224 protein-coding genes, 2 tRNA genes, 2 pseudogenes and 2 riboswitches (2 of these 230 cut by a window edge) are annotated in these 223,924 nt (G+C 71.6%); of the genes and pseudogenes, 137 read left to right on the top strand and 91 right to left on the bottom strand.

From position 1 onward, the window contains the following. Both BN39_RS02890 and BN39_RS02885 read right to left on the bottom strand, forming a co-directional pair. On the bottom strand, positions 1-2,389 hold the 5' portion of the coding sequence (locus tag BN39_RS02890) for a DEAD/DEAH box helicase (protein ID WP_019200853.1). The gene continues 863 nt to the left of window position 1, outside the view; the window shows 2,389 of its 3,252 coding nt (coding positions 1-2,389); its start codon is at positions 2,387-2,389; the stop codon falls past the left edge of the window. A 102-nt stretch (positions 2,390-2,491) separates the two neighbouring features. Beyond that, positions 2,492-3,388, bottom strand: a complete 897-nt coding sequence (locus BN39_RS02885; protein WP_019200852.1) for a LysR family transcriptional regulator — start codon at positions 3,386-3,388, stop codon at positions 2,492-2,494. Between the two features lie 134 nt (positions 3,389-3,522). Here BN39_RS02885 and BN39_RS02880 point away from each other — a divergent pair, with 134 nt between their 5' ends. The 3 genes from BN39_RS02880 (at position 3,523) to BN39_RS02870 (ending at position 7,188) form a co-directional block, all read left to right on the top strand. Next, positions 3,523-4,887, top strand: coding sequence for an MFS transporter (locus BN39_RS02880; RefSeq protein WP_019200851.1), 1,365 nt, complete (start codon positions 3,523-3,525; stop codon positions 4,885-4,887). 17 nt (positions 4,888-4,904) lie between these two features. Beyond that, positions 4,905-5,624 (top strand): SDR family oxidoreductase, encoded by a 720-nt coding sequence (locus BN39_RS02875; protein ID WP_019200850.1) that lies wholly within the window; start codon positions 4,905-4,907, stop codon positions 5,622-5,624. Between the two features lie 142 nt (positions 5,625-5,766). Then, positions 5,767-7,188 carry an acyltransferase gene (locus BN39_RS02870; RefSeq protein ID WP_148281399.1) on the top strand — a complete coding sequence of 474 codons (1,422 nt, stop codon included), beginning with the start codon at positions 5,767-5,769 and terminating at the stop codon, positions 7,186-7,188. A gap of 10 nt (positions 7,189-7,198) precedes the next feature. On the opposite strand, the gene BN39_RS02865 is transcribed toward BN39_RS02870, so the two are convergent. The 3 genes from BN39_RS02865 to BN39_RS02855 are packed head-to-tail and all read right to left on the bottom strand — an operon-like array spanning position 7,199 to position 9,738. Beyond that, entirely contained in the window at positions 7,199-8,833 is a 1,635-nt protein-coding gene (locus BN39_RS02865) for a dihydroxyacetone kinase family protein (protein WP_019200848.1), read from the bottom strand. Positions 8,834-8,843: 10 nt separating this feature from the next. After that, positions 8,844-9,275 (bottom strand): histidine phosphatase family protein, encoded by a 432-nt coding sequence (locus BN39_RS02860; RefSeq protein ID WP_019200847.1) that lies wholly within the window; start codon positions 9,273-9,275, stop codon positions 8,844-8,846. A 10-nt stretch (positions 9,276-9,285) separates the two neighbouring features. After that, positions 9,286-9,738, bottom strand: a complete 453-nt coding sequence (locus BN39_RS02855; RefSeq protein WP_019200846.1) for a histidine phosphatase family protein — start codon at positions 9,736-9,738, stop codon at positions 9,286-9,288. A 40-nt stretch (positions 9,739-9,778) separates the two neighbouring features. On the opposite strand from BN39_RS02855, the gene BN39_RS02850 reads away from it, so the two are divergent. Together BN39_RS02850 and BN39_RS02845 are read left to right on the top strand one after the other, a co-directional pair. Continuing rightward, positions 9,779-9,991, top strand: coding sequence for a hypothetical protein (locus tag BN39_RS02850; RefSeq protein WP_019200845.1), 213 nt, complete (start codon positions 9,779-9,781; stop codon positions 9,989-9,991). A gap of 4 nt (positions 9,992-9,995) precedes the next feature. Continuing rightward, positions 9,996-10,352 carry an RNA-binding S4 domain-containing protein gene (locus BN39_RS02845; RefSeq protein ID WP_019200844.1) on the top strand — a complete coding sequence of 119 codons (357 nt, stop codon included), beginning with the start codon at positions 9,996-9,998 and terminating at the stop codon, positions 10,350-10,352. Positions 10,353-10,368: 16 nt separating this feature from the next. Here the strand turns inward: BN39_RS02845 and BN39_RS02840 are convergent, their stop codons facing one another. Beyond that, positions 10,369-11,061, bottom strand: a complete 693-nt coding sequence (locus tag BN39_RS02840; RefSeq protein ID WP_019200843.1) for a GntR family transcriptional regulator — start codon at positions 11,059-11,061, stop codon at positions 10,369-10,371. Positions 11,062-11,158: 97 nt separating this feature from the next. On the opposite strand from BN39_RS02840, the gene BN39_RS02835 reads away from it, so the two are divergent. Beyond that, positions 11,159-11,683 carry a GNAT family N-acetyltransferase gene (locus BN39_RS02835; RefSeq protein ID WP_019200842.1) on the top strand — a complete coding sequence of 175 codons (525 nt, stop codon included), beginning with the start codon at positions 11,159-11,161 and terminating at the stop codon, positions 11,681-11,683. Here the strand turns inward: BN39_RS02835 and BN39_RS02830 are convergent. After that, the gene (locus tag BN39_RS02830; protein ID WP_019200841.1) at positions 11,581-13,206 is read right to left on the bottom strand and encodes an adenylate/guanylate cyclase domain-containing protein; all 1,626 of its coding nucleotides are present in this window, start codon (positions 13,204-13,206) and stop codon (positions 11,581-11,583) included. The genes BN39_RS02835 and BN39_RS02830 overlap by 103 nt on opposite strands. Before the next feature lie 90 nt (positions 13,207-13,296). On the opposite strand from BN39_RS02830, the pseudogene BN39_RS02825 reads away from it, so the two are divergent. Further along, positions 13,297-14,300: pseudogene (locus BN39_RS02825) on the top strand (diiron oxygenase). Positions 14,301-14,315: 15 nt separating this feature from the next. Here BN39_RS02825 and BN39_RS02820 read toward each other — a convergent pair. Together BN39_RS02820 and BN39_RS02815 are read right to left on the bottom strand one after the other, a co-directional pair. Further along, complete coding sequence (locus BN39_RS02820) at positions 14,316-14,813, bottom strand: SRPBCC family protein (RefSeq protein WP_019200839.1); 498 nt, start codon at positions 14,811-14,813, stop codon at positions 14,316-14,318. Further along, the gene (locus BN39_RS02815) at positions 14,810-15,172 is read right to left on the bottom strand and encodes a helix-turn-helix transcriptional regulator (RefSeq protein ID WP_019200838.1); all 363 of its coding nucleotides are present in this window, start codon (positions 15,170-15,172) and stop codon (positions 14,810-14,812) included. The genes BN39_RS02820 and BN39_RS02815 overlap by 4 nt, the downstream gene beginning before the upstream one ends. Before the next feature lie 304 nt (positions 15,173-15,476). Here BN39_RS02815 and BN39_RS22610 point away from each other — a divergent pair, with 304 nt between their 5' ends. Genes BN39_RS22610 through BN39_RS02800 form a run of 3 tightly spaced genes read left to right on the top strand, consistent with a single transcriptional unit; the run spans position 15,477 to position 18,536 of the window. After that, positions 15,477-16,910 (top strand): ABC transporter substrate-binding protein/permease, encoded by a 1,434-nt coding sequence (locus BN39_RS22610; protein ID WP_019200837.1) that lies wholly within the window; start codon positions 15,477-15,479, stop codon positions 16,908-16,910. Beyond that, positions 16,907-17,662, top strand: a complete 756-nt coding sequence (locus tag BN39_RS02805; protein ID WP_019200836.1) for an amino acid ABC transporter ATP-binding protein — start codon at positions 16,907-16,909, stop codon at positions 17,660-17,662. Before BN39_RS22610 ends, BN39_RS02805 begins: the two co-directional genes overlap by 4 nt. Positions 17,663-17,711: 49 nt before the next feature. Next, positions 17,712-18,536 carry a PhzF family phenazine biosynthesis protein gene (locus BN39_RS02800; RefSeq protein ID WP_040766441.1) on the top strand — a complete coding sequence of 275 codons (825 nt, stop codon included), beginning with the start codon at positions 17,712-17,714 and terminating at the stop codon, positions 18,534-18,536. A gap of 97 nt (positions 18,537-18,633) precedes the next feature. On the opposite strand, the gene nagA is transcribed toward BN39_RS02800, so the two are convergent. Both nagA and BN39_RS02790 read right to left on the bottom strand, forming a co-directional pair. Then, a complete protein-coding gene (gene nagA / locus BN39_RS02795) occupies positions 18,634-19,779 on the bottom strand; it encodes an N-acetylglucosamine-6-phosphate deacetylase (protein WP_081586030.1) in 1,146 nt (381 codons plus the stop codon). A gap of 5 nt (positions 19,780-19,784) precedes the next feature. After that, complete coding sequence (locus BN39_RS02790; RefSeq protein ID WP_051158806.1) at positions 19,785-21,020, bottom strand: PTS transporter subunit EIIC; 1,236 nt, start codon at positions 21,018-21,020, stop codon at positions 19,785-19,787. 109 nt (positions 21,021-21,129) lie between these two features. Here BN39_RS02790 and BN39_RS02785 point away from each other — a divergent pair, with 109 nt between their 5' ends. The 4 genes from BN39_RS02785 to BN39_RS23790 all read left to right on the top strand — a co-directional run bounded on the left by BN39_RS02785 (position 21,130) and on the right by BN39_RS23790 (position 24,168). Then, positions 21,130-21,357 (top strand): PTS transporter subunit EIIB, encoded by a 228-nt coding sequence (locus tag BN39_RS02785; protein WP_019200832.1) that lies wholly within the window; start codon positions 21,130-21,132, stop codon positions 21,355-21,357. Continuing rightward, positions 21,354-21,809 carry a PTS glucose transporter subunit IIA gene (locus BN39_RS02780; protein ID WP_019200831.1) on the top strand — a complete coding sequence of 152 codons (456 nt, stop codon included), beginning with the start codon at positions 21,354-21,356 and terminating at the stop codon, positions 21,807-21,809. The genes BN39_RS02785 and BN39_RS02780 overlap by 4 nt, the downstream gene beginning before the upstream one ends. A 236-nt stretch (positions 21,810-22,045) precedes the next feature. Then, positions 22,046-23,320, top strand: a complete 1,275-nt coding sequence (locus BN39_RS02775; protein WP_019200830.1) for a hypothetical protein — start codon at positions 22,046-22,048, stop codon at positions 23,318-23,320. Positions 23,321-23,322: 2 nt separating this feature from the next. Further along, positions 23,323-24,168, top strand: coding sequence for an Abi-alpha family protein (locus tag BN39_RS23790; protein ID WP_019200829.1), 846 nt, complete (start codon positions 23,323-23,325; stop codon positions 24,166-24,168). 3 nt (positions 24,169-24,171) lie between these two features. Here BN39_RS23790 and BN39_RS02765 read toward each other — a convergent pair whose 3' ends face one another. The 3 genes from BN39_RS02765 to BN39_RS02755 are packed head-to-tail and all read right to left on the bottom strand — an operon-like array spanning position 24,172 to position 26,421. Then, entirely contained in the window at positions 24,172-25,029 is an 858-nt protein-coding gene (locus tag BN39_RS02765; protein WP_019200828.1) for an alpha/beta fold hydrolase, read from the bottom strand. A 31-nt stretch (positions 25,030-25,060) separates the two neighbouring features. After that, positions 25,061-25,777, bottom strand: coding sequence for a GntR family transcriptional regulator (locus BN39_RS02760; protein WP_019200827.1), 717 nt, complete (start codon positions 25,775-25,777; stop codon positions 25,061-25,063). 50 nt (positions 25,778-25,827) lie between these two features. Next, positions 25,828-26,421 (bottom strand): alpha-ketoglutarate-dependent dioxygenase AlkB, encoded by a 594-nt coding sequence (locus BN39_RS02755; RefSeq protein ID WP_040766435.1) that lies wholly within the window; start codon positions 26,419-26,421, stop codon positions 25,828-25,830. Between the two features lie 59 nt (positions 26,422-26,480). On the opposite strand from BN39_RS02755, the gene BN39_RS02750 reads away from it, so the two are divergent. Next, the gene (locus BN39_RS02750) at positions 26,481-27,467 is read left to right on the top strand and encodes an LLM class F420-dependent oxidoreductase (protein WP_019200825.1); all 987 of its coding nucleotides are present in this window, start codon (positions 26,481-26,483) and stop codon (positions 27,465-27,467) included. Here BN39_RS02750 and BN39_RS02745 read toward each other — a convergent pair. Continuing rightward, positions 27,410-28,444, bottom strand: coding sequence for an oxygenase MpaB family protein (locus BN39_RS02745; RefSeq protein WP_019200824.1), 1,035 nt, complete (start codon positions 28,442-28,444; stop codon positions 27,410-27,412). The genes BN39_RS02750 and BN39_RS02745 overlap by 58 nt on opposite strands. A gap of 55 nt (positions 28,445-28,499) precedes the next feature. Continuing rightward, positions 28,500-29,675, bottom strand: coding sequence for a pyridoxal phosphate-dependent aminotransferase (locus BN39_RS02740; protein WP_040765777.1), 1,176 nt, complete (start codon positions 29,673-29,675; stop codon positions 28,500-28,502). A 38-nt stretch (positions 29,676-29,713) separates the two neighbouring features. Here BN39_RS02740 and BN39_RS02735 point away from each other — a divergent pair, with 38 nt between their 5' ends. The 4 genes from BN39_RS02735 (at position 29,714) to BN39_RS02720 (ending at position 32,292) form a co-directional block, all read left to right on the top strand. Next, positions 29,714-31,024 (top strand): NAD(P)/FAD-dependent oxidoreductase, encoded by a 1,311-nt coding sequence (locus BN39_RS02735; protein ID WP_019200822.1) that lies wholly within the window; start codon positions 29,714-29,716, stop codon positions 31,022-31,024. 75 nt (positions 31,025-31,099) lie between these two features. Beyond that, positions 31,100-31,381 (top strand): helix-turn-helix transcriptional regulator, encoded by a 282-nt coding sequence (locus BN39_RS02730; protein ID WP_081585894.1) that lies wholly within the window; start codon positions 31,100-31,102, stop codon positions 31,379-31,381. Further along, the gene (locus BN39_RS02725; RefSeq protein ID WP_019200820.1) at positions 31,378-31,920 is read left to right on the top strand and encodes a hypothetical protein; all 543 of its coding nucleotides are present in this window, start codon (positions 31,378-31,380) and stop codon (positions 31,918-31,920) included. Before BN39_RS02730 ends, BN39_RS02725 begins: the two co-directional genes overlap by 4 nt. A 114-nt stretch (positions 31,921-32,034) precedes the next feature. Beyond that, a complete protein-coding gene (locus BN39_RS02720; RefSeq protein WP_019200819.1) occupies positions 32,035-32,292 on the top strand; it encodes a hypothetical protein in 258 nt (85 codons plus the stop codon). 11 nt (positions 32,293-32,303) lie between these two features. On the opposite strand, the gene BN39_RS02715 is transcribed toward BN39_RS02720, so the two are convergent. From BN39_RS02715 to BN39_RS02695, 5 genes are all read right to left on the bottom strand, one after another. After that, a complete protein-coding gene (locus BN39_RS02715) occupies positions 32,304-34,043 on the bottom strand; it encodes an HNH endonuclease signature motif containing protein (RefSeq protein ID WP_019200818.1) in 1,740 nt (579 codons plus the stop codon). A 99-nt stretch (positions 34,044-34,142) separates the two neighbouring features. After that, the gene (locus BN39_RS02710) at positions 34,143-35,813 is read right to left on the bottom strand and encodes a DNA repair helicase XPB (RefSeq protein ID WP_019200817.1); all 1,671 of its coding nucleotides are present in this window, start codon (positions 35,811-35,813) and stop codon (positions 34,143-34,145) included. Further along, complete coding sequence (locus BN39_RS22020) at positions 35,814-36,521, bottom strand: hypothetical protein (RefSeq protein WP_019200816.1); 708 nt, start codon at positions 36,519-36,521, stop codon at positions 35,814-35,816. Next, positions 36,518-37,099, bottom strand: coding sequence for a TetR/AcrR family transcriptional regulator (locus BN39_RS02700; RefSeq protein ID WP_019200815.1), 582 nt, complete (start codon positions 37,097-37,099; stop codon positions 36,518-36,520). The genes BN39_RS22020 and BN39_RS02700 overlap by 4 nt, the downstream gene beginning before the upstream one ends. 44 nt (positions 37,100-37,143) lie before the next feature. Beyond that, positions 37,144-37,569 (bottom strand): DUF6069 family protein, encoded by a 426-nt coding sequence (locus tag BN39_RS02695; RefSeq protein ID WP_019200814.1) that lies wholly within the window; start codon positions 37,567-37,569, stop codon positions 37,144-37,146. 211 nt (positions 37,570-37,780) lie between these two features. Here BN39_RS02695 and BN39_RS02690 point away from each other — a divergent pair, with 211 nt between their 5' ends. Beyond that, the gene (locus BN39_RS02690; RefSeq protein ID WP_019200813.1) at positions 37,781-38,143 is read left to right on the top strand and encodes a YciI family protein; all 363 of its coding nucleotides are present in this window, start codon (positions 37,781-37,783) and stop codon (positions 38,141-38,143) included. Beyond that, entirely contained in the window at positions 38,140-39,378 is a 1,239-nt protein-coding gene (locus BN39_RS02685; protein ID WP_237741615.1) for an RNA polymerase sigma factor, read from the top strand. The genes BN39_RS02690 and BN39_RS02685 overlap by 4 nt, the downstream gene beginning before the upstream one ends. Here the strand turns inward: BN39_RS02685 and BN39_RS24005 are convergent, their stop codons facing one another. After that, entirely contained in the window at positions 39,379-41,571 is a 2,193-nt protein-coding gene (locus BN39_RS24005) for a helicase-associated domain-containing protein (protein WP_040765776.1), read from the bottom strand. A gap of 39 nt (positions 41,572-41,610) precedes the next feature. Between BN39_RS24005 and BN39_RS02675 the strand changes: the two genes are divergently transcribed. From BN39_RS02675 to BN39_RS02660, 4 genes are read left to right on the top strand one after another with little or no spacing between them, the layout of a single operon-like run. Next, complete coding sequence (locus BN39_RS02675; protein ID WP_019200810.1) at positions 41,611-41,805, top strand: hypothetical protein; 195 nt, start codon at positions 41,611-41,613, stop codon at positions 41,803-41,805. Between the two features lies 1 nt (position 41,806). After that, positions 41,807-42,307, top strand: coding sequence for a cyclic pyranopterin monophosphate synthase MoaC (gene moaC, locus BN39_RS02670; protein ID WP_019200809.1), 501 nt, complete (start codon positions 41,807-41,809; stop codon positions 42,305-42,307). Further along, on the top strand, positions 42,300-42,815 hold the full coding sequence (locus BN39_RS02665) for a molybdenum cofactor biosynthesis protein B (RefSeq protein ID WP_237741614.1): 516 nt from the start codon (positions 42,300-42,302) through the stop codon (positions 42,813-42,815). Before moaC ends, BN39_RS02665 begins: the two co-directional genes overlap by 8 nt. Beyond that, positions 42,805-43,233: a molybdenum cofactor biosynthesis protein MoaE gene (locus BN39_RS02660; RefSeq protein ID WP_019200807.1), complete on the top strand. Its 429-nt coding sequence runs from the start codon at positions 42,805-42,807 to the stop codon at positions 43,231-43,233. The genes BN39_RS02665 and BN39_RS02660 overlap by 11 nt, the downstream gene beginning before the upstream one ends. Positions 43,234-43,326: 93 nt before the next feature. On the opposite strand, the gene BN39_RS02655 is transcribed toward BN39_RS02660, so the two are convergent. The 5 genes from BN39_RS02655 to BN39_RS02635 form a co-directional block, all read right to left on the bottom strand. After that, positions 43,327-44,016: a hypothetical protein gene (locus BN39_RS02655; protein ID WP_040765774.1), complete on the bottom strand. Its 690-nt coding sequence runs from the start codon at positions 44,014-44,016 to the stop codon at positions 43,327-43,329. Positions 44,017-44,215: 199 nt separating this feature from the next. Further along, on the bottom strand, positions 44,216-44,872 hold the full coding sequence (locus BN39_RS02650; protein ID WP_019200806.1) for a transglycosylase family protein: 657 nt from the start codon (positions 44,870-44,872) through the stop codon (positions 44,216-44,218). A gap of 10 nt (positions 44,873-44,882) precedes the next feature. Beyond that, positions 44,883-45,037: riboswitch (cyclic di-AMP (ydaO/yuaA leader) on the bottom strand. A gap of 219 nt (positions 45,038-45,256) precedes the next feature. Then, positions 45,257-45,505, bottom strand: coding sequence for a MoaD/ThiS family protein (locus BN39_RS02645; protein WP_019200805.1), 249 nt, complete (start codon positions 45,503-45,505; stop codon positions 45,257-45,259). After that, positions 45,498-46,487: a GTP 3',8-cyclase MoaA gene (moaA, locus tag BN39_RS02640; protein WP_019200804.1), complete on the bottom strand. Its 990-nt coding sequence runs from the start codon at positions 46,485-46,487 to the stop codon at positions 45,498-45,500. The genes BN39_RS02645 and moaA overlap by 8 nt, the downstream gene beginning before the upstream one ends. An 8-nt stretch (positions 46,488-46,495) precedes the next feature. Next, the gene (locus BN39_RS02635; RefSeq protein ID WP_019200803.1) at positions 46,496-46,705 is read right to left on the bottom strand and encodes a hypothetical protein; all 210 of its coding nucleotides are present in this window, start codon (positions 46,703-46,705) and stop codon (positions 46,496-46,498) included. Positions 46,706-46,783: 78 nt separating this feature from the next. On the opposite strand from BN39_RS02635, the gene BN39_RS24000 reads away from it, so the two are divergent. Next, entirely contained in the window at positions 46,784-47,203 is a 420-nt protein-coding gene (locus tag BN39_RS24000) for a cold-shock protein (protein ID WP_019200802.1), read from the top strand. A 28-nt stretch (positions 47,204-47,231) separates the two neighbouring features. Here the strand turns inward: BN39_RS24000 and BN39_RS02625 are convergent, their stop codons facing one another. Beyond that, positions 47,232-47,831, bottom strand: a complete 600-nt coding sequence (locus BN39_RS02625; protein WP_192814831.1) for a TetR/AcrR family transcriptional regulator — start codon at positions 47,829-47,831, stop codon at positions 47,232-47,234. A 35-nt stretch (positions 47,832-47,866) separates the two neighbouring features. Here BN39_RS02625 and BN39_RS02620 point away from each other — a divergent pair, with 35 nt between their 5' ends. After that, positions 47,867-49,303, top strand: coding sequence for a DHA2 family efflux MFS transporter permease subunit (locus BN39_RS02620; RefSeq protein WP_040765773.1), 1,437 nt, complete (start codon positions 47,867-47,869; stop codon positions 49,301-49,303). A gap of 3 nt (positions 49,304-49,306) precedes the next feature. On the opposite strand, the gene BN39_RS02615 is transcribed toward BN39_RS02620, so the two are convergent. Together BN39_RS02615 and BN39_RS02610 are read right to left on the bottom strand one after the other, a co-directional pair. Next, positions 49,307-49,837, bottom strand: a complete 531-nt coding sequence (locus tag BN39_RS02615; protein ID WP_019200799.1) for a DUF2771 family protein — start codon at positions 49,835-49,837, stop codon at positions 49,307-49,309. Further along, a complete protein-coding gene (locus BN39_RS02610) occupies positions 49,834-51,558 on the bottom strand; it encodes an MFS transporter (protein ID WP_040765772.1) in 1,725 nt (574 codons plus the stop codon). The genes BN39_RS02615 and BN39_RS02610 overlap by 4 nt, the downstream gene beginning before the upstream one ends. An 83-nt stretch (positions 51,559-51,641) precedes the next feature. Between BN39_RS02610 and BN39_RS02605 the strand changes: the two genes are divergently transcribed. The 3 genes from BN39_RS02605 to BN39_RS02595 are packed head-to-tail and all read left to right on the top strand — an operon-like array spanning position 51,642 to position 55,505. Next, entirely contained in the window at positions 51,642-52,370 is a 729-nt protein-coding gene (locus BN39_RS02605) for a DUF3027 domain-containing protein (protein WP_051158804.1), read from the top strand. Position 52,371: 1 nt separating this feature from the next. After that, positions 52,372-54,912: a sacsin N-terminal ATP-binding-like domain-containing protein gene (locus BN39_RS02600; protein WP_019200796.1), complete on the top strand. Its 2,541-nt coding sequence runs from the start codon at positions 52,372-52,374 to the stop codon at positions 54,910-54,912. Beyond that, on the top strand, positions 54,906-55,505 hold the full coding sequence (locus BN39_RS02595) for a phosphatase PAP2 family protein (protein WP_019200795.1): 600 nt from the start codon (positions 54,906-54,908) through the stop codon (positions 55,503-55,505). Before BN39_RS02600 ends, BN39_RS02595 begins: the two co-directional genes overlap by 7 nt. Here BN39_RS02595 and BN39_RS24040 read toward each other — a convergent pair. After that, positions 55,444-55,713 (bottom strand): DUF2530 domain-containing protein, encoded by a 270-nt coding sequence (locus BN39_RS24040; RefSeq protein ID WP_040765771.1) that lies wholly within the window; start codon positions 55,711-55,713, stop codon positions 55,444-55,446. The two genes, BN39_RS02595 and BN39_RS24040, sit on opposite strands and share 62 nt — an antisense overlap. A gap of 55 nt (positions 55,714-55,768) precedes the next feature. On the opposite strand from BN39_RS24040, the gene BN39_RS02585 reads away from it, so the two are divergent. Continuing rightward, positions 55,769-56,212 carry a MarR family winged helix-turn-helix transcriptional regulator gene (locus BN39_RS02585; protein WP_040765769.1) on the top strand — a complete coding sequence of 148 codons (444 nt, stop codon included), beginning with the start codon at positions 55,769-55,771 and terminating at the stop codon, positions 56,210-56,212. A 90-nt stretch (positions 56,213-56,302) separates the two neighbouring features. Here BN39_RS02585 and BN39_RS02580 read toward each other — a convergent pair whose 3' ends face one another. After that, positions 56,303-57,454 (bottom strand): GNAT family N-acetyltransferase, encoded by a 1,152-nt coding sequence (locus tag BN39_RS02580; protein ID WP_019200793.1) that lies wholly within the window; start codon positions 57,452-57,454, stop codon positions 56,303-56,305. Between the two features lie 24 nt (positions 57,455-57,478). Here BN39_RS02580 and BN39_RS02575 point away from each other — a divergent pair, with 24 nt between their 5' ends. The 3 genes from BN39_RS02575 to BN39_RS02565 are packed head-to-tail and all read left to right on the top strand — an operon-like array spanning position 57,479 to position 59,830. Further along, positions 57,479-58,285, top strand: a complete 807-nt coding sequence (locus BN39_RS02575) for an RNA methyltransferase (RefSeq protein WP_019200792.1) — start codon at positions 57,479-57,481, stop codon at positions 58,283-58,285. A gap of 4 nt (positions 58,286-58,289) precedes the next feature. Then, complete coding sequence (locus BN39_RS23380; protein WP_019200791.1) at positions 58,290-58,565, top strand: DUF2537 domain-containing protein; 276 nt, start codon at positions 58,290-58,292, stop codon at positions 58,563-58,565. 32 nt (positions 58,566-58,597) lie between these two features. Further along, positions 58,598-59,830: an MFS transporter gene (locus BN39_RS02565; RefSeq protein WP_371190622.1), complete on the top strand. Its 1,233-nt coding sequence runs from the start codon at positions 58,598-58,600 to the stop codon at positions 59,828-59,830. Between the two features lie 39 nt (positions 59,831-59,869). On the opposite strand, the gene BN39_RS22595 is transcribed toward BN39_RS02565, so the two are convergent. The 6 genes from BN39_RS22595 to BN39_RS02535 all read right to left on the bottom strand — a co-directional run bounded on the left by BN39_RS22595 (position 59,870) and on the right by BN39_RS02535 (position 64,740). Continuing rightward, positions 59,870-60,460 carry a DUF3558 domain-containing protein gene (locus BN39_RS22595; RefSeq protein ID WP_081585891.1) on the bottom strand — a complete coding sequence of 197 codons (591 nt, stop codon included), beginning with the start codon at positions 60,458-60,460 and terminating at the stop codon, positions 59,870-59,872. After that, the gene (locus BN39_RS02555; protein WP_019200788.1) at positions 60,457-60,834 is read right to left on the bottom strand and encodes a hypothetical protein; all 378 of its coding nucleotides are present in this window, start codon (positions 60,832-60,834) and stop codon (positions 60,457-60,459) included. The genes BN39_RS22595 and BN39_RS02555 overlap by 4 nt, the downstream gene beginning before the upstream one ends. Before the next feature lie 99 nt (positions 60,835-60,933). Further along, positions 60,934-61,698, bottom strand: a complete 765-nt coding sequence (locus BN39_RS02550) for a hypothetical protein (RefSeq protein WP_019200787.1) — start codon at positions 61,696-61,698, stop codon at positions 60,934-60,936. A 3-nt stretch (positions 61,699-61,701) separates the two neighbouring features. Then, complete coding sequence (sepH, locus tag BN39_RS02545; RefSeq protein WP_019200786.1) at positions 61,702-62,484, bottom strand: septation protein SepH; 783 nt, start codon at positions 62,482-62,484, stop codon at positions 61,702-61,704. Between the two features lie 25 nt (positions 62,485-62,509). Further along, the gene (gene serC / locus BN39_RS02540) at positions 62,510-63,634 is read right to left on the bottom strand and encodes a phosphoserine transaminase (protein WP_019200785.1); all 1,125 of its coding nucleotides are present in this window, start codon (positions 63,632-63,634) and stop codon (positions 62,510-62,512) included. 2 nt (positions 63,635-63,636) lie between these two features. Next, entirely contained in the window at positions 63,637-64,740 is a 1,104-nt protein-coding gene (locus BN39_RS02535) for a citrate synthase 2 (RefSeq protein WP_019200784.1), read from the bottom strand. Positions 64,741-64,834: 94 nt separating this feature from the next. Here BN39_RS02535 and pdxH point away from each other — a divergent pair, with 94 nt between their 5' ends. Beyond that, complete coding sequence (gene pdxH, locus BN39_RS02530; RefSeq protein ID WP_019200783.1) at positions 64,835-65,455, top strand: pyridoxamine 5'-phosphate oxidase; 621 nt, start codon at positions 64,835-64,837, stop codon at positions 65,453-65,455. A 165-nt stretch (positions 65,456-65,620) separates the two neighbouring features. On the opposite strand, the gene BN39_RS02525 is transcribed toward pdxH, so the two are convergent. After that, the gene (locus tag BN39_RS02525; protein WP_040766428.1) at positions 65,621-67,033 is read right to left on the bottom strand and encodes an amidohydrolase; all 1,413 of its coding nucleotides are present in this window, start codon (positions 67,031-67,033) and stop codon (positions 65,621-65,623) included. 79 nt (positions 67,034-67,112) lie between these two features. Here BN39_RS02525 and BN39_RS02520 point away from each other — a divergent pair, with 79 nt between their 5' ends. Then, on the top strand, positions 67,113-68,339 hold the full coding sequence (locus tag BN39_RS02520) for an MFS transporter (protein ID WP_019200781.1): 1,227 nt from the start codon (positions 67,113-67,115) through the stop codon (positions 68,337-68,339). Between the two features lie 98 nt (positions 68,340-68,437). Here the strand turns inward: BN39_RS02520 and BN39_RS02515 are convergent, their stop codons facing one another. Further along, positions 68,438-69,361: an SDR family NAD(P)-dependent oxidoreductase gene (locus BN39_RS02515; protein ID WP_019200780.1), complete on the bottom strand. Its 924-nt coding sequence runs from the start codon at positions 69,359-69,361 to the stop codon at positions 68,438-68,440. Between the two features lie 111 nt (positions 69,362-69,472). On the opposite strand from BN39_RS02515, the gene BN39_RS02510 reads away from it, so the two are divergent. The 6 genes from BN39_RS02510 to BN39_RS02485 all read left to right on the top strand — a co-directional run bounded on the left by BN39_RS02510 (position 69,473) and on the right by BN39_RS02485 (position 74,953). Then, the gene (locus tag BN39_RS02510) at positions 69,473-70,156 is read left to right on the top strand and encodes a TetR family transcriptional regulator (protein WP_019200779.1); all 684 of its coding nucleotides are present in this window, start codon (positions 69,473-69,475) and stop codon (positions 70,154-70,156) included. An 88-nt stretch (positions 70,157-70,244) separates the two neighbouring features. Continuing rightward, on the top strand, positions 70,245-71,150 hold the full coding sequence (locus BN39_RS02505) for an aldose 1-epimerase family protein (RefSeq protein WP_019200778.1): 906 nt from the start codon (positions 70,245-70,247) through the stop codon (positions 71,148-71,150). Between the two features lie 110 nt (positions 71,151-71,260). Then, complete coding sequence (locus tag BN39_RS02500) at positions 71,261-72,559, top strand: citrate synthase (protein ID WP_019200777.1); 1,299 nt, start codon at positions 71,261-71,263, stop codon at positions 72,557-72,559. A 50-nt stretch (positions 72,560-72,609) separates the two neighbouring features. Beyond that, positions 72,610-72,969 carry an FKBP-type peptidyl-prolyl cis-trans isomerase gene (locus BN39_RS02495; protein WP_019200776.1) on the top strand — a complete coding sequence of 120 codons (360 nt, stop codon included), beginning with the start codon at positions 72,610-72,612 and terminating at the stop codon, positions 72,967-72,969. Positions 72,970-73,090: 121 nt separating this feature from the next. Beyond that, positions 73,091-74,341: an Nramp family divalent metal transporter gene (locus BN39_RS02490; protein WP_081586028.1), complete on the top strand. Its 1,251-nt coding sequence runs from the start codon at positions 73,091-73,093 to the stop codon at positions 74,339-74,341. 87 nt (positions 74,342-74,428) lie between these two features. Then, entirely contained in the window at positions 74,429-74,953 is a 525-nt protein-coding gene (locus tag BN39_RS02485; RefSeq protein ID WP_081585890.1) for a DUF4333 domain-containing protein, read from the top strand. A 17-nt stretch (positions 74,954-74,970) separates the two neighbouring features. Here the strand turns inward: BN39_RS02485 and BN39_RS02480 are convergent, their stop codons facing one another. After that, complete coding sequence (locus BN39_RS02480) at positions 74,971-76,494, bottom strand: carboxyl transferase domain-containing protein (protein WP_019200773.1); 1,524 nt, start codon at positions 76,492-76,494, stop codon at positions 74,971-74,973. A 99-nt stretch (positions 76,495-76,593) separates the two neighbouring features. On the opposite strand from BN39_RS02480, the gene BN39_RS02475 reads away from it, so the two are divergent. Further along, complete coding sequence (locus tag BN39_RS02475; RefSeq protein ID WP_019200772.1) at positions 76,594-77,403, top strand: aldo/keto reductase; 810 nt, start codon at positions 76,594-76,596, stop codon at positions 77,401-77,403. 116 nt (positions 77,404-77,519) lie between these two features. Here the strand turns inward: BN39_RS02475 and BN39_RS02470 are convergent, their stop codons facing one another. After that, the gene (locus BN39_RS02470; RefSeq protein WP_040765764.1) at positions 77,520-78,329 is read right to left on the bottom strand and encodes an alpha/beta fold hydrolase; all 810 of its coding nucleotides are present in this window, start codon (positions 78,327-78,329) and stop codon (positions 77,520-77,522) included. Positions 78,330-78,366: 37 nt separating this feature from the next. On the opposite strand from BN39_RS02470, the gene BN39_RS02465 reads away from it, so the two are divergent. Beyond that, positions 78,367-78,975 carry a TetR/AcrR family transcriptional regulator gene (locus tag BN39_RS02465; protein ID WP_237741613.1) on the top strand — a complete coding sequence of 203 codons (609 nt, stop codon included), beginning with the start codon at positions 78,367-78,369 and terminating at the stop codon, positions 78,973-78,975. 132 nt (positions 78,976-79,107) lie between these two features. Here BN39_RS02465 and BN39_RS02460 read toward each other — a convergent pair whose 3' ends face one another. Continuing rightward, positions 79,108-80,199 (bottom strand): NAD(P)-binding domain-containing protein, encoded by a 1,092-nt coding sequence (locus BN39_RS02460; RefSeq protein WP_086010257.1) that lies wholly within the window; start codon positions 80,197-80,199, stop codon positions 79,108-79,110. A gap of 23 nt (positions 80,200-80,222) precedes the next feature. On the opposite strand from BN39_RS02460, the gene BN39_RS02455 reads away from it, so the two are divergent. The 4 genes from BN39_RS02455 to BN39_RS02440 all read left to right on the top strand — a co-directional run bounded on the left by BN39_RS02455 (position 80,223) and on the right by BN39_RS02440 (position 83,976). Then, a complete protein-coding gene (locus BN39_RS02455) occupies positions 80,223-80,957 on the top strand; it encodes an enoyl-CoA hydratase (RefSeq protein WP_019200768.1) in 735 nt (244 codons plus the stop codon). 11 nt (positions 80,958-80,968) lie between these two features. Further along, positions 80,969-82,078 carry an MBL fold metallo-hydrolase gene (locus tag BN39_RS02450; RefSeq protein ID WP_051158935.1) on the top strand — a complete coding sequence of 370 codons (1,110 nt, stop codon included), beginning with the start codon at positions 80,969-80,971 and terminating at the stop codon, positions 82,076-82,078. Positions 82,079-82,088: 10 nt separating this feature from the next. Further along, the gene (locus BN39_RS02445) at positions 82,089-82,325 is read left to right on the top strand and encodes an antitoxin (protein ID WP_019200766.1); all 237 of its coding nucleotides are present in this window, start codon (positions 82,089-82,091) and stop codon (positions 82,323-82,325) included. A gap of 67 nt (positions 82,326-82,392) precedes the next feature. After that, positions 82,393-83,976: a VWA domain-containing protein gene (locus BN39_RS02440; protein ID WP_019200765.1), complete on the top strand. Its 1,584-nt coding sequence runs from the start codon at positions 82,393-82,395 to the stop codon at positions 83,974-83,976. 46 nt (positions 83,977-84,022) lie between these two features. Here BN39_RS02440 and BN39_RS02435 read toward each other — a convergent pair. Continuing rightward, positions 84,023-84,096 (bottom strand) — tRNA-Arg (locus BN39_RS02435). Positions 84,097-84,190: 94 nt separating this feature from the next. On the opposite strand from BN39_RS02435, the gene BN39_RS02430 reads away from it, so the two are divergent. Beyond that, positions 84,191-85,339, top strand: a complete 1,149-nt coding sequence (locus tag BN39_RS02430) for a metallophosphoesterase (RefSeq protein WP_237741612.1) — start codon at positions 84,191-84,193, stop codon at positions 85,337-85,339. Here the strand turns inward: BN39_RS02430 and BN39_RS02425 are convergent. Both BN39_RS02425 and BN39_RS02420 read right to left on the bottom strand, forming a co-directional pair. Continuing rightward, positions 85,326-86,708, bottom strand: a complete 1,383-nt coding sequence (locus BN39_RS02425) for an LLM class flavin-dependent oxidoreductase (RefSeq protein WP_019200763.1) — start codon at positions 86,706-86,708, stop codon at positions 85,326-85,328. The two genes, BN39_RS02430 and BN39_RS02425, sit on opposite strands and share 14 nt — an antisense overlap. Further along, positions 86,705-88,009, bottom strand: a complete 1,305-nt coding sequence (locus BN39_RS02420; protein ID WP_051158933.1) for an MFS transporter — start codon at positions 88,007-88,009, stop codon at positions 86,705-86,707. The genes BN39_RS02425 and BN39_RS02420 overlap by 4 nt, the downstream gene beginning before the upstream one ends. A gap of 166 nt (positions 88,010-88,175) precedes the next feature. On the opposite strand from BN39_RS02420, the gene BN39_RS02415 reads away from it, so the two are divergent. Further along, complete coding sequence (locus BN39_RS02415) at positions 88,176-88,601, top strand: DUF2510 domain-containing protein (protein ID WP_040765761.1); 426 nt, start codon at positions 88,176-88,178, stop codon at positions 88,599-88,601. Here the strand turns inward: BN39_RS02415 and rnhA are convergent. After that, complete coding sequence (gene rnhA, locus BN39_RS02410; RefSeq protein WP_202803281.1) at positions 88,598-89,047, bottom strand: ribonuclease HI; 450 nt, start codon at positions 89,045-89,047, stop codon at positions 88,598-88,600. The genes BN39_RS02415 and rnhA overlap by 4 nt on opposite strands. Before the next feature lie 32 nt (positions 89,048-89,079). Here rnhA and BN39_RS02405 point away from each other — a divergent pair, with 32 nt between their 5' ends. Beyond that, entirely contained in the window at positions 89,080-89,679 is a 600-nt protein-coding gene (locus BN39_RS02405) for a pyridoxamine 5'-phosphate oxidase family protein (RefSeq protein WP_019200759.1), read from the top strand. On the opposite strand, the gene BN39_RS02400 is transcribed toward BN39_RS02405, so the two are convergent. Beyond that, positions 89,676-90,665 carry a hypothetical protein gene (locus BN39_RS02400; protein ID WP_040765759.1) on the bottom strand — a complete coding sequence of 330 codons (990 nt, stop codon included), beginning with the start codon at positions 90,663-90,665 and terminating at the stop codon, positions 89,676-89,678. The genes BN39_RS02405 and BN39_RS02400 overlap by 4 nt on opposite strands. A gap of 143 nt (positions 90,666-90,808) precedes the next feature. Between BN39_RS02400 and BN39_RS02395 the strand changes: the two genes are divergently transcribed. Next, positions 90,809-91,444: a TetR/AcrR family transcriptional regulator gene (locus BN39_RS02395; RefSeq protein WP_019200758.1), complete on the top strand. Its 636-nt coding sequence runs from the start codon at positions 90,809-90,811 to the stop codon at positions 91,442-91,444. Then, a complete protein-coding gene (cobF, locus tag BN39_RS02390) occupies positions 91,441-92,199 on the top strand; it encodes a precorrin-6A synthase (deacetylating) (RefSeq protein WP_019200757.1) in 759 nt (252 codons plus the stop codon). Before BN39_RS02395 ends, cobF begins: the two co-directional genes overlap by 4 nt. A 6-nt stretch (positions 92,200-92,205) precedes the next feature. On the opposite strand, the gene BN39_RS02385 is transcribed toward cobF, so the two are convergent. Beyond that, positions 92,206-92,958: a 3'(2'),5'-bisphosphate nucleotidase CysQ gene (locus BN39_RS02385; protein WP_019200756.1), complete on the bottom strand. Its 753-nt coding sequence runs from the start codon at positions 92,956-92,958 to the stop codon at positions 92,206-92,208. Positions 92,959-92,980: 22 nt separating this feature from the next. Between BN39_RS02385 and BN39_RS02380 the strand changes: the two genes are divergently transcribed. The 3 genes from BN39_RS02380 to efeB all read left to right on the top strand — a co-directional run bounded on the left by BN39_RS02380 (position 92,981) and on the right by efeB (position 97,196). Beyond that, complete coding sequence (locus tag BN39_RS02380; RefSeq protein WP_019200755.1) at positions 92,981-93,856, top strand: DNA-formamidopyrimidine glycosylase family protein; 876 nt, start codon at positions 92,981-92,983, stop codon at positions 93,854-93,856. Between the two features lie 66 nt (positions 93,857-93,922). Continuing rightward, positions 93,923-95,959 (top strand): iron uptake transporter permease EfeU, encoded by a 2,037-nt coding sequence (efeU, locus tag BN39_RS02375; protein ID WP_019200754.1) that lies wholly within the window; start codon positions 93,923-93,925, stop codon positions 95,957-95,959. Next, positions 95,949-97,196, top strand: coding sequence for an iron uptake transporter deferrochelatase/peroxidase subunit (gene efeB, locus BN39_RS02370; protein ID WP_019200753.1), 1,248 nt, complete (start codon positions 95,949-95,951; stop codon positions 97,194-97,196). Before efeU ends, efeB begins: the two co-directional genes overlap by 11 nt. A gap of 155 nt (positions 97,197-97,351) precedes the next feature. Here efeB and BN39_RS02365 read toward each other — a convergent pair whose 3' ends face one another. Both BN39_RS02365 and BN39_RS02360 read right to left on the bottom strand, forming a co-directional pair. Next, on the bottom strand, positions 97,352-97,972 hold the full coding sequence (locus tag BN39_RS02365; RefSeq protein WP_019200752.1) for a DoxX family protein: 621 nt from the start codon (positions 97,970-97,972) through the stop codon (positions 97,352-97,354). Positions 97,973-98,141: 169 nt separating this feature from the next. Beyond that, entirely contained in the window at positions 98,142-99,614 is a 1,473-nt protein-coding gene (locus BN39_RS02360) for a PLP-dependent aminotransferase family protein (protein WP_019200751.1), read from the bottom strand. Positions 99,615-99,675: 61 nt separating this feature from the next. On the opposite strand from BN39_RS02360, the gene BN39_RS02355 reads away from it, so the two are divergent. The 3 genes from BN39_RS02355 (at position 99,676) to BN39_RS02345 (ending at position 101,537) form a co-directional block, all read left to right on the top strand. Further along, entirely contained in the window at positions 99,676-100,362 is a 687-nt protein-coding gene (locus BN39_RS02355) for a YitT family protein (protein ID WP_040766418.1), read from the top strand. Next, the gene (locus BN39_RS02350) at positions 100,281-101,018 is read left to right on the top strand and encodes an SDR family oxidoreductase (RefSeq protein ID WP_040765758.1); all 738 of its coding nucleotides are present in this window, start codon (positions 100,281-100,283) and stop codon (positions 101,016-101,018) included. The genes BN39_RS02355 and BN39_RS02350 overlap by 82 nt, the downstream gene beginning before the upstream one ends. Before the next feature lie 291 nt (positions 101,019-101,309). After that, positions 101,310-101,537 carry a hypothetical protein gene (locus tag BN39_RS02345; protein WP_019200748.1) on the top strand — a complete coding sequence of 76 codons (228 nt, stop codon included), beginning with the start codon at positions 101,310-101,312 and terminating at the stop codon, positions 101,535-101,537. A 3-nt stretch (positions 101,538-101,540) separates the two neighbouring features. On the opposite strand, the gene pgi is transcribed toward BN39_RS02345, so the two are convergent. After that, complete coding sequence (gene pgi, locus BN39_RS02340) at positions 101,541-103,199, bottom strand: glucose-6-phosphate isomerase (RefSeq protein ID WP_019200747.1); 1,659 nt, start codon at positions 103,197-103,199, stop codon at positions 101,541-101,543. Between the two features lie 55 nt (positions 103,200-103,254). Here pgi and BN39_RS02335 point away from each other — a divergent pair, with 55 nt between their 5' ends. Next, positions 103,255-104,718 (top strand): NAD-dependent succinate-semialdehyde dehydrogenase, encoded by a 1,464-nt coding sequence (locus BN39_RS02335; RefSeq protein ID WP_040765757.1) that lies wholly within the window; start codon positions 103,255-103,257, stop codon positions 104,716-104,718. Between the two features lie 15 nt (positions 104,719-104,733). Here the strand turns inward: BN39_RS02335 and BN39_RS02330 are convergent, their stop codons facing one another. Beyond that, on the bottom strand, positions 104,734-105,393 hold the full coding sequence (locus BN39_RS02330) for a TetR/AcrR family transcriptional regulator (RefSeq protein WP_019200745.1): 660 nt from the start codon (positions 105,391-105,393) through the stop codon (positions 104,734-104,736). Positions 105,394-105,469: 76 nt separating this feature from the next. On the opposite strand from BN39_RS02330, the gene BN39_RS02325 reads away from it, so the two are divergent. Further along, positions 105,470-106,570: an NAD(P)/FAD-dependent oxidoreductase gene (locus BN39_RS02325; RefSeq protein WP_019200744.1), complete on the top strand. Its 1,101-nt coding sequence runs from the start codon at positions 105,470-105,472 to the stop codon at positions 106,568-106,570. A 62-nt stretch (positions 106,571-106,632) separates the two neighbouring features. Here the strand turns inward: BN39_RS02325 and BN39_RS02320 are convergent, their stop codons facing one another. Then, positions 106,633-106,917, bottom strand: coding sequence for a chorismate mutase (locus BN39_RS02320; RefSeq protein ID WP_019200743.1), 285 nt, complete (start codon positions 106,915-106,917; stop codon positions 106,633-106,635). A gap of 43 nt (positions 106,918-106,960) precedes the next feature. On the opposite strand from BN39_RS02320, the gene BN39_RS02315 reads away from it, so the two are divergent. The 3 genes from BN39_RS02315 to pcrA all read left to right on the top strand — a co-directional run bounded on the left by BN39_RS02315 (position 106,961) and on the right by pcrA (position 113,305). Beyond that, positions 106,961-108,754 (top strand): hypothetical protein, encoded by a 1,794-nt coding sequence (locus BN39_RS02315; protein ID WP_019200742.1) that lies wholly within the window; start codon positions 106,961-106,963, stop codon positions 108,752-108,754. 168 nt (positions 108,755-108,922) lie between these two features. Further along, positions 108,923-110,761: a hypothetical protein gene (locus tag BN39_RS22015; protein ID WP_159103220.1), complete on the top strand. Its 1,839-nt coding sequence runs from the start codon at positions 108,923-108,925 to the stop codon at positions 110,759-110,761. Between the two features lie 135 nt (positions 110,762-110,896). Then, a complete protein-coding gene (pcrA, locus tag BN39_RS02305) occupies positions 110,897-113,305 on the top strand; it encodes a DNA helicase PcrA (protein ID WP_019200740.1) in 2,409 nt (802 codons plus the stop codon). A gap of 81 nt (positions 113,306-113,386) precedes the next feature. Here pcrA and BN39_RS02300 read toward each other — a convergent pair whose 3' ends face one another. Together BN39_RS02300 and BN39_RS02295 are read right to left on the bottom strand one after the other, a co-directional pair. After that, positions 113,387-114,391, bottom strand: a complete 1,005-nt coding sequence (locus BN39_RS02300; RefSeq protein ID WP_040765755.1) for a M23 family metallopeptidase — start codon at positions 114,389-114,391, stop codon at positions 113,387-113,389. A gap of 342 nt (positions 114,392-114,733) precedes the next feature. After that, positions 114,734-115,456 carry an MgtC/SapB family protein gene (locus BN39_RS02295; RefSeq protein ID WP_019200738.1) on the bottom strand — a complete coding sequence of 241 codons (723 nt, stop codon included), beginning with the start codon at positions 115,454-115,456 and terminating at the stop codon, positions 114,734-114,736. A gap of 224 nt (positions 115,457-115,680) precedes the next feature. Continuing rightward, positions 115,681-115,851, bottom strand: a riboswitch (M-box (ykoK) riboswitch). Positions 115,852-115,911: 60 nt separating this feature from the next. Between BN39_RS02295 and BN39_RS02290 the strand changes: the two genes are divergently transcribed. From BN39_RS02290 to BN39_RS02255, 8 genes are all read left to right on the top strand, one after another. Next, entirely contained in the window at positions 115,912-116,517 is a 606-nt protein-coding gene (locus BN39_RS02290) for a TetR/AcrR family transcriptional regulator (protein ID WP_040766412.1), read from the top strand. 195 nt (positions 116,518-116,712) lie between these two features. Beyond that, the gene (locus BN39_RS02285) at positions 116,713-118,245 is read left to right on the top strand and encodes a carboxyl transferase domain-containing protein (protein WP_019200736.1); all 1,533 of its coding nucleotides are present in this window, start codon (positions 116,713-116,715) and stop codon (positions 118,243-118,245) included. Between the two features lie 6 nt (positions 118,246-118,251). Then, entirely contained in the window at positions 118,252-120,225 is a 1,974-nt protein-coding gene (locus BN39_RS02280; RefSeq protein WP_019200735.1) for a biotin carboxylase N-terminal domain-containing protein, read from the top strand. A gap of 1 nt (position 120,226) precedes the next feature. Beyond that, entirely contained in the window at positions 120,227-121,375 is a 1,149-nt protein-coding gene (locus BN39_RS02275) for an acyl-CoA dehydrogenase family protein (RefSeq protein WP_019200734.1), read from the top strand. After that, on the top strand, positions 121,372-121,875 hold the full coding sequence (locus tag BN39_RS02270) for a MaoC family dehydratase (RefSeq protein ID WP_019200733.1): 504 nt from the start codon (positions 121,372-121,374) through the stop codon (positions 121,873-121,875). Before BN39_RS02275 ends, BN39_RS02270 begins: the two co-directional genes overlap by 4 nt. Further along, positions 121,876-122,718, top strand: a complete 843-nt coding sequence (locus tag BN39_RS02265; RefSeq protein ID WP_019200732.1) for a CoA ester lyase — start codon at positions 121,876-121,878, stop codon at positions 122,716-122,718. A gap of 51 nt (positions 122,719-122,769) precedes the next feature. After that, complete coding sequence (locus BN39_RS02260; RefSeq protein ID WP_019200731.1) at positions 122,770-124,395, top strand: AMP-binding protein; 1,626 nt, start codon at positions 122,770-122,772, stop codon at positions 124,393-124,395. Between the two features lie 5 nt (positions 124,396-124,400). Further along, positions 124,401-126,263 (top strand): acetoacetate--CoA ligase, encoded by a 1,863-nt coding sequence (locus BN39_RS02255; RefSeq protein ID WP_019200730.1) that lies wholly within the window; start codon positions 124,401-124,403, stop codon positions 126,261-126,263. Positions 126,264-126,278: 15 nt separating this feature from the next. On the opposite strand, the gene BN39_RS02250 is transcribed toward BN39_RS02255, so the two are convergent. After that, positions 126,279-126,614 (bottom strand): DUF4333 domain-containing protein, encoded by a 336-nt coding sequence (locus tag BN39_RS02250; protein ID WP_019200729.1) that lies wholly within the window; start codon positions 126,612-126,614, stop codon positions 126,279-126,281. Between the two features lie 137 nt (positions 126,615-126,751). Here BN39_RS02250 and BN39_RS02245 point away from each other — a divergent pair, with 137 nt between their 5' ends. Together BN39_RS02245 and BN39_RS22010 are read left to right on the top strand one after the other, a co-directional pair. Beyond that, positions 126,752-127,888: a hypothetical protein gene (locus tag BN39_RS02245; RefSeq protein ID WP_148281396.1), complete on the top strand. Its 1,137-nt coding sequence runs from the start codon at positions 126,752-126,754 to the stop codon at positions 127,886-127,888. 9 nt (positions 127,889-127,897) lie between these two features. Beyond that, positions 127,898-129,073, top strand: coding sequence for a hypothetical protein (locus BN39_RS22010; RefSeq protein WP_019200727.1), 1,176 nt, complete (start codon positions 127,898-127,900; stop codon positions 129,071-129,073). Positions 129,074-129,329: 256 nt separating this feature from the next. On the opposite strand, the gene BN39_RS02235 is transcribed toward BN39_RS22010, so the two are convergent. After that, positions 129,330-129,710 (bottom strand): DUF4189 domain-containing protein, encoded by a 381-nt coding sequence (locus BN39_RS02235; protein WP_019200726.1) that lies wholly within the window; start codon positions 129,708-129,710, stop codon positions 129,330-129,332. Between the two features lie 55 nt (positions 129,711-129,765). Beyond that, entirely contained in the window at positions 129,766-130,548 is a 783-nt protein-coding gene (locus tag BN39_RS02230) for an LppX_LprAFG lipoprotein (protein WP_019200725.1), read from the bottom strand. A gap of 365 nt (positions 130,549-130,913) precedes the next feature. On the opposite strand from BN39_RS02230, the gene sucC reads away from it, so the two are divergent. Together sucC and sucD are read left to right on the top strand one after the other, a co-directional pair. Then, positions 130,914-132,077, top strand: a complete 1,164-nt coding sequence (gene sucC / locus BN39_RS02225; RefSeq protein WP_019200724.1) for an ADP-forming succinate--CoA ligase subunit beta — start codon at positions 130,914-130,916, stop codon at positions 132,075-132,077. A 16-nt stretch (positions 132,078-132,093) separates the two neighbouring features. Further along, entirely contained in the window at positions 132,094-132,996 is a 903-nt protein-coding gene (sucD, locus tag BN39_RS02220; protein ID WP_019200723.1) for a succinate--CoA ligase subunit alpha, read from the top strand. A gap of 33 nt (positions 132,997-133,029) precedes the next feature. Here sucD and BN39_RS02215 read toward each other — a convergent pair whose 3' ends face one another. After that, a complete protein-coding gene (locus BN39_RS02215) occupies positions 133,030-134,268 on the bottom strand; it encodes an MFS transporter (protein ID WP_019200722.1) in 1,239 nt (412 codons plus the stop codon). Positions 134,269-134,341: 73 nt separating this feature from the next. Here BN39_RS02215 and BN39_RS02210 point away from each other — a divergent pair, with 73 nt between their 5' ends. From BN39_RS02210 to BN39_RS02185, 6 genes are all read left to right on the top strand, one after another. Next, the gene (locus tag BN39_RS02210) at positions 134,342-135,241 is read left to right on the top strand and encodes a LysR family transcriptional regulator (RefSeq protein WP_019200721.1); all 900 of its coding nucleotides are present in this window, start codon (positions 134,342-134,344) and stop codon (positions 135,239-135,241) included. A 57-nt stretch (positions 135,242-135,298) separates the two neighbouring features. Then, positions 135,299-136,495 (top strand): DUF5336 domain-containing protein, encoded by a 1,197-nt coding sequence (locus BN39_RS23375; protein WP_019200720.1) that lies wholly within the window; start codon positions 135,299-135,301, stop codon positions 136,493-136,495. Between the two features lie 55 nt (positions 136,496-136,550). Next, entirely contained in the window at positions 136,551-138,023 is a 1,473-nt protein-coding gene (locus BN39_RS02200) for a DUF6350 family protein (protein ID WP_148281395.1), read from the top strand. A gap of 80 nt (positions 138,024-138,103) precedes the next feature. Continuing rightward, complete coding sequence (purN, locus tag BN39_RS02195; RefSeq protein WP_040766402.1) at positions 138,104-138,718, top strand: phosphoribosylglycinamide formyltransferase; 615 nt, start codon at positions 138,104-138,106, stop codon at positions 138,716-138,718. Continuing rightward, the gene (gene purH, locus BN39_RS02190) at positions 138,715-140,259 is read left to right on the top strand and encodes a bifunctional phosphoribosylaminoimidazolecarboxamide formyltransferase/IMP cyclohydrolase (RefSeq protein ID WP_019200717.1); all 1,545 of its coding nucleotides are present in this window, start codon (positions 138,715-138,717) and stop codon (positions 140,257-140,259) included. The genes purN and purH overlap by 4 nt, the downstream gene beginning before the upstream one ends. A gap of 160 nt (positions 140,260-140,419) precedes the next feature. Further along, positions 140,420-141,184 (top strand): class II aldolase/adducin family protein, encoded by a 765-nt coding sequence (locus BN39_RS02185; RefSeq protein WP_202803292.1) that lies wholly within the window; start codon positions 140,420-140,422, stop codon positions 141,182-141,184. Between the two features lie 98 nt (positions 141,185-141,282). On the opposite strand, the pseudogene BN39_RS02180 reads toward BN39_RS02185, so the two are convergent. Both BN39_RS02180 and BN39_RS02175 read right to left on the bottom strand, forming a co-directional pair. Further along, positions 141,283-142,218 (bottom strand): annotated as a pseudogene (locus BN39_RS02180) (type IV toxin-antitoxin system AbiEi family antitoxin domain-containing protein); the annotation flags it as partial. A gap of 235 nt (positions 142,219-142,453) precedes the next feature. After that, positions 142,454-142,900 (bottom strand): helix-turn-helix transcriptional regulator, encoded by a 447-nt coding sequence (locus tag BN39_RS02175; RefSeq protein WP_019200714.1) that lies wholly within the window; start codon positions 142,898-142,900, stop codon positions 142,454-142,456. 16 nt (positions 142,901-142,916) lie between these two features. Here BN39_RS02175 and BN39_RS02170 point away from each other — a divergent pair, with 16 nt between their 5' ends. The 4 genes from BN39_RS02170 to BN39_RS02155 all read left to right on the top strand — a co-directional run bounded on the left by BN39_RS02170 (position 142,917) and on the right by BN39_RS02155 (position 147,806). After that, positions 142,917-143,384 carry an SRPBCC domain-containing protein gene (locus BN39_RS02170; RefSeq protein WP_019200713.1) on the top strand — a complete coding sequence of 156 codons (468 nt, stop codon included), beginning with the start codon at positions 142,917-142,919 and terminating at the stop codon, positions 143,382-143,384. A 42-nt stretch (positions 143,385-143,426) separates the two neighbouring features. Beyond that, complete coding sequence (locus BN39_RS02165) at positions 143,427-144,290, top strand: hypothetical protein (protein ID WP_019200712.1); 864 nt, start codon at positions 143,427-143,429, stop codon at positions 144,288-144,290. A gap of 110 nt (positions 144,291-144,400) precedes the next feature. Further along, positions 144,401-145,822 (top strand): sigma 54-interacting transcriptional regulator, encoded by a 1,422-nt coding sequence (locus tag BN39_RS02160; protein ID WP_019200711.1) that lies wholly within the window; start codon positions 144,401-144,403, stop codon positions 145,820-145,822. Then, positions 145,815-147,806 (top strand): VWA domain-containing protein, encoded by a 1,992-nt coding sequence (locus tag BN39_RS02155; protein ID WP_019200710.1) that lies wholly within the window; start codon positions 145,815-145,817, stop codon positions 147,804-147,806. The genes BN39_RS02160 and BN39_RS02155 overlap by 8 nt, the downstream gene beginning before the upstream one ends. Positions 147,807-147,821: 15 nt before the next feature. Here the strand turns inward: BN39_RS02155 and BN39_RS02150 are convergent, their stop codons facing one another. The 7 genes from BN39_RS02150 to rpmB form a co-directional block, all read right to left on the bottom strand. Beyond that, a complete protein-coding gene (locus BN39_RS02150) occupies positions 147,822-148,415 on the bottom strand; it encodes a DUF1707 domain-containing protein (RefSeq protein WP_019200709.1) in 594 nt (197 codons plus the stop codon). A 57-nt stretch (positions 148,416-148,472) separates the two neighbouring features. Continuing rightward, complete coding sequence (locus BN39_RS23645; RefSeq protein ID WP_192814830.1) at positions 148,473-149,498, bottom strand: hypothetical protein; 1,026 nt, start codon at positions 149,496-149,498, stop codon at positions 148,473-148,475. Positions 149,499-149,635: 137 nt separating this feature from the next. Beyond that, complete coding sequence (locus BN39_RS02140) at positions 149,636-150,574, bottom strand: AEC family transporter (RefSeq protein WP_019200708.1); 939 nt, start codon at positions 150,572-150,574, stop codon at positions 149,636-149,638. A gap of 369 nt (positions 150,575-150,943) precedes the next feature. Further along, positions 150,944-151,210 carry a 30S ribosomal protein S18 gene (rpsR, locus tag BN39_RS02135; RefSeq protein WP_019200707.1) on the bottom strand — a complete coding sequence of 89 codons (267 nt, stop codon included), beginning with the start codon at positions 151,208-151,210 and terminating at the stop codon, positions 150,944-150,946. 9 nt (positions 151,211-151,219) lie between these two features. Continuing rightward, positions 151,220-151,525, bottom strand: a complete 306-nt coding sequence (gene rpsN / locus BN39_RS02130; protein ID WP_019200706.1) for a 30S ribosomal protein S14 — start codon at positions 151,523-151,525, stop codon at positions 151,220-151,222. Further along, entirely contained in the window at positions 151,525-151,689 is a 165-nt protein-coding gene (rpmG, locus tag BN39_RS02125; RefSeq protein ID WP_019200705.1) for a 50S ribosomal protein L33, read from the bottom strand. Before rpmG ends, rpsN begins: the two co-directional genes overlap by 1 nt. After that, positions 151,689-151,925, bottom strand: a complete 237-nt coding sequence (gene rpmB, locus BN39_RS02120) for a 50S ribosomal protein L28 (protein ID WP_040765751.1) — start codon at positions 151,923-151,925, stop codon at positions 151,689-151,691. Before rpmB ends, rpmG begins: the two co-directional genes overlap by 1 nt. 46 nt (positions 151,926-151,971) lie before the next feature. On the opposite strand from rpmB, the gene mrf reads away from it, so the two are divergent. The 15 genes from mrf to BN39_RS02045 all read left to right on the top strand — a co-directional run bounded on the left by mrf (position 151,972) and on the right by BN39_RS02045 (position 167,269). Beyond that, a complete protein-coding gene (gene mrf, locus BN39_RS02115; protein WP_019200704.1) occupies positions 151,972-153,207 on the top strand; it encodes a ribosome hibernation factor-recruiting GTPase MRF in 1,236 nt (411 codons plus the stop codon). Further along, positions 153,204-153,467: a type B 50S ribosomal protein L31 gene (locus tag BN39_RS02110; protein ID WP_019200703.1), complete on the top strand. Its 264-nt coding sequence runs from the start codon at positions 153,204-153,206 to the stop codon at positions 153,465-153,467. Before mrf ends, BN39_RS02110 begins: the two co-directional genes overlap by 4 nt. A 77-nt stretch (positions 153,468-153,544) precedes the next feature. Beyond that, a complete protein-coding gene (gene rpmF, locus BN39_RS02105) occupies positions 153,545-153,718 on the top strand; it encodes a 50S ribosomal protein L32 (protein ID WP_040765750.1) in 174 nt (57 codons plus the stop codon). Positions 153,719-153,831: 113 nt separating this feature from the next. Continuing rightward, positions 153,832-154,482 carry a trimeric intracellular cation channel family protein gene (locus BN39_RS02100; RefSeq protein ID WP_019200701.1) on the top strand — a complete coding sequence of 217 codons (651 nt, stop codon included), beginning with the start codon at positions 153,832-153,834 and terminating at the stop codon, positions 154,480-154,482. A gap of 379 nt (positions 154,483-154,861) precedes the next feature. Beyond that, positions 154,862-155,791 carry a hypothetical protein gene (locus BN39_RS02095; protein WP_148281394.1) on the top strand — a complete coding sequence of 310 codons (930 nt, stop codon included), beginning with the start codon at positions 154,862-154,864 and terminating at the stop codon, positions 155,789-155,791. 537 nt (positions 155,792-156,328) lie between these two features. After that, positions 156,329-157,015, top strand: a complete 687-nt coding sequence (locus BN39_RS02090) for a response regulator transcription factor (RefSeq protein WP_040765748.1) — start codon at positions 156,329-156,331, stop codon at positions 157,013-157,015. A gap of 67 nt (positions 157,016-157,082) precedes the next feature. After that, complete coding sequence (locus BN39_RS02085) at positions 157,083-158,519, top strand: HAMP domain-containing sensor histidine kinase (RefSeq protein WP_040766396.1); 1,437 nt, start codon at positions 157,083-157,085, stop codon at positions 158,517-158,519. A gap of 70 nt (positions 158,520-158,589) precedes the next feature. Continuing rightward, positions 158,590-160,059 (top strand): S1C family serine protease, encoded by a 1,470-nt coding sequence (locus tag BN39_RS02080; RefSeq protein WP_019200697.1) that lies wholly within the window; start codon positions 158,590-158,592, stop codon positions 160,057-160,059. Between the two features lie 14 nt (positions 160,060-160,073). Next, positions 160,074-160,688 (top strand): molybdopterin-binding protein, encoded by a 615-nt coding sequence (locus tag BN39_RS02075; protein ID WP_040766392.1) that lies wholly within the window; start codon positions 160,074-160,076, stop codon positions 160,686-160,688. Continuing rightward, a complete protein-coding gene (locus BN39_RS02070; protein WP_019200695.1) occupies positions 160,672-160,884 on the top strand; it encodes a hypothetical protein in 213 nt (70 codons plus the stop codon). The genes BN39_RS02075 and BN39_RS02070 overlap by 17 nt, the downstream gene beginning before the upstream one ends. Positions 160,885-161,395: 511 nt before the next feature. Continuing rightward, positions 161,396-162,055 (top strand): MspA family porin, encoded by a 660-nt coding sequence (locus BN39_RS02065; RefSeq protein WP_081585885.1) that lies wholly within the window; start codon positions 161,396-161,398, stop codon positions 162,053-162,055. A 67-nt stretch (positions 162,056-162,122) separates the two neighbouring features. Continuing rightward, complete coding sequence (locus tag BN39_RS02060) at positions 162,123-162,824, top strand: MspA family porin (protein WP_019200693.1); 702 nt, start codon at positions 162,123-162,125, stop codon at positions 162,822-162,824. A gap of 146 nt (positions 162,825-162,970) precedes the next feature. Continuing rightward, positions 162,971-164,320 (top strand): hypothetical protein, encoded by a 1,350-nt coding sequence (locus BN39_RS23370; protein WP_019200692.1) that lies wholly within the window; start codon positions 162,971-162,973, stop codon positions 164,318-164,320. A gap of 641 nt (positions 164,321-164,961) precedes the next feature. Continuing rightward, positions 164,962-166,251 carry a hypothetical protein gene (locus BN39_RS02050; RefSeq protein ID WP_019200691.1) on the top strand — a complete coding sequence of 430 codons (1,290 nt, stop codon included), beginning with the start codon at positions 164,962-164,964 and terminating at the stop codon, positions 166,249-166,251. A gap of 316 nt (positions 166,252-166,567) precedes the next feature. Continuing rightward, complete coding sequence (locus BN39_RS02045) at positions 166,568-167,269, top strand: MspA family porin (protein ID WP_019200690.1); 702 nt, start codon at positions 166,568-166,570, stop codon at positions 167,267-167,269. Positions 167,270-167,329: 60 nt separating this feature from the next. On the opposite strand, the gene mscL is transcribed toward BN39_RS02045, so the two are convergent. Then, entirely contained in the window at positions 167,330-167,776 is a 447-nt protein-coding gene (mscL, locus tag BN39_RS02040; RefSeq protein WP_019200689.1) for a large-conductance mechanosensitive channel protein MscL, read from the bottom strand. A 72-nt stretch (positions 167,777-167,848) separates the two neighbouring features. Between mscL and BN39_RS23365 the strand changes: the two genes are divergently transcribed. Both BN39_RS23365 and BN39_RS21995 read left to right on the top strand, forming a co-directional pair. Continuing rightward, entirely contained in the window at positions 167,849-168,376 is a 528-nt protein-coding gene (locus tag BN39_RS23365) for a hypothetical protein (protein ID WP_159103219.1), read from the top strand. Between the two features lie 2 nt (positions 168,377-168,378). Continuing rightward, a complete protein-coding gene (locus BN39_RS21995) occupies positions 168,379-169,395 on the top strand; it encodes a PrsW family intramembrane metalloprotease (RefSeq protein ID WP_051158800.1) in 1,017 nt (338 codons plus the stop codon). Positions 169,396-169,401: 6 nt separating this feature from the next. Here BN39_RS21995 and BN39_RS02025 read toward each other — a convergent pair whose 3' ends face one another. The 3 genes from BN39_RS02025 to BN39_RS02015 all read right to left on the bottom strand — a co-directional run bounded on the left by BN39_RS02025 (position 169,402) and on the right by BN39_RS02015 (position 171,235). Next, the gene (locus BN39_RS02025; RefSeq protein WP_019200686.1) at positions 169,402-170,055 is read right to left on the bottom strand and encodes an RcpC/CpaB family pilus assembly protein; all 654 of its coding nucleotides are present in this window, start codon (positions 170,053-170,055) and stop codon (positions 169,402-169,404) included. Positions 170,056-170,154: 99 nt separating this feature from the next. Beyond that, the gene (locus BN39_RS02020; protein WP_019200685.1) at positions 170,155-170,961 is read right to left on the bottom strand and encodes an acyl-CoA thioesterase II; all 807 of its coding nucleotides are present in this window, start codon (positions 170,959-170,961) and stop codon (positions 170,155-170,157) included. Between the two features lie 10 nt (positions 170,962-170,971). Beyond that, the gene (locus BN39_RS02015; protein ID WP_019200684.1) at positions 170,972-171,235 is read right to left on the bottom strand and encodes an FmdB family zinc ribbon protein; all 264 of its coding nucleotides are present in this window, start codon (positions 171,233-171,235) and stop codon (positions 170,972-170,974) included. Positions 171,236-171,307: 72 nt separating this feature from the next. Here BN39_RS02015 and BN39_RS02010 point away from each other — a divergent pair, with 72 nt between their 5' ends. After that, positions 171,308-171,883: a TetR/AcrR family transcriptional regulator gene (locus tag BN39_RS02010; protein WP_081585883.1), complete on the top strand. Its 576-nt coding sequence runs from the start codon at positions 171,308-171,310 to the stop codon at positions 171,881-171,883. 165 nt (positions 171,884-172,048) lie between these two features. Continuing rightward, a complete protein-coding gene (locus tag BN39_RS02005; protein ID WP_019200682.1) occupies positions 172,049-172,921 on the top strand; it encodes an endonuclease domain-containing protein in 873 nt (290 codons plus the stop codon). 64 nt (positions 172,922-172,985) lie between these two features. Here the strand turns inward: BN39_RS02005 and BN39_RS02000 are convergent, their stop codons facing one another. Next, positions 172,986-173,561, bottom strand: coding sequence for a 5-formyltetrahydrofolate cyclo-ligase (locus BN39_RS02000; protein WP_237741610.1), 576 nt, complete (start codon positions 173,559-173,561; stop codon positions 172,986-172,988). Between the two features lie 51 nt (positions 173,562-173,612). Between BN39_RS02000 and BN39_RS01995 the strand changes: the two genes are divergently transcribed. The 7 genes from BN39_RS01995 to BN39_RS01965 all read left to right on the top strand — a co-directional run bounded on the left by BN39_RS01995 (position 173,613) and on the right by BN39_RS01965 (position 179,785). Then, positions 173,613-174,512, top strand: a complete 900-nt coding sequence (locus BN39_RS01995; RefSeq protein ID WP_019200680.1) for a UTP--glucose-1-phosphate uridylyltransferase — start codon at positions 173,613-173,615, stop codon at positions 174,510-174,512. A 27-nt stretch (positions 174,513-174,539) separates the two neighbouring features. Then, on the top strand, positions 174,540-175,787 hold the full coding sequence (gene glp / locus BN39_RS01990; protein WP_040766388.1) for a gephyrin-like molybdotransferase Glp: 1,248 nt from the start codon (positions 174,540-174,542) through the stop codon (positions 175,785-175,787). A 1-nt stretch (position 175,788) separates the two neighbouring features. Continuing rightward, positions 175,789-176,418 carry a GNAT family N-acetyltransferase gene (locus BN39_RS01985; RefSeq protein ID WP_019200678.1) on the top strand — a complete coding sequence of 210 codons (630 nt, stop codon included), beginning with the start codon at positions 175,789-175,791 and terminating at the stop codon, positions 176,416-176,418. 138 nt (positions 176,419-176,556) lie between these two features. Further along, positions 176,557-177,831, top strand: a complete 1,275-nt coding sequence (glpR, locus tag BN39_RS01980) for a gephyrin-like molybdotransferase receptor GlpR (RefSeq protein WP_019200677.1) — start codon at positions 176,557-176,559, stop codon at positions 177,829-177,831. Between the two features lie 43 nt (positions 177,832-177,874). Beyond that, positions 177,875-177,950 (top strand) — tRNA-Ala (locus BN39_RS01975). 186 nt (positions 177,951-178,136) lie between these two features. Beyond that, positions 178,137-178,979, top strand: coding sequence for a hypothetical protein (locus BN39_RS21990; RefSeq protein ID WP_019200676.1), 843 nt, complete (start codon positions 178,137-178,139; stop codon positions 178,977-178,979). 131 nt (positions 178,980-179,110) lie between these two features. Next, positions 179,111-179,785, top strand: a complete 675-nt coding sequence (locus BN39_RS01965) for a DUF3159 domain-containing protein (protein WP_019200675.1) — start codon at positions 179,111-179,113, stop codon at positions 179,783-179,785. Here the strand turns inward: BN39_RS01965 and BN39_RS01960 are convergent. Together BN39_RS01960 and BN39_RS01955 are read right to left on the bottom strand one after the other, a co-directional pair. Next, the gene (locus BN39_RS01960; RefSeq protein WP_019200674.1) at positions 179,772-180,347 is read right to left on the bottom strand and encodes a hypothetical protein; all 576 of its coding nucleotides are present in this window, start codon (positions 180,345-180,347) and stop codon (positions 179,772-179,774) included. The two genes, BN39_RS01965 and BN39_RS01960, sit on opposite strands and share 14 nt — an antisense overlap. Further along, the gene (locus tag BN39_RS01955) at positions 180,344-181,303 is read right to left on the bottom strand and encodes a hypothetical protein (protein ID WP_148281391.1); all 960 of its coding nucleotides are present in this window, start codon (positions 181,301-181,303) and stop codon (positions 180,344-180,346) included. Before BN39_RS01955 ends, BN39_RS01960 begins: the two co-directional genes overlap by 4 nt. Before the next feature lie 88 nt (positions 181,304-181,391). Between BN39_RS01955 and BN39_RS23640 the strand changes: the two genes are divergently transcribed. Then, positions 181,392-181,565 (top strand): hypothetical protein, encoded by a 174-nt coding sequence (locus BN39_RS23640; RefSeq protein WP_019200672.1) that lies wholly within the window; start codon positions 181,392-181,394, stop codon positions 181,563-181,565. Here BN39_RS23640 and BN39_RS01950 read toward each other — a convergent pair. Further along, a complete protein-coding gene (locus BN39_RS01950) occupies positions 181,547-181,903 on the bottom strand; it encodes a helix-turn-helix domain-containing protein (RefSeq protein WP_019200671.1) in 357 nt (118 codons plus the stop codon). The two genes, BN39_RS23640 and BN39_RS01950, sit on opposite strands and share 19 nt — an antisense overlap. Before the next feature lie 107 nt (positions 181,904-182,010). Here BN39_RS01950 and BN39_RS01945 point away from each other — a divergent pair, with 107 nt between their 5' ends. The 5 genes from BN39_RS01945 (at position 182,011) to BN39_RS01925 (ending at position 186,105) form a co-directional block, all read left to right on the top strand. Next, positions 182,011-182,436 (top strand): DoxX family protein, encoded by a 426-nt coding sequence (locus BN39_RS01945; protein ID WP_019200670.1) that lies wholly within the window; start codon positions 182,011-182,013, stop codon positions 182,434-182,436. Next, on the top strand, positions 182,433-183,074 hold the full coding sequence (locus BN39_RS01940; RefSeq protein ID WP_019200669.1) for an NAD(P)-dependent oxidoreductase: 642 nt from the start codon (positions 182,433-182,435) through the stop codon (positions 183,072-183,074). The genes BN39_RS01945 and BN39_RS01940 overlap by 4 nt, the downstream gene beginning before the upstream one ends. A 68-nt stretch (positions 183,075-183,142) precedes the next feature. Next, on the top strand, positions 183,143-183,904 hold the full coding sequence (locus BN39_RS01935) for a 1-acyl-sn-glycerol-3-phosphate acyltransferase (protein WP_019200668.1): 762 nt from the start codon (positions 183,143-183,145) through the stop codon (positions 183,902-183,904). A 69-nt stretch (positions 183,905-183,973) separates the two neighbouring features. Then, on the top strand, positions 183,974-185,035 hold the full coding sequence (locus BN39_RS01930) for a hypothetical protein (RefSeq protein ID WP_019200667.1): 1,062 nt from the start codon (positions 183,974-183,976) through the stop codon (positions 185,033-185,035). A 101-nt stretch (positions 185,036-185,136) separates the two neighbouring features. Then, on the top strand, positions 185,137-186,105 hold the full coding sequence (locus BN39_RS01925; protein ID WP_019200666.1) for a hypothetical protein: 969 nt from the start codon (positions 185,137-185,139) through the stop codon (positions 186,103-186,105). A 7-nt stretch (positions 186,106-186,112) separates the two neighbouring features. On the opposite strand, the gene BN39_RS01920 is transcribed toward BN39_RS01925, so the two are convergent. From BN39_RS01920 to BN39_RS01910, 3 genes are read right to left on the bottom strand one after another with little or no spacing between them, the layout of a single operon-like run. Next, entirely contained in the window at positions 186,113-186,856 is a 744-nt protein-coding gene (locus BN39_RS01920) for an alpha/beta fold hydrolase (RefSeq protein ID WP_019200665.1), read from the bottom strand. A gap of 31 nt (positions 186,857-186,887) precedes the next feature. After that, positions 186,888-187,214 carry a branched-chain amino acid transporter permease gene (locus BN39_RS01915; RefSeq protein WP_040765747.1) on the bottom strand — a complete coding sequence of 109 codons (327 nt, stop codon included), beginning with the start codon at positions 187,212-187,214 and terminating at the stop codon, positions 186,888-186,890. Beyond that, on the bottom strand, positions 187,207-187,878 hold the full coding sequence (locus BN39_RS01910; protein WP_051158798.1) for an AzlC family ABC transporter permease: 672 nt from the start codon (positions 187,876-187,878) through the stop codon (positions 187,207-187,209). The genes BN39_RS01915 and BN39_RS01910 overlap by 8 nt, the downstream gene beginning before the upstream one ends. A gap of 81 nt (positions 187,879-187,959) precedes the next feature. Between BN39_RS01910 and BN39_RS01905 the strand changes: the two genes are divergently transcribed. From BN39_RS01905 to BN39_RS01880, 6 genes are all read left to right on the top strand, one after another. Further along, the gene (locus BN39_RS01905; RefSeq protein ID WP_040765746.1) at positions 187,960-188,391 is read left to right on the top strand and encodes an Lrp/AsnC family transcriptional regulator; all 432 of its coding nucleotides are present in this window, start codon (positions 187,960-187,962) and stop codon (positions 188,389-188,391) included. Beyond that, a complete protein-coding gene (locus BN39_RS01900) occupies positions 188,388-189,329 on the top strand; it encodes a phosphotransferase enzyme family protein (RefSeq protein WP_019200661.1) in 942 nt (313 codons plus the stop codon). Before BN39_RS01905 ends, BN39_RS01900 begins: the two co-directional genes overlap by 4 nt. 4 nt (positions 189,330-189,333) lie before the next feature. Then, on the top strand, positions 189,334-190,608 hold the full coding sequence (locus BN39_RS01895; RefSeq protein WP_019200660.1) for an aspartate aminotransferase family protein: 1,275 nt from the start codon (positions 189,334-189,336) through the stop codon (positions 190,606-190,608). Between the two features lie 102 nt (positions 190,609-190,710). Continuing rightward, the gene (locus BN39_RS01890; protein ID WP_019200659.1) at positions 190,711-191,124 is read left to right on the top strand and encodes a VOC family protein; all 414 of its coding nucleotides are present in this window, start codon (positions 190,711-190,713) and stop codon (positions 191,122-191,124) included. A gap of 12 nt (positions 191,125-191,136) precedes the next feature. Next, positions 191,137-192,093 carry a sigma-70 family RNA polymerase sigma factor gene (locus tag BN39_RS01885; protein ID WP_019200658.1) on the top strand — a complete coding sequence of 319 codons (957 nt, stop codon included), beginning with the start codon at positions 191,137-191,139 and terminating at the stop codon, positions 192,091-192,093. 346 nt (positions 192,094-192,439) lie between these two features. Next, a complete protein-coding gene (locus tag BN39_RS01880; RefSeq protein ID WP_019200657.1) occupies positions 192,440-193,363 on the top strand; it encodes a hypothetical protein in 924 nt (307 codons plus the stop codon). Positions 193,364-193,369: 6 nt separating this feature from the next. On the opposite strand, the gene BN39_RS01875 is transcribed toward BN39_RS01880, so the two are convergent. Genes BN39_RS01875 through BN39_RS22590 form a run of 6 tightly spaced genes read right to left on the bottom strand, consistent with a single transcriptional unit; the run spans position 193,370 to position 201,085 of the window. After that, complete coding sequence (locus BN39_RS01875) at positions 193,370-194,044, bottom strand: response regulator (protein ID WP_019200656.1); 675 nt, start codon at positions 194,042-194,044, stop codon at positions 193,370-193,372. After that, complete coding sequence (locus tag BN39_RS01870) at positions 194,041-196,596, bottom strand: ATP-binding protein (protein ID WP_019200655.1); 2,556 nt, start codon at positions 196,594-196,596, stop codon at positions 194,041-194,043. The genes BN39_RS01875 and BN39_RS01870 overlap by 4 nt, the downstream gene beginning before the upstream one ends. 10 nt (positions 196,597-196,606) lie before the next feature. Then, positions 196,607-197,215 carry a potassium-transporting ATPase subunit KdpC gene (gene kdpC, locus BN39_RS01865; RefSeq protein WP_051158796.1) on the bottom strand — a complete coding sequence of 203 codons (609 nt, stop codon included), beginning with the start codon at positions 197,213-197,215 and terminating at the stop codon, positions 196,607-196,609. Then, positions 197,212-199,341: a potassium-transporting ATPase subunit KdpB gene (kdpB, locus tag BN39_RS01860; protein ID WP_019200653.1), complete on the bottom strand. Its 2,130-nt coding sequence runs from the start codon at positions 199,339-199,341 to the stop codon at positions 197,212-197,214. The genes kdpC and kdpB overlap by 4 nt, the downstream gene beginning before the upstream one ends. After that, the gene (gene kdpA / locus BN39_RS01855; protein ID WP_019200652.1) at positions 199,338-200,996 is read right to left on the bottom strand and encodes a potassium-transporting ATPase subunit KdpA; all 1,659 of its coding nucleotides are present in this window, start codon (positions 200,994-200,996) and stop codon (positions 199,338-199,340) included. Before kdpA ends, kdpB begins: the two co-directional genes overlap by 4 nt. Then, on the bottom strand, positions 200,996-201,085 hold the full coding sequence (locus BN39_RS22590) for a potassium-transporting ATPase subunit F (protein ID WP_019200651.1): 90 nt from the start codon (positions 201,083-201,085) through the stop codon (positions 200,996-200,998). Before BN39_RS22590 ends, kdpA begins: the two co-directional genes overlap by 1 nt. Positions 201,086-201,177: 92 nt before the next feature. On the opposite strand from BN39_RS22590, the gene BN39_RS01850 reads away from it, so the two are divergent. Beyond that, complete coding sequence (locus BN39_RS01850; protein ID WP_019200650.1) at positions 201,178-202,425, top strand: MFS transporter; 1,248 nt, start codon at positions 201,178-201,180, stop codon at positions 202,423-202,425. 27 nt (positions 202,426-202,452) lie between these two features. On the opposite strand, the gene BN39_RS01845 is transcribed toward BN39_RS01850, so the two are convergent. Continuing rightward, a complete protein-coding gene (locus BN39_RS01845; protein ID WP_040765745.1) occupies positions 202,453-204,057 on the bottom strand; it encodes a dolichyl-phosphate-mannose--protein mannosyltransferase in 1,605 nt (534 codons plus the stop codon). Positions 204,058-204,072: 15 nt separating this feature from the next. Between BN39_RS01845 and rsmI the strand changes: the two genes are divergently transcribed. Then, positions 204,073-204,936: a 16S rRNA (cytidine(1402)-2'-O)-methyltransferase gene (gene rsmI, locus BN39_RS01840; RefSeq protein ID WP_081585881.1), complete on the top strand. Its 864-nt coding sequence runs from the start codon at positions 204,073-204,075 to the stop codon at positions 204,934-204,936. Between the two features lie 28 nt (positions 204,937-204,964). Here rsmI and BN39_RS01835 read toward each other — a convergent pair whose 3' ends face one another. Next, positions 204,965-206,089: an aminodeoxychorismate synthase component I gene (locus tag BN39_RS01835; RefSeq protein ID WP_019200647.1), complete on the bottom strand. Its 1,125-nt coding sequence runs from the start codon at positions 206,087-206,089 to the stop codon at positions 204,965-204,967. Positions 206,090-206,189: 100 nt separating this feature from the next. Between BN39_RS01835 and BN39_RS01830 the strand changes: the two genes are divergently transcribed. After that, on the top strand, positions 206,190-206,504 hold the full coding sequence (locus tag BN39_RS01830) for a hypothetical protein (protein WP_148281390.1): 315 nt from the start codon (positions 206,190-206,192) through the stop codon (positions 206,502-206,504). Positions 206,505-206,755: 251 nt separating this feature from the next. Next, on the top strand, positions 206,756-208,309 hold the full coding sequence (gene metG, locus BN39_RS01825; protein ID WP_019200645.1) for a methionine--tRNA ligase: 1,554 nt from the start codon (positions 206,756-206,758) through the stop codon (positions 208,307-208,309). Between the two features lie 58 nt (positions 208,310-208,367). Here the strand turns inward: metG and BN39_RS01820 are convergent, their stop codons facing one another. Continuing rightward, entirely contained in the window at positions 208,368-209,519 is a 1,152-nt protein-coding gene (locus BN39_RS01820) for a hypothetical protein (RefSeq protein WP_019200644.1), read from the bottom strand. Between the two features lie 120 nt (positions 209,520-209,639). Between BN39_RS01820 and BN39_RS01815 the strand changes: the two genes are divergently transcribed. From BN39_RS01815 to BN39_RS01790, 6 genes are all read left to right on the top strand, one after another. Further along, a complete protein-coding gene (locus BN39_RS01815; RefSeq protein WP_040766373.1) occupies positions 209,640-210,485 on the top strand; it encodes a TatD family hydrolase in 846 nt (281 codons plus the stop codon). Between the two features lie 120 nt (positions 210,486-210,605). After that, the gene (locus tag BN39_RS01810) at positions 210,606-212,033 is read left to right on the top strand and encodes a resuscitation-promoting factor (RefSeq protein WP_019200642.1); all 1,428 of its coding nucleotides are present in this window, start codon (positions 210,606-210,608) and stop codon (positions 212,031-212,033) included. A gap of 17 nt (positions 212,034-212,050) precedes the next feature. Further along, the gene (gene rsmA / locus BN39_RS01805) at positions 212,051-212,965 is read left to right on the top strand and encodes a 16S rRNA (adenine(1518)-N(6)/adenine(1519)-N(6))-dimethyltransferase RsmA (protein WP_019200641.1); all 915 of its coding nucleotides are present in this window, start codon (positions 212,051-212,053) and stop codon (positions 212,963-212,965) included. A 9-nt stretch (positions 212,966-212,974) separates the two neighbouring features. After that, positions 212,975-213,889 carry a 4-(cytidine 5'-diphospho)-2-C-methyl-D-erythritol kinase gene (locus BN39_RS01800; protein WP_040765743.1) on the top strand — a complete coding sequence of 305 codons (915 nt, stop codon included), beginning with the start codon at positions 212,975-212,977 and terminating at the stop codon, positions 213,887-213,889. Between the two features lie 329 nt (positions 213,890-214,218). After that, positions 214,219-215,232 (top strand): heavy-metal-associated domain-containing protein, encoded by a 1,014-nt coding sequence (locus BN39_RS01795; protein WP_202803291.1) that lies wholly within the window; start codon positions 214,219-214,221, stop codon positions 215,230-215,232. 2 nt (positions 215,233-215,234) lie between these two features. Next, complete coding sequence (locus BN39_RS01790) at positions 215,235-217,802, top strand: heavy metal translocating P-type ATPase (RefSeq protein ID WP_019200638.1); 2,568 nt, start codon at positions 215,235-215,237, stop codon at positions 217,800-217,802. A 77-nt stretch (positions 217,803-217,879) separates the two neighbouring features. Here the strand turns inward: BN39_RS01790 and BN39_RS01785 are convergent, their stop codons facing one another. Then, positions 217,880-218,875 (bottom strand): sugar-binding transcriptional regulator, encoded by a 996-nt coding sequence (locus tag BN39_RS01785; RefSeq protein ID WP_019200637.1) that lies wholly within the window; start codon positions 218,873-218,875, stop codon positions 217,880-217,882. A gap of 112 nt (positions 218,876-218,987) precedes the next feature. Here BN39_RS01785 and BN39_RS01780 point away from each other — a divergent pair, with 112 nt between their 5' ends. The 3 genes from BN39_RS01780 to glpK all read left to right on the top strand — a co-directional run bounded on the left by BN39_RS01780 (position 218,988) and on the right by glpK (position 223,174). Then, positions 218,988-220,736 (top strand): glycerol-3-phosphate dehydrogenase/oxidase, encoded by a 1,749-nt coding sequence (locus BN39_RS01780; protein ID WP_019200636.1) that lies wholly within the window; start codon positions 218,988-218,990, stop codon positions 220,734-220,736. A gap of 78 nt (positions 220,737-220,814) precedes the next feature. After that, positions 220,815-221,585 carry an MIP/aquaporin family protein gene (locus tag BN39_RS01775; RefSeq protein ID WP_019200635.1) on the top strand — a complete coding sequence of 257 codons (771 nt, stop codon included), beginning with the start codon at positions 220,815-220,817 and terminating at the stop codon, positions 221,583-221,585. A 68-nt stretch (positions 221,586-221,653) separates the two neighbouring features. Further along, complete coding sequence (glpK, locus tag BN39_RS01770) at positions 221,654-223,174, top strand: glycerol kinase GlpK (RefSeq protein WP_019200634.1); 1,521 nt, start codon at positions 221,654-221,656, stop codon at positions 223,172-223,174. A 3-nt stretch (positions 223,175-223,177) separates the two neighbouring features. On the opposite strand, the gene BN39_RS01765 is transcribed toward glpK, so the two are convergent. Then, positions 223,178-223,924, bottom strand: partial view of an ABC-F family ATP-binding cassette domain-containing protein gene (locus BN39_RS01765; RefSeq protein ID WP_019200633.1) — the 3' end only. The gene runs 1,080 nt beyond the window's last position; the window shows 747 of its 1,827 coding nt (coding positions 1,081-1,827); the start codon falls outside the window, past its right edge — the gene reads right to left on this strand; it ends in the stop codon at positions 223,178-223,180.

The raw sequence follows: 223,924 nt of genomic DNA, 5'->3' as shown, positions 1-223,924 counted from the left end.
CGGGCACGGTGAGCGCGGTGAGGGCCCACAACTCCTCGAGGTGGTTCTCCATCGGCGTGCCGGTCACGGCCAGCGTGAACCGCCGGTCCAGCAGCGACACCGCGGCGAAAGCCTTGGAGCGCGGGTTCTTCACGAACTGCGCCTCGTCCAGGATCACGCCGGACCAGGACACCGTGGCGTACTCCTCGGCGTCCAAGCGGAGCAGCGTGTACGAGGTGAGCACGACGTCGGCGTCGCCGACCGCCGCGCCGATCGACGCTCCGGACTTCCGCGACGTCTCGGAGATCGTCGCGACCTTCAGGTGCGGCGCGAACCGGCGGCACTCCGCGGCCCAGTTGCTCACCACGGACGTCGGCGCCACCACGAGGAACGGGCCCGGCGCCGGGGCCTTCTCATGCGCCCTGCAGATCAGCGCGAGCGTCTGCAGCGTCTTGCCCAGGCCCATGTCGTCGGCCAGGATGCCGCCGAAGTCGTTGTCGTACAGGAACACCAGCCAGTCCAGGCCGTCGCGCTGATACGGCCGCAGCTCGGCGTCGAGGCTCGATGGGGGCTCCTGCCGCACCAGATCGCCCGCCGTGAGCGCCCCCACCCGGCGGGACCAGTCACCGTCGAACTCGGTGGCGTCCGCGAGCTCCGCCAGATCGTCCACCAGGCCCGCCTGGAACCGGCTGATCCGCAGGCTCCTATCCCCGCGATCCCCACCGCGCTCGCCCGCCTCGTCGCCGCGCGACCCCCGCCGCTGCCCGCGGGCGGGCAGGTCCCGCGCCTCGCCGATCAGCTCGCGCAGCCGGTCGAAGCGCTCCCCGTCCACCCGGGCGAGCACCCCGCCCGGGGTGAGGATGGTGTCGTGGCCCGCGGCGATCGCGGTGAACACGTCGCGGAAGGGCACCTCCTCGCCCTCCACCTCCACGGCGACCTCGAGGTCGAACCAGTCCATCGACGGAGATCCCGCGTCCTCGCCGCGCACCCGCACGGACACCGTCGCCGCGCTCTCGGCCCACCGGAACCCTGGATCGTCGGTCACCTCGACGACGATGCCCGGCACCGTCCGGAGCACGGGCGCCGCCTCGGCGAGCCACACGGCGGCCTCGGTGCCGCGGTAGAAGCCCTGCGAATGGTCCACGCTCACAGCGGCTTCCCGCAGCGCGGCCGCCATCGCCCGGGTGATCCGCTGCTGGCCGACCGCATCGGCGATACCGGCGGGCTCGGAACCGAGCGCGTAGTCGCGCGCCTCGCCGCCCACCGTGTAGCGCCATTTCCAGTCGACCTCGAGCTCGCCGGCCTCGGGGTAGTAGCGGGCGGTGCACACCAGCTCCGGGCCGGACACCTCGACCTCGCCCACCAGCTGCTCGGGATCGCGCACCGGCGCGACCGCTGACAGGTACGGCAGGTACTTCTCCCGCAGCTGCGGCATCGCCGCGGCGGGCACGTGCACCGGGGTGAAGCGTCGCATCGCCGTGGTGTGCGCGGGCGAGAGCGGCGGCTCCAGCGGCGCCAGCCGCAGCTCCTCGCCGTCCTGCTGGAACACGCCGATCGCGCGCTGCGCGCCCAGCAGCCCGCCGGTGAAGGGCCGCGGACCGTCGCCGAAGTCGATCTCCCGGTCCAACTCCACCCCGTCGCCCGACGGGTGCGCGACGAGCCCGAGCCGGGTGGCGGGGCCCAGGAGCACCCGCCCGCGCGGCTTCTTGGTGAGCAGCGGCACGCCCGCGTCGCGGACGGTGCGCAGCTGCTCCCACAGCAGCGGGGTGTCGATCATGCCCACGTCGGCCCACGCGTCCACGCCGTACAGCGACCACAGGACGAGCTGGGCGAGCGGCGCGAGAACCTCCCGCTGCGCCGGCGCAACCCGCGGCGCCGACGCGATGGTGCGCCACCGCACGTCGCCCGCGACCCAGCTGCCCTCCCGCATGCCGGGCGTGGCCAGGCGGACCTGCAGGCGCTGCCCGGTGGTCACGCCGCGCTCGTCGACGTCGAACTGGAGGGCCACCGGCAGCGTCGCGGACACGGCCCGCGGCTTCTCCGGCAGCAGGGAGTCGAGCTGGCGCTGCCACGGATCCGGCATCTCGACGGCGGAGTCCTCGATGTCCTCCGAGGTGAGCTCGAGCAGGAGCGCGGCGCCGTGCTTGCAGTTGAGCGCAACGGGGCAGGTGCAGATGCACCGCACCGGCCGCCACCGGGTGCCCACCTGCTCGATCCAGACCCGGGTGTCGTACTCGCGGGCGCCCGCGACGACGCCCGACACCAGCCGCTTCTCGTCGTCCCATTCGAGGTCGCCGACGAGGCCCGTCCCCACGTACTCGCCGGCCCGGCGCACCGTGGGTGCCCCGAAGAATCCGGTCAGGTCCTCGGGGGTGAACGAGGGCCCGCTGCTGGAAGTCGATCCGCTCATGGTCAAGCGGACAGTCTACCGCCGCCGAGCCGACGGTGCCCGGTTCTCCCCGCTCCCCGGGGCCGGCGCGATTCAATACACACGGGATGCGAGGGTTGCATCTCAGATTCCTAGGAGCGCGTCCCGCATCCCGTCGACCTGGGCGCGGAGCGCGTCCGCCACGGCCACCACCTCGCGTCGCCGGGCGGCCTCGGGGCGCACCACCATCCAGTACTCCAGCTCGACGGACACCTCGTCCGGCAGCACCCGCACGAGGTCGGCGTGGGTGTCGGCGAGGAAGCAGGGGAGCAGGCCGAGGCCGGCGCCGGCGCGGGTCGCCTCGACGTGCACCAGCACGTTGGTGGAGCTGAGCCGGTCCGACATCTGCGGCACCAGTTCGCGGGCCAGGTCCAGGTCGTCGACCGTGAGCATCGACTCGATGAAGTAGACCAGCGGCACGCCCGCCAGTTCCTCGCGCGCGCTGGGGGTCCCCGTCGCCGCGAGGAACGCGGTGCTGCCGTAGAGCCCGAGCCGGTACGGCCCCAGCAGGCGGGGTTGCACGCGGAACGTCGCCGGCCGGCCCACGACCACTTCGATGTCCACGCCGGAGCGGGTCGACGGTGCGCGCCGGGTCACCGTCAGCAGGTCGACCGACAGCCGCGGGTGCGCCGCGCCGAGCCGCGCGATCGCGGGCGCCACGACGCGCGCGGAGAATCCGTCGGTGGCCGCGACCCGCACCGTGCCGTGCAGATCGTCGTGGGTGTCGGCGCGGAGCGCGGCGAGGGTCTCCTCCACGGATTCGGCTGCGGCCAGGGCGGTGCGGCCGAGGTCGGTGGGCTCCCAGCCGCCGGGCGCGCGGGCCAACAGGGGACCGCCCAGGGCGCGTTCGAGCGCGGCCACCCGGCGGGACGCGGTGGTGTGGTTGATGCCCAGCAGGTCGGCCGCCGCCGTGTACCGGCCCGTGCGGGCCACGGCGAGCAGCGTCAGCAGCCCGTCGGCGCTCGCCTCAGAGGTGTGCATCGATGCAGATCCATTGCGCGTCGGTGATCATTGTGTCTGCGAATATAGCCATTCATACTCCCCTGAGGATGATGTGCGTCACAGTGGCACATCGAATGTGACCCGATGACCCGGGTCCCCAGCGAGGAGAAGTGATGGCCGACAAGGACCTCGGGAAGCCGACGGCGCTGCGCAAGATCGTCGCGGCGTCGATGGCCGGCACCGTCGTGGAGTGGTACGAGTTCTTCCTGTACGGCATCGCCGCCACGGTGGTGTTCAACAAGATCTTCTTCCCGCAGGGCGAGAGCGAGTACGACGCGATCATCGCGGCGTTCGTCACCTACGCGGTGGGCTTCGCGGCCCGGCCGATCGGCGGCATCGTGTTCGGGCACCTGGGCGACAGGATCGGGCGCAAGACGCTGCTGCAGGTGTCGATCCTGCTGATCGGCGTCGCGACCTTCCTCATGGGCTGCCTGCCCACGTTCGACCAGATCGGGTACTGGGCGCCGTTCCTGCTCGTCGTGCTCCGGTTCATCCAGGGCTTCGCGGTGGGCGGCGAATGGGGCGGCGCGGTGCTCCTCGTCGCCGAACAGTGCCCGGACCGCTCCCGTGGGTACTGGGCGTCCTGGCCCCAGGCCGGCGTGCCGGGCGGCAACCTGGCCGCCACCGTCGTGCTGCTGGTCCTGACGAACACTCTCTCCGATGCGGACTTCCTCAGCTGGGGCTGGCGGATCGCGTTCTGGCTGTCCGCGGTGATCGTGCTCGTGGGCTACTACATCCGCACGCAGGTCGACGAGTCGCCGCTGTTCGAGGAGGCGCGCGCCGAGGTCGAGCGCGAGAAGGAGATGTCCTACGGCGTCGTCGAGGTGATCAAGCGGTACCCGCGGGGCGTGCTCTCCGCCATGGGCCTCCGGTTCGGCGAGAACATCTTCTACTACCTGGTGGTGACCTTCTCGATCACCTACCTCAAGACCGTGGTGAAGATGAACACCGGCGACATCCTCAAGTGGCTGCTCATCGCGCACGCCGTGCACTTCGTGGTGATGCCGCTCGCGGGCGCGCTCACCGACCGGATCGGCCGCCGGCCCGTGTACTTCGCGGGCGCCGCGCTCGGCGCGACGTGGGGCTTCTTCGCCTTCGGGATGTTCGACACCGGAGAGCCGGCGATGGTGGTGCTCGCCGTGACGATCGGCCTGGTGTTCCACTCGCTCATGTACGCGCCGCAGCCGGCGATCATGGCCGAGTCCTTCCCCACCCGGATGCGCTACTCGGGGGTCTCGGTGGCCGCGCAGGTCACGTCCATCGCGGCCGGCTCGCTGGCCCCGATCATCGCGACCAACCTGCTCAAGGACTTCGGCGGCCCGACGCCGATCGCGATCTACCTCGCGATCGCCTGCGCGATCACCTTCGTCGCCGTCTTCTTCGTGCGGGAGACCAAGGGCATCGACCTCGCCACCGTCGACGACGAGGACCGCGCCATGCTCGACCTCGCCGCGCGGGACGCCGGGGCGAAGGCGTGAGGGAGCCCGTCCGGGCGATGGTCACGGGCGGGGCCGCGGGGATCGGCGCGGCCGTGGCCCGGCGGCTCGCGGCCGACGGTGCCGCGGTCACCGTCGTCGACCGGGACGGCGACGCGGCCGCCGTGGTCGCGCGGGAGATCGGCGGCACCGCCCTCGCGCTCGACCTCACCGACACCGCGGCGCTCACGGGGCTCGAGCTCGACGTGGACGTGCTCGTGAACAACGCGGGCGTGCAGCACGTCGCGCCGATCGACGAGTTCGACCCGCAGTGGTTCCGGCGGATCCTCACCCTCATGCTCGAGGCGCCGTTCCTGCTCACGCGCGCCGCCCTGCCCGGGATGTACGAGCGCGGCTTCGGCCGGATCGTGCACGTCTCCTCGGTGCACGGGTTGCGCGCCTCGAAGTACAAGGCCGCCTACGTGGCGGCGAAGCACGGCGTGGAGGGCCTGTCCAAGGTGACGGCGCTCGAGGGCGGCGACCGCGGCGTCACCAGCAACTGCGTCAACCCCGGGTACGTGCGCACCGCCCTGGTCGCCGAGCAGATCGCCGAGCAGGCCGCGGCGCACGGCATCTCCGAACAGCAGGTGACCGACGAGGTCTTCCTCGCCCGCCCCGCGATCAAGCGACTCATCGAACCCGCCGAGGTCGCCGGGTTGGTGGCGTGGCTGTGCGGGCCCGAGGCGGCGATGGTGACGGGCGCGTCGTACACGATGGACGGCGGCTGGACGGCGAACTGACCGGGGCCGATCCGATGTGAAGAACGCGCGCCCGCGTCGCGACGACCCGCCGGAGTTGGATCGCGGTTGTCCCAACGGTTACCGTACGTAGGACCTGTGACCAGGTATGACAGTGCCGTATTAGGGATTTGAATCAGTGGGTGTGGACCAGACCATGAGCGGAAGCGGCACCGAGCCGACGGGGGAGACCGCGCCGGAGAAGGTGACCGCACCGCCGGCCCCCGAGCGGGTCACCGGGCATCTCTACCAGCTCGACATCGTCCGCATCGTCACCTTCGCGGGCGTCATATTCGACCACTGCGTCTCCGGCACGACATTCCCGTTCAGCGTCGCCTCCAACGCGGTGCAGACGGTGTTCCACTACACCCGCAACGCGTTCTTCGCGCTCACCGGCTTCGTCCTCGTGTACCAGTACCGCGACCGGAAGCTGGACGCGATCGACTTCTGGCGCCGCAGATACAAGGCCGTCGGCCTGCCGTTCGTCGTGTGGACGGCCTTCTACTGGCTGTACCACATGTACATCATGTGGCCGCCGGCCTTCTCCAACGTCTGGCGGACCTTCGAGACCTGGGAATCGACGAAGGCCGCGTTCAAGGTCCTCGGGTACGACCTGCTCACCGGCGACGCCTGGTACCACCTGTACTTCGTGTTCGTGACGATGCAGGTGTACCTGATCTTCCCGCTCGTCCTGAAGTTCCTGCGCTGGACCTGGGGCTACCACCGCTACCTGCTCGCGGCCAGCTTCGTGTTCCACATGGGCCTGCTGCACTACATGTCCAACGTGCGGCCGGAGATGTTCAACTACGGCATCCTCGCCAAGCTGTGGAACCACCTGCCCGCCACGGTGCTGCCGTACCAGTTCTTCACCCTTCTCGGCTGTGTCGCGGCGATGCACCTCGAGGGCGTGCAGCGGTTCATGAAGCGCTACCGCTTCTACATCATCGGGCTCGCCGTCCCGGTGCTGGTGGCCACGCTGTTCTACTACTACCGGCTCACCGAGCTCGGGATGTTCCCGGTCACCGCGTCCAACGTGTTCAAGCCGTACGCGGCGGCGATGTTCATCATGATCATCCTGAGCCTCTACGCGGCGGGCACGTACTGGTCGGATCACCGGACCCCCGGCTCCTTCTGGGACAAGTTCCTCAAGACGGCGTCCGACCGCTCCTTCGGCATCTTCCTGGTGCACGGCTTCGCGCTGCAGGAGCTGGCGCCCACGATCCAGCGCTTCCGCCTGGAGGTGTACGCGCCGATCGTCACCGTGATCACCTTCATCGTCACGGTGTTCCTCACCGTCGGGATCTCCGAGGTGCTGCGCCGCACCCCGGTGAGCCTCTACACCACGGGCCGCAAGATGATCCCGATGGCGAAGCAGAACCTGCGCAACACGCTGCTCATCGGCGGCGCGATGGTGGTCGCCGGCGCGATCGCGTTCTGGCCGCTCGCCGTCCCGGCCGGCGCCACGGCGATGATCTTCGGCGCGTTCCTGCTGCTGTGGCAGCCGCTCGGGCTCACGGTGTTCGCGGGCCCCGCCGGTGCCCGCCCGAAGGAGCCGGCGAAGGCCTGACGGGCCCGCGCTAGCGGTGCGTCGCGGCCGCCTCGAACAGCCAGGACATGACGAGGGCCCCGGGGTCCGGGACGCCCTTCACGGTGTCGCCCAGGTAGCTGGCCCGACCCCGGGACGCGGCGCTGCCCGCGGTGGCCGCGACGCCCTCCGAGGCGGCGGCCGCAGCCTCGTCGAGGGACCCGCCGCCGTCCAGCACGTCCGCGGCGGGTGAGATCGCGTCGACCACGGTCTTGTCGCCCACCCGCGCGCCGCCGAGCTCCTGCACGGCGTCGAGCCCGGCCCGCACCCCGCGGGCGAAGCCGGCACCGTCGGCCTCCAGGGCCCGGCCGAGCTCGGTGAAGAAGGTCCCGAACACAGCGCCGGAGGTGCCGCCCGCCCGCACGAGGTAGGCCGTGGAGATCGCCTCCAGGACGGCGCCGTCGGAGCCCCGGAGCGGCAGCGGGTAGTGCCCGAGGGCGGCCTCCATGTTGGTACCGAAGTCGCCGTCGCCCGCCTTGCGGTCGAGCTCCGTCAGCTCGCTCACGGACTGCTGCACCCGGTCCACCCAGGCGGAGATCCAGGCGTTCGGCTCGCCGTCGGCGGCGGAGTCGTCCGGGCGGGCGTGCTCGAGCGGGTCGGTGTGCGACGGTGCCGTGGCCGCGTGCGGCCAGCCGGGCGCGGAGGTGGGGGCGTCCCACAGGCGCACCAGCTCGTCGTCGAGGGGGACCACGGTGAGCGAGGCCCCGGCCATGTCCAGCGCGGTGACGAACCGGCCGACCAGGGACCGCTCGACCTCGATCCCACGCTCGCTCAACTGCTTCACGGCCTCCGCGAACAGGACGCCGGTCTCCAGGTCGGTCACCGCGCCGAGGTTGTTGACCACCACGAGGGCGCGGCCGCCGGAGGCGAGGCCGGTGCCGGGCAGGATCCGGGTGAGCAGGTCGGTGACGATGTCCTCGGCCCGCTCCGCGGGGCGCTCGTCGCGGGCGCGTTCGCCGTGGATGCCCACGCCGAAGGCCATCTGCCCGTCGGGCAGGTCGAACGACGGTGCGCCCGACCCCGGCACGATGCACGCCCCGAAGGACACGGACATCGACCGCGCGGTGGCGGCGACGCGGCGGCCGACCGCGGCCACGTCGGCGAGGGCGCGTCCCTCGTCGGCGGCGGCCCCGCAGATCTTCTCCACCACGATCGTGGCCGCGGTGCCGCGCCGGCCGGGGCCGGACGTGTCCTCGGTGGCCACATCGTCGTCCACGAGCACCACGTCGGTCGCGATGGCGGGCTCGTCGCCGTCCGGGGCGGCCGCGAGGCGCCGCGCGACGGCGAAGTTCATGACGTCGCCGGTGTAGTTCTTCACGATGTGCAGCACCCCGGCGCCGGTGTCGACGGCGCGGGTGGCGGCCGCGACCTGAACGGCGTTGGGGGAGGTGAAGATCAGGCCCGGGCAGGCGGCGTCCAGCATCCCGGCGCCGACGAAGCCGATGTGCATCGGCTCGTGCCCGGAGCCGCCGCCGGAGACGAGGGCGACGCCGGAGCCGCGGCCCGTGCGGCGGGCGACGAACCCCGCGTCGTGCCACGCGGCGTCGGGGTGCGCGGCGAGCACGCCCCGCAGCCCGTCGGTGAAGAGGGAGTGCGATGAGTTCTCGAAGCGAGCGCGTACTGTCACGCTCCCCACGCTAGCGGGGGATGTGCAGTTCCGCGTGCCCATCCGCGACGATCGCAAAGGCCGAGGTGGGGAACTTGCCGAGGGTGAACGTGGGGTCCAGGATCTGCGCCGCGTCGGCCAGCCCCGGATCGTGTCCGACGACCACGACGGTGCCCGCATCGCCCCGCTCCGCCTCGACGATCTGCAGGATCTCGTCGCCCGATGCGCCGTACAGCTCGCGGACGTACCGCACGGGCGCGGCGATCTCCGCCTGCTCGAGCGTGGCCCGGGCGCGCTCGGCGGTGGAGCACAGCACCAGGTCGGGGGAGTGGCCGAAGCGGCGGATGGACTTGCCCGCCAGTTTGGCCTGGCGCAGCCCGCGCGGGGCCAGCGGGCGGTCGTGATCCTTCACCTTGTCGGGATAGGCGGACTTCCCGTGTCGCAGGAGGATCAGCGTGTCCATGCCGCCCACTCTACGGGGTGTACCACTGCCGCAGCCGCCCCGAGCCGGGCGCCGCGGGCCCGTCGTCCAGGTCCAGCAGCACGACGGTGCCCGGCGTGAACGCGGGGAGCTCGGCGCCGGGGTCGAGCAGGGAGGCGGCCTCGGGGACGCCGGGGAAGTGCGCCACCACCAGCAGCACCGGGAGATCGCCGGGCACGCCGTTGATCTCGTCGAGGATCTTCTGCCCGGTGGATCCGTACAGCGCCTCGGTCGCGGTCATCGGGCAGCGCAGGCCCGTGGCGTGGAAGGTCTCGACGGTGCGCCGGGACGAGGACACGAGCGCGAGCTCGGGGGCGAGGTCCTGCTCGGTGAGCCAGAGCGCGGATCGGCGGGCCTGCTCGCGACCCGCGTCGGTGATCGGGCGGGCGTCGTCGGGGGCCGCCATCCCCGCCTCGCCGTGTCGCATCAGCGCCAGCACCGTCATGGATCCATCCTGCCTCGGATCAGATCGGTACATTGGGGACATGGCTGGAAAAGAGCTGGACCCGGCGCGCAAGCAGGCCGCGTTGGAGGTCGTGAAGCAGCATCCCGGGATGGTCGCGGCGATGGCGGCGCCCGCGGTGGTCATCGTGGCGGTCGGCTGGGTGGTCGGCGGCGCGGGGCTGGGCATCCTGCTGCTCATCGCCTTCGGCGCCCTCGGCGCGGTCGGGGTCTCGCGGCTGCTGCGGAGGCGCTAGGCGCGTGCGGGTCGACGCCTGGCTGTGGGCGGTGCGGCTGACCAAGACCCGGTCGGCCGCGGCCACCGCGTGCCGTGGCGGGCACGTCCGGGTGAACGGCGCCACGGCGAAGCCGGCCCAGCACATCGTCGTGGGCGACGAGGTGCGGCTGCGGCTGGGCGGCCGCGAGCGGATCGTCGAGGTCGCCACCCTCATCGCGAAACGGGTGGGCGCGCCCGTCGCGGCCACCTGCTACATCGACAACAGCCCGCCCCCGCCCCCGCGGGAGATCGTGCTGTCGATGCCGCAGCGCGAGCGCGGAGCGGGTCGGCCCACCAAACGTGAACGGCGCGAGACGGATCGGCTTCTCGGCCGGGGGTGATTCCGGTTCCCCGAGGTCATTCCTCGGCCCAGAGCCCCGCACCCTCCAGCATCGCGACCACGTGTCCGGAGCATTCGGTGAGGTGCTGCTCCATGGCCCTGCGGACCCGGCGGGCGTCGCCCACCTCGAACGCGTCGACGATCTCGTCGTGGTGCGCCCGTAGGGATTCCACATCGGATTCCAGGGCCGCGTAGAACCGGTTCGGCAGGTGCTTCACCACGCCCATCAGCAGCCGCGTGAGGCGATCGGATTCGGCGGCCAGGTTGATCTGCCGGTGGAACTCGTGGCCCAGATCGCCCACCCGGGCGGTGTCGCCGGCCCGCGCCGCGGCGGTGGTGGACTCGTTGATCTCGCGGAGCCGCGCCACCAGCTCGGGGGTCGCCTTCTTCACGGCCCGCGCGGACAGCTCGCCCGACAACTGCGACAGCGTCCAGAACAGGTCCCGCACGTCCTGCCGGGTGAAGGCGGCCACCTGGAAACCGCGGCGCGGCACCAGCGTCACGAAACCCTCACTGCGCAGCGTCAGGAGGCCCTCGCGCACCGGAGTGATGGAGACGCCGACGGCCTCCGCGATAGGCTCCATGCGAAGGAAGTCGCCGGGTCGCATCCGGCCGGTCATGATCTGCTCGCGGACGTACCCGGCCACCTGGTCGGGCAGTTGCCGCCGCTTGGCGCCCGCCCGCGTGGGCGCCTCGTTCCTGGGTGCCACCGTCCGGCCTCCTCGATCCGGCGAATACTTTTCGACATCAAACACAGTATCCGCCGTCGGCGTTCCGACGCGGCGAACCCCGCCAAGGAGGACACGGATGACCGCCCGAGTCAGGCGCGCCGTCGCCGCCGACGCCGAGCCCGTCGCTGCGCTCGCCGCGCGCACGTTCCCGCTCGCCTGCCCGCCGGCGCTGCCGCGGGCGCACATCGCGGACTTCGTCGCCCGCAACCTGGGCGCCGACGCCTTCGCGCGGCACATCGCCGCGCCCGATCACCGGGTGTTCGTGGTGGACGGTGCCGGCGGCCCCGTCGGGTACGCGCTCGTGCTGCACGGCGTCCACGACGAGGGGCCCGACGCGCTGCGCGGCGCACCGTCGGCCTACCTGTCCAAGCTGTACGTCGCCCCGGACCGGCACGGTGCCGGCGTCGCGCGGGTGCTGCTGGACGCGGTCCGCGAGGACGCCGACGGCCTGCCGGTGTGGCTGGGCGTCAACGCGGACAACGCACGCGCCAAGCGGTTCTACGCCAAATCGGGGTTCGTCTCGGCGGGGCTTCGGCGCTTCTCGGTGGGGGCGACGGAGTTCGTCGACGACGTGCTGGTGCTCGACGGGGCGGGGGAGTAGAGCCGGGTCGGCACGTCGCGGCCGCGGAGCACCACCGCATCGGTGAACCGCCAGTGCTGGGTCTCCGATGCGCGGGCCGCCAGGATCGCGGGCTCGGCGGCCACGGGCAGCGAGGTGTCGCGCTTGGCCACCTCGGACAGCCGCGCCGACTCGTTCACCGGGTCCCCGATCACGGTGTACTCGTAGCGCTCGATCGCGCCCACGTTGCCGGCCACGACGGTGCCGAACGACACCCCGATCCCGGCGGACAGATCGGGCACCGCGGCGGGGAGCCGCTCCGCGATCCGGCGGGCCGCGCGCAGCGCCCCGGCGGCCGGATCCGGGTGCGGCAGTGGGGCTCCGAACACGGCGAGCACCGCGTCGCCCTCGAACTTGTTGACCAGTCCGTCGTTCTCCTCGACGGCGGTCACGATCACCTCGAAGAACCGGTTGAGCAGCTCCACCACCTCCGTGGCGGGTCGCTGCCGGGCGATGGTGGTGGAGCCGACCACGTCGACGAAGATCACCGCCACCGTCTGCTCCGAGCCGCCCAGCTCGACGCCCCGCCCGAGCGCCGCCGCCGCGACGTCGCGGCCCACGTGCCGGCCGAACAGGTCCTGCAGGCGTTCCCGCTCGCGCAGGCCCGTGGTCATCGAGTTGAACCCGGCTTGCAACTCGCCCATGTCCGAGCCGTCGAAGATCCGGACCGTGACGTCGGAGTCCCCGTCGCGCACCCGCCGCATGGCGTCGCCCAGTACGCGCAGCGGCCCGACGAGGGAGTCCGCGTTGAGGATCACCAGCAGCGGGCCGGTGAGCAGCGAGATCGCCGCGAGCGCCGCCACTCCGATGAAGATGTCCGTCTTGGAGGTGTCGTCGCGGAAGGTCCCGAAGATCACCACGATGAAGATCCCGGCGAGCGGTACCCCCGAGCCGATGGCCCACGCGGAGGCGGCGCGCATCCGCAGGCGGCCGCGCCGGGGTGCGCGGAAGCCGGCCTCCAGGGCCTTGGCCGCGGCGGGCCGCAGCGCGAATTCCGTGATCTGATAGGAGATCGCGCAGACCACGAGGCCGCTGAGACCCGTCACCAGAGCGATCTTGGGGATGAGTTGCGGGTCGAGGATCCCGTAGCCCGCGGTGATCACCACGGTGCCGATCGCCCACAGCGCGGCCTGCAGCGCGGTGAGCCGGAACGGCGCGACGAGGGCGGCGCGGGCTTCGGCGGCGTCGGGGTCCTCGTCGCGGATGGACCAGCGCAGGGAGCGGACGATCCGGATGGTGCCCACCGTCGCGCCGATGAGGAAAGCGATGCCGATGTAGACCGGCACCACGAGGAAGTTCATCCACCACCCGTCGATCCAGGGGATGGGCGGCTGGGGGATGCCGACGACGGCCAGGCAGACCGCGAGGACCACGCCGATGAGGTTCGCGACGATCACGCCGATCGTGATGACCAGCTGGACCCGCACGCGGGTGCTCTGGGGGCTCGCGTCCGCCGGGCCGAGCAGCACCGATCCGTAATCGGAGCGCAGGCTGGGCAGCTTCATAGGCCGAAACTACAGGCTCCGGCACGGACATCGGGCCGGACTCGTGGTAGACAGTTATCAACGGACTGTCTATATGACGAGGTAGTGATCATGACTATCAGCGATACGGGAACGACGCGGGTGCCGTCGGCCGGCCTGGACCGCGGCGGATTCGAGCAGACTCTCGCGGACCTCTCGGACGCCTCGGTGCACCGGAACTTCGACCCGTACCTGGACATCGACTGGGATTCCGACGAGCTGGCGATCGACCCGGCCGACCGCGCTGGGTGCTCGACCCGGAGTTGGACTACATCGGCCGCAGCGCGTGGTACCGGGCGCAGCCGCTGGAGAAGCGGATCGCCATGGGCGTCTGGCGCCAGGCGAACCTGGTCAAGGCGGGCCTGCAGTTCGAGCAGATCCTCATCGCCGCGCTCATGCAGTACTCGTTCGTGCGCCGCAACGGCTCCGCCGAGTTCCGCTACGCCACGCACGAGGCGCGCGAGGAGTGCAACCACACCCTCATGTTCCAGGAGTTCGTCAACCGCACGGGCCAGGACGTGCCGGGCGCGCCGCGGTGGTTCCGCAGGGTGATGCCGCGGCTGACGCGGGCCGCGGTGTGGGCGCCTCCGGGCTTCTTCGTGGGCGTGCTCGGCGGCGAGGAACCGATCGACCACATGCAGAAGCGGCAGCTGCGGGCGGGTTCCACCCAGCACCCGGCGATGACCGCGATCATCGCCATCCACGTGGCCGAGGAGGCGCGGCACATCTCGTTCGCGCACGAACTGCTCGAATACCGGGTGCCCAGGATGAGCCGCATCCAGCGCGGCATCCTCTCCATCGTGATGCCCGTGGTGATGTGGTCGCTGAACAACGTGATCATGGTGCCGCCCAAGGAGTTCTGGGAGGCCTTCGAGGTGCCGGACGAGGTGCGCCGGGAGATCTTCTGGCGTGATCCGGCGAACCGCCGGATGCGGGCCGACGTGTTCGGCGACGTCCGGGCCCTCGCGCACCGCATCGGCCTGATGAATCCGGTGTCCCGCCGCGTCTGGCGGCGTCTCGGCATCGACGGGCGCGAGTCCCGGTTCCGCGGCGAACCGCAGTACGACGCCGCCTGACGGCGGGGCGGGCGGTTACAGGCCGCCCTTCTCCAGGAGGTCGTCCAGCTTGGCGTAGCCGTCGTTGACGCCCACGTCCATGCCGCTCGCGAGCATCCCGTCGCGCGACTCGAAGCTGTCGAACAGTGACGTGGAGTGCAGGCGGGTACGACCGTCGCCGAGGTCCTCGAAGGTCATGGTCTCCAGCGAGACGGCGTCGGGCATCCCGTCGAAGGTGAAGGTCTGCACGATCCGGTCGTCGGTGACGTCGTGGAAGCTGCCGTGGAAGCCGTACTCCTCGCGGCCGTTCTCGCCGTGGCGCACGCTGAGGTACGACCAGCTGCCGCCGGTGCGCGCGTCCCAGTGCGTGATCTCGGTGTCGATGTCCGACGGGCCGATCCACTGCGTGTAGACCTCGGGATCCGTGTGGGCCCGGTGCAGCTGCGCCGGCGTGGCCCGGAACTCGCGGGTGATGGTGATGGCGGGGAGCGAGGGGGAGGCTTCGATCCGGGCCTCGTTGTCGGTGGTGGTCATGATGGTTCTCCTTCGGTGGTGTGGGGTGTGTCGTCGTGGTGGTCGTGCGTCGGGGTGTCCAGGTCCGCGAGGACGGCGTCGAGGCGCCGGTAGCGCCGCTCCGCGCGGCGCCGGTAGCGCTCGATCCATCCGTTCATGCGGTCGAACATCTCGGCCTCGAGGTGGGCCGGGCGTGATTGCGCCTGTCTGGTCCTGCTGATCAGGCCGGCTGTCTGTAGCACCGCGAGGTGCTTGGAGACCGCCTGGATGCTCACGTCGTAGTGTTCCGCGATCTCGGTGAGGGTGGCGTCGCCGTCGGCGAGCCGGGCCACGATGTCGCGGCGGGTGGGGTCCGCCAGGGCGGCGAACGCCTTGTTCAAGAGTTCCTGTTGCTCGTCCGTGTGGGCCTCCTTCCAGAGTGTTCAACCGATCTGTTGAATAAGACGGTACACCCGTCGCTCGCCGTGTTCAACCCCTTGGTTGAAAAAGGTTTCCGCGCGTCCCCGCGGACTCTTCCCGCGATCGTGATTCGATCCCGCGATCGCCCTGGTGATCGCGGGAAAAGCGGGGTGTCGCGGGAAGCGGTACCCGCCCCGTCGGGCGGCGTGGGTGATAGGAACAGTGCATGCGCCCGCCCGCCTTCGTCGCCGATTCCCTCCGGGTTCCACGCCGTGGAGGTCCGACATGTCCGTGCTGAGGCGGGTGCTGCTCGCGCTGACCGCGGTGCTGCTGGTGGCGGGACCGCTACCGGCGCAAGCCGATCCGGCGCCGCCCGGCGTGCTGCGCGTGGGCACCGAGGGCGTCTACCAGGTGTACAGCTATCACGACGACGCCGGGCGGCTCACCGGCTACGACGTGGAGATGATCACCGCGATCGCCGAGAAGATCGGTAAGCGCGTCGAATTCGTCGAGACGCCGTGGGACTCGATGATGGCCGGCCTCGAATCGGGGCGGTTCGACCTCGTCGCCAATCAGGTGACCCGCAGCGACGAGCGGGCCGCCAAGTACGACCTGTCGGACACCTACCTGCAGACCGGCGGATCGATCCTGGTGCGCAAGGGCGACACCTCGGTGCGCTCGATCGACGACATCCGCGGGAAGACCGCGGCGCAGAGCATCACCAGCAGCTGGTCCGGCGTCGCCGAGAAGGCCGGCGCCCGGATCGAGGCGGTGAACAGCTTCACCGACGCCGCGAACGTCCTCGCGCAGGGGCGGGTGGACGTGGTGGTCAACGACACCGGCGTGGTGCGCAACTACCTCAAGGTGACGCCCGGCGCGCCCGTCGAGATCGCGGCGGAGACCCCGGACAAGTCCGAATCGGTGTTCGCGGCGCGGAAGAACTCCGGGCTCCTGCCCGAGATCAACCGCGGCCTCAACGAGATCCGCGCCGACGGCACCGCGGCGCGCATCTCGGACCGGTTCTTCGGCGCGGGCGCCCAGGAGGCCGCCCACGGGTCGAGCACCTGGGACATGGTGCGCCGCAACCTGGTCCCGATGGCGCAGGCGACGGTCACCAAGACCATCCCGCTCACCGCGATCAGCTTCGTCATCGGCCTCGCGATCGCCCTCGTCGTGGCGCTGGCGCGGATGTCGAAGCGGCGGGCGGTGAGCGGTCTCGCGCGCGGCTACATCTCGATCATCCGGGGGACCCCGCTGCTGGTGCAGCTCGTGATCATCTTCTACGGGCTGCCGCTCGCGGGCGTGGTGTTCGATCCGTTCCTCGCCGCCGTGATCGCCTTCTCGCTCAACGTGGGCGGCTACGCGGCGGAGATCATCCGCGCGGCGATCGGGGCCGTGCCGCGCGGGCAGTGGGAGGCGGCCACGACGATCGGTATGGACTACCGCACGTCGCTGCGCCGGATCATCCTGCCGCAGGCGGCGCGCACCGCGACCCCGCCGCTCGCCAACACCCTGATCTCGCTGGTCAAGGACACCTCGCTGGCGTCCGCGATCTTGGTCACCGAGCTGTTCCGGCAGGCCCAGATCGCCGCCGCGCCCACCTACGACTTCTTCATCATGTACGTGGTGGCGGCCTGCTACTACTGGGTGATCTGCCTGGTGCTCAGCCTCCTGCAGTCACGCCTGGAGGATCGATTCGAGAGGTACGTGACGCGATGACCGACCTGATCTCGGTGCGGGGCCTGACCAAGTCCTTCGGCGACCGGCCGGTGCTGCGGGGCATCGACTTCGCGGTGCCGGAGGGCACCGTCACCGTCGTCATCGGACCGTCCGGTTCCGGCAAGACGACGGTGCTCCGCTCCCTCAACGCGCTCGAGCTGCCGGACGGGGGCACCGTCACCGTCGGGTCGGAGACGCTCGATTTCGCCGCCGGGGAGCCGGGCAGGGCGGCACTGGCCCGCTATCGCGCGCAGAGCGCGATGGTGTTCCAGTCGCACAACCTGTTCCCGCACAAGACGGCGCTGGAGAACGTGACGGAGGGGCCGATCGTGGTGCAGCGCAGGCCCGCCGGCGACGTGGAGGCGGAGGCCCGGGCGCTGCTCGACCGGGTGGGGCTGGCCGACCACGCCGACAAGTACCCGCATCAGCTGTCGGGCGGGCAGCAGCAGCGCGTCGGCATCGCCCGCGCGTTGGCGCTGCGGCCGAAGGTCGTGCTGTTCGACGAGCCCACCTCCGCGCTGGATCCGGAGCTCGTCGGGGGCGTGCTCACGGTGATGCGCGACCTGGCGACGGAGGGCCGCACGATGGTGGTGGTGACGCACGAGATGGCGTTCGCCCGCGACGTGGCCGATCAGGTGCTGTTCGTCGACGGCGGGAAGGTGCTGGAGTCCGGGCCGCCCGCCGAAGTGATCGGCGATCCGCAGCAGGCCCGCACCCGCGAATTCCTCGATCGCATCCTCCATCCGCTGTGATGCCGCCCCGGCTGCGGCAGGGACCTCTACCGAGCGAAAGGTGCACCACGTGAACGTGTTCCGGCAGGTCGACGTCTTCTCCGAGGAACCGCTCCTCGGCAACCCGGTGGCCGTGGTGCACGACGCCGACGGGCTGACGGACGAGCAGATGGCGGCGTTCGCGCGGTGGACGAACCTCAGCGAGACCACTTTCCTGCTGCGGCCCACCGACCCCGCCGCCGACTACCGGCTGCGGATCTTCACCCCGGGCGGGGAACTGCCGTTCGCCGGGCACCCGACCCTCGGCAGCGCGCACGCGTGGCTCGAGGCGGGAGGGGCGCCGCGCACCCCTGGGACCCTCGTGCAGGAGTGCGGCGCCGGGCTGGTGCGGCTGCGGCGCGCGGGGACGCTCGCCTTCGCGGCCCCGCCGCTCGTGCGCAGCGGGCCGGCCGAGCCGGAGGTCGTCGAGCGCGTGGCTGCGAGCCTGCGCCTCGCACCGTCGGACCTGCTGGCGGTGCAGTGGGTGGACAACGGCCCCGGTTGGGTCGCGGCGCGGCTGCGCGACGCGGACGCGGTGCTCGCGCTGGAACCGGATTTCGCGACGATGGGGGAGCTGCAGGTGGGAGCCGTCGGCCCGTACCCCGAGGGCGACGAGCGCGCCGTCGAGGTCCGCGCCTTCTGTCCTGATCTCGGCGTGCCCGAGGACCCGGTCACCGGGTCCCTCAACGCCGGCCTGGCGCAGTGGCTGATCGGCGACGTGCTGCCCGGCCGCTACATCGCATCGCAGGGCACGAGACTCGGCCGCAGCGGCCGAGTCCACGTCGAGCGCGCAGACGGCGAGACCTGGATCGGCGGCGCGACCACCACCACGATTCGCGGCGAGCTCTCCCTCTAGGAGACCCGGTCCGTGATCGCCGACGCGATGCCGTAGGTCGCCGCTCCGGCGTGTAGTCGGGCGTCGAAGGTGGCCACGGACACCGGGATCGCAGGTGTTACACCTCTGCGCCGCCGCGGAGGATCCGGCGCAGCGACAGGTCCCCGTCCAGTTCCAGCAGGTCGGCGCGGAGGCCCGCGGCCAGCTCCCCGCGGTCCTTGAGCCCCAGCAGGCGGGCGGGCGTGGTGGCGCCTGCGCGTGCGGCGTCGGCGAGCGGAACGCCGGCGTGCCGGACGGCGCGGACGAACACGTCGTAGACCGAGGCGGTGCCGCCGGCGATGGCGCCGGGAGCACCGTCGGGCGTAGTGAGCCGCGCGACCCCGCCCCCGACGGTCACGTCGAGCGGCCCCAGCGTGTACTGCCCGTCGGGCATGCCCGCGGCCTGCATCGCGTCGGAGATGAGGGCGACGTGGTCGGACCCGACGGTGGCGAACACCATCGCCACGGTGCCGGCGTCGAGGTGCACCCCGTCGCCGATGATCTCGGCGACGGCGCGGCCCTCGCCCGCGACGGTGAGCGCGGCCCCGACCGCGCCGGGGTGCCGGTGGTGCATGGGGTGCATGCCGTTGAACAGGTGCGTGACGCTGACCGGCCCCGTGGGCGTGCCCAGGGCCGCGGCGACGGTGTCGTAGTCGCCCGCGGTGTGGCCGACGGAGACCACGGCGCCGGCGTCGGAGAGCAGGCGCGCGAGCTCGTCGAAGTGGGCGGTCTCCGCGGCGACGGTCATCGACGCGATGCGCCCACCCGCGGCGTCCAGCAGCCGCGCGAGCAGCGCCGGATCGCCGTCGATGATGTACCGCGGGTCCTGCGCCCCGCACACCTCCTGCGCCAGGAACGGCCCCTCCAGATGCAGCCCCGCGACGGTGCCGTCGTCCACCAGCGGGCTCAGCACCGCGATCCGCTCGAGCAGCTTCTCCGGCGCGGCGGACACGAGGGACGCGAGCATCGTGGTGGTGCCGCGGCGCAGGTGGTGCTCGGCGGCGGCCCGCGCACCGTCGGCGTCGGAGTCCGGGAAGCCGAACCCGCCGCCCCCGTGGCAGTGCACGTCGATCATGCCCGGCACGTACACCAGGCCGGTCGCGGGCGGAACCGTCGCCGGAGGGAAGGCCGAGGCCGGGCCGACCTCGCTGATGAGACCGTCGGCGAGGGCGACGACGCCGTCGTCGATGGTCCCGGACGGCGTGACGACGGTGCCGCGCAGCAGCTCGGTCAAGCGATCATCTCTGCTTCCTCGTCTTCGTCCTCGCGCCCCGGTGTCTTGAGGTTCCGGCGTGTGATGATGAACGAGAACGTGAAGTAGTAGATCACGGCGTAGACGAGCCCCATGGGTATGAGCCACAGCGGGTTGGTGGCCTTACCGAAGTTGAGCACGTAATCGATGGCGCCCGCGGAGAACGTGAAGCCGTGGTGGATGTCGAGCCAGTTCGCGATGAGCAGCGAGCTGCCCGTGAGGAGGGCGTGCACCAGGAGCAGCGGCCAGGCCACGAAGATGAACGAGAACTCGAGCGGCTCCGTGATGCCGGTGAGGAAGCTGGTGAGCGCGACGGACACCATGATGCCGCCGACCATCGTGCGGTTCTCGGGCTTGGCGCAGCGGTAGATCGCGAACGCCGCGGCGGGCAGGCCGAACATCATGATGGGGAAGAAGCCCGTCATGAAGGTGCCGGCGGTGGGGTCTCCCTGGAGGAACCGGGAGACGTCGCCGTGCACGATCTCGCCCGACGGTGCGCGGTAATCGCCCAGGATGAACCACACCACGGAGTTGATGATGTGGTGCAGGCCGAGGGGGAGCAGCAGCCGGTTGACCGTGCCGAACACGCCGCCGCCGACGACCGAGTTCTCCGCGACCCAGGTGCCGAGACCGGTGAGCGCCCAGTTGAACAGCGGGTACGCGAACGACATGATCACGCCCACCACGATCGCGGCCGAGGCGGTGAGGATGGGCACCAGCCGGCGGCCGGAGAAGAAGCCGATGTAGTCCGGCAGTTTCGTCTTGTAGAAGCGTTGCCAGAGGACGGCGGACAGGATGCCGATCACGATGCCGCCGAGCACGCCGTAATCGACCACGGCCGGTTCGCCCGACTTGTCCACCTCGCCCGCGAGGACCACGGGCGACATGGCCTTCTCGACCGCCTGGAACGAGAGGTAGCCGACGAGCGCGGCGAGCGCGGTGGAGCCGTCGGACTTCTTGGCCCAGCCGATTGCGATACCCACGGCGAACAGGATGGGGAGGTTGGAGATCAGGGCGTCGCCGGCGCCGCCGATCACGGCGGCCACCGTCTTCATCGACGACCAGCGGCCGAGCAGATCGTCCTGCCCGAGCCGGAGGAGCAGCCCCGCGGCCGGCAGCACCGCGATCGGCAGCATGAGGCTGCGGCCGAGTTTCTGGAGACCGCTCAGATCGAGCCTTCGTGCTGATATACCGGAACCGGAGTTGGAACTCATTTCTCGCTCCTGTCGAGTGCAGGTCAACTAACCTGACGACAGGTTATAACCAGTTGTCGCGGCGTGCGTGGGTTTCGTCGCAAACATCTCGTCTAGGAAGGCGGCGAACATGGCCAAGGCGCAGGACATCGTGAACGGGCTCGGCGGGGCCGACAACATCGAAGAGGTCGAGGGCTGCATCACCCGCCTGCGCTGCGAGGTCAAGGACACCGGCAAGGTGGACCAGGCGGCCCTGAAGAAGCTGTCGCACGGAGTGATGATCGCGGGCTCCGCGGTGCAGGTCGTCGTGGGCCCGACCGCCGACGCGCTCGCCGAGGAAGTGCAGGACCTCCTGTGACGGATGTGCTGGCGCCGGTCGCCGGGCGGCTCCTGCCGCTCTCGGCGGTGCCGGATCAGGTCTTCGCCGGCCAGATGGTGGGCTCGGGGGTGGCCATCGAGCCGTCGGTCCCGCCCGACGGTGCCGAGGCGGTCGTGGGTTCGCCGGTGGCGGGCACGGTGCTCAAGCTGCACCCGCACGCGGCGATCGTGCTGGGCGACGGCGGCGCCGGGGTGCTGGTGCACGTCGGCATCGACACCGTGAATCTCGGGGGCGAGGGGTTCACCCTGTTGGCCGAGGAGAAGGCGAAGGTCGTCGCCGGCCAGCCGCTGATTTCCTTTTCGCCCGAGGCGATTCGGCAACGTGGACTCAGTGCGATCTGTCCCGTGGTACTCATGGACTCCAAGCCGGGCGCGATCGACGATCCGGCCGAGCGCGATGTCGCCGCAGGAGATGTGATCTTCTCGGCGTGAGATTGGAAGGCCGTGGGAGACAATCTTTTTCAAAGGCTCCGGCGGCAGGGGGTGGCCGGGGTGATCGACAAGTGTCTTAAACCTCTCACTTCGTTGAGTACAGTTGCGCGCGAAGAACAAAGGCTCGACGGTCGTGAGGCATTCGAAGGACGGGTGCCCCGCCAATGGTGTGGTGATGCGGGAGGTTGTGTGGTGAGCTCGGCGGGGAGCGTCGACGGGGTCGATCGGAGCCCGTCGTGAGCGCGGACCTGATCAGCCATCTCATCACCGTCCCGTTGTTCACGGGCATCATCGGCTACATCACCAACTGGACCGGCATCCTGATGCTGTTCGAGCCCAAGAAGTTCTACGGGTTCAAGTTCCCCGGGATGGCCACCCTCTATCCGTTCCTCCCGCGTCGCGTCCAGGTGATCCCCGCGATCCAGCCCGACGGCCGCGTCGGCTGGCAGGGCATCGTGCCCTCGCGCGCGGAGAAGATGGCGAGTATCGCCGTCGACAAATCGCTGAACAAGGTCGGCAGTATCGCCGAGTTCTACGAGGTGATGGATCCCGAGCACGTCTCGGAGGTGTTGACCCGCGCGTCCATGCCGATGATCCCGTCCATCGTGGAGAGCGTGATGCAGCGCGAGAACCCGCGCCTGTGGTACTCGCTGCCCGAGGACGTGAAACTGCTGGTGTACCGGCGGGTGTCGGCATCCCTGCCGCAGGACGTCCGGAAGATCACGTCGACCATCGGCGAGAACATCGACGACTACATCGACGCCAAGCTCATGGTGATCCGGTACCTCACGGCGAATCCGAAGGTGCTCAAGGACATCTTCTACAACATGGGCCGGAAAGAGCTCGTGTTCATGCAGAACTTCGGCTTCTACTTCGGCTTCCCCATGGGCTTCATCCTGGTGGCCCTGCTGCACTTCTTCCCGTACTGGTGGCTGCTCCCGCTGGGCGGCGTGGTCATCGGCTACGTGGTCAACTACATCGGCATCCTGATGATCTTCGAACCGATCCACCCCAAGTGGTGGGTGCCGTGGAAGCAGGGGCTGTTCCTCAAACGCAAGAAGGAGATCGCCGAGCAGTACGCCATCGTGATGGCGGACAAGGTGATCACCATCGAGAACATCTGCGACGAGCTGTTGCACGGCCCGCGCTCGGACCGCACCCGCGCCACCGTCGAGACCGTGCTCCGGGATTCGATCGACAACGCGGCGGGGTGGGCCCGCGGGTTCGTGAAGCTCTCGGTGGGATTCGAGGCCTACGACCGCGTGCCCCAGCTGGTAGGAGTGGAGGCGATGAAGGTCGCCGAGGCCACGGTCAACGACCCGAAGTTCGTCGCCGAGCAGCAGTGCAAGGTGCGGACGTTCGTCGTCGAGCGGATGAACAAGCTGAGTCCCGAGGACCTCAGTGAGCTGCTCCGGTCCGCGATCAAGCAGGATGAGTGGCTGTTGTTCCTGCACGGCGCGGTGCTCGGTTCGTTCGCCGGGTTCCTCCATCTAGCGATATTCGGGGTGTAGACGTGAGTGACGAGTCCGGGGCCGCGCGGCGCGACGCCGCCAAGCGGCGGGCGAAGACCGACGGTGCGCGGGAGGCGACCGCCTCGGAGCGCTGGGAGATCGCGACGCGGGACGCCGACGTTCCGGCCGTGGCGGAGCCCGAGCAGGCGGGCGGCGGAGGCCTCCTCGGTGCGCTCGGCCGGGCGTCGAACTCGGCGCTGAACCTCGGCCGCGAGGTGGGCGGCTCCGCGCAGCGCATCACCCGGCAGTTCGTCAACGAGGCCGAGCATCTGGTGGACGTCGCGCTCACCGAGCCCGCGCCCCGGGAGATCGTGCACGGGGAGATCGTCGAGGAGTTCGAGGACGAGTTCGAGCAGCCCCCGATCCCGTCGGGGGAGGAACTGCGGAAGAAGGGCAACCGGCTACTGCTGCAGTCCGCGCAGTCGCCGCTCCCGGACGCCCCGCACCCGGCGTTCGAGTACATCCTCATGCAGCTGTGCCCCGACGAGGCCCGCATCCTGCGGCTGCTGGTGCTCGAGGGCGCGCAGCCCGCGGTGGACGTGCGGACCAACCGGCCCTTCGGCGTCGGCTCGGAGACCGTGGCCGCGGGCCTGTCGATGATCTCGGAGGTGGCCGGCTGCCGGCACGCCGAGCGGCTCCCGTCGTACCTCGGCAACCTCAACCGCCTGGGCCTGATCTGGTTCTCCAAGGAGCAGGTCGAGGTGCAGCGATACGAACTGCTGCAGGTGCAGCCCACGGTGATGGACGCGATGGGCAAGGCGGGCCGCTACGCGAAGACGATCCGGCGCCGCATCGAGATCACCCCGTTCGGCCGCGACTTCTGCGGCACCTGCTTCACCTTCGATTGAGCCTCAGCCCGCCACGATGTCCGCGAGGAGGTCTGCGGCCGGGTCCGTGTGCACCAGCCAGCCCAGGTGGCTGGAGCGGAGCGTGCGCACATCGGAGGGGTTGCCGGGGGTGAGGGCGTCCGCCTCCCGGATGAGGCGGTCCTGCATGGCGATCGGCATGCTCTCGTCCTCGCTGAGCCGGATGTAGGTGCGCGGGACCGTTCCCCACGTGTCGGCGCGGGCGCGGTCGGCGGCGCCGCCCACGTCGAGGTTCTCGTCGGGCTGGAAGGTCGTGAGGAACGTGCGGAACTCGTCCTCGGTCCCGTCGGCGAGGAACAGCTTCTTCACCGCGGCGAGCGACGCCGGATCGGCGGTGCGGAAGTCGCACCGGAGGGCGGCGATGTCCGCCGGATTCGCGGCCACCAGGCCGGCCAGCGCCGCGCCGTCGAACGAGGCCATCTCCGGGGCCGTCTGGTAGGCGTCCACGTCGAGATCGACCGGTGCCCATGCGGATGCGTACACCATGCGGTCGATGAGGTCCGGGCGCGCGTTCGCCGCCGCGGTGAGCGTGATGCCGCCGCGGCTGTGCGCGAGCACGGTCACGGGGCCGTGCTCGCGGGCGCGTTCGAGCACGCCGATGAGGTGGGCGGCGTTGTCTGCCAGGGTGACTCCGGCCATGCTGCTGGGCGCGGCGGCCAGCGCCTCTCGGTCCTGCGGCGCCTGGTAGGCGGCGGGGAAGGTGGCCTGGAATCCGTGGCCGGGCAGGTCCACAGCGAGGGACCGCACGCCGCGCAGCGCGAGCGCCGCCTGCAGCGGTGCGAAGGAGAACGAGTTGGCGAACGCGCCGTGGACCAGGACCAGTGTGGGGGAGGTGGAGGTCATCGACCAGAAGCTACCACGATGTCCGGGTCCGTCAGCCGGGGTCGGTGACCGTCATCTGGACCTGGTAGCGGTCGGAGCGGTACCAGGAGTAGCTGTGCTCCACGCGCGCGGCGCCGGAGAAGGAGACCCGGTCGAACGCGAGTAGCGGTGCGCCCGAGGGTACTCCGAGGAGGCGGGCCAACTCGCCGTCGGCGGAGATGGCCCCGATGGACTGTTCGGCGTGGTCGATCGCGTGGCCGTACTCGCTGCGCAGCAGCTGATAGATCGACTGCGTGAGGTCGTGCCGGTCGAGCCCGGGCGCCACGGTCTCCGGGTACCAGGCGTCGTCGATGGAGATCGGCACCCCGTCGGCCAGGCGGAGTCGCTTGATGTGGAACGCCTTGTCCGCGGCCCGGATCTGCAACGCCGAGGTGGTGGACGGCGGCGGGACCCGCAGCTCCGTCTGCAGCACGACGGTGGAAGGTGCCCGGCCGAGGCGGCGCATGTCCTCGTGGAACGACGCGAGGTGCAGCTGCGACCGCGCGGGGTGGTCGGCGACGAACGTGCCCTTGCCGCGGATCCGCACCAGCGTGCCCTCCGCGACCAGCTGCCGGAGCGCCTCGCGCACCGTGATGCGGGAGACGCCGTACTCCTCGCACAGCTGCCGCTCGCTGGGCAGGGCCGCTCCGGGAACCAGATCCTCGGCGCAGCGCTGCTCGAGGAGTGCCCGGAGCTGCTCGTGCTTCGGAATCGGGCCGTCCGCGATCATCAGCTCATCTTGTCACACCAGGTAATGACCAGTACGGATTTGCAGGGCCGTCAGCGCACCCCGGCCACGCGGAATTGGATGCTGATCCGCGGCTCGGCGTGCGGGACCTTGGGCACCGCGTGCTCCCACGTGCGCTGCGCCGATCCACCCATGGCCAGCAGGTCGCCGTGGCCCACGCTGAGCCGCGTGCTGGCGCCGCCGCCACGCGGGCGCATCAGGAACGGGCGGGTGGAACCGAGCGAGACGATCGCGACCACCGTGTCGTGCGTGCCGCCCCTGCCGATGGTGTCGCCGTGCCACGCCACCGAGTCCGCGCCGTCCCGGTACAGGCACAGCCCCACGGAGGTGAACGGCTCGCGCAGGTCCTCCCAGTACAGCTCGCTCAGCTCCCGCCGGGCCTCCTCCAGCGCCGGGTGGGGGAGCGCGGCGCCGGTGCCGTAGAACCGCAGCAGGCGCGGCACCGGCAGCGTGCGGTCGTACATGCGGCGGCGCTCGGCGACCCACGGCACGTCGTGCTGGAGCGCCGCGAACAGCCCGTCGGGATCGTGCTGCCACCCCGTGCGCACATCGAGCCATGCCCCCGCGCCGAGCTCCCTGCGGTGGCCGGCCACGTCGAACAGCCCGTCCTGTCCTGCTACCTGCATGAACCGGAGGGTACGGAAACGGTGCGACAAGTTCACGGCTGCGAACGTAGGCTGGACGGGTGCGATTCGGACTCTTCATCCCGCAAGGCTGGCGTCTCGACCTCGTCGGCATCGACCCGGCGGACCAATGGTCCACCATGAGCGGCCTCGCGAGCCGGGCCGATACGGGGCCCTGGGACTCGATCTGGGTGTACGACCACTTCCACACCGTCCCCGTTGCCACCCACGAGGCCACCCACGAGGCGTGGACGCTGATGTCGGCGTTCGCCGCCACCACCGAGCGGATCAAGCTCGGGCAGATGTGCACCGCAATGAGCTACCGCAACCCGGCGTACCTCGCGAAGGTCGCCGCCACCGTCGACCTGATCTCGGGCGGGCGCACCCAGATGGGCATCGGTGCGGGCTGGTACGAGCACGAGTGGCGGGCCTACGGCTACGGTTTCCCGCCGCCCGGAGAGCGGCTGGGCCGCCTCGAGGAGGGCGTGCAGATCCTGCAGCAGGCCTGGCGCGACGGGGTGTCCACGCTGGACGGCAAGTACTACCAGGTGGACGGGGCGATCTGTGAGCCGAAACCGCTGCAGGACGGCGGCCTTCCGCTGTGGCTGGCGGGCGGCGGAGAGAAGCGCACGCTCAAGATCGCGGCGAAGTACGCGCAGTACACCAACTTCGACGGCACCTTCGAGGGATTCGCGCACAAGTCCGATGTGCTCAAGCAGCACTGCGCGGAGGTCGGAACCGATTTCGACGCGATCACCCGCTCCGCCAACTACAACATCGCGATCGGCGAGACCGCGACGGACGTGCAGTGGAAGCTCGACGAGGTGCGCCGCCGGTACGCCGCACACGCGCCGATCGAGGAGTCCGACGCCACGATGGGTGCCTTCTACGGCATGCCGGGCGTCGGCACGCCGAGCGAGATCGTGGACAACCTCACGAAGCTCGAGGCGCAGGGCATGACCTACGCGATCTGCTACTTCCCCGAGCTGGCCTACGACACCACCGGCCTGGAGCTGTTCGAGCGCGAGGTCATCTCCGCGTTCTCCTGAGCCGGCTGAACGGGCTTCTGCTCGTTCGACTTCCACGGCATCTCCGCGCGGCGCTCCGCGTGCACCGGGCAGTAGTGCCACGGGTCCTCGCGGGCGGCGCGGGGCGGGAGGTTCCGCCGCGGCGACTCCAGATTCGGGGCGCCGCGCGGGACCCGGCCGTGCTCCCTGTCCAGGGCGTCGCGGGCCCGCGGGTGCCGGCGGTACCGCGGCGGCAGCGCCGCCATGACGCCGCGCACCAGCAGTCCGAATGCGCGGAATCCGATGGCGTCCAGTCGCGTCCACTCGAAGCCCAGCTTGTCCCGGATCGACTGGTCGTACAGGCCCACGGTGATCCACATGGCCAGCGCCCGGCCCGGCGTCATGATCGCCCGCCACACCGGGGGCGGCAGCCGGCGCAGGCCCGGGAGCGGCGGCAGGGTGGTGAGATCGAGGACCTGCCGGGCCGCCGGGTGATCGATCAGCACCTCGCGGCACATCCGGTCCCAGTACTCGAGGAACTCCTCGTAGGTGTCCGGCACCGGCCGCATGGACACGCCGTAGCGGGCGTACCACTCGCAGGACTCGTCGAACAGCCGGCGCTTCTCGGCCTCGGTGAGCTTCGGCCCGAACGCCTCCGCGGAACGGATGTTTCCGTACCAGAAGGTGGCGTGCGCCCAGTAGAAGACGTCGGGATCCAGGGCGTGGTAGCGCGCACCGTCGGGCATCGCGCCCTTGATCTCCCGGTGGTAGTCGCGCACCTGCCGGCCCGTGGCCTCGGGGTCCTCGTCGAAGACGGTGCCGATGATCGGGTACAGCGACCGGTAGAGCCGTTGCCAGCGCTCACCGAAGAAGTCGGAGTGCTCCCACACCGCCGCGCCGAGCTTGGGGTGCATGTTCTGCATCGAGCCGGACCACGGGCCGCTGAGCATGCCCCGCCAGTCGCCGAAGGACCGCCAGGTCACGCTGTCCGGGCCGAGAGGCGACGCGGGTGTGGCCATATCTCACGATAGCGCGCCGGATCTTCACCCGGGACGATTTCGACAACTGATGTTGTCAGGTCGCCTCCCGGCCACCGGACAGGCCGGCGAGGCGACGCGCACCGTCGGCCAGCACCTCCTCGCGCTTGGCGAACGCGAACCGCAGCAGGTGCCCCCACCGGGCCTGGTCGTCCGCCAGCGCGGCCACCGGGACCGCCGCGACGCCGACGGTGCGCGGCATCTCCCGGCAGAGCGCGCCGGCATCGTCGTACCCGAGCCGCCGCGCGTCGGCGGTGACGAAGTACGTGCCCTCCGACGGGTGCACCTCGAAACCGACGTCCACCAGTGCCTTCGTCAACAGGTCGCGCTTGGCCTGCAGGTCCGGCGCGAGTCCCGCGAGCCATGCGGTCTCGTGGTCCAGGGCGTGCGCCACCGCGTGCTGCAGCGGGGTCGCGCCGGTGAACGTGAGCCACTGCTTCGCCGCGCGGCACGCGTCGGCGAGCTCCCGCGGCGCCGTGATCCAGCCGATCTTCCAGCCGGTCACGTTGAACGCCTTCGCGGCGCCGGAGATCCGCACCGTGCGCTCGCGCATCCCGTCGAAGGTGGCGAGCGGGCGGTGCGCGCGGCCGTCGAACAGCAGGTACTCGTACACCTCGTCGGTGAAGCAGAGCAGGTCGCGCTCCACGCAGGTCTCGGCGATGAGCCGCAGGTCGTCATCGGAGAGCACGGTGCCCGTGGGGTTGTGCGGCGAGTTCACGATGATCGCCGCCGTCTTCTCGGTGACCGCGCCGCGCAGCATGTCCGGGTCCAGGCGGTACCGGCCGCCGTCCTCAACGAGCGGCACCACCACGCGCCGCGCGCCGGCCATCGCGACCGTCGCCGCGTACGAGTCGTAGAAGGGCTCGATGAGGATCACCTCGCGGCCGGGCTCCACGAGGCCGAGCACCGCGGCCGCGATGCCCTCGGAGGCGCCGACGGTGACCAGCACCTCGCCGTCGGGGTCGTGGACCAGGCCGTAGTCGCGCTCGACCTGCGCGGCGACGGCGCGCCGCAGCTCGGGCAGGCCGTCGCCCGGCGGGTACTGGTTCATCCCGCCGTCGATGGCGGCCTTCGCCGCGGCCAGCATGCCGGCGGGGCCGTCGGTGTCCGGGAAGCCCTGCCCCAGGTTGACGGCCCCGGTCTCCGCCGCGAGCGTGGAGATCTCCGCGAAGATCGTCGACGTGAACGGCTGCAATCGATCGACGGTGCGCATGCCCGCAGCCTAGTGCCGCGCGTGGCTACTGTGGAGGCATGACCTCCGCCGTCGTCGTCGGATCCGGACCCAACGGCCTCACCGCGGCTGCCGCCCTCTCCCGCGAGGGGGTCGAGGTGACGGTGCTCGAGGCCGAGCCGACGATCGGCGGCGCGTGCCGGTCGGACGAGCTGCGCGGCACCGTCGTCGACCGGTTCTCCACCGGGCACCCGCTGGCGTTCGCCTCGCCCGCGCTGCGGGACGTGGGCCTCGACATCGACTGGGGGACCGCCGAGCTGGACGTTGCGCACCCCGTCACCGACGACCGGGGCGGCCCCGTCGGCACGCTGGCCGACGTGCCCGATTGCGGGCCCGCCGTGATGGCCGCGTTCTTCGGCCCGCTGCCCGAGCTGCCTCTGCACCCCGCCGAGGCGGTGCGGTGGGGTCCGCGGTTCATGCTCCCGGCGTCGGCCACCGCCGCCGCGCTCGGCCGGGTGGGCGGCGCGGTGTTCGCCGGCGTCGCGGCGCACGGCATGGTTCCGCAGCACCTCCCCATGACCTCGTCGCTCGGCTACCTGCTGTCCGGCGTGCGGCCCTGGCCGGTGCCGCTCGGTGGGTCCCAGGCGATCTCGGACGGGCTCGCCCGCATCGTCGAATCGCACGGCGGAACGATCCGCACCGGCGAGCGGGTGACCGCCCTGCCCGACGCGGATATCGTGATGCTCGATACCGGGGTTCCCGCGGCGCGGGAGTTGTTGGGGGACAGGGCGCCCGGGTGGCTGCGTCGCCGCGCCCGACGGTGGCGGTTCGGCCCCGCGGCGTTCAAGGTGGACCTGGTTCTGGACGGCGGCATCCCCTGGGCCCGGGACGAGCTCCGACGGTCCGCGTTCGTCCACCTCGGCGGGACGGCCGCGGAGATCGCCGAGAAGGAGCGCATGGTGAACCGCGGGCGGATGCCCGGCCGGCCCGTGATGATCCTGTCCCAGCAGTACCTCGCCGATCCGTCGCGGTGCGCGGGGACCATGGTGCCGGTGTCCATGTACGTGCACTGCCCCAACGGATTCCCCGGCGACCTCACCGAGAACGTCCTCGCCGAGGTGGAACGGCACGCCCCCGGATTGCGCGAGCGCGTCGTGGAGTCCCGGTCGGTGGGGCCCGCCGGGATCGAGGCCACGAACGCGAACCTCGTGGGCGGCGACATCGCCGCCGGCGCCGCGATCCCGTCCCAGCTGGTGCGGCGACCCACGCTGTTCGCGCCGTACCGCCTCACCGACGGGGTATACCTCTGTTCCGCCTCCGCCGCCCCGGGGCCCGGCGTGCACGGCATGGTCGGGTGGCACGCGGCCAAGGCCGCGCTGCGCGCACTCTGAGGACGGTACCGCGGTGACCTGCGCGTTTGTCCATTCGTCTTGACAGACTGTTGTGTTTTCCCAACAATAGATTGCATGAGCCCGGTCAGGCGTGAAGATTCTCTACCCATCTTCAATCGCATCGGCGTCCTTCGAGCGGAGCGGCGGATGAGTCGCGCCGCCCTGGCGGCGGAGATCGACGTGAACCCTCAAACAGTGGGGGCGCTGGAACGCGGGGACCACTACCCGAGCCTGGACCTCGCCTTCCGGATCTGCGCGGTCTTCGACCTCCCCGTCGAGGCCGTGTTCTCCCGGACCGAATTCGGGCCCCTGTCGACGGAACTGTATGGACGCAACGAGAGAGGCGGACGACGATGACCACGAACATGATCACCCGATACCAGGACCGCCGGACCCGGAGGTTCCTGGAACAGGAGAAGCGGACGGCGGGAATGCTGCCGAAGTGGCGCACCAGGTCTCGGCGGCGGAAGCTCGTCGTGGCATTGGCCGCCGTCTACGCCTTCATGTTCGTCGTCGGGGTGCTCTGTCACGTCGACGTTCGATGGGCGCCGCTGCTGTGGCTTCCCGCGTGCGCGCTGTTCTTTCCGCTGTGGACGACGATCCAGATCGTGTCGGGCAGGCAGGGCGACGCGCCGGCCGACACGCTCGACGAATGGGAGGTGCAGCAGCGCAACGAGGCACGATCGATCGGGCTCAGCGTCACCCAGACCCTCGTGCTGATCGCGGCCTGCTACGCCATCTTCACCGCGGTGATCTCCCAGCCCGACGGGAACAACGCATGGCACTACGCGTCCGGCCTGTTCACCCTCGTCGCGCTGCTCGTCGGCATGTCGACTCCCGCGATGCTCCTCGCCTGGACGCGGCCCGATCCCGATACCGAGGACGCGGCGTTCTGAACGCTTAAGCAACGCCACCGAATAGCGGTAGAAATACTCGCTGGACCCGCCGCGTCGGCTCGTCCAGTATCGAGGGTGAAGAGCTCCGATACTGACGAAAAGGGGTGGCAGCCCATGCGATTGATCGACCGTCTCGCGGATATCGCCGCGCGCTTCGGCGAATTCCGCCGCACCCACCTCGAGTTGATCGAGCGGCACCAGATCATGCTCGAGCCCTGGACCCACGACGTCATGCACTGGGGCGCCGACGGCACGCTGCACGGCACCGTGATCGCCGATCGGGCCCGCCTTCCCGTCACCCGCGGCGGCTGGTGCCCCTGCCGCCCCACCGATACCGCCCCACGTCGCGGGGAGTTGCCCCGGACCATCTGAGCCACGTCCGGTCAGAAGGGCGGGGGTTCGGGTTCGGTGTTGGGCACGAATTCGATGCCCTGTTCCTCGGCCTGCTTGCGTTGGCGTTCCAGTTCTTTCCGCAGTCGCTCTTCGGCGCGTTTCTTCGCCTTCTCGAGGCGGATGCGGCGATTGCGGGTGCGTTCGTCGCGGCGTTGCTGGGCGCGGTGTTCGGCGTGCGTGTCGAAATCCCGCGGTTCGGGTTGATTGTCGGTGGTGCGGGCAGGGGTGTCCCAGGTGAGTTGCCCGAGGCCTGGCAGGAGTTCCTGGGCCGCGCCGGGCGGGGTGAGCCAGAGGCCGCCGGCGGGGTGATGCCATTCGACGGTGCCGTCGTCGAGCAGGTCGGATAGCCACCCGGTTTCGGTCTTGATCCGGTGGTGGAATCCGCAGAGGGGTACCAGGTTTCCGGGGCCGTCTTTTCCGGCGACCGCGGTTGGTCCGCCTCGTTCGGGGTGTTTGTGGTCGTATTCGGCGACGTGGTCGGCCTGGCAGCGGGTGGACGGCACACTGCACCCAGGGAACACGCACGTCGGGTAGATCAGGCGCATGACGAGCAGCTGATACTGCGTCGGCGTGTACCCGGATGCCCCGGCGACGTGGACGTCGCCGGTCTCCGGATCGCGTTTGCCGAGTGCGCGGATGGTGGTGTCGCACTCGGCGATCAGCTCGTTGGCCTGGTCCGCGGTGACGGGGCCGGAGATCCCGAGCTCGTCACACATCACGTACGCCGCGCCCGGGGTGGGCCCCGGGGAGTCTTCGGCTGGCGATTCGTCGAAGAGAGTGGCCTCGTCGGCATCAGCGGCGGCGGGCTCGGGTCCGGCGGGTTCCGATGCGCGGAGGTCGGATTCGTTGAGGACGATCAGCGCCAGCGCCTTCACCTCCGGGGCGATCGCGGCAACGCGGGGTTTGCGTTCCTTGTACTTGCAGGCATCGTTCGAGCACTGGCAGCCGAGGGTTTCGTAGCCCTCGATCAGGGCCGCATGGGCGGCGACCTGCCGCTCACCGAGGGTGCGGGGGTCTTTGCGGCAGGTGGTCTTCAGCATCGAGGCGAGCAGACTCGCGAAGCGGATCCCGTCCGCCTTCGGGATCACCGCTTCCACGTCGACGGTGCCGTCCGCGCGGGCGTGCATGTCGATCCCGAATCGGGGCTTCTTCTCGGGCACCTGCGGTACGGCGTCGATGTCGATCTGGGCGAGGATCTTCTTCGCCGCCTCCTCGACCGCGGCGGCGGTGACGGCGGTGTCCGGATCGGACAACATTCCCGATAGCCAGGCAGCGATGCGGACGTCGAACTCACACAGCACACGCTCATCGATGATCGCCGACGAGAACCGGAGCACGGCGCACAGCTGCGGGGAGGTGACCTTGCCGGTGGCGCAGACGGCGAACACGTGGGGCAACCGCTCCCGCAGATCCAACCCGCGATGCACGGCCGCGGAGGCGGCGCCCCGTCCGACCTGGAGTACCGCACCGGTCTCGGCGACGAGCTCGTCCCAGTCCCCGACGAACTGCCGATCGGACTCGACGCGGCACCGCCGGGCATCGTCACGCACCACGAACAGCTGCGACAACACCGCGTGTTTGCGGGCTTCGAGGCGGTTGACCTCGGAGATCACTGCCCGCAGATCCGCCAGCAGTGCTCCCGCGTCCAGCCCGGCGACGCCCGCGAACTCGGGCGGCAGCGGCCGGCGGACCGCCCTCCCGTGTTCGAACGCATCGTCTGCCTGACTCATACATTCGATGATACTCCGCTGGCTGGCGGTGTGCTGCACAACACGTGGTGAATGTTGGCTGCTTACTGTCGATTTCGGCGCGGCCCGGTGGCGGGTGCGTCAGTCCGTCGTGGAATCGAGCGAGGGGCCGAGGATGTCGTCGGCGTCGACGATGCGGTACGCGTAGCCCTGCTCCGCGAGGAACCGCTGCCGGTGGGCCGCGTAGTCCGCGTCCAGCGTGTCCCGCGAGACGACGGAGTAGAAGTGCGCCGTGCCACCGTCGTGTTTGGGCCGCAGCAACCTGCCGAGGCGCTGCGCCTCCTCCTGGCGCGACCCGAACGTCCCCGAGACCTGCACGGCCACAGACGCCTCCGGCAGGTCGATGGAGAAGTTCGCCACCTTGCTCACCACCAGCGTGGAGATCTCGCCGGACCGGAACGCGTCGAACAGCGCCTCCCTCTCCTTGGTCTTCACCGAGCCGGTGATCACCGGCGCGTCCAGCGCGGCCCCCAGCTCCTCCAGTTGATCCAGGTAGGCGCCGATCACCAGAGTCGGAGCGCCCTTGTGCCGCTCCAGGATCGACTTCACCACCGCCACCTTGGTGGGCGCGGTGGAGCACATCTGGTACCGCTCGTCGGAATCCGCGGTGGCGTACTGCATCCGCTGGTTCTCGGTGAGCGTGACCCGCACCTCCACGCAGTCCGCGGGGGCGATCCAGCCCTGGGCCTCGATGTCCTTCCACGGCGCGTCGTACCGCTTCGGGCCGATGAGCGAGAACACGTCGCCCTCGCGTCCGTCCTCGCGCACCAGCGTGGCGGTGAGGCCGAGTCGCCTGCGGGACTGCAGGTCCGCCGTCATCCGGAACACCGGCGCGGGCAGCAGGTGCACCTCGTCGTAGATCATCAGGCCCCAGTCCCGCGAATCGAACAGGTCGAGATTCTTGTACTCGCCCTTCGACTTCCGCGTGAGCACCTGGTATGTCGCGATCGTGACCGGGCGGATCTCCTTCTTCTCGCCCGAGTACTCGCCGATCTCCTCCTCGGTGAGCGACGTGCGGGCCAGCAGCTCCCGCTTCCACTGCCGCCCCGCGACCGTGTTCGTCACCAGGATCAGCGTGGTCGCCTGCGCCCGCGCCATCGCCGCCGCGCCCACCATCGTCTTGCCCGCGCCGCAGGGGAGGACCACCACGCCGGAACCGCCCAGCCAGAACGAGTCCGCGGCGGTCTTCTGGTAGTCGCGCAGCTCCCACGGGTTCGAGTCGGTGTCCAGGGAGATCGGGTGCGATTCGCCGTCCACGTAGCCCGCGAGGTCCTCGGCCGGCCAGCCCACTTTGAGCAGCAGCTGCTTGAGGTGCCCGCGCTCCGACGGGTGCACCACCACGGTGTCGTCGTCGATCCGGGCGCCCACCATCGGCGCGATCTTCTTGTGCCGCAGGATCTCCTCCAGCACAGCCCGATCCAGCGACACCAGGGTGAGCCCGTGCGCCGGGTGCTTCACCAGCTGCAGCCGCCCGTAGCGGCTCATGGTGTCCACCACATCCACCAGCAGGGGCTGCGGCACCGGATAGCGCGAATAGGTGACGAGGGCGTCCACCACCTGCTCCGCGTCGTGCCCCGCGGCGCGCGCGTTCCACAGCGCCAGCGGCGTCACCCGGTACGTGTGCACGTGCTCGGGCGCACGCTCCAGCTCCGCGAACGGCGCGATCGCGGCCCGCGCGGCGTCGGCGAGCTCGTGGTCCACCTCCAACAGGAGGGTCTTGTCGGACTGGACGATGAGGGGTCCGTCGGTCATCTATCCATTGTGCCGCGCCGGGCGGAACTCCTGCTCGTCGCCGCGGTCGCGGACCACCACGCCGGCCTCGCCGAGCCGCAGCCGCAGGTCGCGGGCGGTGGGGCCTCGCTTCTCCGCGCGGGCGACGGCCCGCTCCCGGAGCAGGCGCGCGGCCTCGTCGCCCACGTCCCCGCGGCCCTCCACGTACCGGACGAATTCCGCCTCGTGGGGGTCCTCCGCCCCGCGCCACGGATACCCCGCCGCGGTGAACGCCTCCACCAGGCGGGCGCGCGGCACGCCGTCGGTGCCCGCGGCCGCGAGGAGCCGCCCCTGCCGGTCCAGCACGGTGAGCTCGCCGCCCCGGCCGAGGAACACCTCGCCGACCTCGGCGGCGGCGATCCACCGACGGTGCCCGCCGGCCTTGAGCTCCACGTGCTCCCCGTCGACCGTCACGTGCGCGACCTCGTCCTGCCAGGCCGCGACCAGCACGATCCCGCCCACCAGCCCCACCACCGCGAGCACGCCGACCGCGACGCCCACCGGGAGCTGTGCGGCGATGCGGAGCGGGCCCGGCGAACCGTCGACGGTGCGCTCCAACCAGCCGACCACGCCTCGCACGACCAGGCCGAGGCCCGCGCCGGCGGCGGTGAGTGCGGCCACGACCAGCGCCTGCAGCCAGGCGGGCAACCCGACGGTGCGGGCCGTGCGGGTGGATTCCGTGGTGCTCATGATTCCTCCGTTCGCAGGTAGGCGAGGGCGGCGCGGCGGACGTCCGGCCGGACGTCGCGATCGGCGAGGTGCGCGCCGTCGGTGAGGGCGATCAGGAACGCGGTCGCCTGCGCGGGGTCGAGGGAGGGGTCCACGGCGCCTTGCGCCTGGGCCCGCCCGATGAGCTCGGCGAGCGCCTCGCGGGCGATCCCGTCGGCCGCGGCGACCGTCTCCGCGAGCGCGGGATCTGCGGGGACCCGGCGGATCAGCTCCGCGACGAGGCCGACCGCGGCGGGATCGGTCGAGGTGCCCGCGAGCGCGTCCACCAGCAGCCGGATCCCGGACACCGGGTCGGGCTCAGCGAGGGCGCGGTCGCGCAGCTCCTCGTTGCGTTCGATGTCCGCGGCGAACAGTGCCCGGAACAGCGTCGCCTTATCGGTGAAGTAGTAGAAGACGGTGCCGGAGCTGACGCCGGCGCGCGCCGCGATGTCCGCGGCGCGCGCCCGCTCGAACCCCGACTCGGCGAACACCGGCGCCGCCGCGTCCAGGATCGTGGCGCGGCGGCGGGCGGTGAGTGCGGGATCGACGGTGCGGGCCATACGCACAGGCTAATCAATAACTGATCAGTCAGTCAAATAATTGTTCAGCGCGTGACGACCAGGCGCCGGGCGAGCACCGGCACCACGATCGCGGCCGCGGCCACGTGCGTCAGGATCAGGACCGCGGCCGACGCGGCGTCGAAACCGAAGGTCACATCGGGCACGCAGGACAGCACGAGCAGCGCCACGCAGGTGCGGACGAACGTCGACCGCGGGCGACGGGCACGGCGCGCGAACACCGCGGCGATCGCCACGGCGATCAGCGAGAAGACCATCGTGAGCTGCGCGAACCCGAGCAGGGGGATGGCGGCACCGTCGGGCCCCGCGAAGGTGACACCCGCGGCGGAGGCGACCGCGGCGATCGCGGTGGTGACGACGGACGCCCCGACCGCGGCGCCCAGTCCGTGCCTCCACACGGGCAGGCGGACGGCGGCGACGGTGGTCGGGGTGGCGGTGGCGGTGGTGGACATGGCGTGCTCCTCTTCCGGGTTCGACGGTGCCGGGCGGAACCGTTCTCACCCTGTCCACGAACGGCCCGCCCCGATTTCGACACCGCCCTCCGAGAAAGGCGCGGAGAATATTTCGCGAGGAACATCCGCGACGGGTGTCGTATCCGTGCCGCCGCGTTCGTGGACAGGGTGAGGGCGACCACCGGGGCCGCCCGCGACGAGAGGAAACACCATGACCGAGTACCTGCTCTCCGTACACGGGCCCGCCGAGCGCGGCGAGTACGGCGACTACGGCACCAAGGAGGCGATGGAGGAGGCCTTCGCCGCCACCGACGCCTTCAACGACCGGCTCAAGGCCGAGGGCTACTGGGTGTTCGCCGGCGGTCTCACCGAGGGGATGGCCGCCACCGTCGTCGACGGGCGCGGCGACGCCCCCGTGATCACCGACGGCCCCTACCTCGAGTCCAAGGAGCTCATCGGCGGCTTCTGGGTGATCGACGCCCCCGACCTCGACGTGGCGCTGCGCCTCGCCGCGGACGCCTCCAAGGCCTGCCGCGGCACGGTCGAGGTCCGCGCCTTCGACGGCGTGGCGTGACCGGACCGAACGCCGTACCCGTAGGGCCCGTGCCCCGCGCGGAGATCGAACGGGTCTTCCGCGCGGAGTACGGCCGGCTCATCGCCTCGCTCGTCCGCCGCTTCGGCGACATCGGCCTCGCCGAGGACGCGGCGGGCGAGGCGATCGTCGCCGCACTGGAGAAGTGGGGCGACTCCGGCATCCCGCCGAACCCGGGCGCCTGGCTCACCACCACGGCCGGCAACCGGGCGATCGACCGCATCCGCCGCGAGAAGCAGCGCGACGACAAGCACAGGGCGGCACTGGTGATGCACGACGACACCGAGCACGAGCCCACCGGCCCCGTCGAGGACGACCGGTTGCGGCTGATCTTCACGTGCTGCCACCCCGCGCTCGCGATCGAAGCCCGCGTCGCGCTCACCCTCCGGCTCCTCGGCGGCCTCACCGTGGCCGAGATCGCCCAGGCCTTCCTCGTGCCCGAGACCACCATGGGGCAGCGGATCACCCGCGCCAAGAAGAAGATCGCCGCCGCCCGCATCCCGTACCGGGTGCCCGAGGCGGCCGACCTCCCCGCCCGGCTGGACGCCGTCCTCACCGTCCTGTTCCTCGTGTTCAACGAGGGCTACCTCGCCACCGGCGACGGCGAACCCGTCCGCGCCGAACTCACCGGCGAGGCGCTCCGCCTCACCGGCGTGCTGCGCGGCCTGCTCCCCGGCGACCCCGAGATCACCGGCCTGCAGGCCCTCATGCTGCTCACCGACGCCCGCCGCGAGGCGCGGGTCCGCGGCGGACAGCTGGTGCCGCTCGACGAACAGGACCGCGCCGGCTGGGACCACGACGCCATCGCGGAGGGGCACCGCCTCGTCCGCGAATGCCTCGCGATCAACCGGCCCGGGCGGTACCAGATCCTGGCCGCGATCAACGCCGTGCACACCGACGCCCCCAGCGCCGACACCACCGACTACGCGCAGGTCGTCGCCCTCTACGACAGGCTCGTCGCGATCGACCCGTCGCCGATACCGAAACTCAACCGCGCCATCGCGATCGCCGAACTCGACGGTCCCGAGGTGGCGCTGGCCCTCGTGGACCCGCTGCCGCTGCAGGGCTACCACCCGTGGCATGCCGCCCGGGCGTACCTGCTGCGCCGGCTGGGGCGGACCGTCGAGGCCAAGGACGAGTACGCCGCCGCGATCGACGCCGCCGGCAACTCCGCCGAGCGCGCCTACCTCACCCGCAAGCGCGGCGAACTCGTCTGACTAGTCGGCGAATTCGGCGTTCGTCACCCGGTGCAGCGCGAACCGGCGGGGCGCGTCACCGTCGACCGCGGTGAGCTGGCCGTGGCGCACCGACTCCGGCACCACCACGTGCCGCGTGTACACCCCGTTCGCGTCCACATAGCCCAGCCGCACCGTCCGCCCGTCGCCGGCGGCGCTCTGCAGGAGCGTCATCAGCTCCGGACCCGACGTGCGCGCACCGTCGGACGGGGAGTCCTGCCTCCGGATCTGCACCACGGCGTCCGCGAGCTGCTCCGGCGTGGGCTGCGCCGCCGGTGGCCGCGGCCGCGGCACCGGCAGCCGTATCGACGACGGCCGCAGGTCCACCACCACGCCGCGCGAATCCTCCGCCGCCGCAGCGAAACCCGCCGCGGACAGGCCCGCGACCAGTTCCGCCAGCGGCGCCTGGCAGATCGCCACCGTGGGCGCGATCGCCCGCAGCGCAAGCAGATCCGCCGCGGGGGAGGCCAGCACCGCCGCGATGAGCGACGGATCGTCCGAGCGCAGGAAGGACGACGCCACCCCCGCGCGCAGCGCCCCGTGCCGCCGCGCCACATCGTCCACCAGGTACGTCAGGCCCTGCGGTACGGGCGTCACCGCGTGCGCCGCGAAGAACGCGTGAACCTCCGCCGATGTGCGCCCGGCGTCCAACGCGCGCCGCACCGACGCGTCCGTCACCCGGTACACGGCCGCGCCGCCCGCGGACTCCAGGTCGGCCACCAGCTCCACCGCGGCGGCGAAATCGTGCGTCGTCGGCCCCGGGATGGTGAGCGTCAGATCCGCCTGCAACAGGAACTCCTCGACCGGGGCCGGGAGCGCGGCGGCCATCGCCGCGGCCGTCTCGCCGCCCGCGGCCGCCGCGCGGCCCGCGGACGTCAGCGCCCCTCCCGCCACCAGGCCCACCACCTGCGCCTGCGCGACGATGCCGGCGATCGCGTCCAGCGTCAGGCGCCGGTACCAGGCCGGATGCGCGAACCGGATCGCGGCGTGCAGGCTCGCCGGGTCCGGCGCCGCACCCGCCGGGGCCGCCGCGAGGGCCGCCAGTACCGCCCGCCGGTCCTGCGGGGCGACGGTGCTCCGCGCCGCCCGGTGCAGCGGTCCCACGATGCCCTCCTCGCCGCGGGACCCGATCAGCGCCGGCTGCCTGCGCAGCTCCAGCCACGTGCGGGCCAGCAGCGCCCACCGGTCGGCGGGCTGCTGCCGCTGCCACTCGTCCACCGACACCGTGGGCGCGAACACCGAATCGTCGCTGTCCTCCAACTCGCCCTCGCCGACCAGGCCCGCCGCGGCCAGCAGCTCGATCACCAGCGCCGCGCGGTCCTCGTCGAGCTCCGCCGCCTTCGCCACCCGCCGCAGCTCGCGGATGCCGATGCCACCTGCCTTCACCCTCGCCGCCGGCACCCGGCCGAGCACCGACAGCACGTCGTCGGCGTGCCGCAGCAACTCCAGCGCCGCCACCGCCCCGGCACCGTCCGCGCCGGGCACGGGCGGACCGTCGAGCGCGGGAGGCTTGAGGGACGCGCCGATCGGCGGCTCCCCGCGCAGCCGGGCGCGCACCTCCCACGGCATCTCCACCGTCTGGTGGTCGACCCGCGCCAGCAGCCCCGCCGCCAGCAGCCGCTGCACCGGGTGCTCCGCCGACGTGCCCGGCCCGGCCGCGGCCGTGCGGCCCAGCGGCGACCCCTCGGCCAGGCGGTCCAGCAGCGCCCGCTCGTCCTCCCCGGCGCCCGCGAGCGCACCGTCGATCTCCAGGACGTCCCGCGGCGACGTGAGCTGCGGCGTGCGCCACGGCATCGCGTCGCGGACCGCGGGCGACGTGCGCAGATCCTCCTCGCCCCACACCAGGGCCCGCGTGCGCAGCTTCTCGACGGACGCCACCACCTGCTTCTTCAGCGCCCGGCCGCGCAACGCCCGGGCGACGGCGTCCGGGGTCGCGCCGCCCGAGCCCAGAACGACCTCGAGGACGGCCAGGTCCAGCAGGTTCAATTGCTCGGCGACGCGGCCCAGTGAAGACGGGCTCAGCAGGCGGGTCGCCAGGACCCCGAAACCCGCGGGCACCGGCGCGGCGACGTCGCGCCGCGCGTCCAGGAGCGCCGCGATCCGCGCGTCGTCCCGGCCGCGCAACCACTCCGTGAGGAGGGCCGCCGGGGTGACCGATCCCGCATTACTGCTCACCGATACAGAGTAGGTGGCGCGGCATGTCAGAATAATCTCGTGTCTGAGACCTCCATTGCGAAGAAGTCCGCGTACGTCGACAACGGCTGGCCCGGCGCCTCGGACGGCCACGCCGATCACGCCGTCTCCGAGTTCGCCGCCCCCGTCGTCGGCGCGCTGTCGCCCTTCGGTGAGCTGACGTTCCCGCAGGACCACATCCCGTACGTCCACCCGACCACGCGGATCAATCGCTGACGTGGGATTGACGCACGTCGACGACGCGGGCGCCGCCCGCATGGTCGACGTGTCCGATAAGGCCGTCACCGCCCGCACGGCGGTCGCGGCCGGGGTGTTCCGCACCACCGAGGCGGTCGTCGCCGCCATCGCCGACGGTGCGGTGCCCAAGGGCGACGTCCTCGCCACCGCCCGCATCGCGGGCATCATGGGCGTCAAACGCACCCCCGACCTGATCCCGCTGTGCCACCCGCTGCCCGTCTCCGGCGTCCAGGTCGAGCTCGAACCCCACGGCGCCGAGATCGCGATCACCGCGACCGTGCGCTGCACCGGACGCACGGGCGTCGAGATGGAGGCGCTCACCGCCGTCGCCGTCGCGGGGCTCACCCTGCACGACATGGTCAAGGCCCTCGACCCGGCCGCGCAGCTCACCGACGTGCGCGTGGTGACCAAGGAGGGCGGCAAGACCGGCCGGTGGACCCGCGGAGACGACGAGCGAACCGACGGAGGAACCGTTGACTGACCCCATCACCGTGCCGGTGACCGAGCCGCAGGCACCGGCCGCCACCGTCATCGTCGCCTCCACCCGCGCCGCCGCGGGGGAGCGCGAGGACACCACCGGCCCGCACATCGCCTCCTGGCTCGGCGAGCGCGGCTTCGACGTGTACGGCCCCGTCGTGGTGCCCGACGGCGAGGAGGTGGGCTCCGCGATCCGCTCCGCCACCCGCCGCGGCGACGCCGTCATCCTCACCACCGGCGGCACCGGCCTCACGCCGACCGACCGCACCCCCGAGGAGACCCGGGGCGTGCTCACCTTCGAGGTCCCCGGCCTCGCCGACGCCATCCGTGCCGCCGGCCTGCCCGGCGCGCCCACCGCGATCCTCAGCCGCGGCCTGGCCGGCGTCTCCGGGGCGACCCTCGTGGTCAACCTCCCCGGCTCCATGGGCGGCGTCCGCGACGGCCTCGGCGTGCTCGACGGGGTGCTCTCGCACGCGCTCGACCAGATCATCGGCGGGGACCATGCCTGGTGAGGTCGCGCTCGCGCGCGTGACCGAGGAACCGATCGACCTGCCGTCCCACGAGGCGGCCGTCGCCCGCGCCGAGGCGGGCGCCGTGGTCGGCTTCATCGGCGCCGTCCGCGATCACGACGGCGGCCGCTCCGTGACCCGGCTCGAGTACTCCGCGCACCCCACCGCCGCCCGCGTCCTCGCCGAGGTCGTGGAGGCCGAGACCCGCGCCGCCGAGGGTGTCCGCGCCGTGGCCGTCTCGCACCGCGTGGGCCCGCTGGCCATCGGGGACGCCGCGCTCGTCGTGGCCGTCTCCGCGGATCACCGTGCCGCGGCCTTCGCCACTTGCTCCCGGCTCGTCGACGCCGTCAAGGAGGCCCTGCCGGTGTGGAAGCACCAGCTGTTCTCCGACGGAACCGACGAATGGGTCGGCAGCGCGTAGCTGCCGACCCGTCGCCCGAGGCCGGGGTGGATTCCGGCGTTCGAACCCCGTCCCGCGGGACGCTGTGGCGCCCGCGCGGACCGGGGGAGTGACCTACTTCGTGGAGGCCGAATCGGGGCACGTCGTGACCCGGGCGGGGTCACACGGCTGGGGCGCCCACAGGGGGACGCCCAGGACACCCGGCACCACGGGGATGCCGAGCGCACCGTCGGGGATGGTGCGGCCGGGGTTCGCCGGGCGCGACGGGACGTTCGCGGTCGGGTTCTGCACGGGCCGGTGCGCGCCCTGACCGGTGCCCACCGCCGCCAGGCCGGGGCCGGGGACGCCGATGCCGTCGATCGCCGTGCCGCCCTGGCCGTTCCCGGCCAGGCCGGTCCCGATGCCCGTGCCACCGATTCCGAGACCGGGGATGGCCGTGCCCGCGATGACGGGCACCGTCGCGCCGCCGGCGCCCGCGGCGCCGTTCTCGAGGTCCTGACGGTTCGGCGTGGACGGAGGGTTCACGCCCGGTGCGAGCTTCTTGACGCCGGCGCCGGCGGGCGCCGGGGCGGCGGGCACGGCCTTCGCGGGCGCCGGCTTGCGCGGTGCGGGCTTCGCGGGGGCCGGAGCGGCCGGGAGGACTCCGGCGGGGACTGCGACAGGCGCGGGGACCGGGGGAACGCAGCCGCAGCCGGGATCGGCGAACGCGGGCGAGCTCAGCGCGAGACTCGCGGCGGCGAGGAGCGCCCCGAGTCCGGCGATCCTGCCGGTGGTGCGCGAGGACGGCGTGCGGTGAGCGAACATCGGTGGGTCTCCCTGCTGAAATCCTGAGCCGCGGATGCGGACGAGGGAACGCTAGCAGAGAGTGTGGAATTGCAAACTCGCGACCCTGTCGAGACACGGATATGTGGTGTACATCACAGGATGGTCACGGCCGCGGAGACGCGAAACGGGCCGACGGCGAGTGCCGTCGGCCCGTTCCGGTGCGCGTGTGCGGTGGGGCTCAGTAGCCCTTCGCAGCGGCCTGCTGCAGCATCGACAGCACGGCCGGATCGATCTGCTGGCCGCCGTTCTGGGCCTGCGAGATGACCTGCTGGATGTACTGCGAGTTGGCCGACTGGCCCGGCTGCACGGCGGGCTTCTTCGGCGCCGGCTTCTGGACGGGCTTCTTGGCCGCCGGGGTGGCGGGCTTCTGCACCGGCTTCTGCGCGGCGGGCTTCTGGACCGGCTTCTGGGCGGGCTTCTGCGCGACCGGCTTGCTCGCGGCCTCGGTGGCCGGGGCGGTGCGCTGGGTGGCGGCGCCGAGGCCGGTGCCGCAGGACGGCCAAGCGCCCTTGCCCTGGCCGGCGAGGACCTTCTCCGCGATCGCGATCTGCTGGGCCTTCGAGGCCTGGTTCGCGGTCGGGGCGTACTGGCCGCCGCCGTAGGAGGTCCAGGTGGACGGGCTGAACTGCAGGCCGCCGTGGTAGCCGTTGCCGGTGTTGATGCCCCAGTTGCCGCCGGACTCACACGAGGCGACCTGGTCCCACTGGGAGTCGGTGGCCGCGTTCGCGGCGGGGGCGGAGAGCGCGAGGCCCGCGCCGCCCAGCATCGCGCCGGTGGCGGCGACCTTGACGGCAGTACGTGCGGTGGTGGACTGCTTGCGGTGACGACCGGTCATCGTGTGAAGTCTTTCCTCTCTACGCGCGTGCGAAGTTAGCTGTCGGGTTCGAGCGAGAGGCTGCTCGGCCGGGTTCGGCTTGACCCCTAGGGCGTGTGCCCGGGCGACCGCGGTCGCGAGTGGTTCCTCCGCCTTCGTCCAGGTGTAGATCTGTGGAGCTGGATCCCCGTTCCGGGCACTGGACGAAGCTCTGCGCTGTGTCCGGATCGGGTGGCTGCTTGCTGCGGCCTCACGCGACGCTAGCAGAACCCGGCCCGTTGCCCAACCGTTACCTCGCCGTGACTCGCCGTGATGTGATCGATATCACTGCACAGCGGGGTGTGGGCATCTCGGGCTTGAGGCTTCAACCTCAGGTATCGGTTCAACCGGTCCGCGCGGTTCCGCTCAGCCGCCCGCGAACGGGGGCAGCACGTCGAGCGTCGCGCCCGCCGCCGGAGCGCTCTGGTCGCGCACCGCGACCTCGTCCAGGAGGTAACTGCACCGCGGCAGCACCGCCGCGAGCGGAGGGTGCAGGCCGGGGAGGAGGGCGACGACGTCGGCGACCGACGCACCGTCGGGCACGGTGACCGCCTCCTGCGGGACCCCCGCGGCCGCCCGCGCCGCCGCGAAGTACCGGACCGTGAGCTCAGCCACCGATCGCGCTCATCGGCCGCGGCGGCTGCAGGAAGGTGGGGTCGTCGATGCCGTGGCCGGCCTGCTTGCCCAGCATCGCGGCGCACCACGCGTCGGCGACCTCCTCGTCGGAGGCGTCGCCGCGCAGCAGTGACTTCAGGTCCGTCTCGTCCGTGGCGAACAGGCAGGTGCGGATCTGCCCGTCGGCGGTGAGGCGCACCCGGTCGCAATCACCGCAGAACGGCCGCGTCACCGAGGCGATGATGCCGACGGTGGCCGGCCCCCCGTCCACGAAGTAGCGCTCGGCGGGCGCGCTGCCGCGGGGCGCACCGTCGGGCGTCAGGGTGAAGCTCCGGCCCAGCTCGGCCAGCACGTCGCCCGCGGTGATCATGGAGCCTCGATCCCAGGTGTGCCCCGCATCGAGCGGCATCTGCTCGATGATCCGCAACTCGTAGCCCGCGTCGAGGCACAGCCGCAGCAGGGGCGCCGCGTCGCCGATGCGGCCGGGGCCGAGCACGGCGTTGACCTTGACGGGGGTCAGGCCCGCGGCGGAGGCGGCGCGCAGGCCGTTGAGCGCGTCGTCGAGGCGGTCCCGGCGGGTGACCTCGGCGTAGGCGTCCCGGTCGACGGTGTCCAGCGAGACGTTGACGCGGTCCAGGCCCGCCTCGGCGAGCCGCGGCGCGTGCCGTGCGAGCGACAGGCCGTTGGTGGTGAGGGAGAGCTCGGGGCGCGGCTCCAGGGCCGCGGCGTGCGCGACGATCGCCGGCAGGTCCGCGCGCAGCAGCGGCTCCCCGCCGGTGAATCGGATCTCCGTGATCCCGAGGTCGCGCACCGCGATGGTGAGCAGCCGGTTCACCTCGGGCGTGGAGAGCACGTGATCGTTCTGCAGCCACGTCAGGCCCTCGGCGGGCATGCAGTAGGTGCAACGCAGGTTGCAGCGGTCCGTGAGCGAGACGCGCAGGTCGCGCGCGACCCGCCCGTACCTGTCGACCAGCGGCTTCACGGCGTGCCTCAGCGATCCCGGGCGTGACCGCCGAGCACCACGGCGATCACCCCCGCGAGGAAGCCGGCGGGAGCCAGCGGGGTCAGCGCGTACACCCAGGTGGGAGCGGTGGTGCCGTGCGCCAGGAGCGGAGTGAGGAAGAGTGCGGCCACCGCGATCAGCCCGATCGCGAACAGCGCGATCGAGAGCGAGACGGCGACGGAAACGAACTTGCCCACGGGTCTAGACTAATGCCAGTGCGTCTCGCCGTTCGCGGGGCGCGTTTTGTTGTTCTATACGCAGAGCGGGTGACAAGGGTGCCTACCGGCAAGGTCAAGTGGTACGACGCGGACAAGGGCTTCGGCTTCCTCTCCCAGGAGGGCGGCGAAGACGTGTACGTCCGTTCCTCCGCGCTGCCCGACGGTGCCGAGGCTCTCAAGCCCGGTCAGCGGGTCGAGTTCAGCATGGCTGCGGGCCGTCGCGGCCCGCAGGCGCTCACCCTCACCGTGCTCGAGCCGGCGCCCAGTGTCTCCCGCGGCGCGGCCCAGCGCGGCGCCCGTCGCCCGGCCGCGAACCGTCGCCCGGCCGACGAGCTGCACGGGATGATCGAGGACATGATCCAGCTGCTCGACGGCGGCGTGCAGCAGGAGCTGCGCAAGGGCCGCTACCCGGACCGCAAGGCCTCCGAGCAGATCTCCAAGGTCCTCCGCGAGATCGCGCGCGAACTCGACGCGTAGTCGCGGAGCGCCGGGCTGTCTGACGTGGTCAGGCGCGGGGCGCGAGGAGCGGTAAGAAGCACTCGTCGACGATCTCCTCGATGTCCGCGACGGGCACCGGCTGCAGCGTCATGGCCATCTGGTGACGGACCAGGTCGCCGGGGAGGTTCACGATCCTGTCCGTGACGCGGCCGGGTTCGACCTCGCCGCGCTCGACACCGCGGGCGACGGCGTCGTGCATCGATCCGGCCCGTCGGCCGACCATCAGTCTCCGTAGGTCGGCGGGGGAGTCGCCCGACTCGTCGAAGAAGCCGCCGAGCCGGGTCTGGAACAGCACCATGAGCTCGACGCGGTGCTCCGACATCGCCCGGAGTAGCGCGATCGCGTCTCCGCGGAGGGACCCGGTGTCCGGTGGGTCGGAGACGGGAATCGTCCCCTGGTGCTCGACGGCGGCGCGGAGCAGCTCGACCCTGCTCGACCAGCGCCGGTAGAGCACCGAGCGCGAGGTCCCGGCGCGGGCCGCCACCGCCTCCAGGGTGAATTCGCCGTACCCGCGATCGACGAGCTGCTCCCACGCCGCCTCGAGGATGGCCGCCTGCAATGCCGCGCCCCGTCGCCGGGTGCGCGGCGCCTCCGTCGTTGAGTCCACTTGCGTATCTTATCAGCGCGGCGCATATTAGATACATGACTGTATCTAATGAGGAGTCGGAGCGGACGTCGCTGCGGCCACTCATCGCTACCCTCGTCCTGGGCGCGTTCGCCCCGATCCTCGACACCACAATGCTGGCCATCGCCGTCCACACCCTGGTGCTCGACCTTCGCACCGACGTAGGCGCCGTCCAATGGGTCAGCACGGCGTACCTCCTCGCGCTGGTCGTGTCGATCCCGCTGTGCGGATGGCTCGACGCCGTGCTGGGCGGCCGGCGCCTGTGGCTCGGCGCGCTGGTGCTCTTCGCGATCGGATCGGCGCTGTGCGCCGTGAGCTGGAACCCGCTGAGTCTCATCGTGTTCCGCGCCGTCCAGGGCGCCGCAGCGGGCGTCCTGATGACGAACATGCAGACCATCGCGGTGCGCGCCGCCGGATCCGCCTCGGTCGCGCGGGTGACGGCGGCGTTGAGCGTGCCGATCGCGCTCGGCCCTCTCGTCGGCCCGGTGCTCGGCGGCGCTCTGCTGCATTGGAGCGACTGGCGTGCCATGTTCGCCGTCAACATCCCGGTCTGTACCGCGGCGTTCGTCGCCGCCGTCCGGGTGCTGCCCGACGACGCCCCGAGGTCCGCCGTGACACGCCCGCGGCTCGACGCGAAGGGGCTGATCCTGCTGGCGCCGGGGATCGTGACGGTGTTCTACGGTCTCACCGAACTGGGCCGTGGCACGGTGTCGGTCGGCATCGTCGTGTGCGCGCTCCTGATCGGCGCCGCCCTGATCACGGCGTTCGGCCTGCACGCGGCGCGGGCGGGCGACGATGCCCTGGTCCGGGTGGGGCTGCTCCGCGGCCGCGCGGTCGCCGCGGCCACACTGGCGAGCCTGGTCGCCGGAGGCGCGTTGATGGGCGCGATGTTCGTCCTGCCGCTGTACTGGCAGACGGCCCGCGGCGAGGACGCGCTCGCCGCCGCCCTGCTGCTCACGCCCCAGGCGGTCGGGGCCTTCGTGCCGCGGTTCTTCGTCGGGAGGCTCGTCGACCAGTTCGGCCCGCGCGCGGTCGCCGCGTGCGCGTTCGCCCTCATGGCCGCGGCGACGGTGCCCTTCGCCTTCGCCACCCCGGAGACCGGGGCGATCCCGCTCGCGATCGTGCTCTTCGTGCGCGGGCTCGGGATGGGCGCGGTCCTGGTGCCGATCCTGTCCGCGGCCTACGTCGACCTGGCGCGCGAACAGCTGCCCCACGCGTCGATGTTCACCCGCGGCTCCCAACAACTCGGTGGGGCGATCGGTGTCGCTGCTGCGGCGCTCGTCGTGCAGGCCGGCCTCGGCCACCGGTCGCCGGCGGACGCCCTGCACCCCGCCTTCTGGCTGATGGCGGCGGTGGCGGCGGTCGGTGTCGCGGCTGCGGCGCTCCTGCCAGGGCCGCGGAAAAAGTCCCCTCGGATTCTGTCCGCGGCGGACAGGATGCCGCGCCGCTCCTGAGTGCTAGGGCCTCTGGACCAGGGCGTAGTCGCTGGCGAGGGTGTCGATGCCCCACACGGACTGCGCGATGAGGTTGCCGAACTGGTCCTGGATCGGCGACGGGACGCGGATCTCCACCGCCGCGAGCAGCAGTTCCTCGGTGGACTTGAGCACCAGCGTGGCCTCCTTCGGCTGCACGTGGGTCTCGGTCTGAATCGTCGCCCGGCCCAGCTTCGTGTCGTAGCGCTGGATGAGGATGTCCCAGGGTTTCGAGGTGATGTACTCCGGCAGCGAGATCACGATGGCCTTGCCGGGCTCGACCGCGATCTTGGCCGGCCGCGTCGGGGCGTCGCAGCGCTGGGTGGCGATGTCGTCGCAGAAGTGGAACGGCGCGACGTTCACCAGCTGGGTGCCGGAGGCGGCCTGCAGGGTGGGGCGTGCCTGCGGCTCGTCGCGCTTCTTCAGCGCGGCGGAGAACGTGAAGGCGAACAGCACCGCGACGGCGACCACGAACACGGCGCCGCCGATCAGGATGTTCCGGCTGGGCTTGATCAACTGACGACCCCGTTCATCGTGGGTGGGAAGTGTTCCGGGCGCTTGCCGCCGAAGCCCGGGATGAGTGAACCGCCGCGGTAGGTGAGCACGGTCTGCACGGTGCCGACGGCCATGATCGCCGCGACGGTCGCGAACCCGATCCACAACGTGGGCGGCAGCATCACGCCGAGCGCGGCGCCGCCGACCCAGCCGAGCTGCAGCGCGGTCTCGGACCGTCCGAACGCCGAGGCGCGGGACTCGTCGGGCAGGTCGTCCTGGATGGACGCGTCGAGCGAGACCTTGCCGACGGCGGAGGCGCCCGACGCGATGAAGGTGATGATCGCCACCACCACGAGGTTCGACAGGGCCGCCGCGACGATCGCGCCGATGCTCGCCGCGATCGTGGCCTGCACCACGACGCGGGCGGGCCTGGGCAGCTTCATCCGGGCTCCGATGCCGTTGCCGATGAAGTTGCCCACGCCGGCGGAGGCGCCGACCGCGCCGACCATGGCGAGCGCCGTGAACGCGTCCACCCCCGCCGCCTGCTCCGCCTTGGAGTAGAACGCGATGTACAGGGTGAGGAAACCGGTGAGCACGCGGATCGTGGTGTTGCCCCAGATCCCGGTCACGACGTTGCGCCCGAGCGGCACCCGCAGGTTCTTGAACGCGGAGCCCAGCGACGCGCGGCCGCCGCCGTCGGCACCGTCGAAACCGCCGTCCCGCGTCATCGCGCCGGTGTACGACATCGTGGTGGGCACCTCCCCGGCGGTGCTCTCCACCCACTTGGGGATGCGCATGCACATGACGGCACCCGCCACGGCGAACACCATGAGCACGTACATGCCGCCGGGGATGTGCAGCATCCGGCTCAGCCCGAACTCGGCGCCCGACGCGATCGCGCCGCCCACGCCCGAGCCCACCACCAGGCCGAACAGGGTGAGCCGCGAGTTCACGCGGGCCAGGTCGATCTGCGGCGGCAGCACGCGCGGCGTGACCGCGGATTTGAGCACCGAGAAGGATTTACTCATCACCATCATCGCGAGCGCGCAGGGGTAGAGCACCCACGGATCGAAGTTCACCGTGTTCGCGACGGGGTCGTACGTGCAGTTCGTGATGAGCAGGACCGCGAGGCCCACGCGGATCCCGAACGACGCGGCGAGCGCGACCCGCCGGCCGTGCTGGATGCGGTCCAGCAGCGGTCCCATGAACGGCGCGATGATCGCGAACGGCGCGATGTTCACCAGCAGGTACAGCGCGACCTTCGATTTGGACTCCGCCTGCGCGGCCGCGAAGAACAGGGTGTTCGCCAGCGCCACCATCATCGCGGCGTCGACCGCGTTGTTGAGGATCACCGGGTAGGTGAGCGCGGTCAGGCCGGACTTGTCGGCACCGTCGGCCTTCGTGGCGCGGTGCCAGCGGGCGATCCCGGCCTCGGTCAGTTCCCGCCCGCGCATGGCCGCCACCCGGGTGACGGTGATCTTGCGCGGCATCCGCCGCCGCTCCTCCTCCGCGGCGCGGCGGTCGGCCGGGGTCGGCGTGTCCTCGAGCGGCGGCAGGTGGTGGTTGGCGTTGTACTGCGGGCGCGGGGGCCGGGGGCGTCCCTGCTCGCGCCGGTCGGCGCGGGTCGCGTCGCCCCGGTCCGACGGTGCGCCGGCGTGGGCACGCGAAACCGGCCCCGGCCGTCGCCGGGGCTCGTCGGGGGGATACTGCCGCTGCCCCGGATGACCGCTCACGGGTCCCATTGTTCCGTATCCGCGCGAGTGGCGGCGGAGCGGCTTGCGGGGGCGGCGTCCGCGCTGGTGCGTACATACGGCACACTTGAAGCGTGAGTTCCGCATTGCAGTCAGGCGCCGCGGTGGATCTCGCGCGCGCCGTACTGGAAGCCGAGGAGGGCGCCCCCGTGGGGGCCCATGTGGCAGGCGTCGCCGAGGACGAGTACGCGGTCGCCCACTATTTCGAGGCGAACCTGCCCGCCTACCGCGGCTGGCAGTGGTGCGCCGTGATCGCCGCCAGCCCGGGCGGCGAGCTGACCGTGTCCGAGACCGCCCTGCTTCCGGGGCCCGGTTCCCTCACGGCACCCGACTGGGTCCCGTGGGACCAGCGGGTCCGCGCCGGCGACCTGTCGCCGGGCGATGTGTTGCCCCCGCGCGAGTCGGATCCGCGGATCGAGCCCGGATACCGCCTCTCGGGCGACCCCGAGGCCGACGCCGTGGCGGGCGAGATCGGCGTGAACCTCGAGCGCGTGATGTCCCGCGTGGGCCGGATCGACGCGGCCGAGCGCTGGCGGGAGGGCCCGTTCGGCCCGGATTCGGAGATGGCCCGCGCCACCCGCTTCCACTGCGGCGACTGCGCGTTCTACCTGCCCCTCGCGGGCAGCCTGCGGGCCGCGTTCGGCGTCTGCAGCAACGAGTTCTCCGCCGACGGCCACGTCGTGCACGCGCACTACGGGTGCGGCGCGCACTCGAGCGCGCAGGCACCGTCGGGCCAGGGCAGCCCCGCCTACGAGCCCTACGACGACGGCGCGGTGGAGAAGGTCCCTGCCGAGCAGGCCTGACGTGCCGGCGGCGCCGGGGGATCCCTTCGGCACGGCCGCGGTGCGCGACGCCGTGCTGGCCTCCTGGCGCGATTCGGCCACCCGGGCCGCCGAGGACCTGGCCGCCGAGCGGGACCTGGTCACCGTCGGCTACCGCGATCGCGTGGCGATCGAGCTGGCGCAGAACGCCGCCGACGCCGCCGCGGCCCAGGGCGTCGCCGGGGAGCTCGCGGTCTGGTCCGACGCCGCCGGCGTGCACGTGGCCAACACCGGTGCGCCGCTGACGGAATCCGGCGTCGCCTCCCTCTCCGCGCTGCGCGTCTCGCCCAAGTCGGCCGACGGTGCCGCGGGCACGGTCGGCAAGTTCGGGGTCGGCTTCGCCGCGGTGCTCACCGTGACCGACCACGTGCGGATCCGTTCCGCCGCGGGCGGGATCGAGTTCTCCGCCGCCCGCTCGCGGGAGGACGCCGGGCGCGACGAGGTGGCCGCCCTGCGGCTCCCGTACCCCGTCGACGAGCCTCCCGCCGCCGGTTACACGACCGAGATCGTGCTGCTGGGCGCCGATCCGGCGCTCGTCGGCGAGTTCGCCGACGAGGCCGAGGACCTGCTGCTGGACCTGCCCGCGCTGGGGCGCATCGTGATCGACGGTGCGCCGGTCCTGCCGCCCGCGCTGCCCACGGGCCGCGGCCCGCACGCCCGCTGGGTGCGCGGCGCCGGCGCCGCCCATCTGCATTCGCCCACCCGCACCGACGAGCCGCTCACCCTGCCGGTGCGGGTGATCGCCGACCTGCCCACCACGGCGGACCGTCGCCGCCTGCACCCGGACGCCGAGATCGCCCGCGCGGCCGAGGGGTACGCGGAGTTCGTCGCCGCGCAACCCGACCCGATGGGCCTGCTGCCGCCGCGCCGCCCGCCCGCGGGTCCGGTGGACGCCGCCCTCCGGGACGCCGTCGAGGACGAGCTGCGCGGGCACCCGTGGGTCCCGTCGCCCGACGGTCCGCTGCCGCCCGGCCGGACGGCGGTGCTCCCCGGCCTCACCGACGACCTGTACGAACTGCTCTCCGCCGCACTGCCACTCGTGCCGCCGGCTTTGTCATCGGCGCCCGACGCGGCGCGCCTGGTGGCGCTCGGCGCGCGCGGGCTGACCGCCGCGGATCTCGCGGACGCGGCTCCCCGTGACCGCGAACCCGATTGGTACGCAGCGCTGTACGCGGCGCTCGACGCGGCAAGGCTGCCCGCCGACGACCTCGGCGCCCTGCCCGTCCCGCTCGCCGACGGCCGGGTGGTGACCGGCGCCCGGGGCGCCACCGTCGTGGCCGGCGGCGCGGGCGACCTCGCCGGCGTGACCTGGGCCCGGATCGTGCACCCCGCGGCCGAGCACCCGCTGCTCGAGCGCGCCGGCGCGCGGCGGGTGACCCCCGCGGAGCTCGTCTCCGACCCGGCCCTCCGCGCCGAGGTGGACGACATCGACTGGGGCGCCGGACCGGACGACGGGGACGTGGCGCTCACCGAGGCCGTGCTCGGCTGCCTGGGCGAGGGCGGCGTCGCCGGGCCCGCGTGGCTCGGCGCCCTGCCGGTACCGGGCGACGACGGTGCGCTGTACCCCGCCGATGAACTGCTGGCCGGCGGCGCGCCCCTGCGGGCCGCTCTCGGCGACGACCACCCGTACGGCACCGTCGACCCGGGATTCCAGGAGCGGTACCCCGTGTCCGCGCTGCGCGCGATCGGAGTCGGCTGGACCTTCTCCGTGCTGCGGGAGGACTACCCGACGGGGCCCGACCCGACCCTCGACGGCGCCGAACAGTGGTGGGATCAACGGACCACCGAGCCGGACGAGCTGATCGCCGTCCGCGATCTGGACCTCGTTGAGCACTGGGATCCCGCGCTCGCCCTCCTGGCCGACCTGCCCGAGGTGCTGGACGACCCCGACGGCTACACGGCGTGGTGGCTGCGCACCCGCACCGCGGTCGGCGGGACGCGGCCGCCGGACGACGAGACCTTCGCCGGACTGATCGACCCGTGCGAGCACCCCGATGCGGGCCGGCTGGGCGCGGCGCTGTTCACCGGTGTCCGTACCGATTCCGACGCCCAACTGCTGGCGGACGCGCTCGCCGACCCGGACCGCGCACCGTCGCCCGGGGTGGTGCTCGCCGCGCACCGGGCGATCGCGGGCCGCCGCCTGGACCGGCTCCCCGCGCGCGTGCGCACCGTCGACGGTGCCCTCACCGACGCCGACGACGCCGCCGTCATCGACCGCCCGCACCTGCGGTTCCTCGGCGGCGCGGGGGTGTTCGGGGGGATCGGCCCGGCCGGCGACCTGGCCGCGACGCTGGACCTGCCGCTCGCGAGCGAGGAGTGGACAGCCGAGATCGTCACCGCGGGCGAGCGCTTCGCCCGGGGCGCGCACCCCGGCGTCGTACTGGCGCAGGCCGTGGGCGAACTGCCCGACGCGCCGCAGGTGGAGGTGCACCCCGAACTCGTGGTGCGGTTCGCCGGCCGGGAGCGGCGCGTCCCGTACTGGTGGACCGGGGCCGTGCTGCACGTGGAGGAGTCGCGATGGTGATGCCCGACGGGACGTGGCCGAACGCGCTCGACGGCGCGGTGCTGGACGCGATGCTGGCGATCCGCTCCGACGCGCTGACGGCGGTGATGCGGGCGGTGACCTTCGTGGGGAACACGCTGAGCCTGATCGCGATCGGCGTGGCGGGCGTGATCTGGCTGCTCGTCCGCGGGCACCGGCGATGGGCTGCCTACTGTGGTGTGACGGCGCTCGTGGCGTGGGGGCTGATGGGCCTGCTGAAGGTGCTGTTCGGGCGGGTGCGTCCGCCGATCCCGCCGCGCCTGGTGGAGATCGACTCGCTCAGTTTCCCCTCCGGACACGCGCTCAACTCCATGGTGGTCCTCGGCGTCTTCGCCGTCACCGTGTGCGCGCTCACCGGCAGGCGGTGGCCGCTCGCCGCCGCCCTGGCGGGGACCGCCGCGATCGGCATGAGCAGGGTCTACCTGGCCGCCCACTGGATGACCGATGTGCTGGCGGGATGGGCCGTCGGTGCCCTGGTCGTGGCGGTGGGACTGTGGATTTCGCGGCGCGCGGTCACACCAGTCCGCGCTGGGCCCCGCGATCGCCCCGCAGCGCCGCCCTCCGCTGGGCCGTGAGCACGGCCGCGCCGAACAGCCCGACGCCCACGCCGCACGCGCAGATGATCCACGCCTCGCCGAACGCTTCCCGAGCCACCAGGGTGACGACGAGGAAAAGGGCGAAAAGAACAGTTCCGACGATCACGACCGGCCGCGCCTCCGTGACCGAACGCGGAAGAGCGGGCGCCTGCAAGGGCTCATCCCCGGATTCGGAATGAACGTCCATGGGTTCTCCTGGGGTTCATGCGCGGAAATCAATCTGACGGATGTAGTCTAACGCCGTGACTGACAATGACGAACGGCTCGCGGGAGACCTCTCGCTCGCCGCTGTGCGGTTCGCCCGCCATCTCCGGGGCCGGCGACGCGACTCGCTCGTCTCCTTGACCCAGCTGTCCGCGCTCAACGCGCTCGCCAACGACGGGCCGCTCACGCCGGGCCAGCTCGCCACCCGGGAGAGGGTGCAGCCGCCGTCGATGACGCGCGTCATCGCCTCCCTGGCCGACCTCGGCCTGGTCCGCAGGGCGCCGCACCCCACCGACGGGCGACAGGTGATCGTCAGCCTCTCGGAGGAGGGCGAGCAGGTGATCACCGGCGAGGCCGCGGCCCGTGAGGCCTGGCTGCGCGGCAAGCTCGACGAGCTGACCCCCGAGCAGCGCGGCACTCTCAGTGGCGCCGTCGTCATTCTCAACAAGCTCATCGCGAACGAGGAGCCGCCGGTCGGATAACTCCGCCCAGCGCGCAAACATTTGCGCAGGAAATCAGCCGCGCCGGAATTCCTTTTCCGGCGCGGCTTTTCCATTTCGCCTTTCCGTGGTTCAAAACGTGGTTCCGAGTTCCGGTCGCCTATCGGTGCGGAACGGCGCGAGCGCGGAGGCGTCACCGTCGATCCGGCCGGCCCGCGCCATCGTGGCCGGGTCCACCGCGCCGAGGTACAACCCGGCGAGCGTCGCGCCCGACAGTCGCACCGACGGCGCCGCACCGGTGCGGGCGCATTCGGCCGCGCCCCCGGACACCGTGAGCCGGTACGCCTCACCGTCGACGCCGAGGACGAGATCCCCGTCGGCGCTGTAGGTCCGCGCCGCGAGTGCCGCCGGCACGTCGAGGAACCGCAGCCACAGCCGGTCCCGGCGGGCCGTGACACGCACGGACCTCGGATCGACCAGCATCTCGCGCAGCGGGTGGTCGCCGGGCAGGTCGGCCGTGACCTCGTCGAAGACGTCGAGCCCCAGCACCGCCTGCCACAGGTCCGCTTCCGCCTCCGCGGTGAGCGCCTTCAGGTCGTCCAGTGCGGCGCGGTCCTTCTCGTCGACCCGGTAGGTCGCGAAGCCGTCGGGGTGCAGCAGGTACCGGCGCGCCGAACCGCCCCAGCGGGCCCACTCCGGATCCGCGTGGAACAGCTCCCAGAACTGCTCCGCGGAAACCGAACCGGGGGTGGCCGCGTGCCAGCGGCGGTACAGCGCCTGCACGGGCTCCCGCGCCGCCGCGCCGTCGACGGCGCGGGTCCGGATCGGGCCGGGCAGGGGCGAGCGCAGGCGCGCGGTGCGCCGCGCGATCGTCACCTCGTCGGCGTAGGTCGCGGGCCCGTACCCGAACCGCTCGTAGATGGTGCCCTCGCTGGCGGTGAGGATCGCCACCGCCGCACCGTCGGCGACGTACCGGGAGTGCAACTCCGCCATCATCATCCGCAGCACACCGATCCGCCGGTGGCTCGGGGCCACCGACACCCAGGTGACGCCCGGCGCGCGCAGGCGGCGCCCGCCGGGCACCGTCAGCGTCAGATCGAACGAGCCGGCCACGCCCGCGAGCGTCCCGTCGGCGGTGTCCCGCGCCACCACGAACCGGTCCAGGTCGATCGTGCGGCGGATCAGCGGCCGCGCTTCGTCCTCGAACGGGGAGCCGAACGCGCGGACGTCGTGGGCGAACATCTCGGGCCAGTCGGCCTCGGTGGCGGTGCGGATCTCGATCACGGGAGGCGATACTAGGCTGGAGGTGTGCAGGCGCAACCGATTTATCCGATCTCCGACCCGGATGACCCGCGGCTCAGCGACTTCCGCGACCTGTCCAGCGCGGACAAGCGGCCGGACACGGCGCGGGGAGTGGTGCTCGCCGAGGGCGTTCCCGTGGTCGAACGGATGCTCGCGTCCCGGTTCGTGCCGCACGCGATCATGGGCGTGGAGTCGAAGCTGCAGCGCCTCGGCGACACCGCACCCGGCGTGCCCCGCTACCGGGTCACCGCCGACCTGATGGCGCGGGTGGTGGGCTTCCACCTCAACCGTGGCGTGCTCGCGGCGGCCCGCAGGCCGGCGCCGATCGACGTGGGGGAGCTGTTGGAGTCGGCGCGCACCGTCGTCGTGCTCGAGGGCGTCAACGACCACGAGAACCTCGGCGCGATCTTCCGCAACTGCGCGGGCCTCGGCGCCGACGCCGTGCTGTTCGGCCCGCGTTGCTCGGATCCGCTGTACCGCAGGGCGGTCCGCGTGTCCATGGGCCACGTGCTGCTGGTTCCGTTCGCGCACCTGCCCGCCGAGGGCTGGCCGGGGGAGGGGCTTGCGGCGTTGGCGCGGTACGGATTCCGGACGGTGGCGCTCACCCCGTCGGGCGACGGGTCCGTCGCCGAGGTGCTCGCGGACCGGCCGGACCGAGTCGCGTACCTGGTCGGCGCGGAGGGGCCGGGTCTCACCGCGGAGACGCTGGTCGCGGCGGACGCGCGGGCCGCGATCCCCATGTCGCGGGGGACCGACTCCCTCAACGTCGCCACTGCCGCGGCCGTCGCCCTCTACGAACGCGTGCGATCGTAGAGGTGTGAGGTACACGCCCGTCTACGCCGGCACCGCGGTCGCGGTGCTCGTCGCCGGGCTCACCGGGATCGTCCTGACGGTGCTGTTCCTCGCCGTGATGCTGGTGAACGTCCTCCTGGGGTTCGGCCTGCTCGCGCTCGGCACCGCCGGCGCCGCGCCGGTGCTGGTGGCGTACCGTCGGGCCCCCGTCGGGCGGTGGTTCTGCGCCGGCGTGACCGGCGGCCTCGTCGTCACCTGGCTGTCCGTGATCGCGGTGACGGCGAGTGGCGCCTTCGGCTAGGGCCGGCCGGGCCGCCGAAACTTAGGACTACTATCGGATCCATGCCGAGTGTGTTCGCGTCCCTCCGGACTCGGAACTATCGGCTCTGGGCCGGCGGGCAGTCGGTGAGCCTGGTGGGCACCTGGATGCAGCGGGTTGCGGAGGACTGGCTCGTCCTCGACCTCGCGCACGGGCGCGGTTGGGTGCTCGGCGTGGTGATGGCCCTGCAGTTCGGGCCCACGCTGTTCCTCTCCGCGTGGGCGGGGCTCCTCGCGGACCGCTACGACAAGCGGCGCGCGCTCATGTTCACCCAGACGGCGGCGGCCCTGTGCGCGGCCGCGCTCGCCGTGCTCACGCTGACCGGGACCGTCGCGCTGTGGCACGTGTTCATCATCGCGTTCGTGTTCGGCTGCACCGCCGCGCTCGCCGGGCCGTTCCGGCAGGCGTTCACCATCGAGATGGTGGGGCCGGAGCTGCTGCCCAACGCGATCGGCCTGAACTCCATGGTGTTCAACGCGGCCCGCATCGTGGGGCCCGCGATCGCCGGCCTGCTCATCGCGGGCGTGGGCACCGGGTGGGTGTTCGCGGTCAACGCCGTCTTCACGGGCGCGATCGTGGCCGCGTTGATCGCGATGCGGGTGGGCGAGCTGCATCCGTCGCGGCCGGTGGAACGCGCGAAGGGGCAGCTGCGCGAGGGTTTCCGTTACGTGCGCCGCAGGCACGAGCTGCTGCTGGTGATCGTCGCGGTGTTCTTCGTGTCCACCTTCGGGATCAACTTCCCGCTGGCGCTGTCGCTGCTCGCGCGCCAGGGGTTCGGGCTGGGCGCCGAGGCGTACGGGCTGCTGTCCACGCTGCTGGCGGTGGGCACCCTGTCCGGCGCGCTCATCGCCGCGCGCCGGACGGGGATGGCGTCGCTGCGGACCTGCCTGGTGGGCGGCACCGCGTTCGGGGTGGCGCAGGTGGTGGCCGGGTTCGCGCCGTGGTTCTGGGCCGTCGCGGCGCTTCTCGTGGTGGTCGGGTTCCTGCAGATGGCGTTCACCACGTCGGCGATGAGCATCATGCAGCTGTCCGTGGACCCCGAGTTCCGCGGGCGGGTGATGGGCATCTACATGCTCGCGTTCCTCGGCGGGACGCCGCTCGGTGCGCCGCTGTTGGGTGCCATCGCCGATGCCACGACTCCCGCCGCGCCGCTCCTCGTGGGCGGCGTGGTCTCCGCGGTCACCTGTGCCCTGTGCGGTGTTTATGCCCTTCGACGGTCCGCCGCCGAGGCGATCCGGGCGGGTTAGGAAATTCTGCAGGCCATGCGCGGCGCGCATGGGTGGGGGTCAGCGAGGCGCCTTCCGCGTCGCCAGTTCCGTGAACCTCAGCGCCGCATCGCACTCGGTCGCGAAGTCAGGCTCAGGTTCGCGGTCACCCGCCAGCATCGCCAGAGTGACGACGGTGCCGTGTTGGGACATGAAGACGGCGGCGCAACCCCGGGAGGGTGGGTCGACGGTGAGTGCCACCATTCGTCCGTTGATGACTCGGTCCACCTGCCACGTTCGGTCTGAGTTCTTCTGCTTGTACCCCTCAAGGGTCGTGCCGTTGCCTACCGTCTGGCTGTACGTCGAGTCGTGACCGAGGGTGCTGTTCCAATGGCAGCCGCGATAATTGGGTGAGTCGGAGATCGCCGCGTCGGTCGCCGATTCGGAAGCTATTCCGAGTACTTGGAGCTCAGCCGCGCTGTATGCCGTGCACGGCTCGAAAGACGATCCGTTGTTCCGGTCGTTCGTACGTTCGCTGATCGTCGGGGTGAACGGAAGTGATGCCGGCGCGGAAAGCTGGGCACCGGGGACCGCCACTCCGGAAACAGTGGTGGCGCATGCGCTGACAAGGGGGATTGCGAGCATCGTCGCGCCGAGTGCGCGTCGGTTCACCCGCCGGCCCCCGAGATGCTCGACTCGTTGGCGGATTCGGTGGTCTTGAGCGCTCGACCGTCCCTGCGAAGCCGATCCGCCCGCTGCTCGGCAGCATCGATGTGCCGCTTGAGATTCGCGCTGATCGAGTTCGTATGCGTGTGGACTGCGACTTTGATGTTGTGAGTCGCGGCGCGGCCTTCGACCACCTCGCCCAAGTAGTTGTTGAATCCCACGTCCGCGAGGGACTTGAGGACTGCCCGCAGTCGCTCTGCATGCCGCTCGTAGGCCTGGGCCAACTCCTCGGTGGGGTCGCCGTCGTGGACCATCGACGGCTTGTCCGCGATCCGCTTGTTCGCCTCGTCGCGGAGCGCATCGATGCGAGGTGTGCCCATGTCCGTCCTCCGCTCTTTCCCATTAGACGCATGAGAAGAGCGTTCGGTTCCGGATCGCCACCCGCCGACGGGCAGGGCGCGGCCGCGGACCGTCGGCGATCAGAAGCCGAAGAAGCTGCGGACCTTGCCCCGGTCGTCCTCGGGCCGCTGTTCCTGGCCGGGGAACTGCTGCTGCCCCTGGCCCTGCCAGTCCGCGGCCTGCGGCGGCGCCATGTCGGGGCGGGGAGGCTCGGGCGGGGTGCCGGCCGGCACGAAGTCGATCACCTGGATCCGCGCGGGATCGAGGTCCGTGGGCGCCAGGGGATGGGTGAACCGGAAGCCCAGCAGCTCCCGGTTCGCCTGCTCCGCGAACTCCATGGGATGGAACGGGAGCGCGCGGGGATCGGGTTCCACGCCCTCGGCGTACGTCAGCGGGTGCTCGCCCGCCCAGAACGGGCCCTCGAACAACTCCGGCAGGCCGTCGTTCTCCAGGATGTCCAGGGGATGCCCGGAGAACGACCGGCGCACCGTGCCGTCCTGCCGGTGGGCGAAGCCGCCGATCGCCCGCTCCGCGTCCGCGATGAGCAGGAACGCCCGCTTCGCGGGCACCAGGTCCCACCAGGCATCGTCGAGTTCGCTGGGACGCGAGACCCGCAGACCGTCGTGCGTGACCACCGTGAGGCCGCCGTACGACGCGACGTACACGTGGCCCGGCTGCGGATCCGCCGCGCGGGCGAGGGACTCGGGCCGGCCGGCGACGGGGCCGCCGAGCACCCGCTCGGCGATGACGCGGGACGCCTCCTCGTCGGGGCGGCCGACGATGGCCAGAATGCCCTTCGGCTCGGCGACATCGGTGAACCAGATCGTCGCCGCGGTAGCGCCCACGGCCTACCCGTTCTTCCCGCTGCGGACCCCGAGCAGCACGTCCTCCCAGGACGGCATCTCGGGATGCTTGCGCCCGTGTTGGGCCGCGTGCGGGGCCTCCGGAGCGGACTGCGGACCGCGGGCCGAATCGTCGCCGACCGCCCGGAGCGGCTCCTCGAGGATCGGCTCCTCGTCGACGGTCCGCTCGATGCTGCGCAGCGCGCGCCGCGCATCGGGATCGAGCAGCTCGCGCGCGATGTCGTCGACCGGCATCGCCGTGCCGCCGTGCGCGCCCGGCGCGAACCGGAAGTGCGCCTGGTTACTGGACTTGCCCACGCTCCAGCCGATCCGCACCACCCAGCGGTTGTCCGCGCCCTTGAACGCGTCCCACTCGGTGGTGTCGGAATGGCCGCGCTCGGCCAGCGCCGAGCGCACCACGTCGGCGAGATTCGCCTGCATCGGGCCGTCGCCGCGCACCGGGTGCGCCAGCTGCGACATCTCCGCCGCCCGCGACCGCTCCAGCAGCACCGGGCCGGCGAACCGCTTGATCCGGTGCGCGGGCGCACCCGTCAGGTCCACGATCTCGTCGACCGTGGCCCCCGCCCGGATCCGGGCCTGGATGTCCCGCGGGGACAGGTCGGAGCCGAGCTCGAGCTCGGTCTGCGTGCCCTCCCCGGCGCGACCCAGTTCGCCGCTCACCGCGGCCTTCAAGGTGTCGTCGATCGGCAGGCGGAAACGTCCCGCGGGGCCCTCGCAGACCACCGACGTCCCGTCGTCGTCCAGTCCCACTACCCGCAGTTCCTGCATGAATTCAGGGTAGGTTATCGAATCGTTACGCGTCGTTAGACACGCGCTCGACCACGAAATCGATGCACTTCGTCAACGCGGTGACGTCCTCGGGGTCGATCGCCGGGAACATGCCGATGCGGAGCTGGTTGCGGCCCAGCTTGCGGTACGGCTCCGTGTCGACGATGCCGTTCTCGCGCAGCGTCTTCGCGACGGCGGCGGCGTCGATCTTCTCGTCGAAGTCGATGGTGCCCACCACCTGGCTGCGCAGCGCCGGGTCCGTGACGAACGGCGTCGCGAACTCGCTGGCCTCCGCCCACTGGTACAGCCGGTCGCTGGAGTCCTTGGTGCGCGCGACCGCCCAGTCCAGGCCGCCGTTGCCGTTGAGCCACTCGATCTGGTTCGCGAACAGCAGCAGCGTGGCCAGCGCGGGGGTGTTGTACGTCTGGTTCTTGCCCGAGTTGTCGACCGCGATGGGCAGCGACAGGAAGTCCGGGGTGAACCGGCCCGACGCCTTGATCTCCTCCACCCGCGCCAGGGCGGCGGGGCTCATCAGCGCGACCCAGAGGCCGCCGTCGGCGGCGAAGCACTTCTGCGGCGCGAAGTAGTAGACGTCGGTGTCGGCGACGTTCACCGGCAGGCCGCCGGCGCCCGACGTGGCGTCGATCGCGATGAGCGCGTTCTCGCTGCCCGCGAGGCGGCTGACCGGCACCGCGACACCCGTCGAGGTCTCGTTGTGCGCCCAGCCGATGAGGTCGGCCGCGGGGTCGGCGACCAGCTCGGGGGCCGAGCCCGGATCGCTCGACACCACGACCGGGTCCCCGATGAACGGGTTGTTCTTGGCCACCGAGGCGAACTTCGAGGAGAACTCGCCGTAGGTGAAGTGCTGGCTGCGCTCCCGGATCAGGCCGAACGCCGCGGCGTCCCAGAACGCGGTGGTGCCGCCGTTGCCGAGCACCACCTCGTAGCCCTCGGGGAGGGAGAAGAGATCCTTGAGGCCCTCGCGGACACGGCCCACCACGTCCTTGACGGGCTTCTGCCGATGGCTGGTGCCGAACACCGAGGCCCCGGTGTCGACGAGCGATTGCAGCTGCTCCGGGCGGACCTTGGAGGGGCCGCAACCGAAGCGACCGTCGACGGGCTTGAGCGCGGCGGGGATCTCGATCGTCATGGCTAAAGCCTAATGGTGTCCCATCCGGGCACGTCCTCCGGCTGCCGCGCCCCGACGCCGGTGTACTGGGCCGACGGGCGGATCAGCTTGTTCGCCCGTTTCTGTTCCAGGATGTGCGCGCACCAGCCGGCGGTCCGGGCGCACGTGAACATGGCCGGCATCATCCGCACCGGCACACCCGCGTAGTCGAGCACCACCGCCGCCCAGAACTCCACGTTCGTGGAGATCGCGCGGTCCGGCCGGCGCTCCGCGAACAGGGCGTTCGCCTCCCGCTCCAGCGCCTCCGCCGCCTCGTACCGCGGCGCGCCCAGGTCCCGCGCCACCTCGCGCAGTACCGCGGCCCGCGGGTCCTCGGCCCGGTACACGCGGTGCCCGAAGCCCATGATCCGCTCGCCCCGGTCCAGCCGGTCCGTCACCGATCTGCGGGGGTCCCCGGTGCGGTCCACCTCGTCGAGCATCGGGAGCACGCGCGACGGTGCGCCGCCGTGCAGTGGGCCCGACAGGGCGCCCACCGCGCCGGACAGCGCCGTCGAGACGTCGGCCCCCGTCGACGCGATCACCCGCGCCGTCAGCGTCGACGTGTTCAGCCCGTGCTCCGCGGCCGTGACGAAGTAGGCGTCGATGGCGCGCACGTGATCGGGGTCCGGCTCGCCGTGCCAGCGGGTCATGAAGCGGTGCGTCACGGTGGGGGATCGGTCGATCACGTGCTGCGGCACCGCGGGCCGCTCCAGGCCGCGGGCCGACTGCGCCACGAAGCTCAGCGTCATCACCGAGGCGCGGGCCAGGTTCTCCCGCGCGGTCGCGTCGTCGATGTCCAGCAGCGGCTCGAAGCCCCACAGCGGTCCCAGCATCGCGAGCCCGGCCTGCGCGTCCACGCGCACGTCGCCGCTGTGGATCGGCAGGGGGAACGGCTCGGCCGCGGGCAGCGGGTTGCCCCACTCCCCGTCGACCAGGAGGCCCCACACCTCCGAGTAGGTGACGTGGTTGCGCACGAGGTCCGCCACGTCGACGCCGCGGTACCGCAGCACGCCGCCCTTCTTGTCCGGCTCCGCGATCTCGGTGGGGAACGCGACGACGCCTTCGAGCCCGCCCGGAATCTCAGTCATGGTGTGCAGCCTAGTGTCCGGCGGCCGGCGGCGGATCGGCCGCGGGAACGCGGGCGGTGCGCGGGGGTAGCCTGCTTCCGTGGACCTGTCTGCGATGCGCGAGAAGTACGACGGTGACGCCTTCGACCTGCAGCCGGAGGATCTGGCCGGCGGCTGGGTCCCCGTGTTTCGGGCCTGGTTCGCCGAGGCCGTGGCCACCGGGGCGCCCGAGCCCAACGCCATGGTGCTCGCCACCGTCGACGAGGCCGGGATGCCCGCAACACGCACCGTGCTGTGCAAGGGGCTCGACGAGCGCGGCGTGGTCTTCTACACCAACTACGGCTCCGACAAGGCGCGCGCCGTGGATGCGAATCCGGTTGCCGCCGTGACCTTCCCGTGGATCGCGATCCACCGCCAGGTGCACGTGCGCGGCGCCGTGACCAGGGTGACCGCGGAGGAGACCGCCGCGTACTGGGCCGAGCGTCCCCGCGGATCGCAGCTCGGGGCCTGGGCCTCGGATCAGTCGCGGCCCGTCGCCGGCCGCGCCGCGATGGCCGAGCGGTTCGCCGAGGTGGAGGCCAGGTTCGAGGGCGCCGACGTGCCCGTCCCGCCCGAGTGGGGCGGCTACCGCATCGCCCCCGAGGTGGTGGAGTTCTGGCAGGGCCGGGAGAACCGCGTGCACAACCGCGTCCGCCTCACCGCCCCCGACTTCCGCCCCGTCCGCCTCCAGCCGTGACCTACGCCCCCGCCGCCCCGCCGCCCCGCCGCCCCCGGCGGCGCCCTGCCTGACTTAACAGCGTTAGCCCAGATCGCGTCCTGCGGAAACGTCTGCAACTAACGCTGTTAAGTCAGGAGGCGGGGTGCGCGGCGGGGCGGAGCGGGCTCAGAGGGTGGAGCGGGTTCAGAGGGTGGAGTGGGTGATGCGGCCGGCCACCATCGTGAGGTCGACGGGCATCGTGCGCAGCCGGTGCGGTTCCGGATCCTCGCCGAGGGCGGCCAGGTCCGCGGGCTCGCCGACCGCGATCCGGCTCCGCGCCGACAGCCGCAGCGCGGTCTCCACGTCGACGGCCTCCCACGGCTGCCACGGCGGGGCCCCGTCGCGGGTGCGGGTCACGGCCGCGGAGATCGCCAGCCACGGGTCGAGGGGCGTCACCGGCGCGTCCGAACCGAAGACCACGTCGACGCCGGCCGCCAGCAGCGAGCCCACCCGGAACGCGTCGGCGGCGCGGTCGCCCCAGAACCGCGCGACCAGCCCGCGGTCGTCGAGCATGTGCTCCGGCTGGATCGACGCGCCGATCCCCAGCGCCGCCATCCGCGCCAGGTCCTGCTCCGTGAGCAGCTGCGCGTGCTCGATCCGGCCGCGGATCCCGGTGCACGCGAACGCATCCAGGGCCAGCGCGTTCGCCGCGTCGCCGATCGCGTGGATCGCCGGCGCGAGCCCCAGCGCGGCGCCGCGCCGGAGCAGCTCGGCCAGCTCCTCCGGCGGCACCTCCAGCGTGCCGCGGTCCATGGTGCCGGGGTACGGCGCGTGGCAGTACGCGGTGCGGGTGCCCAGCGAACCGTCGGTGATCACCTTGAGCGGGCCCACCCGGACGAGCCCGTTGACCGGGACGCCGGTGGCCGCGCCGCGGGCCTCGGCGGCGTCGAGGTCGCGCGGGTACACGCCCGCGTCGACCCGCACCGGCGGCGCCGCCCGGCGGCCCCACGCGCCCACGGCATCGTCGAAATCGAGGTCCACCACGCCGACCACGCCCCGTCGCCCGACGTCCGCGAGCGCCTCGCCGACCCAGCCGTCCGCCCGGTCCGCGATGAGCCCCTCCACGCGGGTGGCCGCGGCGAAACTCGCCGCCTCCCGCAGCATCCCGGTGTGGTCCAGGTCGATCGACAGCAGCCGGCCGAGCGCCGCGTTCGACCAGGAGCTGTGCAGGTCCGAGCTGATCACCATGACGGGCACGTCGTCGGCGATCTCGTCGAGCAGCAGGCGTGACGGTGCGCTGCCCCACAGCCCGTCGCGCATCCCCACCGCCACCACGGGCAGCCCCGGATCGGCGTGCGGCAGCCCGGCGCGGACGATCGCCGCGACCTCCTCGGGGCTGGTCGCGGGCCGCACGTCGATCCGGCGGGTGGACACCGCCCAGGTGCGCACGTGCACGTGCTCGTCCCACAGGCCGGGGATCAGGCGGCGGCCGTCGAGGTCGACGACGTCGCCGGCGGGCACCGTCGAGCGGGCGGGGGAGAGGCGGGTGACGACGCCGTCGTCGACGTCCACGTCGACCAGCCGGTCCCCGTCGATCCGGGCGCGCTCGAGCCTCACCGGGCACACGCTAGCGGGTGCCGCCCGCGCCGGGGAATCGGCTCGCGCGCGGTCCTGAGGAAGTCGTAGGATCTTTCGGGTGCCGAGACTTCTGGCCGACACGCGGCCGCTGCAGAACCCCGACTACCGGCGTTTGTGGTGGACGGGCATCGTCACGGTCATCGGCGCCCAGCTGACCGCCGTCGCCGTGCCCGCGCAGATCTACGCGATCACCGGATCGTCGGCCTATGTGGGCCTGACCGGTGTGTTCGGCCTGGTCCCGCTCGTCGTGTTCGGGCTGTGGGGCGGCGCCATCGCGGACGCACTGGATCGCCGGCTGGTGATCATCGGCACCACCCTGGGGCTCGCCGGGACGGCGCTGCTGCTGGCCGTGCTGCCGAACAACGTGTGGCTGATCCTATTCGCGTTCGCCCTGCAACAGGCGTTCTTCGGAGTGAACCAGCCGACCCGGTCGGCGATCTACGCCCGGCTGGTGCCGCCCGAACAACTGCCCGCGGCGAATTCGCTCAACATGACGGTGATGCAGTTCGGCGCCATCGCCGGCCCCATGCTGGGCGCGCCGCTCATCCCGGTGATCGGCGTGCACTGGCTGTACACGCTCGACGCGTGTTCGCTGCTGCTCACGCTGTGGGCGGTGTGGAAGCTCCCGTCGATCCGGCCCGAGGACCGCGGCCAGAACCTGGGGCTGCGTTCCGTGCTCGACGGGTTCGCCTACCTCGCCGGCCACAAGGTGCTGCTCATGAGCTTCGTGGTGGACATCATCGCGATGGTCTTCGGCATGCCCCGCGCGCTGTTCCCGCAGATCGCCCACGAGAACTTCGGCGACCCCGTCGAGGGCGGCTGGGTGTTCGGCGCGCTGTTCGCCGCCATGTCCGTGGGCGCCGTGCTCGGCGGCGTGCTCTCCGGCTGGACGTCGCGGGTGTCGCGGCAGGGGCTCGCCGTGGTGGTGATGATCGTTCTGTGGGGTGCCGCGATCGGCGGCTTCGGCGTGGCCGCCCACTTCAGCTGGCTGTGGGCGGCGCTGGTGCTGCTCGCGCTGGGCGGCGCGGCCGACATGTTCTCCGCCGCCTTCCGCACCACGATGCTGCAGGAGGCCGCCACCGACGACGTGCGCGGCCGGCTGCAGGGCGTGTTCACCGTGGTCGTGGCCGGCGGGCCCCGCATCGGCGACGCGGCGCACGGCGCCGCGGCCGCGACCGCGGGAGCCGCCGTGGCCGCCGCGGGTGGCGGCGTGCTGGTGATCGTGTTCGTGGTGCTCGCCGCGCTCGCAGTGCCCGCCTTCGTGCGCTACCGCGTCACCCGCTGAGGCCCCGCCCGCGTCGCGAAAATTCGCTGGAGAAGGTCGACGCGGCCATTATGGCCGCGTCCGCGCTGTGTAGTGCATTTTCGCGAGCGGGGAGAGGGTCACACGGGAAAGGAGACGCCGGTGAGCTCCTCGGACACCGACCACAGCCGCTGCTGCAGGCCGAGGTCGTAGGACTGCTCGCTCGAGGCCACCACCTTCGGAGCCCCGCGCCGCTCGCCGATCGCGTCGGGGCCGTAGTACTGCCCGCCGAGGGCGGCGGGGTCGGTGGCGGCGCGCAGCTGGGGGAGCGCGCCGTGCACCGCGTCGTGCGAGAACAGCGGGGTCACCACCTGCGCCACCTGCAGCGCCTTCGGCAGGTGCCGCGCCAGCTCGGTGTCCGCGATGCCCGGGTGCGCCGCGACGGCGACGGTGCCGTTCTCGGCGGCCCGCGCCTGCAACCGGCGCTGCAGCTCGTAGGCGAACATCAGGTTCGCCAGCTTCGACTGGCCGTACGCCGCGACCCGCTCGTAGGAACGCTCCCACTGCAGGTCGTCGAAGTGGATCGCCGCGCGGATCCGGTGCGCCAGGCTCGCGACGGTCACGACGCGGGACCCGGGCACGTCCAGCAGCAGGTCGATGACCTGCGCGGTGAACGCGAAGTGGCCCAGGTGATTCGTGCCGAACTGCAGCTCGAAGCCGTCGGCGGTGGTCTGCCGTGTGGGCGGGTACATGACGCCGGCGTTGTTGATCAGCAGGTCCACCCGCGGGGTGCTCGCCCGCAGCTCCGAGGCCGCGTCGCGCACCGACGCGAGTGAGCCCAGGTCGAGGCGCTGCACCCGCACGGTGGCGCCCGGGGCGGCGGCCGTGATGCGACGGGCCGCGTCGTCGCCCTTGGCGGTGTCGCGGACGGCGAGCACCACCTCGGCGCCGTGCTGTGCGAGGACGCGCGCCGTCTCGAAGCCGAGGCCGGTGTTGGCGCCGGTGACGACCGCGACGCGGCCCTCCTGCGACGGGACGTCGTGTTCGGTCCAGGTGGTGCCCATGCGGTGTCTCCTTCGGTTCATCCGGCGTTAATAGACCGCCGGTCTGTTGATTCGAGACTAAAAGACCGCCGGTCTGGTGTCAATAGACCATCGGTCTGTAAAATCCTCCGCATGAGTTTCCAGCGTGCGCGCAGTCCCGAACAGCGGGCGGAGCGGCGCGAGGCCATCCTGGCCACCGCCGACACCATGCTCGCCGAGATGCCCGTCGCCGATCTGACGCTCAACGAGCTCAGTCGCAGAGTGGGGCTGGCGAAGTCGAACGTGCTGCGCTACTTCGAATCCCGCGAGGAGATCCTGCTCGAACTGCTCGCCCGCAGCTCGCGCGGCTGGGTCGGCGAGCTGGGCCGCGCCGTCGACGCCGCGGTCGACCCGGCCACGTCGTTCGCCGACCGCACCGACGCCTACGCGGCGGCGTTCGCGCGCACGGCCGCCGCGCACCCGCATCTCCTCGGCCTCATCGCCGTCCAGGCGGGGGTCCTCGAGCGCAACGTCTCCGGCGAGGCCGTGCTCCGATTCAAACGCGCGGCCCGCGATCTCCTGGACGAGCTCGCGGAGGCGCTCGCCGCGGCGATCCCCGAACTCGGCCCGGCCGCGCCCGCGGCGTGCGCGCTCGGCGTGACCCTCGCCGGCGCCCTGTTCGTCCAGGCCGAACAGAGCGCCGCCTGCGCGGCGGCCTACGCGGCGGATCCCACGCTCGCGCCGCTGCACGTCGACCTCGTGCCCGCGTTGACCGCGGCCGTCGCCACCGTGATCGCCGGCGCCGCCGCCCGCTCCGCGCCCGGCGCCGGGGCGTGAGCGCGCCCGGGGGTTGCAGACCGTTGCGGCGGGTGCGGGCACCGTCGTCCGTGCACGGGACGCGTGGCGCGCCCGTACTATTGCGCCCATGACGGTGCAACCGGGGTTCACCATCGCCGGTGGCGGCTACACCGCCGAGATCGCCCGAACCGGCGCGGGCCTGCGGGGGCTGCGCCGCGGCGACGTGGAACTCACCGAGACCTGGGAACTCGGCGCGAAGCCGCCGCTCTCCGCCGGCGTCGTGCTCGCGCCGTGGCCCGGCCGCACCGAGGACGGCATCTACACCTGGGACGGGCGGGTGCACCGCCTCGAGGTCACCCACGAGGACACCGGCACCGCGAACCACGGCCTCGTGCGCTCCCTGGACTGGGACGACGTGGAGGTGGCGGACGACGCGGTGACCCTGGTGCTCGACGTTCCGCGCGCCACCGGCTGGCCCTTCGATCTGCACCTGCGGATCCGCTACGTCGTGGACGAGAACGGGCTCACCTGCCGGTTCGAGGCGGAGAACCGCGGCGCCGAGGACCTGCCCTTCGTCGTGGGCTTCCACACGTACCTCCGCGTGGGCGACGCCCCGGTCGACGAGTGCACCCTCGAACTGGGCGCGGAGCGGTGGCAGCCGCTGAACGCACGCCTCCTTCCCGACGGGCCGACGCGCACCGTCGACGGGACCGCGTACGACTACCGCGCACCGAAGTCGCTGCGCGGCGTGCGGATCGACACCCCGTTCACCGGCGCGGGCGGCCGCTACACACTGCGCGCACCCGGCGGGGAGGCCACACTGTGGGCCGGCCCGGAACTGTCGTGGGCCCAGGTGTTCATCGCCGACCCGGACAACGGGAAGGGGTACCCGGGGCGCGGCCCCGGCGGCGCCCCGGGGCGGGCCGTCGCGGTGGAGCCGATGTCCGGCCCGGGCAACGCGCTGCACACCGGGATCGACGTCGCGCGTATCGTGCCGGGCGCCGTGTGGTCCTGCGCGTGGGGTATCGCATGACGGGCAGTTCGGGCCGCTGGGACACCCTCCCGGTCGCTCCGAACCGCGATACCGCTAGGTTTTAGCCAGGTAGCTTTTTATCAGCCGACTACAGCGAGGGGATACGAACATTGTCCACCGATGACAACACCACGCCGGCGCACGCTACGGTCGCCTACCCCGGTGGCCAGACCGAGCTGCCGATCGTGAAGGCGACCGAGGGCAACGACGGCATCGCCCTCGGCAAGCTCCTCGCGGATACCGGTTACACCACGTTCGACGGTGGTTTCGTCAACACCGCGTCGTGCAAGTCGGCCATCACCTACATCGACGGCAACGAGGGCATCCTGCGGTACCGCGGGTACCCCATCGAGCAGCTCGCGGAGAAGTCGACCTTCATCGAGGTCAGCTACCTGCTGATCCACGGCGAGCTGCCGAGCCCCGAGCAGCTCGCGGAGTTCACCGCGAAGATCCAGCGGCACACCCTGCTGCACGAGGACCTCAAGCTGTTCTTCAACGGCTTCCCCCGCAACGCGCACCCGATGCCCGTCGTGTCGTCGGCCGTCAACGCCCTCAGCGCGTACTACCCCGATTCCCTCGATCACCAGGACCCCGCGCAGGTGGAGCTCTCCACCATTCGTCTCCTGGCGAAGTTCCCGACGATCTGCGCCTACGCCTACAAGAAGTCCGTCGGCCAGCCGTTCCTCTACCCGGACAACTCGCTGAGCCTGGTCGAGAACTTCCTGCGCATGACCTTCGGTTTCCCGGCCGAGCCCTACGAGGTCGACCCGGAGATCGTCAAGGCGCTCGACATGCTGCTCATCCTGCACGCCGACCACGAGCAGAACTGCTCCACGTCGACCGTGCGCCTGGTCGGCTCGTCGAACGCCAACCTCTTCACCTCGATCTCGGGCGGCATCAACGCCCTGTGGGGCCCGCTGCACGGCGGCGCCAACCAGGCGGTGCTCGAGATGCTCGACGACATCAAGGCCGCTGGTGGCGACACCAAGGACTTCATGAACAAGGTGAAGAACAAGGAAGACGGTGTGAAGCTCATGGGCTTCGGACACCGTGTGTACAAGAACTACGATCCGCGTGCGGCGATCGTGAAGCAGACCGCGGACCGCATCTTCGACCTCCTCGGCGTCAGCGACGAGCTGCTCGACATCGCGAAGGGCCTGGAAGAGGTGGCCCTCAGCGACGACTACTTCATCGAGCGCAAGCTGTACCCGAACGTGGACTTCTACACCGGCCTGATCTACCGCGCGATGGGCTTCCCCACGCGCATGTTCACGGTGCTGTTCGCGCTCGGCCGCCTCCCGGGCTGGATCGCCCACTGGCGCGAGATGCACGAGGATCCGTCCACCAAGATCGGCCGCCCGCGGCAGATCTACACGGGCTACACGGCCCGTGACTACCCCGGTGCCTGATGCCTCCGATTCGTCGGGACAACCTGCACCGCCTGATCAAGGGAGCTGAATTGACCAAGCCGGAGATCGAATTCCCCGAGGGCCCCGCGCCCACCGAGCTCGTCGTCAAGGACATCGTCGTGGGCGACGGTGCCGAGGCGCAGCCGGGCAGCGTCGTGGACGTGCACTACGTGGGCGTCGAGTTCGAGTCGGGCGAGGAGTTCGATTCGTCGTGGAGCCGCGGCGAGTCGATCAACTTCCCGCTGCGCAGCCTCATCGCCGGCTGGCAGGAGGGCATCCCGGGCATGAAGGTCGGCGGCCGCCGCCAGCTGATCTGCCCGCCGGCCCTGGCCTACGGCCCCGCCGGCGGCGGGCACCGCCTGTCCGGCAAGACCCTGGTGTTCGTCATCGATCTGCTGGGCGTCAGCTAAACAGTCTTCGCCGAGGGCCCCGCACCGTTTCCGACGGTGCGGGGCCCTCGCGCATGCACGGGCCGCGCGCCGGCACAGGGTTTCGGTTGCCCGAAACTTCAGATCCGGATAACCTGTGCTCGTGCTGACGCAGACGACTGAGCAGAAGGCGCCGAACGCGCGCGCGTTGATGCTGCTGGGGCCCGCGTTCGTCGCGGCGATCGCGTACGTGGACCCGGGGAACGTCGCGGCCAACATCACCGCGGGCGCCACCTACGGCTACCTGCTGGTCTGGGTGCTGGTGCTCGCCAACGTGATGGCGGTGATGATCCAGTACCAGTCCGCGAAGTTGGGCGTGGTCACCGGCCGCTCGCTGCCGCAGGTACTGGGCGACCGGCTGCCCCGGCGCGCGCGCCTCGCCTTCTGGGGGCAGGCCGAGGTGGTGGCCGCCGCCACCGACATCGCCGAGATCATCGGCGGCGCGCTGGCGCTCAACCTCCTGTTCGGGCTGCCGCTGATCTGGGGCGGGCTCATCGTCGGGGTCGTGTCCACGGTGCTGCTCACCCTCGCCGACGGCCGCCGCCAGTACCGCTTCGAGCTGGTCGTCGTGGGGCTGCTCGCGATCATCGTGGTCGGCTTCCTCGCCGGGCTCGTGGTCGCGCCGCCCGACGGTGCCGCCTTCCTCAGCGGACTCGTCCCGCGCCTGCAGGGCACGGAGACGGTGCTGCTCGCCGCGTCCATGCTGGGCGCCACGGTCATGCCGCACGCCATCTATCTGCACTCGGCCCTGGTCGTGGACCGGCACGGCGCGCCTCCGGCCGAGGGGCGGGCGGACCGCGCGCGCCGGCTGCTGAGGGTGACCCGGGTCGACGTGTCGCTGGCCCTCGTCATCGCGGGCGCGGTGAACATCGCGCTGCTGGTGCTCGCGGCGAGCGCGCTGTTCGGCCGGGAGGGCACCGATTCGATCGAGGGCGCGCACGCGGCCGTCGCCGACGCGCTGGGCCCGGTGATCGCGGGCCTGTTCGCGATCGGGCTGCTGGCCTCGGGGCTCGCCTCCACGTCGGTGGGCAGCTACGCGGGCTCGACGATCATGGCCGGGCTGTTGCGCCGGCGGATCCCGGTGCTCGCCCGCCGCGTGATCACGATGATCCCGGCGATCGGCGTCCTCGCCCTCGGCGTCCCGCCCACCGAGGCGCTCGTGATCTCGCAGGTGGTGCTCAGCTTCGGCATCCCGTTCGCGCTGCTGCCGCTGCGCCGGTACACCTCGGACCGGACGCTCATGGGGGAGTTCGCCGACGGTGCGCCGCTGCGCTGGGCCTCGGCGGCGGCCGCCGCGCTGATCGTGGCCCTGAACGTCGCCCTGATCTATCTCACGGCGACAGGCGCTGCGTAGCCTTTGAAACATCAAACCCGCCATGGTTTAATTATCACAACTCAGTGATGTCACAACGCGGAGATCATTCGCGGAAACGGCGGGAAGATGGCCATACGTGGATTGGCGGTGGCTCTGGGCGGCGCCGACGTCGCGGTCGCCCTGGCCTGGAACCTCGTCGCGCCGCCCGAGGTGAGCCGCGACCAGGTGGAATCGGGGACGCTCGCCCGGATGGCGGCCGCCCCGTCGGACGCCCTGGACTGCGGCGGCGGCCTGCGCGCCGAGGTGGGCGCCGCCCGCTCCTGCACACTCACCCGCGGCGGCGAGAAGTTCACCGTGAACCTGGTGGTCACGCGCGTGCACGGCACCAACGTCAGCTGGGACTCCACCGTCGCGGGCGAGCCGGTGACCGGCCGCCGGGTGACCGAGGCCGACCTCGAGGCCCGCGCCCTCGAGGCGGTCGTGAAGCAGCGACCGGGAGCCACCGTCGCCTGCGACGGTCCGCTGCCCGCCACCGTCGGGGCCACCCGGGCGTGCGTGGTCACCTCCGGCGGCAGGATCGGGCACGTGATCGCGACCGTGAACGCCGTCGACGACGCGAACGTCCGCTGGAGCGTCTCGGTCGAGCCCTGACGGACGGACCGAGCCGCCTAGCGGGTGCCGAGGAAGCGGTACCGGTCCAACCGGCGGCTGATCCGGATCGAGTCGGGGATGAGCGAGAGTTCCGCCAGGGATTCACTGACCGCAAGACCCACCCGGCGGGAGAACTCCGTCGGCTCGTCCGCCGCGTCGGGGCGCTCCGGGATCACCCGGTCCACCACGCCGTCGGCGAGCAGGTCCGCGGCGGCGATCCGCTGCCGCTCCGCCATCTCCGCCGCGTGCTCCGTGTCGTGGAACATCACCGCACTCGCGCCCTCGGGCGGCAGCGGGGCCAGCCACGCGTGCTGCGCGCACAGCACCCGGTCCGCGGGCAGCATCGCCAGCGCGCCGCCGCCCGTGCCCTGCCCGAGCAGCACCGACACCGTCGGTACGCGCAGCGTGACCAGCTCGGACAGGCAGCGCGCCACCTCTCCGGCCAGCCCGCCCTCCTCGGCCGCCGCGGAGAGCGCGGCGCCCCAGGTGTCGATCACCAGCACCAGCGGCAGCCCCAGTTCCGCGGCCAACCGCATGCCGCGACGGGCCGAGCGCAGCGCCGCGGGCCCCAACAGCGGGGGCGTCGCGGCCCCGTCGGGCTCGGCGCGGTGCGTCGCGTTGTCCTGCCCCACCACCACGCACGGGTAGCCCTGCACGCGGGCGAGCGACAGCAGCAGCGAGTGGTCGGATTCGCCCTCGCCGGTGCCGGAGAGCGGGACCCGGTCGGTGGCCGCGTGCCGCAGGAACGCGCGCACCCCGGGCCTGCCGGCCGCGCGGCTGATCCGCACGGAGTCCCACGCGGATCCGCCGTCGGGAGCGGGGGTGAGGGCCTCGGGGAGCCCGAGGTCGGGGGCCAGCGGGTCGGCGTCGGCGTCCCCGGCGAGGACGCGCAGCGTGCGGTGCGCCAGCAGGCGGACGAAGCGCAGCGGCACCACCCCGTCGATGAGGCCGTTCGCGAACAGGTTCTCGGCGGTCTGCACGCCCTCGGGGAAGGGCTCGCCGCGCAGCGCCTCGTAGACGCGCGGCCCGAGGAAGCCGATCCGCGCGCCCGGCTCGGCGACGGTCACGTGGCCCAGCGACCCCCACGAGGCGAACACCCCGCCCATCGTGGGATCGCGCAGGTACACGAGGTACGGCAGCCCGGACTGCTTGTGCAGCGTCACGGCCGCGGAGATCTTCACCATCTGCAGGAACGCGACGGTGCCCTCCTGCATCCGCGTCCCGCCCGACGTGGGCGTCGCGAGCAGCGGCAGTCTCAGCGCCGTCGCGCGCTCCACCGCGGAGACGATCCGCTCGGCGGCGGCCGCCCCGATGGAGCCGCCGAGGAACGCGAAGTCGCACGCGATGAGGGCCACCCGCTGGCCGCGGATGCGGCCCTCGCCGGTGATCACGGCCTCGTCGTGGCGGGAGCGCTGCCGCGCGCGGTCGAGCTGGGCGGCGTACTCGGCGTCGGGGCGCACGTCCACCAGGGGGCCGTCCCACGTGGTGAAGGTGCCGCGGTCGAGGATCGCGTCGATGAGGTCCTGCGCCGTGATCGCCATGGCTCCCAGGTTAGCGACGGTGGGAAACGGGCAGGCGGACAACGCCGGGGGAACAAGCGCGGCGGGTGTCGCGTTGCGCGGAGGGTGACTGTGCCGAATGTGAAACTGAATTCCGGAACCACCATCCCGCAGCTGGGCTTCGGCGTCTGGCAGGTACCCGACGACGGCGCCGAGGCGGCCGTCGCGGAGGCGCTGCGCGTCGGCTATCGCAGCATCGACACCGCCAAGGTGTACGAGAACGAGGCGGGCACCGGCCGTGCGCTGGCCGCGAGCGGCGTCGCCCGCGACGAGGTGTTCCTCACCACCAAGCTGTGGAACTCCGACCAGGGCTTCGACGAGACGCTCGCCGCCTTCGACGGTTCGCTGCAGCGTCTGGGCACCGACTACGTGGACCTCTACCTGATCCACTGGCCGGTCCCCGAGCACGACCGCTACGTGGACACCTTCAAGGCCTTCCAGCGCATCCGCGACGAGGGCCGCGCGAAGGCGATCGGCGTCAGCAACTTCACCGTCGGGGACCTGCGCCGCCTCATCGACGAGACGGGGGAGACCCCGGCGGTCAACCAGATCGAGCTGCACCCCGGCTTCCCGCAGGACGAGCTGCGCGCCTTCCACGCCGAGCACGGCATCGCCACCGAGGCGTGGTCGCCGCTGGGCCAGGGCGAGTCGCTGTCCGACCCGGTGATCACGGAGATCGCCGCCGCGCACGGCGTCACGCCCGCGCAGGCGATCCTCCGCTGGCACATCCAGCTGGGCAACGTGGTCATCCCCAAGTCGGTGACCCCGGCCCGGATCGCCGAGAACTTCCAGGCCTTCGGTTTCGAGCTCACCGCCGACGAGGTCGCCCGCATCGCCGCGATCACCGGCTCCCGGCTCGGCCCGGACCCGGAGACCTTCAACCTCCGCTGACCAGTTCCGCCACCGCGCGGGCCGCCTCGCGGCCCGCGCGGCGCCGTCACGTGGATCCGTCGGTTGATCGGCCGCAGTGAAGTTCCTCGTTTGCCGGGCTACTCCGATTCTGATCGCTATGGACACACGCGGGGTGGGGCGAGCTCATCGATGAGACGGGCCAGCGCGGTGGGTGCTTCGATGTGGGCGAGGTGGCCTTGATCGGCCAGGTGGTGCACGGAACTCCCGCGGAGGTGCGCCGCGATCTTCTCGAATGTGCTGCCGTACGGAGGAACGCCGACGTTGTTCGCGCCGATGATCAAGTCGATCGTGTTCGCCTGGGCGCCGATGAGACCGTCGATGGTGATCCGGGACAGTGCTTCGAGTTCGGCATGGAGTGGCTTGCTGAGACGCATCAATTCGGTCCATGTTGCATGGTCGGCGCGTAGTCCTTCGACGTATCCGTGAGAGAACCCCGAAACGTCGCGATTGATGATTTCGACGACGCGCCCCCAATCCGCATCGGCCGCGGCGCGGCGGAGCGCTGGAAGGGCGTGGCTACCGAATCCAGGTGCGACGGGCTCGTAGGCGACAAGGTGCTCCATCGACCGCTCGCGTGCGACGAGCAACGCGATCAGCCCGCCGTAACTCCAGCCGAACAGTGTGGCGGGATCGCCGATTGCGTCGAGCACACGGTGCAGATCCGCCATCTCCGTGTGCAGGCCGTAATCGTCACTGAGCGGGGTGGATGGATATCGTCCGCGACGATTGACGACAGCGACGGACGGCCACGCCGTCAGCGATTCCGCGACGTTCCGCCAACTCTGTGCGTCGCTCATGACTCCCGGAACGACGACGATGGAGGGTGCGTCCGGATCGCCGTAGATATCGACCGATACCCCGTCGGTGTCATCAACTCGTACGAACTTCTGAATCGATCGTTTCATAAATCTATTATGGAGCGTTTGATCTATAATGCAAGGTGTGAATAGTGGATCGGTCGGTCGCCCACCGGAGTTCGATCGGGACGACGCCGTTATCGAGGCAGCGCGACTGTTCTGGCGGCGCGGCTACTCCGGCACGTCGACGCGTGAGCTGAGCGCCGCCCTGGGGTTGTCGGTGTCGAGCATCTATGCGGCATTCGGCAGCAAGGCGGGATTGTTCGAGGTTGCCGTTCGCACGTTCGCCGAGCGATATCGCGCGATATACGAGTCGGCGTGCGTCGAGCGAGACATCGCAGTGGTTCTTCGCGACGTGCTCCACCAGTCGATCGAAGAGTTCACTCAACCGCTCGAGCGTCATCCCGGTTGCCTCGTGAGCAGCGCCGCGATGTCGGATGTCCCGGATGTGATCGACACGCGTGTTTACCTCCGCGAGCTTCATAGGTCGAATGAGGCGTTGCTGCGGAGACGGATCGAGCGGGCCCGCACCGAAGGGCAGATTGCGGCCCATGTGTCCGCTGTGGTTCTCGCGGCGTCGATCCAGGCCCTCTGGCATGGACTCTCCGTTCAATCCAATGACGGAGTCGGTCGGCGAGATCTCATGCGGATCGCCGACTTCTCTATCGCGGCGATCCTGGAAGCGTCTTCATAGACCGCCGGCAGGGCCGGCTGTGCTGGGCTGCGGCTCGCGGACGGCCGGAGCGGGACCGTCGAGCGTCCGTATCGGACAGATTCGGAGAGCGGCTTGAACACGGCAGACCTCATGTTCTCAAGCGGTCGGGGCTCACCCACGTGGCGGACTGCCGCCGCCAACCAGTTCCGCCACCGCGCGGGCCGCCTCGCGGCCCGCGCGGTTCGCGCCGATCGTGGACGCCGAAGGCCCGTAGCCCAGCAGGTGCAGCCGCGGCTCCCCGGCGACCTCCGTCGCGAGCCGCCCGGTCATCACGATCCCGCCGCCCGGGGCGCGCAGGTTCAGCGGCGCCAGGTGGTCCATCGAGTAGCGGAATCCGGTGCACCACAGGATCACGTCCGCGTGCACCCCCGTCCCGTCGGCCAGCAGCGGACCGTCGGGCGTGAGCGCGGCGAACATGGGGCGCCGCACCAGGACCCCGTCCGCGATGCCGCGGCGGATGGCGTCGTTGACGGGCAGCCCCGTCACGGACACCACGGACCCGGGCGGCAGACCCGCCCGCACCCGCTCGTCGACGCGGGCCACCGCGCGCCGGCCCTTGTCGGGGTCGAACGGCGTCTCGTCCCACCGCACCTCGCCGCGGGTGAACCACAGTGTGTCCGCGACGCGCGAGATCTCCAGTAGCAGTTGCACCGCCGTGATCCCGGCGCCGACCACCGCCACCGTCTTCCCCGCGAAGGGTTCGGCGGTGCGGTAGTCGTGCGCGTGCAGTTGCGTCCCCCGGAACGACGGTGCGCCGCGCACCGTCGGCCAGAAGGGGCTGTCCCAGGTGCCGGTGCAGTTGATGATCGCGCCGGGCCGGTACTCGAACGGGCCGTCCTCGGCGCGGCCCGCCACGAGGTACGGCCGGCCGGGATCGCCCGTGCGGGAGACCGACCCGACGTGGGCGGGGCGCTGCACGGGCAGCGCGAACTTCTTCTCGTACTCCCCGAAGTAGTCGGCGACGCCGGTTGCGGCGGGGATGTCGTCGCACTCCCAGCCGAGCGCCTCGCGCAGGCCCCACCCGGGCAGGTCGTGCACGTGGTTCGCGGCCCGGAGGGTCAGCGAGGGCCAGCGTTGCCGCCAGGCGCCGCCCGGACCCCGGTTGTGGTCGAGGACCACGAAATCATCGATCCCGAAGCGGGGCAGGAAGTATGCCGCGGAGAGACCGGCTTGGCCGGCACCGACCACTACGACGCGCGTCACATCAGTAGCGTAGATTGCCGGGCATGATCGGTTACACGCTGGAGGACAAGCTCGCCGTCATCGAGTTCCAACGCCCCGAGGCTCGGAACGCCCTGAACCCCGAACTCATGGACGGGCTGGAGGCGGCGTTCGACCGCGCGGAGGCCGACGGGGTGTTCGTCATCGTGCTCACCGGCCAGGGCACCGTGTTCTCCGCGGGCGCCGATCTCCGGTCCGGCGCCGTGCTGGACAAGAACTTCATGGAGCGCGTGATCCGCTTCTACCAGCGCGTGGAGTCGATGAAGCAGATCGTCGTGGCCGCGCTCAACGGCCCGGCGTACGGCGCGGGCGTGCAGATGGCGATGGTCTCGGACCTGCGGGTGCTCGATCCCAGCGCGTCGATCGCGATCCCCGCGGCGAAGCTCGGCGTCACCATCGACAAGTGGACGCTGCGCCGGCTGGAGGACCTGGTGGGCGGCGGCCACGCCCGCGGCGTGCTCATGGCGGCCCAGAAGATCGAGGCGGAGAAGCTGGCGGAGCTGGGCTTCGCGAATCTCATCGGCGACCGGGAGGCGGCGCTGGAGTTCGCCCGCGGCATCACCAAGCTGGCCCCGCTGTCGCTGCAGAACTACAAGGCCCTGTTCAAGAACGACGTGGCGCGCGAGCCCCTCACCGACGAGGAGGCCGGCCGGCTGCACGCCGTGTGGGACTCCGAGGACATCAAGGAGGCCATCATGGCGCGCATGGAGAAGCGCGACCCGAACTTCACGGGGCGCTGACGGTGCCGGGCCTGCGCACCGGCGCCGTCTTCGCGGCGGGGGCGGCGAGCGCCCTGGCCGGTTCCTCGGTACTCCGCGCGGCGCGGGGCCTGCGGCGCTCCATGGGCGCGCGGGTCGACACCGTCTACACGAACACGGACCCGGACAGCCCGCACGAGCGGTTCGACGCGGGCAAGATCGTCCGCGGCGTGGTGGGCCGCGCCCGGCACGGCCAGGGCCGCCCGTCGCGCCCGATCCCGCTGGTGGCGCACCCGAGCCCGGAACAGTCCTCGGACCTCGCGGTCACCTGGTACGGGCATTCGTCGGTACTCATCGAGGTGGACGGGTTCCGGGTGCTCGCGGATCCGGTGTGGGGCGAGCGGGTGTCCCCCTCGCCCACGATCGGCCCCACCCGGCTGCACCCGGTGCCGGTCGCGCTGAGTTCGCTGCCGCCGATCGACGCGGTGATCATCAGCCACGACCACTACGACCACCTCGACCTGCCGACCATCGACGAGCTGACCCGCGACCGCGACGTGCCGTTCTGCGTGCCGATCGGGGTCGGCGGGCACCTGCGCGCCTGGGGCGTCCCCGAGGATCGGATCGTGGAGCTCGACTGGGACCAGGCGCACGTCCTGCGGAGCACGGGGCCCGACGGTCCGAGCGAGCTCAAGGTCGTGTGCACCGAGGCGCGGCACTTCTCGGGCCGCGGCCTCACCCGCAACTCCACCCAGTGGGCGTCCTGGTCGCTCGTCGGGCCGAGCCACGCGGTGTTCTTCGGCGGCGACACGGGCTTCACGGAGCGGTTCAAGCTGGTCGGCGATCACTTCGGCCCGTTCGACCTGACGCTGCTGCCGATCGGCGCCTACGACCCGCTGTGGCCCGATGTGCACACCAACCCGGAGGAGGCCGTGGAGATCCACCGGATGATCGCCAAGCCGGGCGCCCCGCTGGTTCCGGTGCACTGGGCCACGTTCAATCTGGCGTTCCACGACTGGTCCGAGCCCGTCGAACGGTTGCTCGCGGCGGCCGAGGAGGCCGGCGTCACCACCGTGATCCCCATGCCGGGCGGCCGGGTGGACAGTCGGGACGAACGAGGAGGAACCGGTCGGGCCGACGACTGGTGGGCCGGTCTCGGCTAGCCTGAGCAGCATGGATTTCAAGAATCTCGTGGAAAAGGCCAAGGCCGCACTGGGCAAGAACCCGGCGGTCATCGACAAAGCGGGCGATTTCGTCGACAAGAAGACCGGTGGGAAGTACTCTTCGCACGTCGACAAGGCGCAGGATGCGGCGAAGAAGTTCTCCGGCGGTCAGCAGGCCGGCGGGCAGCAGAACCAGCAGGGCGGCGGGCAGCAGAACGTCGATCCGCAGGGGCCTCCGCAGCAGTAACCCGCTGACCCCGCTCCTTCGAGACGTCACCCACAACGGTTTCATCGGAAAGTAGCGGCACGGTCTCATGGGTCGTCATCACACGCCGGGCGAAGAACCGGCGTCGAAGCCGCGTGGCCGCATCGCGGCCCGCGCGGCCCTGGGGCTCGCCCTCGTCGGCGTGCTGATCGCGGGCCTCCTCGCCATCGTCGGCGGGAAGGTCTCCCCGTGCGACCACCGCGACACCTTCACCGTGATGGCGGACCCCGCCCTCGCCTCCGCCGCTCGTGCGGAGGCGGGGCGGGCGTCCGACCGGTGCACCACCTTCACCGTCCGCGAGGTCGCGGACGCGAAGGTGGCGGGCACCCTCGCCGGCGGCGGGGACACGCCCGATCTCTGGCTCGCCCCCACGCGCAACCGCGTCGACATCGTCGGCGCGCAGCTGGGCCGCGAACTGCCGAACGCGCCCGTCGCCTCCTCGCCGCTCGTGCTCGCGGGCGCGAAGATCCCGCAGCCGGGCACCTGGCTCGAGGCGCTCACCTCCGCCACCATCCGCGCCCTTCCGGCGGATTCCGCGCACAGCGAGGCCCCGGTGGCCGCCGCGGTCTCGGAATCGCAGCGGCCGGGCGCCGATCAGCAGGCCCTCACCGTCGCGGTGGCGCAGTACGCGCAGGCCGCGAAGCGGGTCACGGGGGAGCCCGTGTCCGCGGCCGCCGCCGAGGACGGCGTGGTCGTGGTCCCCGAATACGCGTTCATCGCCGCGCAGAAGGCCGGCGGCGCCATCGCCGCGACGGTGCCGAAGACGGGCGCCCCGCGCGACGAGCTGGTGCTCGCCGTGACCGCGCCGGCCGATCGCGCGGACGCCGCGCGGACCGGCTCCGAGCGCCTCGCGTCGGCGTTCACGTCCCCGGAGGGCCGCGACGCCCTGGCCGGAGCCGGCCTCCGCGGCGTCGACCTCACCCCGGAGCCCGAGGGCGGCGTCGGCACCGTCGCGCGGCTGCCCGATCCCGATCGCGCTCAGCTGGCCCGCGCGGTGCAGGCCTTCACCACTCTCGCGGTCCCGCTGCGCGCCCTCGTCGTGGTGGACACGTCCGGCTCCATGGCGGAGAAGGCCGGGAACGTGACCCGGATCCAGATGCTGGCCAACGGTTTCGCCAAGGTGGTCACCCAGATCCCCGACGCCAATTCGGTGGGCCTGTGGACGTTCTCGATGGGCCGCGGCGGCGGCCCCGACTGGACCGAGGTGGTGGCCACGGCCCGCCTCGACACCCCGCGCGGCGACACGTCCCAGCGGCAGGCCCTGCTCGACGGGGTGAACGGGCTGCCCGCGAAGGTGGCCGGCGGCACCGGCCTCTACGACACGACGCTCGCCGCGTACCAGCGGGCGGTGCAGGGTTTCGATCCCGCGTACTCCAACTCGCTGATCCTGCTCACGGACGGCGGGAACGAGAAGAACGGCGGCCTGGACCTGGACGGGCTGGTGACTCGGCTCAACCAGTTGGTGGATCCCGCCCGCCCGGTGAACATCCACACCGTCGGCATCAGCAAGGACGCGGATCTGCCGGCGCTGAAGCGGATCGCGGACGCCACGGGCGGCACCGCGCAGTCGGCCGAGACGGAGGAGCAGATGCTCACCGACTTCGTCACCGCCGTCGCCAAGCGCGCCAAGTAGCCCCGCGGGCGGAAGTCGGGCCGGGCGTGCCCCGGCCCCTCGGGAGTGCCCCCGACACGAATCGAACGTGCGACCTGATCTTTAGGAGAGATCCGCTCTATCCAACTGAGCTACGAGGGCGTGCGGGCACAGTTTAGCGGCGCCTCCGCGAACCGGTACATTCGGACGCCGGAGTTGCGGTAGCAGCGGCGGCGGACAAACGGGGGATGAGCGCGTGCCCAGTGGCATCACAGTGGTCTTGATCGTGCTCCTCGCCGCGCTGGCCGTGGTGCAGCGACGGGTGGTGGCGCGCTGGGAGACGCGGGCCGCGCGCCGCGCGGGCACCGTCGCGGTCCTGGTGGCCGCGGTCCTCACGCTGTGCTCGGCGGTCGGGCTGCTGGCGGGCGGGGGCGCGCTCGCGCCCGACGGGGTGCGGTGGATCAGCGCCGCCGGTCTCACCTGGCTGGCGGTGGTCTTCTACCTGCTGCTCACGTCGATCGTCCTGCTGGTGGTGTGGCTCGCGGCCCGGATCGTGCGCCTGATCCGCCCGTCCACGGCCGACGGTGCGCGGCGCCTCCTCCGGGGCATCGCCCTCACGGGGATCGTGGGCGGGGTGGCGGCCACCGGCTACGGGTTGGTCGAGGCGGCGTCGCCGCGGGTCACCCACACCCCGGTGCGTCTGGCGTCGATGCCGGAGGGCTTCGGCACGCTGCGGGTCGCGCTCATCACGGACATCCATGCGGGCCCGGTGCGGACGCGGTCGTTCGTGCAGCGCGTGGTGGACGAGACGAACGCGCAGAACCCCGACGTGGTGCTGCTGGGCGGCGATCTCATCGACGGCACCGTGGAGCGGATCGGGGAGGACCTGGCGCCGCTGAAGGATCTGCGCGCGCCGCTGGGCGTGCTGGCGGTGACCGGCAATCACGAGTACTACGCCGACGACGCCGCGAACTGGGTGCGGCGCTGGCGCGAGGTGGGGGTGCGGCCGCTGCTCAACGAGTCCGCCCGGCTCGAGCGCGGCGGGGCGGCGGTCACCGTCGTCGGTGTGAACGATCGCCGTGGGAAGGCGCCGCTGGCGCCGGATTACGTCGCCGCGCTGGCCGGGGTCGCGGCCGAGGATTTCGTGCTGGCGGTGGCGCACGAGCCGCTGCAGGCGCGGGAGTTCGCCGCGCGCGGCGCGGACCTGCAGGTGTCCGGGCACACGCACGGCGGCCAGATCTGGCCGTTCCGGTTCTTCGTGCGGATGCAGCAGCCCGTGCTCGCGGGCTTGGAGTCCGTCGACGGGCTGCCGATCTACACCAGCCGCGGCGCCGGTGCCTGGGGCCCGCCGGTGCGGGTGGCCGCGCCGCCGGAGATCGCGGTCCTGGAGCTCAGCCGGGGCTGACGGGTTCGGTCGCGGGGATCGTCAGGTCCCAGGCGCGGTGCCCGGCGGGCAGCCGCGCACCGTCGCCCGTGCCGAGCCGCTCGCGCAGCGTCCCGGGTTCGGCGGGCCGGTCCGGGACCAGCCCGCGGCGCCGGAGCTCGGGCACGAGGTGCTCGGTGAGGTCCTCGAACGTGCCCGGCATGGTGACGTACATGAAGTTGAAGCCGTCCACCCCGGCCGTCTCCTGCCAGCGCTGCAACTCGTCGGCGACGGTGATCGGGTCGCCCGCGAGCACCGGCCCGCGCCCACCGATGCTGACGAACCGGGCGAGTTCGTCGACGGTCCAGGTGCGGTCGGCGTCGCGGGTGAACAGGTCCAGCGCCGACCGGTTGGCGTCGGTCGTCACGTGGGTGAGCGGGGCGTCGCCGGGGAGCCCGGAGAGGTCGACGCCGGTCCAGCCGCCGAACAGCGCGAGCGCGCCGGTGGTGCTCGCGGACGCGCGGTAGTCGTCGAGCAGGGCGCGCGCCTCGGAGGCGTCGGGCCGGACGATCGCGGTGAGGCCCGCGATCACCTTGACGGAGTGGGGATCCCGGCCGGCGGCGGCGACCTCGGCACGGAGGGCGTCGACGGTGCCGCGCACCGCCTCGGGGGTCGGACCGATGACGAACACGGCTTCGGCGTGCCGCGCGGCGAACCGCCGCCCGCGGGGCGAGGCCCCGGCCTGGAACACGACGGGCGTCCGCTGCGGCGACGGTTCGCAGAGGAAGGCGCCGGGCACGGTGTAGTGCTCGCCGAGGTGGCCGATGTCGCGCACCTTCGCGGGGTCCGCGTAGACGCCGCCCGCGCGGATCACGGCGTCCTCGGCCCAGGAGTGCTCCCACAGCTTGTAGCAGACGTCGAGGTACTCGTCGGCGATGTCGTACCGGGTGTCGTGCGGTATCTGGGTGGTGAAGCCCAGGTTCTTCGCCGCGGAGTCGAGGTAGCCGGTGACCACGTTCCACCCGATCCGGCCGCGGGTGAGGTGGTCGAGCGTCGTCATCCGGCGGGCCAGGGCGTACGGCTGTTCGTAGGTGGTGGACACGGTGACGCCGAACCCGAGATGTGTTGTGGCCGCGGCCATCGCGGAGACCGCGAGGATCGGGTCGTTGACGGGCACCTGGATCGCGGACCGCACCGCCTCGTCGCGGCTGCCGCCGTACACGTCGTAGGTGCCCAGCACGTCGGCCAGGAACAGGGCGTCGAAGCCGCCGTCGTCGAGCAGGCGGGCGAGGCCGGTCCAGTGGTCGAGGTCCGTGTACCGGGTGCTCGCGTCGTCGTCGCGGTTCCACACGCCGGCGGACTGATGGCCGACGCAGGACATCGCGAAGGCGCTGAGGATCATCCGGGTCACGCGGGGACCTCCTGACGGTCGGTGTCGCCCGACGGTGTCGCGGTGTCGCCCGACGGGGCCGTGCCGCCGCGGGCGGGCGCGGTCTCGGGCGCGGCGAACGCGGCGGCGGCGGTGATCGCGGAGATGAGGGCGAGGTAGCCGGCCACCCACCACGGTCGTCCGCCCGCGGCGTCGAGCGCGGCGGCCGCGATGAGCGGGGTGAGGCCCCCGCCGAGGACGGCGCCGATCGCATACCCGAGGGAGGCCCCGCTGTAGCGCACCTCCAGCGGGAAGAGTTCCGCGAAGTACGCGGCCTGCGGGCCGTACTGGCTGTCGTGACCCAGCGTGATCGCGATGACGAAGGCCCCGACGATCGCGGCGCCGGACCCGGTGTCGATGAGTAGGAACGCGGGCGCGGCGAACGCGACGGTGAACACCGCGCCGAACAGGTACACGGGACGCCGGCCGACGCGGTCGGAGAGGGCGCCCCACAGCGGGGTCGAGGCCAGGCCGAGGACGGACACGGTGAGCGTCGCGACCAGCACGACCGAGGCCCCGTCGGAGCCGATCCGGCGGGTGATGTAGGTCAGCAGGAACACCGTGTACAGCGTGTACAGGCCGTTCTGGCCGATCCGCATCGCGGTGGTGAGCGCCACCTCGCGGGGGTACCGGCGGAGCACGTCGAGCACGGGAGCCCGGCGGACCCCGCCGGACTCGCGGAGCGTTACGAACTCGGGAGAATCGGCCACGGTGAGCCGCACGACCAGCCCGACGATCACGAGGACCCCGCTGAGCAGGAACGGGATCCGCCAGCCCCAGGCGAGGAAGGCGTCGCCGCCGAACGCGGCGCGGGTGACGGCGAAGGCCGAGGACGCCAGGATCATGCCGAGCGCGGAGCCGGTCTGCGGGAAGGCGCCGTACAGGCCGCGGCGCCGGGCGGGCGCGTGTTCCACGGTGAGCAGAACCGCTCCGCCCCACTCGATCCCGGCGGAGACCCCCTGCAGCAGCCGGAACGCGGTGAGCAGCAGCGGCGCGGCGAGTCCGATCGACGCGTATGTGGGCAGCAGCCCGATCCCCACGGTCGCGAGCCCCATGAGCAGCAGCGAGGCGACGAGCACCGTGCTGCGGCCGATCCGGTCCCCGAAGTGTCCCGCGAGTGCCCCACCGAGCGGCCGGGCCGCGAAACCGACCGCGTACGTGGCGAACGCGGCCAGGGTCCCGCCGGCGGCGCTGGCGTGGGGGAAGAACAAGGGGCCGAGGACGAGAGCCGAGGCGGTGCCGTAGAGGTAGAAGTCGTACCACTCGACGGTGGTGCCGATCATCGACGCGGCCACCACCCGTCTGCGGTCTCGGAGGTTCGACGGGGTCTCGGTCGCGGAAGTCACTTCGGACACCCTGCTGCCGCGGGCGGCGCTGGTCGAGGGTTGGGCTCAGCCCGAGTCGATCAAAGCGCCGTGCCGGGGCGTGCGCGATGCGCATAATCGGCGCATGGCCGAGCGGATGAGGATGCGGGCGACCACGGAGGTGGGGCCGGTCCGGGTGAGCGTCGGCAACGGCGCCAAGGCCCGGAAGCCCGCGCCGAAGCCGATGCGCGCGCCGTCCACGCTGCGCCGCGCGGCGCAGCGGCTCCCGCGGAAGGCGGAGCTGCCGCCGCCGGTCGCACCGGCGGGCTGGTACCGGGACCCCGAGGACGAGGCGCGCATGCGCTGGTGGACGGGGGAGAAGTGGACGCGGCGGTTCGCCGATCCGCAGGCCGTGCCGCCGGTGCGGTCGCGTACGGCGTCCGCGCCGCCGCGGATCGCCGTCGCGAAGCCGCCGCGGCGCCGCCTGCTCCCGAACACCCCGTTTCCCGGGCGGGCGAAGCGGGGCGCGGTTTCGTCGGCCCGGACACCGCGGCGGACGGGACGGGGCTAGCCCCGCGCCTCCTGCGCGCCGCGGGACGCCAGCTGGTCGGCGAGCTCGTTGCCCTCGTTGCCGGCGTGGCCCTTGACCCAGCGCCAGTCGATCTCGTACCGGTCGGCGACCTCCACGAGTCGCTGCCACAGCTCGGCGTTCTTCACGGGCTGCTTGCTCGCGGTCTTCCAGCCGTTGCGCTTCCAGCCGGCCACCCACTTGGTGATGCCGTTCTTCACGTACGAGCTGTCCGTGTAGAGGATCACGGGGTACGGCTTGGTGATGGCCTCGAGCGCGGAGATGGCGCCCATCAGCTCCATGCGGTTGTTGGTGGTGTCCTTCTCCGCGCCGTAGAGCTCCTTCTGGTGGTCGCCGAACCGCAGCACGGCTCCCCAGCCCCCGGGCCCGGGATTCCCCAGGCACGCCCCGTCGGTGTAGATCACGATCTCGTCCGCCACGAGTGACAAGGGTATGCGGCGCTGGGCGCTACGGTGAAACCGTGCCGAACAACCACTATCACCACCTCGTCTTCGGCGACGACGCGCTGGAGCGGCAGCGGCGCAACGGCAGCTACGTGGCGTACGGGCGGCAGATGGAGCGCGGCGACGACGGTCCGCAGCAGCTCACCGACCGCGAGCTGCTCATGATCTCGCGCGCCGACCAGTTCTGCCTCGCCACCGTCACCCCCACGGGCTGGCCCTATCTGCAGTACCGGAGCGGCCCGGCCGGTTTCGTGCGGCACGATCCGGAGTCCGGGAAGCTGCGGTTCGTGGACGTGCCGGGCAACAATCAGTTCGTCACGCTGGGCAACCTCGCCGACGACGACCGCCTGGCGATGTTCTTCGTGGACTACCCGCGGCGCATCCGGCTCAAGGTGTTCGGCCGCGGCGCCGTGCTGGAGCGCGGCGACGCTCGGGCCATCGAGATCACCGTCGAGGCCTACGACTGGAACTGCTCGCGCAGCATCATCCCGCGGTACGACCGCAGCTACCTGAAGGAGCTCTCGCTGGCGCACCAGAAGGCGGCGGACGAGCGGGAGGCCGAGCTGCGCGCCGAGATCGAGCGGCTCAGGGCCCGCGTCGCGGAGCTGGAGGGCTAGAGCGGCTGGGTGGGGCCGTCGAAGTGCGGCGCCCCGTCGGACCGGGGGATCCGGCGCGTCTCGGGATTCGGGGACACGCGCACGGGCCGCGGCGGCCGCTTCACCACGACCGTCTCCTGCTGGGACGGCGTCGGCGGCGCGGGCGGTGCAGGCGGCGCCGGCACCAGCGTGGGCCAGTCGCGGTCCCACTCGGGCTGCGGGCGGCGCCGGGAGACCGGGGAGATCGCGGTGTCGTGGTGCGGTGCGTCTGGGTGCTCCGGTTCGGCGTACGACGGTGCCGCGGTCGGGTTCGACGGTGCGCGAACAGGTTCGGCGGGAGCAGCCGGGCGGGCCCACACCTGCTGCGGCAGCGGCGCGTGCGGGACCGGCTGCGGGGCATGCGCGTACGGCGCCTGCGGCGCGGACACGACGGCGACCGGGGCGGACCGTCGGGCGAGGGTGATCACGAGGGCTCCCGCGAGAACCGCTGCGGCCCCGACGATCACGACGTACGGGCCGTAGGCGGCGGTGGTCTGCACGTCGAGCGTTACGCCCTGTGCGGACACCGTCTCCCGCCCGACGGGGACGAGCAGGGCGTACACCCCGACGCCCGCGGCGCCGAGACCGCAGGCGGCGGCGACGGCCCCGCAGATCCGCGCGGTCGCCGCGCCCGCGAAGGCCGCCGTGCCGGCGAGCGCGACCGCCGCGACGGCGAGGGCGATCACGGTCCAGCCCGCCCAGGCCGCACCGACGGGGACGCTCGACGACGCGTCGGCGCCGCCGATCGCATCCATGGAGACCGCGCCGGTGCCGGTCACCGTCGCGGTGAGCGACGACGGCAGGCCGGGCAGCCTCGGCAGGTCCGCGGTCACGGTGAACCAGGGCAGGAACGCGGCGACGGCCACCGCGACGCCGCCCCCGGCCGTGAGCACGAGGGCCCCGAGGCGGAGCGGCGCGCGGTGCGGAGCGGGCGGTACGGGCGGGTGATCCTGCGGGGAATCGGGCATTGCGGGCCTCCTACGGCGATGTGACCGCAACGCTAGGGAGGAGTGGTTGGCAGTCGCTGAAGTCGCGCCAAAGCGGAGGCTACTCACCGGTACACTGGGTGGATGACACAGCAACGGGGGAATTGTCCCAAAGCGGTGGTCGGGTGACGGCCGTGGCGCATCCGGGGCAGGACACCGGGGAGGACGCGAAGGGCCGCGCCAAGACACGGCGCCGCCTGATCCGCGCGGCGTACTTCGTGTTCGCGCAGAACGGCTACGGCTCGACCACCGTCAAGATGGTGTGCGAGGCCGCGGGCTTCACGCGGGGCGCGTTCTACTCGAATTTCACCAGCCTCGAAGAGCTGTTCATCGAGGTCTGGCGGTACCACGTCCGGTGGATCATGGACGTGATGGCCAAGGTCGTGGACACGCACGTGGTCAAGGGCGCCGACTACGGCCAGCTCATCGAGATGGCCGTCCGCGCCATCCCGGTCAACGAGCGCTGGCAGCGGGTGAACGGCGACTTCGTGGCACTGTGCACCCGCACGCCCGAGCTCAACCAGACGGTGCGCGACGCCCAGCAGATGTTGCTGGCCAACATGATCCCCACCGTCATGCACGTGCTGGAGGCGGCCGGCCGTCGCGTGACCAAGCCGGAGGCGTTGGGGTACGCGCTGCTCGCGGTGCACGAGGGCACGGCCAGTTACTGCGTGATCGACCCGGACAACGAGACGCTCAAACAGAACCGGATCGACCTGCTGGCCGCGACGCTCAACATGTACAGCGAGCCGATCGCTTGAGCCGCACCGCGCTGCTCATCGGGATCGGCGTGGGGGACCCGGGGCACGTCACCGTGGCCGCCGTGGACGCGATGCGCGCGTCCGACGCGATCTTCGTGCTGGACAAGGCGTCCGCGTCCTCGCTCACGGGGATCCGCCAGGAGATCGTCGACCGGTTCGCGCCCGGCACCGAGATCGTGCTCGTGCCCGACCCGCCGCGGGACCGGTCCGCGGAGCGCGGCGCCGAGCGGCCCGACGGTGACTACCGGCGCAATGTGGACGCGTGGCACGACGCGCGGGCGCGGGCGCTCGCGGAGGCGATCGCCGAGCACGTGCCCGACGGGGGCTCGGCGGGATTTCTGGTGTGGGGCGACCCGTCGCTCTACGACTCGACCCTGCGGGTGATCGAACGGGTCGCGGCGACGATGGATCTGTCGCCGCGTGTGATCCCCGGTATCACCAGCGTGCAGGCCCTCACCGCGGCCCACTCGATCCTGCTCAACCGGGTGGGCGAGCCGATCCACATCACCACGGGCCGGCGCCTGGCCGAGGACGACGGCCGCAACACCGTGGTGATGCTCGACGCGGACTGCACGTTCCGCGAGACGGCCGAGCCCACCGATCACATCTACTGGGGCGCCTACCTGGGCACCCCCGACGAGATCCTCATCGAGGGTCCGGTCGGCGAGGTGGGCGAGCGCATCGCCCGCACCCGCGCCGAGGCCCGCGAGCGGCACGGCTGGATCATGGACGTCTACCTGCTCCGCAGGCCGTGACGTCGGTCAGTTCAGCGCGGACAGCACCCGGTCGGCCAGCTCGGGCCGGCAGATCACCAGGTCGGGGAGATAGGGGTCGGGGTTGTTGTAGGTGAGCTCGGAGCCGTCGAGTCGGCTGCAGTGCAGCCCCGCGGCCCGCGCGACGCCGACGGGCGCGCACGAGTCCCACTCGTACTGCCCGCCGGCGTGCAGGTACACGTCGACCCGGCCGGTGACCACGGCCATCGTCTTCACCCCCGCCGACCCGAGCGAGACCGGTTGCAGCCCCAGCTGATCCGCGACGCGGAACATGCCGGGGGTGGCGCGGCTGCGGGAGAGGGCGAGGTTGCCGGTGAGCGGCCCCGTCGGCGCGGCGACCGTGTCCGACCGGTACACCGTGCCCATCGCGGGCAGCGAGACCGCGCTGTGCACGGGCTGCTTCCCGTCGGTGAGGGCCACGTGCACCGCGTAGTCGGGGCGGTGTGCGGCGTAGTCGCGGGTGCCGTCGAGCGGATCGATCACCCACACCCGGTCCGAGGTGAGGCGTTCCGAGGAGTCGGGCGCCTCCTCGGAGAGCACCGCGTCGTGCGGGCGGTGCCGGTGCAGCACCCGCGCGATCCACGCCTGCGCGAGGCGGTCCCCGGTATCGCCGAGCAGGCCGTCCTCCAGCAGCGATCCGTGCCGGATGGACTGCAGGATGCGGCCCGCGCCGTCGGCGATCTCGGCCGCGAGTTCGATGTCGGACAGAGCGCCACCGTCGTAACGGCCGGAAAAGGTCATACGCCCACCCTAGAGTGGGTCCATGCCGGAGCTTCCCGAGATCACCGCGATCGCGGACTACGTGGCCGAGAAGGCCGTGGGCACGCAGGTCCGCCGCGTGGACGTCGCCGCGTTGTCCGTCCTCAAGACGTACGCGCCGGGCCCGCACGATCTGGTGGGCGCCACCGTCACGGGCACGGAGCGGATCGGCAAGTACTTCGTCCTCTGGACCCGCAAGCCCGACGGTGCGCGCATCGCCCTCGTCACGCACCTGTCGCGCGCCGGGTGGCTGCGCTGGTCGGACAAGCTCTCGCCGACCCCGCTCAAGCCGGGAGGGAAATCGCCGATCGCGCTGCGCGTGCACGTGGGGCCGGAGGGGGAGGGCTTCGACCTCACGGAGGCGGGCACGCAGAAGCGGCTCGCGGTGTGGATCGTGGGGGACCCGGACGAGATCGAGATGGTGTCCACCCTGGGGCCGGATGCGCTGGCGGTCACGCGGGACGAGTTCGCCGCGATCCTGGCGGGTTCGCGGGCGCAGCTGAAGACGGTACTGCGCGATCAGCGCACGCTGGCCGGTGTGGGCAACGCCTACTCGGACGAGATCCTGCACGCGGCGAAGCTCTCGCCGTTCGCCACCGCGAAGTCGCTGGACGCGGACCAGGTGGACACGCTGTACGCGGCGATGCGGGCGGAACTGCAGGACGCGGTGGAGCGGTCCGTGGGACAGCACGTGGCCACGCTCAAGGCGGAGAAGCGGTCGGGGATGAAGGTGCACGGCCGCACCGGCAGCCCCTGCCCGGTGTGCGGGGACACGGTGCGTGAGGTGTCCTTCCACGACCGCTCGTTCCAGTACTGCGCCACGTGCCAGACCGGCGGCAAGGTGCTGGCCGACCGTCGGATGTCGAAACTGCTGAAATAGCGCCAAAACACCCGGGTACGGAGGTTTGGCTGCGCGCGGTGAATAGGCGTGCCTTACCTTCTACACATGATCTGGGGTGATGCCGTCCCGAACTTCCTGATCGGCCTGCGCGAGGGCCTGGAAGCGGGACTGATCGTGAGCGTCCTGCTGGCCGCCGTGAAGAAGGCCGGCGGCTCGCGGATGCCGGTGTGGTTGGGCGCTCTCGGGGCGGCGTCGCTGTCCCTGAGCTTCGGCGCGGTGCTGACCTTCACCGCGTCGGAGCTGTCGGCCACGGCGCGGGAGGTGGTCGCGGGCACGCTGAGCGTCCTCGCGGTCGCGCTGGTGACGGTGATGATCTTCTGGATGCGGCGCACCGCCGCGTCGCTGTCGAAGAGCCTGCGCGGGAACGTGGAGGCGGCGATGGCGCTCGGCGCGGGCGCCCTGGTGCTCACCGCGTTCTTCGCGGTCGCACGGGAGGGCCTGGAGACCACGCTGTTCCTGTGGACCGCGGCCCGCGCCTCCGGCGACGCCGTGGCGCCCGCCGTCGGCGCCGCGCTGGGCCTGCTCGTGGCGTTCGGGCTGTGTGCGCTGCTGTACCGGCAGGCGGTCCGCCTGGACCTCGGGAAGTTCTTCACGTACACCGCCGTGCTGCTCATCGTGGTCGCGGCGGGCGTGCTCGCGTACGGCCTCGGCGACCTGCAGAACGCCGGCGTGCTGCCGGGCCGCACCTGGATCGCGTTCGACCTCACCGGGTCGATCAGCCCGGACTCGTGGTGGGTGGCGCTCATCGGCGGCATCACCAACCTGGCGCCCAGGATGACGGTGCTGCAGGTGTTCGCGTGGCTGGCGTACCTGGCGGTGGTGCTGTGGGTGTTCCTCCGCACCACGCCCGCGCCGCTCTCCGTCGAGGGGAAGGGCCGGTTCGAGGCCTGGGCGGAGCGGCTCGCCGGACGTCGGGTGGCGCCGGTCGCCGCGGTCGTGGTGCTCGTGCCGCTGGTCGTGGCCGGCCTGATCATCGCGGTCCTCCCGTCCAAGCCCGCCGCCGCGGGCGCCGTCACCGTGACCGAGGCGGAGTGCGCCCGCGGATTCACCGGCGCCGGCCCCGGCCCGCAGCGCGTCACGGTGACCAACAAGTCGGGGAAGTCGGGGGAGGTCACGCTCGTCGACGGCGGCGACGCGGTGGTCGGCGAGATCGAGACCCTCGGCCCGGCCACCACCGCCGACCTCTCGGCCACGCTGGGGAACGGGACGTACCAGTTCGTCTGCTACATGGCGGGGGAGAAGCCCACGCGGTCCGAGCAGTTCACGGTGAGCGGTGCCGCGGGTGAGGCTCCCAAGGCGGTCTCCCGCGTGACCGAGGACGACCTCGACGCCGCCAACGCGAAGTACCAGGACTACGTGCTCTCGGTGCTGCCCGGGGTCGAATCGGCGCTCGGCCGGGTGAAGGCCGCGCTCACCGGCGGCGACACGGCCGGGGCCGAGCGCGCCTGGCTCGACGCCATGACCGCGTGGGAGCGGGTGGGCGCTTCGTACAACAGCTTCGGCGACGCGGGCACCGCGGTCGCGGGCCTGCCCGACGGGTTCGCCGGCGGCGTGCGGGATCCCGAGTTCTCCGGGATCCGGCGCATCGAGTACGGCCTGTTCACCGCGGGCGAGGCACCGGGTGCGCTCGCCGCCCAGGTGGACACCACCGTCGAGGGCCTGCGGAAGGTGCGCGCCGACCTGCGCTCGGACGACGTCGCCGGCGACCCGATCACGCTCACCAAGCGGGCGCAGGAGATCCTCGAGGACGCCCTGCGCGACCACCTCACCGGCGTCAGCGACCAGGGCTCGCACAGCGGCTACGCGGCGACCGCCGCGGACGTCGACGTGACCCGGTCGGTGCTCACCATCCTCGAGCCGCTGCTCGCGCCCCGCGCTCCGGACCTGGTGTCCACGGCCCGTCGGGAATTGGACGACGTGACGCGGGCGCTCGACGCCGTCAAGCGACCCGACGGCACCTATCCGCCGCTCGACGCACCGCCGCTCGCCCAGCGGCAGAAGATCAACGGCACCGTGGGGCAGGCTCTGGAGACGCTGTCCGCCGTGCCCAACCTCCTGGAGATCCCCAAGCATGAGCGATGAGAAGAGCGGCGGCACGGACCGCCGGAAGTTCCTGCAGGGCACGGCCGCCGGGGCCGTGGGCGTGGCCGCCGTCGGCGCCGTGCTGGCCGGGGGAGCCCGGAGCGACGCCCAGGGATCGGGCCCTACCGTGCGCGACGCGTACCCGTTCGAGGGCGAGCACCAGTCCGGCATCCTGACGCCGGTGCCCGCAGAGAAGCAGGCCGCGCTCATGGTGGCCGCGTTCGACGTCGTCGCCCCCGACCGGGCGGGCCTGGAGGCGTTGCTGCGCACCGTCACCGAGCGCGCGCGGTTCCTCACCGAGGGCGGCACGCCCAAGGACCTCGGCGTGGGGAAGCCCCCGTCGGACAGCGCCGTGCTGGGGCCCGTGGTCCCGGCCGACGGCCTCACCATCACGCTGGGCGTGGGCTCGTCGCTGTTCGACGGCCGGTTCGGGCTCGCCGAGCGGAAACCGAAGCGGCTCAAGCCGATGACCACGTTCCCCAACGACCAGCCCGACCCGGCGCAGTGCCACGGCGATCTGGTGCTGCAGCTGTGCGCGAACAACCCGGACACCGTGCACCACGCGCTGCGCGACATCGCCAAGCACACCCGCGGAGCGATGCAGCTGCGCTGGAAGATGCAGGGGTACGGCGCCGCCCCACGGCCGAGCGGCGCGTCCCGGAACCTCATGGGATTCAAGGACGGCACGGCCAATCCGGTGGGGCGGCAGGCGGAATCGCTGATCTGGGTGACCGGATCGGAGGAGCCCGAGTGGGCCCGCGGCGGCAGCTACCTCGTGGTGCGGCTGATCCGGATGATGGTCGAGTTCTGGGACCGCGTGTCGATCGCGGAGCAGGAGGGCATGTTCGGCCGCAGGCGGGACTCCGGGGCGCCGCTCGACGGTGCGCAGGAGACCGACGATCCCGACTTCTCCCAGGACCCCGAGGGCGATGTGATCCCGCTGGATTCGCACATCCGCCTGGCGAATCCGCGCGAGGGCGAGAACACGGAGAAGCAGCGGCTGGTGCGCCGGTCCTACAACTACGACCTGGGCCTGGACATGAACGGGAACATGGCCTGCGGACACGTGTTCATCTGTTTCCAGCAGGACCTCGAGGCGCAGTTCGAGGAGGTGCAGAAGCGCTTGATCGACGAGCCGCTCACCGATTACGTGACGCCGTTCGGCGGCGGCTACTTCTTCGCCGTCCCCGGGGTGCGGGACTCCTCGGACTTCCTGGGGTCCGGCCTGTTCCGCTAGCTCGACGCGTTCGGCGGGGAGACGTCGTCGCGCTGGGAGAAACGCGCGCCCGGGGCGGCGCCGGGAGGACGACCATGCCGCCGGCCCCCGGGTGATCGGGGCCGGCGGCATGTGGTCGGGCCACGCCTCCCGCGGCAGGTGAGTGCCGCGACGGGCTACTTGATGACCTTGTCCTCGCCGTCGTTCTTGCCGGTCTCGGGGTCGTAATCGCCCAGGAGGAAGTCGCCCTCCGCGGCCTCGTCCTCGATCGCCTCGGAGACTTCTTCGGCCTGCGCGAGCGCGGCGTTGCGGCGGGCGATCGTGACCGCGCCGCCGGCGACGGCGCCACCGAGAGCGAGGGCGGCGAGCCACGGCTTGTTGAGGCGGTCGCCCAGCAGGTGGTCGACGGAGTACTTGCCCGGGCCGGTCAGGGCGAGCGCGGCCGCTGCGACGCCGAGCGTCACGGGGTACTCGTTGCCGCCGCCCTGCGCGGCGAAGCCGTTCGGGCGGTGCACCTCGGCCGCGACGAGCATCGCGCCGACGCCGCCCGCGGCTGCCAGCGGGGTGGCCGCGCCCAGCGCGAGGGCCGCGCCCGCCAGTTCGCCGGCGCCGGCGACGGCCGCGTTCGGCTTGCCGGGGGCGAAGCCCATGGATTCGAAGCCCTGCGCGGTGGCGTCGAGACCGCCGCCGCCGAACGCTCCGAACAGCTTCTGCGCGCCGTGGTAGGCGAGCGCGCCGCCGACGGCGGTGCGGAGCGCCAGCAGGCCGAGGTCACGTGCGGTGTCGGTGTTTCCCATGCGGAAGTCCTTCCAGCGGAGTTCGTGGTGTCACCGGGCTTCAACCGGACCGTGGTCCTGATGATTCCGGTGTGTGATGCAGTTCACGGCGCACCGCGGACTCGGCGCACGATGCCCGCCACCGAGGCTATGCCTCCGCCGTCCATCCCGCTCGCGTGCGGAACCTGATTCACACCACCAGCTGGTCGGCGAGGTCGGGGGAGGCGGTGGTCCCGCCGGTCGCCCGACGGTACGCGGCCCCCACCAGCTCCACCGCGCGCGCGAGCTGATCGGGCGGCAGGGAGTAGGGGATGCGGATGTTGCGCTCCAGCGCACCGTCGATCCCGAACGCCGAGCCCGCTGCGATCCGCACCCCGAGCCCGGCGGCCGCGGCGGCGGTGGCGGTCCCCACCGGGCGCGGCAGGGTCACCCACAGGCACAGCCCGCCGACCCCGGCGCTCGTGGTGGCCCCCGGGAGGTGCTCCGCGACCGCGTCCGCGGCGACCGCACGCGCGGTGCGCAGCGAATCCAGCCGCGCGGGAAGGAAATCGCCCAGATGGTCCAGGGCGTAGCCGGCGGCGAGCTGCTCGAAGACGGCGCCGGCCAGGTCCATGTCGTGGCGCGCGGCGGTGAGGGAATCCGGCGACGTCTCCGTGCGGATCCACCCCACGCGCAGGCCGGCCCACACCGTCTTGCTCGCGGATCCGATCGTGATGATCTGCGCACCGCGCGGCGCGAACGACGCCAGGGGCCGGGGCGCGGGGCGGTCCAGGGCCAGTTCCGCCATGGTCTCGTCCACCACGACGGGCACCCGGTAGCGGGCGGAGATCTCGCAGAGGCGCGCACGCCCGGCCTCGTCGAGCAGCAGCCCCGTGGGGTTGTGGAAATCGGCGATGGTGAAGATCATCCGCGGATTCTGTTGCTTCACCACGGCTTCCAGCTGATCGAGGTCCCAGCCGTGTTCGGGGTGCAGCCCCACGGCCACGGGCCGCGCGTTGTGCCGGCGGATCGCGAGGATGGTGCCGTGGTGCGTGGGCTGCTCGATCAGCACCCTGTCGCCGGGGTGCACCAGGGTGTCCAGCACCAGCCGCAGCGCGTGCTGCGCGCCGGAGGTCACCAGCACCTGCTCGGCGGTGGTGGGCATGCCGCGGTCGGTGTAGCGGCGCGCGATCGCCTCGCGCAGCGCGCGAATCCCGCCGGGGTACAGGCCGATTCCCGCGAGGTACGGCGGCGCGCATTCGAGCGCGTGCCGGTAGCCGTCGTGCACGATCTGGTCGGGCGCCGACGGCGCCGCCACGTTGAGCCGGATCAGGTCGGCCTCCGCGCCGGTGTCCGCGGGCTCGGCGGGAACCGAGTGGGGGAGCGTGAGCACGCTGCGCGCGCCCTGCCGGGACTGCAGGTGTCCGCTGTCGCGGAGCTCGGCGTAGGCGGCGGTCACCGTCGTCCTGCTGACGTCCAGATGCGCGGCGAGGGCCCGTTCGCTCGGCAGCGCCGTCCCGACGGGGACGCGGCCGTCGAGCACCAGGAGCCGGAGCGCCTCGGCGAGCGCGAGGTACGCCGGACGGGGCGCCCGGCGCGCCGGGCAGGGGCCGCCGTCGGGCCTCCAGGCCCCGAGCTGCTTCGTCAGAGTGGCCGCGCCGATCGTGCCAGTTGCGGGGAACATGAGGCCAGTATCTCAGAACTGGCTATGGATTACAGGTCCAATCGACGACAGGGTGGTCGTCATGATGGTTCGACTGTTGAAGCTGTTCGTCGGGTTGTGGCTGTACGGCACCGCGATGGTCGCGATCCTCCGCGCCGGCCTCGGCAACATGCCGTGGGACGTGCTGCACCAGGGGCTCGCGGAGAAGGTGGGCATCTCGGTGGGCGTGGTGACGATCGTCGTGGGTGCGCTGGTGCTGCTCGCGTGGATCCCGATCCGGCAGAAGCCGGGCTTCGGCACGGTGGCCAACGTCATCGTGATCGGCGTGGCGTTCGACGTGATGGCGCCCCTGTTCCCCGAGAACCCGGCGCTGGTGGTCGCGGTCCCGATGATGCTGGGAGGCATCGTGCTCAACGCCTTCGCGACCGTGCTCTACATCGGTGCCGGCATGGGGCCCGGCCCGCGCGACGGGCTGATGACGGGCCTCGTCGCGAAGACCGGAGGCTCGGTGCGGGTGGTCCGCACCTCGATGGAGGTCGTCGTGGTGGCGATCGGTTTCCTGCTGGGCGGCACGCTGGGCATCGGCACGGTGCTGTACGCCGTCGGTGTCGGCCCGTTGATCCAGCTGTTCGCCCGCACCGGGCTCGGCGGCCCCGATCTCGCGCGCCGCGCGGATAGGGTGGGGGAATGCGAATCCTCATCACCGGTGCGAGCTCCGGGCTCGGCGAAGGCATGGCGCGCACGTACGCGGAGCGCGGCGAGGACGTAGGGCTGCTGGCCCGCAGGCTCGAGCGGCTGGAGGCGCTCAAGGCCGAGCTCGACACCGCGCCGCACGCCGGGGCCGTCGAGATCGGCCGCCTCGACGTCACCGACTTCGACGCCGTGCCCGGCGCGATCACCGACGTGGTCTCCCGGCTCGGCGGCCTCGATCGCGCGATCATCAACGCCGGCATCGGCAAGGGTGCGCCGCTCGGCACGGGCAAGACCCACGCCAATCTGGAGACGGTGCAGACCAACCTGACCGGCGCGATCGCCCAGATCGAGGCCGTGCTCGAGGTGTTCCGCGCGCAGGGCCGCGGCCACCTGGTGCTGATCTCCTCGATCGCCGGCCAGCGCGGAATGCCGAAGGCGCAGACCGCCTACTCCGCCAGCAAGGCCGGCCTCACCGCGATCGGCGAGGGCCTGCAGGCCGAGTTCGCGGGCAGCGACATCACCGTCACCGTGATCAAGCCGGGCTTCATCGAGACCGCGATCAACAAGGACGTGAAGACCTCGATGAAGGCGCCCCTCGACGATGGGGTCAAGGCCCTCGTCAAGGCCATCGACCGGGAGCCGAAGGAGGCCGCCGTCCCGTCGTGGCCTTGGACCCCGCTCGGCGCCGTGCTCCGGCACGCCCCCGACGAGCTCACCCGCCGCCTCATCTAGTCGCGCCCGCGCCTCGCCACCCACCCGCCGGGCGTCTCCCTATAGGGCCGCGCCTCTCCCCATGCCCCCGGTCAAGGGGAGAACGCGCTCGCTGTGGGGAGAGGCCGTCCCCCTAGGGAACGCCCGGGTCGACGGTCCGCGGTCCGACGGTGCGCGGCCCGCTCCGCGGGGCATCCCCCGGGAGGACTAGGGGGCCAGCCCTGAGGTGATGGGATCGCAGATGGGTGCCCGGCCCGGATGTGCCCGGCCACCGAAGTTCCTAGCGTTAGCAGGGACGAAAGGTGGTGCGAGATGCGCACATTCAGCAAGTCCATGACCGCGGCGGTCCTCACGGCGGTGGCCCTCACGCTCGGCGGCGTTGCGGCGGCCAACGCGGCCCCCGACGACTACGACTACAAGACCGGCAGGCTCGGCGCGCCGTGCAGCTACCCGGTGGGCACGCTCGCCCTGGAGCAGTCCCAGGGCTTCGTCCTCACCTGCACGTCGAACGGCACGTGGCAGATCCCCGACGAGCCGTGACGGCTAGACCGCGCGGCCGCGGTGCCCGCGGTACCAGCGCACCTCGGCGTCGGTCGACGAGTCCCCGGCGGGGGCGGGCGCACCGTCGGACGCGATGACCGGGAGCAGGGCGTTGGCCTGCACCTTGCCCAGTTCGACGCCCCACTGGTCGAAGGCGTTGATGCCCCAGACCGCGGCCTCGGTGAACACCTGGTGCTCGTAGAGCGCGATGAGCTGGCCCACGACCGACGGCGTCAGCTTCGGCGCCAGGATCGTGGTGGTGGGGCGGTTGCCCGGCATCACCTTGTGCGGCACCACGGCGGGATCGGTGCCCTCCGCGGCGATCTCGGGCGCGGTCTTGCCGAACGCCAGCACCTTGGTCTGCGCGAACAGGTTGCTCATCAGCAGGTCCTGCATGGTGCCCACGCCGTCGGTGGTGGGCAGGTCGTCGGTGGACTCGGCGAAGCCGATGAAGTCCGCCGGCACGAGCCGCGTGCCCTGGTGCAGCAACTGGTAGAAGGCGTGCTGGCCGTTGGTGCCGGGCTCGCCCCAGAAGATCTCGCCGGTGTCCACGCCGACCGCGGTGCCGTCGATCCGCACCGATTTACCGTTCGACTCCATCGTGAGCTGCTGCAGGTAGGCGGGGAACCGGGCCAGGTCCTGCGCGTAGGGGAGCACGGCGCGCGACTGGGCGCCGAAGAAGTCGGAGTACCAGAGGCCGATGAGCCCCAGCATGATCGGCGCGTTCTGCTCGATCGGGGCCTGCGCGAAGTGCTCGTCGACGGCGCGGAATCCGCCCAGGAAGTCCGCGAACTGCTCCTTGCCGATCGCGCACATGACGGAGAGGCCGATCGCCGAGTCCACGGAGTAGCGGCCGCCCACCCAGTCCCAGAACCCGAACATGTTCGCGGTGTCGATGCCGAACGCCGAGACCCGCTCCGCGTTCGTGGACACGGCCACGAAGTGCTGCGCCACCGCCTCCTCGCCCCGGCCCAGTCCCTCCAGCAGCCAGCGCTTGGCGGCGTGCGCGTTGGTGAGCGTCTCCTGGGTGGAGAAGGTCTTCGACGCCACGATGAACAGCGTGCTGGCGGGGTTGAGCCCGTACAGCGTGGACACCACGTCGGCGGGGTCCACGTTGGAGACGAAGTGGCAGTTCAGGCCGGGCTGCGTGTACCGGCGCAGCGCCTTGTAGACCATCGCGGGCCCCAGGTCGCTGCCGCCGATGCCGATGTTCACCACGTCGGTGATGCGCTCGCCGGTGGCGCCGCGCCACTCGCCGCTGCGCACCCGGTCGGTGAACGCGCCCATCCGGCCGAGCACCGCGTGCACGTCGCCGGTCACGTCCTGCCCGTCGACCGTCAGCTCCTGGCCTGACGGGGCGCGCAGGGCCGTGTGCAGCACGGCCCGGTCCTCGGTGGAGTTGATGTGCGCGCCGGTGAGCATCGCGTCCCGGGTGCTCTCGACGCCTGCGGCGCGGCCGAGCGCGGCGAGCAGTCCCAGGGTCTCCCGGGTGACGCGGTGCTTGGAGTAGTCGATGTACAGATCGCCCACCTCGAAGACCAGCTCGCCGCCGCGCGCCGGGTCCTTCTCGAACAGCTCCCGCAGGTGGAGGCCGCCGATGTCGCGATGATGCGCAACGAGATCCTGCCAGGCGGGGGAAGCGGTGATGTCGTTGTCGCTCATGCGGTCCAGCCTAGTGTCCTGCGGGGGTTTCCGCCGGGCGGTTATCGTGACTTGCATGGCTACCGAGCAGCGTGTGCGTGACCTTCTCGACCGCGTCCCGACGGGGCTCTTCATCGGAGGGCGGTTCCGTGACTCCGCTTCGGGGGCAACCTTTCCGGTGCACGATCCCGCCACCGAGGAGGTGTTGACCGAGGTCGCGGACGCCACCGCGGAGGACGGCGCCGCCGCCCTGGACGCCGCGGCCGCCGCCGGGCCGGCGTGGGCCGCGACGCCCGCCCGCGAGCGCGGCGAGATCCTGCGCGCCGCGTACAAGGGCCTGATCGCCCGCACCGACGATTTCGCGCTCCTGATGACCCTCGAGATGGGCAAGGCGCTGCCCGAATCGGCGAACGAGGTGAAGTACGGCGCCGAGTTCTTCCGCTGGTTCTCCGAGGAGGCGGTGCGGATCGCCGGCCGCTACACCCCGGCGCCCGCGGGCACCGGCCGGATCCTGGTGAGCAAGGCCCCCGTCGGGCCGTGCCTCGCGATCACGCCGTGGAACTTCCCGCTGGCCATGGGCACGCGCAAGCTGGGGCCCGCGCTGGCCGCCGGCGCCACCATGCTGGTCAAGCCCGCGGGCCTGACGCCGCTGACGATGCTGCTGCTCGCCGAGGTGCTCGCGGAGGCCGGGGTGCCCGACGGGGTGGTGTCGGTGCTGCCCACGTCGAAGTCGTCGGCGCTCACCGGTCCGCTGCTGGCCGACCCGCGGCTGCGCAAGCTCACCTTCACCGGCTCCACCGAGGTGGGGCGCAAGCTCATCGAGCAGTCGGCGCCCGGCATCCTGCGCACCTCCATGGAGCTGGGCGGGAACGCCCCGTTCGTGGTGTTCGACGACGCCGACGTGGATCACGCCGTGGCGCAGGCGCTGCTCGCGAAGCTCCGCAACGGCGGCGAGGCGTGCACCGCGGCCAACCGGTTCCACGTGCACGAGTCGCTGGCGGAGGAGTTCACCGCGAAGCTCGTCGCGGGGATGGAGAAGTACGTGCTCGGCCCCGGCGCCGACGAGGGCGTGACCATCGGTCCGCTGATCTCGGCCGATCAGCAGGGCATCGTGTCCGAGCTGGTGCAGGACGCGGTCGCCAAGGGCGCGACGCTCAAGCTCGGCGGGGTCGCCCCGGAGGGCAAGGGCCACTACTTCCCCCCGACGGTGCTGGGCGACGTCCCGGCCGACGCGCGGATCCTGCGCGAGGAGGTCTTCGGGCCGGTCGCGCCGGTCACCACCTTCGCGGACGAGGACGCGGGGGTGGCCGCGGCCAACGACACCGAGTACGGCCTCGCAGCGTACGTCTTCACCCGCGACCTGGACCGGGCGCTGCGCGTCGCGGACCGGATCGAGAGCGGGATGGTGGGCGTGAACCGCGGCGTGATCTCCGATCCCGCGGGCCCGTTCGGCGGCGTGAAGGCGTCCGGTTTCGGTCGCGAGGGCGGCAGCGAGGGGATCGAGGAGTACCTCGAGACCCGGTACATCGCCCTGCAGTGACGCCGGCGCCGCGGGTCACAGCGCGGCGATGCCGGTGAGGATCAGGTCCAGGCCGGCGAGGAACTGCTCGCGGTCGTCGTGGTCCGCCATGCTCGCGGCGATCTTCCGCAGGAACGGGAACTCGCCGGGGTCCAGCGCACGCCATTCGGCCGCGATCTCCCCGAGGAACCGCTCGCGGTCGGGCGCGCCGGGCTCGATGTGGTTGCGGGCGTTCGCCGCGTTCTCGCTCGCGGATCCCAGGATGTAGCTCTCCACCGCGGACGCGGCGTGGAACAGGTCCTTCTCCGGTGGGTCCAGAGCCATGACCGCGGCGCCGATGCGCTCGGCGACGAGCCGGTTCGCGGGCTGGCGCGGGTCGGCGCCGAGCTGCGGCGCCACCCACGGGTGCACGTCGATGGTGTCGAAGAGGCGCAGCGCGAGCGCGCGGATTGCCTGGCGGGGGTCGGAGTCCTTCGGCGCGGCGAGAACGGGGCCGAGCACGGCGTCGGCGGCCGCGGCGAGCAGTTCCCGCTTGCCGGCGACGTGGTGGTAGATGGCGCCGCTGCCGGTCTCCAGTCGCGCGCCCAGGGCGCGGAAGGTCAGCGCGCCGGGGCCCTCGGCGTCGAGGATCTCGATCGCCGCGGCCACGATGCGGTCCTTGGTCAGTGCGTCGGAGCGCCGGGCACGGCTGGGCACGGCATCGATCTTGACACAGGTGGAACGTTGTTCCAAACTGTTTTGGAACAACGTTCCAAACACGGAGGAGGGCGGGATGACAGTCACGATCATCGGGGCCGGGCTCGGCGGCCTGGTGCTGGCCCGCGTCCTGCACGTCCACGGCATCGAGGCCGTGGTCCACGAGGCGGAGGCCTCACCCGGCGCCCGCGCCCAGGGCGGGCAACTCGACATCCACGACCACGACGGGCAGGTCGCGCTCGCCGCCGCGGGGCTCACCTCCGAGTTCCGGTCCCTCATCCACGAGGGCGCCGAGGCCATGCGCGTCGTCGACCGCGAGGGCACCGTCCTCCTCGACGAGCCCGACGACGGCGCCGGCCGCCGCCCCGAGGTGCTCCGCGGCGAGCTGCGCCGCATGCTCATCGACTCCCTCCCCGCCGGAGCGATCCGCTGGGGCCACAAGGTCGACGGCGCGCGCCGCCTCCCGGGCGGCGGGTTCGAGGTGCGGTTCGCCGGCGCACCGTCGATCAGGACGGACCTGCTGGTCGGCGCCGACGGTGCCTGGTCCAGGGTTCGCCCGCTGCTCACCGCCGCGAGGCCGGTCTACAGCGGCAACACGATCATCGACGGCTACCTCTACGACGTGGACCGGCGGCACCCGGAGATCGCCGGGGTGGTCGGCGGAGGCGCACTGTTCGCGCTCGCCCCGGGCGCCTGCCTCGGCGCGCACCGCGAGCCGCTCGACGTGATCCACAGCTACATCCAGCTGGTGCGTCCGCTCGAGGAGATCGAGGCGATCGACCTGTCCGCGCGCGACGAGCTCGCCGCCGAGTTCGCGGACTGGTCGCCGGACCTGCGGCGCCTCATCACCGACGTGGAGATCCCGTTCACCGCGCGCCCGCTGCACGTGCTGCCCGTGGGAATCCGCTGGGACCGCGTCCCCGGCGTCACCCTGATCGGCGACGCCGCGCACCTCATGCTGCCCGCCGGGGAGGGCGCGAACCTCGCCATGTTCGACGGTGCCGAGCTCGCCCGGGCCCTCGTCGAGAACCCCGGCGATCCGGAGGTCGCGCTCGCGCGCTACGAGGCGGAGATGTTCGCCCGCAGTGCGGAATCCGCGCGCGAGGCGGAGCGGGCGATCGAGCTGGTGGTGGGGGAGAGCGCGCCGCACGGGTTCGTCGCGATGTTCACCGGCTGAGCCGGCGCCCCGTCGGGCCGGGCGGGAGCGTGCGGCGGACCGTCGGGCCCGGGGAGCGCGGGTTACCGCCCGAGCGGGCCCCGGCCCAGCCGCAGCAGGAGCATCGCGAGGGTGTGGCCCTCCCGGCCGAGCTCGGAGAAGCGGTCGAGCACCTTCATCTCGCGCGAGTGCACGAGCCGCGGCCCGCCGGACGCCATGCGCGTCTGGCCGATGATCCGCGACACCTCGGTGCGGCGCTTGATCGCGGCGAGGATCTCCGCGTCGAGGCGGTCGATCTCCTCACGCAGGGCCGCGATCTCCTCCTCGGCGAGGGGAGTCTGCGCGCCGGTGTCGTCAGGTGTGCTCATGCTGAGAATTTTTCCACAGGTGCGGCACCTACCATCGAGCACCGTGCCGGGTACGACCACTGCGCTGACCCCGCGCCGCATCCTGTGGTGCGGGGCCGCCCTGCTGATCCTGCTCCAGCTCGTGCTGCGCGGCTACGTGCTGGCGCGCGGGAACTTCTACTGGGACGACGTGGCCTTCCTGGGCCGGGCCTCCCGCCCGCTGGGCGACCTCGACGCGTGGTTCACCGACTACGACGGCCATCTCATGCCGGGCACCCTGGTCACCGCGGCCGCCCTGACCAAGGCGGCGCCGCTGAGCTGGCCGGTCGCGGCGGGCTCGCTGCTGCTGTTGCAGGCGGTCGCCTCGCTGACCACGCTGCGCGCGCTGGTGATCGTGGCGGGAAGGCGCCCGATGGTGCTCGTGCCCCTGGTGTTCGTGCTGTTCTCGCCGCTCACGCTCACCGCGATGGCGTGGTGGGCGTCGGGACTCAACGCGCTGCCGCTGCAGATCGGCCTCGCGATCGCGGTGGCCGAGACGGTGCGGTACGTGCGCGGCAACCGGCTCTCCCTGCTGTGGGCGATGCTCGGATTCGTCGGCGCGCTGTTGTTCTTCGAGAAGGCGCTGGTGATCCCCATCGTCGCGGTCGCCACGGTGTGCCTGCTGCCGTACTTGCGCGGGCGCCCGGTGCGGCCGGTGCTGCGCCGCGGGTGGCCGCTGTGGGCCGCGTACGGCACAGTCGCGATCGGGTGGTTCGCGGTGTGGTTCGCGATGACCGCGTCGCGGCCGGGCCAGCACACGATCCAGTTCACCTCGAAGGCGCTGTTCCGATCGGTGAACTCGGTGGTGGCGCCGGCCGCGCTCGGCGGCCCGTGGACGTGGCGGCGGGAGAACCCCGGGCCACCCGTCGTGGTGCCGGACGTCGTGATCACCGTCGTCGGGCTGCTCGCGATCGCCGCGATCCTGTGGGTCACGTGGCGCCGCACCCCGCGGGCACTGGCGCCGTGGGGCTTCGCCGCCGGCTACTTCTGCCTGTCGGCGGCGCCGGTGTTCTTCCTCCGCAGTTCCGAGTACACCTCGGCGCTGCTGCCGATGTCGCTGCGCTACTTCGCCGATTTCGGCTGGGTGCTCAGCCTGGCCGGCGCGCTGGTGCTCACCGCGCGCACCCGGCACCGGCCGCTGCCGCCCCGGCTGTGGACGGCTGTCGTCGTGTTCTTCGTGGTGAGCAGCAGCGTGTCGACGCTGCGCTTCGCCCCCGTCTGGGCGGACAACCCGACGGGTGCGTATCTGGAGAACCTGCGCGCCGGCGCCCGCGAGTACGCCGATCGCCCCGTCCTGGAGCAGGAGGTCTACCAGGACGTCCTGGTGCGCCTGCGCTATCCGGACAACCTGATCTCCCACGTCACCGGCACGCTGCCCGAGCGGCCGCGGTTCGGGCCCACGTCGACCGAGGCCACCGTCGTCGACGAGGATGGCCGGTTCGTGCCCGGCAAGGTGACCCGGGTGCGCTCGGTCCCGGCGGGGGACATGCCCGGTTGCGGCACCCGCGTCGACGACGGTGCGCCCGCCACCCTCCGGTACGAGGGGCCGCTCGCGTACTGGGAGTGGGTCGTCGAGCTCAACTACCTCGCGTCCGCGCCGGGCGTGATCACGCTGCGCCAGGGCCGGGCGGGTCCGACGGTGCGCGTGCCCGTCCAGCGCGGCCCGCACACCCTGTACGTGCGGGTGCCCGGGACCGGTGACGGGCTGGTCGCGCAGTCCGAGACGAAGGGGCTGCTTGCGTGCGTGTCGGGTGGCCCAGTCGGGTTGTTGATCCCGCGCTCGATCCCGGACCCGGCTCCGAACCCCGCGCCCCGCTGACCTGGCGCTATACCCACGGTGTGGGTACGATGCTGCGACACTGCGGCGTTCAGTGTCTCAAAGCTTCTGAGAATCGGTCGTAAAGCCCACGGCGTGGGCGTATGGTCCGATCCGTCCGAATCGACTGTGATCGGACTCACTCACTTCTGGGTCTCGAAGGGCTTGTTCATGAACGTTGCAGGTCGACATCTCACTTCCCATCGCTACGCCGGGGCGGGCGTCGCGATGGCCACCGCCGCCACGCTGGTCGCCGTGCCGATGACCGCGTCCGCCGCGGGCATCACCGCCCCCGCCGTGCCGCCGATCGTCCAGGACGTCTCCGGCGCCGCGAGCGCCCTCGCCAACTGGGCCCTGGCCTCGGGCATGACGTTCGTGACCGACCCCGTCACGGGACTCACGAAGCTCGTCACCGATCAGCTCGGGAACGGCGCCACGATCGTCGGCGCGGGCGGCGAGTTCGGCGAGGCGCTCCTCGGGTACCTGGAGGAGCACCTCGTCGCCAACCTGGAACGCGCGCAGCAGCAGATCGCCGACGGGGAGTTCGGCGCGGCGTGGACGACGCTCGCCACGACGGTGACGGGTTCGCTCCTCACCCCGGCGATCGGCCTGCTGCCGCTGATGGACGAGCTCGGTGGGCAGCTCGGGCCGCTGGCCGACGGTCTCAAGGCGGCGACGTTGCCGCTCATCCTCATGGCGCTCGGGCCGCTGTCCAGCGCCATCGACGTACCCGGACTGGTCCTGGACGGCGTCGCTGCGGCCTTCACGGAGCTGCGCGCCGGGAACCTGGACGCGGCGATGACGTCGATGCTGAGCACGATGTCGGACGCGAACGAGAAGGTGATCGGCGCGCTGTTCGGCGAGAGCGGCGCGATCGCGGGGGCCGCGGGCCTGCTCCCCGCGATCATCGCGGGCATCGCCGGATCGGACTGGGCCTCGCAGGGCCCGTTCGCCACCAAGGACGGCACGAGGGTCGCCTTCTCGACGGTCTCCGCGTCGACGCCGGCGGCGAGCCCCACCGCGGTCCCGAGCCTGCCCGCGTTCCCGGACTTCGGTGCACTGTTCGAGCAGCTGCAGGCGGGCCTCGGGCCGGTGATCGAGCAGTTCACCGGTGACGGCGCGTGGATCCCCAGCGTCGGCGACGTCTTCGCCACCATGCTGGCCAAGGTGGCGGCGGGCAATCCGGCCGGCGGCTTCGGCGACGTCGCAGCGAAGGCCAAGGGCATCACCCTGCTCTCGTTGCTCGGGCTGGGGATGCCCGTGGCCGACTTCGTGAACCCGTACCTCGGCCCGATCGGCGCGGGGCTCGCCGATCCGGAGTCGCAGGCGGCGTTCATCGGCGGCGGGAACGCGGCGCTCATGCTCCTGTTCGACACCCCGACCATGGCGCTGAAGGGCGCCCAGGACGTGGTGACCGCGATGGCGACCGGCGATCCGACGAAGGTGGTGGCGGCGCTCGTCGCGAGCATCGAGAAGGTCGCGACGTTCGTCAACACCAACCTGGTTACGCCGGGCGGGTCTCCCTACAGCACAGGGCTTCTGCCCGCCCTGTCGATCATCGGCGGCAACATCGCCGATCAACTGACCGGGCGCGCCGAGCCGGCACCGGCCGACGATGCGGCGAGTGTCGCCGTCGCGAAGGAGTCTGTGGCGGAGAAGGTCTCGGACACCTCCTCCTCGTCGCCCGCCGAGACTCCCGCCGCCCGGCCCGACACCCAGCCCACCGCCCAGCCGGTTGTGGATGCCGAGCCCCAGGCGCCCGTCACCGAAGCGCCTACGACCGAGGCGCCCACGACCGAAGCGCCTGCCGAGGTGCAGGAGCCGGCAGCTGAGGCCCCGGAGGCTCCCTCCGAGGAGCCCGCCTCCGAGGCTCCCGCCACCGACGTGCAGGAGCCGGCCACCGAGGCTCCCGCCGAGGAATCCGGCGCGGGCTCGGGTGAGGCCGGCTCGGGCAGTGCGGAGGCCGAGGACACGGGCTCTGGCGCGGGCTCCGAGGCTGCCGCGGCCTGACCCCCCCTCGCGAATATTCGCTCCAGAGGCCGGACGCGACCACTATGGCCGCGTCCGGCCTCTCCCGTGCATTTTCGCGACGACGTGGAGTCGTGACCCGAACCTGTCAGGGGTGGCGGCTAGGCTGGGCGGGAGATGAATAACGCAGCACCGCAGCAGTCCGGACTCCGCCAGCGCACGCCCTTCTCCCGCCCGCCGGAGAAGCAGGAACGCGGCCAGGAGCTGCTGGAAGGGCTGAACCCGCAGCAGCGTGCGGCGGTGCTGCACGAGGGGGCACCGCTGCTCATCGTGGCCGGCGCGGGATCGGGGAAGACGGCGGTGCTCACCCGCCGCATCGCGTACCTGCTGGCCGCACGCGGCATGCACCCGGGCCAGATCCTCGCCATCACCTTCACCAACAAGGCCGCGGCGGAGATGCGTGAGCGCGTGGCGCAGCTCATCGGTCCGCGCGCCAAGATCATGTGGATCTCCACGTTCCACTCCACGTGTGTGCGCATCCTGCGGGCCCAGGCCGGCCTCCTGCCGGGGATGAACTCCAACTTCTCCATTTACGACGCGGATGATTCGCGCCGCCTGCTCACCATGATCGTCAAGGACATGGGGCTGGACGCGAAGAAGTTCGCGCCGCGCGCGCTGGCCACGCAGATCAGCAACCTCAAGAACGAGCTGATCGGCCCGGAGGAGGCGTCGGCGGACGCCGCGAAGACGGGGGAGCCGTTCGCGGTCACCGTCGCCGAGGTCTACGGGACGTACCAGGCCCGCCTGCGCGGCGCGAACGCCTTCGACTTCGACGACCTCATCGGTGAGACGGTGGCGCTGCTGCAGTCGCACCCCAACGTCGCCCAGTACTACCGCCGGCGGTTCCGGCACGTGCTGGTGGACGAGTACCAGGACACCAACCACGCGCAGTACGTGCTGGTGCGTGAGCTGGTGGGCCTGGAGACGGACGCGGACGGCGTCACGCCCAGCGAGCTCTGCGTGGTGGGTGACGCGGATCAGTCCATCTACGCCTTCCGCGGCGCCACCATCCGCAACATCGAGGAGTTCGAGCGGGATTTCCCGAACGCGGAATCGATTCTGCTGGAACAGAACTACCGCTCCACGCAGACCATCCTCTCGGCCGCGAACGCGGTGATCTCCCGCAACTCCGGCCGCCGCGACAAGAAGCTCTGGACGGATCAGGGTGACGGTGCCCTCATCACCGGCTACGTCGCGGACAACGAGCACGATGAGGCGAGTTTCGTGGTCTCCGAGATCGATTCGCTCGCGGACAACGGGATCAAGTACTCCGATGTCGCGGTCTTCTACCGCACCAACACGGCCGCCCGCGCGCTGGAGGAGGTGTTCATCCGCCACGGCGTGCCCTACAAGGTGGTCGGCGGCGTCCGCTTCTACGAGCGCAAGGAGGTCCGGGACCTGGTGGCCTACCTGCGTGCCATCGACAACCCGAACGACACCGTCAGCCTGCAGCGCATCGTCAACACCCCGCGCCGGGGCATCGGCGACCGCGCCCAGGCCTGCCTCACGGTGCACGCGGAGAACCGCGGCACCACGTTCAGCCAGGCCGTCGAGGATGCGGTCGACGGCGGCGTCGCCATGCTGAATCCGCGCTCGCGCAACGCGATCGCCGCATTCTCCGGCCTCATGGCGGAGCTGCGGCGGATCGGCGCGGACGAGGATTCCGATATCGGTGACCTGCTGGACGCGGTGGTCGAGAAGACGGGCTACCGCGCGGAGTTGGAGGGTTCCTCGGACCCGCAGGACGGCGCTCGGCTGGAGAACATCGAGGAGCTGATCAGCGTGGCGCGGGAGTTCTCCGCGCAGGACTTCACGGATGTCGTCGCGGAGGAGGGCGCGCCCGAGCCGGGCTCGCTCGCGGCGTTCCTGGAGCGGGTCTCGCTGGTCGCGGACGCCGATCAGGTCCCGGACGGTGAGGCCGGCGTGGTCACCATGATGACGCTGCACACCGCGAAGGGCCTGGAGTTCCCCGTCGTGTTCGTCACGGGCTGGGAGGACGGCCAGTTCCCGCACATGCGTGCGCTGGGCGACGAGACGGAGCTCGCCGAGGAACGTCGCCTCGCCTACGTGGGCATCACCCGCGCCCGCGAGCGCCTCTACCTCTCCCGCGCGATGATCCGCTCCACCTGGGGCGACCCCATGCAGAACCCCGAGTCGCGGTTCCTCGCGGAGATCCCGCAGCACCTCATCGACTGGCGTCGCCTGGAGCCGAAGCGATCGCAGTTCGGCGGCCAGCGCGGCGCGTTCGGCCACGACCGGCAGTCCTGGGGCGGCCAGCAGTGGGGCGGTCAGGGCCGGTCCCAGGGGGCCGACGGTGGCTGGCAGCCCAAGAAGGCGCGCCCCTCGCGCCGCGCGAACAAGCTGTCGCTGTCCGTCGGAGACAGGGTGTCGCACGATTCGTTCGGCCTGGGCACCGTCACCGCGATCACGGGTGCGGGCCCGATGGAGCGGGCGACGTTCGACTTCGGTTCCGCCGGCACCGTCACGCTGATGACGTTCGGCGGGCTGCCGATGGAGAAGCTCTGACGGCGGGCGGAGTGGGGCCACCCGGCCCGTGAACGCAAGAAAGGGCGCCCCATCGGGGCGCCCTTTCTCGTGAAGGCCGTGTCAGACGCGCACGCCGCGCTCGGAGAGCCACGCCTGCGGGTCGATCTTCGCACCGTCCGGGGTGTGGACCTCGAAGTGCAGGTGCGGGCCGGTCGAGTAGCCGTTGTTACCGACCCAGCTGATGAGGTCGCCGGCCTTGACGGTCTGGCCCTTCTGGACGTTCACGTTGTACATGTGGCCGTAGACCAGGGTGGTGCCGTCGGTCAGCTTGACCTTGATCCAGATGCCGAAGCCGGACGCGGGGCCGGCCTCCTCGACGACGCCGTCGGCGGCGGCGAACAGCGGGGTGCCGAGCGGGGCGGCCAGGTCGAGGCCGCCGTGCTGGGCGCCCCACCGGGTGCCGAAGTTCGAGGTGAGCTGCGCGCCGTTGACGGGTGCGGTGACCTTCGGGCGCATCGAGTCGATGACCTTCTTGTCGTCCGCGTCCTTGCGGGCCTTGCCGCCGGCGAGCGCGCCGGCGAACTGGTCCATGTCCTGGGCGGCGGGGAGCGGGGCGGCGCGGCCGGCGTTGGCCTCCGGGCCCGACGGGGGCGCGACGGGCTGCTGCGAGGTGGCCGGGCCCTCCGAGGAGGTGTTGGCGACGGCGGCACCGGCGACGGTGGCCCCCGCGGCGAGCGCGAGGAGCGCGGCGCGGCCCTTGAGGGCGTGCGGGGCGGGCGCGACGCGGTGCTTGCCGCCACGGCGGACGGGCTCGGGCGCGACCTCGGGGGCGATCTCCGGCGACTCGAGGAGCGCGGTCTCGTCCTCGACGGGGGAATCGAAGCGCGGGGTGCCGGTGAACAGCACCTCGGGGATCATGAGGTCCTGCGTCAGCTCCGACTTGGAGGGACGGTAGACCAGCGCGTTCTCGGCCTCGGGCGCGTCGGCCCAGGTCTCGGCGTACGCCTCCTCGAGGCGGGATTCGATCTCATCGAGTGGGATGATCGCGGTGATCGACTCATTGTCGAGAACCTGCGTGGCGCCGTCTGCGCGCACCTCGCGGGAAGCCTCGCGACTCCGTGTCATACTCGCTACTCCAGTCGTAAAACCGCACTTCGGACCGCGAAAATCGGTCCGGTGACGTCTCGATCGTGACCGCTTCGTGATCAGCTCCCGTCGACGATAACGAAATGATTGCGACGAGACAACCTCTAGGAGACGCGCGTGTTCAAGTGTGGGGCGGGTCACAATGAGATTCCACATCGGCATCATGAGCATCGTGAACTGCGGGAATCGCGCCGGACGTGGTCGTCGTCGGCGTCGTAGTGGTGCGGCGCTCCGGGCAGTTCCCGGCGCTCCGCACCGTCCCTGACCGTTTGCAATCGACGCGTGGACCCCGGCGGCGTCGGCCCCGAATCCGCGCGGCGGTCACAGGTCCTCCTCGTCGCGGGCCGTGAGCACGTCCCAGCGCACGGCGGTGACCGACGGTTCCATGCTCAGCTGGCTGATCGCGGTCTCGAGGCCGCGGTCGTCGCGGCCGTCGGACGTGAGCGTGGCGCGTACCTCCACCTGGCCGCCCGCGGTGTTGCTGGAGCCGATGGACTGCAGGTGGAAGGCGGTGCGGGAGAGCGCCTGCACGAGCATGACGCGCACGTGGGCCTCGTCCTCGTCGCGGGTGACGGCGACGAATTCGTAGCGGCTCGGCGCCTCCTTGCCGGTGTCGGGTGCCCTGTCCATGACGTGTCCGACGGAGCGGAGCGCGGTGTTCACGGCGACCACGGCGACGGTGCCCACGGCCGCGGCGAGGTACAGCCCCGAACCGGAGAGCGCGCCGACCGCGGCGGAGCACCACAGGGTGGCCGCGGTGTTGAGTCCGCGTACGGACAGCCCGTCGCGGAGGATCACGCCGCCGCCGAGAAAACCTATGCCGGAGACGATCTGCGCCGCGACGCGGGTGGGGTCGCCACCGTCGAAGCCGAACGCGGACAGGACGACGAACAGCGCCGACCCGAGCGAGACGAGGGCGTTGGTGCGGAGTCCGGCCATTCGTGCGCGGTACTGGCGCTCGAGGCCGATCAGGGTGCCGAAGCCGACGCCCGCGAGGATGCGGAGCACCATGTCGACGGTGGTGAGGTGGGTGGTCGTGTTCATGGGTGTGCCTCCGGACGAGGGCACGCCGAATCGCGCCGGCGCGACGGCGGCGGCGAGGCGTGCGTGAAGGGTGGATCGTCGTTCGGCGATCAGCCGAACACGGTGCGGCTCAGCGCGGGTCCGCGGTGAGGCGGAGGGCGCCGATCGGTCGACTGCGACTGTCGTCGGGCACGTGCATCACCTCCGCGGTTCGTTTCCGCGCGCCGGAGGAGGGAGTGAAGAAGTGCGCCCCTCCATGTCAGACCTTCAGCACTTCGCGGCGTGAACCCGTGGGGACGGGAGCCAATCGGGGCTCACCCTTAATCCGGATGAACCTGTCCTGACCCGGGGCGTCTCTCGACGTTCGGGGTCGCTGGCCTGTTTCCGCGAAGGAGCCTCAGCGAACGATTGGCGCCTTGCGTGCTCCAGCATGACATGCGGGTTCGCGCCCGACAAGCCGAGTAATGTGGCCCGCCATGGAGGTACGTACGGCCGGTGCGCCGGAGAACGGTCCCGGCACCGCGCGGGAGCGGGCGAAGGCCGCACGCCGCCGCGAACTGCTCGCGGCCGCCGCGACCCTCATGGCCGAGCGGGGGTTCGCGGGCGTGCGGCTCGAGGACATCGGCGCTGCCGCAGGGGTTTCCGGTCCGGCGATGTACCGCCACTTCGCGGGCAAGCAGGACGTCCTGGCCGCGCTCCTGGTGGAGATCTCGGAGTACCTGCACGACGGTGGCCGCCGGGTCGCCGAGGAGCACGGCGACGATCCGCGAGAGGCGCTCCGCGAGCTCGTCGACTTCCATGTGGACTTCGCCACGTCCGAACCGGACCTCATCCGCGTCCAGTACCGGGACCTGTGGTCGCTCGCGCCGGAGTCCGCGAAGCAGGTACGCCGGCTGCAGCGCCAGTACGTCGAGATCTGGGCCGATCAGCTCACCCGGATCGGCGGTGACCCGGTGGAGAACCGCGCCGCGGTGCACGCCGTGTTCGGCCTCCTCAACGCCGCGCCGAGCCTGCCGACGATGCCGCAGCCCCGTCTGCGCGCCCTCCTCCGCGAGAAGGCCCGCAGCGCTCTCGGCGTCTAGCCCATCCCCTCGCCGCGCCCACCCCTTGCGTGCCTCTCGTCGCACCCGCCCCTCGCGATAGAACGCCGTGGCGGTTTTTCTGACCTGCGGTTCTGCTCGCCGTGACGGTGTTCAATTGTGAGGGGGTGGACAGGTGGCGCGCGTCACAGCTACTCTGGCATTCGGTTAATGGCGGATAACTCAAAGGGGTCTTCTGTGGCATTCCGCGAGGAACACGAGGCGAACGTCGCCGAACTGCGCGAACGACTCGACCGGGTGGCTCTCGGCGGCGGCGAGCGCGCCCGGGAGCGGCACGTGAGCCGCGGGAAGCTGCTGGTCCGCGAGCGCATCCGCCGGCTGCTCGACGTGGGCAGCCCGTTCCTCGAGGTGGCGCCGCTCGCTGCCGAGGACATGTACGACGGGAAGGCGCCCTCGGCGGGCGCAGTCGCCGGCATCGGCACCGTCTCCGGGCGGCAGGTGATGATCGTCGCCAACGACGCGACGGTCTCCGGTGGCACGTACTACCCGATCACGGTGAAGAAGCACCTGCGCGCGCAGGAGATCGCGATGCAGAACCGCCTGCCCTGCGTCTACCTCGTGGACTCCGGCGGCGCCATGCTGCTCAACCAGGACGACGTGTTCCCCGACCGCGAGCACTTCGGCCGCATCTTCTACAACCAGGCCACCATGAGCGCCGCGGGCATCCCGCAGATCGCCGCGGTGCTCGGCAGCTCCACCGCGGGCGGCGCCTACGTGCCCGCGATGAGCGACGAGACCGTCATCGTGCGCGACCAGGGCACGATCTTCCTGGCCGGCCCGCCGCTGGTAAAGGCCGCGACGGGCGAGGACGTGACCGCGGAGGACCTCGGCGGCGGCCTCATGCACTCCACCAAGTCCGGCGTCACCGACCACCTCGTCGACTCCGACGACGAGGCGCTGGAGAAGGTGCGGCAGATCGTCGGCCGGCTCGGCCCCGTCGGCGAGGTGCAGTGGGACGTGCGCCCCGCGCTGCCGCCGGCCCGCCCACAGACCGACCTCTACGACGTGGTGCCCACCGATCCGAAGATCGGCTACGACGTGCGCAAGGTCATCGAGATCATCGCCGACGGAGGCGAATTCGACGAGTTCAAGGAGCTGTTCGGCACCACGCTGGTCACCGCCTTCGCGCGGATCCACGGCCACCCCGTGGGCATCATCGGCAACAACGGCGTCCTCTTCGCCGAGGCGGCCCAGAAGGGCGCGCACTTCATCGAGCTCTGCGACAAGCGCCGCATCCCGCTGCTGTTCCTGCAGAACATCACCGGGTTCATGGTGGGCCGGCAGTACGAGGAGGGCGGCATCGCCAAGCACGGCGCGAAGATGGTCACCGCCGTCGCGTGCGCCCGGGTCCCCAAGTTCACCGTGATCGTGGGCGGTTCCTTCGGCGCCGGCAACTATTCGATGTGCGGCCGCGCGTACTCGCCGCGATTCCTGTGGATGTGGCCCAACGCGCGCATCTCCGTCATGGGCGGCCCGCAGGCCGCGGACACCCTCGCCTCCGTCCGCCGGGACAAGGACGGGATCGAGGAGTTCAAGGAGGGCGTGCGCGATCAGTTCGACCGCCAGTCGCAGGCCTACTACTCCACCGCGCGGCTGTGGGATGACGGCGTGATCGACCCCGCCGACACCCGCACCGTCCTCGGCCTCGCGCTCGACGCGGCGTCCCGAACGCCGCTGCCCGAGGTCTCCTACGGCGTCTTCCGGATGTGAGCTGACATGACCAAGATCGAGAAAGTCCTCATCGCCAACCGCGGCGAGATCGCCTGCCGGGTCATCGAGACCCTGCAGCAGCAGGGGATCGCCAGCGTCGCCGTCTACTCCGACGCGGACGCCGGCGCCCGGCACGTCCGGATGGCCGACGAGGCGGTGCGGCTCGGTCCGGCGGCCGCCACCGAGAGCTACCTCCGCATCGAGAAGGTGATCGACGCGGCGCGCGCCACCGGCGCCGACGCGGTGCACCCCGGATACGGATTCCTCTCGGAGAACGCCGCGTTCGCGCGCGGCCTGGCCGACGCCGGCATCGAGTTCCTCGGCCCGCCGGTCGAATCCATCGAGACCATGGGCGACAAGATCACCGCGCGCGCCGCCGTCGTCGAGCGTGACGTCCCGGTGGTGCCCGGCATCAGCCGCCCGGGTCTCACCGACGCCGACCTCATCGCGGCGGCGGACGACATCGGCTTCCCCGTACTGATCAAGCCCAGCGCGGGCGGAGGCGGCAAGGGCATGCACCGCGTGGCCGATCCGGCCGAGCTTCCCGCGGCGCTGGCCGCGGCCCGTCGCGAGGCCGCCGCGGCCTTCGGCGACGACACCTTGTTCCTGGAGCGCTTCGTGGACACCCCGCGCCACATCGAGGTGCAGGTGCTGGCGGACAAGCACGGCAACGTGATCCACCTCGGTGAGCGCGAGTGCTCGCTGCAGCGCCGGCACCAGAAGGTGATCGAGGAGGCCCCGTCGGCATTGCTCGACGAGGCCACCCGGCAGAGCATCGGCCGCGCCGCCTGCGACGCGGCGCGCTCGGTCGGCTACACGGGCGTGGGCACGGTGGAGTTCATCGTCTCCGCGCACAGGCCCGACGAATTCTTCTTCATGGAGATGAACACCCGCCTCCAGGTGGAGCACCCCGTCACCGAGCTGGTGACCGGAGTGGACCTGGTGGAGCAGCAGATCCGCGTCGCCAACGGCGAGAAGCTCGCGATCGCGCAGGAGGACGTGACGCTCACCGGCCACGCCGTGGAGGCGCGCGTGTACGCGGAGGACCCAGCCGCCGGGTTCCTGCCCACGGGCGGAACCGTTGCGGCGCTGCGCTATCCGCGGCACCGGCGCAACGGCCCGATCCGCGTGGACACCGGCATCACCGCGGGCAGCGTGGTCGGCAGCGATTACGACCCCATGCTGGCCAAGGTCATCGTGCACGCCGAGGACCGCGAGCAGGCCCTGCGCCGGCTCGACGAGGCGCTCGCGGGGACTCAGCTCACGGGCCTGCGCACCAACGTCGACTTCTGCCGGTTCGTGCTCGCGGACGCCGACGTGGTGACCGGGAGGCTCGACACCGAGCTGCTGGACCGCTTGGCGCCCACCTACACCCGCCCCGAGCCGACGGTCCGCGCCTACGCGGCCGCGGCCTTGACCGCCGTCGCCGACGCCGTGGGCACGGGCCCCTGGGGGACCGAGACCGGCTGGCGCATCGGGGGAGCGGCCCCGACCGTGATCCGGTTCGCCGGGCCGGACGCCGGCGCAGTCGAGGTCGCGGTCCTGGGGGACCGCGTCACCGTCGAGGGCGGCGACGGTGCGCCGTGGTCCGGCAGCGCGCGCCTGGACGGCGAGCGGCTGTCCGTGGACGGCTTCACCACCCCCGTCACGGTCACCGTGGACGGCGGGACCTACTGGGTGAGCGGCGAGGACGGCACGCACGAGCTCACGCTCGCGCGGTGGGCGTCCAAGGACCGGGACGGCAAGCACGACGACGAGGTGACCAGCCCCATGCCGGGCGCCGTGGTCGCTGTGCCGGTGGAGGACGGTCAGCGGGTCGCGAAGGGGGACACCCTGGTGATCATCGAGGCGATGAAGATGGAGCAGCCGCTGACCGCGCCGCACGACGGCACGGTGCAGGTCGCGGTTCGTGTGGGAGACAAGGTGACCGCGGCGCAGGTGTTGGCCACGGTCACGGTGAACGAAGCGGGAGAGAACTGAGATGGAACTGACCAGCGAATACGCCGACCTCCGGGACACGGTGCGCGACTTCGCGAACCAGGTGGTGGCTCCGGTCTCCGCCAAGCACGACGAGGAGCACTCGTTCCCCTACGAGGTCGTGAAGCAGATGGGCCAGATGGGCCTGTTCGGCCTGCCCTTCCCCGAGGAGTACGGCGGGATGGGCGGCGACTACTTCGCCCTGGCCCTCGCGCTTGAGGAGCTGGGCCGCGTCGACCAGTCGGTCGCGATGACGGTGGAGGCCGGCGTCGGCCTGGGGGCCATGCCGATCTACAAGTTCGGCACCGAGGAACAGAAGCAGAAGTACCTGCCCAGCCTCGCCGCCGGCGAGAACCTCGCGGGCTTCGGCCTCACCGAGCCGGGCTGCGGTTCCGACGCCTCGGGCACCGCCACCACGGCCAAGCGCGATGGCGATTCGTGGGTGATCAACGGCTCCAAGCAGTTCATCACCAACTCCGGCACGGACATCACCAGCCTGGTGACCGTGACCGCGGTGACCGGCACCAAGCCGGACGGCCGCAAGCAGATCTCCACGATCATCGTGCCCAGCGGAACCCCCGGCTTCACCGTGGAGCCCGCCTACAACAAGGTCGGCTGGAACGCCTCCGACACCCACCCGCTGAGCTTCTCGGACGTGCGCGTGCCCCAGGAGAACCTGCTGGGCGAGGAGGGCCGCGGCTACGCGAACTTCCTGTCGATCCTCGACGAGGGCCGCATCGCCATCGCCGCCGTCGCCACCGGCGCGGCGCAGGGCTGCGTCGACGAGTCGGTGAAGTACGCCAAGGAGCGCAACGCGTTCGGTAAGCCGATCGGCGAGTTCCAGTCCATCGCCTTCGCGATCGCGCGGATGGAGGCGCGGGCGCACACGTCCCGCGTCGCCTACTACGAGGCGGCCCGTCTCATGCTGGCCGGAAAGCCGTTCAAGAAGGAGGCGGCCATCGCCAAGATGATCTCCTCCGAGGCGGCGATGGACAACGCGCGCATGGCCACGCAGATCCACGGCGGCTACGGCTTCATGAACGAGTACCCCGTGGCGCGGCACTACCGCGACTCGAAGATCCTGGAGATCGGCGAGGGCACCACCGAGGTGCAGCTCATGCTGATCGCGCGCTCGCTGGGGCTGAACTCATGAACGTGCCCGAGCCCACGAAGCGCGTCACCCAGCGCGGCCTGTGGTTCGACGAGTTCGAGGACGGCGTGCTCTACGAGCACCGCCCCGGCGTCACCGTCACCGAGGCCGACAACGTGCTGTTCACCAAGCTCACGATGAACACCCAGGCGCTGCACCTCGACGCGCACTGGGCGTCGCAGCAGCCGGGCTTCGGCGGCGAGCGCCTGGTGAACTCGATGTACACGCTCTCCACCCTCGTGGGGCTGTCCGTCGCCCAGCTCACCCAGGGGACCCTGGTGGCGAACCTCGGCTTCTCCGAGATCGCCTTCCCCGCCCCGGTGTTCGCCGGCGACACGCTGTACGCCGAGACCCTGTGCACCGGCAAGCGGGAATCGAAGTCCCGCCCGGGGGAGGGCATCGTCAACCTGCGCCACGTGGCGCGCAACCAGGACGGCGCCGTGGTCGCCGTCGCGGAGCGCTCCACCCTGGTGCGCAAGGCACCGTCGGGCGAGGAGGCGTAGGTGCACCACCATGAGGACCTGAACGCCCCGGCCTGGCGGCCGCCGGGCCCGGCGATCCTGTTCTGCCCCGCCGACCGCCCCGAGCGGTACGCCAAGGCCGCGGAGCGGGCCGACGCGGTGATCCTCGACCTCGAGGACGCCGTGACCGCCGACGCGCGGCCCGCGGCGCGCGAGGCGCTGATCGACAACGACCTCGATCCGGCGCGGACCATCGTGCGGGTCAACGCCTTCGGTACCCACGACTTCGCCGAGGACATCGAGGCGCTGCGGCGCACCGCGTACCGCGTGGTGATGCTCGCCAAGACGGAATCGGCGCACCAGCTGGACCGGCTGGCCCAGGTGGACGGGCTGCAGGTGATCGCGCTCATCGAGACCCCGCTCGGCGCGGTGAACGTCACCGAGATCGCGGCGCACCCGCGCTGCATCGGGCTCATGTGGGGCGCCGAGGATCTGGTGGCCGCGATGGGCGGCCGCTCCTCCCGCTTCGCCGATTCCACGTACCGCGACGTGCCGCGGCACGTGCGCTCGGCGACCGCGCTCGCTGCCGCAGCGCACGGCAAGCCGGCGTTCGACGCGGTGCACATCGACATCGCCGACACCGAGGGGCTCGCCGCCGAGGCGGAGGACGCCGTGGCCCTCGGCTTCGCCGCCACCGTGTGCATCCACCCCTCGCAGGTGGCCGTCATCCGCGCCGCCTACCGACCCACGGACGACGAGATCGCCTGGGCCCGCGAGGTGCTCGAGGCGGAGGCCGGGAACAACGGCGTCTACCAGGTGCGCGGTCGGATGATCGACGCCCCGCTGCTCGCCCAGGCCCGCGCGATCATCGGTAGAGCCGAGTAGACCGCCCGCGCCGACAGACCCCGTCGATCCCGCCTTCCGAAGGAGCCCGCCATGACCAGCCCGTCCTACGACCGCGGGGACGCCGAACCCGCGCTGCTCACCTGCACCATCGGCGCCCAACTCGAGATGACGGCGGACCGGTTCGGTGACCGTACCGCGCTCGTCGATGTGCCCACCGGCCGCCGCTGGACCTACGAGGAACTGCTCGCCGACTCGCGCGCGTTCGCGGCGGGGCTGCTGCGCAACGGGATCCGGCCGGGCGATCGGGTGGGTGTGTGGGCGCCCAACACCCCGGAGTGGGTGATCGTCCAGTTCGGCACCGCCCTCGCGGGGGTGATCCTGGTGAATCTCAACCCGTCGTACCGGCAGCGCGAGCTGGAGTACGCGCTGAACCAGTCGGGGATCGTCGCCGTGTTCACGATGACGGCGTTCAAGACCTCCGAGTACGCGGCGATGGTCGAAGCCGCCCGCCCCGAGGCGCCCGAGCTGCGCGACGTGGTCACGTTCGGCTCCGAGGCGTGGGAGGGCTACCTCGCCGCCCCGACGGAGGACGAGGTCGGCGCGCTCGCCGACCTGGGCGACGAGCTGACCGCCGACGACCCGATCAACATCCAGTACACCTCGGGCACGACCGGATTCCCGAAGGGCGCCACGCTCACCCACGCCAACATCCTCAACAACGGGTACCTCGTGGGCGAGCTGCTGGACTACACGGAGAAGGACGCGATCTGCATCCCGGTGCCCTTCTACCACTGCTTCGGCATGGTGATGGGCAACCTCGCGGCCATCACGCACGGCGCCGCGATGGTGATCCCCGGCCCGGCGTTCGTGCCGCAGGACGCGCTCGCCGCCGTCGCCGCGGAGCAGTGCACCAGCCTCTACGGCGTGCCCACCATGTTCATCGCGGAACTGGCCCTCGCCGAATTCGACGACTACGACCTGTCCAGCCTGCGCACCGGGATCATGGCGGGATCGCCGTGCCCGGAGGAGGTCATGCGCAAGGTGGTCGATCGGATGGGCATGCGTGAGGTGTCGATCTGTTACGGCATGACGGAGACGTCGCCGGTGTCCACCCAGACCCGCACCGACGACGCGCTGGAGTTGCGCGTCGGCACCGTCGGGCGGGTGGGGCCGCACCTGGAGGTCAAGGTGGTGGACCCGATCGACGGCACCGAGGTGCCGCGCGGTGAGGTGGGCGAATTCTGCACGCGCGGTTACTCGGTCATGAAGGGCTACTGGAACAACGCGGAGAAGACGGCCGAGGCGATCGACGCCGACGGTTGGATGCACACCGGCGACCTGGCCACCATGGACGAGAACGGCTACGTGCGGATCACCGGCAGGATCAAGGACATGGTGATCCGCGGCGGCGAGAACATCTACCCCCGTGAGATCGAGGAGTTCCTCTACACCCACCCGGACATCCTGGACGCCCAGGTGATCGGCGTGCCGGACGAGAAGTACGGCGAGGAACTCATGGCGTGGATCCGGTTGCGCGACGGCGTCGAGGGATTCACCGCCGACGACCTCAGGGCCTTCGCGGAGGGCAAGATCGCCCGGCACAAGATCCCACGGTACGTCCATGTGGTCAGCGAGTTCCCCATGACCGTGTCGGGCAAGATCCGTAAGGTGCAGATGCGCGAGGAGTCCGTGAACCTGCTGGGATTGGGAGAGTAGAAGGCATGCATTCGATCGACAGGTTCGCCGAGTTCGCCGGCGTCCCGACCGGCGACTACGACGCCGTGTTCCGGTACTCCGTCGAAGAGCCGGAGGCGTTCTGGGGCGATGTCTGGGACTTCTTCGAGCTGGGCGAGCGCACCGGGCCGGTGCTGGAGGCGCGGCGGATGCCCGGCGCCCGGTGGTTCCCCGAGGTGCGCCTGAACTACGTCGACCGGGTGTTGAAGTACGCCGGCCTCCCCGGCAACGCGATCGTCGGTCTCTCGGACGACGGTACGCGCGTGGAGATCCCGTGGTCCGAGCTGCCGGCGCGGGTGTCGGCCACCGCCGAGCTGTTGCGGTCGCTGGGTGTCGGCGTGGGTGACACCGTGGCGGCGTACCTGCCCGACGAGCCGTTCGCCGTGATCGCGTTCCTCGCGACCGCGTCGCTGGGGGCGATCTGGTCGGGCTGCGGGCAGGACTACGCGCCGGAGGGTGCCGCGGGCCGCATGGCGCAGCTGGAGCCGACGGTGCTGTTCGCCCGCGACGGATACCGGTTCGGCGAGAAGGACGTGGACAAGCGCGCCGACACAGCCGAGCTCGCCGGTCTGCTGAACGTGCCCGCGTCGCACGTGATCACGGAGCTGCCGGAGCCGACGGCCGAGACGCCGGAGCTCCAGCCTGTACAGGTGCCGTTCGACCACCCCCTGTGGGTGCTGTTCAGCTCGGGCACCACCGGCAAGCCCAAGGGCATCGTCCAGGGCCACGGCGGCATCCTGATCGAGCACGTGAAGGTTCTGGGCCTGCACAACGAGATCGGCCCGGGCGACGTGTTCTTCTGGCACACGGCGCTGAGCTGGATGATGTGGAACTACCAGGTGGCGGGCCTGCTCGTGGGCGCAACGGTGGTCACGTTCTCCGGGCACCCGCTCGCGCCGACCGCCGACCGGCTGTGGCAGGTCTGCGAGGACGAGGAGGTCACCTTCTTCGGCACCAGCCCGGGGCAGCTGCAGGCGTCCCGCAAGGCCGGCCTGAACCCGGGCACCGATCACCGCCTGGTGCTCAAGACCATCGGCAGCACCGGCTCGCCGCTGGCGCCCGACCTGTTCGTGTGGGTGGACGAGCATGTGGCGCAGGGGCTTCCGGTGAGCTCCGTGTCCGGGGGCACCGACGTGTGCAGCGCGTTCTGCGGCGGCACCGCGTCCGTCCCGCACGTGCCGGGCGAGCTCACCGTCCGGTACCTGGGCTGCGCGCTCGAGTCCTGGGCGCCGGACCGCACGCCGCTCGTCGGGGAGGTGGGCGAGATGGTGATCACGCAGCCCATGCCGTCCATGCCGATCCGGTTCTGGAACGATCCCGACGGGGCGAAGTACCGCGGCGCCTATTTCGAGCACCAGTGGACCGACGGGATCGCCGAGAACCTGTGGCGGCACGGGGACTGGGTGGAACTCACCGACCGCGGCTCGGTCACCATCCACGGCCGCAGCGATGCGACGTTGAACCGCAACGGCATCCGCATGGGTTCGGCGGACATCTACGAGGTGGTCGAGGCCGTCGACGAGGTCGCCGAGGCGATGGTCGTGGGCGTCGACGGGCCCGACGCCAAGTACTGGATGCCGCTGTTCCTCACCCTGATCCCCGGCGCGGAGATGACCGACGATCTGGTCCAGCGCATCCGCACGGACGTCAAGACCCGGCTCTCCCCGCGGCACGTGCCCGACGAGGTGATCCTCGCCCCCGGAATTCCGCACACCCGCACGGGCAAGAAGCTGGAGATCCCCGTGACCGGCATGCTCGCCGGTCGGGACGTGAGCGTGGACCCCAAGTCCGTCGACGACCCGGACCTGCTCGCCTGGTACGAGGAGCAGGGCCGCTCCCACGCCTGGTAGGGGACGGAAGGTCCGCTAGCGTTCGTCGACCTTCACGTCGTAGTCCACCGAGCCGTCGCCGTTGACGGCGGTGGCGGTGATGGTCATGCCGAGCTCGTCGCCGTCCTTGGTGAGCGTGCACCGCTGGGTGGCGCCGACCTCGCGGCGGAGTCCGCCGGCGCAGACGACCGAGTCCGGCTCCGCTCCGAACTTCTCCGCCAGTCGCTTCGCGGTGTCGGAGGCGATGCTCGACGCCGGGACCGTCGACGGGGTCGGCGTGCCGGAGGTGACCTCTGCTGACACGGTGCACCCGCAGGCCACCACGGCCAGCGCGGCGAGGGTGGATGCTGCGCGAAGGTGATGAGCGGACACGGCACTCCTATCGGTCGATGCGTACGGAACTCACTCGCCACAAACTCGGTGCCCCGACTTGGCGCGCGGTTAACGGGGGATTGGGATGCAGGTGCGGAGCGTCGCAGGGGAGGGCCGATTCGGGCACAATACGACGTGTGAAACGCGCCCTGGTTGTGATCGCCGTGGTCGCGGCCGCCGTGACCGCCTGCGGGACAACGATCGAAGGCGTGGCGACGGCACCGTCCTCGGTCTCATCCTCGTCCGCGCCCCCGGTTCCCGTGGGTTTGGACACGAGCGGTTTCCGCACCGATCCCGCGCCCGTAGGCCAGGAAGCCGATTCCGTCTGGATCGTCGAGGGCAACCGGATGCTGGAGCAGGTCGTCCTCCCGTCGGAGGTGGATCCGGGCCTCGCCGCGGAGGTGCCCGGCCAGGAGGCCGCACCCGCGCTGCACAGCCTGGAGGTGACCGCCGTCCCCGAAGGCCTGCGATCGCCGCTGAGCAGGATGAAGGTCGGAGTATCCGTCGCGAGGGCGGACCGCCCGACGGGTTCCGCTCGCGAACTTCGTGTGGGGCTCTACCGGTTCCACGATTCGGCCGTCGCGGACCAGGTCCTGGACTCCGAGGGGTACGAACAGCGGGGGAGCCCGCGCGTCACGGTTCCCGGTGTGTCCGGTGCCGCTGCCGTGGAGTCCGCGCCGGGTGTCGTCGACGCGTTCGTCTCCGTCGAGTCCCTCGTGGTGCACGTGCATGCGCGGGCGCGCGACACGGCCGCCGCCGCAGAGCTCGCGGGGAGGACGTTCGCCCGCCAGTTGCCTGCGTTGCGCGCGTTCACGCCCACGCCCGAGGGAGCCCTCCGCCGGGTTCCCGTGGATCCGGCGGGAGTCCTCCGTCGGACCGTCGCGGAGACCACCGCGCCCGAGGACGTGCTGCGCTGGATCGGGGCGTTGACGGTGCCGATGTACGAACGTCGTGTCGCGGATCCGGAAGGCGTGCAACGATTGCGCGCGGCCGGCGTCGACGCCGTCGGGTGGAACGTCGGCCGCGTGTACCGCGCGCGCGACGAGGCCGCGGCACGGGGCCTCCGCCCGGATCGGGCGCGGAACCCGTCGATCACGCCCGCCGTGGGCGTGCCTCAGCTCGGCGACGCGGTGGGCTGCTACACCCGCGCAGGGGGTGACCCGTTCTGCGAACTGGTCGTGGGCCGCTATTACGCCTGGGTCCCCGCGGGCGATCTCGACTTCGCTCGTCGGGCCGCGGCCGCACAATGGGTGATCCTGACACGGAATCCATAGGAGGAGAACATGGGTCGATGGAATGCCGCGCTCACGATCGCCGTGGTGGCGTCGCTCACCGCGGGTTGCAGCACTGTCGTGGAGGGGACGGCCGTGCCGGACCCGAACGACCCGCTCGTCACCCTGGATGCCGGGGGCATATCGACGAAGCCTCGGAAGGTGGAGACCTCGAAGGATCAGCAGGATGTGCTCGCGGCCAACATCCTCGCGGAGAAGACCCTGTACGCCTGGGATGTGGACCCCACCTACGTGAAGCTCGAATCCTTCGGCGTGCGGGCAGCCGCGCAATCCTCGAACCTGTCCGATGTCGTCGACGGTGCGGACGCCGACGCGATCGGACGTCGAGGGATGCTCTACGGATTCGTCTCCGGTAGAAGCAACGACGCGCCGGGGCAGCGCGAGGGGCTGTCCGTCGCCGTGCTCCGCATGAACGACGAGGCCGCGGCGCGCGGCGCACTCGACGACCATCGCACGAGGGTCGGCGCCGGCGCCGAGCGCATCGGGGACCGCACCGACATCGTCGCGACCAAGCGCGACCCGACGTCGTCGCGGCCGAACACCGTGTACGCGATCATGGCGGCCGTGGGGCCGCACCTGATCGTGGTGCGCTCGGGCGTAGCCGACGCCGCGAAGTCCCGCGATCACGCCGTGGTCGCGGTCGACAAGCAGCGTGACCTCTTGGCCGGCTACACGTCGCCCGGCGCGGACACTCTCGATTCGCTGCCCGCGGACAAGGACGACATCGTGAGTCACACGGTGACTCCGGACCCCCTTGAGCAGGGAAAGCTGACGCTGGAGTACGGGTTCCGTGAGGGGCGCGCCCCGCTGCACTGGGACACGGACCCGCTCGCGACGGCCCGCCTGCTCGAGGACTCGGGTATCGACCTGGTGGGCATCGGCCGCAACGCGGTGTACCGAGCGCGTGACGATTCCGGCGCCCAGCGCTTCGTGGACGCCGCGAGCAGGTTGCTGAGTAAGGAGGAACAGTCCGCCGAGTTCTCGATCGACGGGCTGCCCTCCGCCAAGTGCCGTACCTACGCGGTGAAAGGGACGATCGAGATGGTCACGCGCGCCACGTGTTACGTGAGCCAGGGCCGCTACGTCGCCGAGTACTCCGACCAACAGAAGGAGCGGGTGCGCCAGGTGACCTCTGCCGGCTACCTCCTTCTGCGCGACTTGGCCTGACGTTCATCGACTCGGCTCCCGCGGCACGGTGCACTTCCCGCGACGTGTCCGCCGCTTCCCGCTACACACCGCCGTTCCCGCGATCGCCATGGCGATCGCGGGAACAACTCGCTGTCGCGGGAGACCGCTCGCGGCTGCGCGGGAACAGCTCACGATCGCGGGAAGGACTCGATGTCGCGGGAACGGGCCGCCGTCGATGCCGGCGCCGGAAAGTACCCACCCGGGCCACGACGCGGCGCGTGCCCTCCGCCACGGATCACAGATGGCCGGAGGTGCACTGCCAGGACATGATCGAGCCGCCACCGGACAGCGAGATGGCGCTGCGCTGCGCCGCGTAGAGCGAGCGGCCGGTGCCGCCCTGGAACCGGTAGCGGGTCTGCGCCACGGCGCCGCACCCGTTGGCGAACGAGGCCAGTACCTTGCAGCTTCCGTAGCCGCAGGAGGCCAGCGCGGCCCGCTGCGCGGCGCCGGCGGTGGGGTAGTCCCACGAGCGGCCGGTGGCGCCGTTCGAGGAGACGGCGATCGCGCCGTAGTTGACGGCGGCGTTCGCGGCGGGGGCGGCCGCGATCTGGATGCCGCCCGCGACGCTCGCGGTGGCGACGGCGGCGACGATCGCCTTCTTCGAGATGGTCTTCATGACAACGCCTTTCAGGGGAACGAGCAGGGAAGGAACGAGGAACAGGACTGGAGGGTCAGCGCGGGAGTGCCTCGCCGGCCCCGGGCTTGTCGGTCGGCTCGACGGGGCTGACCTCGGGCTTGGTGACCGTCACCCTCTCGCCCCATTTCGAGAAGGTGAGCGTGATGGAGCCGGCGTCGGAGGGCTTCACCTGCAGACGAACCAGCTGCTTATCGCCCGACGGCTGGATCCACGCGGTCGTCGGCACCGGGACGCTCTTATCGGGCGCCACGCGTGAACCGGTGATGCTCGCGATCTCGGTGGCGGGCACGGTGCCGGAGACCTTGGTGGTCTTCTGTCCGTCGATCGTCTCCTCGCCGACCGCGGTCGCGCCGGTCATCGTCGCGAGGATGTTGGGCACGCCCTTCTCGGCGTCGAACAGCGCGGACACGTCGTAGATCGACGCACCGTCGCCGTAGTCGACGTACCTGTCGCCCAGGATCGCGGCGTACATCGTGCCGTCGAGGTAGGTGAACCGGCCCTCGGACTTCCCTCCGATGTCGATGGTCGCGGTGCCCTTCGCCTGCGTGGCGGGCGTGACGTTGAGGTCACCGTCGACCGCGGTGACCGGCATGTTGGGCACCTTCCCGTCCACGGCCACGGTGAAGTGGACGCTGGTGACCTTCTTCGCGGCCTCCGACGCGGCGGTGACGAGCGCGGGCGCGTCGACGTTCGAGGCGGATGCGGTGGCGGCACCCGCGTCCGCCGAGTCACCGCCCTTGTCGGAGCAGCCGGTGAGGGCGACGGTGAGGGCCGCTGCCGCGGACACGGCGGCGAGCACGGGGCGGGTGGGTTTCATGGGTACTGGCTCCTTCACTGGGGACTGCGGTAACAGTCGGTGAAGGCGCTTAAGCCGGACTTGCGACGGCCTGAATCGCCCGGGGCCGCCTCGCCCCGTCGGCCTGGGCCGGGCACGCCCCGTCGGCCTGCCAACCGGGCTCGGTCGCCCGAATCCCCGCGCCCCGCAGAAGCTACTGACCAGTAGGTAAGATCGGGGCATCGCCCCAGGTCACACCCCGTTGCGCGCCTGCTGCGTGGATCGCATCACGTGACATACGTCATTTGTCAAGGGTCCTCGCAGCAAAGAATGCGTGGAGGCATAGAGTCGAGGCCGAACCCGTGGTCGAGCGGGTTGGACCGAGTAACCAGACAGATGGTGAGCTGATGGATCTCTTCGAATACCAAGCGAAGGAACTGTTCGTCAAGCACGGCGTGCCGACCTCGGCGGGCCGCGTGACGGACAACGTCGCTGACGCCCGCGCTATCGCCGAAGAAGTCGGCAAGCCGGTGATGGTCAAGGCGCAGGTGAAGGTGGGCGGCCGCGGTAAGGCCGGTGGCGTCAAGTACGCCGCGACGCCGGACGACGCGGAGCGCTACGCGAACGACATCCTGGGCCTGGACATCAAGGGCCACGTCGTCAAGAAGCTCCTGGTCGCCGAGGCGAGCGACATCGCCGAGGAGTACTACATCTCCTTCCTGCTCGACCGCGCGAACCGCACCTACCTCGCGATGTGCTCCGTCGAGGGCGGCGTCGAGATCGAGGTCACCGCCGAGGAGAACCCCGACGCGCTGGCCAAGGTCGCCGTGGACGCCACCAAGGGCGTCGACCTCGCGCTGGCCCGCGAGATCGCCGAGAAGGGCAAGCTGCCCGCCGAGGTGCTCGACGCCGCGGCCGTGACCATCCAGAAGCTGTGGGAGGTCTTCGTCGCCGAGGACGCCACCCTGGTGGAGGTCAACCCGCTGGTCCGCACCCCCGACGACCAGATCCTCGCCCTCGACGGCAAGGTGTCGCTCGACGAGAACGCGGACTTCCGCCACCCCGATCACGAGGCCTTCGCCGACGCCGGGTCCACCGACCCGCTCGAGCTCAAGGCCAAGGAGAACGACCTCAACTACGTCAAGCTCGACGGCCAGGTGGGCGTCATCGGCAACGGCGCCGGCCTCGTCATGTCGACGCTGGACGTGGTCGCCTACGCCGGTGAGAACCACGGCGGCGTCAAGCCGGCCAACTTCCTCGACATCGGCGGCGGCGCCTCGGCCGAGGTCATGGCCGCGGGCCTCGACGTGATCCTCGGCGACGCACAGGTCAAGAGCGTCTTCGTGAACGTCTTCGGCGGCATCACCGCCTGCGACGCGGTCGCCAACGGCATCGTCGGCGCCCTGAACACCCTCGGCGACACGGCCTCCAAGCCGCTCGTCGTGCGCCTCGACGGCAACAAGGTCGAGGAGGGTCGCAAGATCCTGGCCGACGCGAACCACCCGCTGGTGACGCTGGCCGAGACCATGGACGAAGGCGCCGACAAGGCCGCCGAGCTGGCGAACAAGTAAGGGAGACAACAGAAAAATGGCTATCTTCCTGACCAAGGACTCGAAGGTCATCGTCCAGGGCATCACCGGCGGCGAGGGCACCAAGCACACCGCGCTCATGCTCAAGGCCGGCACCAACGTGGTCGGCGGCGTCAACGCGCGCAAGGCCGGCACCACCGTGAAGCACACCGCCAAGGACGGCAACGAGATCGAGCTCCCCGTCTTCGGTTCCGTCGCCGAGGCGATGGAGAAGACCGGCGCGGACGTCTCCATCGCGTTCGTGCCCCCGGCCTTCTCCAAGGACGCCATCGTGGAGGCGATCGACGCGGAGATCCCGCTGCTCGTCGTGATCACCGAGGGAATCCCGGTGCAGGACTCCGCGTTCGCGTGGGCCTACAACGTGGACAAGGGCGGTAAGACCCGCATCATCGGCCCGAACTGCCCCGGCATCATCACCCCGGGCGAGGCCCTCGTCGGCATCACCCCGGCCAACATCACCGGCACCGGCCCCGTCGGCCTGGTGTCGAAGTCGGGCACCCTGACGTACCAGATGATGTACGAGCTCCGCGATTTCGGTTTCTCGACCGCCATCGGCATCGGCGGCGACCCGGTGATCGGCACCACCCACATCGACGCCATCGAGGCGTTCGAGCAGGACCCGAACACCAAGGTGATCGTCATGATCGGCGAGATCGGCGGCGACGCCGAGGAGCGCGCGGCCGATTACATCAAGGCGAACGTCAGCAAGCCCGTCGTGGGCTACGTCGCGGGCTTCACCGCTCCCGAGGGCAAGACCATGGGCCACGCCGGCGCCATCGTCTCGGGCTCCTCGGGCACGGCCGCAGCGAAGAAGGAGGCCCTCGAGGCCGCCGGCGTCAAGGTGGGCAAGACCCCGTCCGAGACCGCCGCTCTCGCCCGCGAGATCCTGCAGTCGCTGTAACGCACCACAACTCGGTTCGCGACCCCGCCGCCCTCAGGGTGGCGGGGTCGTCCCGTGACAGCGGCCCGACTGTGCGCCCTCCAGGCCCCGGAACGCCAGGTACAGCACGAGCGCCGCGGCCGCGAGGCCCGCGCCCAGCACGCACTCGCCGGTCCATCCCGCGAGCGGCCACAGCGCCGCCGTCGCCGCGGAGCCCAGTGTGCCGCCGAGGAAGAACGTGCCCATGAACACCGCGTTGATCCGCCCGCGCGCCTCGGGTCGCAGCGAGAACACCACCGCCTGAGAGGAATTCAGCGCGGCCTGCTGGCCCACGCCGAGCAGTACCAGGCCGAGGATCAGCGCGGGCGGTCCGACGGCGCCGCCCGCGGGGATCATCACCAGCCACCCCGCCGCCTGCAGCGCCAGGCCGCCGATCGTCATCGACGGTCCGTGGCCGCGGTCCACGAGCCGGCCGATCCGCGACGCCGAGAGGGCGCCCACCGCGCCCAGCAGGCCGATGGCGCCGATCGCCGACGGCGCCCAGCCGTACCGCGGGCCCGCCAGGAGGAACGTCACCGCCGCGCCCTGCACCATGAACGACGCGAGAGCCAGCCCGACGAGCACCGACCGCAGCCGCAGCACCGGCAGCTCCCGGATCAGCCCCGCCATCGACCCCAGCAGCCTCCGGTACCCCGCCGCGTCGATGCCCTCACGGCCAGGATCGTGCCGGGGGAGCGACCGGGACAGGGCCGCTGCGACGAGGACGAGCATCGCGGCGAGCGCGAAGTAGGGCGCGCGCCACCCCGCCAGATCGGAGAGGACGCCGGAGGCGAAGCGGCTCACGATCGTCCCCAGCACCAGCCCGCTCATCACCACGCCCACCGCGTGCGCCTGCTCGCGCGGCCCCGCCAGCTCCGCCGCGTACGGCACGATCACCTGCGCGCCCACCGAGGTCACGGCTGCCAGCGTGGATGCCGCGAGCAGAACCGGGCCGGCGGGCGCCGAGCCCGCAGCGATCAGCGCGAGCGCCGTCACCAGCAGCAGCGCCAGCGCGAGCGGCCGGCGGCGGACCGCATCGGCCAGGGGGACCAGCAGCACCAGGCCGACGGCGTATCCCGCCTGCGCCGCGGTGACCAGCATCCCCGCGGCGGTCTCGGACATCGCCAGCCGCTCCTGCAGCAGCCCGAGGATCGGGTGGGCCAGATAGTTCCCGGCCACCGACAGCCCCGTCGCCAGCGCCATCAGGCGGAGCAGGCCGGGGCGCACCGTGGGCGGCGTGGCGGTCATCGTCATCCCTCGATGATCGCCGCCCGTCGATCATGAGTACAACGTATTGTTTCGATGGAATGATCGATGAGGGAGATGCATGGAGCTCCGGCAGCTGCGCTCCGTGATCGCGGTCGCGGAGACGCTCAACTTCACCCGCGCCGCACAGCGCTGTCACGTGGTGCAGTCCGCGCTGAGCCACCAGGTCGCGGCGCTCGAACGCGAACTCGGCGCCCGCCTCTTCGACCGCACCAACCGCTCGGTCCGGCTCACCGCCGCCGGCGAGGCGTTCCTCCCGCAGGCCCGCGCCGCCCTCGCGGCCGCCGACCGCGCCGTCGACGAGGTGGCCGCGACCCTCGGCGACGTCCGGGGCACCGTCACCGTCGGCACCATCCCCACGTTCACCGCCTTCGGCGTGGTCGACGTGCTTCGCCGGTACCGCGGCGCGTATCCCGACGCGGTGGTGCGGATGCGCTCCGGCGCCAGTGAGGTGCTCATCGACGACGTGCGGCGGGGCTGCCTCGACGTGGCGCTGCTCGGCGTCCCCGAAGGGTTCTCCACCGCGGGTGTGGTCGCGCGCCGCCTCGCCTTCGACGAGCTCGCGCTCGTCGTGCCCGCAGCCCGTGCGGTCGACGGTCCGCTCACCCTGGCCGAGGCCGCCGAGCATCCGTTCGCCGACTACCCCGTGGGCGGCGCCGGCCGCGCGGAGTCCGATGTCGCCTTCGAGCGGGCCGGGGTGCGGCGCACCGTCGCGTTCGAGGTGGACCGGTCCGAGACCATGCTCGACCTCGTCGCGGCCGGGCTGTGCGTCGGCGTCGCCGCCCCCGCCACCGTGCCCGACGGTGCCGGCCTCGCGACGGTGCCCCTCGTCGACGGTCCCACCCGCATCCAGTTGCTCGCGCACGCGACGCTCCCCAGCCCCGCTGCCAGGGCTTTGTTGACCGTCGTGGACAGCGTTCTTCCTGAGGTGAACAGCGGATTCGCAGGTTCGGGTGTATAGGGTGGTGAGGTACTGGTCCCCGCGGGGACCGAGTCGACATTTCGGGGAGAGACGGACATGACCTACTCAGGTGGAGGCTACGGCCAGCAGCCGGGCCAGGGGGGCTACGGCCAGCAGGGCTACGGCCAGCCCGCGCAGCAGGGCCAGCCGGACTACAGCCAGCAGGGATACGGCCAGCCGGTCGGTCAGCCGGGCGGTCAGCCGGGCTTCGGCCAGCAGCCCTACGGCCAGCCGCCGCAGCAGGCCCAGCCCGATTACGGCCAGCAGGGCCAGCAGGGGTACGGCCAGCCGGGCTACGGCCAGGGCTACCCGCAGCAGCAGTACCAGGGCTACCCGCAGCAGGGCTACGGCCAGCAGCAGTACGGCGGCTACCAGCAGCAGGCGCCCGCGGCACCGTCGAAGCCTCTGGACCTGGCGCTCGTGCTGTCCATCGCCACCGCCGCCCTCGGCGTGATCACCTTCCTCCTCGCGTTCCTGGACTTCGCGTCCATCACCGTGACCTCCCCGCTGGGCAGCGGCTCCATCACCCGCACCGCCGACGGCTTCGAGCATCAGGCGCTGTTCTCGCTGACCCTGGCCCTGGCCGCCGGCATCGCCGCGGGCCTGAGCCTCATCTCCAAGGGCAACACCGGCCGGACCCCGGCCGCGGCCCTCGCGACCGCGGGCTTCCTCACGCTGCTGGCCGGGCTCTTCGCCTGGGAGAACCTCGCCTACGGCTTCTGGATCGCGCTGGTCTTCGCGCTGCTGACCGCCGCCGCGGCCATCGCATTGGTCCTCGTGGACTCGGGCGTCATCGCCAACCCCGCCGACCAAGCCGACACCGCGGACGCGACCGCCACCGCCGCGGCGGGTGCCGCCGCCACCCCGGCCACCGACACCCCGCAGGCCCCCGTCGCCGGCGCCACCGAGGTCGCGCAGGCCCCGGCCGCGCAGCAGGACCCGGCGTCCACGTCGTCGCCGTCCAACCCGTCGGCCCAGTCGCAGTGGCCGAGCTACGGCGGCTACACGCCGTCCACGCCGAGCGCACCGTCGGTGCCCTCGACCCCGTCGGCGCCGTCCACCCCGGGCTACTCGACCCCCGGCGTCCCGTCCACCCCGGCGAACGCACCGTCGAACCCGGGCGCCTCGGCGTCGGGCGACGAGGTGACCACTGCGTTCGGCAACGCCCCGAGCACCCAGGCGTTCGGCGCACCGTCGAACCCGGTGCACGGCGCGCACTCGGCCGACGAGGGCGACAAGCCGCAGCAGAACTGATCCCGCGCGGCGCGCCTGATCCACTATCACCCGCTGAACATGCACAGTGGTCTAGATGAGTGACTCAGCGCGCGCCGCCGGGCCGGGCTCGAGCGAGACCCGGCCACTGTTCGTCATGGCCTTCGGGCCGGCGCTGATCACGCTGGCCACGGCGCTGGTGCTGAGCGCGATCGTGCTCGGCACCTCGGCCACCGGCTTCTCCGCCATCACCCCCACCGTCGCGGGGCTCTGGCTCGCCGTGCACCAGGTGCCGGTCACCGTCAGCGACATCACCCTCGGCGTCCTGCCGCTCGTGCCCACCGTCGCGCTGGTCGCGGGCGTCGCCCGGGCCGCCCGCCGGGCGGGCGGCACCGGCAGGAGCTTCGCAGAACTCCGGTCCGTGCTGCTCTGCGCCATCGCCGGTCCGGCGCTCGTCACCGCGATCGCCCTCGCCGTCGTCAACGACGCGGCCGGCCGGTTCACCATCGGCACCCCGCCGCCGCTCACCGCCTTCCTGTGCACCGTGGCGGTGCACCTCGGCGGCGCCCTCCTCGGGCTCGCGCCTGCGTACTGGGGCGACGCCGCCCACTTCCTGCGCATCCCCACCTGGGTCGACGACTGCGCGAAGCTCGCCGGCCGCGCCCTTCTCGCGTTCGGGGCCGTGGGCCTCGCCATCGTCGTGGTGCGGCTGGCCTGGCAGTGGCAGACCGTCCTGGAACTGATCCGCTCCGGCAACGACGCCGTCGGCATGATCTCGCTGGTGGTCCTGTCGCTGCTCTACCTGCCCAACGTGGCGATCGGCGCCGCCGCCCTCCCGCTCGGTGTGGGCGTGCAGCTGGGCCCCATCTCGGCGAGCCTGTTCTCCGCGGCCCCCGGCCGCGCCCCGGCCGTCCCGATCCTCGCGGTGCTCCCGCAGGGCGCGTCCCCGTGGTACCTGCTGCCGCTGCTCGCCGTGCCGGCCGTCGTGGCCGTCCAGGTGGGCCGACGGTGCGCCGCCCGCTCCCTCGACCTCGGCCCCACCGTCCGGGAGGTGGGCGTCACCGCGCTGCTCACCGCGGCCGGGTTCACCGCGGCGGCGTGGATCGCCGGCGGCGCCCTCGGCGGCTTCGGCTACGCCGGCGCCGACATCCCGCAGCTGTTCCTGTTCACTCTCGCGTGGATCGGCCTCGTCGGGGTCCTCGCCGCCCTCGTGATCCAGCAGTTCGGCGACTCCAGCGCGGTCCGCGCCGCCCGCCGGGCCGAGGAGCAGGCACCGTCGGGCTACACCACGTACGCCGACGAGGCCGACGCGGTGGACGAGGAGGTCGCCACCGCCCCGACGGTGGAGTTCGACCCCGTCGACCGGGAGGGCACGGGCCACCCGGACGCCGCGGAGGGTGTGGAAGACGCTCCCGCGGAGGACGATCCGCACGCCGACACCGGCGATTTCGACGCGCTCGCCGACGAGCCCACCCAGGAGGTGCGGCCCGTCCAGCGCCGCACCGGGCCGCACCGCGATCGGTCCATAGCGGACATCGAGGAGCTCGACAGCTACACCTTCGGGCAGTAGCCCGAACCGGCGGCGTTAGGCTGATCGCGTATCGGCCCACTCCCGAGGAGAGAATCCTGAGCACGCCCAGTGATGTCGCGCTGCCGCCGTGCGCGCCCGCGCGGATCGTCGTCCTGGCGTCCGGCACGGGATCCCTGCTGGAGGCCATGCTGGCCGCCGCGGCGGGGGAGGGCTACCCCGGCGCCGTCGTGGGCGTGGTCGCCGACCGGCCGTGCCGCGCCGTGGAGCTGGCCTCCGGCGCGGGCGTGCCCGCCGCCGAGGTGCCGCTCTCGGCCTACGGCGACCGCGCCGCCTGGGACGCCGCCCTCACCGCCGCGGTCGCCGAGCTGCGGCCCCACCTGGTGGTGGCGGCCGGTTTCATGAAGATCCTCGGGCCCGCGTTCCTCGCGGCCTTCGGGGGGCGCGTGATCAACGCGCACCCCGCCCTGCTGCCCGCCTTCCCGGGCGCCCACGCCGTGCCCGCCGCCCTGGAGCACGGAGTCAAGCTCACGGGCTCGACGGTGCACCTCGTGGACGCCGGGCTGGACACCGGGCCGATCCTGGCGCAGGAGGCCGTCGCCGTGGAGCCGGGGGACACCGAGGAGACCCTGCACGAACGGATCAAGGTCGTAGAGCGCCGGCTTCTCACCGAGGTCGTCGCCGCCGTCGCCCTGGGCGGCTACCGCACGGATGGACGAAAGGTCACGATTTCATGAGCAACATCCCCCTCAAGCGCGCTCTGATCAGCGTGTACGACAAGTCGGGCCTGGTGGAGCTCGCCACCGGCCTGGCGCAGGCGGGGGTCGAGATCGTGTCGACGGGCTCGACCGCGCGCACCATCGCCGACGCCGGCCTCGCCGTGACCCGCGTCGAGGACGTCACCGGGTTCCCCGAGTGCCTCGACGGCCGCGTCAAGACGCTGCACCCCAAGATCCACGCCGGCATCCTCGCCGACACCCGCATGCCCGAGCACCTCGAGCAGCTGCGCCGGCTGGACGTCAAGAAGTTCGAGCTCGTGGTGGTGAACCTCTACCCGTTCACCGACACCGTCGCCTCCGGCGCCACCGAGGACGAGTGCATCGAGCAGATCGACATCGGCGGACCGTCGATGGTGCGCGCCGCCGCGAAGAACCACCCGTCCGTGACCGTGGTGGTCTCGCCCGACGACTACGGCTCCGTGATCGACGCCACCCGCACCGGCTTCTCGCTGGAGCAGCGGAAGGCGTTCGCCGCGAAGGCCTTCCGGCACACCGCGGATTACGACGTGGCCGTCGCCTCGTACATGACCAACGTGGTGGCGCCCGAACCCGAGCAGAAGTTCCCGTCGTGGATGGGCGGCACCTGGGGCCGCGAGGCCGTGCTCCGCTACGGCGAGAACCCGCACCAGGCCGCCGCGCTCTACGTGGGCGGTGCCAAGGCCGGGCTCGCCCAGGCCGAGCAGCTGCACGGCAAGGAGATGAGCTACAACAACTACACCGACGGCGACGCCGCCTGGCGCGCCGCCTACGACTTCAACGAGCCGGCCGTCGCGATCATCAAGCACGCCAACCCGTGCGGTATCGCCATCGGCAAGGACGTGGCGCAGGCCCACCGCAAGGCGCACGCCTGCGACCCGGTCTCCGCCTACGGCGGCGTCATCGCGTCGAACCGCGAGGTGAGCCTGGAGATGGCCGAGCAGGTCTCGGAGATCTTCACCGAGGTGATCATCGCGCCGGGCTACGCCGACGGCGCCCTCGCGGTGCTGCAGCGCAAGAAGAACATCCGCGTGCTGCGGGCCGAGCCGCCCGTGCTGACCACCGAGATCAAGCAGATCACCGGCGGCCTGCTGGTGCAGGACTCCGACGCCATCGACGCCGAGGGCGACGACCCCGCCGAGTGGACGCTCGCCGCGGGCGATCCCGCCGACGAGGCCACCCTGGCCGACCTCGAGTTCGCCTGGCGGGCCTGCCGAGCGGTGAAGTCCAACGCGATCCTCCTGGCCTCCCGCGGCGCCTCCGTGGGCGTGGGCATGGGGCAGGTCAACCGGGTCGACTCGGCGCAGCTCGCCGTGACCCGCGCGGGCGACCGCGTGCTCGGCTCCGTGGCCGCGTCGGACGCCTTCTTCCCGTTCCCCGACGGGCCGCAGATCCTCATCGACGCCGGCGTGAAGGCCATCGTGCAGCCCGGCGGCTCCATCCGGGACAAGGAGGTCGTCCAGGCGGCCGCCGAGGCGGGAGTGACGATGTACTTCACCGGGACGCGGCACTTCTTCCACTGATCCCGCGTAGCGAACGCCCCCGAGGAGAATCATGGCCTCGGGGGCGTTCGCCGTTCGCGCCCCGCGTCGCCGCCCGGGCGATCGCGACGGACCACAGGAGGAGACGTCGATGCAGGTTCCACCCGAAGTCCGACCGCTGCTGGAGGCCGCCGTCGGACCCATGCCCGAGGACGCGGACATGCCCCTGCCGCCGATGGGACTTCCCGTCGACGAGGAGCGGGAACAGCGCAAGCGCGACCTCGCCGTCGCGTTCCGCGTGTTCGGCCGGCTCGGCTTCTCCGAGGGCGTCGCCGGCCACATCACCGCCCGCGACCCCGGGGACTCCGGCCTGTTCTGGGTGAATCCGTTCGGTATGAGCTTCAACCAGATCCGCGTCTCGGACCTCATCTGCGTCGACCACAACGGCGTCGTCGTGCACGGGCGGCGGCCGGTGAACAGGGCCGCCTTCGTCATCCACGCCCAGGTGCACGACGCCCGCCCCGACGCCGTCGCCGCCGCGCACGCGCACTCCGTCTACGGCAAGGCGTTCTCCTCGCTCGGCATCCCGCTCGCGCCGCTCACCCAGGACGCCTGCGCGTTCTACGAGGACCACGGGATCTACGACGACTACGCCGGCGTGGTCAACGAGACCGTCGAGGGCAAACGGGTGGCCGCCGCGGTCGGCGACCACAAGGCGGCGATCCTCAAGAACCACGGCCTGATCACCGTCGGCGGATCCGTATCCGCCGCCGCGTGGTGGTTCGTCACCATGGAGCGCTCCTGCCAGGCGCAGCTCGCGGCCATGGCCGCCGGCACGCCGCAGGAGATCGACCCCGACACCGCTCGGTTGACCCACTCCCAGGTGGGGAGCGACCTCGCGGGCTGGTTCCAGTTCCGGCCGCTGTGGGAGCAGACCGTCGCCGCGTCGCCCGACGTGTTCGACTGACGCGTCTCCCGCGGTTCTCCCCTCCGCTGCGTTCGGTCCCCTGTTCCACGCCGCGGGGAGTGAACGTGGCGGAGGGGAGAGGGCGGCGGTGCTCGGTGTCATCTCGAGACCTCGATCAGGCCGTTGCGCGCCAGGGCCGTGGTGAGGAGCAGCGGCAGCCGCCCCGGGGCGCGGAGCGTCCGCCAGCCCCAGCGCACCACCTCGATCCCGGCCGCGGCGAACGTCTCCTCGCGGGCCTTCTCCTCGGCGAGGGCGCCGGTGACCGCCCGCGACGTGGTGCCGTACTTGTCCAGGCCGTCGAACTCGCCGATCAGCGGGCCCCAGTCGAAGTCGGCGAAGTACTGACGGCCCTCGAGAACGTGTTCCCGCTGCAGCCGTGGCAGGGGTATCCCCGCCGACAGCATCTGCATCCGCGACCAGGATTCGCCCGCCGATGCGCTGCAGTCGACGGACAGCTCGATCGCCCGGCGCGCGACGGCGACACCCCGTCGCCGGCCCAGGCCGGAGAGACACTCCTCCAACTCGGCCACGGTCACGGGCGCCGGATCGTCCGGCGACGGGTAGCGCCGGCGGAGCCGTACCGCATCGATCGCGCAGACCGCGCGCTCGAGGTCCCCCGTCGTCGCCACGTCGATCGCGGTGCGGACGCGGGAGGTCGCACGGGCACCGTCGACCAGCACGATCTCGTGCCGGCCCAGCGGACGCGGATGGATGTGCGCGCCCCGTCGGACGCCTCCTCCGTGCCGCCGGTCGACGGTGAAGTGCACGAGCGAGCGGGCGGGCCGCAGGAACGGTATGCCGTGCAGGACGGCCGCGCTCTCATGGCTGACCACCGCGTTGAAGGCCGGTGCCGTGGCCAGCACCGTCGTGCGATAGCGCTCCCACGGCGGCTCCTCGTGTCCCGGAGGTGCGGGAACGGCGTACGCGCCGCGCGCCAGGCGTTCCAGTCGCCCGGAATCGACGGCGCGCGAGATGGCTGCGCTGCTCATTCCGGTGGCCAGCAGGTACCCGCGCCGCACGACGTCCCCCATGCGTCGATTGAACCGCGCGGGGCGGACGGCGCTCGCCGCTGTAGCGGGGGCTGCCGGCGGGTATCCACAGAATCCCGGTTATCCACAGGAGACGTGCTCCGCGGCGTCACCCGTTCTCCCCTCCGCCACGTTCACTCCCACGTTCTACGCCGAGGGGAGGGAACGTGGCGGAGGGGAGAGCAGGCGGGGTGTGCTCTGCGGTGGGGAGGGAACGTGGCGGAGGGGAGAGCAGACGGGATCAGTCGCGGGTGAGGTCGTCGAGGAGGGAGACGGCGGCGCGGGCGTACTCGCCGATCCAGCGGTCGTGGATCCGCTTGATCGGCACCGGCGCCAGGGTGAGGTGTCGCTCGCGGCCCACCTTGCGGCCGATCACCAACTCCGCGCGCTCGAGCACGCGCAGGTGCTGCAGCACCGTGGTGCGGTCCAGTCCGGGGAAGTGGGCGCAGAGGTCGCCGGTGGTGCGCGGCGACTCCTTGAGCACGTCCAGCATCCGTCGACGGGTCGCGTTCGCGAGCGCCTTGAAAACCGCGTCGTCGGCGTCGTCCTCGACCCCGCCGCCCGCTGTTTCCATGGTCCCGCCCGCCGGTTCCGCGCCGCCCGCCGCCGCCGCTCCACCCGCGGACGACGGCGCACGGTCGTCCGCGGCGGGCGTCTCCTCGCCGCCCTTGCGGCCCTTCCTAGACATGTTGTAGTTTTATCACATGTCAGCACTCAACGAACTCACTTTCACCGTCTCCGGCTACGTGGCGCGTCCCACGGCGCAGGTCTACGAGGCCGTCGCCGACCCGGAGCAGCTCTCGAAGTACTTCACCACCGGCGGCGCCCGCGGCCGGCTGGAGTCGAACACCGAGGTCACCTGGGACTTCGCCGACTTCCCCGGCGCCTTCCCCGTGCAGGTGGTCGAGGCGACGCCGCACTCGAAGATCGTCATCCGCTGGGACGCGGCAGAGGCCTCCGCCGCCGACGGTCACACCACCACGACCTTCGAGTTCGAGCCCGTCGACGACGACGCCCGCACCCTGGTCACCATCACCGAGTCCTCGTGGGCCGCCACGGAGGCCGGCGCGAAGAGCGCGTTCGGCAACTGCATGGGCTGGACCGGCATGCTGGCCGCGATGAAGGCCTGGGTCGAGCACGGCATCAACCTGCGCGAGGGCTTCTACAAGTAGCCCGCCGTCGACATCCGGCGCGCGCCCTGACACTGTGAAGGCATGTCCGACACCGCCGTCGCCCTCGCCCGCCGCGCCTACGAGACCACCGAGCCGTACCACGTGGTCGCCTACTTCAACCCGGGCATCCGGGATGCGGTGCGCGACCTCGGGATCGATCAGCACGCGTTCTACGTCGGTGCCCGCGCGGCGCCGATGGGGGAGGCGCACGCGTCCGTGGTGACCGCCGCCTTCTACAACTTCTCGCCCACCGTCATCGAGAACGGCTGGTCGCAGGCGCTGAACGCGGGCCTCGCCGAGATCGACGACCGCCGCTACGCGATGCTCGCCGAGCAGTACGGCACGATCCTGGCGGGCATCGACCCCACCGAGGTCGAGCGCATCGCCGAGGGCTTCGGCCGCCTGGTCGACGGTCTGCCGCTGTCCGGCCGCGCCCTCGCCGCGGCCTGGGCGTCGTCCCCGGTCCCGGACGCCCCCGCACTCGCGCTGTGGCGCCACCTGTCGGTGCTGCGCGAGTGGCGCGGCGACAACCACCTCGCCGAGCTCGTCCGGCACGGGCTCACGGGCCTCGAGGCCGGCGTCCTGCACGAGGCGGACCTCCCCGATCCGACGGTCCGCCGCCGGGTCATGGGCCGCCGGTTCTTCCGGATCACCCGCGGCTGGAGCGAGGAGCAGTGGGGCGAGGCCGTGGCCTCGATGACCGCGCGGGGCCTCGTCGAGGGCGAGCCCGAGGAGCACCGCCTCACCGGCGAGGGCATGAGCCTGTACCTCGACATCGAGGCCGGTACCGACGCCGTCAGCGCCGCTGCCTTCGGCGACGACGCCGCGGGACTCATCGACCGCGTGCGCCCGCTCACCAAGGCCGTGATCGACGCGGGCGTGATCCCCGGAACCGGGAAGAAGTAGCCCGGCCGGGCACCGTCGGAAACCCGGAACGGGCCGGGCCGTATTCCCGGCCGGGCCCGGATTTCGCTGCGGGCGTAGTCGGTAGGGCGCCCCCGGCGAATCGGCGTAGCGTGGACGGCGTGACTTCCGCACGCGCTGATGTACGTTCCGATCTCCCCACTGATCTCCCCGCTACGCTCGGCGGACTCCGGGCCTCCGGCCACGTCTACCGAGGGATCAAGGACGAGCTCCGCAACAACCTGCTCGCGGCGCTGCGTGCCGACACCGACCCGTGGGACGGCATCCAGGGCTTCGACGACACCGTCATCCCGCAGCTCGAGCGCGCTCTCCTGGCCGGTCACGACGTGGTGCTGCTCGGTGAGCGCGGCCAGGGCAAGACCCGGCTGATCCGCACCATCGTCGGCCTGCTCGACGAGTGGACCCCCGTGATCGACGGTGCCGAGCTCGGCGAGCACCCGTACCACCCGATCACCCCCGCCTCGATCCGCCGCGCCCGGGAGCTGGGCGACGAGCTGCCCGTCGCCTGGAAGCACCGCGACGAGCGCTACTCGGAGAAGCTGGCCACGCCGGACACCTCGGTCGGCGACCTGGTGGGCGACGTGGACCCGGTCAAGGTGGCGCAGGGCCGCAGCCTGGGCGACCCGGAGACCATCCACTACGGCCTCATCCCGCGCGCGCACCGCGGCATCGTGGCCGTCAACGAGCTGCCCGACCTCGCCGAGCGCATCCAGGTGGCCATGCTCAACGTGATGGAGGAGCGCGACATCCAGGTGCGCGGCTACACGCTGCGACTCCCGCTGGACGTGCTGCTGCTGGCCTCCGCCAACCCCGAGGACTACACCAACCGCGGCCGCATCATCACCCCGCTCAAGGACCGCTTCGGCGCCGAGATCCGCACGCACTACCCGCTGGACCTCGAGGACGAGGTGGCCGTGATCGAGCAGGAGGCCGACGTGGTGGCGTCGGTGCCGCAGTACCTCACCGAGGTGCTGGCCCGGTTCACCCGCGCGCTGCGCGAATCCTCCGCCGTGGACCAGCGTTCCGGCGTCTCGGCGCGGTTCGCGATCGCCGCGCAGGAGACGGTGGCCGCGGGTGCGCTGCACCGCGCGGCCGTCGGGGGCGAGGAGCTGCCCGTGGCCCGCGTCGTGGACCTGACGACGGTGCCCGACGTGCTGCGCGGCAAGGTGGAGTTCGAGGCCGGGGAGGAGGGCCGCGAGCTGGCGACGCTCGTGCACCTGCTGCGCCGCGCCACCGCCGAGACCATCTCCGAATACCTGCTGGGCGTGGACCTGGGGCCGCTGGTCGAGGCCATCGAGGCGGGCGGCCCCGTCGTGACCGGCGACGACGTGACCGCCGCGGAGCTGCTGGAGGACCTGCCCGAGGTGCCCGTGCTCGCCGAGGTCTACCGTCGGCTCGAGGCCGAGTCCCCGGGCGAGCGCGCCGCCGCCGCCGAATTCGCCCTGGAGGGACTGTATCTCGCGCGCCGCATCGGCAAGGAGGCCGACGACGAGGGGCAGACCGTCTATGGCTAGGAGGTCCGGCGACCACGCGGGCCGCCGCAACCGGCACCTCGCGCGGTACCGGCGGTACACCGGTGGGCCGGATCCGCTGGCCCCGCCGGTGGACCTGCGCGACGCGCTGGACGAGATCGGGCAGGACGTCATGGCGGGGATGTCGCCGCGCCGGGCCCTGCAGGAGTACCTCCGGCGCGGCGGCGAGAACCGCCGCGGCCTGGACAAGCTCGCCGAGCTGGCCAACCGCCGCCGACAGGAACTGTTGCAGCGCAACAACCTCGGCAAGACCTTCGAGGACGTGCGGCAGCTGCTCGACGATGCCGTGCTCGCGGAGCGCAAGGAGCTGGCGCGGGCGCTCGACGACGACGCCCGGTTCCAGGAGATGCAGATCGCCGACCTGCCGCCGTCGCCCGCGCAGGCCGTCCGCGAGCTCGCGGACTACCCGTGGCGTTCGCCCGAGGCGGCGCAGAAGTACGAGCAGATCCGCGACCTCCTCGGCCGGGAACTGTTGGACCAGCAGTTCTCCGGCATCAAGCAGGCGCTGGAGAACGCGACCGACGAGGATCGCGCCGCGATCCAGAAGATGCTCGACGACCTGAACGCGTTGCTGGACAAGCACAACGCGGGCGAGGCCACGCAGGACGACTTCGAGGAGTTCATGGCCGAACACGGCCAGTACTTCCCGGAGAATCCGCGGAACATCGACGAGCTGATCGACGCGCTCGCCCGCCGCAGCGCCGCCGCGCAGCGGCTGTACAACAGCCTCACCCCGGAGCAGCGGGCCGAGCTGGAGGAACTCTCCCGGGCCGCGTTCGGATCGCCGCAGCTGTCGCAGGCCCTGGGCGACCTCACCGGCAAGCTGCAGCAGGCCCGGCCCGGCGAGGACTGGTCCGGCAGCCAGGAATTCGAGGGCGACGAGGGCATGGGGCTCGGCGACGCCACCCAGGCGATGCAGGACATCGCCGACCTGGAATCCCTCGCCGAACAGCTCAGCCAGCAGCACGCGGGCGCGGCGCTCGACGACATCGACCTGGATGCGCTGCAGCGGCAGCTCGGCGACGAGGCGGTGGCCGACGCCCGGACCCTCGCCGAACTGGAGAAGGCGCTCAAGGACCAGGGGTACTTCGCCCGCGACCCGGACGGCGCGCTCCGGTTGTCGCCCAAGGCGATCCGGCAGCTCGGCCAGTCCATCCTGCGGGACGTGGCGCACCGCCTGACCTCCCGCGGCGGCGAACGCAACACCGCCCGGGCCGGCGCGACGGGCGAGGCCACCGGCGCCAGCCGGGAGTGGCGCTTCGGCGACACGGAGCCGTGGGACACCACCCGCACCGTACTCAACGGTGTTCTCCGCCAAGCGGGGGAGGGACGCACCGGGCCGGTCGTCCTGGACGCCGGGGACATCGAGGTGACCGAGACCGAGGCGCGCAGCCACGCCGCTGTCGCGCTGCTCGTGGACACCAGCTTCTCCATGGTGATGGAGGGCCGCTGGCTGCCCATGAAGCGCACCGCTCTCGCGCTGCACCAACTGATCTCCACGCGGTTCCGCGGGGACAAGCTGGCGCTCATCGGATTCGGCCGGCACGCGCGCACGCTCACCGTGGGAGAGCTGACCGGGCTGGACGGGGTGTACGAGCAGGGCACCAACCTGCATCATGCGCTCATGTTGGCGCAGCAGCACTTCCGTGCGCACCCGACCGCGCAGCCCGTTCTCCTGGTGGTCACGGACGGCGAGCCCACGGCGCACCTGGAGCGCAACGGCGAGCCGTTCTTCGACTACCCGCCGCATCCGCGGACCCTCGCGCTCACCGTGCGCGGGATGGACGCGGCCGCGGCGGCCGGCGCGCAGATCACCGTGTTCCAGCTGGGCGACGACCCGGGCCTCACCCGGTTCCTCGACGCGCTGGTGCGGCGCGCGGGCGGGCGGCTGGTGTCGCCCGATCTCGACGGGCTGGGCGCCGCCGTGGTCAGCGACTACCTGCGCAGCAGGCGCACGCGCGGCTGACGCCCGGCGCCGCGTCTACTGCTGGCGCACCTCGACCCCGCCCCAGAAGGCGAAGCCCTTCACCGTGATCCGCGGACCGTCGGGACTGCCGAGCTGCGGGTTCTTGTGCTCGAACGCGCCCATCACGCCCACGCCCTCCACGTGCACCAGGGCGCCGGGCGGCGCGATGATCTTGATGCCGCCCATCACCGCGTAGGCGTTGAGCGTGACATCGCGGACGAGGAACGTGGCCTCCCGCAGGTCCAGCGTGACACCGCCCCAGAACGCGATCGCCGTGTGCTCGGCGCCCACCGCGACCGGGCCCCGGACCTTGGTCTCGGACATCACGGCCCACTTGGTCTCGCTCACCCGGGGCAGCCCGGCCGGCGGGACCGACGGTGCGCGGTACGCCGGGGCCGGCGCGTCCGCGACGGCGGGCAGATCGACGACGAGGCGGTCGAGGTCCGCGAAGGTTCGCGCCTCGACCGCCTGCCGGGATCGATCTTCGTACTCGTCGAGGGAGAGCTGTCCGAGACCAAGGGCCTGGGACAGCATCTCCACCACGGTGTTCCGGTCACCGTCGGACGCCCGGAGGACGTCGCGGCGGCGGGGCTCCAACTCGTCGGGCATGCCCTCACTCTAGGCGAATCGCCCACGCGAGGGCGGCCCCTCGGAGAGGGAGTCCGCTCAGATGAGGCGGCCGACCACCGGGACGCGCTTGAGGACCGCGGCGAGTCCCGTGGGCTCGCTCTTGCTCTTCTTCGACTGGCCGTTGGTCCCCGCGGACTTCGCGGCGTCCTTGGCGTCCTTGGCCTTGGCGGCCGCCTGCGAGGACGCGGCCTTCGCATCCTTGGCCGGGGCCTTGGCGTCCTTGGCCTTGGTGTCGGCCTTCGCGCCGGAGCCGGGCTTCGCCTTCGGGGCGTCCTTGGCCGGCTTCGCCGAACCGTTGCCGATGGTCGCGGGGGCCTTGCCCTGGTCCGCGGCGTCGCGCTGGGCGGCGATCGGGGTGATCTTGGCCTCCGACGCCTTCACGGGCTTCTTGGCGGCGGCCTTCTTCGCGGGCGCGGCCTTCGTGGCCGGCTTCGCGGTCGTGCTCTTCGCCGCCGGCTTCGCCTCGGACTTCGCGGCGGTCTTGGCGGGGGCCTTCTTCGCCGGCGCCTTGGTGGCGGCCGACTTGGCGGGGGCCTTCTTCGCCGGAGACTTCTTGGCGGGCGCCTTCGCGGCCGCCGCGGGTTTCTTCTCCGCGGGCTTGGCGGCCGGCTTCTCCGCGGCCTTCGCCGCCGGGCCGGACGTGCCGGCACCGTCGAGCCCGAGCAGCGCCCACGCGTCCTCCCACTCGGCCACGGCGTCGGCCGTGACGGTGAGGTTCGTGTTCGCGGTGAGGGTCTTGCCGGGGTTCTTGCCCTCCCAGGCGGCGGCGAGCTTGGTCACGTGCGCGGCGTAATCCTCGGCCGAGACCAGCGCGATCGGCGCACCGTCGGACAGGTCGACGAGCGCCCACGCCGTGACGGGGGCCTTCGCGGTGCCCTCGGACTTGCGGGCCTGCCACGAATCACCCGTCGTGGCCTTGACGCGCAGGACGGTGGTCTTGCCGTTGGCGGTCACGGTGACGAGGGTGGTGCTGCCCTTCGTCTCGACCTCTGCCTTGCCCCCACGGGCCTCGACGGCAGAGACGAGCACGCCGACGGCCTGCTGTGCGGCGGTCTGAGCCATGAGTCTCTCCTGGAGTGTCAACGCGGCGAACCGTGCAGAGCGCCGCTCGTGGCCTTATTAACCCATGAGTAGCTTGGCCGACCCAAGCCGAAACGGGCGTCACAGGCGTAATGTGACCGGGTCGTCCGTCACATTCTTCAGGTGAGCAGGACCGCGATCAGCATGATCGCGGGTATCGACAGGCCCGTCGTGATAAGCCCGGCGTCCCTGGCCAGGAGCACGCCGCGGTTGTATCGCAGCGCGTAGACCAGCACGTTCTGCGCCGTCGGGAGGGCGGCGGTCACGGTCTGCGCGAACAGCGCGTGGCCCGTCTGGCCGAAACCGAAGCGCGACATGGCCCACGCCACCACCGGCATTGCGATCATCTTGAGCGCGGCGGCCAGCGCGATGTCGCGCCGCGGCGCCTCGCCCTTCTGCATCACCCGCACCCCGCCGAGCGACAGCCCGAACACGAGCAGGGCCATCGGCACCGACGCGTCGCCGAGCAGTTTCACCGGGCTCATCAGCCAATCCGGCGGGTGCCAGCCGACCAGCGAGATCACCAGGCCGACCAGGGCGCCGACTACGATCGGGTTGAGCAGGGGAGTGGCGACGGTGCGCCACAGCGGCGGCCGCGGCCCCGTGGCCCCGCGGCTCTCCGCGATGTCGAGCATGGTCAGCGCGATCGTCGAGAAGATGAGGATCTGGAACAGCAGCAGCGGCGCCACGTACGAGGTGTCGTGCAGCACGAACACCGCGATGGGGATGCCCAGGTTCGACGAGTTCACGTAGCTCGACGCGAGGGCGCCGATCGTCGCGTCGCTCATCGACCGCTTCCACAGCACCCGGACGATCACGTAGTAGACCGCCGCGATCGCCAGCGCCGATCCCGCGCTCACCGCGAGCCGCTCGCTGAACAGGACCGCGACATCCGTCGTGGCCAGCGCGTGCAGCAGCAGGGCGGGCGTGAGCAGGTAGAACACCAACAGCGACAGCTGCTTCTCCGGCTGCTCGCCCAGCACCCCCAGTCGTCCGACGAGCCAGCCGGCCGCGATGATGATCGCGATCACGGCGAACCCGGCCAGCACGGAAGTCACGCCAGAAGAGATTACGCGTTCGAAGTAGTCGCCCCGTCGCCCGCTGCCCGGGCGGACCGTCGGGCTTGGGCTCGCGGCGGACCGTCGGGCTTGGGCTCGGGGGTGACGCTGTCGCGGGGGTTCCGTCTCCCAGCCGGGGGAAGGTGTCCCGGTTGTTTTTGGGTGTCGCGGTCTCAGTTTCATGGGGGAGGGCGAATCGTGTGGGGGCTGCCTTCTCCCGGCTGGGAGACGGCACCCCCGCGGGAGCGAACGGGGTGGATCGACGGTGCGCGGGCGACGGGGTGGATCGACGGTGCGCGGGCGACGGTGGTGGGGGCGACGGGGTGCGGCGCCGCACACCCTCACGAGGCGGCGCCGCATCCCCGGCGGTCAGGAACGGGAGGCGCGGGCCGCGGCGCTCGACGAGGCGTAGGGCAGCAGCGCCATCTCCCGGGCGTTCTTCACCGCGAGCGCCAGCTTCTTCTGGTCCTGCGGCGACAGCCGCGTCACGCCGCGGCCGCGCAGTTTGCCGCGCTCGTTGATGAAGGTGCGCAGGAACTGCACGTCCTTGTAGTCGAGGGCACCGTCGGGCACCCGGACGTGACCGCGTTTGACGGCCGGGGTGCGCAGGGGCTTGCGGGCGGGCTTCTGAGCCATGGGATCCTCCTACCAACTCGACTTGCGGACGCCGGGCAGCTGACCGTCGTGGGCCATCTGCCGCACCCGGACGCGCGAGAGCCCGAACTTGCGCAGGTGCCCGCGCGGACGGCCGTCGGCGGCGTCGCGGTTGCGCACGCGCGTGGCCGAGCCGTCGCGCGGCAGCTTCGCCAGCGCGGCGACGGCGGCCGCCCGATCGTCGGGCGGGGTCGACGGGTGCGCGATGACCCGCTTGAGCTCGGCGCGGCGCTCGGCCTGCCGGGCCACGATCTTCTTGCGCCGCTCGTTGGCGGCGATCTTCGCCTTCGTGGCCATCAGCGCTCCTCCCGGAAGTCGACGTGCTTGCGGACAACGGGGTCGTACTTGCGCAGCACCATGCGGTCCGGATCGTTACGACGGTTCTTGCGGGTCACGTACGTGTACCCGGTGCCGGCGGTGGACTTGAGTTTGATGATCGGACGGATCTCGTTGCGGGCCATCAGATCTTCTCCCCTCGGCGCAGGATCTCGGCGACCACCGCGTCGATGCCGCGTCGGTCGATGGTCTTGATGCCCTTGGTGGACACCCGCAGCGTGACGGTGCGTCCCAGGCTGGGCACGTAGTAGCGGCGGCGCTGGATGTTCGGGTCCCAGCGGCGGTTCGTGCGCACGTGGCTGTGCGAGACCCGCTTGCCGAAGCCGGGCGCGCGGCCCGTCACCTGGCAGTGTGCGGACATGATTCTCCTTCTTGCGAACAGTTGTCGATAAGGTAACGTACTAGAAATGGGAATCATTTCCAACAGAACTCCGGTCCTGCTCCTGACCGGGTTCGGCGGGCAGGAGCGCGCGCTCGAACTCGCCGAACCCGGCACCGTCGTCATCCACCACGACCTGTCCGGCCTCCGGGAGGGCATGGTCGTGCGCACCGAGGCGACGGTCCGCCCCGACGGCACCGCCGAGGAGCGCGTCGCCCTCCTCGAACTCGCCCACGGCTGCGTCTCCTGCACCCTCCGCGAAGACCTGTTGCCGCTGCTCCGCGCCCTGCGCCGCCGGGCCGGCGTGCGCCGCATCGTCGTCCGGCTCGACCCCACCCTCGAGGCCGAGGCCCTGTGCCACGCCATCGAGCACGTCGTGGTCGAGATGGTCGGGGAGGTCCCCGGCCCCGCCGCCCGCGACGTGGAGGTCGTCGGCGTGATCGGCTTCGTCGACGGGCACACCTGGCTCGACGACGCCCTCGGCGAGGAGGACCTGCACGAGCGCTTCGCCGTCCCGGACGACGACGAGCGCACCGTTGCGCAGCTCGCCGTCGGGCACGCCGCCTGCGCCGACCTGCTCGTCGTCGGCGGCGACAGCCCCGACCCCACCCGTCTGCGGGCCGTGCTCCGCCGTCTCGCGCCCGGCGCACCCATCGCCCGCGAGCGCGTCCCGCTGGCGAACCTCCTGCAGCGGCTCCCCGGCCGCCGGCCGGCCCTGGAGCCGTTCGGCCCGCTGCTCGCCGGCTGCCCGCCCCTCGAGCCCGACGGGGACGTCCGGCTCGTCGAGTACAGCGGCCGCCGGCCCATGCACCCCGGCCGGTTCCACGAGGCGATCGACGTGCTGCTCGACGGTGTCGTCCACGCCCGGGGCCGGATCTGGCTCGCCACCAGGCCCGACGAGGCCCTGTGGCTCGAGTCCGCGGGCTCCGGGCTGCGCGTCGGGCCCGCCGGGCGGTGGCTCGCCGCAGGCGGCGAGGGCACGCCCGAGCGGTGGGCCATGGCGAACGCCGCGTGGGACGAGGAGCACGGCGACCGCGCCACCTCGCTCGTCGCGCTCGTCGCCGGCGCCGACCCCGACCGGGTGCTCGAGACCCTCCGCTGGGCGGAGCTCGACGAGCGCGAGTTCGCCGGCGGACCGTCGGCCTGGGCCGGCTGGCCCGACCCCTTCGGCGAGATGCACGCCGACCCGTGCGAGGACCTCAACCCCGACACCGCAGACCCCTCGGACGCAGGCGCCGGGACCGAACAGAAGGAGAACAGATGAAGCACGGAATCCACCCCGAGTACCGGCCCGTGGCGTTCAAGGACGCGTCCACCGGGAAGCTGATCATCACCCGCAGCACCGCGACGTCGGAGCGCACCGTCGAACACGATGGCGCGACGTACCCGCTGATCGTCGTGGACGTGACCAGCGATTCTCACCCCCTGTGGACGGGCAAGCAGCGGCTCGTGGACACCGCCGGCCGGGTGCAGAAGTTCCAGGAGAAGTACGCGCGTTTTGGCGGGCGCGCGTCGAGCCGGTAGACTGCAATGCTTGTGACGTTGGAAGCTCTCTGAGCTCGCGTCGGAGAAGCTTTTACGTCAAGACCGAAGGAAGAATCATGGCTGTACCGAAGCGTCGTATGTCGCGGGCGAACACGCATGCTCGTCGCTCGCAGTGGAAGGCGAACAACCCGGAGCTGCAGGCCGTGCAGGTCGGCGGTCAGACCCACCTCGTGCCGCGTCGCCTCGTGCGCGCCGCCAAGCTGGGCCTGGTCGATCTGGACCGCCGCTAAAAGAATCTTCACCGCGAAAGCGGGTCGACCTTCGAGGTCGGCCCGCTTTCGCGTATATCTGGATCACTCGGATCCTGTGGCCCTGGATCCGCTGAACGGTCACGAGGTGCGGCGTGCTGCTCGAGGTGCTGAACTACGCGGGTATCGCGGTGTTCGCCGCATCCGGCGCGCTCATCGGCGTCCGTAAGCGGCTCGACCTGTTCGGCGTGTGGACCGTGGCCGCGCTCACCGGCGTCGGCGGCGGCGTGGCCCGCGACGTGCTGCTGGGCATCCACCCGCCCGCGTCGTTCCAGGGCTGGGAGAACATCGCCGTCGCGTCGATCGCCGCGGCCGTCGTGTTCGTCTTCCACCCGCAGTTCGGCCGGCTCAAACGCTCGGTGCTGGTGCTCGACGCCCTCGGCATGGGCCTGTTCGCCGCGACCGGCGCACTCACCGCGCTGCACAACGACGCGTCGCCGTTCGCCGCGGCGCTCATCGGCATCACCACCGCGCTCGGCGGCGGCGTGCTCCGCGACATCCTGGTCAACGAGGTGCCGCTGCTCATCCAGGAACGCGACCTCTACGCCATCCCCGCCCTCACCGGCGCCTTCGCGACCGTGCTCGCCTCCACCTGGGGAGCCACCGACGCGCGCTCGCTCGTGGTCGGGTCGGTGCTGGCCTCGGGCTTCCGGCTACTCGCCCTGTGGCAGGGCTGGCGCGTGCCCATCGCGCCGGAGGACCTCGTCGGCCGCTTCCTCCGCGCCTGCCGCCGCCTCGGCCGCTAGCCCGTCGGGCGGACCGTCGGGCTTGGGCTCGGGGCGGACCGTCGGGCTTGGGCTCGCGGTGTGACGTTGTCGCGGGGTTTCCGTCTCCCAGCCGGGGGAAGGTGTCCCGGTTGTTTTTGGGTGTCGCGGTCTCAGTTTCATGGGGGAGGGCGAATCGTGTGGGGGCTGCCTTCTCCCGGCTGGGAGACGGAAACCCCGCGGCAGCGAGCCACGCCCGACGGTCCGCGGCGGCACCGAAGCACGTCCGGGGCCGTCGCGCAAGAGGCGGCGGCGGATCTGTGGATGACCGAGCGGCCGCCGAGAAACCTGTGGATGACCGGCGGACATGCTCTCGACCGCCGCCCCGTCGTGATGCACGGTCATAGCCGGGGGGGCTGATGTGGCGACATTGATCACGCGGGCGACGCTGCTCGCACAGGAATGGGACGACGACAGGATCCGCGACGCGATCAGGAAGGGGGAGTTCCGGCGCGTCTGGCCGGGGGTGTACACGCGGGCACCACGTGGGACGCCGTGGGCGGAGTACGTCGCGACGGTGCGTGCGTCCGCGCTGGCCGACGGCAATCGCGCGGTGATCAGTCATCAGAGCGCCGCGGCCCTGCACGGGCTGCCGATGCTCCGCCCCGACTACGCGCGCGTGCACACGACGGTCGACGGCACGCACGGCGGAGGTGTCATCAGCCGGCGCCGCCACGTGCACCCGCGGCCGCTCCACGCGAACGAGACGGGCGTCGTCGACGGGATGACGGTGACGGCGCGCGGGCGCACCGCGATCGACGTGGCGATGGCGGGAACGTACGAGCAGGCGCTGGCCGTGATCGACGGCGCCCGGCTGCGACGACGGTTCCCGAAACCGACCGATCCACCGCCGGTGCCGCTCCCCGAACTCGAGGCGGTGGTCGAGGCGCTCGGCCGCCGCCGCGGACGCCGGGTGGTGCTCCGCGCGCTGCGGGATTCGGTCGACAACAGCGAATCCGTGGGCGAGTCGTGGTCCCGCGCGCGAATGATCCAGTGGAAGCTGCCGATGCCGCTGCTCCAGCGCCCGTTCCACATCGATGGGCGCACCTACTACGCGGACTTCCTCTGGGGGAATCTCGTGGGCGAGTTCGACGGTGACGACAAGTACCGGTCCGACGCGGACCGTCGGGCGTACGAGAAGCGACGCGACAGCGATTTCGGAACCATCGGTATGACGGTCTGCCATTGGAGCTGGGAGGACCTGAACGACCGCCTCCGCTTCTTCAAGATCCTGACCAACGCGATGGACCGCGCGGGCGTCATCCCCCACGTCCCTCCCTTCCCGGGATGATCGGGGAGCGGCTTCGCCGGGGCTGTCTTCGGATTGATCGCGGAATCGCTTCGCGGGGCTCCGTCTCGCAGCCGAGGTGATCGTGGAGTCGCTTCGCGGGGTTCCGCCTCCCAGCCGAGGTGATCGTGGAGTCGCTTCGCGGGGCTTCGTCTCCCAGCCGGGGGGTCGTGGAGTCGCTTCGCGGGGTTTCCGTCTCCCAGCCGGGGGAAGGTGTCCCGGTTGTTTTTGGGTGTCGCGGTCTCAGTTTCATGGGGGAGGGCGAATCGTGTGGGGGTTGCCTTCTCCCGGCTGGGAGACGGCACCCCCGCGGCAGCGGAGACGGCACCCCCGCGGCAGCATCGACGGTCCGCCCCGCCCGCCGGCCCTCCTCGCCCGCCGCCTCGAGCCCGACGGTCCGCCGCCCGCCGCCCCCGACGGTCCGCCGCCCGCGGCAGCATCGACGGTCCGCCCCCGCCGCCCCGACGGTGCCCGACGGTGCGACGTGCGGAAAGGGGGCGTTAAGGGAATTCCTACGCGTCTTCGGTAAGACTGATACTTATGCGAATTCTGGTGGTCGACGATGACCGGGCGGTGCGGGAGTCCCTGCGGCGCTCGCTGACGTTCAACGGATACCAGGTGGACACGGCCGTCGACGGCCAGGACGCCCTCGACCACGTGGCGGGGAACCGGCCGGATGCGCTGGTGCTCGACCTGAACATGCCGCGCGTCGACGGGCTGGAGGTGTGCCGCAGGCTGCGCAGCGCCGGCGACGATCTGCCGATCCTCGTTCTCACCGCCCGCGACGCGGTGAGCGACCGGGTGAGCGGCCTGGACGCGGGCGCCGACGACTACCTCCCGAAGCCGTTCGCGCTGGAGGAGTTGCTGGCCCGGATGCGCGCGCTGATGCGTCGCACGGCACCGGACAACGGCGCCGACAGCGAGGTGCTGCGGTTCGAGGATCTCAGCCTGGACCCGGCCACCCGCGAGGTGCGCCGCGGCGAGCGGCCGATCAGCCTCACCCGCACCGAGTTCAGCCTGCTGGAGATGCTGATGAGCAACCCGCGCCGGGTGCTCACCCGCAGCCGCATCCTCGAGGAGGTGTGGGGCTACGACTTCCCGACCTCGGGCAACGCGCTCGAGGTGTACGTCGGCTACCTGCGCCGCAAGACGGAGGCCGAGGGCGAGTCGCGCCTGATCCACACGGTGCGCGGCGTGGGCTACGTGCTGCGGGAGACGCCTCCGTGACGGTGGAGCCCCGGGTATGACGGTGCCCCGTCACGCGCGCGCGGAACCGCCGCGGGAGCGGCGGCCGATGCGCGACCCGAACCCGATCACCCGCAACGTCAGCTTCCGTTGGCGGGTGACGCTGCTGGCCGCTGCGGTGGTGGGGATCGCGGTGGCGCTCATGGCGGCGTCGGCGTTCTTCGTGGTCAAGAAGGCCATGTACGCGGACGTCGACAATCGGCTGCACCAGCAGGTGGATTCGGTGGCGCCGGCGATGAGCTCGCCGGTCACGCAGTTCACCACGGTGATGATGATGCTCATGTTCCGGCCGGACATGGCGGTCAACCGCACGATGGTCGTCTACCCCGACGGGACGCCGTACAACTCGGGGGCCGTCCCGCTGGGGGACGACGAGCGCGCGGTGATCGCCGGGAAGAGCGCGGAGTCGCTGCGCTCGAACGGCGACAACCGGGTGATGGCCCGGCGCCTGGACAACGGCGTCACGATCGTGGTGGCCGAGGATCTGACGCCCACGAAGAAGCTGCTCAGCGAGCTGGGGACGGTGCTCATCGTGGTGGGGGCGTGCGGCATCGTGCTCGCGGCCGTCGCCGGCACGGCCGTCGCGCGCGGCGGGCTCAGACCCGTGCAGCGGCTCACCCAGGCCGCGGAACGGGTGGCGCGGACCGACGATCTGGCGCCGATCCCCGTCACCGGCCGCGACGAGCTGGCCCGTCTCACCCGCAGCTTCAACACCATGCTCAAGGCTCTCGCCGAATCCCGCGACAGGCAGGCCCGATTGGTCGCCGACGCGGGCCACGAGCTGCGCACCCCGCTGACCAGCCTGCGCACCAACGTGGAGCTGCTCATCGCGGCCCATCGGCCGGGCGCGCCGCCGATCCCCGACGAGGACCTGCAGGAGCTCTCCGACGATGTGATCGCGCAGGTCGAGGAGCTGAGCACGCTGGTGGGGGACCTGGTGGACCTTGCCCGCGAGGACGCCCCGGAGGCGGTGAACGAGGAGGTCGACCTGCAGCCGGCGCTGCTCAAGGCCGTGGAGCGGGTGGAGCGCCGCAGGCCCGACGTGCGGTTCGACGTGACCAGCTCGCCGTGGCACGTGTACGGCGATCAGGGCGCGCTGGCCCGGGCCATGGTCAACGTCCTGGACAACGCCGCGAAGTTCTCGCCCGACGGTTCCGTGGTGCGGGTCTCGCTCGCCGAGATCGGCGTGGACCGCGCGGCGCTGACGGTGGCGGACAGCGGCCCCGGCATCCCGTCGGAGGACCGCGACCTGGTGTTCGAGCGGTTCTACCGGTCGATGTCGAGCCGCTCGATGCCCGGCTCGGGCCTGGGGCTGGCGATCGTCAAACAGGTCGTGGAGCGGCACGGCGGAAACGTCACCGTCGGGGAGTCCGATACGGGGGGTGCGCTGGTGCGGTTCGAGCTGCCCGGCAGCCCCGTCGCGGGCGGCCGGGCACCGCAGGTCGTGCGGCGCGAATCCCGGACGCTGCTGCGCCGGGGAAAGTGACATCCTGCTCACAGCGACCTCACAGACAGCGCCTGCATCGTTGGTCTGGACGACGTAAGGAGGCGGTCTCATGACCGAGGGTCCGCAGCACCCCTACCAACCCGGTGACCAGCCGGGAACGCCCGATCAGCAGCCCCAGCCGCAGCCCGGCGGGGCACCGTCGGGCCAGGGCCAGGAGCAGCCCCCGCAGGGCGCCCACCCGCAGGCGCAGGGCGCCCCGCCCGCGCAGCAGACGTACCGGCCCACCCAGCAGTACTCGAACCCCTACGCGGCGATGCAGTACCCGTCCGGCTACCCCGGCCAGCCCGGGTATCAGGGCCAGCCGGGGCAGGCGGGCCAGACGGGCCAGGTCGGCCTACCGGGCGCGACGGGGCCGTACGGGCAGCCGGGCCAGCCGGGAGCACCCGGTCACCCGGGTGGGCCGGGGCAGGTCCAGACGATGCCGGCACCGTCGGCGCCCCGTCGACCGAGCATCGGCGCGCTGGCCGCCCTGGGCGTGGCGATCGCGCTGGTGGCCTCGCTGCTCTCGGTGACCGGCGCGTACCTGGTGTGGGGCGACGGGCAGACGTCGACGATCTCCGTCGCGAACGGCGACGGTGCGCAGGAGCCCGCGCCGAAGGGGTCGGTGCAGGAGGTGGCGCAGAACGTGCTGCCCTCGGTGGTCTCGATCGACAACGATCAGGGGCGCTCGGAGGCATCCGGCTCGGGCGTGGTGATCACCGCGGACGGCAGGATCGTGACGAACAACCACGTGGTCGCCGGGAACGGCCGGCTCACGGTGACCTTCTCCGACGGCAGTACGAGCAACGCGGCGGTCGTCGGGGCCGATCCGGTGACGGACCTCGCGGTGATCCAGACCGAGAAGCGCGGCCTCAAGCCGCTGGCCTTCGCGGACAGCTCACGGGTGGCCGTGGGCCAGGACGTGGTCGCGGTGGGCGCCCCGCTGGGGCTCGCGGGGACGGTGACCACGGGCATCGTCTCGTCGCTGAACCGTCCGGTGGCGACCAGCGGCAAGGATTCGGATCAGGCCACGGTGATCAACTCGATCCAGACCGACGCCGCGATCAACCCCGGCAACTCGGGCGGCGCGCTGGTGAACATGAGCGGTCAGCTGATCGGCATCAACTCGTCGATCGCGACGCTCGGCCAGTCCATCGCGACGGGGCAGCAGGGCGGCAGCATCGGCCTGGGCTTCGCGATCCCGGCCAATCAGGTGCAGCGGATCAGCAAGGAGCTGATGGATTCGGGCAAGGCGACGCACGCCGCGATCGGCGTCTCGGTGAGTACACAGCGGCCGGCGGCGGACCGTCCGGGCGCGGTGGTGGCGGAGGTGTCCCCGACGGGGGCGTTCGCGAAGGCGGGGATCCCGAACGGCTCGGTGGTCACGAAGGTCGACGACGTGAAGGTCACGGACGGGTACGGATTGATCGGGGCTGTGCGGTCGTACCCGCCCGGGGCTACGGTGACGGTCACGTACACGGAGCCGAACGGCACGACTCCGAAGACCACGCAGGTGACGCTCGATAGGTTGGACCGGTGACGGAAGAGGTGGAGATGTCCGTGGAGATGACGCAGGGCAGGGGCGCTGCGGCGCCCGATTGGCTCACTGACGAGGTGCTGGACGCGCCGGCGATCGCGGACGAGCCGTCGCTCGACGGTGCCGGGTCCTCGGTGACGGGGCGCGCGCTCGTGGTGGTGGTCGACGATCACGTGCAGCCTGGTGTCTCGTCGCAGGCGGGGAAGTCGGTGGGCACGCTGGTCACCGAGCTGCTCGAGGAGGCGAACTTCGAGGTGGACGCCGTGGTGGTGGTCCCCGCGGAGGAGGTCGCGGTGCGCAACGCGCTGAACACGGCCGTGATCGGCGGCGTGGATCTGGCGGTCACCATCGGCGGCGTGGGCGTGGGTGCCCGCGACGTGACGCCGGAGGCCACCGAGGAGATCCTGGACAAGAAGCTGCCGGGCATCTGCGAGGCGTTGCGCGCTTCCGGCCTGGCCGCGGGCGCTCCGGACGCGGGTCTGTCCCGCGGCCTGGCGGGTGTCTCGGGCAGCACCGTGGTGGTGAACCTGGCGAGCTCGCGGGCGGCGATCCGCGACGGGATGGCCACGCTGTCGCCGCTGGCGACGCACGTGATCCGGCACATCGCGGGCGGGGATGACCAAGCCCGATAGGCCCGATCCGGGCCGCCGCACGTACTCCGCGCGGGAGATCGCGCGGATCTTCGGCGACGTTCTTCCGACGCAGACGAGCGACGATCTGCCGAATGCCGCGCCCGATCCGGGCGCGGCATCCGGCGTTTCCGGCGCCGACGGTGACCGCACCGAGCGTTGGTACCGGGAGAACCGCCCTCCGCACCACGGGGGATGAAGGTTGCGTTTGTGCGTTCGACGGTCCGCGGTCCGGTTACGTTGTCCGTACGCGTCCTGAAAACATGCGTCTGCAAAGATGTGCTGTGACCTCGGACACCTTAGGGTGCCATGTGACGAGCGTCACGTCTTTCTTGATTTACAGTAAGGTTACGCGCGTGCGTTGCCTGAGTGAATTCTCAGGGGAAGGTTCCCCTAACCTATGTGCAGGTCAGTGGCCGAAACGCCTGGAAGCGTGCCCTAATAACCGCTGGCCCCGGGCTTTGTCATGTATTTCGAATGTTTAAAACGAAAATTACACTAACGGAATTGCATCGACCGAAACCGTTGCGGGCCTACGAAACCTGAGGATATGCTGCCCCGGAACCGAAGGTCGCCTCAGGCCTGCGGGGAACCGAAAGTGGTCCAGGGCTGTGAACAGATGGCTCGGGATGCGGTTGCGACTGGGTGAGTCGCTCGCCGACGCCTCAGACCGAGGCGACACACAGATAATTTCCTGGTGAGGGGAACGAATGAGCAAGATGAGCAAGGTCGCCGGTCGCGCCGGCGTCGTGGCGGTCGCGGTGGCGGCTGCTGCCTCGATCACGGCCGGCACCGCCAACGCGGGTCCGCTGCCCAGCGGTCAGAAGACGGTCCCGGCGCCGGACGGCTGGTCGGTCGTCCTGAAGTCGAACGGCAACTCCTCGGCGATCCAGCCGTCGATGGCCACGGCCCAGTCCCGCACCGCGTGGGTCACCTCCAACGGCTCTGTCGAGGTCAAGGCGCCCAAGGACGCCAAGGACATCCAGGGCAAGCTGGGCGTCGGCCTGGTCGTGGGCTGCCAGTTCCCCGGCCCCATCGGCGTCGGCATCTCCGTGACGGGCCCGGGTGCAAGCTTGGACTCGAAGGGTCCGTCCGCGAGCCTCGGCGGTGTGGAGCCCGAGCTCGAGGTCCCGCTGACCCCGGGTGCGACGGACAGTGCGTCGGGCTACGCGCGCAAGGACCAGCTCGGCTCGATCGACTCGATCAAGTTCACCAAGGCCGGCACGTACAACGTGACGGTCAAGGACTCGAACATCGACATCAAGCACTGCTCGGGGTACGCGCAGGCTCGTGTCGTGACCTGGGTCGAGATCAAGGGCAGCAACCGTATCCAGGGCTTCCTGTACGGCGCGCCGTTCTCGCTCGGCTGATCCTGATCCGACTGACCTGACTCTCTTGCCCGCCCTCCACCGGGCGGCGACATCCGAAGGACTTTTCATGAAGAAGCTCGCCTTCCGCTCGGCCGCGGTCGCGGCCGCCGCCGGCGTGGTGTTCAGCGGCGCCCTCTCCACGGGCGCGGCCAACGCCGATACGTTCATCCCGCTCCCCAGCGACTCCACCACCAACAAGGTGGGCGACGGCACCGTCGTCGTGTCGATCAAGAACCAGAGCGCCAAGCTCTCGCCGGGCATGGTCTCCCTGCCCACCACCCGCAACGCCTGGGTCTCGGGCGTCGTCTCCGCCAAGGTCAACGGCGGCAAGGCCGACGGCGGCTCCATCTCGGCCGGCTACGCCGTGGGCTGCCAGGTGGACGTGGGCTCGGCGAAGGTGACCGCCGGCGTCAACGCCGATACGGGCGCCTCGGTCGGCATGAACGGTCCGACCATCGAGCCGTCCGTGAAGGCCTCGACCGGCGCGTCGATCAAGCTGTCCGCGGGCAGCATCGGTACGCAGATGCTGACCTACGACCGCGCCACCTGGCCGGAGGCCGGCGAAGAGGTCTCGCCCGACTGGGCCGATCCCAGCAGCTCGTTCAAGTTCAAGGGCTCCTCGGGCTCGCTGACCTTCAACGACCAGACCATCGGTGTCGACGGCTGCGCCGGCTACGCGCAGGCCCGCTTCTTCGCCAAGGTGAAGACCAAGGTCGGCAACTCGCAGGGCACCACGATCCTGTGGAGCAAGCCCTTCACCCTGGGCTAAGAGCTTCAACCGCGAGGGCGGTGTCCACACGGACACCGCCCTCGTTCTTTCTCTCGACGTTTGCAATAGCGCAGTCGGCGTGGCGCCACCGACTGCGCGGATCGGTCATGGGCGCTGCACCCTTTCGCACCCCTGGAGAAGCAGACATGAATCGCAAGGCCACGTCCCTGTCCGCGCTCGTCGTCGCTGCCGCGGTCGCAATAGGCCCCGTCGCGGGCGCCATCGCCCAGACGTCCGCCCCGGCGCCCGCCGCCGCACCCGCGCCCGTGGGCGACCCCGCCACCCTCGCCGCGGCGCCCGGCGCCGCGGACACCGCCCCGGTGGCCCTCTCGGACCTCGGCTCCCTCGTCGTGGTCACCGACGAGGCGATCCAGGACGGCGCCGGAGCCGCCACGAGCGCCGTGCAGTCGGTGGCGTCGACCGCGACCGCCGCCGCGAGCGCCGACACGGCCGCCGTCGAGCTGCCGTCCGTGCCGCAGTCGGTGACCGATGTGCTCAACCTCGCCGGGCTCCCCGTGCAGGGTGTGTACCGGGTACTGCAGACCGGCCAGGGCATCTACACCATCTGGTACACGATGCTCACCTCCGTGCCGCAGGCGATCTTCAAGGGTGAGTTCGGTTCCGTGCCGGGCCTGTTCCAGACCGCCGTCACGGACTCGGTGAACTGGATCCTCACGGGGAAGGGCCCGGCGACCGAGGAGGAGGCGGCCACGACCGCCGCTGCCGCCGAGCCCGCGCCCGCACCCAACCCCTTCACCGCCGCGCTCGACGTGGCGGGGATCCCCGTCGCCACGGCGTACGCCGCGGGCCAGGCCGGCCTCTCGATCTACAAGAACTTCTACGGCCTGCTGACCTCGGTGCCCCAGGCGATCTTCCAGGGCAAGTTCGGCGACGCCGTCACTCTGGTCACCGAGGCCATCACCAAGTCGGTCACGACGATCACGGAATTCCCCGGCGCGCAGGTGAAGTCGGCTTCGGACAAGATCGATGCGCTCATCACGAGCCTCACGCCGAAGCCCACCGAGACCTCGACGGATTCGGTTGCGGCCACGTCGGCGGATGCGGACAAGACGGCACAGGTGGTCTCCGCGCCGACCACGTCGACGTCGACCGAGGAGACGACCTCGAAGAAGTCCGCTCCCTCCACGCCGACGTCCGCCGCGACGTCCACCGCGGCCCCGACGACCGCGGCCACGGGCACGTCCACCGCGAAGGCCGAGCCGACCACGGCCCCGTCGAAGGACAAGGCCGCCGCTACCACGGCCGCTCCCGAACCGACCGTGACGGAGGCTCCGAAGGAGACCGCCACGAAGGCGCCGGAGACGGAGACGCAGGCCCCGGCCGAGACCGCGACCGCGTCGAAGGAAGCGCCCGCGGAGACTCCCTCCGCGGAGTCGAAGGGGGCGTCGGAGAAGGGGGCCTCGGAGAAGGCCTCGTCCTCCTCCGATTCCGGCGCGAAGGGCTCCTCGGACTCGGCGGATTCGTCGACGAACTGAACCGTTCCCTGCCTCGACGGCGGTGTGCCTCCCTGTGGGGCGCACCGCCGTTGGCGTGTGCGAACCCGGTGCGGCCGCGGTGCGGTTCGGGTGGGTCTCAACCGCCGCTTGAGACCTCCTCGTCCTGGTGTGGGGGCCGCTGCGGGGGATGCGCCGGTCTGCGCACCTGCACTATTCGGTACAAAGCTCCGGTATCGGGACAAGCTCGACTTCTCTGCGGTGAACCGGATCACGTCGTGCTGGAGGGCGCGGCGGCGCGGTGCGACCGGCGGTCCTGAGCTGTCGCCGACGGGGCGGGGCGTGGCGACGGTGGCCGTGACCTGGGCGGGAGCGGGGGAGGTTCGACGGTGGCGGCCGCGCCGGCCGATCGGCGCCCGGGGCGGGCGTCACTCGTGCGGGGTGCGTCCACCATCGCTTCTCGTCGCTTCACGGTCGGTTTCAGGCCCACCTATTGAATTGCTAATGCAACGGCAAATGTCGATGTCGAGTGTTATTCATTCTTCCATTCCCGGCGGCTCTTTCTCTGCTGTCGGAGGGGGTTCGCCGAAAGATCCCTTACGTGTCAGGAATTCGAGGTCTCGGTGGTAATTTGTCGCCAGGCTGAGAACAGCTTGAGAACACTTTGAGGGAAAGTAAGAAAAATGAATCGAACCACCTCGCTTGCTGCCGCCTTCACCGCGGCAGCGATCTTCGCAACGCCGGTGGCGGGGGCCTCCGCCGCGACGACCTCGACCGCGCCCGCCGCTGTCGCTGCCAGTGCCGCGAGCGCGCCGGGTGACATCGCCCTGCCCGGCGCGGGTTCGTTCAATCCGGACCCGCTCGCAGTGCTCGCTCTCCCGTTCAGCAACTTCGAGCTGATCCGGACATCTGCCTTCGTTGTCACCGGTTACAAGATGGATAAGGCGGGCAAGGTTTTAGTCGACGAGAATGATGAGCCGCTCTTGACTCTTGATCAATTCGACGACGCAGAAAATAAGGCCGTGTTTGAAAAATTCGGCGGAGACTACGCCGCTTACGAGGCGGCAACGAAAGTTCCGATCAAGGCCAATATCTTCACGGCGGTGAGCGATGCCGTGAACAAGGTCGCGCTGAAGGGCGACTTCGCGACGGCGTCAGCCATGATCCAGGGCTACATGGCCCAGGTCGTCACTCAGGTGATGGATCTTCCCGGGGGGTTGTTCGACCTCAACGTGCGCGCGTTCTTTCCGCCGGAGTCCGTCGGTACGCTGGCCGTCGCCTCACCTGCCGCCGCGAACCCGTTCGCGCTCCCCACTGTCACTGAACTCCTCGACGTCGCTTCGATCCCGCTGTACAACCTGAACCAAGGGCTCGGCGCGACCATCGTGGACACACGAAAGATCGATGACGAGGGCAAACCCATCAAGGCCAACATCTACTCCGCGCTCAACGCCACAGTGAACCTGGCGCTGACGGGGAAGTTCAGCGAGGCGGCGGCGCAAGCGCAGGATTACCTGGGGCAGTTCGCCGACAACATGTCGAGCCTTCCGCGGGACGTGGTCGAGCACGACCTCGAGAAGCTTCACGCGGCGTTCCCCGTCATCCCCGCCCTGCCGAAGGGCGACGAAGGCCAGTCGAAGCCACCCGCGCCCGCTGTCGATGCGACAAGCGCCCGGGTGAGCGTCGGTGAGAAGGCCCCGGCGTCGTCCGCAAGAGAGGATGTCTCCGTGACCGGCGGGGGCGATCGAGGAGAGTCGTCGAGCGAGACCGTGACGGGCGGTGACGGCGGCACCATCGACTCCGATAAGGGACGCGACGTCCTGGATGTTGTCAAGGACGCTCTCGACGGTAAGAACGAGCCCGAGTCGGCCGGACCCACCGAGTCCGCGGAGCCTACGGGGGCCGAGCAGGCCGCGGACGAGGACAGCGGCGCCGATGACGCCGGGGCCACGCAGGAGGCGTCGGCGGAGTAGTCGGGGCCCGCACGCGAGCGGAATCGCCCGCCCTGATCGGGGCGGGCGATTCCGTGTTCCCGGGCGCCGACTCCGGCGGGTGGCGCTCGCGATCAGGCTGCGCATGGGGCGCGGGGAATGGGATCCAGGATGAAGGGGGAGCCGTTTCGGGGCATTTACGGAGTTCGGGAAACGCCAGGTGAGAGGTGTAAATGGTTGCGTTTGTCAGTTCTGCGTTAACTCCTCGTTTCCGCTGACGTAATGGGCTCGGCGGGTGCTAATTTGCTATCCAACCCCGCGTGAAAACCCCTCGCGCGGCGCTGGAAGGAAAGCATCCATGTCGTCGAGCTACACCCGTACCACCCTGTCCCTCGCCACAGTCGCAGTCATGGCGGCGGGCGCCCTCGCCTCGCCCGCCATCGCCGGAGCGGACTCCGTGATCCCGATCCGCGACGCGGTGCAGACCGCGCAGATCGGGTCGGGCGGATCGATCACCGTCAGCGTCAAGCGGCAGAGCGTGCGCCTCTCGCCGGGAATGGTCGCACTGCCCACCACGCGCAACGCGTGGGTCTCGGGCGTCATCACCGCGAAGGTGAACGGTAAGGACGCCGACGGTGGTGCGATCGAGGCCGGCTACGCGGTCGGATGTCAGGTCGACGTGGGCGCGGCGACCCTCACGGCCGGCGGAGAGATCAACGGCCCCAGCTTCTCCGGCGGCGAAACCGCAGGGCCGACGACGACCACGTCGACGGGTGGCTCGATCTCGCTCAGCGCGGGGTCGATCGGAACCCAGATGCTCACCTACGACCGCGCGACGGTCCCCAAGCCCGGCGACGAGGTCGCCCCCGACTGGGCCGATCCGGGCACCGGTTTCGACTTCACGGGGTCCTCGGGCTCCCTGACCTTCAACGATCAGACGATCGGCGTGGACGGCTGCGCCGGCTACGCCCAAGCACGCCTGTTCGTGAAAGTGACCGCCAAGGTCGGCAATTCGAAGGGCCGCGTCTTCGTGTGGGCCGACAGGTTCTCCCTGGGTTGAGTCCCGACAGCAGAAGAGGCGGCCTCCGTGGGAGGCCGCCTCTTCTCGTCCGTCAGTGGATCAGGGCTTCTGCGTGGGGAACTGGCCGGTGGGCGGCAGGGCGGCGTGGGCGCCCGCCTGCTGCGGCGCGGACTGCGCGGCGAGCAGGTCGCGGATCTCCACGAGCACGTCCACCTCGTCCTCCGCGGCCTCGCCCTTGCCCGCACGGGCCTTGAGCGCCTCGTACGGCATGATCAGGATGAAGTACACGACCGCGGCGACCAGGATGAAGTTGATCGCGGCGGTGATCACGGCGCCGAAGTCCACGATGGTCTTCTCGTTGCCGTCGATGATCTGCCACGCCAGGCCCTGCACGTCCTTGCCACCGCCGATCGACGCGATCAGCGGCTGCACGATGTGCTCGGTGAACGCGGTCACGATCGCGGTGAACGCGGCTCCGACGACCACGGCAACCGCCAGGTCGAGCACGTTCCCCTTGAGCAGAAAGTCCTTGAATCCCTTGAGCATGTGCCGTGGCTCCTTTGTGGCCGTGTAACGGGAGTTGCTTGTGAGGTTGTTCTTCACCATATGCTAGCGGGTATGAACCGACGCCGTGCAGTGGACGCGGGCGTTTCGGCGGGGGCGATTCTCGTGGTGGGAGGCCTTGCTGCCGGATGGTTCGGTGTGGAGCGCGCCGTGCCGACGCCGAAGACCCCCGTCTCCGACCAGGCATTCGTCCTCGGCGCCCTGCCCGGGCCCGAGGTGACGTTCCGCGCACCGTCGGGCTGGGAGAAGGTGCCCACCGGCCGCGCCGACGTGGTGCGCTTCACGCACCCCGCGGGCGGGACCCTCACCCTTCGCCTGACCACCGGGGTCACGGACTTCGACACCGCCGCGCCGCGCCGCCTGCGCGAACTGGAGATCGGGGGAGTGGACGCCCGGTTCACCGGGGACCTCCGCGGGGACGCCTTCGCCGGCCGCACCTGCACCGCCACCGGCGGCGGGCGCTCCGGCGACTGCGCCGTGGTCTCGCGCGCCGACCTCATCGTCACGGTCCTCGCGCTGCGCAGCGCCGACGGTCCGCCCGCCGACGTCGCGGCCGTGGTCCGGTCGCTGAAGGAGGCGTGACGATGGCGCGCCTGAAGACGGTGAGCATGTGGGTCTTCGTGGTGGGCGTCGTGCTCGGCGGGATCGTGGTGGGCCGCGACATGCTGCCCCGGTTCGCCGATGCGGGCGGGGCCGTGGCGGTCGCGGTGCCGATCATCGGCGTCGCCGCGGCCCTGGTCGCCGTGATCATCGCGGCCCTCGATCGCTCGCGCCTGCACGTGCCGGCGGCGTGGGCGCTGGCCTTCGCCTGGGGCGCCGTGGGCGCGTGCGGCCTCGCGCTGGAGATCAACGGCATCGCCTCGGACGCGGTCAACGACGTCCTCGACGACCCCGGCGCCACCCACTGGGGTGCCGCGCTTATCGGCCCGCTGGACGAGGAGGCCGTCAAGGGCGTCGGCATCGCCCTGCTCCTGGTGGTCTACCGCGACCGGATCCGCCGGCCGCTGCAGGGCTTCGCGCTCGGCGCCTTCGCGGGTCTCGGATTCCAAGTGGTCGAGAACGTCTCGTACGCGGTCACGTTCGCGCTGCGCGACGCGCAGTCCGATGTGACCGGCGCCCTCACCGTGTCGATCCTGCGGGCGCTCTTCGGGTTCCAGTCCCACTGGGTGTACTCCGGCCTGTTCGGGCTCGGCCTGATCCTCCTCTCCCGCGCGCACGTGCGGGCCCGGAACCGGATCGCCCTCGGCGCCGCGGCGGTCGCGCTGGCGTTCGTCCTGCACTTCTTCTGGAACGCGCCGAGCGGCGAGAACCCGATCGTCACCGTGCTCCTGCTCATGGTCAAATGCGGCCTGACGCTGGCCATCCTGGCCGGCGCGTGGACGTGGATGCTGTTCGAGCAGCGCCGCTGGCTGGCCTGGGCCGCCCACACCCCGGAGGGGATGCGGCTGGCCCCGGCCGCCGAGCTGGCCACGCTGCCCACCCGCGCCCTGCGCCGCAACGCCGAGCGCTACATCGCCTACTACTACGGCCCAGCGACGGCGGAGGTCGCGCGCGAGCGCCAGACGTGGCTGATCCGGGAGCTGACCCTGCGCGCCGCCTGACGCCGCTCACCGGAACACCACCGACAGCGGCGAACTGAGGGCCGCGGCCGCCACCGCGTGCGCCTCGGACTCCGACATCGCGAGCATCGCGGTCCGCGCCTGCTGCCGCGTTCCCTGCGGCGCCGCCGCGACGGCCACCGTCGCCTGCCGGGCGAGCACGAGCGGCGCACCGTCGTCCCGTTCGCCCGCCCGGGGCTTGCGCTGGGCGACCACGTCCACCACGTCGCCGGGGCGGAGCAGGTCCATCGTCGCCGAATCCTCCAGGGCGACGGGCACGAGCCGGGCCCCGGGCCGGATCTGTCCCGCGGTGCGGTCGGTGAGAACCCGCCGGTCGGTGAGGATCTCGCCCGCGCCCACCGGGCCGGTGACGGAGCGGCCGACGGCCTCGTCGGCCGCCGAGAGCGCGTCCTGCGGCGCGAGCTCGGCCGGCACCGTGCGCAGCCGCACGTCGGCCTCCGTGAGCTTCCCGCCCGGCCCCAGTTCGCGGGCGGCGGTGAGGACCTCCGCCTGCGGGCCGCTGGGCCGGCTGGTCACCGCGATGACGAGGGCCAGGACGGCCAGCAGGGCGGCCGCGGACCGTCGGGCGGTCAGCGTGCGGGCCCAGCCCGGGCGCAGCGCCGCGCGCAGCCGTTCGGTGCCGGTGGGCTGGAGCGATTCCATGCCCGGAATCTACGACGGTCCGCCCTCGGGAACCGGTCCGCACGGGCCCGGGAACGGTCGCCTGTGGATAACCCCGAACCTGTGGAGGAGCGGGCCCGCTCAGGCCTTCGGATCCTTGAAGTAGACGAGCTGGTGGGTGGTCGCGAGCAGGGTGCCGTTCCGGCCCCAGAGCTGCGCGTACTGGTCGAAATGGCCGTGCCCGAAGCGGGCGCCGACGGCGGTGCCGAGGAGGTGTTCGCCGGCCTGCTGATCGAGTTCCGCGGGGCTCGCGTGGAAGTACGTCGTGAGGGAGATCGTGCCCGCCGGGAGGTACGTGCCGCGACGGAGGAACGCGCGCGGGAAGAACGCGTCCGCGAGCGACGCCAGGGCGGGGTAGTCGAGGGCCCGGGCCGGCTTGTCGCGCAGCCACAGCGTGCTCTCGGAGGAGTCCGACGGGCCGTCGATGTTCAGGCTGCCCGTCACGAACCGGGTCTCGTAGTTCTTCGCCCACTCGATGAAATCGGGGAAGGGCTGCTCCGCGTAGTCCTCGGGGGTGCCCACCTGCGGGAACGCGATCTCCGTATCGCCCCAGGTCTCGCGGCGCGTGCCGAACACCGCGGTACCGGAGGCGACGGCACCGTCGCCCTGGTCGATCAGGAAGGTGAAGTGCTGATTGGTGCGGTTGGTCTTGAGGACCGTGACCGCGATGTCCCACGCGCCCTCGCTGATGGGGGCGGCGTAGTTGATGGTGAGGCTGAGCGGGTGACCCTGCGCCTCGGGGTGCCGCTGCAGGGCGGCGACGACCGTGGCTGCCGTGATGCCGCCGAACGGCCCCACCATGTTGTTGTAGGCCGGGTGGGTGTGCGCGCGGAACGTGCCGGGCGCCACCTGCTCGACGGCCGTGGCCTCGTCGAAGACGTGAGTCATGGAGACGACTCTAGGAAGTCGCCTTCTCGACCTTCTTGGCGGTATCGGTCTTCGTCTCCGACTTGGTCTCGGACTTGGCCGTGGTGTCGGCCTTTCCGGAGCGGGAGTCGGTGCGGTAGAAGCCGCTGCCCTTGAAGACGACGCCGACGGAGTTGAACAGCTTGCGCAGCGGGCCGCCGCAGTGGGGGCAGACGGTGAGCGGATCGTCGGAGAAGGACTGCACGGCGTCGAAGCTCTCGCCGCACTCCTTGCAGGCGTAGGAATAGGTAGGCACCTAGTGATTCTAGCTCGTCGTTAGCACTCTGGCGATTCGAGTGCCAACGCTGTGAGCGGATACGATAGGCGTATGACGGTTTCCTCGGCTGCAGGCCAGCGAACCGCGTCGCCCGCCCGTCGGATCGTGGACGCGGCCCGTGAGGTCATCGCCGCGAACGGCATCCCCGGCGTGAGCATGGACCAGGTGGCCAAGCAGGCCCACGTCTCGCGGAGCACGCTCTACCGGATCTTCCCCAACCGCGATCAACTGATCGCGCGGGTGGTGGCCATCGAGATCCGCACGCTGCGGCGCAAGCTCGACAAGGCGATCGTGGGATTCACGCCGCAACAGACGCTGGTCGAGGTGTTCGTGCTCAGCGTCGATCAGGCGGCGTCCAACCTCGCGGTGTCCAAGGTGCTCGCGGCGGAGCCCGAGTACTTCCTGCGCATCCCGCGGGGTGTGTGGGACCTGCTGATCCAGGGCATCGTGATCCGGCTGCGCAACTCCGGCGCCGAGCAGGACTACGCCGAGCTGTGCTCCGTCACGGATCTCATGTTGCGGATCACGGGCTCGCTGCTGTCCAACCCGCCCACCGGGCTCGACGTCTCCGATACCGACTCGCTCCGCGAGTACGGCGCCAAGTACGTCTCGCGGCTCTTGATTTAGCCGCGCCCTGTCGCGAATCTTCGCTGTAGCGGGCCGTCGAGGACATTATGGCTGCGTAGGCCCTGTGGAGAGAAGTTTCGCGACGCACGGCCGGGCGCAGAAGTTCATCCACAGGCGACCTCTCCGCGCGGCCCCGCGTGGGTCGCCGTGGGCGAGGCTCTCGGTATGGCGGACATCGACGCAGTGGTGCAGCAGATCGCGGCCGAGGACGGCGGCGTGGTCTCCCGGCAGATGCTGCTCCGATGCGGCGTCGCCGCGGAGGAGATCGACGACGCCGTCCGCCTGCGATACCTCCGCGTGATCCGTCGTGGCTGGTACGACGCGGGAGGCTCGGATCCGCGGGTGGTGGCCGCGGTCCGCGCCGGCGGCGTGGTCGCGTGCGTGACCGCCCTCGGCAGACGGCAGGGGGTGTGGGCGGTCCCGGACGCCGGGGTGCACATCCGCAGGTCGATCCACTACAGGCGCGGTGCGGTCGACACCGGTTGCCGCGGGTACCGCCCGCTGGCGAAGGCGCTGCGCGCCGTGGACCCGATCCCCGAGGCGCTGGCGTGCGCCGCGCGGTGCGCCGAGGCCGAGCAGTTCGTCGCGCTCTGCGATTCGATCCTGCGGCACAGGCCGGGGTGGACGCGGTCCGACATCGTGCCGCTCCTGCGCGGCGCCCCACAGCGGACCGTCCGGCTCCTCGACGAACTCGACGGCCGGGCCGATTCCGGCGTGGAATCGCTGACCCGGTACCGGCTGCGACGGGCGGGGATCCGCGTGCGGACGCAGGTCCGCGTCGACGGCGTCGGACTGGTGGACATGCTCGCCGGCGAGCGGCTGATCATCGAGTGCGACGGCAGGGAGCATCACCTCGGGGCGCAGTTCGGCAGGGACCGGTGGCGCGATCTCGTGGGGGTGTCCGAGGGGTACCTCGTGATGCGGCTGACCTACCGCGCCGTCCTCTACCAGTGGGACGAGGTGTATCCGTTCATCGCCGCGGTGATCCGGCGCCGGGATCACCGCGACCGTTCCGCGAAAGTTCGCTCAGCGGGGTGAACGCGACCACTATGGCCGCGTCGGCCCGCTGCAGTGCATTTTCGCCACGGCCGTGGACCCGGGCCTAGAACTCCACCAACCCCGACGGGGTGAGGGCCGCGTGGACCGGTACGTCGGTGGGCTCCGACGGCAACGCGTCCACCAGCTCGTGGTCGTAGACCACCGCGATCAACCGGGCGCCGCGCGCGGCGGAGAGCGACCGGTCGTAGTAGCCGGCGCCGCGCCCCAGCCGCACCCCCGCGCGGGACACCCCGAGCGCCGGCAGCAGGACCGTGGACGCCTGGGCCAGCGCGTCGGTGCCGAGCCGCGGCCCGACGGGCTCCAGCAGGCCGAACGGCCCCGGCGCGAGACCGTCGCTGTACTCGGCCCAGTCGAGCGGCCCGTGCTCGACGGGGCTCACCGGCAGCAGCACCCGCGCGGAGAGGGCGTCGAGCAGTGCTCGAGACCCCGGCTCCGACCCGACGGGGACGTACGCCGCGACGCACGATCCCAGCGCGATACCCCGTACCACCTGCGATAACGCCTCCGCGGCTGTGGCGCGAAACACAGGTGTGAGATCGGCGCGACCCGCCCGGAATCGTGCGCGCCATTCCTTCTTGGATGCGGAAGGCCGCAGGTCAGCGGGTTCGGGATCGGTCACCCGCCCATCCTCGCATCGTTACACAAGTGTGACCTCCCTTATGGTGGGGGGATGAACACAGTGCCGTCCCTCCCGAAGACCGCGGTTGTTCCCGCCGCCGGTCTCGGCACCCGCTTCCTCCCCGCGACGAAGACAGTCCCCAAGGAACTGCTTCCCGTCGTCGACACCCCGGGCATCGAGCTCGTCGCCGAGGAGGCCGCGGCCGCCGGCGCCGAGCGGTTGTGCATCGTCACCAGCCCCGGCAAGGACGGCGTGGTCGCGCACTTCGTCGAGGACCTCGTGCTCGAGGGGACGCTGGAGAAGCGCGGCAAGAAGGCCATGCTCGACAAGGTGCGCCGCGCCCCCAACCTCATCCACGCCGAGGCCGTGATCCAGGAGAAGCCGTTGGGCCTCGGCCACGCGGTCGCCTGCGTCGAGCCCGTCCTCGACGACGACGAGGACGCCGTCGCGGTGCTCCTCCCCGACGATCTGGTGCTGCCGATCGGCGTGCTCACCACGATGGCGAAGGTGCGCGAGAAGCGCGGCGGCTCGGTGCTGTGCGCCATCGAGGTGTCGCCCGAGCAGATCAGCAGCTACGGCGCCTTCGACGTCGAAACGGTCCCGGACGCAACGAATCCCGATGTGCTCCGGGTCAAGGGCATGGTCGAGAAGCCCAAGGCGGAGGACGCCCCGTCGAACTACGCGGCGGCGGGCCGCTACCTGCTGGACCGGGCGATCTTCGACGCCATCCGCCGCACCGACAAGGGCGCCGGCGGCGAGATCCAGCTGACCGACGCCATCGCGTTGCTCATCAGCGAGGGGCATCCGGTGCACGTGGTGGTGCACCGCGGTACCCGACACGACCTCGGAAATCCCGGTGGCTACCTCAAGGCTGCGGTTGACTTGGCACTGGACCGCGACGACTACGGTCCCGACCTTCGCAGTTGGCTGAAGGATCGACTCGACCGGTAGAACGCCCGAAGAGAGAGGCACATGAGCATGCGCTCCGTGGAGGACCATCTGGCACAGGTGACGGCGGCCGCGGTCGCCCCTCGGCCGGTGCGCGTGGGCATCTCCGAGGCGCAGGGGCTGATGTGCGCGGAGGAGGTCGTGGTCGAGAACGCGCTCCCCGCGTTCGACCAGGCCGCCATCGACGGCTACGCCGTGCGCTCGGTCGACGTGGCGGGTGCCGGCGCCCCGGATGAGGAGACCGGCGAGCAGATCGTGGTCGCGCTGCCCGTGGTGGGCGAGGTCCGCGCCGGCAACCGCCAGCCCACCCGCCTGCAGCCCGGACAGGCCGTCAAGGTCGAGACCGGCGCGCCCCTCCCGACCCTCGCCGACGCCGTCCTACCGGACAAGTGGACGGACGGCGGCCTGTCCAAGGTCCGCGTCGGGCACTCCGTCCGGTCCGGGCAGTACGTGCGCCGCACGGGCGACGACGTCCAGCCGGGCGACGTGGCCGTGCGCCGCGGCACCGTCGTCGGGCCCGCGCAGGTGGGCCTGCTGGCGGCGGTCGGCCGCGACAAGGTCCTGGTGCATCCCCGCCCGCGCATCTCCGTGATCTCCGTGGGGCGCGAGCTGGTCGACATCGATCGCGACACCGCCGCCGGGCAGGTGTATGACGTGGCCTCCTACGCGCTGGCCGCCGCGGCCCGCGACTGCGGCGCCGAGGTGCACCGCGTGGGCATCGTCAACAACGACCAGGTGAAGCTCCGCGACCTCGTGGAGGCGCAGCTGCAGCGCTCCGAGGCCGTGGTCATCACGTCGGCGCTCGGCGGTACCGCGTCGGACGAGATCTCCACGGCGCTGGCCGATCTCGGTGATCTCGCGGTGGAGCGGATCGCGATGCACCCGGCGTCGGTCCAGGGCTTCGGCGCCCTGGGGCCCGACGAGGTGCCCACCTTCCTGCTGCCGTCGAACCCGATGAGCGCGCTGGTCGCGTTCGAGGTGATGGTGCGCCCGCTGATCCGGATCGCGCTGGGCAAGCGGCAGCCGATGCGGCGCCTGGTGACGGCGAAGAGCGCGGCGTCCTTCGAATCCCCCTCGGGGCGCCGCGAATACGTGCGCGGCCAGCTCATGCGCGACGAGGACTCCGGCGAGTTCATGGTGGCGCCGATTCCCGACGCCGGCTCCCACCTGCTGGTCAGCCTCGCCGAGGCGAACTGCCTCATCGTCGTGGACCCGGAGGTCACCGAGGTCCGCGCGGGCGACGACGTGGTCGTCGCGTTCCTCGCCCAGCGCGGCTGACGTGCTCGGCACCGATTGGCAGGTACGGCTGGGCCCGCTGAACACGGCCGCGGGTCGGGTGACGCTGCGCCCCATCCGTTCTCGTGACGCGAGGCAGTGGTCGAGGCTGCGGCTCCTCAATCGCGCGGAACTGGAGCCGTGGGAACCGTCGGGCGCTACGGACTGGCAGCGCCGGCACGCCGTCTCGGCGTGGCCCGCGCTGTGCGCGTCCCTCAAATCCCAAGCCCGTTCCGGGACGCTGGTGCCACTCGTCATCGAGGTCGACGGTGCCTACGCGGGCCAGATCACGATCGGCAACATCGCGCGCGGCCAGTTGCAGAGCGCGTGGGTGGGCTACTGGGTGGACCGGTCGGTGACCGGGCGCGGGGTCGCGACCACGGCCGTCGCGCTCGCGGTGGACCACGGTTTCATCGGGCTCGGCCTGCACCGCGTGGAGGCGACGGTCCGCCCCGAGAACGTGGCATCCCGGGCGGTGCTGGCGCAGTCGGGGTTCCGCGAGGAGGGCAGGCTCAAGCGATACCTGCACGTCGACGGCCTGTGGCGCGACCATCTGCTGGTGGCGCTGACCGCCGAGGAGGTCGTGGATTCGATGGTCGCGCGGGTCGTCCGGTCCGGCCGGGCCTGGTTCTGAGTGTTACTCGTGTGACGTATTGAGATTTTTGGGGTTTAACTACGGCGCGTCGGGTGGGATCGACTGCCCAGGTGAAATAGCCTTATCCGCGACTTACACGGATGTTATCCGTGCTCGATTTAGCCGGAGGGAGCCGACATGATCCCGCAGACACTGCTCTGGGTGGGGCTGATCGTCGCGTGGCTGGTGGTGCTCGTCCCGATGCTCGCCGCGCGGCATCCCAAGGTCAACCAGGTGTCCGATGCGACGCTGAAGACGAGGCTGCTGCACCGCGGCGGATCCGCTTCGCTCGCGTTGCGGCGCAAGGTCCGCCCGACGGCGACCGTCTCCGGCGAGGCGGGCCGCCTCGACGACGAGGTGGACGACGAGGCCGAGGACGCGATCGACGAGCTGGACGAGGACGACGAGGTGCTGTTCACCTCGCGCACCAGGACCGTCGAGGCGCCCGACGCGGCGGAGGCCGACGCCGCCGCCGACGAGGTCGAGGAGGCGCACACCTACGTCGACACCGACGTCGACGACCTGCCCGAGGCCGGACCGCTGGACGGCGACACCGTCGAGATCGTGGCCGTGCGCCGCGCCGAGGTGGCCCCCGAGCCCGCCCGCCCCGCGCCCGCACCCGTCGACGACGAGGCCGCCCCGATCATGGTGCGCGCGACGGCGCCCGCCGCCGGACCCGCCACCGCCGCGCCCGCGGAGGCTCGCGACGTCCCGGCCGACGACGACCTCGTGACCGAGCCCGTGGACGTCGTCGAGCGGCCCACGGCCACCGTCGAACCCGAGGACGAGGCGGCGGACGAGACCGAACCGGGCGCCGAGACCGAGGCGGACGCCGACGCGCTCGACTCCGAGCCCGGCGACGTTCCCGCCGACGAGGCGTTGACCGAGGAGGTCGCCCCCGTGGTGCGCTCCGAGGTGGAGCACGACGACGCCGACGACGCGCCCCTGCGCCGCCGCGGCGGATTCGACCCGGAGAACGACGCCCGCCTCTCGGAGGCCCGCTACCGCTCCCGGCAGCGCGTCACGATGGTGCTCGGCGTGCTCGCCGTGGTCGCGCTCGGCGCGGGCCTGATGAACGTGCCGTACGCCTGGTACGGCCTGGGTGCCGTCGTGGTCGCTCTGGTGCTGTTCCTCAGCTACCTGCGCCGGACGGTGCGCATCGAGGCCGAGATCCGCCGGCGCCGGATGGCGCGGCTCGAGCGGGCTCGTCGCGAGCGAGAGCGCGAGGCCGAGGTCCGCGACGGCATCCCGGCGCACCTGCGCCGCGGCGGTTGCGTGGTCATGGAGATCGACGACGAGGATCCCGCTTTCGACCACCTGCCGCGCTACCGCGCCGAGGAGTTCGATTTCCTGCAGGACGGCGGCCGCGACCGTCGCGACCTGCACGAACCCATGGAGCGCAAGGTCGGTTAACGGTTTGCCGGTGGGGCTTGCTAAAGTAGTCGAGTTCCGCCAGGGGGCTATAGCGCAGTTGGTAGCGCGCCTCGTTCGCATCGAGGAGGTCAGGGGTTCGATTCCCCTTAGCTCCACCAGGAACACCGCAGGCCAGGAGGATCTTCCTCCTGGCCTGCGGCCGTTTCCGGCTCCCAGCGGGCGTCCCCGTGTCTCAGCCCTGTCACAAAGCCCCGGGAACCGCGGTTTCCGCGGCGCGACCGCGTGGGGGATATGTAGCGTGCGCAATCGTCAGGTCACGACAACGACGACTGTGTGAGTGATACATGAGTGACGAGAAGTCCGGCGCCGAGAGCCGCGAGCCCGACGAGGCACCCGAGCAGGAGACCTCCGAGGCGAGGGCCTCCGAGCAGGAGGCCTCAGCGGAGGTGACCGCCGAGAGTTCCGGCGAGACACCCGAGGAGGCTCCGGAGGAGGCCGCGGACGAGCAGCCCGCCGCCGAGAACCGCGCCGCGGCCCGGGGCGGCGCGACCGACGAGCGACCGGGAGCGACCTCGCGGCGCACCACCGTCCTGACCGTCGTGAGCACCGTCGCGGTCATCGCGGTCCTCGCCGGCCTGATCGCGGGCGGGGTGCTGCTGGTCCAGCGGACGGGCGAGCTGGACGACATCAAGCGGGAGCAGGCCGACCGCGCGCACGCGGAGAAGGTGGCCGCCGACTACGCCGTCGCCGCGTCGACGTTCGATTACCGGGACCTCACCCCCTGGCGCACCGAGCCGGTCAAGAATGCGACGCCCGAGCTGAAGAAGAAGTGGGAGGCCTCGACGGGTGCGATGAACCAGCTCCTGCAGCCGCTGCAGTGGGTCTCGAAGGCGACGCTGCTGGACGCCGTCGAGAAGTCGGTCTCCGGGCCCGTCCGCACAGTGACCGTGTACGTGCAGGTCGACGCCACGAACGTGCAGAACCCCGAGGGGCGCACCGTGGTCAGCGTCTACGAGGTCACGATGGACCAGGACAAGGGCTGGCTCATCTCCGATGCCGGTGGTCCGCCGGGGCTGGCCGATCCCACGGAACAGGGCGCCGCGGCACCCCCGGCGGGGCAGGCGCCCGCAGCGCCGGAGGCCGGGATCCCCGCCGCTCCCGAGCCCGCCGCGCCCGCGCCGCGGTAGCGGAGGCGATAGGGGAGGCGATCGCGGTCAGCGCAGGCTGATGTGATGTGGATCACACGCGCTTGAGTGTGCCGTAGCGGCACGGAGTCTCCTCGGTATCGACGGAATCGACACCGAGGAGAGGAAACGTCGTGATCGACCACCTGCACAGCGGGATGACCGCGAACGAGACCGAGCCCGAGGCCGCGAAGCCCACCCTGCTCGACCAGATCGGAGGGCCATGGGGATTCGTGTACTCCACGATCCCGGTCCTGGTGTTCGTCGCCTGTGCCTCGCTGACCACACTTCCGGTCACGGTCGCCGTCTCCGTGGCGACGGGGCTGGTACTCACCGCGGTTCGGATCGTGCGCGGTGAGAAGGCTGCGGCGGCGAGCGGAAGCGTCACCGGAGTCGCCGTCGCAGCGGCGGTCGTGGCGTTCACGGGTTCCGCCCGTGACTTCTTCGCCATCGGGATCTGGACGTCGCTGCTGATCGCGCTCGCCACACTGGCGACGGTCATCGCGCGGCGTCCGGTGACGGGCCTCGTGTGGAACGCGGTGCACGGCGGCGGCCACGACTGGCGCGCCGACGGGCCTTCGCTGCGCGCGCACGACATCGCCACGCTCGCGATCGCGATACCCAACGCGGTGCAGTTCGGGGTGAAGCAATGGCTGTACCTGGCGGACGACGTCGCGGGGCTCGGCATCGCCAAGATCGCACTGAGCACGCCGATCACCCTGGTGATGCTGGCCGTCGCCGTGTGGGCCTTCCGCCGCACCAGCGGCCGCCTGCTGCGCCCCACGGACGAGGTTCTCAGCGCCGGCTGATCACCCCGGCGATCGCCTGCCACGCGGTGAGGCCGAGGATCAGCACCAGCACGATCGCCGCTCCCACCAGACCGGCGCCGGGGGAGACGTCGAGCCCGGGGGCGGAGCCCGCCGATCCGCCGAACACGGCGAAATCGCCTGTGCGCGTGATCCTCGGGGCCGGGCCGAACGCGGTGAACGCCGCAGCGGCGAGCGCCACCAGGCTGAGCAGGGCGATCACGGCGGTGCCGTTGCGGTGCACCCCGCGCCACGCCTTCAGCAGGCCGGTGGCCGCGGCCAGGACCATCGTGATCGGGACGAGCCCGACCGCGGGTACGGAGGTGAGTCCGCTGATGTCGAGGAACCCCAGCGCGACGGTGATCCGCCCCTTGTCCGTGCACTCCTCGGGCAGGAGCTCGCACACCATGTTTCCTCCGCCGGTGCCGTACAGCCAGCTCAGGGGGCTGAGGGAGTAGAGCGTGCGCTGGTCGAACCGCAGCGTCAGGATCGGCAGGAACGTGAGGCCGAGGCCGAGCAGGCCGAGTACGCCCGTCGCCGCGGCCACGATCCGCCCCGTGTTCACCGCGGGCCCGTCTGCTCGCCGTCCCCGGGCGCGCCGATCACGTATCCGGACGACGGTGGGGACGCCGGGAACTGACCGGACGGCGGCCCTGCCGGATGCTGTTGTGCGGCACCGGGTGCGGGCGGGTACTGCTCGACGGGCCGCTGCCACGCCTGGTGGTGCTCCGGGGGCACGACAGCCGGCACGGGCACGCCGGGCACCGGGCCGACGGCTGGAACGGCCCCGTATCCGCCCGGGAACGGGGTGGCGGGCACCGGGAGGGCCCGCGCACCGTCGGGCACGGTGCGGTTCTCGCCGAGCTGGAGGAAGTTCAGCACCGCTCCTGCGGAGGCGATCACGCCGAACGTGAGCGCCAGGATGAGGCCGATGCCGGGGCTCACGTCGACGAGCCGGTCGATGAGTTGGTCGACCGTCGTGATGCCGTCACCCATCTCCGCCTGGAAGTCGGTGGACAGCTGCCCGTCCAGGCGCACGCTGGGCAGCGGGTCGGCGACGATCAGCACCAGCGCCAACAGGGTGCCGCCGATCGCGCTGACCGCGGACGCCAGCGAGCCCTGGCCGTGCCTGCCCAGGATCCCCGGGACGGCGGTCAGTGAAGCCACCAGGAGGAGCAGCGGGGCGGCCATCGCGATCATCGGCGCGGGGAGCAGGGCGCCGTAGAAGCCCATCCCCACCTCGACGGTGCCCGTCACCTCGTCGTCCGGCAGCGGTCCCGGGTCGACGGTCACGGTGTACAGGTCGAACAGGGAGCAGAACAGCACAGCCAGCCCGGCCACGACCGTGACGCCGGCGCCCACGCGCGCGGTGGGGAACGGCCTCCCCGGGCCCGCGGGCGTCGCCGGCCCCGGCTGCCCGGGGAGCGGTCCCGGCGGGTAGTGCTGCGGATATCCCTGTGCCGGAAAGCCTCCGGTGGGGGCGCCGCCGTACTGCGGCACCGGTCCCTGCGGTTGTGCCATCGATCCCCCTGAATCCGCGACGTTGCGACCGCAACGCCTCCGGTCAGGACAGTACGCCAGATCGGCCGGATGCTCCTACCATGTGTCCATGACGCCCCTGGAACAGCTTCGGCGGTGGGAGGACTCGGGTGGCACGTGGCGGGTGCTGCGGGCCGACGGTGACCGGGTCAGCGTCGCGCTGATGCGGTGCGACGGGGGCGAGATCGCGGACCGCCTGGACTCCGACGATCCGGAGCTGCGGGCCTACCTCGCCGGGGCCTGATTTCCGCGCGCCGGGACCTGCGGCATGGTCCGCTCCACGGCGAGCGCGAGTCCCTGTACGGCGGAGGCGATCTCGGATCCCGCGTCGGTGAGGCGGTACTCGGTGCGCGGGGGGTTGGTGCCCGCGGAGTAGCGGCTGACCAGCCCGTCGTCGACCAGGCTGCGCAGCGTCTGGGTGAGCATCCGGTCGCTGATGCCCTCCACCTGCCGCCGCACCTCGCCGAAGCGCTGCGGTTCGGGGGTGAGCCGCCCGAGCACCAGTGCGCCCCATCGCCCGGTGACGTGCTCGAACACGCGCCGAGAGGGACAGTTCTTCGCGAATACGTCGAAGTCCGCCATTGCTCCCACCTTACCTAACGCGTACGGATCTATTGCGCTTACGTTTAGTTTGTGCTTCCATGGTAGCACCGAAGCTTGAAGCTTCAACTATCAATCAAGGAGTCCCCGTGATCAAGAGTCTGCTCAAGACGCAGTTCGTCACCCTCACGCTCGCCCGGATCATCCTGGGCATCACCTTCTTCGCCCACGGCTGGCAGAAGTTCGTCACCAACGGCATTGACAACGTCGCCGCGGGCTTCGAGAAGGCCGACGTCCCGCTGCCCACGCTCGCCGCGTGGTTCGCCGGCCTCGCCGAACTGGTCGGCGGCGCGCTGCTCATCGTCGGCTTCGCCGTGCCCCTCGTTGCGCTGGTGCTCATCGTCGACATGCTGGGCGCCATCTTCACCATGCACATCGACAAGGGCTTCTTCGCCACCGGCGGCGGGATCGAACTGCCGCTCGTCCTCATCGCCGGCCTCCTCGCCGTGGCCGCTGTGCCCCAGGCCTCGCTCGCCGTGGACGCGCTGCTGCTGAAGCGGAGGGCAGAGAAGTGACCGTCGTCGTCTTCGGAGCCTCCGGCTACGCCGGCGGCCACATCGTGAACGAGCTGGTCTCCCGCGGCATCGACACCGTCGGGGTGGCCCGTTCGGTCGAGAAGGTGCCCGCGGGCGCCACCGCCGTGGCGGGTGACGTCACGGACGCGGCGTTCGTCGCGCGCACCGTCGACGGTGCCGACGTGATCGTCTCGGCCCTGCCGACCGCGGCACCGTCGGGCGACGGTGCCGACCTGTCCGCCTCCGTCGCCGCGCTCGTCGCCGCGGCCCGCGAGAGCGGGGCGCGCCTGGGTGTGGTCGGCGGCGCCGGCAGCCTGCTCGCCGCCGAGGGCGGCCCCAAGCTGGTGGACACCCCGTCGTTCCCCGACGCGGTCAAGCCGATCGCGCAGGAGCACGACCGCGTGCTCGACCAGCTGCGCACCGTGGCCGACGTGGACTGGTTCTACGTGAGCCCGGCCGCGAGCTTCGGCTCGTTCAACCCCGGCGAGCGGCGCGGCACCTACCGCACCAGCGGCGACCTGCTGCTCACCGACGCCGACGGGAACTCCGAGATCTCGGGCGCGGATTACGCGCTGGCCTTCGCCGACGAGATCGAGCGCCCGGCCCACCACCGCGAGCGGTTCTCGGTCGCGTACTGATTCCCCGCGGTCCGCGCTGCGTCGTCGTATCCTTTCCTCGGCTACCGGAGGCCGGCCGAGGGAGGACGATGGCGCAGCGCGAACCCGTGTACCAGGCGGTGCAGGTCCTGGCGAAGTCGATACTGGCGGCGCAGGGGCTGCGGGTCGAATACCGTGGGGTGCACAACATCCCCGCTGACGGCGGCGTGGTGCTGGCCGTGAATCACACCTCGTACGTCGACTTCCTGGAGGCGGGTCTCACCGCCCGCCGCGCCGGGCGCTGGCCTCGATACATGATGAAGGCCGAGCTCCGCGAGAACCCGTTCATCGGCTTCCTCATGAAGCACTGCAAGGCGATCGGCGTGGACCGCGAGCACGGCGCGGAGAGCTATCACGAGGCCGTGACCGCCCTGGAGGCCGGCGAGGCCGTGATCGTCTACCCCGAGGCGACCATCAGCCGCAGCTTCGAGCTCAAGGAGTTCAAGTCCGGCGCCGCGCGGATGGCCATCGAGTCCGGTTCGCCGATCGTGCCCGTCGTCGTGTGGGGCACCCAGCGGATCTGGTCCAAGGGCACGGAGCGCCGGATCGGGCGGCACCGCTTCCCGGTCGTCGTGCAGGTCGGCCCGCCCGTCCCGCCCGACGGTGACGACCCCGCCGCCCTCACCGCGCGGCTCCGGACCGCCATGCAGGAGGTGCTCGACGAGGCGCAGGACGGGTTCCCGGCCCCAGCGGGGGAGCTGTGGGTGCCGGCCCGGTTGGGCGGCGGCGCCCCGCCGCCGGAAAAGGCGCTTGAACTGGAGCGGGAGGAGTTCGCGCGACGCCGCGCCGCGCGTGAGCAGCGCGGTTCCTGACACCCTCGTCGACTGCACAACTTATTGGTAGGTTTGCCGGGATCACCGACCGCGAACTGGGAGGAACCAATGACGCAGCCGCCGAACGATCCCGGCGACGAGAACCCCGGCGGATTCCCGCCGCCGCCCCCGGGTGGTTACCCGCCCCCGCAGCAGGGCCAGGGCTTTCCGCCGCCTCCGCAGGGCGGAGAGGGTTTCCCTCCGGGTGGGCAGGGCTACCCGCCGCCGCAGGGCGGGCAGGGGTTCCCGCCTCCGCCGCAGGGCGGCTTCCCGCCTCCGCAGGGTGGTGAGGGTTTCCCGCCCGGTGGCCAGGGCTACCCGCCGCCGCAGGGTGGCCAGGGGTTCCCGCCTCCGCCGCAGGGCGGCTTCCCGCCCCCGCCTCCTCCCGGCGGATACGGTGCGCCGCAGTACTACGGCGGCGGCCCGCAGCGCTTCAACGTCGGCGACGCCGTCAACTGGGCGTGGAACAAGTTCACCAAGAACGCCGTCGCCCTCATCGTCCCCATCCTGGTGTACGGACTCGCCCTGATCGCGATCACGGTGCTGGGCTACTTCCTGCTCTTCTCGATCATCCTCGGCACCTCCACCACCGATGCTGAGGGATACCTCGAGATGTCGAGCGGGGGGACCGTCGGCGCGACGGTGGCCATGGCCGTGCTGACCCTCGTGCTCGGCATCCTCGGGTACATCGTGCAGGCGGCCTACGTGACGGGCCTGCTCGACATCGCGGACGGGCGCGAGGTCTCCATCGGGTCCTTCTTCAAGCCGCGCAACACCGGGCAGGTCGTCCTGGCCGCCGTCATCATCGGCGTCGTCAGCGCGATCCTGAGCGTGATCCCGTTCGTCGGCACCATCGCCTCCATCGTGATCGCGTTCCTCACGATGTTCGTGATCCCCGTGATCATCGACCGGGGGCTGCCCGCCATCGAGGGCTTCAAGCAGGGCTTCGCGGTGATCCAGCGCGATATCGGGAACTCGCTGCTGGTCTTCGTGATCTCGTTCCTGATCTCGCTGATCGGCGCGTGCCTGTGCGGCGTCGGCCTGCTGGTCGCCGCGCCCGTGGCCGGCCTTCTGATCGTCAATGCCTACCGCCTGCTCTCGGGTGGCCAGGTGGCGCCGCCCACCCCCTGACGACGACTGTCGCGACGAGGCCCGCTCACCGATCGGTGGGCGGGCCTTCGCGTTGTGACGTTAAATAAGACACAACCGTTGTTGAAAAAGGGGAGGTATCCGTGACACGACCACCGAACAATCCGGGGGACAACCCGCAGGACAACCCGCAGCCCGGGCAGCCCGGGCAGCCGCAGCCGCCGCAGGGCGGCGTTCCGCCTCAGGTGCCGCCTCCGCAGGCAGGCCAGGGTTTCCCGCCCCCGCCGCCCGGTGGTTACCCGCCGCCCGGCGGATTCCCGCCGCCGGAGCAGCCGTACCCGCCGCAGGGCTACGGCCAGCCCGGCTACGGGCAGCCGGGCTATGCCCAGCCGGGGTACTCCCTGCCGCCGCAGGCGCACTTCAACCTGGGCGACGCGTTCTCCTGGGCCTGGAACAAGTTCACCAAGAACGCCGCGGCCCTGATCGTCCCGATCCTGGTGTACGGCATCATCACGCTGGCCGTGATGTTCCTCGGCGTCTACCTGGTCGGCTCGTTCGGCGTCGACGGCTCGTCGATCGACGCCGACGGCACCCGGACGGTCTCGCTGACCACGGGGGGCTCGATCAGCTCCGCGCTGCTCGCGCTGCTCGTGAGCATCATCGGGTATCTGGCCCTGGCGTCGTACGTCACCGGCCTGCTGGACATCGCCGACGGCAAGCAGGTGGGCATCGGCTCGTTCTTCGCTCCGCGCAACGCCGGCCAGGCCGTGGTCGGCGCCCTGCTGCTGGCCCTGATCCAGGGCCTGCTCGCCCTGATCCCGTACGTGGGCGGCATCGCATCGATCGTCGTCGGCCTCCTCACGATGTTCGTGATCCCCACGATCGTGGACCGCAACGTGAGCGTCGGCGAGGGCTTCAAACAGGGCTTCGCCGTGTTCCAGAAGGACGCCGGGAACTCGATCCTCGTCTACATCATCGCCGGCCTGCTGTTCATCGTCGGCGCCGCGATCTGCCTGGTGGGCGCCCTCGTCGCCGTGCCGGTGGCCGCGCTCGTCATGATCAACGCCTACCGGCTGATCTCGGGCGGACAGGTGGCCGCGCCCACCCCGTAACCCGCGCTCAGGCCAGGAATCGGAGCACCCGTCGCGTGAACGCGGCGGGTGCTTCCCTGTGCACGGTGTGGCCGCCGGTGAGTTCCTCGTAGCTGCCGCGGGGCAGCGCGTCGGCCACCAGCTGCAGGTACTCGGGCCTGAGGAAGTCGGCCGGCCCGCCCGAGACCACCAGTGTCTCCTGCGGCGTCTGCGCGAGGCGCTTCCACCACGCCGGATCCGGATCGAACTGGGGCGACACCGAATCCATCATCGTCTTGTCGAAGCGGGACAGCGCGCCCGGCGTCTGCACCACCTGCTTCACGGCCAGCCACACCCGGCGCGGGGTGAGGGGCTGGTCCATCGCGTCCTGCACCTGGTTCGCGTGCTGCGCGACCGGCGGCATCTCCTCGAGGACCAGCCGCCGCACACCGTCGGGCCTGCGCCACGCGAGCCGCAGAGCCGTCTGTCCCCCGAGCGAGTGCCCCACCACGTCGAACCGGTCCAGGCCCACGTGGTCGACGACCCGCTCCGCGTCCGCCGCGAACTCGTCCAACAGGTACTCCGCGCTGTGGTCGCTGCCGCCGTGCCCGCGCTGGTCGTAGGTGATCGTGTCCCGGCCGGCCGCGCGCAGGGCGGCGGCCGTGCGCCGCCAGGTCCGGTGGTCGGCGGCCATGCCGTGGATCAGCAGGACCGGCGGGCCCGACGGTGCCGGGGCCCGCACGTGCTGCACGCGCAGCCGCACGTCGCCGGAGGTCACGTAGTCGTGTCGCACCCGGTCCACTGTGCCACCCGGCGGCGAGGCCTCAGCCCAGGAGCAGGCTGAGCCCCACGCACACCGCGGTGCCCGCGACGATGCTGAGCACGGCGTTCCGGCGGGCGAGGTGCGCGGCCACCGTCGCCGCGACGCCGGCGAGCTGCGGGAGTCCGTGCGCCGCGGCTGCGTAGTCCACCTGCGCGAGGCAGTAGACCGCGAGCACCAGTACCGCGCCGGCGGGCATCCAGCGGCCGAAGTCGGCGAGCAGCGGCGACCCGCGGAGCACCGCCGCGGGGCCGAACGGCACGAGCCGCAGCGCGAACGTGATCGCCGCCGCCACCGCGACTCCGGCCAGGAGGTAACCGACGCTAGGCACGGACCGGCTCCGCTCGCCGGGCGACGAGGTGGCGCGCCACGAGCATTCCCGCGAAGGCGCACATCGCGATCAGCAGCATGGCCCCGGGCGCCAGGATCAGCGCGATCCCCGCCGCGGCGAGCGCGAGCGCCATCGTGGTGCGGTCGGGGTCCTCGCGGAACGCGTCGATCGCCAGCACCGTGAACAGCGCGGTGAGCACGAAGTCGATGCCCGGCACGTCGCGCAGGAACGCGCCGCCGGCCACGCCGCCGAGGAGGGAGCCCGCGACCCACGAGGAGTGTAATCCGGCCTGCGTCAGCAGGATCCGGCGGCTGGTGAGCGTCTCCGCCGGTGCGGTGGTGATGAGTGCGAAGGCCTCGTCGCACAGGGCGTACACGCTGTACGCCTTCGCGGCGCGGCCGTGCACCAGGTGCAGCGGAAAGGTGAGGCCGTAGAACAGGTGGCGGGCGTTGACGAGGAACGTGGTGACGGCGATGGCGGCGAGCGGGGTCGCGGTGGCCAGCATCCCGGCCAGCAGGAATTCCACGGAGCCCGCGAACACGACCCCGGAGATGATCGGGGCCAGCCACCACGGCAGGCCGTGGCTCGTGACCACCACACCGAAGCCGATGCCGAGCACGAACAGGCCCAGCCACACGACCGCTGTTTTCGACGGAACTCCCATGCGAACAATTCTATTTCGGATATCACGCAATGTGCTTGCGTAATGCGACTGTGCTGGCGTTCGTGTGGCAATATTCGGGAGGTGGATGCGTTGGACAGGGCAATCATCGATGAGTTGGTCCGGGACGGCCGCCTCACCAACCAGGAGTTGGCGCAGCGCGTGGGTCTCACCCCGGCGCCGTGCCTGCGCCGCGTGCGGCGCCTGGAGGCGGACGGCGTGATCACCGGCTACACCGCGGTGCTCGACCCGGCCGCGCTCGGCCGCGGCTTCGAGGTGCTGATCCACGCGGACCTCTCGGCGAACGATCGCGCCTCGGTGGAGGCCTTCGAGGCGCGCATCGCCTCCTTCGACGAGGTGATCGAGGTGCGGCGCATGTTCGGCCTGCCCGACTACCTGATCCGGGTCCGCGTCGCGGATCTCGACGCCTACGAGCGGTGGGTCACCACGCACCTCATGGGCGATCCGGCGATCGTCCGGGTGGATTCGCGCATGACGATGAAGGTGGTCAAATGAGCGCCGATGCGTCGGTCGCCAGCCGCATCCTCGCCGCCGCGTGGCCGGGTGCCGTCGCCGAACCGCTGCTGGTGAGCGAGAACGCCACCTTCCGCGTGCGCGGCGGCCCGCGGCCCGCCGTGCTGCGGCTGCACCGCCCCGGGTACCAGGACGACGCCGCCATCGCCTCCGAGCTCGCGTGGATCGCGGCGCTGCGCCGCGACACCGCCGTGCCGCTGGTCGAACCGCTGGTCACCGCGGCCGGCCCGATCCTCGTGGACCCGGAAACGGGCCGGAGGGCGGTCCTGTTCGCCGAGATCCCCGGGGGCCCGGTGCCCGACGGTGCGCTCGACGCCGCCCATTTCGCCGAGCTCGGCGACATCGCCGCGGTGTTCCACGATCACGCGGCCGGCTGGACCCGTCCCGCCGGGTTCGCCCGCTTCGCCTGGGACGTGGGCGATCTGGTGGGGGAGCGCGCACGCTGGGGCGATTGGCGACGGGGCCCGGCCGTCACCGCCCAGCACGTGGCGGCGATCGAACCCGCCGCGGAGCGGGCGGCGCGCAGGGTGGACGCGCACGGCCGCACCCCGGACCGCTACGGCCTGCTGCACGGCGACCTGCGGGCCGCGAACCTGGTCACCAGCGGCGGCGGATTCACGGTGATCGATTTCGACGACAGCGGATTCGGCTGGCATCTCTTCGAATTCGCGGCGGCCGCGTCGTTCGTGGAGACCGATCCGCGGCTCCCGGAGTGGGCGCGGTCCTGGGCGGGGGCGTACCGACGCCGCCGGTCGTTGCCCGCCGAACACGAGGCACTGCTCCCGGACTTCGTGCTGCTGCGGCGATTGCAACTACTCGGCTGGTTGGGCACCCACGGGCACGCCGTGGAGGCGGACCCCGGGTTCGCGGACGGCACCGTCGAAGTGGCTTCCCGGTACCTAGCCGGGCGACTACTGTGAACGGGTGAGTTCCGATGCCTCGGTCGCCGCGCACGTGGTGCGTTACGGCGGCTCCTTCGCGCCCCTGCTGATCGACCGCGCCGAGGGGACGTACCTGTTCTCCGGGGAGCGGCGCTGGCTGGACTTCACGTCCGGCCAGATGAGTGCCATTCTGGGACATAGTCATCCGGCGATCGTGGAAACGGTGCGCCGGGAGATCGGCACGCTGGACCACCTGTTCTCCGGGATGCTCTCGCCGCAGGTCGTCACCCTCGCGGAGCGGCTCGCAGCCACTCTGCCGGAGCCCCTGAGTCACGTGCTGCAGCTGACCACCGGTGCCGAGTCCAACGAGGCCGCGCTGCGGATGGCCAAGCTGTACACGGGAAAGCACGAGGTGGTGAGCTTCTCGAAGTCGTGGCACGGCATGACGGCGGGCGCCGCGGCCGCCACCTACTCGTCCGGGCACAAGGGGTACGGCCCCACCGCGCCGGGCAACTTCGCGCTGCCCACCCCGAACGCGTACCGCTCCCGGTTCGTCGATGCGGACGGGAAGTACGACTGGCAGGCCGAGCTGGACTTCGGATTCGAGCTGATCGACGCGCAGTCCACGGGTTCCCTCGCGGCGTGCCTGGTGGAGCCGATCCTCAGCTCCGGCGGCGTCATCGACGTGCCCGTCGGCTACCTGGCCGCGCTCAAGCGCAAGTGCGAGGAGCGCGGGATGCTGCTCATCGTCGACGAGGCCCAGACCGGGCTGTGGCGCACGGGCGCCGGCTACGCCTTCGAGCGCGACGGTGTGGTCCCGGACATCCTCACGCTGTCCAAGACGCTGGGCGCCGGCCTGCCGATCGCCGCGGTCGTGACCTCCGCGGAGATCGAATCCGTCTGCCACGAGCGGGGATTCCTGTTCTTCACCACGCACGTCAGCGATCCGATGGTGGCCGCGGTCGCCACCACGGTGCTGGACGTCCTGGACGACGGTGTCGCGGCCTCCGTCGCGGCGCGCGGCGCCCGCCTGCGGGCGGGCCTGGACGAGTTGGCCGAGCGGCACGAGGCGATCGGCGACGTGCGCGGGCGGGGGCTCATGCAGGGGATCGAGCTGGTCCGCGACCGCGAGAGCAAGCAGCCCGCCGACGAGTTGGGCAAGCGGGTGACCGAACGGTGCTACGAGCGTGGGCTGCACATGAACGTGGTGCAGCTGCCGGGGATGGGGTCCATCTTCCGGATCGCGCCGCCGCTGACGGCCACGGACGCCGAGCTCGACGAGGGGCTCGCGATCCTCGACGCCGCGCTGAGCGGGTAGCGGAAAGAAATTCTCGCGGGACCGATGAGTTCCGGTGCGGAGACCGGTCTAACCCTGTGACGGCATCCGAGAGCGGATGCCACGGACACCAGGAGCCCCGACATGCACAAGATGATCTTCGTGAACCTGCCGGTCGCCGACATCGACCGCTCGCGCGCCTTCTTCACCGCCATCGGCTACTCGATCAACGAGAACTTCAGCGACGAGAACGCACTCGCCGTCGAGCTCGGCGAGAACAGCGCCGCGATGCTGCTCAAGACCGACTTCTTCGGCACCTTCCACGAGTCCACCACCGCCGCGCCCGGGGTCAAGGAGGTGCTCATCGCCCTCAGCGCGGAGAGCCGCGAGGAGGTCGACGAGGTGGTGAACCGCGCCGTCGCGGCCGGCGGCACCGAGGGGCGCGCCGAGGACCACGGTTTCATGTACGGACGCGCGTTCGACGATCCCGACGGCCACGGCTGGGAGATCATGTGGATGGATCCGGCCGCCGCCGCGGGCGGCCCGGACAACGCCTGACAGGACGTGACCATGACCGTGACCGACCCCGGCTTCGACGAGCTCACCGCGCCGCTGCGTGCCGAACTGCTCGCGCACTGCTACCGCATGTCGGGATCGGCCGCGGACGCCGAGGACCTCCTGCAGGAGACGTACCTGCGGGCGTGGAAGGCGTTCCACCGCTTCGAGGGACGGTCGTCGGTGCGGACGTGGATGTACACGATCGCCACCAACGTGTGCGTCACCGCTGCCACCGCCCGGCGGGTGCTGCCCGTCGGGCTGGGCGGCGAACCGTCGAACCCCCTCGAACCCGTGGTCCCGTCGCCGGAGGTGCCGTGGCTGCAGCCGCTGCCCGATGCGGCGCTCGGCGACCCCGGCGAGCACGTGGTCGCCCGTGAGGGCATAGGCCTGGCGATGGTGGCCGCGCTGCAGGTGCTGCCGGCCAAGCAGCGGGCGGCGCTGATCCTGCGCGACGTGCTCGGGTTCTCCGCGGCCGAGACCGCCGAGGCGCTCGGCACCACGGTGGCGTCCGCCAACAGCGCGCTGCAGCGGGCCCGGGCCTCCATCGGCGACGGTGCGCCGCAGGACGGCCGCAGGGTCGTGGAGCTCTCCGAGCGCGAGCGGGAGGTCTGGGAGGAGGTCTGCGCCGCGTTCGAGCGGCACGACATCGACGGGGTCGTGCGGATCCTCGCCGCCGATGCCACGTGGGAGATGCCGCCGATCCCGGGCTGGTACCGGGGCGCCGAGCAGATCGGCATGCTCTCGCGCACCCAGTGCCCCGCGCAGGTCGCGGGCGACCTGCGCATGATCCCGGTGGTGTGCAACGGCATGCCCGCCGCCGCGATGTACCTGCGCGACGGGGACATCTGGCTGCCTTTCCAATTGGACGTCCTGACCTTCACGGACGGCGCCCTCACCCACGTCTCGGCCTTCCTCGACCCCGCCGCTCTCTTCGCCCTCGCCGGCCTCCCGCCCACGCTCACCGCCTGACCCCGCCGGACCACCGGGGCACCCGCCGTCCCGCCCCGCATCCCGCACCTGTCGAGCACCGCCGTGCCGAGAAGATGACTCTCGGATTGTGTCCGGGATGGACATCGTGGCCGGGGTGGACGGAATTCGAGTGCGAGCGGCGAGGTGATGTCCGGGTGGTCGCGGCGTAGCCGGTTTCGCGTGCTGGAGGTCGCTGCCGCACAACGGACTCTCGGATTGTGTCCGGGATGGACATCGTGGCCGGGGTGGACGGAATTCGAGTGCCGAACGAGCGACGCCGGTAGCCTCCCGAACGGGGGGAGTACGGACTTCGGGGGGAGTCATGCACAATTTTCAGGAACGCAGGATGCCCGTGCGGGACCGGGAGCTGCTCGCGGCGTCGGTGCGGGTAGGGCTGGCGATGCTGGCGCGGGACGGCTTCGACGCGCTGACGCTCACGGGGATCGCGGAGCGGGTCGAACTGACCGGCGACAAGACGGTCTCCGAACGCACTCTGCGCCGCCGCTACGGCAGTCCGGCGCGGTTGCTGTTCGGCACGCCCTGGTGGCTGCCCGATCCGTACGACGCCATCGGTGCGGTACTGGCTCCCCGCCCGGATCGCACCGAGGCGCCGGTGTGGCCGAGCGGGCCCGAGGCCGAGGCCGCCTCGCTCGCGGGCATCGACCTGGACGGCGACAGAGGCGATTTCGATTGGCCGCCGGCGGAGTTCTTCACCCGCGCGGGCATCCCGGATCCGCTCGGTGACGTCCCGTCCCACTCGCCGGAACCGATCTCCCTGCGGGACTTCCTGCAGGACCTGCACGTCGTTCTGACCGGCCACCTCGTCGCCACGGGATTCGCCGCGTGCCTTGCCCTGGTCGAGGAATCGCGCCGCGAGCACGCCGAGGTCGACGCCTGGCTGGCCCGTTCGGAGGCGATGTGGGCGGACCGTCTGACCGATCCGCTGGCGAGGCTCTTCGGGTTCGCGCCGACCACCGCCGCCGTCGCCGCGCACGCCTTCCGCGCCGCCACCCGGGCGCTCGATCCCGCCCTCGCGGACCTCGCGCGCGCGATCGGCGGCGCGCGCCGAAACAGGCCCGGCGCGGCGCGGGCGGCCGCCGAAGCGGAGGACGCGCTCCTCGCCGCCCGATCCGCGGCGTTCGACCAGCTCGGCACGGTCCTGTCCGAACCGGACGGAATCCGAGTGCGGGCCGGACGGGGCACCGTCGAACCCGGCGGCCGCTACGGCGCCCTCCCGACACGACCCCCGGCGGCCGGCGCTGCGGGATGAACGGCGTTACGGGACGAAGCGGTAACCCATCCCCGGCTCGGTGACGAAGTAGCGGGGGTGTGACGGGTCCGGCTCCAGCTTGCGGCGCAGCTGCGCCATGTACACGCGCAGGTAGTTGGTCTCGCGCGAGTACGAGGGGCCCCACACCTCGTGCAGCAGGGTCTGCTGCGACACCAGCCGGTCCGCGTTGCGCACCAGCACGTCCACGATCCTCCACTCGGTGGGCGTCAGGCGCACCGCCTCGCCGTCGCGGATCACGGTGCGCGCCTCGAAGTTGACCTCGAAGGCGTCGGTGGTGACCGGCGCGGGGGCGTCGACCAGCCCGGTGCGCCGCACGTGCGCCCGCACCCGGGCCAGGAACTCGTCCATGCCGAACGGCTTGGTCACGTAGTCGTCGGCGCCCACGTCGAGCGCCTCCACCTTGTCGTCGCTGCCGTGCCGCGCCGACAGCACGATCACCGGCGAGGCGCAGAACTCGCGCAGCTTCGTCAGCACCGCGACGCCGTCCAGATCGGGCAGCCCCAGGTCGAGCACCATCACGTCCGGCGTGCGCTCCCGGGCGATCTGCAGCGCGGAGCGCCCGTCGGACGCGGTCTCCACCTCGTACCCGCGGGCCTTGAGGTTGATCCGCAGCGTCCGGCAGATCGCCGGCTCGTCGTCGACCACCAGCACGAACGTCACGAGATCTCCTCCGCTGTCACGGGCCGGGCCGACGGCAGCTCCACGATCATCGTCAGCCCGCCGCCCGGGGTGTCCTCCGCGGTGATCGTGCCACCCATCGCCTCCGTGAGACCACGGGCCACCGCGAGCCCGAGCCCCACGCCGTTCCCGGCGGGCGCGTCGCCCATCCGCTGGAACGGCGCGAACATGGCCTCGCGCTGCTCCTGCGGCACGCCCGGACCGCGGTCGCGCACGTGCACCTGGACACGGTCACCGTCGGGTGTGTGCACGCCGGACACCCCGACGGTGACCGGCGCCCCACCCGAGTGCCTCACCGCGTTCTCGACCAGGTTCGCGAGCACCCGCTCCAGGAGGCCCGGGTCGGCGAGGGCGGTCGGGGTCCCGCCGCTGTCGTCGCCCGCGAACTCGAAGGACAGGTCGGCGTCGGGCAGCGTGGTCCAGATCGCCGGCAGCACCTCCTCGACGCCCACCTCCCGGGTCAGCAGCGTGAGCGAATCCGATTGCAGCCGTGACATGTCCAGTAGGTTGCCCACCAGGGAGTCCAGCCTGTCGGCGCCCTCCTCGATCGTCGCCAGCAGTTCCTGCTCGTCCTCGTCGGACCACTCCACGTCGTCGCTGCGCAGCGACGAGACCGCCGCCTTGATCCCGGACAACGGGGTCCGCAGGTCGTGCGAGACGGCGCTGAGCAGCGCCGTCCGGGCACGGTTCCCCTCGGCGAGGGTGCGCGCCTGCCGCGCCTCGGCGCTGAGCGCCTCGCGGTCCAGGCGCGCCGCGGCGTGCGCCGCGAACGCCACCAGCAGGCCGTGCTCCGACGCCGAGAGCGGCGGTCCGGCCACCACCAGCGCCACGGCGTCGCCCACCCGCGCGGTGTCCGTGCCGTCCTCGGGCCTCAGTGGCGACTCGCCCCGGCCCGCCACCACGACCCACGGGTCCTCGGGGGTGTCCCGGCGCAGCAGCGACGCGCCGCGCAGGCCGAAGGTCGCGACGGCCTGCTCCAGCAGCGCCGGCAGTTCGTCCTCCGCGGTGAGCAGCGTGTCCGCGAGCGAGGACAGCACGTCGGCCTCCGCGCGGGCGCGCGCCGCCCGCGCCGTCTGCCGCGCCGCGATCGAGACCACCGCGCTCACCGCGATCGCCGTCAGCACGAACATCGCCACCGCGAAGGCGTTCTCGCCCGAGGCGATGGTGAACGTGAACATCGGCGGGGTGAAGTAGTAGTTCAGCAGCACCGAGCCCAGCAGTGCGGCGGGGACCGCCGGGCGCAGCCCGCCCACCAGCGCCACCACCACGGTGAGAACCAGGTACAGCATCAGCTCCGTGGGCATCGAGTGCCACTGGCGGGTGTGCGCCAGCGCCGCCGTCAGCAGGACCGGACCCGCCACGGCGAGGCCCCAGCCCGCGATCGTGCGCCGCTGCCCCAGCAGCGCCGAGTCGGTGCCGTCCACGCGGGGCAGGCCCCGTCGGCGATGCGATCCGGCCGCGCGCTCGTGGGTGACCACGTGCACGTCGATGTCGCCGGAACCGTCGATCACGGCGTCCGAGACGGACCGTCGGACGAGCGAGGCGAGCGGGCGGTGCCGCGACTGCCCCAGCACGATCCGCGCCGCGTTGACCGACACGGCGTACTGCAGGATCGCGGCGGCCACATCCTCGCCCGTGACGATCTGGAAAGTGCCCCCGAGGGATTCGGTGAGCCGGCGCAACTGCGTCAAGGCCGCGGGGGAGGCGCCGGAGAGGCCGTCGCTGCGCGCCACGTACAGCGCGCGCAGTTCTCCGCCTGCGCCCTTCGCGGCGAGCCGGGCGCCGCGCCGGAGCAGGGTCGCGCCCTCCGGCCCGCCGGTCAGCGCCACGACGGTGCGGTCGCGGGTCGGCCACGCCGCCGAGATCCCCTGTTCCGAGCGGTACTGCTCCAGCCGCTCGTCCACCCGGTCCGCCAGCCACAGCAGGGCCAGTTCGCGCAGGGCGGTCAGGTTGCCCACCCGGAAGAAGTGCGAGAGCGCCGCATCCACCTTGGACGGGTGGTAGATGTTCCCGTGCGCCATCCGGCGGCGCAGCGCCTCCGGCGTCATGTCCACGAGCTGCACCTGCTCCGCGTGCCGCACCACCGTGTCCGGGATGGTCTCGCGCTGCCGCACGCCGGTGATCGACTCGACCACGTCGCCCAGGGATTCCAGGTGCTGGATGTTCACGGTGGTCACCACGGTGATGCCCGCGTCCAGCAACTCCCGGATGTCCTCCCACCGCTTCTCGTTCCGCGAACCGGGGGCGTTGGTGTGCGCCAGCTCGTCCACCAGGGCGACGGTGGGGTGCGCGGCGATCACCGCGTCCACGTCCATCTCCTCGAGCACGGCGCCCCGGTACTCCACCTTCCGGCGCGGGATCACCTGCAGGCCGTGCACCTGCGCGTCCGTCTGCGGGCGGCCGTGGGTCTCCACGTATCCGACCACCACCGACGTGCCTCGGGCCGCGCGCCGGGCCCCCTCGGTGAGCATGGCGTAGGTCTTGCCCACGCCGGGCGCGGCGCCGAGGTAGACGCGCAGCTGCCCCTTCGGCATATCGTCTCCGTTACTTCGCGGTCTGCAGAGCGAGGTTCAGGGTGACCACGTTAACCCGCTCCTCGCCCAGGTATCCGTTCTGCCGGCCCTCGGTGTGCTCGGCGACCAGCGCCGACACCCGCTCGGGCGCCAGGCCGCGGGCCCGCGCCACCCGCGCGGTCTGTTGCCGCGCGTACGTGGGGGAGATGTGGGGATCGAGGCCGGAGAAGCTCGCCGTCACGGCGTCGGCCGGCACGTCCGACGGTGCCACCCGCGCGCCCGGCACGGAGTCCTCGGACGCGACGGCGTACCGCCGCTGGGCGATCTGCGCCTCCAGCTTCTCGCTGTTGGGGCCCAGGTTGGTGCCGCCCGTCGCGAGCGTGTCGTAGTCGCCCGTGCTGGGCCGCGGGTGGAACCACTGCGCACCGTCGAACTCCTGGGCCAGCAGCGAGGACCCGACCACGCGCCCGCCCGCGTCCGTGATCTGCGAGCCGTTCGCGCTGCCGGAGAACGCGATCCGCCCCACGCCCCACACGGCGAGCGGGTACGCCGCGCCGAGGATCACGGTGAGGATGAGCAGCATGCGCAGCCCGGCGAGGAGTTGGCGGGGAGCACCGGAGAGCATCGCGGTTCCTTTCATGACAGCCCCGGCAGCAGCGAGACCACGAGGTCGATGAGTTTGATCCCGAGGAACGGCGCGACGATCCCGCCGAGCCCGTAGATCGTGAGGTTCCGGGCGAGCAGCTTGTCCGCGGACTTCGCGGTGTACTTCACGCCGCGCATCGCCAGCGGGATCAGCGCGACGATGATGAACGCGTTGAAGATCACCGCCGAGAGGATCGCCGACTGCGTGCTGTGCAGCCGCATCACGTTGAGCACGTCGAGTTGCGGCGCCAGCGGCACGAACATCGCGGGGATGATCGCGAAGTACTTGGCGATGTCGTTGGCGATGGAGAACGTGGTGAGCGCGCCGCGGGTGATCAGCAGCTGCTTGCCGATCTCCACGATGTCGATGAGCTTCGTCGGGTCGGAGTCCAGGTCGATCATGTTCCCGGCCTCCTTCGCGGCGGAGGTGCCCGTGTTCATCGCCACGCCGACGTCGGCCTGCGCGAGCGCGGGCGCGTCGTTGGTGCCGTCGCCGGTCATCGCGACCAGCCGGCCGCCTTCCTGCTGCTGCTTGATCAGCGCCAGCTTGTCCTCGGGGGTGGCCTCGGCGAGGTAGTCGTCGACGCCCGCCTCGTCGGCGATGGCCTTCGCGGTGAGCGGGTTGTCGCCGGTGATCATCACGGTGCGGATGCCCATCTCGCGCAGCTGGGCGAACCGTTCCCGCATGCCGTCCTTGACCACGTCCTTGAGGTGCACGACACCCTGCAGGCGCGGCGCCGCACCGGGTTCCGCGTGCGCCACCACCAGGGGAGTACCGCCGGAGGCGGAGATCTCGTCCACCGCCAGGCGCACGTCCACGGCGCGGAGCGCCGCATCGTCACCGGCGCCGGTCGTCTCGGTGTCGCCGTGCTCGGCGGCCACCCACGCGAGGACCGCCGCCGCGGCCCCCTTGCGGACCCGCGTGCCGTCGGGCAGGTCCACCCCGGACATGCGTGTCTGGGCGGTGAAGGGCACGACGGTGCCGAGGCGCACCGTCGGGACCTCGTGACCGAGCGCCGCGGCCAGGTCCACGATGGACCGCCCCTCGGGCGTCTCGTCGGCCAGCGAGGCGAGCAGCGCGTGTCCGGCCAGGGTGTGCTCGGCCTCGGCCTTGTCTCCGAGGCCCGGCACGGGGTGGAAGGACGTGGCCCGGCGGTTGCCGTGGGTGATGGTTCCGGTCTTGTCGAGCAGCAGCGTCGAGACGTCGCCCGCGGCCTCGACCGCACGGCCGGACTTCGCGATCACGTTGCGCTGCACCAGCCTGTCCATGCCGGCGATGCCGATCGCGGAGAGCAGCGCGCCGATCGTGGTGGGGATCAGGCACACCAGGAGCGCCACCAGGATCACCACGTCGACGGCGCCGCCCGAGTAGATCGCCATCGGCTGCAGCGTGGCCACCGCGAGCAGGAAGATGATGGTGAGCACCGTCAGCAGGATGTTCAGCGCGATCTCGTTCGGCGTCTTCTGCCGGTTCGCGCCCTCCACGAGGCCGATCATCCGGTCGATGAAGCTCCTGCCCGGCTCGGTCTTGATCTCCACCACGACGTGGTCGGACAGCACGCGGGTGCCGCCCGTCACGGCGCACCGGTCGCCGCCGGATTCCCGTACCACGGGGGCGGATTCGCCGGTGATCGCCGATTCGTCGACGGTGGCCATGCCCTCGACCACGTCGCCGTCGCCGGGGATCACCTCGCCGGCGTCGACGATCACGAGGTCGCCGACCTTCAGTTCCGAGCCCGGGACCTGCTTCTCGCCCGTGGCGGTGCGCACGCGGGCCACCGTCTCCGTCTTGGCCTTGCGCAGGGATTCGGCCTGCGCGCGGCCGCGGCCCTCGGCGACGGCCTCCGCGAGGTTCGCGAACAGCACCGTGGCCCAAAGGAACACGGCGACGGACCACGCGAACACGGACGGGTGCACGACGGCGAGTGCGGTGGTGTACACCGAGGAGATCCATACGACGAACACCACGGGCTGGCGGATCTGCGTGCGCGGGTCCAGCTTCGCCGCGGCGCGCGGCAGCGCCGACTTCAGCTCGGTGAGCGAGAACGCGGAGCCGCGCTTCGGCTCCGGGGCCGGCTGCTGCGCCCGGGTCCGCGGCGCGGGAACGAGGGTGTCGCTCATCGAGTGACCTCCGAGATCGGTGCGAGCGCGAGGGCGGGGACGAAGGTCAGTCCGGCCACCAGGACCACGACGCCCACGGTGAGGCCCACGAACAGCGGGCGGTGGGTGGGGATGGTGCCCGACGTGGCGGGCACCGGATGCTGTTGCGCGAGAGCGCCGGCCAGCGCGAGAACGGCGACCATGGGCACGAACCGGCCGAGCAGCATCGCAGCGCCGAGCGTGTAGTTGAACCACGGCGTGTCCACGGCCAGTCCCGCGAACGCGCTGCCGTTGTTGTTCGATGCGGAGGCGTAGGCGTAGAGCACCTCGGACAGGCCGTGCGCGCCGTCGTTGGTCATGGCGGCCACGCCCTGCTCCTGGACGACGGTGGCCGCCGTGCCGACCAGCACCAGCGCCGGCATCACCAGGATGTACAGCGCGGCCAGGGTGATCTCCCGGCGGCCGATCTTCTTGCCCAGGTACTCCGGGGTGCGGCCCACCATGAGCCCGCACAGGAACACCGTGAGCACGGCGATCACGAGCATCCCGTACAGGCCGGAACCCACACCGCCCGGGCTGATCTCGCCGAGCAGCATGTTCACCAGCGCGGCGCCGCCGGCGCCCGGGGTGAGGCTGTCGTGCGCCGCGTCCACGGCGCCCGTCGACGTGCTGGTGGTGGCGGTCGCGAACAGCGCGGTGCCCCACTGCCCGATGCGCAGCTCCTGTCCTTCGAGGGCGCCGCCCGCGGCGCGGGTCGCGGTTCCCTGCCCGCCGAGCTGGGAGGCCACCGAGATCGCGAGGGAGATCGAGAAGATCACGCCCATCGCGCCGAGGATCGCGTAGCCGTGCCGGTTGCTGCCCACCAGCGTGCCCAGCATCCGCGGCATGGCCACCGGGATGAGCAGGATGAGGAAGATCTGGAACAGGTTGGTCGCGGCCGTCGGGTTCTCGAAGGCGTGCGCGGAGTTGGCGTTGAAGTAGCCGCCGCCGTTCGTGCCGAGCAGCTTGATCACCTCCTGCGAGGCGACCAGTCCACCGGTCAGCACCTGCTTGCCGCCCGCGATCGTGTCCACCTCGCGCTGCTGCCACAGTGTCTGCACCACGCCCTGGGCCATGAGGATCACGGCACCCACGGCGGCGATCGGCAGCAGCACCCGCAAGGTGATCCGGGTCAGGTCCACCCAGAAGTTGCCCAACCGGTCGGTGCGGGAGCGGACGAAACCGCGGATCAGGGCCACGGCGACCGCGATGCCCACGGCGGCCGAGACGAAGTTCTGCACCGCGAGGCCGACCGCCTGCGCCACCAGGTTCATCGCGGATTCCCCGGAGTACCACTGCCAGTTGGTGTTGGTGACGAAGGAGATCGCGGTGTTGAGCGCCTCGTCGATCCGCCACTGCTTCGGGTGCACGCCCGGCAGCAGGCCCTGCGCCAGCAGGATCGCGGTGAGCGCCACGATGCTCACCGCGCTGAACGCGAGCGCGGCGATCGCGTAGGTGCGGTGCCCCTGTTCTGCGTCGGGGTCGGCGCCCACCAGCCGGTACACGGCCCTCTCCACCCGCCAGTGCTTCGGCGTCGTGACCACGTGCGCGAGGTAGTCGCCCAGCGGCCGGTACGCGATGGCCAGCGCCGCCACCAGGGTGACGATCGTGAGCAGCCCCGCCGGGGTCTCGCCCATCAGAACTGCTCCGGGCGCAGCAGGGCGTACAGCAGGTACCCGAGGGTGAGGATCGTCGCGGCCAGGGCCAGCGCGTTGGAGATGTCCATGGGCTCCACTGGACCACCGCCGCGGCCCGGAATCGCGTTCCGTTAACGGCCCCCATGCGGGTCTTGACGCGTTCTTAGCGGATACTGCTGAGGTGACCTCAGCAGCTTCCTCCGATCCCTCGGATCAGTCACACGAAGCGCCGCCGGCGCAGCGCCAGAAGGTACCCGCCGAGGTCTGGGTCCTGGTCGCGGCGAGCTTCGTGATCGCGCTGGGCTACGGCGTGGTGGCGCCCGCGTTGCCCGCGTTCGCGCTCACCTTCAACGTGGGCGTGACGGCCGCCTCCGCGGTGGTCAGCGCGTTCGCGATCATGCGGCTCGCGTTCGCGCCGGCCACCGGCCCGCTGGTGAAATGGGCGGGGGAGCGCTGGATCTACATGGCGGGCCTGCTCATCGTGGCCGCGTCCACCCTCGCCGTGGCGTTCGCGCAGACCTACTGGCAGCTCATCGTGCTGCGCGGCCTCGGCGGCGTCGGCTCGGTGATGTTCACGGTCTCGGCCATGGGCCTGATGATCCGCATCGCGCCGCCGGACATCCGCGGCCGCGTGAGCGGCGTCTACTCCTCGAGTTTCGTGCTCGGCGGCATCTGCGGGCCGCTGCTCGGCGGCGCCCTGGTGGGCTTCGGGCTCAAGGTGCCGTTCATCGTGTACTCCGTGGCCCTGGTGATCGCCACCCTCGTCGTGGGGATCGCGCTGCGGGGCAGCTCCCTGGCCGGCCGGTCGGAGGAGTCCGGCGAACCGGGAACGACGGTGCGCGAAGCGCTCCGGGACACCGCCTACCGGGCGGCGCTGTTCACGGCCGTCGTCTTCGGTTGGGTGTACTCGATGCGGGTGTCGTTGCTGCCGCTGTTCTTCGCGGAGGTGCTGCACCAGGAGGCCGCCATCGCCGGATACGCGCTCGCCGCCTACGCCGCGGGCGACGTGCTGGCCATGTTCCCCGCGGGCCGCGCGTCCGACCGGTACGGCCGCAGGCCGTTCCTCGTGACGGGTCTGATCGTGGTGGCGGCGAGCACCGTCGCTCTCGGGCTCTCGGACTCCGTGCTGATCGCGTTCGCGGTCACCGTCGTCGCCGGGATCGGGACCGGCCTCGTCGCCCCGACCATCCAGGCCTCCCTCGCCGACGTGCTGCAGGGCCGCGGCCGCAGCGGCGGCGCCCTGTCGGCCTATCAGATGGCGCAGGACACCGGCACCATCACCGGCCCGCTCATCGCCGGCGCGATCGCGCAGTACTTCGGCTTCTTCTGGGCCTTCGCCGTCACCGGCGTCCTGTGCGTCCTCGCCGCCGCCGCCTGGCTCATGGCGCGGGAGACGCGCGCTCCGCACGGATCCGCCGCCGTGCGCTGACGCGATCCCGACGGGGCGCCGAGGTGCCTACTGCCAACTGGGCAACCACAGTTCGAGCCGCCACCACCACACGGGGATCGGCGTCGCGGTGAGGATCGGCCACAGCCAGGCGAAGTTGAGCACCACGATGGTCGCGTAGATGACCACCAGCCAGCGGCCCAACTGCAGCCGCTCGAACCCGAAGTACCGGGCGCGCCCGTCGAGCCCCAGTACCTCCCGGCAGATCAGCGCGATCATGATGCAGAGGAACGGCATCAGGGTGAGCGCGTAGAAGTAGTACATCTGCCGGTCCAGGTTGAGGAACCACGGCAGGAACGTCACCAGGTACATGAGGACCGGCGCGGCGTACGCCCAGTCCCGCTTGACGACCGCCTTCCACAGCGCCCACAGCACCACCGGGATCGCGATCCAGGTGAGCGCCGGGGTGCCCACCGCCATCACCGCCCGCACGCACGGCCCGTCGCCGCACATGCCCTGAGCCTGGTCGTTCGTGTAGTGGTACAGCATGGGCCGCAGGCCCATCGGCCACGTCCACGGCTTGGACTCCCACGGGTGGTGATTGCCCGCCGAATTGGTCAGGCTGTCGTGGAAGCCGAGGATCGTCTGCTCGTAGTAGATCAGCGAGCGCAGGGCGGCCGGCACCCAGCCGAACATCCCGCCCTCGGGCACCTGATTGCCCACGGCGTACCGGAACACGGCCGTCTCCGAGGCGAACCACGACCAGAAGGTTCCCAGGTACACCAGCACGGGCAGCACCGCCAGGGACATGCCCGACGGGACCAGGTCGCGCACCAGCACGCCCTTCCACGGCCGCAGCACCCCGTACTGCCGGCGATTGGCCACGTCGAACGCCAGCGACAGCACCAGGATGCCGATGAGGAAGTACGCGCCGGACCACTTCACGCCGCACGCCAGGCCCACCATGAGCGCGGCCGAGAACCGCCACCAGCGGAAACCCAGTCGCGGGCCGTACGGGGAGTCCTCGATCCGGCCCTGTTCGGCCGCCCGGTGGAACCGCTCCCGCATCTGATCGCGATCCACCAGGATCAGCGAGAACGCCGCGAACCCGAAGAACACCAGGAAGATGTCGAGCAGCGCGACCCGCGAGGACACCATGGTGAGGCCGTCGCACACGAGGAAGAGGCCGGCGAGCCCGCCGATCAGCGTGGACCGCGCCAGCCGCCGCGCCGCCCGGACCACCAGGAACACCAGGAGTGTGCCGCACACCGCGGACATGAACCGCCAGCCCATCGGGCCGTAGCCGAACAGCCACTCGCCGACCGCGATCATCTGCTTCGCCACGGGCGGATGCACGATCAGCCCGAAGCCGGGGTTGTCCTCGATCCACCGGCCGCTGTCCAGCACCTGCCACGCCTGCGGCGCGTAGTGCTTCTCGTCGAACACCGGGGTCTGCACGGGCCGGCTGCCGATGAACCCGTCGTTGCTCGGATAGCCCAGTGTGAAGAACCTGGTCGCGGCGGCGATGCCGGTGACCACCAGGGTGACCACCCAGCCGAACGCCCGGTCGGTCGCGCCGAACACCGCGGGCGGCAGCGTGGGGCCGGGACTCACGGTGGCGCGTACTGGGGGGCGCTCGGGAGCGGGCGTTGCCAGTGCGGTCACGCGCCCCATCGTAGGGTGTCACGTGTGGGATCCCCGGGAGTGCACGACGGCGCGGTGGCGGGAGCCGGGCGGCTGATCGTCGCGGGGGTGCCCATGGGCAACCCGGGTGATGCGACCGCGCGCCTGATCGCCGCGCTGGGCTCCGCCGATGTCGTGGCCGCCGAGGACACCCGCCGCGCGCGGTCCCTCGCCGCGTCGCTCGACGTCGAGATCGCCGGCCGGGTGCTCAGCTTCTACGACCACAACGAGCAGGGCCGCATCCCGCAGCTCCTCGACGCGCTCGCGTCCGGGGAGACGGTGCTGCTGATCACCGACGCCGGGATGCCGTCCGTCTCCGACCCCGGCTACCGGCTGGTCGCCGCCTGCGTCGAGGCCGGCCATCGCGTCACTTGCTTGCCCGGGCCGTCGGCCGTGACCACGGCGCTGGCGCTGTCCGGGCTGCCCGTCGAGCGGTTCTGCTTCGACGGCTTCGCGCCCCGCAAATCGGGGGCGCGACGGTCCTGGCTGGAGGAGCTCGTCGCCGAGCGGCGGGCCTGTGTGTTCTTCGAATCGCCGCACCGCTTGGCCGACACCCTCGCCGACGCGGCGGACGTGCTGGGCGCGGACCGTCGGGCCGCGGTGTGCCGGGAGCTGACCAAGACCTACGAGGAGGTGCGGCGCGGGCCGCTCGGCGAGCTCGCGGCGTGGGCGGCCGACGGGGTGCGGGGCGAGATCACCGTCGTCATCGCCGGCGCCGCGCCCACCTCCGCCGACCCCGAGGACCACGTGGGCGAGGTGCTGCGCCGGGTCGAGGCGGGGGAGCGGCTCAAGGACGCGTGCGCCGCCGTCGCGAAGGCGACGGGCGCGTCCAAGCGGGAGCTCTACGAGGCGGCGCTCGCCGCCCGCTGAGCGCTCGCCGCCCGCCGGGCCGGTGGCGTCACCCGTCCGGGTGGTTCTCCGCGATCGGCTCGCCGACGATGGAGGACGCCTTGTGCAGGCACTCGCGCCATTCGGCGCCGGGCTCCGAATCGATGGTGATGCCGCCGCCCACGCCGAGCCGCAGCCGCCCGTCCCGGGCCTCGACGGTGCGGATCGCCACATTGAGATCGAGTCCCGTTGCGGGGTGGTCGATCCCGATGGCGCCGCAGTACGTCCCCCGGGTGTGCTTCTCCCACTGGATGATCCGTTCCCGGGCCGCGAGTTTCGGTGTGCCCGTGACGGACGCCGGCGGGAAGGTGGCGTCCAGCAGCTCCGCTCGGGTGATTCCGGGCCGCTGCTCCGCGGTCACCGTGGAGACGAGGTGCCACACGCCGGGCGCGGGGTCCACGCTGAGCAGCCGCGGGGTGCGCACGGTGCCGGTCGCGGCCACGCGGCTCAGGTCGTTGCGCACGAGGTCCACGATCATCACGTTCTCCGCGACGTCCTTGGTACTGGCGCGCAACCGTTCCGGCGGCTCGGCGAGGGGCAGCGTCCCCTTGATCGGCCGCTCGGTGAGCAGCCCGCCGCGCTCGGTGAGGAAGGTCTCGGGGGAGAAGGAGGCCACCGCGCCCCAGTCGCCCTCCAGGTACGCGGCCTTCGTGGGCGCGGTGCGGCGGGCGATGTCGGCGAACAGGTCCAGCGGGTCCCCGTCGAGCGTCCCGTCGAACCGGGTGCACACGTTCACCTGGTACACGTCGCCCGCGCGGATCGCCTCCTGGCAGGCGAGCACGGCCGCGCGGTGGTCGCCGCGGTGCGGCGGCGTCCACGCGGCGCGCCAGGGCCGGCCGGCGCTCGGCGCCGCGGGGATCGCGAACGACGGATCGGTGCTCGTCCACCGGCCGTCGGCGCCGAGCAGCAGCAGCGGACCCGGCGGCCCGCCGACGACCTCGGGGACCAGGCGGTCGTCACCCGTGGCGTCGGGATAGCCGATCAGCCCCAGCCACGGCGCACCGTCGGGCGGGCGGCCCGGTTCGAGCGCGGGGGTGGGCGCGATCACCGCCCGATACGGGCCCCAGTCGCCGAGGAGCGCCGCGGGGCGCAGTCCACGCGCGCGCAGCGCACGCAGCATGTCGACCGGATGCACCGCGCAATCCTGTCATGGCGGTCGCCCACAACGGTTCCGGGTGGGTTTGGGGGTATCCACCTATGGACTCCGCGGGGGTGGCGGAGGGATGGTGGAGGAGATGAACGAACACGTGGTCACCCTCGACAGCGGCACCGCCCTCGGCGGCCGCCTGGCGTGGGCCCACGTCGGTACGACCGAGCTCAGCAACGTCGCGTTCTCCATCGACGGGGAGTTCGCCCGCATGGCCACGGCCGAGCCCACGCACGACACCTGCGTCCTCGGCGTCGACTACGACGTGGTGTACGTGTCCTACGGGGACTCCATCGTCCGGTTCCAGCTGATCGCCGACGGCACCGTGATCGCGATCGATCCCGTGCCCGCCACCGTCGACCATCTCCTGGAGTTCCACGGCGAGTGGCTCCTCCCCGGCTGACCCCCGCCCCGTCGCCCTCCCCATCGCCCCCGCGGCCGTCGGGCGTCGGTTCCCGGGGGGTTCCGTCTCCCAGCCGGGAGAAGGCGTCCCGGTTGTTTTTGGGCGTCGCGGTCGCAGCTTCATGGGGGAGGCCGAATCGTGTGGGGGCTGCCTTCTCCCCGCCGGGAGCGGCGAGCCGGATGCGCCGCAGCCCGGGCGTCGACGATTCCCGGATGATTCCGGGGGCCGGGCACCGATAGGCTGAGCGCACCATGGCTGCAGACAAAGTCTTCTACCTCACCACGGCGATCGCCTACCCGAACGGCGTGCCGCACATCGGGCACGCCTACGAGTACATCGCCACCGACGTGATCGCGCGGTTCAAGCGCCTCGACGGTTTCGACGTGTTCTTCCTGACGGGCACGGACGAGCACGGGCTGAAGATGCAGCAAACCGCGGCGAAGGAGGGCATCGAGACCAAGGCCCTGGCCGACCGCAACGCGCTGGCGTTCGAGTCGCTGCAGCGGGCCGTCGGGTCCACCTTCGACCGGTTCATCCGCACCACGGACCCCGATCACTACACGGCGTCGCAGGCGATCTGGGAGAAGATGGCCGCGAACGGCGACATCTACCTGGACACGTTCGCGGGCTGGTACTCGGTGCGCGACGAGGCGTACTACGCCGAGGACGAGACCTCGCTGCTCGAGGACGGCACCCGCGCGTCGATCGCCACCGGCACCCCCGTCGAGTGGACGGAGGAGGCGTCCTACTTCTTCCGCCTCTCGGCCTACCAGGACAAGCTGCTGGAGTTGTTCGAGCGGCACCCGGGCTACCTGGAGCCCGCGACCCGCCGCAATGAGATCGTCAGCTTCATCAAGGGCGGCCTCAAGGACCTCTCGATCAGCCGCACCACGTTCGACTGGGGCGTTCCCGTGCCGGGCGACCCGGAGCACGTGATGTACGTGTGGGTGGACGCCCTCACCAACTACCTCACCGGCGCCGGGTACCCGGACACGGACTCCGAGCGGTTCCGCGCGAACTGGCCGCCGCGGCTGCAGATGATCGGCAAGGACATCATCCGGTTCCACGCGGTCTACTGGCCCGCGTTCCTCATGAGCGCCGGCATCGAGCTGCCCGAGCGGGTGTTCGCGCACGGCTTCCTGTTCAACAGGGGCGAGAAGATGAGCAAGTCGGTCGGCAACGTCGTCGATCCGTACGCCCTGATCGAGGAGTACGGCCTCGACGCGCTGCGCTTCTTCCTGCTCCGCGAGGTCAGCTTCGGCCAGGACGGCAGCTACAGCCATGAGGCCATCGTGGGCCGGATCAACGCCGATCTCGCGAACGAGCTCGGCAACCTGGCCCAGCGCTCGCTCTCGATGATCAACAAGAACTGCCACGGCACGGTGCCGGCGCCCGGCGCGTTCACCCAGGACGACGATGCCCTGCTCGCCCGGGCCGACGGCCTGCTGTCGACCGTCCGCGGCCACGTCGAGAACCAGGCCCTGCACCTGTACCTGGAGGCGATCTGGGACGTGCTGGGCGAGACGAACCGCTACTTCTCCGCGCAGGAGCCGTGGAAGCTCAAGACGAGCGACCCGGAACGCATGGGAACGGTGCTGTACGTGACGGCCGAGGTGGTCCGGCAGGTCGCGCTGCTGCTGCAGCCGGTGATGCCGGAATCGGCGGAGGAACTGCTGACCCTGCTGGAGCAGCCCCGCGACAAGCGGACCTTCGAGGCCGTGGCGGGCCGCCTCAAGCCGGGGACGGCGCTGCCGAAGCCGCAGGGCGTGTTCCCGCGGTACGTCGAGGCCGACGCCGACCAGTGACGAGCCCGGCCGGCCCGCTCGGGCCGGCCGGCCCGCTCGGGCCGGCCGGACCCGGCGGTCACCGCGCGTTCGCGAGGATCGCGAACTGCGCCGCGCCCTTCTGCTTGGCGACGCCCTCGCTCTTATCGGAGACGGTGCCCAGGTAGCGGCCCACCGGCACGTAGCACCGGTACAGCCGGGCGTCGGTGTCGTTGCCGCAGGTCACCGAGGGCAGGGCGGCGATCGGGGCCACAGCCGGGTCCTCGGCGGCGAGGGACTTCGCGAGCGCCGTGGCCGCCTGGTCGTCCTTCGTGCGGTAGACGACGCTGTTGGCGGTCGCCACCAGGTCGATGCCGGCGTCGCGGTAGCGGCCGCCCTTGGTGATGTCGGCGATCCGGTGCAGCAGCCCGTCCAGCCCGAAGTAGCCGGAGACGAGCTGGGGGTTCTGCTCGTCGCTGCCGAGGGGCAGCGTGCGGGCGAGCAGCCCGTACTTGTCGGAGGTCAGGGTCGGGACCTGGGCGGCCGGGGTGGGGGAGAAGGAACGCAGCTTCGGCAGTTCCAGCTCGTAGGCCTTGTTGACGAACGTCGTGGCCTGCTCGGTGGTGGGGCCGGTGCCGCTGATGTTGACGACGAACTCGCCCTCGGCGAGGTAGCTGTCGACGGTGCCCTTCTTGAACTCGCCGGCCACCACCTTCTGCGCGCCGGTCACGGTGACGGACGGGGCGGCCTTCGTGGCCTGCCGGATCGCCTCGACCGCCTTGAGGGCGTTCTGCGGGTTGTCGAACCGGTACAGGCCGATCCGGACGGCCACCGACGGGTTCTCCAGCTTGTCGCCGCGCGTGGTGGTCATGCCGACCCGCATCTGGTTGTCGGAGAACGCCTTGTAGGTGGCGTCGGGCACGCGCTGGTTCAACTGGATGCCGGTCAGCACGGGGAAGGAGCGCAGGGCGGCCCCGCCGATCGTCATCCGGGGGTCCACCTCGTTCACCTGGATGAGCGCGTCGGCCATCCGGTTGCCCTCGGCCACCCAGGAGACGTCGCTCGTCGCGGCCGGGATGGTGCGGGGCTCGGTCGGGTAGGTGCCCGTGTCCAGCCCGGCGGGCACGGTCACCGTCGGGCCCGCCGACGGTGACGACGACCCCGCGACCGTGGCCTCGCCGCTGACGTTCGTGCCGCAGCCGGCGAGCACAGCCCCGCTCATGAGCAGGGCGGGCAGGATCGACTTCTTCATGTTGTCTCCTCGTTTCGACTGGCTTCGAGTCCACCAGCCGGCGCTTCCCGCGCTCTTAACACGGGATTAAACATGGTCCCCTCGACCGGCACGCCCGAAGGGCCGGGAAGAATGGCGGACATGGGTAAGAAGAAGCCGCCGCCTCCGCTGCCCGCGCCGCTGCCGGGCCTCGTCGACGCGCACACGCACCTCGACGGGTGCCGGGCCACCACGCCGGAGGCCGTGCGGGAGCTGGTGGACCGCGCCGCGTCCGTGGGCGTGCAGCGCGTGGTCACCGTCGCCTGCGATCTGGACCAGGCCCGGTACGTCGTCGAGGCGTCCCGCTGGGACGACCGGGTGTTCGCCGCCGTGGCGCTGCACCCCACCGACGCGCACCAACTCGAGGTCGACGGTGCGCGGGAGGAGCTCGAGCGCCTGGCCTCCGACCCGCGGTGCGTGGCGATCGGGGAGACGGGGCTGGACTGGTACTGGCTGGGCAAGCGCGACGGGGTCGCCACGCCGGAACAGCAGCACGCGTCGTTCGGCTGGCACATCGACCTCGCCAAACGGCTGGGGAAGCCGCTGATGATCCACAACCGGGAGGCGGATGCCGACATCATCGCCGACCTGGACCGGTTCGGGGCGCCGGAGACCGTGATCTTCCACTGCTTCTCCGGCGACGCGGCGATGGCGCGGGAGTGCGTCGACAGGGGGTACGTGCTCAGTTTCTCCGGCACCGTGACCTTCTCCAACGCTGTGCAGTTGCAGGAGGCGGCGCGACTCGTTCCCGACGATCAACTGCTGGTCGAGACCGACGCGCCGTATCTCACACCGCATCCCCACCGGGGTGCCCCGAACGAGTCCTACTGCGTGCCGTATACTGCGAACTACCTCGCTGACCTGCGCGGAATCGCGCCGGAAAGGCTCGCTGAGATGACCACCGCCACGGCGGACAGGGTGTTCGGCGAGGCCTTCGCGAAATCTTAATGCCCGGGAAACTGGCACATCGCCGCACTCTCCGTTACCGTACTGTGATGAAACGGCGACCTAACCGTCGCCGTTCGGCTATGTAGAAGATCCACCGCAGTCCACCACGGGAAGTCACCAGTGCCTGAACTCGACGTAGACAACGCCACATCCGAGGATCAGCGCGACGCGACGCAGCGTCCGTACCGGGGTGCCTTCGCCAGGTCCGGCGAGCGCACCTCCGAGTTCGACGTGAACCGCGTCTTCGGCCGCGTCAACGACATCGACGGCAACACGGTGGACCTCGAGGTCGATCCGGAGCTCCTCGAGTTCGAGGCCGACTTCTACGACGAGACCCCGGTCGTGGAGGCCCCCGTCTCCGAGGCCGGCGAGCCCGAGCCGCAGCCCCAGACGGCGTCCGACGACACCGGGAACGGCAACGGCGGCTCCCGCCTCGAGGCGCTCAACAACGGCCCCGTCCGCGCCATCACCGGCGCCATGCTGCTGTCCCTCGCCGCCGCGGGCGGCACGGCCGCGCTGATGTACCAGGACGTGACGATCACCGTCGACGGCCAGCAGCGCGAGGTCTCGACCATGAGCCGCTCGGTGGAGGGCATCCTCGCCGACGCCGGTGTCTCCGCGGGCGACGCCGACAAGGTGTCCCCGTCGCTGGGTGAGTCCGTCTCCACGGGCGAGCCGATCACGGTGCAGCACGCCCGCGAGGTGGCCGTCAACAACAACGGCAAGGTCACCAAGATCAAGACCACCGAGCAGACCATGGGCGGCGCGCTCCAGTCCGCCGGCCTCGGTGACTCGAAGAACTTCGTCTCCGTCCCGCTGGACGCGCAGGTGCCCCTCGACGGTGCCGCCGTCTCGGTCGCCACCCCGGTCAAGACCACCGTCATCGATTCCGGCAAGGCGATCCCGGCCGACGCCGCGGGCCGCACCGTCGGCGAGTACCTCGCCAAGATGGGCACCCCGCTGATCCAGCAGGACAGCGTGACCCCGTCGGCCTCGACCCCGGTCAAGCCCGGCATGACCATCAAGGTCGAGCGCAACCGCGTGAACACCGTCTCCGTCACGGAGAAGTACGTCGCCCCGCCCAAGAAGGTCGACGATCCCAAGCTCACCAGCGGCAAGACCGAGATCAAGGATCCGGGCAAGCCCGGCTCGCAGCAGGTCGAGTACCGCGAGACCGTGGTCGACGGCAAGGTCGTCAAGCGCGAGAAGCTCAGCGCCAACGTCACCGATCCGGGCGTGCCCGGCGTGACCGCCGTGGGCACCGCCCCGGGCGCACCGTTCGTGCCCATGGGCTCCGTGTGGGACCGCCTCGTGCAGTGCGAGTCCACCGGCAACTGGTCGATCAACACCGGCAACGGCTTCTACGGCGGCGTCCAGTTCGACTACGGCACCTGGCTGCGCCACGGCGGCGGCAAGTACGCGCCGCGCGCCGATCTGGCCACCCGCGAGGAGCAGATCGAGATCGCCCGCAAGACCCTCAAGGCGCAGGGCTGGAGCGCGTGGCCGTCCTGCTCCTCGAAGCTCGGCCTGTCGGGCAACTCGGAGTAGCCGACTAGACTCGCGCTGTGACCGGCGCCGAATTCAAGAATCAGGCACGACTGCTCGGCCCCGCGGAGATCCGCGGACTGGCCGGGCAGTTGTCCGTTCGGCCCACGAAGACGCTGGGGCAGAACTTCGTCCACGACCCGAACACGGTCCGCAAGATCGTGTCCGCGGCCGGCGTCCACCCGGACGATGTGGCGCTCGAGGTCGGCCCCGGGCTCGGCTCGCTCACCCTCGCGCTCCTCGACGCCGCGGCCGCCGTGACCGCCGTCGAGATCGACCCCGTTCTCGCGCAACAGCTTCCGCTCACCGTCGCAGACCGCGCGCCCGAGCTCGCCGGGAACCTCACCGTGATCGGCGAGGACGCGCTCAAGGTCACGGGGGAGCAGGTGGCCGCGGGGGGCGCCCCGACGGTCCTCGTCGCGAACCTCCCCTACAACGTCGCGGTACCGGTGCTGCTGCACCTGCTGGCCGAGGTGCCCACGCTGCGCACGGTACTGGTGATGGTGCAGCTGGAGGTCGCCGACAGGCTCGCCGCCGCCCCCGGCTCGCGGGTGTACGGCGTCCCGTCGGTCAAGGCGGCCTACTACGGCGCCGTGCGCAAGGCCGGCACCGTCGGGCGGGCGGTGTTCTGGCCCGAGCCCAACGTCGAATCCGGACTGGTGCGGATCGACCTGCACGAGCCCGCCGCGCGGGCCGATATCGACCGCGCCCAGCTGTGGCCGGCGATCGACGCGGCCTTCGCGCAGCGCCGCAAGACCCTGCGCGCAGCGCTCAGCGGCTGGGCGGGCTCGCCGGCGGCCGCGGAGGAGATCCTCGTCGCGGCCGGCGTGGACCCGCGCGAGCGGGGCGAGAAGCTGGGGGTGGAGCAGTTCGCGGCGATCGCGCGCGCCAGATCGGCCGCGCCGCGCACGCCCGCAACGGGTTCGGCCCCGTAGGCTGGCGACGTGCTGTCAGTGGTCCCCGAGTCCGTCACCGTGCGGGCGCCCGCCAAGGTCAACCTGCACCTCGGTGTCGGCGATGTGCGGCCGGACGGCTTCCACGAGCTCACCACCGTCTTCCAGGCGCTGTCCCTGCACGACGACGTGACCATCGCCCCGTCGGACGCCCTCACCCTGCACGTCACGGGCGACGGTGCGCGGGACGTCCCCGTCGACCCCACGAACCTCGCCGCCCGCGCGGTGGTGGCGCTGGCGGAGCGGTACGACAAGGACCCGTCGGTGCACATCGAGATCGCGAAGGGCATCCCCGTCGCCGGGGGCATGGCGGGCGGCTCCGCCGACGCGGCCGCCGCGCTGCTGGGCGCCGCGGCGCTCTGGGGCCTCGAGGTGTCGCGCGCGGAGCTCGACGAGATCGCCGCGACGCTCGGCTCCGACGTCCCGTTCTCGCTGCACGGCGGCACCGCTCTCGGCACCGGCAGGGGGGAGCGCCTGATCCCCGCGCTGTCCCGCGGTGAATTCCACTGGGCGCTCGCGCTCGCGCGCGACGGGCTCAGCACGCCCGCCGTGTACCACGAGCTCGATCTGCTGCGGCAGGCCGGCGATCCGCCGCGCGCTGGCACCCCCGACGGGCTCCTCGCCGCCGTCGCCTCCGGGGATCCGAACAGGCTCGCGCCGCTCCTGATCAACGACCTGCAGGCCGCCGCGCTCTCGCTCCAGCCCGGGCTGCGCCGCACCCTGCGGGCGGGCATGGAGGCGGGCGCGCTCGCCGGCATCGTCTCCGGCAGCGGTCCCACCTGCGCCTTCCTCTGCGCGGACGCGCAATCCGCGGTCGACGTGGGATCGGAGCTCGCCGGCGCGGGCGTGTGCCGGACGGTCCGCGTGGCCTCCGGCCCGGTGCCGGGCGCCACCGTCGTGCCCTGACAGGGCCGCCCGCGTTCCCGCGACGCTTCTCCGTTCCCGCGATCCCGCGCCGTTTCCCGCGACATCGCGGCCGGCTCCCGCGATTCTCCGCTGTTCCCGCGATCGCCACGGCAGTCGCGGGAACAGCGCGTGATCGCGGGAAGGGGAGGCGCGGGGCGCGGTCCGCCCGCCGCGCGGCACTGACGAAAAGTTCGTGTCCGCCCCTCCTTGTCGGATACCCCCTAGGGGTATAAAGTCGATCGCGAACCAGATACCCATAGGGGGTATCTCGACCGAGGAGGAATCCCATGGGACGCGAAGGGAGCCGGCGCATCGGCCGGACTCGTCCGTTGAATGCAGGAGGACGGCTCGCGCTGTACGGCGCCGGCGTCGTGGTCGCGTTCGGCGCGGCTTTCGGCCTCGCGGGAGCGGTGGTCCCCGATTCGGTCGTCGCGGGCTGGACGGAACGGAGTGGTGAGATGGAAAGTCATGGAGCACACGGCGGCCCGGAGGCGACGGCGACGTCGGCGGGCCTCAAGGGCCTCTCGCTCAGCGCCGAGGGCATGGTGCTGACGTCCGTCGCCGCACCCGCGGCGGTCGGCGAGCAGGGCACGCTGAGCTTCCGGATCGAGACCACCGCCGGCGCCCCGGTCACGCGATTCGCGCGCACCCACGAGAAGGACATGCACCTCATGGTCGTGCGGTCCGACGGTGCCGCGTTCCGGCATGTGCACCCGACACTCGACGCCGCGACGGGCACCTGGTCGCTCCCGTGGAGCTGGGCCGAGCCGGGCACCTACCGGGTCTACGCGGACTTCGCCGCGCAGGACGGGGCCGCGGCGACGCTGACCCGCACCGTGGAGGTCGCGGGCGGGTTCACGCCGGTGGATCCGGCGCCCTCGCGGGTCTCCACCGTCGACGGTTACACCGTCACGCTCGACGGTGACCTCGCCGCCGGCGCGACCCGGCCGCTGACCCTCTCGGTGGCCCGCGACGGCGCACCCGTGCGCGACCTCCAGCCCTACCTCGGCGCGTTCGGCCACCTGGTGGCTCTCCGTCAGGGCGACCTGGCCTTCCTGCACGTGCATCCGGAGGGCACCGAGCCCAAGGCGGGCGACCTCGGCGGGCCGGCCATCTCGTTCCAGGCCGCGGCCCCCACCGCCGGCCGCTACCTGCTGTACCTGGACTTCCAGGTCGGCGGCACGGTGCGCACCGCGAGCTTCGTCGTGGACGCGCAGCCCGGCGCGGCGCGGGACGGTGCGCGGAACGACGGCGCGCAGCCCTCGCCCCAGCAGACCACGATCCCCGCCCAGCCGCAGGACGGCGGCCATGGCGGGGACACCCACGACGAGACGGGACACTGACGATGAGTGACGAGGTCAAGGCCGCTCCCGAGGCGGCGATCGAGCTCGACATCGGGGGCATGACCTGCGCCTCCTGCGCCAACCGGATCGAGCGGCGGCTCAACAAGCTCGACGGGGTGGTCGCGACGGTCAACTACGCGACGGAGAGGGCGAAGGTGACCGCGCCCGCGGGCTACGACGCCGCGGCCCTCGTCTCCGAGGTCGAGAAGACCGGTTACACGGCCACGCCCGTCCCGGCGCGCGGCACCGCGCCCGCCGCTCCGGCCGGAGGGTCCGGGGAGACCGCCGAGGACCGCGAGGTGGACTCGTTGCGCACCCGGCTGATCGGCGCCGCGGCGCTCACCGCGCCGGTGATCGCGATGGCGATGGTGCCCGCGTTCCAGTTCACCTACTGGCAGTGGGCCTCGCTCACGCTGACGGCGCCCGTGATCGTCTGGGCCGCATGGCCGTTCCACCGCGCCGCGTGGGCCAACCTGCGACACGGCACCGCGACGATGGACACGCTCATCTCGATGGGCACCCTGGCCGCGTTCCTGTGGTCGCTCTACGCGCTGTTCCTGGGCACCGCGGGCACTCCCGGCATGGTGCACCTGTTCGCGCTGACGCTCGCCCCGTCCGACGGGGCCGCGAACATCTACCTCGAGGCCGCCGCGGGCGTCACGACGTTCGTCCTCGCCGGCCGCTACTTCGAGAAGAAGTCCAAGCGGCGCGCGGGAACCGCGCTGCGCGCGCTGCTCGAACTGGGCGCGAAGGAGGTCGCCGTGCTGCGCGACGGTGCCGAGGTCGAGGTGCCGGTCGAGCAGCTCGCGGTGGGCGACGAGTTCGTCGTGCGCCCGGGCGAGAAGATCGCCACCGACGGCGTCGTGACGTCCGGCTCCTCCGCCGTGGACGCCTCGATGCTCACCGGCGAATCCGTCCCCGTCGAGGTGGGGGAGGGCGACGCCGTCACCGGCGCCACCGTCAACGCCGGGGGCCGCCTGGTGGTCCGGGCGACCCGCGTGGGAGCGGACACCCAGCTCGCGCGAATGGCGGAACTCGTGGAGGACGCGCAGACCGGGAAGGCCCGCGTGCAGCGCCTGGCCGACCGCATCTCCGGCGTGTTCGTGCCGATCGTCATCCTCATCGCCGTCGTCACGCTCGGCGCCTGGCTGGGTGCGGGCTTCCCCGTGTCCGCGGCGTTCACTGCGGCCGTCGCGGTCCTCGTGATCGCCTGCCCGTGCGCCCTCGGCCTCGCCACCCCGACCGCGCTGCTCGTCGGCACCGGCCGCGGCGCGCAGCTCGGCATCCTCATCAAGGGCCCCGAGGTGCTCGAATCCACCCGGCGCGTGGACACCGTCGTGCTGGACAAGACCGGCACGGTCACAACCGGCCGGATGACCCTCGTGGACGTGATCACCGAACCGGGCGCGGACCGCGACGAGGTGCTGCGCCTGGCCGGCGCGCTGGAGGCCGCATCCGAGCATCCGATCGCCCGGGCGATCGCCGCGGCCGCCGCACAGGAGTACGGAACGCTCTCCACCCCAGAGGGGTTCGCGAACGTCGAGGGTCGGGGCGTGCAGGGCGTGGTCGACGGGCACGGCGTGATCGTGGGCCGCGACGCGCTGCTGCAGGACTGGTCCCTGCGCCTGAGCCCGGCCGTCGCCCGCGCCAAGCGGGACGCCGAGGAGCAGGGCAAGACCGTGGTCGGCGTCGGCTGGGACGGCGAGGCCAGGGGCATCCTGGTGGTCGCCGACACCGTGAAACCCACCAGCGCGGAGGCGATCCGCGGCCTGCGGGGACTCGGCCTGACGCCCGTGCTGCTCACCGGCGACAACGACGCGGCGGCCCGGCGGATCGCCGCCGAGGTGGACATCGACGAGGTGATCTCCGAGGTCATGCCGCAGGACAAGGTGGATGTGGTCGCCCGGCTGCAGGGCGAGGGCCGCGTGGTGGCCATGGTCGGCGACGGAGTGAACGACGCGCCCGCACTGGCGCACGCCGACCTGGGCCTGGCCATGGGCACCGGCACCGATGTGGCGATCGAGGCCTCCGACATCACGCTGGTGCGCGGTGACCTGCGCGCCGTGGTGGACGCGATCAGGCTGTCCCGCAGGACCTTCGGAACCATCCGGACGAACCTGTTCTGGGCCTTCGCCTACAACGTGGCGGCCGTGCCCGTCGCGGCGCTCGGGATGCTCAACCCCATGCTCGCCGGCGCGGCGATGGCGTTCTCCAGCGTCTTCGTCGTCGGCAACAGCCTGCGGCTGCGGGGATTCCGCAGTAGCGCGGGCGGCTCGAAGAACCCCGCAACCGAATCACCGAGAGGAAACACCATGAGCTGCTGTGGAAACCACGATACCGCCCCCGTCGAGGCATCGACTGCCGAGGACCCGACCGGCGAGGCCGTCGCCGGGAAGGACGCGGATGCGACCACCTGCCCGGTGATGGTGGGCAACCCCGTGGTCAAGTCCACCGCCGAGGCCGCCGGACTGTTCCGCGACTTCGAGGGCGAGCGGTTCTACTTCTGCTGCCCCGGATGCGCGCCGAAGTTCGACGCGGACCCGGCGAGGTACGCGGCGAACGCTGCCTGAGACGCGCTGACGACGGCGGTGGCCCGACCGGACGGCCGGGCCACCGCCGTCCGCGTATGACGCCGTGCCGACGGGGCTCAGCGCCGCACACGGCGTTGCCGGGGCCGCGCGCGCGGCGCGCCCGCCCGCAGGAGTTCGGTGGCCGTTTGTTCGTCGATGACCAGGTGGCTGATCGCGCCGGCGCCGAGCGCGCCGAGCGTGCCCGGGATGCGGCTGGAGCTGGCCACCACGCACAGCCGGCGCGGCACCAGCGCGAGCCGCCCCAGGTCGGGGCCGCTGGTGCGCTCGTTGATCCGCAGATCCGCCCAGCTCCCGTCACCGCGGACGAACGTCGTGCAGACGTCGCCGACGACACCCGCGTGCTTGAGCGCGGTGATGTCCTCCGCGTCGAGGTAGCCGCCCGCGTAGACCTGTGAGGTCAGCTGGCCCCACCACGAGCCGACGCCGAACACGACGAAATCGCACCGTTGCTGCAGGTCGACGACGCTCGCGATGGATCGCTCCCGCCAGAGCGCGGCTTTGGTGGCCGGATCGTCGAAGAACGCCGGAACGGGGAAGAACACCGGGCGCGCGTCGAACGCGTCGCACGCCCGCCCGAGGAGGTCGCTGACGTACCGGACCTCGGCGCTCGCGGCGTGCACCGCGCCGTTGAGCTGCACCACGGTTCCGCCGCGCGTCCGCTTGGGCACGAGGTGTTCCATCACGCTGGACACGGTGGTGCCCCACGCCACCCCCATGACCGTGTCGTCGTCGAACCAGTCGCTCAGCAGTCGACCCGCGGACCGGGCGACCTGGGTGAGGCGGTGGCTGTCCGTCGCGGTCTCGCGGACGGGCACGACGTGCGCTTCGATCCCGAACCGTTTCGCCAGTTCGGCACTGAGGCCGCCGGTGCCGTCCCCGGACCTGATGTCGATGCGCACGATGCCGCGCCGGCGGGCCAGGTTCAGTTGCCGCGAGACCGTCGAGCGGGAGACGCCCGCGCCGGCCGCGATCGTCTCCATCGTCTCGTCGCCGTAGTAGTACAGCGTCGCGACGCGGCGCAGTTCATCGTCCGACCACGGGTGGGACTCCATCGTCGCGCTCCATCCGTTCCGGTGTGACGGGCATCACTGCACGTATGTGCACAGCGTAGAGAAAACGTTCCGAAGATGCCACGCTGATGTCATTGCAACACGAAACGGAGGCATGATGACAGCACTGAACGCGCAGGCCCGGGAGGCGGCGCTGGAGGCCATGAGCGAGGATCGCGGCCTGGACGTCCTCGTGATCGGCGGAGGGGTGACCGGGGCCGGCATCGCCCTCGACGCGGCGACCCGCGGCCTCAGGGTCGCGGTGGTCGACGCCCAGGACTGGGGCGCCGGCACCTCCAGCCGGTCCAGCAAGCTGGTCCACGGGGGTCTGCGCTACCTGCAGATGCTGGACTTCAAGCTGGTGACCGAGGCCCTCGGCGAGCGCGGGCTGCTGCTCGACCGGCTGGCGCCGCACCTGGTGCGCGCCGTGCCCTTCCTCTATCCACTGCGCGCCTGGTACGAGCGGGTTCCGGTGGGTGCGGGCATCGCGCTCTACGACGCGCTCGCCACGATCGGCACGCGCAACCGCGCCGTCCCGTTGCACCGTCACGTCTCCCGCGAGGGGGTCGCCAAGGAGTTCCCGGCCATGAAGGCGTCGGCCTGCCGCGGCGCCATCCGGTACTACGACGGGCAGGTCGACGACGCCCGGCTCGTGCTCGCGCTGATCCGCACCGCCGCGCAGTTCGGGGCGTTCGCCGCGAGCCGCACCGAGGTCGTCCGGCTGACCGAGGACGCGTCGGGTCGCGTGACCGGTGCCGTCCTGCGCGACCTGGAGACGGACACCGAGCGCACCGTGAGGGCGGACTCCGTGATCGGCGCGACCGGCGTCTGGACCGAGGACACCCAGCGTATGGCGGCCCCCGAATCGGGGCTGCGGGTGTTGGCCTCCAAGGGGATCCACGTCGTGATCCCGCGCGATCGGATCGCGGGCGATTCCGGCGTGATCCTGCAGACCGAGAAATCGGTGCTGTTCATCATCCCCTGGTCCCGGTACTGGGTCATCGGCACGACGGACACCGCCTACCACGGCGACCTCACCCATCCGGTGGCCAGCGAGGCCGATATCGATTACGTCCTGGGGCACGCCAATTCGATCCTCGAACAGCCACTCACCCGCGGCGACGTGGTCGGGACCTGGGCCGGACTGCGCCCACTACTGCAGCCCGAGACGAAGGGCGACGGCACCTCTTCCGCGAAGGTCTCGCGCGAGCACACGGTGACCGAGGTGGTCCCGGGGCTGGTGTCCATCGCGGGCGGGAAGCTGACGACCTACCGCGTGATGGCCGAGGACGCCGTCGATTTCGTGCTGGGCGCACAGCGCGCCGCCGGGCTTCCGTCCGAGACGGCGACCACTCCTCTCATCGGCGCGGCCGGCTACCACGCCTACGCCCGGCAGGCGCCGGAGATCGCCCGCAGGTACGGATGGTCGGACGCGATGGTCTCGCACCTGCTGCACCGCTACGGATCCGCGTTGCCCGAACTGCTGGAGATGGTCGACGCGCGGCCTGACCTCGGGCGTCCGCTCGAAGCGGCGCCCGCGTACCTCCGTGCCGAGATCGCCTATGGTGCAACGCACGAGGGCGCGCTGCACGTCGAGGACATGATGACGATCCGGACCCGCCTCGTGTACGAGGTGGGTGACCACGGCATCGCCGCGCTGGGCGAGATCGTCGACATCATGGCGTCGGAGCTGGGCTGGGACGACGCCCGCCGGCGCACCGAGGCGGAGGCGTATCGCGCCCGCTGCGCGGCCGAATCCGCCGCCGCGTCCGCGCCCGACGACGCCGCCGCCGAAGCCGCCCGCACGCGCGCCGGCGACGTCCTCGCCGATCTGACCGGTGCCCGGCCCACCACGCTCGCCTGAGCGCCGCCGATCACCCGGATCCTTTCCCCGTACCTTTCGACCGATTCGCCGCTCGCACCGGCGAGCCGAGGAGTGCCCATGATCGACACCGTCCTACTCGCGGACCCGGCCGCCGGCCCGGCGCTGTCCGCCGTGTTCGTCTCCGAGGTCTTCGGAACCGCCGTCCTGCTGTTGTTGGGATGCGGCGTCGTGGCCAACACGATCCTGCCGAAGACGAAAGGGGGTGATGCGAACTTCCTCATGATCGGCCTCGGCTGGGGCATCGCCGTCTTCGCGGGCGTCTACGTGGCGTACCGGTCCGGTGCGCACCTCAATCCCGCTGTCACGGTGGGGATCCTCAGCAGCGGGGCCGCGGAGTACGCCCCGGGCGTTCCGGTCACCGCGGGGTCGACCGCCACCTACTTCGCGGGGGAGTTCCTCGGCGCCTTCCTCGGTGCGGTGGTCACCTGGCTGGCCTACTGGAAGCAGTTCGACGCGCACGCGGACCCCGGCGTCAAACTCGGCGTGTTCGCGACGGGTCCCGAGGTCCGCTCGTACCCGCACAACGTGCTCACCGAGGCGGTCGCGACGTTCGTCCTGGTCCTCGCGATCCTGGTGCTGGGGAAGACCCCGTCGGGCCTCGGCCCGCTGGCCGTGGCACTGATCGTGGTCGGTATCGGCATCTCGCTCGGCGGCCCGACCGGGTACGCGATCAACCCCGCCCGCGATCTCGGTCCCCGCATCGCCCACGCCCTGCTGCCCATCAAGGGCAAGGGCGGAAATGACTGGTCGTACGCATGGGTGCCCGTCGCGGGGCCGCTCGCGGGAGGCGTGATCGCCGGACTCGTCGGCGGGCTGTACATCTCATGATCGATCCACCTGAAACAGCGGACTCCACAGTACATCTCACTGCAACCACCCACCGAGAGGATTCGACGATGAGCGACACCACCTATGTGATGGCGATCGACCAGGGAACCACCAGCAGCCGGGCGATCGTCTTCGACCAGCGCGGCCGGATCGTGACGACGGGCCAGATGGAGCACGAGCAGATCTTCCCGCGCGCGGGCTGGGTCGAGCACGACCCGATGGAGATCTGGGCGAACGTCCGCGAGGTCGTCGCGGTGGCACTGTCGTCCGCAGACATCTCGCTGCACCGGATCGCCGCGGTCGGCATCACCAATCAGCGTGAGACCGTGGTCGTCTGGGACCGCAACACCGGCGAGCCGGTGTACAACGCGATCGTCTGGCAGGACACCCGGACCAAGGACATCGTGGAGCGCCTCGCCGCGGAGGAGGGCCCGGACCGGTTCAAGGAGAAGGTCGGGCTGCCGCTGGCGACCTACTTCACCGGCCCCAAGGTGATGTGGATCCTGGAGAACGTCGAGGGCGCCCGCGCCCGGGCCGAGGCGGGGGACCTCCTCATGGGCACCACCGACTCCTGGGTGCTGTGGAACATGACGGGCGGTCCGAACGGCGGCGTGCACGCCACCGACGTGACCAACGCCTCCCGCACGATGCTGATGAACATCGAGACGCTGGACTGGAATCCGGAGATCTGCGCGGAGATGGGCATCCCGCTGTCGATGCTGCCGGAGATCCGCTCGTCGTCGGAGGTCTACGGCACCGGCCGCAAGCACGGCATGCTCGCGGACGTCCCGATCTCCGGCATCCTGGGCGACCAGCAGGCGGCGACCTTCGGACAGGCGTGCTTCGAGGAGGGCATGGCCAAGAACACCTACGGCACAGGCAGCTTCCTGCTGCTGAACACGGGAACCACGCCCGTGCACAGCAAGAACGGGCTGCTCACCACCGTCTGCTACAAGATCGGCGACGCGCCCGCGCGGTACGCGCTGGAGGGATCCATCGCGGTCACCGGTTCGCTCGTGCAGTGGATCCGCGACAACCTCGAGATGATCACGGACGCCTCGCAGATCGAGGATGCCGCGCGCCGCGTCGAGCACAACGGCGGCGCCTACATCGTGCCCGCCTTCTCGGGCCTGTTCGCGCCCTACTGGCGGTCGGACGCCCGCGGCGCGATCGTCGGGCTGACGCGCTTCGTGCGCAAGGAGCACCTCTGTCGCGCCGTCCTGGAATCCGTTGCGTACCAGACCCGCGACGTCGTCGAGGCGATGCACGCGGACGCCGGCACGGCGCTGACGGAGCTCAAGGTCGACGGCGGCATGACCGCCAACGGCCTGCTGATGCAGTTCCAGGCCGATCAGCTCGGCGTCGACGTGGTGAAGCCGCAGGTCGCCGAGACCGCGGCCCTGGGCGCCGCGTACGCCGCCGGCATCGCCGTGGGCTACTGGCAGGGCGAGCAGGACGTCATCGACAACTGGGCCGAGGACCGTCGCTGGACCTCCACCGCCGATGAGGCGGAACGCGCTCGGCTCTACCGGAATTGGGGGAAGGCCGTGCAGCGGACGCTCGACTGGGTCGACGACGACGTGCTGTAGCCGTCAGCCCTCCAGGGACTCGCCGAGTTCGAGCCAGCGGAGCTCCTGCTCCGCCAGCTCGTCCTCGAGCGCGGAGATCTTCTTCATCTCCTCGGCGAGACCGGCGTAGTCGCCCTGGTCGTGATCGGCGAGGGCGTTCTTCGCCGCGGTGACCTGGTCGGTGAGCTTGCCCATCCGGCGCTCGACCGAGGCGATCTCCTTCTGCGCGGCGCGCAGCTCGGCGCCGCTCAGGCCCGACGGGGTCTCGGCGGTCGACGCCGCGGACGACCCAGACGACTCGGTGGGCGCCCCGGCCGGGCCCGTCGCGCCGGCGTGCTGGGCGCGCCGCAGGGCGAGGTACTCGTCGACGCCGCCCGGCAGGTGCCGCAGCCGCCGCTCGAGGATCGCGTACTGCTGATCGGTCACCCGCTCCAGGAAGTACCGGTCGTGGGACACCACGATCAGGGTGCCGGGCCACGAGTCGAGGAGGTCCTCCATCGCGGCCAGCATGTCGGTGTCCAGGTCGTTCGTCGGCTCGTCGAGGATCAGCACGTTCGGCTGGTCCAGCAGGATCAGCAGCAGCTGCAGCCGCCGCTTCTGCCCGCCGGAGAGGTCCTTGACCGGCGTGGACAGCTGCGCCGAGGCGAAGCCGAGCCGCTCCAACAGCTGCGCGGGGGTGAGCTCCTGCGCCTTGGAGCCGCTGCCCACGGTGAAGCTCGTCGCGAGCCGCGAGAGCACCACCCGCACCGGGTCGTCGAGGTGGTCCTCCAA

The sequence above is a fragment of the Tsukamurella sp. 1534 genome (genome assembly GCF_000312385.1).
Taxonomy (GTDB): domain Bacteria; phylum Actinomycetota; class Actinomycetes; order Mycobacteriales; family Mycobacteriaceae; genus Tsukamurella.
Note: the sequence above shows the minus strand (reverse complement) of the source record. Positions and strands in the feature narration are given on the sequence as shown.

What these genes read in the sequence shown, in the direction of transcription:
- BN39_RS02740 (WP_040765777.1), bottom strand. Translation starts at nt 29,675, where the DNA reads ATGCGCACCGTCGATCGATTGCAGCCGTTCACGTCGACGATCTTCGCG.
- BN39_RS02150 (WP_019200709.1), bottom strand. Translation starts at nt 148,415, where the DNA reads ATGCCCGACGAGTTGGAGCCCCGCCGCCGCGACGTCCTCCGGGCGTCC.
- BN39_RS02320 (WP_019200743.1), bottom strand. Translation starts at nt 106,917, where the DNA reads ATGAGCACACCTGACGACACCGGCGCGCAGACTCCCCTCGCCGAGGAG.
- BN39_RS02255 (WP_019200730.1), top strand. Translation starts at nt 124,401, where the DNA reads ATGCATTCGATCGACAGGTTCGCCGAGTTCGCCGGCGTCCCGACCGGC.
- BN39_RS01910 (WP_051158798.1), bottom strand. Translation starts at nt 187,878, where the DNA reads ATGGGAGTTCCGTCGAAAACAGCGGTCGTGTGGCTGGGCCTGTTCGTG.
- mrf (WP_019200704.1), top strand. Translation starts at nt 151,972, where the DNA reads ATGGGAATCATTTCCAACAGAACTCCGGTCCTGCTCCTGACCGGGTTC.
- pgi (WP_019200747.1), bottom strand. Translation starts at nt 103,199, where the DNA reads ATGAGCGACAACGACATCACCGCTTCCCCCGCCTGGCAGGATCTCGTT.
- BN39_RS02735 (WP_019200822.1), top strand. Translation starts at nt 29,714, where the DNA reads ATGACCTCCGCCGTCGTCGTCGGATCCGGACCCAACGGCCTCACCGCG.
- BN39_RS02480 (WP_019200773.1), bottom strand. Translation starts at nt 76,494, where the DNA reads ATGGCGATCACGGCGCAGGACCTCATCGACGCGATCCTCGACCGCGGC.
- BN39_RS02090 (WP_040765748.1), top strand. Translation starts at nt 156,329, where the DNA reads ATGCGAATTCTGGTGGTCGACGATGACCGGGCGGTGCGGGAGTCCCTG.
- BN39_RS02725 (WP_019200820.1), top strand. Translation starts at nt 31,378, where the DNA reads ATGACCACGAACATGATCACCCGATACCAGGACCGCCGGACCCGGAGG.
- BN39_RS02210 (WP_019200721.1), top strand. Translation starts at nt 134,342, where the DNA reads ATGGAGCTCCGGCAGCTGCGCTCCGTGATCGCGGTCGCGGAGACGCTC.
- BN39_RS02730 (WP_081585894.1), top strand. Translation starts at nt 31,100, where the DNA reads ATGAGCCCGGTCAGGCGTGAAGATTCTCTACCCATCTTCAATCGCATC.
- kdpA (WP_019200652.1), bottom strand. Translation starts at nt 200,996, where the DNA reads ATGGGCGAGACCCCGGCGGGGCTGCTCACGATCGTCACCCTGGTGGCG.
- BN39_RS02555 (WP_019200788.1), bottom strand. Translation starts at nt 60,834, where the DNA reads ATGGGCACACCTCGCATCGATGCGCTCCGCGACGAGGCGAACAAGCGG.
- BN39_RS02650 (WP_019200806.1), bottom strand. Translation starts at nt 44,872, where the DNA reads ATGACCGGTCGTCACCGCAAGCAGTCCACCACCGCACGTACTGCCGTC.
- BN39_RS02295 (WP_019200738.1), bottom strand. Translation starts at nt 115,456, where the DNA reads ATGAACACGACCACCCACCTCACCACCGTCGACATGGTGCTCCGCATC.
- BN39_RS02005 (WP_019200682.1), top strand. Translation starts at nt 172,049, where the DNA reads ATGGCGGACATCGACGCAGTGGTGCAGCAGATCGCGGCCGAGGACGGC.
- BN39_RS02200 (WP_148281395.1), top strand. Translation starts at nt 136,551, where the DNA reads ATGAGTGACTCAGCGCGCGCCGCCGGGCCGGGCTCGAGCGAGACCCGG.
- BN39_RS02745 (WP_019200824.1), bottom strand. Translation starts at nt 28,444, where the DNA reads ATGGCCACACCCGCGTCGCCTCTCGGCCCGGACAGCGTGACCTGGCGG.
- BN39_RS01900 (WP_019200661.1), top strand. Translation starts at nt 188,388, where the DNA reads ATGAGCGCCGATGCGTCGGTCGCCAGCCGCATCCTCGCCGCCGCGTGG.
- BN39_RS02020 (WP_019200685.1), bottom strand. Translation starts at nt 170,961, where the DNA reads ATGACTCACGTCTTCGACGAGGCCACGGCCGTCGAGCAGGTGGCGCCC.
- BN39_RS02835 (WP_019200842.1), top strand. Translation starts at nt 11,159, where the DNA reads ATGACCGCCCGAGTCAGGCGCGCCGTCGCCGCCGACGCCGAGCCCGTC.
- BN39_RS01830 (WP_148281390.1), top strand. Translation starts at nt 206,190, where the DNA reads ATGAACGAACACGTGGTCACCCTCGACAGCGGCACCGCCCTCGGCGGC.
- BN39_RS02610 (WP_040765772.1), bottom strand. Translation starts at nt 51,558, where the DNA reads ATGGGACCCGTGAGCGGTCATCCGGGGCAGCGGCAGTATCCCCCCGAC.
- BN39_RS01950 (WP_019200671.1), bottom strand. Translation starts at nt 181,903, where the DNA reads ATGGCGGACTTCGACGTATTCGCGAAGAACTGTCCCTCTCGGCGCGTG.
- BN39_RS02325 (WP_019200744.1), top strand. Translation starts at nt 105,470, where the DNA reads ATGACAGTCACGATCATCGGGGCCGGGCTCGGCGGCCTGGTGCTGGCC.
- metG (WP_019200645.1), top strand. Translation starts at nt 206,756, where the DNA reads ATGGCTGCAGACAAAGTCTTCTACCTCACCACGGCGATCGCCTACCCG.
- BN39_RS02620 (WP_040765773.1), top strand. Translation starts at nt 47,867, where the DNA reads ATGACTGTATCTAATGAGGAGTCGGAGCGGACGTCGCTGCGGCCACTC.
- pdxH (WP_019200783.1), top strand. Translation starts at nt 64,835, where the DNA reads ATGCGCGAGAAGTACGACGGTGACGCCTTCGACCTGCAGCCGGAGGAT.
- BN39_RS24040 (WP_040765771.1), bottom strand. Translation starts at nt 55,713, where the DNA reads ATGGACGTTCATTCCGAATCCGGGGATGAGCCCTTGCAGGCGCCCGCT.
- BN39_RS02235 (WP_019200726.1), bottom strand. Translation starts at nt 129,710, where the DNA reads ATGAAGACCATCTCGAAGAAGGCGATCGTCGCCGCCGTCGCCACCGCG.
- BN39_RS02045 (WP_019200690.1), top strand. Translation starts at nt 166,568, where the DNA reads ATGTCGTCGAGCTACACCCGTACCACCCTGTCCCTCGCCACAGTCGCA.
- BN39_RS02215 (WP_019200722.1), bottom strand. Translation starts at nt 134,268, where the DNA reads ATGACGATGACCGCCACGCCGCCCACGGTGCGCCCCGGCCTGCTCCGC.
- BN39_RS02790 (WP_051158806.1), bottom strand. Translation starts at nt 21,020, where the DNA reads ATGAGTTCCAACTCCGGTTCCGGTATATCAGCACGAAGGCTCGATCTG.
- glp (WP_040766388.1), top strand. Translation starts at nt 174,540, where the DNA reads ATGCGCTCCGTGGAGGACCATCTGGCACAGGTGACGGCGGCCGCGGTC.
- BN39_RS02335 (WP_040765757.1), top strand. Translation starts at nt 103,255, where the DNA reads ATGGCTACCGAGCAGCGTGTGCGTGACCTTCTCGACCGCGTCCCGACG.
- sepH (WP_019200786.1), bottom strand. Translation starts at nt 62,484, where the DNA reads ATGCAGGAACTGCGGGTAGTGGGACTGGACGACGACGGGACGTCGGTG.
- BN39_RS02720 (WP_019200819.1), top strand. Translation starts at nt 32,035, where the DNA reads ATGCGATTGATCGACCGTCTCGCGGATATCGCCGCGCGCTTCGGCGAA.
- BN39_RS01955 (WP_148281391.1), bottom strand. Translation starts at nt 181,303, where the DNA reads ATGGCACAACCGCAGGGACCGGTGCCGCAGTACGGCGGCGCCCCCACC.
- BN39_RS02850 (WP_019200845.1), top strand. Translation starts at nt 9,779, where the DNA reads ATGGCTGGAAAAGAGCTGGACCCGGCGCGCAAGCAGGCCGCGTTGGAG.
- BN39_RS02025 (WP_019200686.1), bottom strand. Translation starts at nt 170,055, where the DNA reads ATGGAATCGCTCCAGCCCACCGGCACCGAACGGCTGCGCGCGGCGCTG.
- BN39_RS02260 (WP_019200731.1), top strand. Translation starts at nt 122,770, where the DNA reads ATGACCAGCCCGTCCTACGACCGCGGGGACGCCGAACCCGCGCTGCTC.
- BN39_RS02855 (WP_019200846.1), bottom strand. Translation starts at nt 9,738, where the DNA reads ATGACGGTGCTGGCGCTGATGCGACACGGCGAGGCGGGGATGGCGGCC.
- BN39_RS02185 (WP_202803292.1), top strand. Translation starts at nt 140,420, where the DNA reads ATGCCCGAGGACGCGGACATGCCCCTGCCGCCGATGGGACTTCCCGTC.
- BN39_RS02170 (WP_019200713.1), top strand. Translation starts at nt 142,917, where the DNA reads ATGTCAGCACTCAACGAACTCACTTTCACCGTCTCCGGCTACGTGGCG.
- BN39_RS02360 (WP_019200751.1), bottom strand. Translation starts at nt 99,614, where the DNA reads ATGTTCCCCGCAACTGGCACGATCGGCGCGGCCACTCTGACGAAGCAG.
- serC (WP_019200785.1), bottom strand. Translation starts at nt 63,634, where the DNA reads ATGACGATCGAGATCCCCGCCGCGCTCAAGCCCGTCGACGGTCGCTTC.
- BN39_RS01845 (WP_040765745.1), bottom strand. Translation starts at nt 204,057, where the DNA reads ATGGGGCGCGTGACCGCACTGGCAACGCCCGCTCCCGAGCGCCCCCCA.
- pcrA (WP_019200740.1), top strand. Translation starts at nt 110,897, where the DNA reads ATGAATAACGCAGCACCGCAGCAGTCCGGACTCCGCCAGCGCACGCCC.
- BN39_RS01815 (WP_040766373.1), top strand. Translation starts at nt 209,640, where the DNA reads ATGGGTAAGAAGAAGCCGCCGCCTCCGCTGCCCGCGCCGCTGCCGGGC.
- sucD (WP_019200723.1), top strand. Translation starts at nt 132,094, where the DNA reads ATGGCTATCTTCCTGACCAAGGACTCGAAGGTCATCGTCCAGGGCATC.
- BN39_RS02380 (WP_019200755.1), top strand. Translation starts at nt 92,981, where the DNA reads ATGCCGGAGCTTCCCGAGATCACCGCGATCGCGGACTACGTGGCCGAG.
- BN39_RS02830 (WP_019200841.1), bottom strand. Translation starts at nt 13,206, where the DNA reads ATGAAGCTGCCCAGCCTGCGCTCCGATTACGGATCGGTGCTGCTCGGC.
- BN39_RS02715 (WP_019200818.1), bottom strand. Translation starts at nt 34,043, where the DNA reads ATGAGTCAGGCAGACGATGCGTTCGAACACGGGAGGGCGGTCCGCCGG.
- BN39_RS02280 (WP_019200735.1), top strand. Translation starts at nt 118,252, where the DNA reads ATGACCAAGATCGAGAAAGTCCTCATCGCCAACCGCGGCGAGATCGCC.
- BN39_RS01775 (WP_019200635.1), top strand. Translation starts at nt 220,815, where the DNA reads ATGATCGACACCGTCCTACTCGCGGACCCGGCCGCCGGCCCGGCGCTG.
- BN39_RS02365 (WP_019200752.1), bottom strand. Translation starts at nt 97,972, where the DNA reads ATGGGAAACACCGACACCGCACGTGACCTCGGCCTGCTGGCGCTCCGC.
- BN39_RS02445 (WP_019200766.1), top strand. Translation starts at nt 82,089, where the DNA reads ATGGATTTCAAGAATCTCGTGGAAAAGGCCAAGGCCGCACTGGGCAAG.
- BN39_RS02085 (WP_040766396.1), top strand. Translation starts at nt 157,083, where the DNA reads ATGCGCGACCCGAACCCGATCACCCGCAACGTCAGCTTCCGTTGGCGG.
- rpsR (WP_019200707.1), bottom strand. Translation starts at nt 151,210, where the DNA reads ATGGCTCAGAAGCCCGCCCGCAAGCCCCTGCGCACCCCGGCCGTCAAA.
- BN39_RS02270 (WP_019200733.1), top strand. Translation starts at nt 121,372, where the DNA reads ATGAACGTGCCCGAGCCCACGAAGCGCGTCACCCAGCGCGGCCTGTGG.
- BN39_RS02505 (WP_019200778.1), top strand. Translation starts at nt 70,245, where the DNA reads ATGACGGTGCAACCGGGGTTCACCATCGCCGGTGGCGGCTACACCGCC.
- BN39_RS02755 (WP_040766435.1), bottom strand. Translation starts at nt 26,421, where the DNA reads ATGCAGGTAGCAGGACAGGACGGGCTGTTCGACGTGGCCGGCCACCGC.
- BN39_RS02065 (WP_081585885.1), top strand. Translation starts at nt 161,396, where the DNA reads ATGAGCAAGATGAGCAAGGTCGCCGGTCGCGCCGGCGTCGTGGCGGTC.
- BN39_RS02880 (WP_019200851.1), top strand. Translation starts at nt 3,523, where the DNA reads ATGGCCGACAAGGACCTCGGGAAGCCGACGGCGCTGCGCAAGATCGTC.
- efeB (WP_019200753.1), top strand. Translation starts at nt 95,949, where the DNA reads ATGAGCGATGAGAAGAGCGGCGGCACGGACCGCCGGAAGTTCCTGCAG.
- mscL (WP_019200689.1), bottom strand. Translation starts at nt 167,776, where the DNA reads ATGCTCAAGGGATTCAAGGACTTTCTGCTCAAGGGGAACGTGCTCGAC.
- BN39_RS01995 (WP_019200680.1), top strand. Translation starts at nt 173,613, where the DNA reads ATGAACACAGTGCCGTCCCTCCCGAAGACCGCGGTTGTTCCCGCCGCC.
- BN39_RS22610 (WP_019200837.1), top strand. Translation starts at nt 15,477, where the DNA reads ATGTCCGTGCTGAGGCGGGTGCTGCTCGCGCTGACCGCGGTGCTGCTG.
- BN39_RS02440 (WP_019200765.1), top strand. Translation starts at nt 82,393, where the DNA reads ATGGGTCGTCATCACACGCCGGGCGAAGAACCGGCGTCGAAGCCGCGT.
- BN39_RS01930 (WP_019200667.1), top strand. Translation starts at nt 183,974, where the DNA reads ATGACGCAGCCGCCGAACGATCCCGGCGACGAGAACCCCGGCGGATTC.
- BN39_RS01785 (WP_019200637.1), bottom strand. Translation starts at nt 218,875, where the DNA reads ATGGAGTCCCACCCGTGGTCGGACGATGAACTGCGCCGCGTCGCGACG.
- purH (WP_019200717.1), top strand. Translation starts at nt 138,715, where the DNA reads ATGAGCAACATCCCCCTCAAGCGCGCTCTGATCAGCGTGTACGACAAG.
- BN39_RS02875 (WP_019200850.1), top strand. Translation starts at nt 4,905, where the DNA reads ATGGTCACGGGCGGGGCCGCGGGGATCGGCGCGGCCGTGGCCCGGCGG.
- BN39_RS02700 (WP_019200815.1), bottom strand. Translation starts at nt 37,099, where the DNA reads ATGGCCCGCACCGTCGATCCCGCACTCACCGCCCGCCGCCGCGCCACG.
- BN39_RS02485 (WP_081585890.1), top strand. Translation starts at nt 74,429, where the DNA reads ATGGCCATACGTGGATTGGCGGTGGCTCTGGGCGGCGCCGACGTCGCG.
- BN39_RS02595 (WP_019200795.1), top strand. Translation starts at nt 54,906, where the DNA reads ATGGTGATGCCCGACGGGACGTGGCCGAACGCGCTCGACGGCGCGGTG.
- BN39_RS02535 (WP_019200784.1), bottom strand. Translation starts at nt 64,740, where the DNA reads ATGACTGAGATTCCGGGCGGGCTCGAAGGCGTCGTCGCGTTCCCCACC.
- BN39_RS02805 (WP_019200836.1), top strand. Translation starts at nt 16,907, where the DNA reads ATGACCGACCTGATCTCGGTGCGGGGCCTGACCAAGTCCTTCGGCGAC.
- BN39_RS22020 (WP_019200816.1), bottom strand. Translation starts at nt 36,521, where the DNA reads ATGAGCACCACGGAATCCACCCGCACGGCCCGCACCGTCGGGTTGCCC.
- BN39_RS01890 (WP_019200659.1), top strand. Translation starts at nt 190,711, where the DNA reads ATGCACAAGATGATCTTCGTGAACCTGCCGGTCGCCGACATCGACCGC.
- BN39_RS02660 (WP_019200807.1), top strand. Translation starts at nt 42,805, where the DNA reads ATGCCTGGTGAGGTCGCGCTCGCGCGCGTGACCGAGGAACCGATCGAC.
- BN39_RS02010 (WP_081585883.1), top strand. Translation starts at nt 171,308, where the DNA reads ATGACGGTTTCCTCGGCTGCAGGCCAGCGAACCGCGTCGCCCGCCCGT.
- BN39_RS02760 (WP_019200827.1), bottom strand. Translation starts at nt 25,777, where the DNA reads ATGATCGCGGACGGCCCGATTCCGAAGCACGAGCAGCTCCGGGCACTC.
- BN39_RS01885 (WP_019200658.1), top strand. Translation starts at nt 191,137, where the DNA reads ATGACCGTGACCGACCCCGGCTTCGACGAGCTCACCGCGCCGCTGCGT.
- BN39_RS02355 (WP_040766418.1), top strand. Translation starts at nt 99,676, where the DNA reads ATGATGGTTCGACTGTTGAAGCTGTTCGTCGGGTTGTGGCTGTACGGC.
- BN39_RS02420 (WP_051158933.1), bottom strand. Translation starts at nt 88,009, where the DNA reads ATGATCGGCACCACCGTCGAGTGGTACGACTTCTACCTCTACGGCACC.
- BN39_RS02075 (WP_040766392.1), top strand. Translation starts at nt 160,074, where the DNA reads ATGTCCGTGGAGATGACGCAGGGCAGGGGCGCTGCGGCGCCCGATTGG.
- BN39_RS02415 (WP_040765761.1), top strand. Translation starts at nt 88,176, where the DNA reads ATGGCCGAGCGGATGAGGATGCGGGCGACCACGGAGGTGGGGCCGGTC.
- BN39_RS21995 (WP_051158800.1), top strand. Translation starts at nt 168,379, where the DNA reads ATGGCGCGCCTGAAGACGGTGAGCATGTGGGTCTTCGTGGTGGGCGTC.
- BN39_RS02275 (WP_019200734.1), top strand. Translation starts at nt 120,227, where the DNA reads ATGGAACTGACCAGCGAATACGCCGACCTCCGGGACACGGTGCGCGAC.
- BN39_RS01820 (WP_019200644.1), bottom strand. Translation starts at nt 209,519, where the DNA reads ATGAAGAAGTCGATCCTGCCCGCCCTGCTCATGAGCGGGGCTGTGCTC.
- kdpB (WP_019200653.1), bottom strand. Translation starts at nt 199,341, where the DNA reads ATGAGCGACACCCTCGTTCCCGCGCCGCGGACCCGGGCGCAGCAGCCG.
- BN39_RS22590 (WP_019200651.1), bottom strand. Translation starts at nt 201,085, where the DNA reads ATGGACATCTCCAACGCGCTGGCCCTGGCCGCGACGATCCTCACCCTC.
- BN39_RS23375 (WP_019200720.1), top strand. Translation starts at nt 135,299, where the DNA reads ATGACCTACTCAGGTGGAGGCTACGGCCAGCAGCCGGGCCAGGGGGGC.
- BN39_RS02110 (WP_019200703.1), top strand. Translation starts at nt 153,204, where the DNA reads ATGAAGCACGGAATCCACCCCGAGTACCGGCCCGTGGCGTTCAAGGAC.
- sucC (WP_019200724.1), top strand. Translation starts at nt 130,914, where the DNA reads ATGGATCTCTTCGAATACCAAGCGAAGGAACTGTTCGTCAAGCACGGC.
- BN39_RS02820 (WP_019200839.1), bottom strand. Translation starts at nt 14,813, where the DNA reads ATGACCACCACCGACAACGAGGCCCGGATCGAAGCCTCCCCCTCGCTC.
- glpK (WP_019200634.1), top strand. Translation starts at nt 221,654, where the DNA reads ATGAGCGACACCACCTATGTGATGGCGATCGACCAGGGAACCACCAGC.
- BN39_RS01935 (WP_019200668.1), top strand. Translation starts at nt 183,143, where the DNA reads ATGGCGCAGCGCGAACCCGTGTACCAGGCGGTGCAGGTCCTGGCGAAG.
- rpsN (WP_019200706.1), bottom strand. Translation starts at nt 151,525, where the DNA reads ATGGCCACGAAGGCGAAGATCGCCGCCAACGAGCGGCGCAAGAAGATC.
- BN39_RS02345 (WP_019200748.1), top strand. Translation starts at nt 101,310, where the DNA reads ATGCGCACATTCAGCAAGTCCATGACCGCGGCGGTCCTCACGGCGGTG.
- BN39_RS01880 (WP_019200657.1), top strand. Translation starts at nt 192,440, where the DNA reads ATGCCCGTGCGGGACCGGGAGCTGCTCGCGGCGTCGGTGCGGGTAGGG.
- BN39_RS02165 (WP_019200712.1), top strand. Translation starts at nt 143,427, where the DNA reads ATGTCCGACACCGCCGTCGCCCTCGCCCGCCGCGCCTACGAGACCACC.
- efeU (WP_019200754.1), top strand. Translation starts at nt 93,923, where the DNA reads ATGATCTGGGGTGATGCCGTCCCGAACTTCCTGATCGGCCTGCGCGAG.
- rpmF (WP_040765750.1), top strand. Translation starts at nt 153,545, where the DNA reads ATGGCTGTACCGAAGCGTCGTATGTCGCGGGCGAACACGCATGCTCGT.
- BN39_RS22010 (WP_019200727.1), top strand. Translation starts at nt 127,898, where the DNA reads ATGGGTCGATGGAATGCCGCGCTCACGATCGCCGTGGTGGCGTCGCTC.
- BN39_RS02385 (WP_019200756.1), bottom strand. Translation starts at nt 92,958, where the DNA reads ATGACCTTTTCCGGCCGTTACGACGGTGGCGCTCTGTCCGACATCGAA.
- BN39_RS01870 (WP_019200655.1), bottom strand. Translation starts at nt 196,596, where the DNA reads ATGCCGAAGGGGCAGCTGCGCGTCTACCTCGGCGCCGCGCCCGGCGTG.
- BN39_RS02175 (WP_019200714.1), bottom strand. Translation starts at nt 142,900, where the DNA reads ATGTCTAGGAAGGGCCGCAAGGGCGGCGAGGAGACGCCCGCCGCGGAC.
- rpmB (WP_040765751.1), bottom strand. Translation starts at nt 151,925, where the DNA reads ATGTCCGCACACTGCCAGGTGACGGGCCGCGCGCCCGGCTTCGGCAAG.
- BN39_RS23370 (WP_019200692.1), top strand. Translation starts at nt 162,971, where the DNA reads ATGAATCGCAAGGCCACGTCCCTGTCCGCGCTCGTCGTCGCTGCCGCG.
- BN39_RS02515 (WP_019200780.1), bottom strand. Translation starts at nt 69,361, where the DNA reads ATGGGCACCACCTGGACCGAACACGACGTCCCGTCGCAGGAGGGCCGC.
- BN39_RS01790 (WP_019200638.1), top strand. Translation starts at nt 215,235, where the DNA reads ATGAGTGACGAGGTCAAGGCCGCTCCCGAGGCGGCGATCGAGCTCGAC.
- BN39_RS02710 (WP_019200817.1), bottom strand. Translation starts at nt 35,813, where the DNA reads ATGACCGACGGACCCCTCATCGTCCAGTCCGACAAGACCCTCCTGTTG.
- BN39_RS02080 (WP_019200697.1), top strand. Translation starts at nt 158,590, where the DNA reads ATGACCGAGGGTCCGCAGCACCCCTACCAACCCGGTGACCAGCCGGGA.
- BN39_RS02695 (WP_019200814.1), bottom strand. Translation starts at nt 37,569, where the DNA reads ATGTCCACCACCGCCACCGCCACCCCGACCACCGTCGCCGCCGTCCGC.
- BN39_RS02350 (WP_040765758.1), top strand. Translation starts at nt 100,281, where the DNA reads ATGCGAATCCTCATCACCGGTGCGAGCTCCGGGCTCGGCGAAGGCATG.
- BN39_RS23365 (WP_159103219.1), top strand. Translation starts at nt 167,849, where the DNA reads ATGAACCGACGCCGTGCAGTGGACGCGGGCGTTTCGGCGGGGGCGATT.
- BN39_RS02765 (WP_019200828.1), bottom strand. Translation starts at nt 25,029, where the DNA reads ATGACCTCCACCTCCCCCACACTGGTCCTGGTCCACGGCGCGTTCGCC.
- glpR (WP_019200677.1), top strand. Translation starts at nt 176,557, where the DNA reads ATGATCCCGCAGACACTGCTCTGGGTGGGGCTGATCGTCGCGTGGCTG.
- BN39_RS02455 (WP_019200768.1), top strand. Translation starts at nt 80,223, where the DNA reads ATGATCGGTTACACGCTGGAGGACAAGCTCGCCGTCATCGAGTTCCAA.
- BN39_RS21990 (WP_019200676.1), top strand. Translation starts at nt 178,137, where the DNA reads ATGAGTGACGAGAAGTCCGGCGCCGAGAGCCGCGAGCCCGACGAGGCA.
- BN39_RS02885 (WP_019200852.1), bottom strand. Translation starts at nt 3,388, where the DNA reads ATGCACACCTCTGAGGCGAGCGCCGACGGGCTGCTGACGCTGCTCGCC.
- BN39_RS02655 (WP_040765774.1), bottom strand. Translation starts at nt 44,016, where the DNA reads ATGTTCGCTCACCGCACGCCGTCCTCGCGCACCACCGGCAGGATCGCC.
- BN39_RS02470 (WP_040765764.1), bottom strand. Translation starts at nt 78,329, where the DNA reads ATGAAACGATCGATTCAGAAGTTCGTACGAGTTGATGACACCGACGGG.
- BN39_RS22015 (WP_159103220.1), top strand. Translation starts at nt 108,923, where the DNA reads ATGAACGTTGCAGGTCGACATCTCACTTCCCATCGCTACGCCGGGGCG.
- BN39_RS02300 (WP_040765755.1), bottom strand. Translation starts at nt 114,391, where the DNA reads ATGACACGGAGTCGCGAGGCTTCCCGCGAGGTGCGCGCAGACGGCGCC.
- BN39_RS02050 (WP_019200691.1), top strand. Translation starts at nt 164,962, where the DNA reads ATGAATCGAACCACCTCGCTTGCTGCCGCCTTCACCGCGGCAGCGATC.
- BN39_RS01780 (WP_019200636.1), top strand. Translation starts at nt 218,988, where the DNA reads ATGATGACAGCACTGAACGCGCAGGCCCGGGAGGCGGCGCTGGAGGCC.
- BN39_RS02400 (WP_040765759.1), bottom strand. Translation starts at nt 90,665, where the DNA reads ATGCCCGATTCCCCGCAGGATCACCCGCCCGTACCGCCCGCTCCGCAC.
- BN39_RS02230 (WP_019200725.1), bottom strand. Translation starts at nt 130,548, where the DNA reads ATGAAACCCACCCGCCCCGTGCTCGCCGCCGTGTCCGCGGCAGCGGCC.
- BN39_RS02690 (WP_019200813.1), top strand. Translation starts at nt 37,781, where the DNA reads ATGACCGAGTACCTGCTCTCCGTACACGGGCCCGCCGAGCGCGGCGAG.
- rpmG (WP_019200705.1), bottom strand. Translation starts at nt 151,689, where the DNA reads ATGGCCCGCAACGAGATCCGTCCGATCATCAAACTCAAGTCCACCGCC.
- BN39_RS02155 (WP_019200710.1), top strand. Translation starts at nt 145,815, where the DNA reads ATGGCTAGGAGGTCCGGCGACCACGCGGGCCGCCGCAACCGGCACCTC.
- BN39_RS23640 (WP_019200672.1), top strand. Translation starts at nt 181,392, where the DNA reads ATGACGCCCCTGGAACAGCTTCGGCGGTGGGAGGACTCGGGTGGCACG.
- BN39_RS23645 (WP_192814830.1), bottom strand. Translation starts at nt 149,498, where the DNA reads ATGGCTCAGACCGCCGCACAGCAGGCCGTCGGCGTGCTCGTCTCTGCC.
- BN39_RS02785 (WP_019200832.1), top strand. Translation starts at nt 21,130, where the DNA reads ATGGCCAAGGCGCAGGACATCGTGAACGGGCTCGGCGGGGCCGACAAC.
- BN39_RS02290 (WP_040766412.1), top strand. Translation starts at nt 115,912, where the DNA reads ATGGAGGTACGTACGGCCGGTGCGCCGGAGAACGGTCCCGGCACCGCG.
- BN39_RS02060 (WP_019200693.1), top strand. Translation starts at nt 162,123, where the DNA reads ATGAAGAAGCTCGCCTTCCGCTCGGCCGCGGTCGCGGCCGCCGCCGGC.
- kdpC (WP_051158796.1), bottom strand. Translation starts at nt 197,215, where the DNA reads ATGAAAGGAACCGCGATGCTCTCCGGTGCTCCCCGCCAACTCCTCGCC.
- BN39_RS02070 (WP_019200695.1), top strand. Translation starts at nt 160,672, where the DNA reads ATGACCAAGCCCGATAGGCCCGATCCGGGCCGCCGCACGTACTCCGCG.
- BN39_RS02860 (WP_019200847.1), bottom strand. Translation starts at nt 9,275, where the DNA reads ATGGACACGCTGATCCTCCTGCGACACGGGAAGTCCGCCTATCCCGAC.
- BN39_RS02510 (WP_019200779.1), top strand. Translation starts at nt 69,473, where the DNA reads ATGAGTTTCCAGCGTGCGCGCAGTCCCGAACAGCGGGCGGAGCGGCGC.